The organism is Luteimonas terrae (genome assembly GCF_004358165.1).
Taxonomy (GTDB): Bacteria; Pseudomonadota; Gammaproteobacteria; order Xanthomonadales; family Xanthomonadaceae; genus Luteimonas; species Luteimonas terrae.
The window spans coordinates 902,268-1,132,953 of record NZ_SMTG01000002.1 but is presented as its reverse complement, the minus strand read 5'-3'; the positions used below and the strand labels follow the sequence as shown (position 1 = coordinate 1,132,953).

The window sequence follows — 230,686 nt, the reverse complement described above, 5'->3', positions numbered from 1 at the left end:
GCCGTCTCCGGGGAGAGTTCGGTCTTCGCATACAGGAAGCGCTGGCGGACCTCGTCGGGTTCGAGCAGCGCGAAGGCCGCCCGCAGCGGCTCGGCATCGGCGGGACGAATGGGACGGATCAGCACCTGTCGACCATTGGCGAGGCGGATTTCCTCGTGCCACGGGGGAAGTCGGTTGCGTGCAGTCATCGAGATTCGCGTTTCGTACGGAGTGCAACGACCTTACCCGGAGCGTCTATTCACGAACCGTGAAGGATCGCCGCCAGATTCGGACGATTTCCGTATTCATCCCCCTGTTCGCAGCGCGCGGTTCAGGCGGGCTCGCGGATCCAGTGCAGCCGGGTGTCGGCGCCAGTCTCGCCCAGGGCACCGCGGAGGGCTTCGAGCGCCGGCGCCAACGCAGTCGCCAGTTGCCATGGCGGGTCGAGGATCAGCAGGCCGCTGCCGTTCATGCGCAGCGGCGAATCGTCGGCCCGGACCAGCAGTTCGACGACCAGCGTGGCCTTGGTCTGCAGCTTCGCCGCTTGCCGCATAAAAGGTGTGAGCGTGCGGCGCTGCTTGACCGGATACCACAGCATCTGGATGCCCTGCGGCCAGCGCGCCAGCGCGTCGCGCATCGCGTAGAAGGCGGTGTCGAACTCGGCGATCTGCGCCTCGTAGGGCGGGTCGATCAGGACCAGCCCACGATTGAGCCGCTGCCCACCGTGCCTGGGTGGCAGCAGCGCCTTCATCGCCGCGTAGCCGTCGGTGGCGTGTACGGCGACGCGGGCATCGCCGCCCATCGCGTGGCGCAGGGCGCCGGCCACGGCAGATTCGGTTTCGCAGCAGGCGATACGGTCCTGTTCGCGCAGCGCATGCGCCAGCAACCACGGCGAGCCCGGATAGGCGTCGGCGCCGTGGAGGGCGCGGCAGGCCTTGACCGCATCGAGATAGCGCGCGACCAGCGGCTGGCGCGGCGCGCTGGCCAGCAGCAGGCTGATGCCGTCGTCGGCCTCGGCGGTGCGCCGCGCGCGGGCGTCCTGCAGCCGGTACAGGCCGGCACCGGCATGGGTGTCGAGCGCGAAACAGGCGGCGGGCTTGGCGGTCAGCGCGTCGCAGATCGCGAGCAGCACCACGTGCTTGAGAACGTCGGCGTGGTTGCCGGCATGGAAGGCGTGCTGGTAGTTCATCGTGCACAGCGTAGCGGGACGGCGCGCCGGGCGCGGGGCGCATTCGCGTATGCCACGTCGTCACCGTCCCAAGTGCCTAAGGCACAAAGCGAATTTGCCGGTCGTCACCCGGCCGCCAGCGGCGGCACAGTGGTTTTCTAGCGCGCACTGCGCGACGGGACGCGGGCACCGGAGAGAGCGCGAGACCGCGGCACACGGCGGGTGCAAGGCGAAGCGCGTCCCGCGGGTTAGCATTCCGGCGACCCCCATTGCGCGCGCACATGAGCCACATCCTGCTGGTCGAGGACGAGACCGCGATCGCCGACACCGTGGCCTATGCGCTGCGCGCCGAAGGGCATGCAGTGCTGCATTGCCTCGACGGCGGCAGCGCGCTGCAGGCCGTCGGGTCGCAGCGCTTCGATCTGGCGATTCTCGATGTCGGCCTGCCGGACATCAGCGGCTTCGCGTTGTGCGGTGAGCTGCGCCGGCGCGCGCCGTTGCCGGTGGTGTTTCTCACCGCGCAGGCATCGGAAGCCGAACGCGTGCTCGGCTTCGACCTCGGCGCCGACGACTACATCGCCAAGCCCTTCTCGCTGCGCGAACTGCTGGCCCGGGTGCGCGTGGCGTTGCGCCGGGGGACGCCGGTCGCCGCCGACCCGGCGCCGGGCGGCGGTGCGTTCGAGCACGACATCGAGGGCCGGCGCATCCGCTATCACGGCCAGATGCTCGATCTCACCCGTTACGAATACGGTCTGCTGGCGGCGCTGCTGGCCCGGCCCGGCGCCGTGCTGACGCGGGCGCAGCTGATGGACCGCGTCTGGGGCGATGCGCTCGACAGTGGCGACCGCACCGTCGACACCCACGTCAAGACCGTGCGCGGCAAGCTGCGCGCGGTCGCGCCGGATCGCGATCCCCTGCGCACGCATCGTGGCATCGGCTATTCGCTGGATCTCGACTGACGTGCGCATCGGCCTGCGCATCCTGCTGGGCTACTTCCTGATCGTCGCACTGGCGGCATTCCTGCTGATGCGCGTCTTCACCCAGGAGATCAAGCCGGGCGTGCGCCAGGCGATGGAAGACACGCTGGCCGACACCGCCAACGTGCTTGCGGAACTGGCGACCGACGACTTTCTCGCCGGCCGCATCGACGACGGTCGCTTCGCCACGCGCGTGCGGGCCCTGCGCGAGCGCACCATCGACGCCAGCATCTGGGGCTTTCGCAAGGCGCAGGCCGACTACCGGGTCTACGTGACTGACGCCGCCGGGACGGTGGTGTTCGACTCGTCGGGACGCGATCGCGGCCGCGACTTCTCGCGCTGGAACGATGTCTACCTCACCTTGCGCGGCCGTTACGGCGCGCGCTCCACGCGCAGCGACCCGGCCGACGACGGCACGTCGGTGATGCACGTCGCCGCACCGATCCGCGACGGCAACCGCATCGTCGGCGTACTGACCGTCGCCAAGCCCAACAGCGCGATCGCGCCGTTCATCGCGCGCAGCGAGCGCACGATCCTGCGCTGGGGGTTCGTGCTGCTGGGCACGGCGCTGGCGGTCGGACTGCTGGCCGCGTGGTGGCTGTCGCGGCAGCTCGGCGGTCTGCGCCGCTATGCCGACAAGGTCACGGCCGGCGAACGCGCGACGCTGCCGCGCGCGGCCGGCGAGTTCGGCGATCTGGGCCGCGCGCTGGAAACGATGCGCGAGCGCCTCGAAGGCAAGCAGTACGTCGAGCGGTACGTGCACGCGCTGACCCACGAACTCAAGGCGCCGCTGGCGGCCGTGCGCAGCGCGTCCGAACTGCTGGAGGCGCCATTGCCCGAGGCCGACCGCGCGCGTTTCGCGGCCAGCGTGCGCGAGCAGAGCGAGCGCATGGCGCAGATGATCGACAAGCTGCTGGCGCTGGCCGCGGTCGAACATCGCCAGCGGATCGAGGACCCGGCCGACATCGACGTGGCGACGCTGGTCGACGCGGCGGTCGCGCCCTTTGCGGATCGCGACGTGGCGGTACGCGTCCGGCAGGCGTCGGACATCCCGGTGCCCCGTACGCGCGGCGATGTCTTCCTGCTGCGCCAGTTGCTGTCGAATCTGGTCGACAACGCCTGCGACTTCTCGCCGCCGGGTGGCACGGTCGACGTGTCCGTCAGCGTGACCGCCGATCGGCTGCGCATCGCCGTCGCCGACCGCGGCCCGGGGATTCCGGACTACGCCCTGCCGCGGGTGTTCGAGCGTTTCTACTCGCTGCCACGGCCCGGTGGGCGCAGTCGCAGCAGCGGTCTCGGTCTTGCCTTCGCCGCGGAGGTCGCGACGCTGCACGGTGGCGACGTGCGGCTCGAGAACCGCGACGGTGGCGGGACGCTCGCCACGCTCGAGCTGCCGCTGGCGCCTGCCGGCTGAGACTTCTTCCCCGCTTCACACAGCCCACCGCCTGTCGCCATCGACCGGGCGCAGCCTGCGCGCACCCAATGCAAGGAGTGTCGCGATGCGACTGATGCTGAAGATCCTGATCGTCGCCGGGTTGAGCCTGGCGATCCTGATTCCCCTGGTCCTGATCCGCGCGGTCATCCAGGACCGCGAACAGCACCGCGAGGCCGCCGTCGCGCGGATCGCGTCGAGTGAGGCCGGTGCGCAGTCGCTGGGCGCGCCGGTGCTGATCGTGCCGTACACCGAGCGCGTGGAAGTCGAGCAGACCGATGCCGAAGGCCGGGTCACCGGTCGCGTCTGGCGCGATCGCAGCGGCCACTGGACGTTCTTCCCGAAGGTCATGGACATGACCGGCACGCTGACGCCCTACCTGCGCCAGCTCGGCTTGCACGACGTGCGCATGTACGCGCTGGGCGGACAGTTGTCTGCCGACTTCGACGTGCGCATTCCCGCCGACGGCGAGGGCGACTCCCCGCGTCGCATCGGTACGCCGTGGATCAGCTACGCCATTGCCGACGTGCGGGGTCTGCGGGGCACGCCACGGCTGCGCATCGACGGGGCAACGGTCGCGCTGGCGCAGGGCGCGGGCGGCGAAGGCGGCAGCGGTCTGCACGCCACGCTGGACCGGCCGTTGATCGCCGGCGCACCGCTGCGTCTGCGCACGGTCGTGGATTTCGAGCTCACCGGTGCCGAAACCCTGGCAGTGGTGCCGCTGGCCGACGAGAACCGGGTGACGCTGCGCTCGGCCTGGCCGCACCCGCAGTTCAACGGCCGCTTCCTGCCGCGCACGCGCGACGTCCGCCAGGACGGCTTCGATGCCGAGTGGGCGATCTCGTCGCTGGCCAGCGATGCCCAGCTGCAGTACCGCAACGGCACGCGCGCCGACAGCCGGACCGCCGCCCTGCTGCGCGAGCAGGGCGACATCGGCATCGACGTGCTGGGGATTTCGCTGGTCGACCCGGTCGACGCCTACACGCGCGCCGACCGCGCCAGCAAGTACGGCATCGTCTTCGTGCTGCTGACCTTCACCGCGTTCTTCATGTTCGAGATGCTGCGCGGTCTGCGCATCCACCCGATCCAGTACGGTCTGGTAGGGCTGGCGTTGGCGATTTTCTTCCTGCTGCTGCTGGGCCTGTCGGAGCACATCGCGTTCGCGTACGCCTATCTCGCCGGCAGCATCGCCTGCATCGGTCTGATCGGCGTGTACCTGAGTGCGGTACTGCGCAGCCGGCTGCGCGGACTCGGCTTCGCCGCCGGCCTGGGGTTGCTGTACGCCGCGCTGTACGGGCTGCTGGTGTCGGAGGACAACGCGCTGGTGCTGGGCGCCGGCCTGCTCTTCGTCTGTCTGGCCGCGATCATGCTGGTCACGCGTCACGTCGACTGGTACCAGGTGGGCGCCACACCGGCCGCCGTGCCGCCGCCGTTGCCGAAGCACTGACGGACGTTGTCGCGGGCACTTGATGCGCGGCTCCGCTTCAAGCCCTCCCCGCAAGCGGGGGAGGGTTGGGTGGGGGCGGACCGTCAGCGCAGGACGATGGCCGGGTCCGGATACTGGCCGGTCCCTTGCTGCCGGTTTCCAGGGCGAGTCGGCGCTATCCCACCCGTCCCGCACGCGAGCAAAAAGGCAGGGCGTTTCCGCGTGCCGCGGCCACGCTGCGTTCCGCTTCCGCGACGCGAGCGCCACGACACGCATGCAAGACTGGATGCATGACCGTGCAGACCCCCACCGTGCGCGCGCTGGCCGGCGCCGCGATCCAGCCCTGGCTCGAATCCGTCGCGCAGCTGCGCATGACGGTGTTCCGCGACTGGCCCTACCTCTACGCCGGCGACGCCGCTTACGAACGCGATTATCTGCAGACCTATGCGCGCTCGCCGCGCAGCGTGTTCGTGCTGGCCTTCGACGACGACACCGTCGTCGGCGCCTCGACCGGCCTGCCGCTGGCCGACGAGGACGCCGCATTCCAGGCACCGTTCGTCGATCAGGACGTCGCCGTCGACCGCGTGTTCTATTTCGGCGAGTCGGTGCTGCTGCCGCACTGGCGCGGCCACGGCCTCGGTCATCGCTTCTTCGATCTGCGCGAGGCGCATGCGCGCGCACTGGGCGACTTCGATCTGACCGCGTTCGCGGCGGTCGATCGTGCGCGGGATGATCCGCGTCGCCCACAGGATCATCGCGACAACGATGTCTTCTGGCACAAGCGCGGTTACGTGCGGCAGCCGGGCATGACGATGCTGTTGCGCTGGCACGAAGTCGACGCCGGCGAGGTACTGCACCCGCTGACGTTCTGGACGCGCCCGCTGGAGGCTGCGGCATGAGGGTCGCCGCGGCGCGCTACGCGATCGGCATGCCGCCGGACTTCGACGCCTTCGCTGCCCACCAGCGGCGCCTGCTCGGCGACGCCGCCGGGCAGGGCGCGCGGGTCGCGGTGCTGCCGGAGTACCTCGCGCTGGAACTCGCCGCGACCTTCGACGATGGCGTGCGCGGCGACACGCTCGCCTCGCTCGCGGCCGTGCAGACCTACCGCGAGGCATGGCTGGCGCTGTTCGCCGGCATCGCCCGCGACACCGGACTGCACATCGTTGCCGGATCGTTTCTCGTCGACGTCGGTGGCGGGCGGTATCGCAACCGCAGCGATCTGTTCTCGCCCGATGGTGGCCACGGCTGGCAGGACAAGCTGCAGCTGACCGGTTTCGAGAAGAAGACCGGGGTGATCGAGCCGGGCGACGCGCTGAAGGTGTTCGACCTCGGCGGCGTGCGTGCCGGCATCGCGATCTGCTACGACATCGAGTTCCCGCTGCCGGTCCGCACGCAATGGGAGGCCGGTGCGCGCCTGTTGCTGGTGCCCAGCTGCACCGACACCGCGGCGGGGGCAACGCGTGTGCGCACGGGATGTCTGGCGCGCGCGCTGGAGAACCGCTGTTTCGTCGCGCAGTCGGTGACCGCGGGCGAGGCACCGTGGACGCCGATCCTCGACGTCAACACCGGCACCGCCGGTCTGTTCGCACCGATGGACGTGGGATTCCCGGCCGACGGTGTGCTGGTCGACAGCGGCGACACCGATGTGTGGGCGATCGCCGATATCGATGTCCAGGCACTGGAGTCCGCGCGTGCGGGCGCGCAGGTCGAAAACGATCGCGATTGGGCGGCGCAGACGCGGCCGGCACTGGTGCGGGCGGTGTTGTCGCCTTTGGACTGACGGTCCGCAGGCAGAGCCGACTCCGGAAGGGCATCGGCCTGCCGGCCGGAAGCCGCTTATCCCTCGGTCAAGGCATCCTGCCTTGACTCGGGCGCGCGCCATCCCTGGCGCGCTCGGCGCGGCCACCGGCCGCCAGTCCGCTGCCTCCCACTTTCAGATCGTGCCTTCATCCGGAACAAGCGCATCGCCTGCTTGAAAGAGTCGCGAACTTGAAGCCGCAGCGCATTGTGCCGGCAGGGGGTTGCGTAGAGCGGACCATGGATGGCCCGCGGCGGCGAGTCAGGCATGGATGCCTGACCGAGCCGAGGAGTAACCCCCGGACGGCGCAACGCCGTCTCCGAAGCCGAGTTCCGGGGCAAACAGACCGAAATATCGTCCCTCGGTATCGGGCGTCGCGCAGGATCAGATGATCCCCACCACCCACAGCGACGTGGCACCGAGCCCGCTGCCGATTGCTGTGGCCGCCAGTACATCGCTGGGATAGTGCAGCCCCAGCACCACACGCGAGGCCGCGACACTCGCTGCGAACGGCACCAGCACGCCGGCCAGTGTCGGATACCAGGCCACCGCGACGATCGAGAACGACACCGCGTGCAGCGTGTGGCCGGACGGGAAACTGAACTCGTCGAGCGGTGCGACCCAGGCGCGGATGCGACCGTCGGCGGCGAAGGGTCGCGGGCGCTTGGTCCAGCGCTTGAGCGACTTGTAGAGCAGCAGCGCGATGCCGCCGGTCAGCGCCATGTGCGCGGCGGCCATCACGCCCTGGACGCCGTCGAGCAGTACCAGCGCGGCCATCAGCAGATACCAGAACACGCCGTCGCCGAGGCGACTGACGGTCGCGAAGTAGCGGCGGATCCAGCGGGAAGTGCACGCGCGGTTGGCGCGCAGGCACCAGCCGGTGTCGTGATGGAGCAGTCGGCTACGCGGCGTGGCGTGCATCGGCATCCTCGGCATCGCTCGGGGCGGGAAGCGGGGCGCGCGGACCTGCGGCACGGCCACGCAGGCCGACCAGCAGCGCATCGAGATCGTCGGCGACGTGCGCGGGCGTCAGCCGGCGCATGGCTTCGCGCGCAGCCAGGCCCATTGCCCGGCGCGTGTCTGCATCGCCGGACAGCGCGACCGCGGCCGCGATGAAGGCGTCCTCGTCATCGCCGGCGATGCGCGCGCCATGGTGACCGTCGCAGAGGTGTTCGGTGGCGGCGCCATGGTCGAAGGCGACCTGCGGCACGCCGCAGGCCATCGACTCGAGCACCACGTTGCCGAAGGTCTCGCTGCGGCTGGGAAACAGGAACAGGTCGGCGCTGGCGAAGTGCCGGCCGAGATCGTCGCCCCGTTGGGATCCGGCAAAGATGAAATCGGGATGGGCAGCCTGCAACGCGGCGCGTTCGGGGCCGTCGCCGACGAACACCATGCGGGCGTCGGAACGTTGGGCCTGCAGCGCACGAAAAGCGCGTACCGCGAGGCCGAGGTTCTTCTCGGCGGCAACGCGGCCGACGTGGATCGCGACGAGACCGCCCTTGGTTACGCCCCATGCGGCGCGAAGTGCAACATCGCGTCGCGCCGGATCGAACTGCTGGCAGTCGACCGCGCGCGACAGCACCACCGGATGACCGATGCCGGCCTCGCGCAGTTCGGCGGCAAGCGCGCGGGTCGCGACCAGGGTCGCGTCGGCGCGCGCATGGAAGCGTCGCATCCACGACAGCGCGGCCGGCTGCAGCCATGGCGCGCCGTAAGCGGCCATGTAAAGATCGAAGCGCGTATGCAACGCGGTGACGACGGGAATGCGCAGCGCCTGCGCGGCGTCGAGGGCCGACCAGCCCAGCGGGCCTTCGGTGGCGACATAGATCGCATCGGGTCGTGCGCTGCGCCAGCGGCTGCGCAGCCGCTGACCGGCCGGGAGCGCGAGGCGCAGGCCGGGATAGCGGGGCACGCGCAGACCGCGGATGCGCAGCGTCGTGGCGTCACTGCCCGGCGGCTCTCCGATGCGCGCGGGGCGGACGACTTCGACCGTGTGCCCGCGTGCGCGCAGGCCGCGGACATAGGATTGCAGCGTCAGTGCCACCCCGTTGATGTCGGGGGTGTAGGTATCGGTGACGATCGCGTAGCGCATCGTTCGGTCCGGTCGCTGGCTGGATGCAGCTTGGGACACCTCGATGCCGGTCCGATGACCGCGGCTTGACGCTTCGGTGACAGCGAACGCCTGGAACGGGCGGACGCGCGCCGGCTCACTCCGCCGTCAGGGCGAGCGTCACGCCGAGCGGTGCGAGATCGTCGGGTTCGCCTTCCAGATCGGTCCGCAGCAGCGGACGCGCTTCCAGCCACTGTCGCGGCAGCCGCAGACGCAGCAGCGGGCCATCGGCGGTCGCTTCCAGGCGCGGAATCTCGTCGGCCTCGTGGCTGCGGTGCAGCAGCACGGCCAGCCGCAGCAGCGCGGCGGTGCGGCGTGCCTGCAGCAGCAGGCGATCGGGCAGCGCCTCGAACGCGGACTTGCCGATCTTGCGGCGCTGGCAGCGCACCAACGTCGCGAGGAACTGCTGCTCCTGGCGCGAGAAGCCGGCGATGTCGGAATGCTCCAGCACGTAGGCGCCGTGCACGTGGTACTGGCTGTGCGCGATGGCCAGACCCAGCTCGTGCACGCGGCACGCCCAGGCCAGCATGCGCAGATCGTCGCCGTCGAGGCTCCAGCTGCGCGCGACCTGGTCGAACAGGCGCAGCGCGGTCGCCTCGACGCGCGCGGCCTGCGCCTGGTCGATGCCGTAACGCTGCACCAGCGCCTCGATCGACGCCTCGCGCGGATCGTCGCCGCCGCCACGGCCGAGCATGTCGTGCAGCACGCCTTCGCGCATCGCCGCCTTGCTGACCTGCATGCGCTCGATGCCCAGCACCTGGAACGCCGCTTCGAGCACCAGCACGCCGCCGGCGATGATCGGCCGGCGGTCGTCGGACAGACCCGGCAGCGCGATCGCATCGATGTGGCCGGCCTGCAGCAGCGTGTCGCGCACGACCGGCAGCGCCTGCGCGGTCACCGCGCCCTTGGTCAGCTTCATCGCCGCGCAGATTTCGCCGATCGCCTTGTTGGTGCCCGAGGCGCCGACCACTTCCTGCCAGCCGAGCGCGCGATAGGTGCTGGCGAACTGCTGGAATTCCGCGGCGACCTCGGCCGAGGCCTCGCGCCAGCGCTTCCTCGACAGCTTGCCGCCGGGGAAGAACCGCCGCGTGCTGGCAACGCAGCCGATCTGCAGGCTTTCGCGCTCCAGCGCATCGAAGCCGCTACCGATGATGCATTCGGTGGAACCGCCGCCGATGTCGATGACCAGCCGCCGCTGCCCGGGCTTGGGTGGCTGCGCGTGGGAGACGCCCAGATAGATCAGGCGTGCTTCCTCGCGGCCGGAGATCACTTCGATCGCATGGCCCAGCGCGGTTTCGGCCGGCACCAAGAAGGCCTGCGGCGCGGCGAGCCGGCGCACGGTGTTGGTCGCCAGCGCACGCACGCGCTGCGGCGGGATGTCGCGGATGCGCTGGCCGAAACGCGACAGGCATTGCAGCGCACGCTGGCGCACCTCCGCGCTCAGGCCGCCACGGCTGTCGAGACCTTCGGCCATGCGCACGGTCTCGCGCAGACGGTCGACCACGCGCAGCTGGCCCAGCGTGTAGCGGGCCACGACCATGTGGAAACTGTTGGATCCCAGATCGATCGCGGCGAGCATCTCGCCGTCCTCGAGCGGTGCCGTCATCGCCTCGGCGAGCGCGAGCGTTTCATGACCGGTCATGGGGTTCCTGCGTGGCGCGGCGCATGGTGCGCCTGCGGCGTTGGGGGAGCGGGCATGTTAAAGCATGCCGCGCGGCACTCCCGGCGGCGTTGCGGAGTGCGGCGGACGTGCAGTCCGGGGCCGTGGCCGGCGTAAGTAATGGCCGCACACGTGTCCGGGTCGCTCAGCCGCACAGGTTCGCGAGCAGCCAGCCCTGCGCCGAATGCGGCATCGCATCGTCCTCGGGCTTGAGCTTCACGTAGCTGCCGTCGTCGCGCAGTTCCCAGGCGTTGAGGTTGTCGGCCAGGTAGTTGTCCAGCGACTCGGTCTTCACCCGTTCGGCAATCTCCGGGTCGAGGATCGGGAAGCCGGTTTCCACGCGGCGCAGCAGATTGCGTTCCAGCCAGTCCGCGCTGGCGCAGAACAGGTCCGGCTGGCCGTCGTTGCCGAACCAGTACACGCGGTGGTGTTCGAGGAAGCGGCCGACGATCGACCGCACGCGGATGTTGTCCGACACGCCCGGCACGCCGGGACGCAACGCGCAGGCGCCGCGCACGATCAGGTCGATCTGCACGCCGGCCTGCGAGGCGACGTAGAGCGCGCGCATGACCTGCGGCTCGTTGAGCGCGTTCATCTTGGCGACGATGCGTGCCGGGCGTCCGGCGCCGGCATGCGCGGTTTCGCGTTCGATGCGTGCGATCACCCCCGCGTGCAGCGTGAAGGGCGACTGCAGCAGGCGCTTGAGTCCGATCGCCGGCGCCAGGCCCGACATCTGCTGGAACAGCAGGTGCACGTCGTTGCCGATGTCCGGGTCGGCGGTCAGCAGGCCGAAGTCGGTGTACACGCGCGCGGTGCCGGCATGGTAGTTGCCGGTGCCCAGATGGATGTAGCGACGCAGCTTGCGGCCCTCGCGGCGCACGATCAGCAGCATCTTGGCGTGAGTTTTGTAACCGACCACGCCGTAGACGACCTGCACGCCGGCCTCCTGCAGGCGGTCGGCGAGGCCGAGGTTGGCCTCCTCGTCGAAGCGCGCACGCAGTTCGACGACGACGGTCACGTCCTTGCCGTTGCGCGCCGCCTGCACCAGATGCTCGACGATCGCCGAGTCCTTGCCGGTGCGGTAGAGCGTCTGCTTGATCGCCAGCACGTTCGGGTCTTCGGCCGCCTGCTTGATCAGCTCGAGCACCGGCGCGAACGAATCGAAGGGGTGGTGCAGCAGGATGTCGCCGTCGGCCACCAGTTCGAACATCGCGTCGGTGCCCTTGAGCTGACGCTGCTGGAAGGTGGGGAACTTCAGGTCGGGGCGCTGTACCAGATCGAAGATCTGGCTGATGCGGTTGAGGTTGACCGGCCCGTCGATGCGGTAGACCGCGTTCTCGGGCAGGTCGAAATTCTGCATCAGCGTGCGCACGATCGGCTTGGGGCACTTGGCCGAGATCTCCAGCCGCATCGCGCGCAGGTAGCCGCGTCCGGCGAGTTCATCGCGCAGCGCGAGCGCGAGATTGTCGATCTCCTCCTCGTCGACGATCAGTTCCGAATTGCGGGTCACGCGGAACTGGTAGGCGCCCTTGACGTCCATGCCGGGGAACAGCTCGTGCACGAATTCCGACAGCACCGACGACAGGAACACGAAGTCGTACTCGCCGCCGGAAATGCTTTCGGGTAGCTGGATGATGCGCGGCAGCGAGCGCGGCGCACGCACGATGGCGAGGTTGCCCACGCGGCCGAACGCGTCCTTGCCCTTGAGCGCGACGACGATGTTGAGCGACTTGTTGAGGATCTTCGGGAACGGGTGCGAGGGGTCCAGACCCAGCGGCGAGAGCACCGGCATGACCTCGTCGCGGAAGTAGGCGCGCAGCCAGCGGATCTGGCGCGCGGACCATTGCTGCGGGCCCAGCACGCGCACGCCGGCCTCGGACATCGCGGGGCGCAGCACCTGGTTCCAGCAGTCGTACTGCGCCTCGACCAGCTGCGCGGTGCGCTCGTGGATGCGCCTGAGCACGGTGGCCGGCGTGAGCCCGTCGGGCGGCAGCGGTACGCCGAAATCCTGCGCATGGCGCATGGTCGCGGCGCGGATCTCGAAGAATTCGTCGAGGTTGGTGCAGGAGATGCACAGGTACTTCAGGCGCTCGAGCAGCGGTACCGACTCGTCCTGGGCCTGCGCCAGCACGCGGAAGTTGAAGTCCAGCTGCGAGATCTCGCGATTGAGATACAACGCCGGATCGCGCAGCGGGTCGACCGTCTCCACTGCCGTATCGACGTTCGCGTCCTGGACGTGGCCGGATTTCGCGGCCTTGCGGACGCGCGGGCGGGCGGCACTCATGCGGTGGCTCCGTAGTACTGGGGATCGCGTGCACGCACGCGGTCGGCGGTGAAGTGACAGGCGAAGCGGCTGCCGCGACCGACTTCGCTGTCGATCTCCAACCGCGCCTGGTGCAGGTGCAGCACGTGCTTGACGATCGCCAGGCCCAGGCCCGTGCCGCCCGATTCGCGCGAGCGGCTGGTCGACACGCGATAGAACCGCTCGGTGATGCGCGGCAGGTGCGCGGCCGGAATGCCGTAGCCGGTGTCTTCGACCGACAGCGCCACACCGCCACCGGTCAACGGCGCGTAGCGGATGGTGATGCGGCCGCCCGCGGGCGTGTAGCGCACCGCGTTGCTGACCAAGTTGGAGAACGCGCTGTGCAGTTCGCGTGTCGAGCCGACGAGATCGGTCGGCGAGCTGTCTTCGACCGCGATCGTGTGCCGGCCCTGGCTCAGGACTTCCAGTTCGCGGCGCAGCGTGGCGAGCATCGATGCCATCGAGACCGTCTCGTCGCCGATGCTCTCCTGCGCCTCGAGGCGCGAAAGGGTCAGCAGGTCCTCGACCAGCTGGGTCATGCGCTGCGACTGGTTCTGCATCTCGGCCAGCATCGGGGCCCACTCGGGCTGATCGGCGGGGTCGAGCATTTCCAGATAGCCGTGGACCACGGTCAGCGGCGTGCGCAGTTCGTGCGAGACGTTGGCGACGAAATCGCGACGCATCTGCTCGAGCTTCATGATGCGGGTGACGTCGCGGGCCAGCAGCAGCCACAGGTCGTCGGAGTAGGGAATCAGGCGCAGTTCCAGGCGCGTGCCCGAGGAGTGCGGAGAGGGCACGTCGAGCATCGGCTCGGCGCGACGCCCCTGCGCCAGCCAGTGCGCCACCGGCAGCGGCTGCAGCGTGTCGCCGACCGGCTTGCCCAGATCGCGCGGCATCTGCAGCCCCAGCAGCGTGGTTGCCGCGCGGTTGAACCACTGCACGCGCTGGCTGTTGCGATCGACGACGACCACCGCATCCGGCAGCGCCGCCGCCACTGCGCGATAGGCGCGCAGCATGCCGATCAGGCGCCGCTTGCGCGCGCGCATGTCCTGTTGTCCCCGGTGCAGCATGCGATCGGTCTCCTGCCACACGCCGTCCCCTTGCGGCGGTGGTACGCGGCTGCGCGAGGTCAGTCGCGCGAGCAGGTCGTACAGCTTCCAGTAGTGCCAGGCGACGACGCCCAACGCGGCCACCGCCAGCGCCATCCAGATGTGGTCCACCAGTGCCCCCACGATCGCCGCCACCGCGAGCACGGCGATCAGCTGCAGCAGTGTTCGGGTCCAGGCGGCATGGATGCGGGGCGGCATGCGATCGAGTCTAGGCAAGGTCAGGTGACAGATTGACGTATTGAAGCAGGGTGCACAGGGTGTTGCGCTTGCTGATGTCGCGGCGCACCGGGTGCTCAGCGGATCGCGCTTCGGCCTTGGCTATCGCCGTTGTGATGGCCGCGACGCCGTTCCATGAAGCGCGAAGCCGTCATTGCGGTCCGCAGCCTCGGAGGGCGCCGCACATCCACGTGCGGCGCCCTGCCCGGATGTGCGATCCGTGGCCTGCCGCCGGGAATGTCACAGGCGGGCAGAGCGGCGACTGATGCTTCGATGTGGTCAGACCGACGCCGAAAACCGGTAACCCGACCCACGCACCGTCTGCACCATCCCGTCCAGCCCACTCGGCTCCAGCGTCTTGCGCAGCCGGCGGATGTGCACGTCGACGGTGCGTTCCTCGACGTAGACGCTGCCGCCCCAGACGTGGTCGAGCAGCTGCGAGCGGCTGTAGACGCGTTCGGGGTGGGTCATGAAGAAGTGCAGCAGGCGGTATTCGGTCGGGCCGATGGTCACCGGCGCGTCGCCGGCGAACACGCGGTGCGCGGCGCCGTCGATGCGCAGGGCGCCGACGCTGACGCTGCCGTCCTCGTCGTCGTCGCGGGCGCGGCGCATGACCGCGCGGATGCGTGCCAGCAGTTCGCGGGCCGAGAACGGCTTGACCACGTAGTCGTCGACGCCGGCTTCCAGTCCGCCGACGCGGTCGTTCTCCTCGCCGCGGGCGGTGAGCATGATGATCGGGATGTCGCGGGTCAGCGCGTCCTTGCGCCAGCGGCGCGCCAGTTCAAGACCGCTGGTGCCGGGCAGCATCCAGTCGAGCAGGATCAGGTCGGGCACGCGGTCGACGATCGCCGACTGGGCCTCGCGCGCGTCGCCGGCGTGCATCGGCTCGAACTCGCCCTTGCGCAGGGCGAAGGCGACCATGTCGCGGATCGCCGGTTCGTCGTCGACGATGAGAATGCGTTTCTGCATGGAACGGTCCGTGGCCCGGTGGGTGGCGCCATTACACGACAGTTTTATGACGGTTTGGCGACATGCGGCAGCCCGCTTCGCAGGCGGCGCCGGGCCCGCAGGAACCGTTGCAGAAGTCCGGCAGATGACGGCCGGGTGGCGGGAGGCGCTCAGCGGCGCCGCAGGTCTTCGTCGCGGATGCCCTGACGGCGCAGTTCCAGCACCTGCGGGGTGATCGCCGCGATGCGCGCGTCGATGCGGGTGCGCGCGTAGTAGTCCAGATCCTCGCGCTTCTTCAGCGTGTTGAGCTGGATCAGCGCCTGTTCCGGACGCCCGCCGAGGTAGGCGGCCTCCGCCCAGGCCTCGCCAGCGCGCACCGGGTCGCCCGCCATCTCGCTGGCGCGGGCGAAGGCGCGCTGGAAGGCGGGATCGCCGCCGGACGCGTTGAGCAGCGGACGCAGGATCGCCTGCGCGCGCGTGCCCGCCTCTGGTGTGTTGCGCTCGGCCAGCATCGCGGCGTAGGTCAGCACCACGGCCGGATGCCGCGGCATCCGCTCGAGCAGATCGTCGAAACGCCGGTCGGCCGCGGCCGTGCGACCGGCACGCGCGTCGGTCTCGGCGACGCCGAGCGTCAGCCACATGTCGCCGGGATGCTCGGCCAGCAGTTCGTTGAGCGCCTTGCCCGCGCCGTCGAGATCATTGGAGCGCAGCCGTGCGATCGCCAGTCCGTAGCGCTCGGCATCGCTGAGCGCGCCGCTGCGGCGCATCGCCTCGTACTCGCGGATGGCCGCAGCCGGTGTGTTGGCGCTCAGCACGCGCAGGCGCTCGCGGGCCCAGCCGAACTGGCTGCCGTCGATCGCGCGGGCGGCCGCGGGGTCGAGCCGGAATGACGCCGGCAGCAGGGGGTTGTCCATTGCCCGCAGCGGCGCCTCGTAGCCACCCTCGATCGGCGCGCGTTCGGTGCGCGAGCCGGTCGGCGTGCGCACCGTACTGGTCACCGTCTCGCGGTTCATGCGCTCGGCACGGTCGCGCGCCTCGCTGATGCGCGTGGTCGTGACCGGGTGGGTGCGCAGGTAGTCGGGCAGGCGTTCGCGGTCGCCGCCCTGGTTGGTGCGCGACACCGACTGCATGCGCTCGAACATCGAGGCCATGCCCTCGGGGTCGTAACCGGCGCGCGACAGCGTGCGGATGCCGAGGCGATCGGCTTCGGATTCGTTGGAGCGCGTGTAGTCGATCTGCCGCTGCAGGGCGAGGCCCTGGGCACCGGCGATGATCGCCATCGCCGCGTCATCGGACGAACTGCTGCTGCTCTGCGACGCGGCCGCGATCGCGCCGAGCATTGCCAGCAGCATCGGCACCTGGTCGCGCTGTGCGCGCTCGACGCCGCGCAGCACGTGCGACTGGGTGACGTGCGCGACTTCGTGCGCCAGCACGGCGGCCACCTCGTCCTCGGTTTCGGCCGCCAGCACCAGGCCGGCGTTCATGCCCACGTATCCGCCCAAGGTGGCGAAGGCGTTGATGCTGCGGTCGCGCATCATGAAGAAGGTGAAGGCCTGCTGCGGCTGGTCGCTCGACGCGGCCAGGCGATTGCCGGTGGTGCGCAGCCAGCCGTCGACCAGCGGATCCTCGAGCACGTAGTTGTAGTGGCGCAGCTGCGCCAGCAGCATCTGGCCGTACTCGGACTGCTTGGCCGGGCTCAGCACGGTGCCTGCGGACGAACCGATGTCCGGCAGGCGCGTGTCCTGGGCCGGCGCGCATACCGCGGCCGTCGCCAGCACCAGGGCCGCCACCGGCGGCAGCAGCCGGAAGCGGGCGGGGCGGGGCACGGGCGGAAGTCGGCGCATCGGATCCTGGGGTCGGGCGGCGGCACTGCAGCATGCCGGTGGCACGCGGCAGCGGCATGAATGCCATGTTAAGCCGGCGGGTACGTGTGCTGGCGCTGGAAAAACACGCCGCGCATCCCCAGTTGTGACCGACAATCGCCGCACAAGTTTCCGGAGATCGACGTGAGCACCGTTTCCCAGAGTCCAGAGCAGGCCGGCACCGCGCCGGAGATCGTCATGTACACCAGCGCGATCTGCGGTTTCTGCGTCGCCGCCAAGACCTTCCTCAAGAGCCAGGGGCTCGACTGGCGCGAGGTGCGCGTCGACCTCGATCCGGCCGAACGGGAGCACATGGTGGCGCGCGCGCGCCGCACCAGCGTGCCGCAGATCTTCGTCGGACAGACCCATGTCGGCGGCTACGACGACATGATGGCGCTGCACCGCCAAGGCGGTTTCCTGCCCCTGGTCCAGGGCGCCGCTTCGTGAGCGCTGAAGGCGAGGGCGATCGCGTCGCCGAGTTCACCGCATTCCGCAAGCGCATGAACGAGCGCATCCTGGCCGAGCCCAACCAGGTCGTGCGGCGCTTCTTCGCGCTCGACACGCAGACCTACCAGGCCGGCGCACTCGACGTGAAGACCAAGGAGCTGCTGGGGCTGGTCGCGTCGCTGGTGCTGCGTTGCGACGACTGCATCAGCTACCACGTGGCCCAGTGCAAGGAAGTCGGCGCCACGCGCGAGGAGCTGTTCGAGACCTTCTCGGTGGGGCTGGTCGTCGGAGGCAGCATCGTCATTCCGCACATGCGCCGCGCGGTCGATTTCCTCGACCGGCTGGAGCAGGGCGAGGCCGGCGCGCCGGCGGAACACGCCCACGACTGAGCCGTTTCGACCTTGGTCGATTTGGGTGCCCAGGCGCCCTCGGGCATAATGCATTGGTTTCCCTTTCAACTGACGGCGCGCGCGGCGCGCTGTCCCTGCGTACGGAACCCCACCCCACATGACGCACACGATTACGGTGATTCGCGGCGACGGTATCGGCCCCGAAATCATGGACGCCACGCTGCACGTGCTCGACGCGATGCAGCTGGGCCTGCAGTACGAAGACGCCGATGCGGGTCTGATGGCGCTCGAGAAGCACGGTGAGCTGCTGCCGGCGGCAACGCTGGAGTCGATCCGCCGCAACAAGATCGCGCTCAAGAGCCCGCTGACCACGCCGGTCGGTGGTGGCTTCAGCTCGATCAACGTGGAGCTGCGTCGCCAGTTCGATCTCTACGCCAACGTGCGCCCGGCAACGTCGTTCCCGAACACGCGCTCGCGCTTCGCCGACGGCGTCAACCTGATCACGATCCGCGAGAACACTGAAGGCTCGTACATCAGCGAAGGCCAGGAAGTGTCGCCGGACGGCGAGACCGCGGTGTCGATCACCCGCATCACCCGCAAGGGCTCGGACCGCATCGTGCGCTACGCCTTCGATCTGGCCCGCAAGACCGGCCGCAAGAAGGTCACGATCGTCCACAAGGCCAACATCCTCAAGAGCACCTCGGGCCTGTTCCTGAAGATCGCCCGCGAGGTCGCGGCCGAGTATCCGGACATCGAAGCCAACGAGATGATCGTCGACAACACCTGCATGCAGCTGGTGATGCGTCCCGAGCAGTTCGACATCATCGTGACGACCAACCTCTTCGGCGACATCATTTCCGACCTGTGCGCCGGCCTCGTCGGCGGTCTGGGGCTGGCGCCGGGCGCCAACATCGGCACCGACGCGGCGATCTTCGAAGCCGTGCACGGCTCGGCGCCGGACATCGCCGGCAAGGGTGTCGCCAACCCCTGCGCGCTGCTGCTCGCGGCCGCGCAGATGCTCGACCATCTGGCGATGCCCGAGCAGGCCCAGCGCCTGCGCGGTGCGATCGTTGCCACCCTCGACGCCAAGGACGGGGTGACCCCGGATCTGGGTGGCACCGGCAACACCATGGCCTTCGCCAAGGCCATCGCAGCGCGCCTGTAAGGCGCGTGTCGCACCGCGGCCGGGCGACCGGTGCGCGGTTCCGGAACGGGACGCTTCGGCGTCCCGTTTTTGTTGGCGGCCATTCCGCCGGTCGCGCTGACGGCGCGTCCCTGGCTGCGCACAATGCGCGCTTCCCACGCTCGTCCGGACCCGCCATGACCGCCCGTCCCAGCGCGCTCGCGCTGACGCCGCTGCTGCTGTTCCTCGCGCTGTTCTTCGGCGCGGGCCTGTACTTCACCGCGCAGGGCGAGGACATGGGCTTCTACCAGTTGCGTGCGCCGGTCGCGATTCTGCCCGCGCTCGCACTGGCGGCCTGGATCGCACGTCGCCGCGGTCTGGACGCGGGCGAGATCCTGCTGCGCGGCATGGGCGATCCCAACATCGTGCTGATGTGTCTGATCTTCCTGCTGGCCGGCGCATTCGCCTATGTGTCGAGCGCGATCGGCGCAGTCGATGCGGTGGTGTCGATCGGCCTGTCGGCGGTGCCGCCTGCGCTGGTGTTGCCGGGGCTGTTCGTGCTCTCGGCGCTGATCTCGCTGGCGATCGGCACGTCGATGGGCACGATCGCCGCCGTGGTGCCGATCGCGCTCGGCGTGGCCGAGGCGTCGGGGCTGGACCGCGCGCTCGTCGTGGGCGCGGTGATCGGCGGCGCGATGTTCGGCGACAACCTCTCGGTGATCTCCGACACCACCATCGCCGCGACCCGCACCCAGGGCGCGCAGATGCGCGACAAGTTCCGCGAGAACTTCAGGATCGCGCTGCCTGCGGCGATCGCCACGGTCGTGCTGCTGGGTGTGCTCGGCAGCGCCTCACCGATCGAATCGCAGGGCACGGCCTCGCCGTGGCTGATGCTGCCTTATGGCGTCGTGCTGGTGCTGGCCCTGATGGGCGTCGACGTGCTGGTGGTGCTCGGACTGGGCATCGTGCTGGCCGGCGGGTTCGGGTTCGTGTTCGCCGACGATTACGGCGTGGTGCCGTTCGTCGGTGACATCTGGACCGGCTTCGAAGGCATGGTCGAGATTCTGCTGCTCTCGCTGCTGATCGGCGGGCTGAGCGCGCTCACCAAGGCCAGCGGCGGTCTCGACTGGCTGGCGCAGCTGATCGCCAGGCTCGCGCGCGGACATCGCGGCCGGCGCTCGGGGGAGTTCAGCATCGCGGCGCTGTCGACCGCGGCGGACGTGTTCACGGCCAACAACACGGTCGCGATCCTCGTCAGCGGCAGCGTGGCGCGCGACATCGCCGAGAAGCACGGCATCAGTCCGCGTCGTGCGGCCAGCGTGCTCGACATCTTCGCGTGCGTGACGCAGGGCCTGCTGCCCTATGGCGCGCAGATCCTGCTGGCGGCCTCGCTGGCGTCGGTGTCGCCGCTGGCGCTGGCGGGCAGCGTGTACTACTGCTGGCTGCTCGGGCTGGTGACGATCGGCGTGATGCTGCTGCCGTCGCGGCATGCGCAGTCTGCGACGCGCGATTGAAGCACCGCAAGGCGCAGCCGACTGCGCGCGCAGGTAATGAAAAAGGCGCCCCGTGGGGCGCCTTTTCAGTGTCATGAGCGACCGCAGCGACTCAGCGCTGCTGCAGCTTCGACAGCAGGCGCAGGAACTCGATGTACAGCCACACCAGCGTGACCATCAGGCCGAAGGCGCCGTACCACTCCATGTACTTCGGCGCGCCCTGTTCGACGCCGGTTTCGATGAAGTCGAAGTCCAGTACCAGATTGAGCGCGGCGATGACGATCACGAACAGGCTGAAGCCGATGCCGACGATGCCCGACTCGTGGATCAGCGGAATCGAGACGCCGAAGAAGCCGAGCACGATCGTCGCCAGATACACCAGCGCGATGCCGCCGGTGGCCGCGACCACGCCGAGCTTGAAGTTCTCGGTCGCCTTGATCAGGCCGCTGCGGTAGGCGAACAGCAGGGCGAACAGGGTGCCGAAGGTGAGCATCACCGCCTGCAGCACGATCCCGTCGTACATGAAGTTGTACATCGCCGAGATCGCGCCGAGGAAGAAGCCTTCGACCAGCGCGTACAGCGGCGCGGTGACCGGCGACCACTCCTTCTTGAAGATGGTGACCATCGCCAGGACGAAGCCACCGATCGCGCCGCCCCACATGTACATGCCGAAGCCGGGCTGCGGGCGACCGTCGGTGCCGAACTCGACCTGCGACCATGCGAACGCGGCGGTCAGTACCGTCAGCAGCAGCAGGAACGCGGTCTTGTTGACGGTGCCGTTGAGCGTCATCGTCGCGCCGTCGCGGGAGACGACGCTGCCGCTGGCGAGATCGAGGAAGGTGGATTCCTTCAGTGCGGGATTGCCGCTGCGCATGGTGTGGTTCCCCTGTCTGTCCATGGATTCGGATCGGTTGGGAGGATACACAACCATGTCGATGCTGCAGTGCATTGACACCGCCTCCGGCGGCCGTACAATTGCGCCCTTCGTACGGCCCTGGCCGTGTCGGGGTCAGGTTCGACCGCTTGTTCCGGCGGGGTATAGCGCAGTCTGGTAGCGCGCCTGCTTTGGGAGCAGGATGTCGGGGGTTCGAATCCCTCTACCCCGACCAAACGGGTACCAGCCGCGTTTATCATTCGACGCACTGGCGCCCGTAGCTCAACCGGATAGAGCACCGACCTTCTAAGTCGGGGGTTACAGGTTCGATTCCTGTCGGGCGCGCCACTTCCGGCGGTACGAAAGAGTTTCAGTTTCTGTGGTGGATGTAGCTCAGTTGGTTAGAGCACCGGATTGTGATTCCGGGGGTCGCGGGTTCAAATCCCGTCTTCCACCCCATTGCTTCACCGGGTAACACTCGAAAGGTGTTGCCCAAGCGCGCAGAGTTGCATTACAATGCGCGCCCGCTTCATCGGGCCGTTAGCTCAGTTGGTAGAGCAGTTGACTCTTAATCAATAGGTCCAAGGTTCGAATCCTTGACGGCCCACCAGTTCCACGAAATGCCCGGCCTCGGCCGGGCATTTTCGTTTCCGGCATTCGACGCGGGATTCGAACCTGCGGTTCGCCTGCTGCGCAGGTCCGGCCATGCGCAGCGCGCATGGCGTTCGCACGGGCGCGAACCGGTGGTTCGCAGCTGCCCGTGCTCACCCTTGACGGCCCACCAGTTCCACGAAATGCCCGGCCTCGGCCGGGCATTTTCGTTTCCGGCATTCGACGCGGGATTCGAACCTGCGGTTCGCCTGCTGCGCAGGTCCGGCCATGCGCAGCGCGCATGGCGTTCGCACGGACGCGAACCGGTGGTTCGCAGCTGCCCGTGCTCACCCTTGACGGCCCAGCAGTTCCACGAAATATCCGGCTTCGGCCGGGCATTTTCGTTTCCGGCGTTCGACGCGGGATTCGAACCTGCGGTTCGCCTGCTGCACAGGTTCGGCCACGCGCAACGCGCATGGCGTTCGCACGGCTCCAGCTCGACGAGGCCTCTGGTTTCGCCACGTGCGCCGACAGGTTTTAGGCTGCAGGCGCGACAGCTGCGGTCGACCTTGGACTAGAATGCCGCCGCCGGCTGCAGCCGCGCACGATGCGAAAGTGGCGGAATTGGTAGACGCCCTGGTTTTAGGTACCAGTGCCGCAAGGCGTGGGGGTTCGAGTCCCCCCTTTCGCACCACCCGGCCGTCGATCGCGCCCCTCGAAGGCGCGTCGGCCGATTTCTCTTTTCCGGTCCCCGGTATCCCTCGCGCGCATCGCGCATGCCCGGCCATGCAGGGCGCAATCCCGCACGGGCGCCCATCGGCGGCGGTGGCGGGCCGGGCCCGAATCGGCGAAACTAGTCCGTTCCGTCGTCTGCCGCGGGAAGTGGCGGGCGGTCGGCAGATACCAGAACCAATTCCCAACAAGTCAGAAGTCTGCGGCACGGCCGCATGCGCAGGAGTGGATATGCAAGTTTCGGTCGAATCGCTGGGCAGCCTGGAACGCAAGATAACGTTCCGCGTGCCATCCGAACGCCTGGAGACCCAGGTCGGTGGCCGTCTGCGCGAGATCGCGCGGACCACCCGCCTCAAGGGCTTCCGTCCGGGCAAGGTGCCGGCCAAGGTCGTCGAGCAGCGCTTCGGCGAACAGGTGCGTGCCGAGGAACTAGACCGCCTGCTGCGCGAGGGCTTCGACCAGGCCGTGCGCGAGAATTCGCTGCAGATCGCAGGCGCGCCGCGCATCGCGCCGGAAGGCGAAGCGGGCGAGGGCGAGCTGGCCTTCACTGCGACCTTCGAGATCGTGCCGGACTTCGGCGACATCGATCTGGAAAAGCTGGAAGTCGTGCGTCACACGGCCGAAGTGGCCGAGGACGACATCGACCGCATGATCGAGAACCTGCGCCTGCAGCGCCGCAGCTGGAGCGCGGTCACCCGCGGCGCGGCGAAGGGCGATGCGGTCGACGTGGAGACCTGGTCGCAGATCGGCGACGAGCGTCTGCCGGCCGAAGGCGCCGAGCGGGGCGTGACCGTCCTCGGTTCGGGCGCCATGTATCCCGAGATCGAGGACGCACTGGTCGGCCTGGCCAAGGGCGAGGAGAAGGCGCTCGACGTGACCTTCCCGGCCGACTGGCGCGTGCCGCAGCTGGCCGGCAAGCAGGCCACCGTGCACGTCAAGATCGAGCAGGTCTCCGAGCAGCAGCTGCCGGAGGTCGACGGTGCCTTCATCCGCAGCTTCGGCGTCAAGAGCGGCGAGATGGCGCAGTTCCGCACCGAGATCCGCAGCAATCTGGAGCGCGAGCTCAAGGGCGCGCTGATGAACCGTCTGCGCCGCGAAGTCGGCGAGCAGCTGGTCGCCGCATTCGCGCACGTCGAGCTGCCGCCCAAGCTGGTCGAGACCGAGGCGAAGTCGCTGCTGCGCCAGACCGTCGAGCAGGCCCGTCGCAACGGCCAGAACCCGAACGTCGCCGAGGACGCGCACAACGATTTCCTCGAGCCGGCGCGCAAGCGCGTGCTCGTCGGCCTGCTGGTCGGCGAAGTCGCCCGCCGCAACCAGCTCAAGCTCGATCCCAAGCGCGTGAACGAGACCATGCGTCTGATCGCGTCGACCTATGAAGAGCCGCAGCAGGTCATTGAGATGTACCGCAACGACCCCCAGCTGATGTCGGGTCTGCAGAACCGTGTGATGGAAGAGCAGGTGATCGACTGGATCGCCGAGCGCGCCAAGCACACCGAGCAGTCGCTGAGCTTCCAGGACGCGATCGGCCCGCAGGGCTGAGCAACGCGCCACCCGTCCGGCCCATCGGGGCCGGACGCTCCACCGACGGGGATTGATTGATGAGCATCGAAACGAAAGCCCTCAACCTGGTGCCGATGGTGGTCGAGCAGACCAGCCGCGGCGAGCGCGCGTACGACATCTACTCGCGCCTGTTGAAGGAGCGCGTGATCTTCCTCGTCGGCGGCATCGACGACCACATGGCGAATGTGATCGTCGCCCAGTTGCTGTTCCTCGAGGCGGAAAACCCCGAGAAGGACATCAACATCTACATCAACTCGCCCGGTGGCATCGTCACCGCGGGCATGGCGATCTACGACACCATGCAGTTCATCAAGCCCGACGTCAGCACGATCTGCATCGGCCAGGCGGCCAGCATGGGCGCGCTGCTGCTGTCGGCGGGCGCGGCGGGCAAGCGCTACGCGCTGCCGAACTCGCGCGTGATGATCCACCAGCCGTTGGGCGGCTTCCAGGGCCAGGCGACGGACATCGACATCCACGCCAAGGAAATCCTGTCGATGAAGCAGCGCCTCAACGAGATCATGGCCCACCACACCGGCCAGCCGTTCGAGACGATCGCCCGCGACACCGAGCGCGACAACTTCAAGAGCGCGCAGGCGGCTCGCGAGTACGGCCTAGTCGACCAGGTGCTCGAGCGTCGTCCCGACGAAACCATCACGCCGGCCTGACCGCTGCTAAACGCTTGATTCATCAGGCATCTGCGACACGGCGCGCTCCGCTTGGAGGCGCCGGACGCTGTGCTATTCTCGAAACGTAACCGCAATACAGATTTGGCCAAGGCATGAGCGAAGACCGTCAGGGTCGTTCCGGCGACAGCAACAAGATCCTCTACTGTTCTTTCTGCGGAAAGAGCCAGCACGAGGTGCGCAAGCTGATTGCGGGTCCCAGCGTGTTCATCTGCGATGAGTGCGTCGAGCTCTGCAACGACATCATCCGCGAGGAACTCGAGGAGAAGGCGCAGTCGGCGCGCAGCTCGCTGCCCAAGCCGCGCGAGATCCTCGAGGTGCTCGACCAGTACGTCATCGGCCAGAAGCGGGCCAAGAAGACGCTGGCGGTGGCGGTCTACAACCACTACAAGCGCATCGAGAGCCGCAGCAAGAACGACGAGGTCGAACTCGCCAAGTCCAACATCCTGCTGATCGGTCCGACCGGTTCGGGCAAGACGCTGCTGGCCGAGACGCTGGCGCGCCTGCTCAACGTGCCGTTCACGATGGCCGACGCCACGACGCTGACCGAAGCCGGTTACGTCGGCGAGGACGTCGAGAACATCATCCAGAAGCTGCTGCAGAAGTGCGACTACGACGCCGAGAAGGCGCAGCAGGGCATCGTCTACATCGACGAGATCGACAAGATCTCGCGCAAGAGCGAGAACCCGTCGATCACCCGTGACGTCTCGGGCGAGGGCGTACAACAGGCACTGCTCAAGCTGATCGAAGGCACGGTCGCATCGGTGCCGCCGCAGGGTGGTCGCAAGCATCCGCAGCAGGAATTCCTGCAGGTCGACACCAAGAACATCCTGTTCATCGTCGGTGGCGCATTCGCCGGCCTCGACAAGGTGATCCAGGCGCGCAGCACCGACGCCAGCGGGATTGGCTTTGGCGCCAAGCTCAAGAGTGCCGAGCGCAAGACCGACACCGGCAAGGTGCTGGCCGACGTCGAGCCGGAGGACCTGATCAAGTTCGGCCTGATTCCCGAGTTCGTCGGCCGCCTGCCGGTCGTGGCGACGCTCGAGGAACTCGACGAGGCCGCGCTGGTGCAGATCCTCACCGAGCCCAAGAACGCCATCAGCAAGCAGTTCAAGAAGCTGTTCGAGATGGAAGGCGTGGAGCTGGAGTTCCGCCAGGACGCGCTGTCGGCGATCGCCAAGAAGGCGATCAAGCGCAAGACCGGTGCACGCGGTCTGCGCACGATCGTCGAGTCGGTGCTGCTGGACACCATGTACGACCTGCCGTCGCTGGAGAACGTCAGCAAGGTGGTCGTGGACGAGTCCGTGATCGAGCACAAGTCCGAGCCGTACCTGATCTACGAGACCCCGGCCACCGAGCAGAAGGTCGCGTCCGGCGACTGAGTCCGGCGCCGGAACGAAACGTTCCGGCATCGCATCATTCAGCGTCCAGTGGACGCGAACGCCGCCAATTGCGCGCCGCATGCCCCCGGGCCTGCGGCGCTTTCGTATGTGTCGATGCACGTGCGCTTGCATCCCGGCCGGGTGCGCCCCATAAACGGAGCCAGGGTGGCCGCGCGGCCACCGATGCCGTCCCTTCGGACGGCGCCAGACGAGGAACGACCATGCCCCCACGCGCCACTCCCGAAACCCACGAACTGCCGGTCCTGCCGTTGCGCGACGTGGTCGTGTTCCCGCACATGGTGATTCCGCTGTTCGTCGGCCGCGACAAGTCGATCAAGGCGCTGGATCTGGCGATGGAGTCCGACAAGCGCATCCTGCTGGTCGCACAGAAGTCGGCCGAAACCGACGACCCGACCGCCGACGACCTCTACCAGATCGGCACGCTGGCGACGGTGCTGCAGCTGCTCAAGCTGCCCGACGGCACGATCAAGGTGCTGGTCGAAGGCACCGAGCGCGTCAAGCTGCGCGACATCCGGGAGAACGACGGCGCGCTGGCCGGCAGCGGCGTGGCGATCGCGCCGGTCGAAGGCCGCGAGCCGCGCGAGGTCGAGGCCATCGCGCGTTCGTTGATGAGCCTGTTCGAGCAGTACGTCAAGACCAACCGCAAGCTGCCGCCGGAACTGCTGCAGACGCTGGCGGGCATCGACGAGCCGAGTCGTCTGGCCGACACCATCGCCGCGCATCTGGGCGTGCGTCTGGCCGACAAGCAGCGCCTGCTCGAATCGACCGACACCGCCGACCGTCTGGAACTGCTGGTCGGCTTCGTCGACGGCGAGATCGACGTGCAGCAGATGGAGAAGCGCATCCGCGGCCGCGTGAAGTCGCAGATGGAGAAGTCACAGCGCGAGTACTACCTCAACGAGCAGATGAAGGCGATCCAGAAGGAGCTCGGCGAGATCGACGATGCGCCCAACGACATCGACGAGCTCGCGCGCAAGATCGCCGAGGCCGGCATGCCCAAGGCGGTCGAGACCAAGGCCAAGGCCGAGTTCAACAAGCTCAAGCAGATGCCGCCGATGTCGGCCGAGGCGTCTGTCGTGCGCAACTATCTCGACTGGCTGCTGGGCGTGCCGTGGAAGAAGCGCAGCAAGGTGCGCAAGGACCTGAAGTCCGCGCAGGACGTGCTCGACGCCGACCATTACGGCCTGGAGAAGGTCAAGGACCGCATCCTCGAATACCTCGCGGTGCAGACCCGCGTGAAGCAGATGAAGGGCGCGATCCTGTGCCTCGTCGGTCCGCCGGGCGTGGGCAAGACCTCGCTGGGCCAGTCGATCGCCAAGGCGACCAATCGCAAGTTCACCCGCATGGCGTTGGGCGGCGTGCGCGACGAGGCCGAGATCCGCGGGCATCGCCGCACCTACGTCGGCTCGATGCCGGGCCGCATCGTGCAGAGCATGAACAAGGTCGGGACCAAGAACCCGCTGTTCCTGCTCGACGAGATCGACAAGATGTCGATGGACTTCCGTGGCGACCCGGCATCGGCGCTGCTGGAAGTGCTCGACCCCGAGCAGAACCACACCTTCAACGATCACTACCTCGAGGTCGATCTGGACCTTTCGGAAGTGATGTTCGTCGCGACCTCCAACTCGCTCAACATTCCCGGCCCGCTGCTCGACCGCATGGAGGTGATCCGCATTCCGGGTTACACCGAGGACGAGAAGCTCAACATCGCCACGCGCTACCTGCTGCCCAAGCAGCTCAATGCCAATGGTCTGAAGGCCGCCGAGCTGACCGTTAGCGAGGATGCGATCCGCGACATCGTGCGCTACTACACGCGCGAGTCGGGCGTGCGCAATCTCGAGCGCGAGATCGCCAAGGTCTGCCGCAAGGTGGTCAAGGAAATCGCGCTGGCCGGTCCGGTCGCCGGCAAGGGCAAGGCCAAGGGCGTCAAGGCAATCAAGGTCACCGGCAAGAACCTCGACAAGTATCTGGGCGTGCAGCGCTACGACTTCGGCCGCGCGGAGCAGGACAACGAGATCGGCCTGGTCACGGGTCTGGCGTGGACGGAAGTCGGCGGCGACCTGCTGCAGATCGAAGCGACACAGGTGCCGGGCAAGGGCCAGCTCACGCTGACCGGCCAGCTTGGCGACGTGATGAAGGAATCCGCCTCGGCCGCGATGTCGGTGGTGCGTTCGCGCGCCGAGCGTCTGGGCGTCGAGCTGGAGACGTTGCAGAAGCACGACATCCACGTGCACGTGCCCGATGGCGCGACGCCGAAGGATGGCCCGAGTGCGGGCATCGCGATGGCGACGACGCTGGTGTCGCTGCTGACGAAGATTCCGGTGCGTGCGGACGTGGCGATGACCGGCGAAATCACCCTGCGCGGCCGCGTGACGGCGATCGGCGGGCTGAAGGAAAAGCTGCTGGCCGCGCTGCGCGGTGGCATCAAGACCGTGATCATCCCTGAGGAAAACCGCAAGGATCTGGCCGACATCCCGAAGAACGTCACCGACGGCATGCAGATCGTGCCGGTGAAGTACATCGACGAGGTGCTGGATCTGGCGCTGGAGCGGCCGCTGCCGCCGCCGCCCGGTCAGAAGGCCGACAGGCGCAAGGCGGCCCGCAAGGTCGTGCCGCGTGCCGAAGGCACCAAGCGGGCGCGGATCAAGCACTGACCGACTCAAACTGTGGTGAACCTAAGGGCCGCGATTGCGGCCCTTCGGCTTTTTCAGCACGCGCTCGTTTTTTGCGATCGCCTAGCGCTTCGGCCGCAGCAACACCAGCACCGCCCCACTGCCGCCCTGTGCGGCGGGCGCGCTGTGGAAGGCCAGCACGTCGGCGCGCTGGCGCAGCATGCGGTCGACGAGATTCTTGAGGATGGGCGCATCGGGCGAGGAGTTCAGGCCCTTGCCGTGGATGATGCGCACGCAGCCCAGGCCGACGTCGACCGCGTCGCGCAGGAACAGACGCAGCAAGGTACCGGCCTGCTGCGCATCGCTGTGGTGCAGGTCGAGTTCCTCCTGCGCGGCGTACTCGCCGCGGCCGAGGCGTCGCAACACGCGCGGCGACACCTCGTCGCGCCGGTACTGCATCGTGTCGCCACCCTGCAGCAGCGGGCCGTCGAGCAGTTGCCTGAACTCGCTGCGCGCTTGCGCATCGTCGCGCTCGGCCATGCGTGTGCTCGGGCGCGGCTTCGGCGCCTGCGGTGGCGGTGCCGCGGCCGGGAGCTCACGCACCGGTCCGATCGCCGCGCGGAACAGGGCCGCGTCGTCGTCGTCGGGCGCGGCCGGTGGCGGCGCGGGGCGCTTGGGTCCACGTTGCATGCGACAAGCCTAGCGGTGTTTCGTGCAGGCGTGCAGCGTGGATGCGCGTGGCGAGGTGGGGTGGGGCGGAAGCATCCGTTATCATGGACGCCTTGAACGAAGGCTCGAGGCCCGTAGATCGATCCATGCGCGTACTGGTCAGCAACGATGACGGCGTCGACGCCCCCGGCATCCGGATTCTCGCGCAGGGGCTGCGTGATGCCGGCCACGAGGTGCTGATCGTCGCACCGGATCGCGACCGCTCCGGCGCCAGCAATTCGCTGACCCTCGACATGCCGCTGCGCACCGTGCAGGTGGACGCCGGCACCTGGCGCGTGCACGGCACGCCGACCGATTGCGTGCACGTGGCGATCACCGGTCTGCTCGACGTCGAACCGGACATCGTGGTCTCGGGCATCAACAACACCGCCAACCTCGGCGACGACGTGATCTATTCGGGCACGGTCGCCGCCGCGATGGAAGGCCGGTTCCTCGGCCTGCCCGCGGTCGCGATGTCGCTGGTCACGCGCGACCACGACGGTCAGCATTACGAAACCGCCGCGCGCGCCGCGGTCGAGATCGTCGCGCGCCTGAAGGCCGATCCGCTGCCGGCCGACACCATCCTCAACGTCAACGTGCCCGACGTGCCGTGGGACGAACTCGCCGGTTTCGAAGTCACGCGTCTGGGCAATCGCCATCGCGCCGAGCCGTGCACCTCGCTGGACGATCCCCGCGGCCGCACCTGGTGGTGGATCGGCGCCGCCGGTCCCGAGCAGGACGCCGGCCCCGGTACCGATTTCCACGCCGTGCGCACGAAGCACATCGCGATCACGCCGATCCACGTTGACCTCACGCGCTACCAGGCGCTCGAACACGTCGCGAGCTGGGTCGGCGGTCTCGAAGCCGATCTGAAGGCCACGCAATCGTGATGGCGCGTCTGCGCCTGCAGCCCGAGGCGATCGGCGTCGGGATGACCTCGCAGCGCGTGCGCGACCGCCTGATCGAACGTCTGCGCGACGGCGCGCATCCCGGTGGCGGCATCACCGACGAGCGCGTACTCAATGCGATCCGCACCGTGCCGCGCCATCTGTTCGTCGACGAAGCGCTGGCGACGCGCGCCTACGAGGACACCGCGCTGCCGATCGGCCACGGCCAGACGATCTCGCAGCCGTGGGTGGTCGCGCGTATGACCGAAGCGCTGCTCGTCGACGGTCTGCCGCAGAAGGTGCTCGAAGTCGGCACCGGCTCCGGTTACCAGGCGACGATCCTCGCCGCGCTCGGCATCGAAGTGCACACCGTCGAGCGCATCGGCGAGCTGCTGCGCATCGCGCGCAAGCGGTTCCGTTCGCTGGGCCTCAACGTGCGCAGCAAGCACGACGATGGCCGCATCGGCTGGCCGGAGAACGGCCCCTTCGACGGGATCATCGTCACCGCGGCGGGACCGGCGCTGGTCGAGGCGCTGACCGAGCAGCTCGCGCCTGGGGGCACCCTCGTGGCGCCCGTCGGTACGCCGGGCTCGCAGCGCCTGCTGATCCTGCGCAAGCGCGAGGACGGCAGCATCGAGCAGCAGGATGTCGCCGCCGTCGCATTCGTACCGTTGTTGTCGGGATACGTGGACTGATGCAGTTGTTTGCAAGGATGTACGACACCACCCTCGGGTGGGCCCGCCACCGCCACGCACCGCGTTACCTCACGCTGATGAGCGCCGCCGAATCGGTGATCTTCCCGATTCCGCCCGACGTCATGCTCGCGCCGATGTCGCTGGCCAAGCCGCAGGCGTGGTGGAAGTTCGCACTGCTGTGCACGCTGGGTTCGGTGGTCGGCGGTCTGCTGGGCTACGTCATCGGCCACTTCGCGCTGGATCTGGCGTGGCCCTGGATCGTGCGCATGGGCTGGCAGCCCGCGTTCGAACAGATCCAGGCGCTGTTCCTCGAACACGGGTTGCTGTTCGTTTTCATCGCAGCGTTCACCCCGATTCCGTACAAGGTGTTCACGATCGCGTCGGGTTCGCTCGGAGTCGGGCTGCTACCGTTCATCGTCGGGTCGCTGCTCGGCCGTGGCGCGCGCTTTTTTCTCGTCGCCGGCCTCATGGCCTGGGGCGGGCCGAAACTCGAGCCGGTGCTCAAGCGCTACATCGAGTGGCTGGGCTGGCTGATGGTGGGCCTGGTGGCCGTTGCTCTGATCTGGTGGGAGATGCGTGGATGAGGAAGTTCTGGGTGTTGCTCGCGGTGGGCCTGATGACGGCCTGCGGCACCAGCACGGTGATCCGCGAAGGCGGGAGCAGTGCGACGCGCCCGGCATCCACGCCCAAGCCCGGTCAGTCGGTGACCGTGCAACGCGGCGACACCCTCTACCGCCTCGCGACGAACAACGGCATCAGCGCGCTGGATCTGGCGACCTGGAACAACATCCGCGCGCCGTACACGATCTACCCCGGTCAGCGCCTGCGTCTGTATCCCGGCGGCGGCGGTGCGGCGCCCGCGCGCCCGGCGAGTTCGGGCAGCACGACTGCGCAGCGTCCCACCGTGCGACCGACCCAGTCGGCACCGCAGCCGGCCGCCGCGCCGCCGGTCAACAGTCCCTTCCGCTGGCAGTGGCCGACGGCCGGTCAGATCGTCGGGCGCTACGTCGCCAACGACCCGACCAAGCAGGGCCTCGACATCGCGGGCACCGCTGGCCAGGCGGTCAACGCCTCGGCCGATGGCGTGGTGGTGTATTCCGGCGCCGGCCTCGTCGGCTACGGCGAGCTGATCATCATCAAGCACGACGAGCAGTGGCTGACCGCGTACGGCCACAATCGCGTGCGCAAGGTCAACGAAGGCGAGCGCGTGCGGGCCGGCCAGCAGATCGCCGAACTCGGCCGCACCGGTGCGGCGCGCGACATGCTGCACTTCGAGATCCGCTACAACGGCAAACCGGTCGATCCGATGATCTACCTGCCGGCGCGCTGAGACGACCCGTCTCCTCACGGGCGGATCCCCAACCCGGCGCAGCGCGCCGTGCGTTCGACGATGCCGCGGTCCAGTGGACCGCGCACGGCATCGTCTCACCCGCTACAACGGCAAGCCGGTCGCTCCGATGATCTACCTGCCGGCGCGCTGAGCGTCGCCACGCCCGGATTGTCGGATCACGAGTCGCGACCCGCATCGCGCGAAGCTCAAAATGGGCCCCAGCGTTCGCTGCGGCGACGGGATGTTTGGGAAAGCTTCGCACTCAGAACCGTCATCCCGGCGAACGATGGGATCCATGTGCGTGATCTGAATCCGGCCCCGAGATTCGATCGCGGGAGGATCCCAGGGCAGCGCGCTGGGCGTTTGCGATGACACGCTTCAACAGGTCGTGCGTTGCACTGCCTCGATCCTGACAACGGAACGTGATCCGTTCGTCAGCAGGCGCAGGCAGTTTCCTCGCGCTGTATCCGCTGCCGATTCCCACACCTGCCGGGTCATTCTCCGGATGGCGCAGGTGCGCGCCTGCGCGCATCGTCTGTGGCGAGCGCACAGAGATGAGGTAGGTGATGAAGGGATCCGTCTTGTGGCTGGCTGCGGTGATGGCGCCTTCAATCGGTCTGCAGGCTGCCGAGCCGATGTCGGGCGCTGCCTCCGCGACGGCGAGTGATTTGCTGGGCACCTGGCAGGCCTGCGGCAATGCGCGGATCGACGCGCGCGATACCAATCCGCGCGGCGTCGAAAACTTCAAACTGGTGTTCCGACCGGATGCCACGGTGGAGCTGCGGCCTGCAGATGCGACCGGGCCGGCGCGTTCCGAGTTCGGCCGATTCGAACCGGTGGAGGATGGCGTTCGCCTGCTGGTCCGCGACAGGGAGCTGGGTGTGCTCCGGCAGCGCAATCGCGATGAGCGGGTGTTGACCCGCGACGACAGGGACGGGCTGCTGGTCTGCAGACTCGGTGATGTCGCCGTCGCGGACCGGAGGCTCCAGCCCCGTTCGGTCGCCTTCTACCGCAGCGTGGCGTTCGACGCCCCGGGCATCGCGCAAAACCTCGAAGCGCGTCGCCCACCGGTCGGCGCATTGCTGGGCACCTGGGAGCTGGCGCGTGTGATCGTGCGCGATCCCGCGCACGCATGGTTCGGGTCCAACCCCTATGGATGGGGTCATCTGCGGATCGCGTTCGACGGCGCGCAACTGTGTTTCGCCACGCTGGCGCCGGAGGCGAGTGCAGTGGATCGAGGCTGCGTGCCGGCACAGGTGCAGGGTCTGCGGGTGCGGGCGGACGCAGACCCGGGCGGCATGCTGACGCCTTGGCTCGCCGGCGAAGTCAGTGTCGACGACGACGGTGTAATGCGCGTGCCCCGACGCGTGTATGACGAAGAGTACGTCTGGCTCGGACCCGACGATCTGACCCGGGCGCCGCTCGAAGGACGCATCACACTGGTCACGTTCTCCGACGAGCGCGACTAGCGCCGGTCAGTCGTCCGAGACGCTGCCCTGCAGCACGAAGGCCGCCACGACCTTGCGGCCTTCGCCGGCCAGCACGTTGAACGTGCGTGCCGCGGCGGCGTTGGTCATCGCTTCGAGGCCGATGCCGCGCGACAGGCAGGCGGCCATCGTCGCGGGAGGCGGAAACGCCTGTGTATCGCCGGTACCCAGCAGCACGACTTCAGGCTCGAGCGCGAGCACGGCGGCGAGGGCATCGACATCGAGCTTGCGCACGTCGGTGACCGGCCAGTCCTCGACCAGGCTGCGCGCGGAGACGATGAAGCTGCGGTCGAGGCGACGGTCGTTGACCAGCGCCTGGCGGCCGTCGGCGCCGCGCAGAACGTAATCGAAATCGGGCGATTCGAGGTTGAGCTGCATGCAGCCTCAGGCGCGCGGCAGCACGATCTGCCGGCGGTCGGTGCTCTGGCGGTACAGCACGGCGACGTGGCCGATGCGCTGGACGAGGGCCGCGCCGGTGCGCTGCGCGAGGTCGGCGATCATCGCGTCGCGCTCGTGGCGGTCGGACGCACCGACCTTGACCTTGATCAGTTCGTGGTGCTCGAGCGCACCGTCGATCTCGGCGACGAATGCATCGGTGATGCCCTTGGCACCCACTTGCAGCATGGCCTTGATGCCATGGGCCTGGCCGCGCAGAAAACGGGTCTGGGCAGCGGTCAGGGCATTACTCATGGATGAACCGATCGGGGGAATGAAAGCGACCGGCAGGATATCATGGCCACCGGACGCACCCGTTCCGCTTTCCGAGCCGTCCATGGCCTCCCGCAGCAAAAGCAGCCAGCGCTGGCTGAAAGAACATTTCTCCGATCCCTTCGTCAAGAAGGCCCAGAAGGACGGCCTGCGTTCGCGCGCCGCCTACAAGCTCGAGGAGCTGGTCGAACGCGACCGCCTGCTCAAGCCGGGCATGGTCGTCGTCGATCTGGGCGCGGCCCCCGGTGGCTGGTCGCAGTGGGTGCGGCAGTCGCTGGGCGACACCGGGCGCGTGATCGCGCTCGACATCCTCGAGATGCCATCGCTGGCTGGCGTGGAGTTCCTTCACGGGGATTTCCGCGAGGATGCGGTCCTCTCGGCGCTCGAATCCACGCTGGGCGGGCAACAGGTGGACCTTGTGTTGTCCGACATGGCCCCCAACAAGAGTGGCATCGACGCCGTCGACCAGCCGCGGGCCATGCATCTGGCCGAGCTGGCGATGGACTTCGCCGACCACCACCTGCGGACCGGTGGCACGTTCCTGATCAAGCTGTTCCAGGGCACCGAGTTCGACGACTACGTGCGCAACCTGCGCAAGCGATATACCAAGCTGTCGATCCGCAAGCCCGCTGCATCGCGGCAACGTTCGCCGGAAGTCTATGCCCTGGCGCAGGGCAAGCTGGCGGTGATGAAGTAGCATGACCCCGACTCGAATGCGCCACCGAACTCTCCACGAGAACCCCGAAACATGAACGATCTGGTCAAGAATCTGCTGCTCTGGGTGGTCGTCGCCGTCGTGCTGATGGTGATCTTCCAGAGCTTCAGCCCCCGGACCGGCGCCGGTGGGCAGGACGTCCAGTACTCGCAGTTCATGGAGAACGTGCGGCGCGACCAGATCGCCTCGGTCAAGATCGCCGAGGACGAACGCACGATCACGTTCCAGAGCAAGGGCGGACAGACCGGCACCGTGATCGCCCCGCGTCGTGACGATCGCATGATCGACGATCTGATGAACCACAACGTGGCCATCGACCAGGCGCCGCCGTCGAGCGGCATTTCGCTGGGCTACATCCTGATCCAGCTGCTGCCGGTCGCGCTGATCATCGGCTTCTGGTTCTTCATGATGCGGCAGATGCAGCAGGGCGGCGGCAAGGGCGCCATGTCCTTCGGCAAATCGCGCGCCAAGCTGCTCAACGAGGACCAGACCAAGGTCACCTTCGCCGACGTCGCCGGTTGCGACGAGGCCAAGGAGGAGGTGTCGGAACTCGTCGAGTTCCTGCGCGACCCGACGAAGTTCCAGAAGCTTGGCGGCAAGATCCCGCGCGGCGTGCTGATGGTCGGCCCGCCGGGTACCGGCAAGACGCTGCTCGCGAAGGCGATCGCCGGCGAGGCCAAGGTGCCGTTCTTCTCGATCTCCGGCTCGGACTTCGTCGAGATGTTCGTCGGCGTCGGTGCCAGCCGCGTGCGCGACATGTTCGAGCAGGCCAAGAAGTCGGCGCCGTGCATCATCTTCATCGACGAGATCGACGCGGTCGGCCGCCATCGCGGCGCGGGCTTGGGCGGCGGTCACGACGAGCGCGAGCAGACCCTCAACCAGCTGCTGGTGGAGATGGACGGCTTCGAGGGCGGCGAGGGCGTGATCGTGGTCGCCGCGACCAACCGTCCCGACGTGCTCGATCCGGCGCTGCTGCGTCCGGGCCGTTTCGACCGCCAGGTCGTGGTCGGCCTGCCGGACGTCAAGGGCCGCGAGCAGATCCTCAAAGTTCATATGCGCAAAGTGCCGCTGGACGAGGACGTGCAGCCGCTCGTCGTCGCCCGTGGCACGCCCGGTTTCTCGGGTGCGGACCTCGCCAACCTCGTGAACGAGGCGGCGCTGTTTGCCGCGCGCGAGAGCGCGAAGGAAGTCCGCATGGACCACTTCGACCGCGCCCGCGACAAGATCCTGATGGGCGCCGAGCGCCGTTCGATGGCGATGAGCGAGGACGAGAAGAAGCTCACCGCCTACCACGAAGCCGGCCACGCGATCGTCGGCCGTCTGGTGCCCGAACACGACCCGGTCTACAAGGTCACGATCATTCCGCGTGGCCGCGCACTCGGCGTCACGATGTATCTGCCGGAAGGCGACCGCTATTCGATGAACCGCGTGGCGATCGAGTCGCAGCTGTGCTCGCTGTACGGCGGCCGCGTCGCCGAGGCGCTGATCTTCGGCGAGGACAAGGTCACCACCGGCGCGTCGAACGACATCGAGCGTGCGACCAAGATGGCCCGCAACATGGTCACCAAGTGGGGTCTGTCGGACGAACTCGGCCCGATCGCCTACGGCGAGGAAGACGACGAAGTGTTCCTGGGCCGCTCGGTCACGCAGCACAAGTCGGTGTCCGACGACACCGCGCGTCGCATCGACGAAGTCGTGCGCACGATCCTCGACCGTGCCTACGAGCGCACCACCGAGATCCTGACCGCGAACATCGACAAGCTGCACGCGATGTCGAATCTCCTGCTGGAGTACGAGACCATCGACGTACCGCAGATCGACGCCATCATGGAAGGCCGCGACCCGCCGCCGCCGATGGGCTGGGGCAAGTCCAACAACGGCAAGGGCAGCGATGGTGGCGACAAGGACGGCAACCGTCCGCTGCAGCCGCCGATCGGTGGCCCGGCCGAGCAGGCCTGACCGCTGCACATGTGTCGAACGGAAGGCCGGGACTGATCCCGGCCTTCCGCGTTTCCGGCTTGGGCAACAGGAGCAGGTCGTGGCGACAGACGACAAGGTGACGGGGCCCGCGTCCTGTTTCCCGTCGATCGAGACGACGTGCGGCAAGCCGGTCGCGCACTGGTTTGCGCTGCCCGACGGCGTCGCGGATCGCAAGCCCATGGCGCAGGTCGCGTTCCTCGAGGCCGAGCACGGCATCGGCGACGGGCATGCGAATGCACCGGTCGCGTTTCATAGCGCGCAAGGCGGCTGAAGCGCTGTGCGGCTTGCGAACGCTGCATCGAACGGCCAGAGTCCGGCTTCACGCAACGCCGCCGGAGCACGCCATGTCGGAATCACAGTCCAGGACCCGTTACCCCTTGCTGCCGATCGGCATCAGCGCAGGCGTGGCGATCGGCGTGGCGATCGGATCGGCCCTGGGCAGCGTGTCGCTGGGCGTCGCGATCGGTGTCGCATTGGGCGTGGCCTTCGGTCTAAGCCGGCGTGTCGTCACGATCGAGGCCCCGAACGACAAGGCGACGCGCTGATGTTCGACACCGCACCCCAGCTCGACTGCAACGGCCGCGTGCTGCGGCTCGACCGTCCGCGCGTGATGGGCATCGTCAACGTCACGCCGGATTCGTTCTCCGACGGCGGCGCACACGACACGACCGAAGCGGCGATCGCCCACGGCGTGCGACTCGCAGGCGAGGGCGCGGACATTCTCGACATCGGCGGCGAGTCGACGCGCCCGGGCGCCGAAGACGTGTCCGTCGAGGAGGAGCTGCGCCGCGTGGTGCCGGTGATCGAAGGGCTGGCCGCGCAGACCGCATTGCCGATCAGCATCGACACGTCCAAGCCCGAGGTGATGCGCGCGGCGGTCGCGGCCGGCGCCGGCATGATCAACGACGTCTACGGCCTGCGCCGCGAGGGTGCGCTGGAAGCCGCGGCATCACTGGGCGTGCCGGTCGTGCTGATGCACATGCTCGGCGAGCCGCGCGGCATGCAGGACGCGCCGAATTACGACGACGTCGTCGGCGACGTGCACCGCTTTCTCGCCGAGCGGATCTTCTCGGCCGAAATGGCGGGTATCGCGCGCCGGCACATCGTTGTCGATCCCGGCTTCGGCTTCGGCAAGACCACCGCCCACAACATGGCCTTGCTGGCGCAATTGCAGCGTTTCGGGGAACTGGGCGTGCCGGTGCTGGCCGGGCTGTCGCGCAAGCGCAGCATCGGTGAACTCACCGGACGCGAGGTGCCGGCCGATCGCGTTGCGGGCTCGGTGGCCGCGCATCTGATCGCCGCGCAGTACGGCGCGCGGATCCTGCGCGTGCATGACGTGGCGGCGACCGTCGACGCGCTGAAGGTATGGGCGGCGGTGGACGCGGTGCCGAAACCGCGCGTGGCGACGGCGAAGCCGACGATCCAGTGGCCCGATGACGTCTGAGGCTGACAAGCGAGCACTTTGGTCCTGCGCTTGAATCTGCCCCTTCCCCCGCCACGCGAGGGAAGGCTGGGATGGGGGCAAACAGGCAGACGTCAGTCCGTAGTTGCGGCGGGCATGTTTCAGTCCTGTGTTCCGCGCGACGCGTTGACCTCCTGATCGGATCGTTTGCCCCCACCCAACCCTCCCCCGCAAGCGGGGGAGGGCTCTCCAGCGCGAAGCTCTTCGTGCGGAGCCATCCGTTCCCCGCCATCGCCGCCCATCCCTTGTAAGCTTCGACCCCTGCCGCCGCGTGCCGCGGCCGGGGAGTCTGCATGAACGTCAGTACGCCGCTTTTCGTCACCTTCGCCGGATACCTGTTGCTGATGGTCGCCATCGGCTTCTGGGCCTGGTATCGCACCAAGACCTTCGACGACTACATCCTCGGCGGGCGTTCGCTGGGCAGTTACGTCACCGCATTGTCGGCGGGCGCGTCGGACATGAGTGGCTGGCTGCTGATGGGGCTGCCGGGCGCGCTGTACCTCACCGGCGCGTCCGAGGCGTGGATCGCGATCGGACTGGTGATGGGCGCGTATCTCAATTGGCGCTTCGTCGCCGGTCCGCTGCGCCTGTACACCGAGCGCACGCACAACGCGCTGACGCTGCCCGACTATTTCACCCACCGCTTCGAGGATCGCCAGAAGCTGCTGCGGGTGATTTCGGCGCTGGTGATCCTGGTGTTCTTCGCCGTGTATTGCGCGTCGGGCATCGTCGCCGGTGCGCGCCTGTTCGAGAGCGTGTTCGGCATCCCGTATGCGCAGGCGCTGTGGTACGGCGCGGCCGCGACCATCCTCTACACGCTGTTCGGCGGGTTCCTGGCGGTGAGCTGGACGGACATGGTGCAGGCCACACTGATGATCTTCGCGCTGCTGCTGGTGCCGATCATCGTGGTGGTCAGCAACGGCGGCGTCGGTCCGAGCCTGGCGCTGATCGAGCAGGTCGATCCCGGTCATCTGGACTGGATCGGCGCCGGCGGCATCGTCGCGGTGATTTCGGCGCTCGCCTGGGGCTTCGGCTACTTCGGTCAACCGCACATCCTCGCGCGTTTCATGGCCGCCGACAGCGTGCGCACGATTCCGCACGCGCGCCGCATCGGCATGACCTGGATGATCCTGTGCCTGGGCGGTGCGCTGGCGACCGGTTTCTTCGGCGTGGCGTACTTCTCGGCCAATCCAGGCCAGGCCGGCCCGGTGGACGCCAACCCCGAGCGCGTCTTCATCGTGCTGTCCGAGCTGCTGTTCAATCCGTGGATCGCGGGCATCCTGCTGTCGGCGATTCTCGCTGCGGTGATGAGCACGCTGTCGTGCCAGCTGCTGGTGTGCTCGAGCGCGCTGACCGAAGACTTCTACCGCGGCTTCCTGCGCCCGAAGGCGGGCCACCGTGAGCTCGTGTGGATCGGCCGCCTGATGGTGCTGTCGATCGCGCTGCTGGCGATCTGGATCGCGCGCGATCCCGACAGCCGCGTGCTCGGCCTGGTCTCCTACGCCTGGGCCGGCTTCGGCGCGGCCTTCGGCCCGGTCGTTGTGCTGTCGCTGTTCTGGCAGCGCATGAACCGCAACGGTGCGATCGCCGGCATCGCCGCCGGCGCGGTGACCGTGGTGCTGTGGAAGTTCACCGGCAACGCGCTGTACGAAATGGTGCCGGGCGTGATCGTCGCGACGGTCGCGATCGTCGTCGTGAGTCTGATGGGCCGCGCGCCGTCGCAGGCGGTACAGGCAACCCACCAGCAGGTGCGGCTGGCGTTGAAGGAGAGCGGGTACTGAGGATGGGCAGCCCTGCCGGCGATGTCCTTGTCGTCATCCCGGGGTACCTCGGGATCCAGCGACTTTCCGCTGTTCACGATCTCCGGCAAAGACACCGGATCCCGGCGTGCGCCGGGATGACGGGCGTCGGGACGCTCCGCGAGCGCGGGCATGATTGAGGCGGAACGCTCTCGCGCCATCGCCCTCATGGGCCCCACGGCCTCGGGCAAAACCGCGCTCGCGCTCGATTGGGCCGAGCGCTTTGGCGGCGAAATCATCAGCGTCGATTCGGCGCTGGTCTATCGCGGCCTCGACATCGGCGCGGCCAAGCCCGACGCCGCGGAACGCGCGCGCGCGCCGCATCACATGCTCGACCTGCGCGATCCGTGGCAGACCTATTCGGCGGCCGAGTTCGCCCACGATGCCCGTGCCGCCGTCGACGACATCCTGTCGCGCGGCCGCGTGCCGATCCTTGCAGGCGGCACCGGCATGTATTTCGCGGCGCTGCTCGACGGGCTGTCGCCGATGCCCGAGGCCGACGCCGACACCCGTGCGGCGATCACCGCCGAAGCCGCCGAACGCGGCTGGCCTGCGCTGCACGCCCAACTCGCGCAGATCGATCCCGAGGCTGCGGCTCGCATCCAACCCGGCGATCCGCAGCGCATCCAGCGTGCGCTCGAAGTCCACCGGCTGACCGGCACGCCGATCAGCGAATGGCAGAAGCGACCGAGCACGTCGCCCCCGTTTCCCGCGCAGGTGCTGTCGCTGGCGATCGCGCCCCCGGAACGCGCGACGCTGCACGCACGGATTGCCGCGCGTTTCGACGCGATGCTGGCCGCGGGTTTTCTCGACGAGGTGCAGGACCTGCGCGCATTGCCGCAGCTGCAGGCGCATCCGGCGCCGCTGGACCTGCCGGCGATCCGCGCGGTCGGATATCGCCAGGCCTGGGAATTCCTCGACGGGCAGGGCACCGAAACGGCGTTTCGCGAGCGCGCGATCGCCGCGACCCGGCAACTGGCCAAGCGCCAATTCACGTGGCTCCGCGGGCGCAGCGGGGCGACGTGGTTCGATCCGGCGACGCAGCGCGATGCACTGGACACGACGGTGGCCGGATTTCTTGGCGCAGGCGATCCCCGCGCCTGACTCGCGCCCGTCGTCCGGCCGCCCGAAGGCATCCCGCCACGGCCATCACGAATCACCGATCCGGCACAGCGATCCGGCGTGCCGATGCCGCACCGTTGGCGTCCCGGCCGTGTAACATCGGCCGGTCGTCGTCCGGGGAGCGGGCGACGGCCCGGCCAACAGGTCATCAGAACAACAACCACGCTGGGGAAACACCATGTCCAAGGGGCAATCCTTGCAGGATCCTTTCCTGAACGCACTGCGCCGCGAGCGCGTGCCCGTCTCGATTTACCTCGTCAACGGCATCAAACTGCAGGGCACGATCGAATCGTTCGACCAGTTCGTGGTGTTGCTGCGCAACACCGTGAGCCAGATGGTCTACAAGCACGCGATCTCGACCGTGGTGCCGGCCCGCAATGTCCGCGTCGCGCCGGGCGGCGGATTCGTCCAGTCGTCCGAAGGCGAGGAAGGCGACGAGGCCGCCGAAACGAACGACTGACCCGAGGTGTGACCCGCTTTGTTCGAACGCTCCCGCAAGGGTGAAAACGCGCTGCTGATCCAGCCGCATGCGCACGGCCCGGCCGACGAAGGCGCGCTGGAGGAATTTTCGGAACTCGCCCGCTCGGCCGGTGCGCGCGTCGCGGCGGTCGTCCCGGCGCGCATCGACAAGCCCAATGCCGCCACGCTGTTCGGCAGCGGCAAGCTCGACGAGATCAAGACCGCGGCCGATGCCACCGGCGCCGATCTGGTGCTGGTCAACCACCGGCTCACGCCGGGTCAGGAACGCAATCTCGAGAAGTTCCTTGAGCGCCGCGTCGTCGACCGCACCGGCCTGATCCTCGACATCTTCGCCCAGCGCGCCCGCAGCCACGAAGGCAAGCTGCAGGTGGAACTCGCGCAGTTGCGCCACATGGCCACGCGCCTGGTGCGCGGCTGGACCCACCTGGAGCGCCAGCGTGGCGGCTCGATCGGCCTGCGTGGCCCGGGTGAGACCCAGCTCGAAACCGACCGTCGCCTGTTGCAGAAGCGGCTTGAGCAGCTGCAGGCGCGCCTCGACAAGGTGGAAGTGCAGCGCACGCAGATGCGCCGCGCGCGCGTGCGCAGCGAGCTGCCGCGCGTGGCGCTGGTCGGCTACACCAACGCCGGCAAGTCGACACTGTTCAACACGCTGACCGGCGCCGATGCCTACGCGGCCGACCAGCTGTTCGCCACGCTCGATCCCACCGTGCGCCGTGTCGACCTGTCGGGCGGCAGCATCGTGTTGGCCGACACCGTCGGTTTCGTGCGCGACCTGCCGCACGAACTCGTCGCCGCGTTCCGCTCGACTTTGTCCGAAGCGCGCGAGGCCGACCTGCTGCTGCACATCATCGATGCCGCCGATCCGCTGCGGAACGAGCGCATCGCCCAAGTCGACGCGGTGCTGTCGGAGATCGGCGCGGGCGATCTGCCGCAGTTGCTGGTGTTCAACAAGATCGATCGGATCGAAGGCGCCACGCCGCGCTACGACCAGGACCCGAACGCGCTCGCCGACGACGCCGTGCGCGAGAGCGTGTGGATCTCGGCGCGCGACGGCCTTGGTCTGGATCTGCTGTCGCAGGCGCTGGCACGCCGGCTTGGCATTCGTCGGGTGACCGGCGAAGTGCGCCTGCCGCCCGAGTCCGGCCGTCTGCATGCGCGCCTGCATGCGCTCGAAGGGGTGCGCGAGGAAACCATCGACGAGGCCGGCTGGCTGCTGCAGGTCGACCTCGCCCATGCCGACGCCGCGCGTCTGGCGTCGCAGCCCGATGGCGGACCGTTGCGTCCGCTCTTGCCTACGGACGAGGACGACACCATCTGGTGATGCGTGCAGGTGCGACCGAACGTCGCACCACGCGCTGGCGGCACCGGTCGATGTGGCGCCGGGCCGCGCGCACCAGCGAAAACCCCGGCATGACCTTCGGCGTGCGTGGCCTGTGGAGGGCGCCAGCCGGTTAGACTATGCGACCCCCGCGCCGCCGCCGACGCAGGCTGCGCGCCCAGAACTGGAGCAGGCATGGCCTGGAACATTCCCGGCAACAACAAGGACAACGATTCACCGGACCGCAAGAGCGGCGGGGATCAGGGCGAACGCAATCCATGGCCGCCGCGCCGCACCGGCGGTGGTGGTGGACGTGGGGGACGCGGCAACGGCGGTGGCGGCTTCGACCGCATTCTCGACCAGTTCCGCGGTCTGTTCGGTGGTGGGTTCGGCGGCGGCAATCCGCTGCGCTGGATCGTCCCGGTCCTGATCGTCGTCCTGCTGCTTAACTGCTTCGTGCTGGTGGGTGAAACCCAGCGCGGCGTGGTGCTGCGCTTCGGCCAGGTCGCCCGCGTGATGCAGCCCGGCCCGAACCTCAAGCTGCCGTGGCCGATCGAGCGTGTGACCAAGGTCGACGCGACCACCGTGCAGTCGTACAGCAACACCGTGCCGGTGCTGACCCGCGACGAAAACATCGTCGTCGTCTCGTTCAACGTCCAGTACCGCGTCGGCGATGCCACGCAGTATCTGTTCGGCACCCGCAACGCCCGCGAGATGCTCGAGCAGACCGCGCTCAGCGCCGTGCGCGAGCAGATCGGCCGGGTGAATCTGGACGCCGCGCTCAATGCGCGTGGTCCGATCTCGACCGCCGCGCAGACCTCGCTGCAGGCTTCGCTCGACAGCTACCGCACCGGCCTGTTCGTCAACGAACTGAACCTGCAGGACGCGCGCCCGCCCGAAGAGGTCAAGGCCGCGTTCGACGAGGTCAACAGCGCGCAGCAGATGAACGAGCAGCTGGTCAAGGAGGCCGGCGCCTACGCGGCGAAGATCGTGCCCGAAGCACGCGGCGAGTCGGAGCGCATCCGCTCGCAGGCCGAAGGTTACAAGACCGCCGAAATCGCCCGCGCCACCGGTGACGCGACCCGCTTCTCGCTGCTGGTCGACGCCTACGCCGGCGCGCAGGACGTGACCCGCAAGCGTCTGTGGCTCGAAACCGTGCAGAGCGTGCTGGCCGAGAACCGCGTCGTCGTCGGTGGCGATGGCCGCCAGCTGATCTACGTGCCGATGGCGGGGCAAGGCGGTGCGCAGTCCGCGCCGTCGGTGATTCCGCCCGAAGTGCTGTCGCCGGCCGTCGAGGCCACGCGCGGCACCACCAGCAATGCCGCGCCGGCCCCGGCCGCGCGCAACCTGCCGCGGCCGCCGCGTGAGGGAGCGACCCGATGAGACTCAATTTCGTCATTCCGCTGTTGATCGTTGTCCTGCTGGGCCTGATGGGCTCGGTGTACGTGGTCCGCGAGGGCCAGGTGGGCATGGTGCTCAACCTCGGCCGCGTGGCGCGTACCGACATCGGTCCGGGCCTGCATTTCAAGATTCCGCTGATCGAGTCGGCGCGCATCTTCGACCGCCGCTTCAACGCCAGCGCGTTCTCGCCCGAGCGCTCGCTGACCTCCGAGCGCAAGGACGTCAGCGTGGACTTCGTGGCCATCGTCGCCATCAGCGACGTCGCCGCGTTCTACCGCGCCACGTCGGGCAACGAGAGCGATGCCAACCTGCGTCTCGAGCCGATCATCAAGAACTCGCTGCGCAACGAGATCAACGCCAGCACGCTGACCGAACTGGTCTCGGGCAACCGCGCCGAGTTCGTCGAGCGCCAGCTGCCGGGCATCAACGAGGCGGCCAAGTCGCTGGGCATGCGCATCATCGACATCCGTCTCAAGCAGATCGATCTGCCGACCGACAGCCAGGTGATCCAGCAGGTCTACAACCGCATGCGTGCCGAGCGCCAGGAAGTGGCCACGCGCCTGCGTGCCGAGGGTGAGGAACGCGCCCGCGCGATCCGCGGCCAGGCCGACCGCGAGCAGGTGGTGATCCTCGCCGAGGCCGAGCGCGATGCGCAGACCCTACGCGGTGAAGGCGACGCGGAAGCGGCGCGCATCTACGGCGATGCGGCGAACCGCGATCCGGCGTTCTACGCCTTCCAGCGCAGCCTTGAGGCGTATCGCGCCGCGTTCGACAAGGGCGACAGCGTGATCGTGCTCGAGCGCAACGACCCCTTCCTGCAGTACATGCGCAGCGACCGCTGAGCGGCGCCGCCCGATGTCCGATCTGTGGGCGGCCCTGAGTCTGGTGTGCGTGATCGAGGGCCTGATCCTCTTCGCCGCACCGGCTTTCTGGAAGCGCAACGCCGAGCAGATGCTGTCGATGTCCACGCCCACCCTGCGCCGGATCGGCGCCGGGGTGCTGGTGGCGGGGCTGGTGGCGTTGTATTTCGTGCGGGGTGGGTGAGGGGCGACGGCCCGGGTCCCGTCATCCCGGCGAAGGCCGGGATCCAGCGTCTTTTGCCTCTGGGGCTCTGACGCCTGCAGGAGTCAGACTCCGCCCATCTGAAGTCACTGGATCCCGGCTTTCGCCGGGATGACGAGTAAGAGAGCAGGTGTTCCTGCGCCCCCTGAACCATCCCCACAAAGAGGTGGCCCCCGTCACCCTATATCCGGATAATGCCGAAAAGCCGGACGGGCCGACTCTGACCAGAGCGGATCGCCGGCTTTTTCCGTGTCCGGCCCCGTGCGACGGTCGTCTCCCCGATGGAGCGGCCAACCATCGAACAGGGCAGGCCGGTCCCTTCCTGCGGCCCCGATGGCCGCAATGCGATACAGGAGTCACGAGATGGGTCAGTCAGTCGTCGTAATCGGCGCCCAGTGGGGCGATGAAGGCAAGGGCAAGATCGTCGACCTGCTCACGCAGGACATCGGCGCCGTGGTGCGCTTCCAGGGCGGCCACAACGCCGGCCATACGCTGGTCATCAACGGCAAGAAAACCGTTCTCCACCTCATTCCGTCCGGCATCCTGCGCGACGACGCGCTGTGCCTGATCGGCAACGGCGTGGTGCTGAGCCCGGCCGCGTTGATCAAGGAGATTGGCGAGCTCGAGGCCGCCGGCGTCGAAGTGCGTTCGCGCCTGAAGATCAGCCCGGCCACGCCGCTGATCATGCCGTACCACATCGCCCTCGATCAGGCCCGCGAAAAGGCCGCCGGCGGCAAGGCCATCGGCACCACCGGCCGCGGTATCGGCCCGGCCTACGAGGACAAGGTCGCCCGTCGCGGCATCCGCGTCGCGGACCTGCATTACCCCAAACAGCTCGAAGAACTCCTGCGCACGGCGCTCGACTATCACAACTTTGTGCTGACCAAGTACCTCGGCGTCGAAGCTGTCGACTTCCAGAAGACCTATGACGAAGCGCTGGCCTTCGGCGAATACGTCGAGCCGATGAAGTCCGACGTCGCGGGCATCCTGCACGACCTGCGCAAGCAGGGCAGCCGCGTGCTGTTCGAGGGCGCGCAGGGCGCGTTGCTCGACATCGACCACGGCACCTATCCCTACGTCACCAGCTCCAACACGACCGTCGGCGGCGCGCTGGCCGGCACCGGTGTCGGCGCGGACGCGATCGACTACGTGCTGGGCATCGCCAAGGCCTATGCCACGCGCGTCGGCGGCGGGCCGTTCCCGACCGAACTCGACGACGAGATCGGCCAGGGCATTCGCGACCGCGGCCAGGAGTACGGCGCTTCCACCGGCCGTCCGCGCCGCTGCGGCTGGATGGACATCGTCGCGCTCAAGCGCGCCGTCGCCATCAACGGTATCTCCGGCCTGTGCATCACCAAGCTCGACGTGCTCGACGGCATGGAGAAGCTGAAGATCTGCATCGCTTACGAATACAACGGCAAACGCACCGAATACGCACCGCTCGACGCCGCCGGCTGGGACGACTGCACGCCCGTCTACCTCGAGTTCCCGGGCTGGAGCGAGAACACCCACGGCATCACGGAGTGGGACAAGCTCCCCCCGGCGGCCCGCGCCTACCTGCGTGCGCTGGAAGAACTGGCCGGCTGCCCGATCAGCATCGTCAGCACCGGTCCCGACCGTGCGCACACGATGGTGCTGCAGGATCCGTTCGCCTGATCGACCCCCGGTCGACGGCTGCATGGAAAAAACCCCGCGAAAGCGGGGTTTTCTTCTTTCCGGGCGAGCGACGGATGTCGAGTCACGCGCTGTCGCGTGCGTCAAGGCGACGCCGCCGTACCGGCTGGCGCGCGTCCCCTTTCACCCGGCCCGCGCGCCCGAAATCGGCACCTCGATCGTGCAATGTACGCCGTCGTCTTCCAGCGCATACGTCGTGCGTGCGCCGAGCTGGTAGGGCAGGGCATGCTCGATCAGTTCGCGACCGTAACCACCACCGGTCGGCGCGTCGGTGGCGCGCGCCATGTCGATGCCGCTCTCGCGCCAGTCGATGTGCAGCCAGGGCACGCCTTCTTCGTCGACGAGGCGCCAGTGCACGGCAAGCCGTCCCTGCGGCTGGACCAGCGCGCCGTACTTGGAAGCGTTGGTCGCCAGCTCGTGCAGCGCGAGCGCGAAGGTCTGCAGCGAGCCCGAGCGCAGGCGCACGCCGGCCGGACCGCGCAGCTCCACGCGTTCTCCGTGGCCGTCGGCATCCACGGCGCCCATCGATGCGAGTTCGTTGCGCAGCAGGGCGTCGAAATCCACGCGGTCGCTTTCCTGCAGACGGGAGAGTTGTTCCTGCACGCGCACGAGCGCACCGAGGCGGCTGCGATACGTCGTCGACAGGTCATCGATATCGGTGCTGCCGAGGCGGGTTTTCTCGAACACCGCCGACACGACCGCCATGATGTTGCGCGTACGGTGCTGCAGTTCCTTGAGCAGCACCTGCTGACGCGCGTCCCACTGGCGGCGTTCGGTCGCGTCGCGGCCGACCTTCAGAAAGCCGGCCGTCTCGCCAGCGGCGCCCAGGATCGGACGCATCACGCCCTCGATGAAGACCCGGTCGCCGTCCTTGCGTGCATGCCAGCGCACGTCGGGCGCGCTGCCCTGTTCGTGCGCCATGCGCATTTCCTGCTCGGGCACGCCGGCCGCGCAGTCCTCGGGGGTGAAGGTCATCGAGGCGTGCTGGCCGATCGCCTCCTCGGCGGTCCAGCCGAACACGGCGTGCGCGCCGGACGGCCAGCTGCGGATGATGCCCTCGGCATCGGTCGAGAAGATGCCGTAGTCCAGTGCGGTCGTGACGATGCTGCGATACCGCTCGTCACTTTCGCGCAGGCGTGTTTCGAGCCGGCGGATCCGCTGCGCGAGCGCGGCCTCGTGCGCGCGCGCGCAGGCGGCGGCGCTGTCGAAGGCCTGCATCAGCCCGTGGGGCGCCGCGTCCTCTCGCGGCCCCGGACCTTGCAGAACGTCCAGCGTGCTCGCACGCAGCCGCGCGAGATCGTCGAGCACCGCCTCCAGTGGCGCGTCGATGGCCGCCTGCGTCAGCGCGGGCTGGGTTGGCGCGCCATGCGCGTTGGCGTGCGCCATGACGAAGCGCAGCAGCGCTTCGGCATCGCGGTCGGACAGCGCGCCGGTTGTCTCGCCCTGCGGCATCGGGCGATCCGGGCGCCGCGCGCGCCAATCGGCGAGGATGGTCGCGATGTTCGATTCGGTTGGAAGTGGCATCGACAGTTCCACGAAAGCGCCCGGCGAGAACCGCGGGGCAGGCTGCGGATGCGTGGATCGGGGTGGGGGCGACCGCAGGCATCGCGCGGAGACGCTCACATTGGGAGGCCGATCGCGACAGGCACGTGAAGCGCGCGCGAGCCCTGGATGGAATCCCGGCCCGCACGTCACGCCCTGCGGATGCCGGGTTGTCGCAGACTTCCGCGACGATCACTTCGGAAGGCACAGGCATGGCACACGACGGCGCGCACCAGACGCGGAATTCGACGGGCGGAGACGACAGCGAAGCGATCGCCCGCCGCGCGGCGGCTGCGGAGTTCTCGCACGACCATCCCGATATCCGTCCGGGCGATGCAGGCTGGGCCACGCAGGATCTCGCCGGCTACGTGGCACGCGCCCGGGAGAAGCTGCAGCCGGGTCCCGACGGCGAACCGGTCGGCGTGGCCAAGCGGTTCATGGATGCGGACTGGTCGCCGTCCGAGCACGAGGCCGCGGTGCACGAGGCGCTGCCGCGCTGAGCCGGGTAGCGGCTTAGACGCGTGATGCGTCGACGTGCGTCGGAAGGCAGCGAGCCGAGGCGCGGAGATCGTCAGCGTTCGCGCCCGTAGGTGATCCAGTACACGAGTCCCAGACCGCCGCCGCCGATGAGGTTGCCGAGCGTCGACCACGCCAGATTGGCGCCCGCGGCGCCCCATGACAGTCCGTGCGGCAGTTCGGCGCCGGTTGTCGCTTGGGCCACCAGGCCCAGCGGCAGCAGCGACATGTTCGCGATCGAATGTTCCAGACCGAGTGCGACGAACGCGGCGATCGGCGGCACGATGACGGCGGCCTTGTCGACGGCCGACTTGGCGCCTGCCGCCATCCAGACCGCCAGGCACACCAGCACGTTGGCGAGTACACCGCTGGCCACGATCGCGGCGGGCTGCTTGCCACTCTTGTCGGCGGCGAGATCGATGGCGGAAGTCGCAACCGCTCCGTCCCCGGCGAGATGCACGCCGGCGCCGAGCGCCAGCAGCACCAGCAGCAGCGCGCCGACGCAGTTGGCCAGCCAGACCAGCGACCACGCCCGCAGCACCTGCGCCGCACCAATGCGTTGTTGCGCCAGCGGCAGCGTCATCAGCGTGTTGCCGGTGAACAGCTCGGCGCCGGCGAGAACGACGAGAATCAGGCCGACTGCAAAGCCCAGACCGGCCGCAGCCTGTGCAAGACCATGGGGCAGGTCGTCGGCGCCCGCGGCGATCAGCACGGCAACGAGGCTGCCGAAACCGATGTAGGCACCGGCCAGCACGCCCAGCGCGATCATCTTCCCCGACGACAGCGTGGCTTTCTCGACACAGGTGTCGGACAGCGCGCGGGCAATCTCCGCAGGCGAGGCGAGGGCGGGAGAGGCGTCGGCCATGAAAGCGCATCCATTCGGGCGAGCGCCCACCTATACGCGGGCACGGGTGACGTTAGTGGGTGGAGTTCCAAGGTCCGATCCATCCGTTGGTACCGTGCGAACGTCGGCAAAGGTGCGAGGCGCCGCGCACGTTCACCGTCTCTTGCGCTCCGATGTACGACCGTCTGCTCTGCACGCCCCGCGGACCGCCGCGTGGCCTTGCCCCGCCGAAGCCGAGACTACTCATGCAGACACCCCCCGTCCTCGTGGCGCAGCCGTACCGGCCGCTCCATCCGCTGCATCTGCTGCTGGTCAGCAGTGCGTTCCCGCTGTTCCTCGGCGGCCTGCTCGCCGACATCGCGTATTCGCGCACGTACGAGATCCAGTGGACGAATTTCGCGTCCTGGCTGGTCGCCGGCGCGATGGTGTTCGCGGTGCCGGCGCTGATCTGGGCACTGGTGTCGCTGTTCGTGCCGAGCGCGCGCACCGGCACCCGTTTCGTCTACGTGGGCCTGCTGGCGCTGACCTGCGTGCTCGGGTTCCTCAACTCGCTGATCCATGCCATGGACGCGTGGCAGAAGATGCCGCAGGCGCTGGTGTGGTCGGCGCTGTGCGTGCTGTCGATCGGCGCGACGCTGTGGTTCGCGCTCGGCGGTACGCTGCGTCGCCGGGAGGTGCTGCCATGACTGTCCGGATCAAGCGTTCGAAGACCGCGCTGCTGACGCGCGCCCTGGTGCCCGCGCTGGCGATCGCGCTGGCCGCGTGCAGTGGCACGCCGGACGAGACCTACACCGGCACCTCGCCCGATCTGCCCAAGCCGCAGCGCGGCCTGTTTCCGACCCTGAAGATTTCGCTGCCGACCGAATGGGGCGACGAGCTGCCGGCCGTGCCGGAGGGGTACGAGATCGCGCCGATCGCAGACAACCTGCTGATCCCGCGCCAGATGCTGGTCCTGCCCAATGGCGACATCCTCGTGGCCGAAGGCCGCGGCGGGCGCGCACCCAAGCTCACGCCCAAGGACATCATCGCCGGCGTCATCAAGGCGCGCGGCAATACCCAGGTCGAGAGCGGCAACCGCCTGACCCTGTTGCGCGATGCGGATGGTGACGGCACCTACGAGGGCCGTTCGGTGTTCGCCGACAATCTCGATGCGCCCTACGGCCTGGCCTCCGGCAACGGTTCGATCTATGTGGCGACGCAGGATGCATTGCTGCGCTTTCCCTATACCGAAGGCGCGGTCAACGCGGCCGGCGCGCCGGAAGAGATCACCAAGCTGCCCGGCGCGGTGAACCATCACTGGACCAAGGCGCTGACGATCAGTGCCGACGGCCGCTATCTGTTCGTCGGCATCGGTTCGGACAGCAACATCACCGAGCGTGGCCTCGCCGTCGAAGAGAACCGCGCGATGGTCTGGCAGATCGATGCACAGACCGGCTTCCATCGCGTGTTCGCGACCGGCCTGCGCAATCCGACCGCGCTGGCGATGCAGCCGGGCATGGACCAGTTGTGGGCGGTCGTGAACGAGCGTGACGAGATCGGCGACGAACTGGTGCCCGATTATCTGACCAGCGTGCGGCCCGGTGGCTTCTACGGCTGGCCCTACAGCTACTGGGGCCAGAACGTCGACGAGCGCGTGCGCCCGCAAAAGCCTGAACTGGTTGCCCGCGCGATCGCGCCGGACTTCGCACTGGGTTCGCACGTGGCCGCACTCGGCGTGGCGTTCTCGACACCGTCGATGGGTGCCCAGTTCGCGAATGGCGTGTTCGTGGGCCAGCACGGCAGCTGGAACCGCAATCCGCCGGTCGGCTACAAGGTGTCCTTCGTGCCCTTCAGCAACGGCAAGCCGTCTGGCGAAATGATCGACTTCGCCACCGGCTTCCTGGGCCAGGACGGCAAGGCCCGCGGGCGACCGGTCGGTGTGACCGTCGACCCGCGCGGCGCACTGCTGATCGCCGACGATCTGGCCAACACCATCTGGCGCGTCACGCCCACCGGCGGCGCGCAGGGCGCACCTGCCACGCCAGCTGCGCCAGCAGCCGAGCCGGCGCCCGCGCCGGCCGCAACTACGCCGCCGGCAGGTTGATCCACGCCGATGCGTGCATGACGAAGGGCCCTGACGGGCCCTTCGTCGTATCCGGCTACAGGAAGTTCCAGGACTTCCGCGGTCGACCGCTCAGTCGGCGTCGCGCGCCGGGAGCTTCGCCACCACCTTGATCTCGAAATCGAAGCCGGCCAGCCAGGTCACGCCGACCACGGTCGCGGTCGGGAAGGGCGCCTCGCCCCAGTACTCCGGCACGATCTGCCAGGCGCGTTCGAACCGGCTTGCGGGATCGACGATGAAGAAGGTCACGTCGACCACGTCGTCGAAGCTGGCGCCGGCCGCTGCGAGGACCGCATCGAGGTTCTCGAACGCGCGGCGGACCTGCTGCTCGAACTCCGGTTCGGGCGAGCCGTCTTCGCGGCTGCCGACCTGGCCGGACACGAACAGGAAGCCATCGGAGCGCACGGCCGGCGAATAGCGGTGTTTCTCGTACAGCGCATGGCGGCCGGCGGGAAAGACGACGTCACGTGTTGCCATGGAAGTTCTCCTGAGGGGGTTGGACGGGCCGGGAGCGGCCGGCCCCCACAGTCTGTGGACGCGATCTGCGCCGATAAACACGCCGTCTCCGCCAGCACTGTTCGTAGAATCCGGACAATCCCGACTGCCGGATGTGTGATGGACCGTTTCGATGCGATGCAGGCCTTCGCGCGCGTGGTGGAGACGGGCAGCTTCACCAAGGCCGCCGAAACGCTGCACATGAGCCGCTCGACGGTGACCCAGCTGGTCCAGCAGCTCGAGGCGCGGCTGCGGGTGCGATTGCTCAACCGCACGACCCGGCAGGTCAACGTGACCGCGGACGGCGCGGCCTACTACGAGCGCGTGGTGCGGCTGCTGGCCGACATGGACGACGCCGAGACCAGCCTCTCGGATGCGTCGACCACACCGCGCGGGCGCCTGCGCGTCGATGTGCCCAGCCCGTTCGCACGGATGATCCTGGTGCCGGCCTTGCCGGAGTTCCATGCGCGCTATCCGGAAATCCAGCTGGATCTGGGCGTCAGCGACCGGCGCGTGGACCTCATCGGCGAGAACGTCGACTGCGTGGTGCGCGGCGGCACCATCACCGACCAGTCGCTCGTCGCGCGCCACGTCGGCGACCTGCAGCTGGGCGTGCATGCATCGCCCGCGTATCTGACGCGCATGGGCACGCCCGCGCATCCCCGCGAACTCGAGGACACGCATCACCGGATCGTCGGGTTCCTGTGGGCGCGCACCGGCAAGCCGCTGCCGTACGCGATGCGCCGGGGCGACGAGCACCTGCGCGCGCATGGCCGCTACGTGGTGGCGCTGGACGAAGGCAACGCCTATCTCGCTGCGGGACTGGCTGGACTGGGCGTTTTGTGGCTGCCGGCCTACATGGCCAGGCCGCACGTCGCGGCCGGCGAGCTGGTCTCGCTGTTCGAAGACTGGACGATGGACCCGATGCCGATGCACGTCGCGTTTCCGCCCAACCGCCATGTCAGCACCAAATTGCGGGTGTTCATCGACTGGGTCGTCGCCCTGATCGAGGCGCACGCGCCGGTCCGGCGCTGACCGGACCTCCCGACGCGCGACAGCGCCACGCCGGTGCATGATGCGGTTCCCGCCACGGAGCGCCGGCATGCCTCTCGCCGATTCGCGTCACCACCAGATGTTTCCGGTCCTCGATGCCGCGCAGGTGGCCACCGCGCGGCGCTTCGCCAGCGGGCCGCCGCGTCGCTGCGATGCCGGCGAAATCCTGTTCGACGTGGGCGATTGCGACGCGCCGGTGTGGCTGATCCTCGAGGGCGCCGTGGACGTGGTGCGCCGCGACGGCCTGGGACACGAGAAACCCATCACCACCCAGGGCGCGGGCCAGTTCACCGGTGAGATCAGCCAGCTGGCCGGACGCGCGTCGCTGGCGGCCGGGCACGCGGGCGAAAGCGGCTGCACCGCAATCCCCATCGACGCGGCGCATCTGCGCGCGCTGGTGGTCGGCGCGGCGGAACTGGGCGAGGTGGTCATGCGCGCGCTGATCCTGCGCCGCGTGGGCCTGATCGAGGGCGACGCGTTGGGCTCGGTGCTGGTCGGCCTGCCGGGCGACGCGCATCTGACCGGCCTGCAGGGCTTTCTCACGCGCAACGGCTATCCGAACACGCTGATCGATGCCGACAGCGAGGAAGGCCGCGAGATCGTGGAGCGCCTCGGCATCCAGCCGGGCGATCTGCCGCTGATGATCTGTTCCAACGGCGAGGTGCTCAAACGTCCGGGCAACGCCGAGGCGGCGACGTGTCTGGGCATGACGCCCGAACTCGACCCCGAGGCCGTGCACGACGTGGCGATCGTCGGGGCCGGCCCGGCGGGTCTGGCCGCCGCGGTCTATGCGGCCTCCGAAGGCCTGTCGGTGCTGGTGCTCGACCAGCGCGCGATCGGCGGGCAAGCGGGTGCGTCGGCGCGCATCGAGAATTACCTGGGCTTTCCCACCGGCATCTCCGGTCAGGCGCTGGCGGGCCGCGCCTACAACCAGGCGCTCAAGTTCGGCGCCGAACTGGCGATTCCGCTGGAAGTCGAGCGGCTTCTCTGCGCCGACGACGCGGGCGAGGGCGCGCCGGTGCACGGCCTGCAGCTGCGCTCGGGCGAGCGCATACGTGCCCGCACGGTGGTCATCGCCTCGGGCGCGCGTTACCGGCGCCCCGACATCGGCAATCTCGAACTGTTCGAAGGGGCCGGCGTGTCGTACTGGGCCTCGCCGGTCGAAGCGCGCCTGTGCGAAGGCGAGGAAATCGCGCTGATCGGCGGCGGCAACTCGGCGGGCCAGGCGGTGGTGTTTCTGGCGCCGCGTGTGAAGACCCTGCATCTGGTGATCCGCGGCGCGGGGCTGGACGCATCGATGTCGCGCTATCTCGTCGATCGCATCGCCGCACTGCCCAACGTCGTGCTGCACACGCGCACCGAACTGGTGGCGCTGGAAGGCGATGCCGAGCGCGGCCTCGTCGGCGCCGTCTATCGCGAGCGCGACACGGGCGACACGCATCGCTGCGATCTGCGTCATGTTTTCCTGTTCGTCGGCGCGGATCCCAATACCGCGTGGCTCGGCGACTGCGTGGCGCTCGACGCGGCCGGCTTCGTGACGACCGGACTCGACGATGCACGGCCCGGACGCACGACGTCGTTGCAGACCGACCGTGCCGGCGTCTACGCGATCGGCGACGTCCGGGCGGGCTCGGTGAAGCGCGTGGCGGCAGCGGTCGGCGAGGGCGCGGCGGTGGTCGCGCAGATCCACCAATATCTGGCCGCAGCTGACGACCGGGCGCGCGCCCGCGACACCGCGACCGCGTGAGGCTGCGTGCGTCTGCACGCCATCCGTTTCACGGCAGCAGGCGTAGCGTCGCAGCTGCCCCTCACGAGGACACCGCGATGACACAGAAGACCTACGACGCCGGCCTGGACGACATCACCAGTACCGATCCGCAGCCCGATCGCAAGCCCGATCCGAAAACCGGCATCGACAGCGAAGTCGGTGACATCGACGATGTCGATGCGGACGCCGAAGCGGACGATGCAGACGACGACGCGTTGCCCGGTCACGCGGGCGGCGGACTCGCCGGCGGTTGATCCCGTCGCGGTACGGGCACACGAGGATTCGCGTGCCCTTGACGATCGGCTGGCGACCCTCCGGTGCATGCATCGGAGGAGATGGATGACCACAGCCCTGTTTCGCGACGCGACCATCGCCCAGTGCGGCGCTACGCCCGGGATCGGGACGCCCTGATGGCCCGGCTTCGACACAGTGACTGGCCGGACCGGCTGTGGATCGTGCGACACGGCCAGAGCGCGGGCAACGTGGCGCGCGATGCTGCCGAGCTGGCACAGACGCATCTGATCGATCTCGACACGCGCGATGCGGACACCCCGCTGTCCGATCTCGGGCATCGGCAATCCGCCGCGCTCGCGCAGTGGTTCGCCGCGTTGCCGGACGCCGAGCGCCCCAATGTGCTGCTGACGTCGACCTTCGTCCGCGCGCAGCAGACCATCCATGCCGTTGCCGATGCGCTGGGCATCGACCGCGACGACATCGGCGTCGACGAGCGCCTGCGCGAGAAGGAGTTTGGCGTGCTCGACCGTTACACCGTCGCGGGCATCAAGGTGACGTTCCCCGAACTCGCGGCCCAGCGCGCCGCGGTCGGCAAGTTCTATTTCCGGCCGCCGGGCGGGGAGAGCTGGTGCGATGTGATCCTGCGGCTGCGCAGCGTGACCGAAGTGCTGCGGCGCGATCACGTCGGCGACCGTGTGCTGATCGTCGGCCACCAGGTCATCGTGAACTGCTTCCGCTATCTGCTCGAGTGCATGGACGAGGCGCAGATCCTCGACATCGATCGCGCCGCGGATGTGCCGAACTGTTCGATCACCGAGTACGCGCTCGACCGGGCGGACCCGGACGCGCTCTTCCAGCTGCGCGTCGCCAATCTGGCATTGCCTCTGGAGGAAGCCGGTGCGCCGGTGACCGCGGCGGCAGACAGGCCGGCTGGTCCGCGATGAGTACCGCGCGCACGAGCGCGCGCCGCGCCACGGGACGTGCGCGCACGATCGACGCCGCATTGCTCGAACGCTGGCCGCTGCCCGATCCGCGCGGCTGCGGCAGCAAGGAAGAGCGCGGCCGCGTCCTGGTGATCGGCGGCAGCGTGCAGGTCCCGGGCGCCGCTATGCTCGCCGGCATCGCGGCGCTGCGTGCCGGCGCCGGCAAGCTGCAGGTGGCGACCGCCGCGCCGGCCGCCCTGTCGCTGGCGATCGCCTTGCCGGAGGCCAAGGTCATGGGTCTGCCGGCCGACCGCGACGGTGAGATCCGTCTGCTCGGACGCGCAGGCGCGCACGCGGCCGCGCATGCGCGCGCCGTGCTCCTCGGCCCAGGCATGGACCCGGGCATCGAGACACGACGCGTCGTCACCGCCGCGGTCACGGCGGCGCAGTGCACGGTGGTGCTCGATGCCGGGGCACTCGACCTCCGTGCGCTACGCGCCGCGCGGGGGAGGCGTGGCGACGCTTCACTGGTGCTGACGCCGCATGCGGGCGAGATGGCGGCCCTGCTCGACACCGACGAGGCGGCCGTGCGCGCGGACCCCGCAGGCATCGCACGCAATTGCGCGCAGTCCTGGAAGGTCGTAGTGGCGCTGAAGGGTGCGGTGACCCACATCGCGGCGCCGGACGGCCGGATGTGGATCAACACGGCCGGCAGCGTCGCACTCGGCACCTCGGGCTCGGGCGATGTCCTCGCGGGCCTGATTGCCGGACTGGTCGCGCGCGGCGCAAGTCCGGAGCAGGCGGCCGTCTGGGGCGTGCATCTGCATGCGAAGGCGGGCGCGCGGCTCTCGCGCCGCATGGGGCTGGTCGGATTCCTGGCCCGCGAGATCAGTGCCGAGGTGCCCGGACTGATGCCCTGAGCGCAGGTTCGCGCTGCGCCCGGATCACCGGCTACCGCGCGCCAGAAGCGCCCGGTGTCGTGAATCGCACGGACGTCAGGCGACGTCCGGCAGCCCCTCGATCAGCTTCTCCAGCGTGATCGGATACTCGCGCACACGCACGCCGGTAGCATTGTGGATCGCGTTGGCGATCGCGGCCGGCACGCCGCACAGGCCCAGCTCGCCGACGCCCTTGGCCTTCATCGGCGAACTGTCGGCGTCCGTCTCGTCGAGGAACACCACCTCCTGACGCGGCACGTCGGCGTGCACCGGCACTTCGTAGCCGGCGAGGTCGTGATTGACGAAGAAGCCGATCGTCTCGTCGACGGCCAGCTCCTCGCTCAGCGCGGCGCCGATGCCCATCGTCATCGCGCCGATGATCTGGCTGCGCGCCTGCTTCGGGTTGAGGATCCGGCCCGCCGCGCAGACCGACAGCATGCGACGCACGCGCGTCTCGCCGGTATGCACGTCGACGCCGACTTCGGCGAAGTGCGCGGCGAAGGTGCTGAGCTGTTTGCGCTTGTCGAGATCGCCGAACTCGATCGCGTCTTCGACGACGATCTGCCCGTCGCCGGCGACGTCCGCCAGATCCACCGACTTGCCACCGCCGCTGACCTTGCCATCGGCGAATTCGGCCGTGGCCGGGTCGAGTTCGGCGCGCGTGGCGACGACCTCACGCAGCTTCATGCAGGCGGCGTACACACCCGCGGTCGCGCTGTTCGCGCCCCACTGGCCGCCGGAGCCCGCAGACACCGGGAATTGGGAATCACCGAGCTTCACCTCGACCCGGTCGACATCCACGCCCATCACCTCGGCTGCGGTCTGCGCGATGATCGTGTAGCTGCCGGTGCCGATGTCGGTCATGTCGGTTTCGATGGTGATGCGGCCATCGCCATCGAGCCGCGCCCGCGCGCCGGACTTCATCACCGGCGCATTGCGGAAGCCCGCGGCCATGCCCATGCCCACCAGCCAGCGCCCGTCGCGCACGCTGCCGTGGGCCTTGCGCGCATCCCAACCAAACTTTTCGGCGCCCTGGCGCAGGCATTCGACGAACTGGCGCTGGGAGAACGGGCGCTCGGGATGTTCGGGATCCACCTGGGTGTCGTTGCGGATGCGGAATTCGACTGGATCGATGCCGAGCTTGTCGGCCATCTCGTCCATGGCGATTTCCAGCGCCATCATGCCGGGCGTCTCGCCGGGCGCGCGCATCGCATTGCCCTCGGGCAGGTCCAGCGTGGCCAGGCGCATGCGGGTGATGCGGTGTTCGCCGGCGTAAAGGAATCGCGTCTGCTGCACGGCGACTTCGGGACCGCCGCCTTCCAGATCGCCGGACCAGCTTTCGTGGCCGATCGCGGTGATGCGGCCTTCGGGCGTCGCACCGATGCGGATGCGCTGCAGGGTGGCGGGGCGGTGCGTCGCGTTGTTGGCGATCAGCGGCCGGTGCAGGGCGACCTTGACCGGGCGCTTGGCCGCTTTCGCGCCGAGCGCGGCCAGTACGGCATCCGCGCGCACGAAGAGTTTGCCGCCAAAGCCGCCGCCGATGTAGGGCGAGACCAGACGCACCTTTTCCGGCGCGATGCCGAGCGTGCGCGCGACATCGCCCTTGCCCCAGGCGATCATCTGGTTCGAGGTCCAGATGGTGACTTTGTCGCCGTCCCATTCGGCCAGCGAGGCCATCGGTTCCATCATCGCGTGGGACTGGTCGGGCGTGGTGTAGCGCGCATCGAGCGTGACCGGCGCGGCGGCGAACGCCGCGTCGAAATCGCCGACGGCTGTGTCGTCGTTGTCCTTGCCCTCCGGCTTGACCGCATTGGCCTGTTCGCGCTCCAACGAGAAGCGGCCGCGGCTGCGCGTGTAGGCCACGCGAACCAGGCCCGCGGCGGCGCGCGCCTGCTCGAAGGTCTCGGCCACGACGAGCGCGATCGCCTGGTGGTAGTGCTGCACCTCGGGCCCGCCCAGCAGCGTCGCGGTGTTCATGCGGCCCTTGCCGAGCTTGCCGGCGTTCTGCGCGGTGACCACGGCCAGCACGCCGGGCGCACGTTCTGCGGCGCTGGTGTCGATGGAGGCGATGCGGCCCTTGCCGATTCCCGCGCCGATCACTTGACCATACGCAGCGCGTGCAGTGGCGTCGTGCCACTCGTAGGCGTAGGTCGCGGTGCCGGTGACCTTGTGCGGGCCGTCGATGCGGTCCAGCGGTTGGCCGACCACGCGCATGCGGTCGACGGGGTTCTGTCCTGCGGGCGTGTCGAACTTCATGACGCGGCCTCCTGGGCCTCGGCCAGAGCCGCGGCGATGGTGCGTTCGGCGAGGGCGAGCTTGAACCGGTTGTCGTCGGTCGGCGCGGCGCCCTCGAACAGGCGCGCGGCGACCGCCTTCGCGCCGCGCGGCAACTCGGCATCGGCTTCGGTCCTGCGCCAGGGCTTGTGTGCGACGCCGCCGACCGTGACCGAGCCGCTGCCGTCGCGCTGCACGATCGCCGCCACCGACACCAGCGCGAACGCGTACGAAGCCCGGTCGCGGACCTTGCGGTAGACCTGCCGGCCACCCACTGGCGGTGGCAGCACGACCGCGGTGATCAGCTCGCCCGGCTCGAGCACGGTTTCGCGCTGCGGCGTGGTGCCGGGCGCGAGATAGAAGTCGTCGAGCGCGATGCGGCGCTCGCTGCCGTCCGGCTTGACCGTCTCGATGACCGCGTCGAGTGCGCGCATCGCCACGGCCATGTCGCTGGGATGCGTGGCGATGCAGCTGGAACTGTGGCCGATCACCGCCAGCTGCCGGCTGTAGCCGTCGATCGCGCCGCAGCCGCTGCCGGGCAGGCGCTTGTTGCAGGCCTGGTCGGTGTCGTAGAAGTAGGGGCAGCGCGTGCGCTGCAGCAGGTTGCCGGCGGTCGTCGCGCGGTTGCGCAGCTGGCCCGACGCGCCCGCGAGCAGGGCCCGCGACAGCAGCGGCCAGTCCTTGCGCACCCGGAGATCGGCGGCCAGATCGGTGTTGCGCACCAGCGCGCCGATGCGCAGGCCGCCGTCGTCGGTCGCCTCGATGGTGTCGAGCTTCAGGCCGTTGACGTCGACCAGCTGCGCCGGCGTCTCGATCTCCAGCTTCATCAGGTCGAGCAGGTTGGTGCCGCCGGCGATGAACTTCGTCCCGGGCTCGCGCGCAGCGGCCGCTGCAGCGGCGGCAGGCGTGTCGGCGCGGGTGTAGGCGAAGGCCTTCATGCGGTCGCTCCCTTGCGCACGCCGGCGACATCTTCAATGGCGTCGAGGATGTTGGCGTAGGCGCCACAGCGGCAGAGATTGCCGCTCATGCGTTCGCGGATCTCGCTGGCATCGAGCGCGGGCTTGCCGCCGAGATCGGCGGTGACGTGGCTCGGAATGCCGTCGCGGATTTCGTCGAGCACCGCGACCGCCGAGCAGATCTGGCCCGGCGTGCAGTAGCCGCACTGGTAGCCGTCGTGCTTCACGAAGGCGGCTTGCATCGGGTGCAGGTCGCCCGGCGTGCCCAGGCCCTCGATGGTCGTGACCTTGGCCCCTTCGTGCATCACCGCCAGCGAGAGGCAGCTGTTGATGCGGCGCCCGTCGACGATGGTCGTGCAGGCGCCGCACTGGCCGTGGTCGCAGCCCTTCTTGGTGCCGGTGAGCTGCAGGTGTTCGCGCAGCAGGTCCAGCAACGTGGTACGCGTGTCGACCTCGCGTTCGACGCTGCGACCGTTGACCTCCAGCGACACGGTCTGCATGACCGGCGGGCGCGGCGCGTTGGGCGTCGTGGCGGAATTCGCGACCTGCGCGACGGCAGGCATCGCGACCGCGCCGGCCGACGCGGCACCGGCTTTGAGCAGTTCCCTGCGGGTGAGGGGCGACATGGACATTCCTCTTGGCTGGCTCGATGGCTGGCGGAAGGCGGGCGCGCGTCAGGCGTGCACCGGTGCAGCTTGCGGGCGCGGGTGTTGCCGTACGGTCAATGAATGCGGGTTCGTGGCGATCATGTGCGCTGCGCACCGCGCCATTGCTGCAGCTGCGTGGCGATGCTCAAGACGATCGCCTCGGGTCCGCGTCCGCAATGCGGCACGCCCACCGGCGCGTGCAGACGGCCGGCCAGCGCATCGCGTGCGTGCGTCGGCAGCAGCTTGAACAGATCCTGCCGGCGCCGGTCGGGACCCAGCAGGCCGATGAAGGGGATGCGCGAAGCCGCGAGTGCCAGCAGCGCCTCGCGATCGGCCTCGAAGCCGTGGTGCATGACGAGCGCAACGTCGGCGTGCGGGTGCGCGGCCACCGCGTCTTCGGGTGGCGAATCGATCAGGCCGCACTGCGCGGCCGCTGCCTCGCGCCAGCGCGCGCGCCGCTCGGCCACCGTGACGCGCCAGCCGAGCGATTCGAGCATCGGAATCAGGATCGGCGTCTCCGGACCCGCGCCGAGCACCAGCGCCTCGGGCGCGCGGTGCAGACACAGCGTCCACCGCGCAGCCCTAGTGTGCGGCGTCCCACCGACCGGCAGATCCCACGAACTGGCATGGCCACCGATGCGACAGGCGATGTGTCCGCCCGCATCGAGCGTCACTTCCAGGGCATGCCCGCCGCCCAGCCATGTGCGCATGGCGTCGGCGATGTCCGCCCGCGCAGCCAGCGGCACCAGCGCCAGCAGCTGGCGGCCACGGCAGCCGACCGCCGACCCCGCGAACAGGGCCGCGTCGTCGGTGGTGTCGATATCCAGCCATTCGAGACGACCTGCCGCCGCGGCCTCGACCGCGACACGCGCGATCTCGGGCTCCAGGCAGCCGCCGCTGATCCAGCCCGCGTGCGGGCCGTCGCCGAACAGCGCCAGCGCGCCGGCGGAGGCGTAGGTCGAGCCTTCCGTCTCGACGACGAGCGCGAGCACGGGGGCGCCGCCTGCAGCAAGTGCCTCGAGCGCCAAGTGCAGCACGGCGCCGGGATTGCCTTCGCAGAAGCGACCCGTCGCAACATCCGCAGACGCCTGCGGCTCGGCGCGCGCCGGGCAGTCGACGCTCATCGGGCGCGGCCGTGACAGGGATGCGCGGGTGCGGCTGGCAGACAGCGGGCCATGGGACGTCCGTCGGAATTGGGGGAGGGTGGCGGGTGGGGCGTGAGGTTTGCGTGGACCGGTGGCGCGCACGACTGCAGGTGCATACGGCAAGTCTCCACGCCCGCGCACGTGCGGACGCGATGCACGCAGCGCGCGTTCCCGGCATGCTGGGCGCTTCGTCGCACTGCTCCGGTGTGCGCGCCCATGCTTTCGAGGAGTCCTTGATGTCCCTTGCCCCGCGTCGCCGTCCGACGCTGTCCCGCCTCGTGCTGTCCCTGTCGCTCACCCTCGGCATCGCGTCGCCCGTGCTCTCGCAGGAGGCGGCGCGGCCCACGCTCGCCGCGCCGGCGAATGCCGCCGAAACCGCCTTGCGCGATCTGTACACCCGCGAGTGGGAGTGGCGCCAGGCCGAATTCGTGCGCGAGAAGGTCGACGGGCGTTGGCAGAGCAGCGGGCGCATGCCGTCGGTGACACCCGAAGCCTGGGCCCGCCGCGCGGACTACTGGAAGCGGACGCTGGCCGCGCTGGATGCGATTCCGCTGGACCAGCTGGGCCGCGAGGAGCGCATCAACGCGGCGGTGTTCCGGACCTCGCTGGAAGCCGACGAGGCGGGCGCCCGCTGGCGCACCTACGAGGCGCCGTTCAACAGCGACAGTTTCTTCTGGGGCGGCATCAATCCGCGCCAGCCGTACCAGACCGAGGCCGACTGGCGACGCTTCATCAGCCGCCTGGGCGATGTGCCGCGCTACTTCGACGAACAGATCGCGAACATGGAAGCGGGTCTGGCGCGCGGCTGGAGCGTGCCGCGCGCGACGCTCGACGGCCGCGACAAGACGCTCGAACCCTACGTGCAGACCGGCGATGCAAACCCGCTGCTGGCGACCTTCGACCGCATTCCCGCCTCGATTCCCGAGAACGTGCGTACCCGGCTGCGCGAGGAAGGCCGACGCGTCGTGCAGGCGCAGACGATCCCCGCGTACGCCAGGCTGCTGACCTTCATCCGCGGCGAGTACCTGCCGCGCACGCGCACGACGATCGCAGCCAGCGACCTGCCGGACGGCCGCGCGTTCTACAGGACGCAGATCCTGGAGTACGTGACCCGCGACATGAGCGCGCGCGAGATCCACGATTTCGGCTTGGCTGAGGTCGCGCGCATCACCGCCGAGATGGAACAGGTCAAGCGGAGGGCCGGTTTCGAGGGCGATCTGCCGGCCTTCATCGACTACCTGCGCACCGATCCGAAGTTCTACGCCAAGACACCCCGCGAACTGCTGGGCGAGGCGTCGCTGATTGCCAAGAAGATCGACGGCCAGCTGCAGTACGTCGTCGGCACGCTCCCGCGCTACCGCTTCACGATCCTGCCGGTCGCCGACGACATCGCGCCGATCTACACCTCCGGCCGCGGCGGCCTGGACGCGTGCTTCTTCAATACCTACGACCTGCCGTCGCGTCCGCTGTACAACCTGCCGGCGCTGGTGCTGCACGAATGCGCGCCCGGCCACAGCTTCCAGGCCGCGCTTGCGCTGGAGGCGCCGGCGCGTCCGGACTTCCGTCAGCAGACCTATTTCTCCGGCTACGGCGAAGGCTGGGGTCTGTACACCGAGTGGCTGGGCACGCGCATGGGCATCTACGAGACGCCCTACGAAGAGTTCGGTCGCCTGACCTTCGAGATGTGGCGCGCCGCGCGTCTGGTCATCGATACCGGCCTGCACGAATACGGCTGGACCCGCGACCAGGCGATCGACTATCTCGCCAGCCACACCGCGCTGGCCAAGCACGATGTCGTGACCGAGGTCGACCGCTACATCTCCTGGCCCGGCCAGGCGCTGTCGTACTACATCGGCTACCGGACCATCCTCGACCTGCGCGCCGAGGCCGAACGCGAGCTCGGCGACCGCTTCGACCAGCGCCCGTTCCACGACACCATCCTCAATCTCGGATCGGTGCCCCTGCCGGTGCTGGAGGAGGAAGTGCGGCGCTTCATCGCCGCGCAGAAGGCGAGCGCGCCGACACGCTGACGCGAGTCACTCGGCGCGGAGTTTCCGTTCCATGCGGGCGTGGTCGCGGCGGTAGCGCTGCGCCGCGCGGATCTTCTGGGTGTCGGTCAGCAGCTTGCCCGACACCTGGAAGAACTTGCGCTCCTCCTCGCGCAGGTGGTGATGCACCTTCTCCGACAGCTGCTTCGCCTTGGCCATCCACGCCGCGCCGGTGTGGTCGCGGACCTGGAGATCCTCGACCAGCTCGTCCATCTGGTGATGCTCGTGCAAGGCATGGCGCGAGGCATCCAGCCCGGCGTCGTGCATCAGGATCGGCGCGTAGAGGAAGCGTTCCTCTGCGGCCGCATGCGCGGCGAGCTCAATGCGCAGCTCGGTGAACAGTTCGATGCGACGTTCGCTGTGCGGCGGCGAACGCAGCAGCTTGCGGCACAGCGAGCGCTGGCGCTCGTGGCTTTCCCGCAGGGCGTCGTAGATGGTCTCGGGCATGGCGGGCTCCGCGGCGGGCTGGCTGCCGGCACGGTAGGGGCGCGCGGGTAGACGGCGCGTGCACGCTCGTTGCGCTGCGCTTGAGCCGTGCCGCCGCAGGTCCGAGAATCGACGCCCGGATCGAACATCGCGTTTGCGGATCGTCGTATGCAGAACCTTCGTGTCTCCACCGTCCAGGGCGCCACCGTGTGGCACGACCCGGCGGCCAACCGCGCCTACTACGGCGATCTGATCGCGCCCTTGCGTGGTCTGAGCGATCTCGTCGTGTTGCCCGAAACCTTCACCAGTGGTTTCAGCAACGACGCCATCGATCGCGCCGAGGACATGGACGGGCCTACTGTCGAATGGATCCGCGCGCAGGCGGCGGCGCTCGATGCCGTGGTGACCGGCAGCGTGCAGCTGCGTGAGGGCGACGGCGTCTACAACCGCATGCTGTGGGCCATGCCCGAGGGGGAATTGCGGTACTACGACAAGCGGCACCTGTTCCGGTACGCCAACGAGCACAAGCGTTACGCCGCCGGCCGCGATCGCCTGACCGTAGAATGGAAGGGCTGGCGGATCAATCCGCAGGTCTGCTACGACCTGCGCTTCCCGGTGTTCTGTCGCAACCGTTTCGACGTGGAGCGCCCGGGCGGACTGGACTTCGACCTGCAGATCTTCGTCGCCAACTGGCCCGCGGCGCGCGCCTACGCGTGGAAGACGCTGCTGCGCGCGCGAGCGATCGAGAACCTCGCCTACGTGGTCGGCGTCAACCGCGTCGGCACGGACGGCAACGGTCTGTCGTATTCGGGCGACAGTGCGGTGCTGGATTTCCTGGGCCAGCCCCTGAGCGAATCGACCGATCTGGAGGTGGTGTCGACGACGACGCTGTCGGCCGGACAACTGCAGGCGCATCGCGAACATTTTCCGGCGATGCTGGATGCGGACCGGTTCGAGATCCGGTGAGGGCAGGCGAGTCCGATAGATCGGAATCGCTCTGACCCGTCGCCCCGGCGGAAGCCGGGGTCCAGCGACTTCCGATCAGATCCGGCGCTGCCCCAGATTCGTCATCCCAGCGAAAGCTGGGATCCATTTTGACGTAAGCGTTCGCCGGTCAGTTCGATCGTCCGCTTCAGGCGGCAAAGACACAGAGCTACGGCGCGCGTCAGACGATGGTGCTTCCGCGGAGCGGCAGCGCCTCGTGCTCAGTGCAAAGATCAAAATGGATCCCAGCTTTCGCTGGGATGACGGTGCGTGAGGCGTAGTTGATGTACTCGAGAACGCCGAAAGATCACCACCCGAATCTCAACGCGCCCGCTTCGCCTGTCCCATGGCATGCGCACCGCGCAGCAGCATGCGGATCATGTGCGACAGCTCGTCGACCAGCCGCTCGTCGTCTTCCGGCGGCGAATCCAGCGCCGTGCCGCCCGCGGCGAACACCAGGCGCGTGATCGCGCGGGCCACGAGGCCCGGCTCGTGGAAGACGATGCCCTGCGCGGCGGCGATGCGGATCAGGTCCGCGCGCAGTTCGTCTTCGAAGAAACGCAGTTGCCGGTCGACCGCGCGCTTGAACGCGTCCGAGCCCACGGTGCCTTCGCGCAGCAGCACGTGCAGCAACTTGTCGTCCGCGCGCAGGCGTTCCATGAACGCTTCCAGCGAGCCACGGACGATGCTGCGGCCTGCGACGGCGCGGCGGCGCGCATCGCCCACGATGCGCCGCAGCGACTCGCCGGCCAGGTCGATCAGCGCGACCGCCAGTTCGTCCATGTCGTGGAACTGGCGGTAGAAGCTGTTCGGCGCGATGCCGGCCTCGCGGGCGACCTCGCGCAGACTCAAGGTCGAGACGCTGCGGTGGGCGCCCGTGAGCCGCAGGGCGGCCGCGATCAGGTCCTCGCGGACGATGGTCGGTTTGCGGCCGGCCTGGCTGTCTCCGGCGGCGGGGCCGGTGTCGCCGCTGGCAGATGCGAGAGTGCGGACGGTCACGGGCGGGCGCCGAAGGCTGGGACGGTCAGCATACCAGCCGCCATTAATGTACAAGTGTATACACGGCTGTGCGGATGGGTGTACCTTTCACCCCATGTCGACCGTCCAGCCCTTCAAGCCCGCGCGCCGCAGTCGCCTGCGCCGGCTCGCCAGTCCCTTCGTCGCGCCGCCGGTGTTCGACTTCTGGGCGCAGCGCGTACATCCGACCTGGAGCTGGGAGCGTCCGCTCGCCCGCGTGGTCGCGCAGGCACCCGCCGCGGACAATGCGGTCACGCTGACGCTCAAGCCCAACCGCCACTGGCGCGGCGCGACACCTGGCCAGCACGTCAACCTCACCGCCGACATCGACGGCGTGCGCATCACGCGCAGCTACAGCCTCGACGCCCCGGTCGCGGCCGACGGCCGCATCACCGTGACCGTCAAGGGCGTCGACGAGGGCCGCATGAGCCGGCATCTGCTGGCCGCCGCGCGCCGTGGCGACGTGTTCGACATCGGGCCCGCGTTCGGCGATCTGGTGTTGCCGAAGCGCGTCGAGGGCGCCTGGCTGTTTCTCGCGGCCGGCAGTGGCGTGACGCCGCTGATGGCGCTGGTGCGCCAGTTGGCCGGGCAGGGCATGCCGGTGCCGGTGACGCTGGTGTACTGGGCGCGCACCCGCGCCGAGCTGTGCTTCGTCGACGAGCTGCGCACGCTCGCCGCGCAGCATCCGTCCTTCGACGTGCGCTTCGTGCTGACCCGCGAGGCCGCGGCCGCGGCCGATGAAGCCAGCGGCCGTATCGATGCGTCGCTGCTCGACACGCTGGTGTCCGACCTCGACACGCGCCAGACCTATGCCTGCGGGCCGGGCGGCTTCGTCGCGACTGCCACCGGGCTGCTCGAAGGCCGCGTGCCGTTGCTGCGCAGCGAGGCCTTCACCCCGCCGCCGCGTCCGCAGACCGACGACAGCGGCACGGTCGAAGTGCGCCTGGCGCGCAGCGGCCGCGCGCTGCAGCTGGCGCGCGGCGTGCCGCTGCTCGAAGCGCTGGAAGCCGAAGGCCTGAAGCCGAAATCCGGCTGCCGCATGGGCATCTGCAACACCTGCGCCTGCGGCAAATCCGCCGGTGCCACGCGCGACCTGCGCACCGGCACTGCCCATACCGAAGCCACGTCGGCACTGAAGCTGTGCATCAGCAGCGCGGTGTCCGATCTCGTGCTCGATCTGTGATTCCCGGGAACGCCATGTCCAAGATCTCCGCAACACGCCGTCTCTCCCCGCAGGAACTCGACGCCTTCGGTGCCGAGCTCGACGCGCTGCACACGCGCACGATGGCCCAGGTCGGCAAGGTCGACGCCGACTACATCCGCCGCGTCGTGCGCTGGGTGCGTTACTGCGCCGTGCTTGGCCGCGGTCTGCTGTTTGTCGGCGCGATCGGCGGCGCCTTCGTGCCGTGGCTGCTGTGGCCGGCGTGTATCGCCGGTGTGGTGTTCCTGGCGCTGGCCAAGATCCTCGAGAACATGGAAGTCGGCCACAACGTCATGCACGGCCAGTACGACTGGATGCACGACCCCGAGCTCGACAGCAACAAGTACGAGTGGGACATCGTCGCCACCGGTGACAACTGGCGCCATTCGCACAACTTCCGCCACCACACCTACACCAACGTCCGCGGCATGGACGACGACATCGGTTACGGCCTGCTGCGCATCTTCCCCGAACAGCGCTGGCGCCCGTTCTATCTGATGCAGCCGGTGATCGCGGTCGTGTTCGCGCTGTATTTCCAGTGGGGCGTTGCGATCCAGGAACTCAAGCTGGGCCGTTTCTTCGCCGGCAAGATGCCCAAGGGCAAGCTCGCACGCGACTTCGCGCCGGTCGGCCGCAAGATGGGCAAGCAGTTCCTCAAGGACTATCTGGTCTTCCCGTTGCTGGCCGGTCCGTTCTTCCTGCCGGTGCTGCTGGGCAACCTGGCCGCCAACGGCATCCGCAACGTGTGGACCTACGTGGTGATCTTCTGCGGCCACTTCACCGCCGATGCCGAGACCTTCCCCAAGGAGTGCATCCGCAACGAGTCGCGCGGCCACTGGTACATGCGTCAGCTGCGCGGTTCGTCGAACATCGGTGGTGGCAAGGTCATGGATCTGCTGACCGGCAACCTGAGCCACCAGATCGAGCATCACTTCTATCCGGACGTGCCGGCGCACCGCTACGCATCGATCGCGGTCGAAGTGCGCGAGATCTGCCAGCGCTACGGGCAGCCGTACAACACCGGTTCGCTGCCCCGCCAGTTCGGCGAAGTGAGCTGGCGCATCCTGCGCCACGCCTTCCCGAGCCGTCCGCGCCGAGTGGCGCCCGCGCGCAAGCTGCAGACCGCCTGAGACTCACATCCGTGGCAAGACGACGCGCCCCTCGTGGGCGCGTCGTCGTATCTGCGGCTCAATCGCGCTGGCGGCGTCCACGACGATGGAAGTAGACCTGCTCGGCCGCACGGCGCAGAAGTGGCGAATGCAGCAGCAGGTCGACCGGCCAGTCCATCTGGAAGCGATCGAAGGCCCATCGCAGGACCCGCTTGCCGCGAAATCGCGGCGCGATCCGTTCGGCGATCCGTTCGGGTAGGACATCGGCGCCGCTGCGGTGCTGCGCGATCGCATGTCCGACCGCTTCGCCATGCGCCCCATGCCGCATGGATGCCACCGGCGGTCAGCGGCGACACGATGCCGGCCGCGTCGCCCGTGAGAATCACGCCCGGCGCCGACAGGCGCGCGACCGGGCCACCGCAGGGAATCAGGCCGGCGCGCGTGGCGTCGGGTGTCCGTGATGCCGGCAGTCCGATTCGATCCGCGACCGCCGCGCGGAATCCCGCGATGTCCGGCACGCCGCGACGGTCGGCTCGATGCCGGAATGCGAGACCCAGCTGCACGCCGGTCGGCGACTGCGCCGCCCAGCCGATGTAGCCCGGTGCGAAGCGGCGGCTGATGAAGCAGTGCAGGGCGTCGGGCTCGTCCAGCGCGGCGCCATGGAATTCGTGCTCCACGCCGTAGAGGAAATCGCGCACCAGCCCGAGGCCCGCACGCTGCGCAATGCGCGATTTCGCACCATCGGCACCCACCAGCCAGCGCGTGCTGCCGGGACCGGCGACCTGCCAGCCCTCGTCGATGCGTTGTGCGTCGCTGAAGGACTGCATCAAGCGCAAGGACACGCCCGCGTCGCGCAATTCGTCGGCCAGCCAGCGCATCACGTTCGGCGTGTCGGTGGTCAGGAACGCGTAGTCGTCGGCCTGCAGGCGCACGCTGCCGAGGCGCGGCGCGTACAGGCGCACCTGCGGCACATCCCGGTACAGCGACGCCGGCATCCGCCCCAGACGCGTCCGCGCGAAGGCTTCGGCGGCGATGATGCCGGTCGTGTGCAGACGGATGCCCGGATCGTGCTTGCGTTCGAGCACGCAGACCCGCAGCCCCGCCTCGCGCGCGGCGAGCGCGCAGGCCGCGCCGACGAAACTCGCGCCGACCACGACCAGATCCCATTCGAATGCCGCGTACCGGTCCAAGCCGTTTCTCTCCATCCGCGATGCGGACGGCAGTGTCGACAACCCGGATGGTGCGGCGATGGCGAAACGGTGAAGCGGATGCGAAGTGTCAGGCCTCGCGCGGCGGCAGAATCTGCTGCGTGGCCTGGCACAGTACGAAGACCTTGCCGTCCTCGCTGCGCGCTTCGGCGGCGAGGTGCAGCACGTTGCGTGTGCGTGCGACCAGACGGGCTTCGCAGACGATGTGCGTGGCATCCGGTGACACTGGTCGCAGGTACTGCGTATTGAGCGTCGCGGTCACGCTGGGCGGGGCGATCAGATACGAGAACGGCCCCAGCGTGTTGTCGAGTGCAGCGACGATGAAGCCGCCCTGCATGTTGCCCATCGGGTTGCGGTAGCGCGGCAGCACGGGGAAGCGCAGCGACATGCGCAGGCCGTCTTCGTACTCGAGGAACTCGCCCTGCATGTCGAGCAGGCAGGGCGGCGGGATCATGCCGTGCATGGCAGCGGGCACGTTGGCGCGGATCAGATCGTTGATGGCGTCGCCGGTGATGGTCATGCGCGTTCCCGATGTGGACACCCATTGTAGGAGCGGCCCATGGCCGCGATGGGGCGTTATCGGGAAAGCCTGATCGCGGCCATAGGCCGCTCCTACAGGAAGCGAATCCCGAAACGCACACGGGGCCCGAAGGCCCCGTGTGTCGGATCATCGCGACGCGTCGCGATCAGCGACCGCCACCGCCGCCGCCGCGCGGGCCGCGGTTGCCGCCGCCCGGCGGACGTCCGCCCGGACCGCGACCGCCGCCCGGACCACCGGGACCACGACCGCCGAGACCGCCCGGACCCTTCGGGCCGCGGTGGCCGCCCGGACGTGGACCACGCGGGCCGGCGTTGGGATTGAAGCCACCCGGATTGGCATGGTCGGACGGGAAGCTCGGCGCGCTGTCGGGATGGCCGTACGGCGCACGCGGCCGCCCCGGACCACCGCCAGCACCGGCCGGACGCGAGGACCATGGACCCTGTCCGCCGCCGCCCGCGCCACGCGGACCGCCGCCGCCCGGACCGCGCGCACCCTGGCCTGCGCCGCCCGGACCACCGGGACCACGCTTCTTCGGGCCTGCGCCGGCGCCTGCGCCGCCCCAGGGCTTCTTCGGGCCGCGGCCGTCGGCGTTGCGGTGGCCGGTCGGGCCGGTGTCCACGCCGTCGGGCACGTACCAGGTGCGGAACGCGGCAGGGTTGCCTTCGGGCAACGCACGCGCGCCCTTGTCGGCGCGCTGCTTGAACGGCTTCTGCGACTGCTTGGCCGCGGCGTCGCCGCTGACCGTCAGGCCGCCGTGCCCGCTCTTGCCGAACGCGCCGCGCGGGCCACCCCGGCCACGGCCGCGATCCTCGCGCACATGGTCGAAGCGGCGCAGTTCACGGCCTTCGTCGGCGCCGCTGTTCTGGCCGTTGACGTAGGCCTTGCCCGCGCCACCCTTGCCCAGATGCACGGTCGACTTGGCGGCCTTGCGCTGGCCGATCACCGGCTGCAGCGTCAGTGCCGGCGGCGGACCTTCCTCGAGCTTGAGTTCCTTGCGCAGCGCTTCGACCTGCGCATCGGGCAGCTCCTGCGACTGGCCGCGCAGCAGCGGCTGCGGCAGTGCGACCTTGCCGTAGCGCACGCGCTTGAGGCGGCTGACCTGGCAGCCCTGCGATTCCCACAGGCGGCGCACTTCGCGATTGCGGCCTTCCTTGAGCAGGACCTGGAACCAGTCGTGCGACTCGGTGCCGCCGATGCGCTCGATGTCGTCGAACTTGGCCGGGCCGTCGTCCAGCGCGACGCCGCGCTTGAGGCGGTCGACGATCTTCTCCGACACCACGTCCTCGCCTTCCGGCGCGCGCACGCGGCACACGTACTCGCGCTCGACCTCGTACGACGGATGCATCATCGCGTTCGCGAGCTCGCCGTCGGTGGTCAGCAGCAGCAGGCCGGTGGTGTTGATGTCGAGGCGGCCGATCGCGATCCAGCGCGCGCCCTTGAGCGCGGGCAGGGCGTCGAAGATGGTCGGGCGACCCTCGGGATCTTCGCGCGTGGTCACTTCGCCTTCGGGCTTGTTGTAGATCAGCACGCGGGCCGGCTCGGTCAGCGCACTGGCGACGAAGGTCTTGCCGTCGAGTTCGATGCGGTCACCGCCCTTGATCGACATGCCGGTCTGCGCGGTCTCGCCGTTGACCTTGACAAGGCCGTCGGCGATGCGCTGTTCCAGCGCGCGGCGCGAGCCCAGGCCGGCCTGCGCGAGCACCTTGTGCAGGCGCTCTTCGAGCTTGGGGGCGGCGTCGACGGCCGCGGCGTCGCCACGCTTGAGCGAGAGCGGGGAACGGGCGGGTTTGTCGGTGTTGCGTTGTTGCGTCATGAATGGCTCCGGTCGCTGTCGCCGTCTGCGGCGAGGGCGTTGTCTGGTTCGGGTGTTTCGGTGTCGTCGCCGGACGCATCGTCGGGCGACAGGGCGTCGTCGTCGGCATCGGCGACATCGCCGGCGTCGACCACGGGTTCGGATGCGGCGGCGCTGTCGTCGGACGCGTCGTCGCGGTGTTCGGGTGCCGCGTCGTCACCGGACGCGTCGTGCGTGCCGTCGTTCGCGGCGAGGTCGTCGTCGCCGGGTGCGGCCACGCCGCCAACCGTGCGGTCCTCGGGCGTGTCGCTGCCGGCGAAACGCAGCTGCGGATCGAGTTCGGCGAAATCCTTGAGTTCCGACAGCGGCGGCAGGTCGTCGAGCCGACGCAGGCCGAAGTAGTCGAGGAAGCCCTTGGTGGTGCCCAGCAGTTCCGGGCGGCCGGGCATGTCGCGGTGGCCGACCACGCGGATCCACTCGCGCTCTTCCAGCGCCTTGATGATGTTGCTGTTGGTGGCCACGCCGCGGACCTGTTCGATCTCGCCGCGGGTGATCGGCTGGCGGTAGGCGATCAGCGCCAGGGTTTCCAGCGTGGCGCGTGTGTACTTCGTCTGGCGCTCGGTCCACAGGCGGGCGACCCAGCCGTGCACATCGCCGCGCACCTGGTAGCGCCAGCCCGAGGCCAGTTCCACCAGTTCGACGCCGCGCTCGGCGCAGGCGGCCTGGAGGTCGACGAGCGCCTGCTTGATCGCGCCATCGGGCGCGGGCTCGTCAAGCGTGAACAGCAGCTCGAGCTGCGCCACGGTCAGCGGCTGCGAGGAGGCGAGCAGGGCGGCCTCGACGATGCGATTGATGAAGGTCTGGTCCATCGGATCTCTTGGATCGTGTTCGGTGGTCAGGGCTGTTCGGGAACGTCGTCGTCGAACTCGCTGGAGAACGCGGTCGGCGGCGCGCTGCCGTCGGCGTCGGCAAGCGACTTGATGTAGATCGGCGCCAGCGGCGCCTCCTGCACGATGTCGAGCAGGCGTTCCTTGGTGAGTTCGAGAATCGACAGGAACGTCACCACGACGCCCAGTCGTCCTTCTTCCGGCTCGAACAGCGACTCGAAGCGGTGGAAGTGGCCGCCTGCCAGCCGCGTCAGCACTTCGCCCATCCGCTGGCGCACGCTCAGCGCATCGCGGCGGATCGCGTGGCCGGTGAACAGCTCGGCGCGCTTGAGCACGTCGTGCAGGGCCAGCAGCATCTCGCGCAGATCCACCGGCGGCGGGTCGCGGTTGACCGGCTGCTCGGGCAGCGCGGCCTGCGCCGGCGTGGTGTCGCGGTCCTGCCGCGGCAGGCGGTCGATGTCCTCGGCCGCCTGCTTGAAGCGTTCGTACTCCTGCAGCCGGCGCACCAGCTCGGCGCGCGGGTCGCCTTCCTCGCCTTCCTCGACCGGCGGCCGCGGCAGCAGCATCCGCGACTTGATCTCGGCCAGGATCGCGGCCATCACCAGATATTCGGCGGCCAGTTCGAAGCGCAGCTCCTGCATCACGTTGATGTAGTCGACGTACTGCCGGGTGATGTCGGCGACCGGGATGTCGAGGATGTCGAGGTTCTGGCGGCGGATCAGGTACAGCAGCAGGTCCAGAGGACCTTCGAAGGCTTCGAGGATGACTTCCAGCGCGTCCGGCGGGATGTACAGATCCTGCGGGATCTGCAGCACCGGCTGGCCGTGCACCAGCGCAAGCGCCAGCGGGAATTCCTGCTGCTGCGGCCTGGCGGGATTGTCGGACGCCGGGGCGTCTGGGGCGGGCTGTGTCATTCGATATGCGACAGCGGCGGTGCGCTCACGCGCGAAATTCGGATCACGGTCGGTGGATCGCTGGCAGGACGGGGCGACGGAACGGCAGGCCGCGATGCGGGTCCAGCCGGTGCGCGGCTCCGGCCTGCGCGGGAAAACGGTGCTGCGGAACAGGTGCGTCGGTCGGCGCCAAGCGCGACGCGCGTCTGCAGGCAGGGCAGGCGCGGAGATCGAGAGGGCGTTGGACCGGGCCGGTGGAAAGACCGCGTGGCAGACCTGAGTGCAGGTGCCGGGCGGTAAGCCGGCCGATGGCTGGCGCACAGGGTACGCGTTCGCCAGCGCGCATGTCCAGCGGACGCGCCGCTACACTGCGGCGCTTTCCGCTGCGGGGTGCGCGACATGTGGTACGCGATCGAAGGCTACGACGGACAGGATGTGCTGGCCAGGCGCGGTGAGGCGCGACCGGCGCACCTCGCCCGGCTGACCGAGCTGCGGGATGCAGGGCGACTGCTGCTGGCCGGGCCGTGTCCGGCGATCGATGCCGAGGATCCGGGTCCGGCGGGGTTCACCGGCAGCATCGTCATCGCCGAGTTCGAGTCGCTGGCGGCGGCGCGCGCCTGGGCGGATGTCGATCCCTATGTGGCCGCGGGCGTCTACGCGCGGGTCGAGGTGCGCCCGTTCCGCAAGGTCCTGCCCTGATTGCATGCCCCGCACGATCGGCGCAATAGCGCGCAGATCGTCGCAGTTATCGTGCAGTGCAGCATCGGTTTCGCCGTTACATGCGGTTTACATGACATTGTGGAAACGCTTACAGTCCCGCCATCGCGAGTGCGCGGAGGTGGGGCTTGAGCGTCACGATCAAGGATGTGGCCAAGGCGGCCGGCGTGTCGGTGGCCACGGTGTCACGGGCGCTCAACGGCCACCAGAACGTCGCCGAGGCAGTCCGTGAGCGTGTGCTGGCCGTGTCCGCCGAGCTCCGTTACAGCCCCCATCACGCGGCCCGCAGCCTCAGCAGCCGCCGCACCCAGACCGTCGGCGTGGTGCTGCCCGACCTGCATGGCGAGTTCTTCTCCGAGCTGATGCGCGGCATCGACCAGGTGGCGCGGACTCGCGGCCAGCACCTGCTGGTGTCGAGCTACCACGGCAATCCCGAAGAGCAGGGCGCCGCCTTGCGTGCGATGCGCGGCCGCGTCGACGGCCTGCTGCTGATGTCGCCGTACGTGCACGACACCGACTTCCTCGCCCGCAATGTCGATGCCAGCCTGCCGATGGTGCTGATGAACGCCGCGCAGGGCCGTCCGCACGCGGCCATCGGCATCGACAACTATGGCGGTGCGCGCACGATGGTCGCGCACCTCGTCGCGGAGGGGCATCGCCGCATCGCCTTCATCGGCGGCCCCGAAGACAACGACGATGCGCGCGAGCGACGTCGCGGGTATCGCGACGCGCTGGCCGAAGCCGGTGCCGACTACACGCCGTGGGAGTTGCCCGGCCAGTTCGACGAGGATTCGGGCCATCGTGCAGGGCAGGCATTGCTCGCACTGGAGATGCGACCCGATGCGGTGTTCGCGGCCAACGACATGATGGCGATCGGATGTCTGTATGCATTGGGGCGTGGCGGTGTGCGCACGCCTGCAGATGTTGCAGTGGTGGGTTTCGACGACATTCCACTTGCACGCTACGTTCACCCATCGCTAACGACGATGCGCGTCGACATCGCTGAACTGGGCGCACGCGCGTTGAAGGCGTTGCTGGAGATCGAAGCATCCGGGCGCACGGACCCCACCACACAGTCCGTCCTGCTCGAACCCGCGCTCGTGATCCGTGATTCGAGCGGCTCTGCCGCATCGCTGACGTCCAGTGGAGAGCCGTCGACCCGGCCATGACCGGGTCGCCGTCGGCACCTTGGGAGGGGTTGCATGACATCAAGTCCGATACCGAAGACGCTTGTGCGCGCAGGGGGGCGCGGGCGTCGTCGCGTGTCGGCTCGATGGATGCGCCCCTCCGACGGACGTTCGAGATGACGCAACCGCGTTGCTGCAGCTGCAGTGGTGCACAGGATGGCGGGAATGCCGTCCGTACAAACATCCCCTGAAGATAGAGACCGACGACATGACACCTTTTTCCCCCCGTCCGCGCGCATTTTCGCGCTCATTGCTCAGCATTGCGCTGGGAAGCTGCCTGGCGATGGCTGCGCCGACGCTGCTCGCACAGTCCACCGCCGGCACGATCCGTGGCCAGGTCATGGTCGATTCCGCGCCTGCAACCGACGCTCGCGTGACCGCGGTCAATACCGCAACGGGGCTCACGCGCGCGGTGCAGGTCACGGGCAACGGCAATTACAACCTCGCCGGCCTTCCGCCGGGAACGTATCGCCTGCAGGTCGACGCGAACGGGCAGAGTTCGTCGCAGACCGTGACGATCGCAGTCGGTCAGACCGCAACGCTCAATCTCGGCGTGGGTGGTGTTGCCGAAGCCGCGCCCGCGGGTGAGGCGCAGGATCTCGATACCGTGACTGTCACCGCCGCGGCGCTGGTCGAGAGCCGCACGTCCGAAGTTGCGACCTACGTGTCGCAGAAGCAGATCGAATCGCTGCCGCAGGGCACGCGCAACTTCCTCGCCTTTGCCGACACCGTGCCGGGCATGGTTTTCCAGCAGGATTCGAACGGAAACAGCAAGCTGCGTTCGGGTGGCCAGTCGGCCAACAACATCAACGTCTTCATCGACGGCGTTGGCCAGAAGAGCTACACGCTGCCGGGCGGCGTGCCGGGCCAGGATTCGAGCCGCGGCAACCCGTTCCCACAGTCGGCGATCGGCGAGTACAAGGTCATCACCTCGAACTACAAGGCCGAGTTCGACCAGATCAGTTCGGCTGCCATCGTCGCTGCGACCCGCAGCGGCACCAACGAATTCGAAGGCAGCTTCTTCTGGGATCGCACGGCCAGCGAATGGCGCGCGCGCACGCCGGCCGAGCTCGCCAGCGGCAACAAGGTCGATTCGAAGGAGGAGCAGTACGGTGCCAGCTTCGGTGGCCCGATCATCGAGGACAAGCTGCACTTCTTCGTCGCCTACGAGGCGAAGGAGTACATGACGCCCAAGACCCTCGAGCTGCTCGCCGACAGCCGCTACGACGTGGGTGACGTGCCTGCCGATCTGATCGCAGGGATTGGCCCCAGCAACTCGCCGTTCAAGCAGGACATGTATTTCGGCAAGCTGAGCTGGCAGGTCGACGACTTCAATCTGGTCGAACTGTCGACGCAGCTGCGTCGCGAGGAGGAAACCATCCGCAACGATGGCGCCTTCACCGTCGATCGCGCGAGCTTCATCGACAACGACGTCAGCCGCTACGACCTGCGCTGGCAGTACAGCGGCGAGCGCTGGCTCAACGACATGCACGTGACCTACGAGGATTCTGCGTGGGTGCAGGCGCCACTTGTCGGCGGCAACGGCTACATCCTGACCGTATCCGACTTCGGCGACACCACCGGTTTCCGCGAGAACATCGCCAACGTCGTCAGCTCCGGTCCGGGTTCGGGCAACCAGGACAAGGGGCAGAAGGGCTGGTCCTTCCAGAACGACCTGACCTTCAACGGCTGGGAAGGCCACACGCTGAAGATGGGCGTGAAGTTCAAGCAGGTCGATCTGTTGTCGACCGAGCGCAACTTCACCAATCCGCAGTTCTATTACGACATCAACCAGAGCATCGACCAGCCTTACCGCGTCGAGTTCGGTCGTCCGATCGCCGGGACAGTCGGTGGCGTGACCAGTTCGGACAACAAGCAGATCGGCATCTACGTGCAGGACGACTGGGAGCTCAACGAGCACCTGACCCTCAACCTGGGTGTGCGCTACGACTACGAGAGCACGCCGGCCTACGAGGATTACGTCACGCCGGCCGATCTCGCGGCCAATCTGCGCGCCTGGCCGAACCTGCAGAACTCCGACATCGACGTCGAGAACTACATCAGCAACGGCAGCAACCGCAGCGCCTACAAGGGCGCCTGGCAGCCGCGTCTGGGCTTCTCCTACGACTTCGGCGGCGACCAGCGCCACGTACTGTTCGGTGGTGCAGGCCGGTCCTACGACCGCAACCTGTTCACCAACCTGCAGAAGGAAGAGCAGACCACGTCGTACGCCTCGCCGTACCGCGTGTGGTTCACCGACATCGACGGCGAGTGCCGCAACCTCGGCGGCTGCGTCGACTGGGATCCGGCGTACTTCACCGATGCGGGTCTCGATGCGCTGGTCGCCTCCGGCCAGGTGTCGCGCGAGTTCTACCTGATCAACAACGATCTGAAGGTGCCGTACTCCGACCAGTTCAGCCTGGGCATCCGCAACGCCTGGGATTTCGGTGAGACCACATGGACCAGCGAAGTCGCGGTCGCGCACATCCGCAGCCGTGACGGTCTGTCGGTCCGGCTGGGCAATCGCCGGCCGGATGGCAGCTTCTTCGAGCCGGGTACCAACTTCGGGCCGCCGTGGAATTACGACGCGCCGTTCGGCCGCTTGGTGCTGCTCGACAACGGGCTGGAGACGCGCACCAACACGTTGCTGGCGAAGTTCGACAAGCCGTATACGAATGCGTCGGGATGGGGTGTCACGATGGCCTACACCTACACCGATGCCGAGCGGAACTCGAACGAGGACGGTGCGGGCATCTTCGACTGGCCGTACGCGGGCTATTACGGGTATCTGCCCGTGTCGCAGGTGCCGGAGCATCGCTTCGTCACGACCGGCATCTGGGACGGTCCCTGGGGCGTCACCTACTCGGGCAAGCTCACGCTGGAAAGCCAGCGCCAGCGTGTCGGCGTGAACCGGAGCGGCGATGCGCCGTTCTTCGACTGGTACAAGCCTGACGGCACCTTCGGTCATCTGCAGCTCGATCTGGCCGCGCAGAAGGTCTGGCAGGCCAGCGAGGACATCAGTTTCCGTGTCCGCGCCGACGTGCTGAACGTGACCAACCGCTACAACTGGGATGGTTACAACGACGACTGGACCAGCGCGAACTTCGGCCAGCACAGCAACGCGATCCGTCTGCCGACCCGTACCTTCAAGCTGTCCTTCGGTATCAACTGGTAATACACCCCGCTGCCGGTGCCTCTCGGGGCATCGGCAGTTTTATACTCACCGCTGTAAACGATTTCACCGCGAGGTTTTCTTCACGATGCAATCCCGTCTCCGTGCGTTCCAACTCCTGATTCTCGTCGCGCTCGCCGCGTTGTTCCTGGCCGGCTGCGGCAAGCAGGAGCCCGCCGAACCGGCGGTGCCGCCGCCCAAGCCCGGCCCCATCGAGCAGGTGCCCGAGGTGGCTGCGCCCGTCGAGGAAGAGGCAAAGGGACCGCCGGAGCTGCCGCCGCTGTTCGCCGACATCGAGCGCCGCACGTTCCAGTATTTCTGGGACACGACCAACGAGGTCAACGGGCTGACACCGGACCGCTTTCCCTCGCGCCCCTTCTCGAGCGTGGCCGCGGTGGGTTATGCGCTGACCGCGTATCCGATCGGCATCGAGCGCGGCTGGGTCAGCCGCACGCAGGCGGTGGATCGCACCCTGACAACGCTGAAGTTCTTCAGCAACGTCAAGATGGGCCCGCAGGCGACCGGCACCGCCGGTCATCAGGGCTTCTTCTATCACTTCATCGACATGCAGACCGGCCACCGCTTCGAGCCGTGGGTTGAGCTGTCGAGTGTCGACACCGGCCTGATGATGATGGGCGTGCTGTTCGCGCAGTCGTACTACGACCGTGACGACCCGCGCGAGGTCGAGATCCGCGAACTGGCCGACAAGCTCTATCGCAACGTGCGCTGGCCGTTCCTGCAGCAGCGCAAGCCGCTGATCTCGATGGGCTGGTACCCTGAAAGCGGCTTCATCCAGCACGACTGGACCGGCTACGACGAAGCGATGCTGGTCTACATCCTCGCGCTGGGTTCGCCGACGCATGCGGTCGAGCCGGAAGCCTGGGAAGTGTGGACGCGCACCTACGACAAGTCCTGGGGCGTGTTCCGCGGGCAGGAGTACCTGAGCTTCGCGCCGCATTTCGGTCACCAGTACACGCATGTGTGGGTCGACTTCCGCGGCATCCGCGACGATTACATGCGTCGCCGCGGCATCGACTACTTCGAGAACAGCCGCCGTGCGACCTATGCGCAGCGCCAGTACGCCATCGACAACCCGATGGGCTGGAAGGACTACGGCGAGAACGTCTGGGGTCTGACCGCCAGCGATGGTCCGCAGCGCACCGACCAGGATTTCAACGGCGAGCAGCGCGAGTTCCGCCACTACAGCGCCCGCGGTGCGGGTCTGGACGTCGCGTTCGACGACGGCACGCTCGCACCGACCGCGGCGGTCGCCTCGATCGCGTTCGCGCCGGAAATCGTGATTCCCGCGACCGAGGAGATGCACCGCCGCTACGGTGACTACCTCTATTCGAGCTACGGCTTCCTCGACTCGTTCAACCCGAGCTTCACCTACGAGGACGTGCCGCTGAAGACCGGCCGCATCGTGCCGGGCAAGGGCTGGGTGGCCAGCGACTACATCGCGATCGACCAGGGCCCGATCCTGGCGATGATCTCGAACTACCGGAACGACTTCGTCTGGAACGTGATGAAGAAGAACCCGTACATCCGCGCGGGTCTGGAGCGCGCCGGCTTCACCGGTGGCTGGCTGGCCGGCGAGGACGAGCCCAAGGATTCGGGTCCGCCGGACGCCGACGCGGCGATGGCGCGTTCGATGGGCATCGCCGAATCGCGCGCGGCCAACCAGGACGCCGACCGCGACGAGCGCGCACCGGCCCCGGCGCCGGCCCGCGCGTCCGATCCGGTGCCGGCGGAGTAAGCGCTTGCACGCATTCCGACACGTGCCACGCGCCCGCCGCTTCACCGCGGCGGCGCGCGTCATCTGCCTGCTGCTGGCCGTCGCGCTGCTCGCCGCCTGCGCGAAGCGGGACGAGCAGACGGTCGTCCGTTTCTGGGCGATGGGCCGCGAGGCCGAGGTGGTGTCGGAACTGGTCCGGGAGTTCGAGGCCCAACATCCCGGCATCCGTGTCGAGATCCAGCAGATTCCGTGGACCTCGGCGCACGAGAAGCTGCTCACCGCGTTCGCGGCCGACGCGTTGCCGGACATCTGCCAGCTCGGCAATACCTGGGTGCCGGAGTTCGCGGTGCTCGGCGCGCTGGAACCGCTGCAGTCGCGCGTCGACCGCTCGACGGTCATCGACGAAGCGGATTACTTCCCCGGCATCTGGCACACCAACGTCGTCGACGACACGCTGCTCGGCGTGCCCTGGTACGTCGACACGCGCCTGATCTTCTATCGCAAGGACATCCTCGCCGCCGCCGGCGTGACCATGCTGCCCCGCACGTGGCAGGAATGGGAAACCGCGATGGCGGCGGTCAAGGCGCACGTCGGTCCGGACCGCTACGCGGTGATGCTGCCGCTCAACGAGTTCGAGCAGCTGCTGTCCTTCGGCCTGCAGCAGGACGATCCGCTGCTGCGCGACGACGACAGCCGCGGCAATTTCTCCAGCCCCGGCTTCCAGCGCGCGCTCGGCTTCTATGCCGGCATGTTCGACAAGGGCTGGGCGCCGAAGATGTCGGAGACGCAGATCTCCAACGTCTGGGACGAGTTCGGCCGCGGCTTCTTCTCGTTCTACGTGTCCGGTCCCTGGAACATCCGCGAGTTCCGCACGCGGTTGCCTGCCGAGCTGCAGGACCAGTGGGGCACCGCGCCGCTGCCCGGTCCCGACGGGCCGGGCGCAGGCATTGCCGGCGGCACCTCGCTGGTGATGTTCCGCGATTCGCCCAACAAGGAAGCGAGCTGGCAGCTGATGGAATTCCTGTCGCGTCCGGACATCCAGCAGCGCTTCCACGCGATGATCGGCAACCTGCCGCCACGCCGCAGCACCTGGGAGTTCCCGCAGCTGCGCGAGGACCCGTATGCGCAGGCATTCCGCGACCAGCTCGAGCGCGTCGAACCGACGCCCAAGGTGCTGGAGTGGGAGCGGATCGTGCAGGAAATGCGCCTGATGAGCGAACGTGTCGTGCGCGGCGGCATGGCCCAGGAACAGGCGTTGCGCGATCTGGATGCGCGCGTCGACACACTGCTTGAAAAGCGCCGTTGGGTGCGCGAGCGCGAAGCGGAAGCGGGCGCCGCACCTGCGACCGCGCTGCACACGGGAGCGACCCATGCGCGCTAGTACCGCCGGCTGGATCTTCGCCGGCCCGGCGCTGATCGTTCTGGGCATCTTCTTCGGCATTCCGGTCGCCTCGGCGCTGCTGCTGAGCCTGACCGATTTCGATCTCTACGCGCTGGCCGATCTGTCGAACCTGCGCTTCGTCGCGCTGGGCAACTATTTCGATCTGCTGCAGACGCCGCTGTTCTGGAAGTCGCTGGGCAACACAGCCTACTTCGTGGTCATCGGCGTACCGCTGTCGATCGGCGTGTCGCTGGGCGCGGCGCTGCTGCTCAACGCCAAAGTCGCGCGCTTCAAGGGTCTGTTCCGCACCGCGCTGTTCGCGCCCGTGGTGACCACGCTGGTCGCGGTGGCGGTGATCTGGCGCTATCTGTTCCACACCAGCTACGGCCTGGTGAACTGGGCGCTGGGCCACGTCGGCATCGCGCCGATCGACTGGCTGGGCGATCCGACCTGGGCGATGCCGACGATCATCCTGTTCGCGGTGTGGAAGAACTTCGGCTACAACATGGTGATCTTCATCGCGGGTCTGGCCGCGATTCCCGAAGACCTCTACGAGGCCGCGCGCATCGACGGCGCCTCGCGCTGGCAGCAGTTCCTGCACGTGACGCTGCCGATGCTCGGGCCGGTGCTGCTGGTGGTCGCGGTGATCACCGTGTCGGGCTATTTCCAGCTGTTCGCCGAGCCCTACGTGATGACCCGCGGCGATCCGCTGCAGAGCACGGTCAGCGTGCTGTACTTCATGTACGAGGAAGGCTTCATGTGGTGGAACCTCGGCCGTGCGTCGGCGGTGGCCTTCCTGCTGTTCCTGATCATCCTCGGCGTGACCACGCTGCTGCTGCGCTTCGGGCGCCGGAGGGAGCTGGTATGAGCGCGGTGGGCAGGTATCGCGAAGTCGGCGCCTCGCGCTGGTCGGCGTGGCTGGTCAACGGTGGGCTGGTCGCACTGGCCGTCGTGGCGCTGGCGCCGCTGGCGTGGATGCTGTCGGTGTCGTTCATGCCGACCGGCGAGGCCAGCGGCTTTCCGCCGCCGCTGCTGCCGTCCGCACTGACGTTCGACAACTACCAGCAGCTGTTCGCGCGTGCCGGCATGGGCCGCTACTTCGCCAACAGTCTGATGATCTCGGCCGCGATCACCTTCGGTGCGCTGCTGGTCAACACCATGGCCGGCTATGCCTTCGCCAAGCTGCAGTTCAAGGGCCGAGAGCGGCTGTTCCAGATCCTGCTGGCCGCGCTGGTGATTCCCGCGCAGGTGGCGATGTTGCCGCTGTTCCTGATGATGAAGGGCATGGGCCTGGTCAACAGCTTCGGCGCGGTGATCATCCCGGGTCTGGCGACGGTGTTCGGCATCTTCCTGGTGCGCCAGTACGCGCGGTCGATTCCCGACGAACTGCTGGAGGCCGCGCGCATCGACGGCGCCGGCGAGCTGCGGATCTTTTTCCAGATCGTGCTGCCGATGCTCAAGCCGGTGCTGGTCACGCTGACCATCTTCACCTTCATGGCCGCGTGGAACGACTTCATGTGGCCGCTGATCGTATTGACCGACCAGACCAACTACACGCTGCCCGTCGCACTGGCGGCACTGTCGCGCGAGCACATCCAGGACGTCGAGATGATGATGGCCGGCGCCGTCGTCACCGTGATTCCGGTGTTGCTGCTGTTCCTCGCGCTGCAGCGCTACTACATCCAGGGCCTGCTGCTCGGCAGCGTGAAGGGGTGAGCCGACGCGTTTGCGAACCGAAGGTTCGCGCGTCGGCGAACGCCCGGCCACGGATGGCCGGGCAGGGCGTTCCTGCGCCAGAAGTGTGACTCCATGGATGGCAACGACATCGTGTCGAGTGCGCGCTTTTCCCGCCTGAAACGCGACTCGACAGCGACGCATCTCCAGATCGAATCGCAACACCCGTCCGAACCACGGAGCCAACGCACCGCATGAAGACCCTCGACACCCGCGCGACCTGCGCGCCTGCCGACACCGACATGACGCCTGCTGGCGCACTCCAATTTCGAAACGCGGTACGCGCACTCGGTATCGCCGCGCTGGCCACCGCGCTTGGGGCCTGCAACGTCTCGCCCGCGCCCGACGGCGCGACGACGGCAGCTGCCACAGGCGGCGACGGCATCCGCATCCTCGACGACTTCGACGATCCCTCGACGTGGACCCTCGTGACCTCCAACCAGGTCACCGGCACGCTGCGCCAGGTCGACGTCGACGGCGGCAAGGCCGTGTGCCTGGATTACGACTACAACGGCGTATCCGGCCACGTCGGCATCCAGCGTGCGCTCAAGCTCGAGTATCCGGAAAACTACCGCTTCGCCTTCCGCATGCGCGGCGAGTCGCCGGCCAACGACCTGCAGTTCAAGCTCATCGACGCCAGCGGCGACAACGTGTGGTGGGTCAATCGGCCCAAATACGATTTCCCGGACGACTGGACCGACGTGCGCTATCGCAAGCGCCACATCGACAAGGCCTGGGGACCGGACGAAGACAAGACGCTGCGGGCCAGCGAGAAGATCGAGTTCACGATTTACAACAACGCCGGCGGCAAGGGCACGGTCTGCTTCGACCAGCTGACGTTCGAAGCGCTGCCGGCCGACGACACCTCGCCGCTGACCGCGAGCGCGGCCTCCACGACCACGCCTGCCGATGTCGGCAATGTCGTCGACGGCAACGCCGAAAGCGCATGGGTCACGCCGGCCGCGCCGCAGAACCTCGTGCTCGATCTGGGCAAGACCCGGGAATTCGGCGGTCTGCGCCTGCAGTGGCAGCCGGGGCGTCATGCATCGGCCTATACGGTCTCGCTGTCGAGCGACGGCGAGACCTGGACGCAGGTCCGCGAGGTCACCGCGGGCAACGGCGGCATCGACTGGCTGTCGCTGCCGGAGGCCGAGGCGCGCTACATCGGTCTCGATCTGCAGGGCGGTCCCGGTGAGGGCTTCGCATTGAGCGAAGTTGCGGTGCAGCCGCTGGCGATGTCCGAGCACCCCAACGACGTGCTCGAAGCGGTCGCCAGGGACCGGCCCAAGGGCCAGTTCCCGCGTGGTTTCAGCGGCGAGCAGGCCTACTGGACCATCCTCGGTCTCGATGGCGGTTACGAGCAGGGCCTGATCGGCGAGGACGGCGCGATCGAGGTCGCGGCCGGCGGGTTCTCCATCGAGCCCTTCGTACGCGTCGGCGATGCACTGGTGACCTGGGCCGACGCCAAGATCGCGCAGACCCTGCAGGACGACTATCTGCCGATCCCGAGTGTCGACTGGACCCATGACGCGCTGAACCTGCGCGTCACCGGATTCGCCCGCGGGACGCCCAAGGATTCGCAGCTGGTCGCGCGCTACCGCCTGACCAATCCCGGCAACGAGGCGCGCGATTACCAGCTCGCGCTCGCGGTGCGGCCGATGCAGGTCAACCCGCCGACCCAGTTCCTCAACATCACCGGCGGCGTCAGCCCGCTGCGCCAGCTCGGCGTGAGCACCGACGGCGTGCGCGTCGACGGCACGCCGCGCGTGTTCGCACGCCAGCCGGCGCAGGCCGCGTTCGCGACCACGTTCGATGCGGGCATGGACGTCGAGCATCTGGCGACCGGCACCTGGCCGTCGACGACCGAAGTCGACGACCCGCAGGCGCTGGCGTCCGGCGCGATGGTCTACGACGTGCGGCTGGCGCCGGGCGAGTCACGCGAGTTCGATCTGCTGATTCCGATGACCGGCGAGATGTCGAGCGCGCCGGCGAACTGGAATGCGCAGTCGATGCAGGACGCGATGGCGCGCGAGTGGCACGGCAAGCTCGATGAAGTGGGCTTCGACGTGCCGGCCGCCGGCAAGGATCTGGCCGACACGCTGCGCACGTCGCTGGCGCACATGCTGATCTCGCGTATCGGCCCGCGCCTGCAACCGGGCACGCGTTCGTACGCGCGCAGCTGGATCCGCGACGGCGCGATGATTTCCGAAGGCCTGCTGCGCATGGGCCGCCCGGAAGTGGTCAAGGAATACGTCGAGTTCTACGCGCCCTACCAGTTCGACAACGGCAAGGTGCCGTGCTGCGTCGACGACCGCGGCAGCGACCCGGTGCCGGAGAACGACAGCCATGGCGAGCTGATCTTCAACATCGCCGAGTACTGGCGCTACACCGGCGACGACGCCTTCCTGCAGAAGATGTGGCCGCACGTGTTCGGCGCCTACACCTACATGGAAGAGCTGCGCGCCAGCGAACGCACCGAGGAGAACCGCCAACGCAATGCGGCTTTCTACGGGATGATGCCGGCCTCGATCAGCCACGAAGGCTATTCGGCCAAGCCGATGCATTCGTACTGGGACAACTTCTGGGCGCTGCGTGGTTACAAGGACGCGGTGGAGATCGCCGAGGCGCTCGGCAAGGCCGACGACGCCAAGCGCATGGCCGCGGCTCGCGACGAGTTCCGCGTCGATCTCGACGCGTCCCTGCGCAAGGCCGCCGAGCAGCACGGCATCGACTTCCTGCCGGGCGCCGCCGAACTCGGCGATTTCGACGCGACCTCGACGACGATCGCGCTGGCGCCGGGCGGCGAACAGGGCCGTCTGCCCGAGCCGCTGCTGACCAACACCTTCGAGCGCTACTGGACGCAGTTCTCGGGCCGCCGCGACGGCACGCTGGAATGGAAGAACTACACGCCCTACGAGTGGCGCAACGTCGCCGCGTTCGTGCGTCTGGGCTGGCGCGAGCGCGCCAACGAAGTGCGCGAGTGGTTCTTCGGTCACCGCGCGCCGCAGCCCTGGAACCAGTGGGGCGAGGTGGTGACGCCGACGCCGCGCGAGCCGTTCTTCCTCGGCGATCTGCCGCATGCCTGGGTGGGTTCCGACTTCGTGCGCTCGGCGCTGGACATGTTCGCCTACGTGCGCGAGGTCGACGACAGCCTGGTGCTCGCGGCCGGCGTGCCGGCCGCGTGGCTGGACGAGGGCGTGGCACTGCGCGGCATGCGGACGCCGCAGGGCACGGTGGGCTATTCGCTGCGCCGTGACGGCGACGCGCTGCTGCTCGACGTCGCCGCGAACAGCGGTCTGCCCGAAGGCGGTCTGGTGCTGCAGTGGCCGTATTCGAGCGTGCCGGGCGCGACCACGATCGACGGCCAGCCGGCGCAGTGGCAGGGCAACGAACTGCGGATCACGCGCGCCGGCGCGAAGGTGCGGATCGCCGGCGCGGGTTGAGTCACGACGCCTGCCGGCACTCGTCGGCGGGCGCGAACGCTGCAGGTGCGGCCCATGGCCGCGATGGGCTTCCCGGTGAAGCCATCGCGGCCGTGGGCCGCTTCTGCAAAGCACACATTTCGAGGGGAGGGGCGTTCGATGAAGACCAGGTTTCCGGTGCGCATGCTGGCATGCGCGTTGCTCGCGGCGATGCCCGCATTCGCGCAGGACGCACCGGCCTCGCAGCCGTGGATGGACGTGGCGAAGTCACCCGACGAACGCGCCGCCTTGCTGGTCGCGGAGATGACCCAAGACGAGAAATTCGCGCTGATCCGCAGCCGCTTCGCGATCGGTGAGAAGAAGCCCGACGAGGCGCTGGTCGCGGCCGGCTACGTCGCACCGATCCCGCGCCTGGGCATTCCGTCGCAGGGGCTGGTCGATGCCGGCCTCGGCGTCACCAATCCCGGCGGTGCACGCGAAGGCGACCACGCCACCGCGATGCCGTCCGGCCCGATGACCGCCTCGACCTGGAGCCGCGAGATCGCCTTCAAGGGCGGCGAGACCATGGGCCGCGAAGCCTGGCGGCAAGGCTTCAACGTGCTGCTGGCCGGCAGCGTCAACCTGCAGCGCGATCCGCGCAACGGGCGCAACTTCGAGTACGCCGGCGAAGACCCTTTGCTTGCCGGCACGCTGGTCGGCGAGTCGATCCGCGGCGTGCAGTCGCAGCACGTGCTCTCGACGATGAAGCACTACGCGCTCAACGACATGGAGACCGCGCGCAACTTCCACAGCGCCGAGATCGGCGACCGCGCGATGCACGAATCCGATCTGCTAGCCTTCCGCATCGCCATCGACATCGGCAAGCCCGGCTCGGTGATGTGCAGCTACAACCGCATCAACGGCACCTACGGCTGCGAGCACGACGAACTGCTCAACAACGTGCTCAAGCGCGACTGGCAGTACCCCGGTTACGTGATGTCGGACTGGGGCGGCGTGCACAGTGCATCGAAGGCCGCGAACGCCGGTCTGGACCAGCAGTCGGCCGGCGAGGTCTTCGACAAGGCCGTGTATTTCGATGGGCCGCTGCGCATGGCGGTAGGCGCCGGTACCGTGCCGCAGGCGCGGCTCGACGACATGGTGCATCGCATCCTGCGCAGCTTCATCGCGGTCGGCGCGTTCGAACACCCGCCTCAGCGACAGCCGGTCGACGATGCGCTCGATGCGATCGGTTTCGACGTGGCGCAGCGCACGGCCGAGGCCGGCGCGGTGCTGCTGCGTAACGAGAACGCCACGCTGCCGTTGGCGAAGACCGTGCGTCGCATCGCGGTCATCGGCGGGCACGCGGACAAGGGCGTGATCGCCGGCGGCGGCTCGTCGATGGTGGGCTGGACCTCGCGCGGCACCACCGCGGTGAGCGGTTTGAAGCCGACCACGTGGCCGGGGCCCGTGATGTTCCAGCCGTCTTCGCCGCTGCTCGCATTGCGCGCGACGCTGCCGGATGCACGCATCGACTTCGCCGATGGTCGCGATCGCGCCGCCGCGGCACGCCTCGCGCGCGAGGCCGACGTCGCCATCGTGTTCGCCACGCAATGGGCGGCCGAGTCGGTCGACCTGCCGGACATGCGCCTGCCCGATGGCCAGGACGCGCTGATCGCCGCCGTGGCCGCGGCCAATCCGCGCAACATCGTGGTGCTGCAGACCAACGGCCCGATCGAGATGCCGTGGGTCGAGCGCGTACCGGCCGTGCTGCAGGCGTGGTATCCGGGCATCCGCGGCGGCGAGGCGATCGCGCAGCTGCTCACCGGTGCGGTGAATCCGTCCGGCCACCTGCCGGTGAGCTGGCCCGTCGACGTGTCGCAGCTGCCACGCCCGTCGATCCCGGGGCTCGGCTTCAACCCGCCGCAGAAGCCCGAGGACACGATCGACTACGACATCGAGGGCGCCAACGTCGGCTATCGCTGGTTCGCGGCCAAGGGTCTGACCCCGCGCTACGCCTTCGGCCACGGTCTGTCGTACACAACCTTCGCCACTTCGGATCTCACGGTGCGCAGCGAAGGCGCGCGCATCCTCGCGCGCTTCAATGTCCGCAACACCGGCGATCGTGCCGGCGCCACCGTGCCGCAGCTCTACGTGCATCTGCCCGAAGGCCACACCACGCCGCTGCGTCTGGTCGGCTGGCAGCGTGTCGAGCTGCAGCCGGGCGAGTCGCGCGAGGTCGAAGTGGAACTCGCGCCGCGCCTGTTCGCCGACTATCACCCCGAGGACCGCAGCTGGCGCATCGCGGCCGGTGATTACGACATCGTGCTCGGCCAGTCCGCCGCCGACATCGGCGCGCGCGCCGCGCTGCGCCTGCCGGCGCGCCAGCTCGACTGAACGTCGCGAAGCGCGCGCCTACCAGCGCGCTTCGAGTCGCCGGAAGGGCGCTGCCAGCCGCACGCCGCGTGCGTCGTAGTCGGTGATCTCGCGGCCGTCGACCTGGACCGATGTCGGCCGCGTGCGGCTGGGCCACACGACCTCGACCGACGGTGCGTCGCGCAGCGGCGCATCCAGCGTGAGCTCGAGCCGGTCGCCGGTCTGCCGCGCGGCCATCGTCAGGGGGCCGAAGGCGGTTGGCAGCGTGCGCACCGCCAGCCCATCGCCCGCGAGCCAGGCGGGCGGCGTGCCCGGCAGCAGGTGCAGGCCGTCGTCGCCCTCATGCAGCAGCATGCCGACGAGCGTGCGCACGTACTCGGCGCCGATCCAGGTATGCGGCATGTCGCCGATATAGCCGGGATAGCGCGGCCGCGAATGCACGACCTCGGGCCACATCTGCCAGGCGCGCGGGCGCCGGTCGGCGAGCAGGCCCTGCAGGACCGTCAGCGCATCGGCGGGCCGGTCCATGTGCACGAAGGTCAGGACGTTGCGGACCTCGTAAGGCGTGTAGGCCCACAGCGCGTCGGGCGCGAGGCGGTCGCCGAACTGCCGGGCGAGGTAGCGATCGAAGGTCGTGCGCAGTTCGCGCCCGGGCAGCACGTGACGCGCGCCGGTGGGGTCGAGCGCGATCGACACGCTGGTCGGGTCGCTGTCGCCGAGGTCCGCAGACGAGGGAAGGAAGTCGATGCCCTTCCACGCGATGGTCGCCCGGATCGATGCGGCGACGGCATCCGACAGCTGGCGGCCCTGTTCGCGGGCCCAGCTCGCGGTCTGCACATCGCCGAGTGCGTCGGCGAGCCATGCGCCGTCGTGCCAGCCCTTGATGCCGTAGAAGTCGTCCCAGTAGCTGTGCGTGGGCGTCGAATAGCCCTCGTGGCTGATCGACGGCGCGAGGATGCCGCGGAAGCGTTCCGGCGACGGCTGCGTGCCCATGTAATCCGGCACCAGGGTGCGTTCGCGCAGCGTCTGCAGGAAGCGCATCGCCGACGTCACCGCCGGCAGGTATTCGCGCACGGTGTCCGGACCGCCGTCGAGCCGTGCCACGTCGGCGACCAGCTGGATGTACTGGCCCTGGCTGTCATATTCGATGTCGGAGCCGAAACCGCGATTGATGCTGCCGTCCTCGTTGAGGATGGGCGAGACCATGCCGTCGGGATTGAGCGCATGGTCGGTGTACCAGCGCAGGTAGTCGCGCGCGATCTGCGGCTGGCCCATGCGCAGCAGTACCGCGGCCGTCGCCGCGCCGTCGCGCAGGAACGAGCGGTTGTAGTTGCGCGGCCCCGGCTGCATCGCCGGGCCGGTCTGGTTGACCAGCATGTAGGCGCCCTGCGCGCGCAGCATGTCGACCAGATCGCGGTCGGGCAGGCGGACGTCGAAGCCGTCGAAGCGGGCCGTCCAGCCTGCCGCGACACGCGCGGCCTGCGCGTCGAACGCGGCGGACGGCGTGGTGGCGCCGGCAGAGAGCGTGGCGAGGTCGAGCGCGGGCGGCTCGGGCAGATCGCCCTTGGCCGGATCGAGCGCGGCGGTGCCCAGCGGGAAGGCGACGACGATGTCCGAGCGCGCGCCGGGCGCCAGGCGCACCGGATAGGCCAGCATGCCGGCCGCGAGACCGTCGGGATCGCGTGCCTCGCGCGCGGGCGGTGGCGTTCCGCGGGCAGCGTACGCAGTGATCTCGCTTTCGCCGTGCGCACCGAAGGGCGCCGCGCCGGCCGCGCCGACCGGCGTCAGCGAGGCGAGCAGGGTGCGGCCGTCGACCCGCACGCGCGTGCGGTCGTCGAGGGCATCGATCGCGATCCGCCGGATCGGCGAGCAGCCGCCGTGCTGCCACGGTGGATTGACCTGCAGCGGGCGCACCAAAAGCGACAGCGTGCCCGCCACCGGCGCGCGACCGGCGTTGTGCAGCCGGTATCGCACCAGCGTCACCGGCTGGCCGTGCTGCTCGAGTGCGAAGGCCTCGTTGCGGATCGTCAGACCGGGCTGCGCCTGCCATTCGACCGAGGGCATCGGCATCCAGCGCTCGCGCAGCGCATGACGCCGGTCGGGGTCGTTGTCGGCCACCGCGGCCTTGCCATCGTCGCCGCGCCAGACCGCCTGCAGCATCGGCCCGCCCTTGAAGGGCTCGAGATTGCCGTACTCGTCGAGCAGCGATTTCTGGCGCCCGGCGGGAATGCCCAGCGCGGTCCAGTAGACCTGTTGCTGGTGCAGCGACGACGGGAACAGCCCGGCATGCGCGCGCGAAGCCGCGATCTCGTAGCGGCGCGTCGGGGTGCGCACCTGCCTGGGCCCGAGCAGCCGCAAGCGGGCGATCGACGGCGCGCCATCGGCCACGTCGCCGAGCACCAGGCGCAAGGCGGTCGGCGTAATCGCGGCCTCGCCGGCGAGCCAGGAGCGCGTGCCGTCGCGGCCCGGGTCCTCGGCCACGACGGTCCAGCGTCCCTGCGCGTCGCGGGCTTCGAGCGTTGCGCCGTTACGCGGCCCGTCCCACCAGACCTCGAGCCCGGCGATGGCGTCAGCGCGCGGCAACTCGAGCGAGAGCTGGCGCGTGCGCGGCGCGGGGCCGCGCGCTTCGACACGCGCGGGCGGCGCGTCCGCGGCGAACAGGCGGGCCCCGTCGACGACCGCGGCCAGACCGTCCAGACGTGGCGCGGCGTCGGCGGCGATCGGCTCGAATTCGAAGATCGAGGTTGCCCAGTCGGAGGACTTCGAGGGGCTCGCGATCCGGATGTAGCGCGCCTGCCGCGCGGGAAAGACGATCAGGTCGGTGTCGCCGCGCGAATCCACACTGGTGTAGGCGACGTCCCAGTGCGTGCCGTCGAGCGAAGTCTGAAGCGTCCAGCGCACCGGAAAACCGCTGTCCCAGAGAATCGAGACGCCGCCGACGTCGGCGGCGCGCCCCAGGTCCACCTGGAACCAGTGCCCGGGCAAGAAGCTGCCGCCCCAGCGCGAGCTACGGTCGCCGTCGATCGCGTGCACCGGCGAGAGCGCCGCCACCTGCGTCGACGACGCGGAGGCCGTCCATTCGCCGCGCGGCGGCAAGGCGGCAGAGACGACGGAGGACCAGGCGAGCAGGGCGGCCAGCAGCGGCTGCGCGATGGATGTGCGCGGCAGCTGCGGGCAAGGCGACGCGGCGCAGCGGGATCGGATGGGCATGCGGGAACCGACGGTCTCTGGGACCCCGACGCTATCACCCGTTGGAACCGGTTACACGCTGCGTTGCGAGCAGGGCGGATGGAGGACACGAGGTCCCCTGGTCATGTGCCGTCATCCCGGCGGTCGCCAGATGACGGCAGTCGGCCGCTGAGCTTTTTTGGCGCGGACCGGCAGCCCGCAAGCCGCGTCCGCTTAGTTCGCCCGGACGTCCCGCACGATCTGCGCCGCGCGCGCGGTGGTCTCGCGCACGCGGGCGTAGTCGCCGGCGGCCAGCCACGCCTTGTCGAGCATCCACGAGCCGCCGATGCACAGCACGTTCGGCTGCGACAGGAACTCGGCCGCGTTCGATTCGGAAATGCCGCCAGTCGGGCAGAAGCGCATGTCGTGCAGCGGACCGGCCAGGCCCTTGAGCATCGCCAGGCCGCCGACCGCGCTCGCCGGGAACAGCTTGCAGTTGCGGAAGCCACGCTCGCGCAGGGCCATGAACTCGGTCGGCGTGGCGGCGCCCGGCACCACCGGAATGTCCGCCGCGGCGAGCGCATCGGCCAGCGCCGCCGGGGTGCCCGGCGTGACCAGGAAATCGGCGCCTGCGTCGATCGAGGCGCGGATGTTCTCCTCGCTCAGGACCGTGCCCGCGCCGATGACGATGCCGGAACGCTCGCGCTTGAGCATCGCCAGCGCTTCAATCGCGACCGGCGTGCGCAGCGTGAGTTCGAGCGTGTTGAGACCGCCTTCGAGCAGTGCATCGGCGATCGCGCGCGCTTCGTCGAGGCTGTGCACGGTGATCACCGGCAGCACGCCGGCGGTGCGCAGGAGTTCGGCGGCGCGGGTCTGGCGCTCGGACATCGGGGACACGTGGGACATCGGCTCAATTATCCTTTTCAGCATGCGGGGCATCGGCGGCCGCAGCATCGGCCCCGAGATCGTATTCGGCGTCGTAATCCCAGGCACCGCCATCGGTGGTGGCCGGGCCGCAGGAGATCGACAGTGCGCCCTGGTCGGCGGGCGTGACGTTGGCGCGGTTGAAGCCGAACAGGTTTCGGCCGTAGTCGGTCGGCGCCGGGGCGGTGTCCGGCGCGGCCGTGCGGCGCGCCCATTCTTCGGCATCGACCAGCGCTTCGAGCGTGCCGGCCTCGCCGTCGAGACGGATGATGTCGCCCTCGCGCACATAGGCGAGCGGGCCGCCGCGCGCGGCTTCCGGCGTCATGTGGATGGCGGCGGGAATCTTGCCCGATGCGCCCGACAGGCGGCCGTCGGTGACCAGTGCCACGCGCCGGCCCTGGTTCTGCAACATGCCCAGCAACGGCGCCAGCGAATGCAGTTCCGGCATGCCGTTGGCTTTGGGACCCTGGTAGCGCACCACGGCGACGAAATCCTGCGGCAGCGCGCCGGCGGCATGCAGGCGGTTGAGCGCCTGCGGCGCATCGACCACCACGGCCGGCGCCTCGATCGAGCGGTACTGCGGCTTCACCGCCGAGAGCTTGATCAGCGAACGCCCGAGGTTGCCGCGCAGCAGGCGCAGACCGCCCTGGGCCTCGAACGGCGCGGAGACCGGACGCAGCACGCCGTCGTCGCCGCTGACCGCCGGGCCGGGCACGTAGTGCACGCGGCCGCCGTCGAGCCTGGGCTCCTCGCCATAGCGCTGCATGCCGCCTTCGGACACGGTGAGGATGTCGCCGTGCATCAGGCCGGCGTCGAGCAGTTCGCGGAACACGTAGGCGTTGCCGCCGGCCGCGTGGTAGCGGTTCACGTCGGCCTCGCCGTTTGGATACACGCGCGCCAGCAGCGGCACGGTCTGCGACAGCAGGTCCATGTCGTCCCAGGTCAGCACGATGCCGGCGGCACGGGCGACCGCGATCCAGTGGATGGTGTGGTTGGTCGAGCCGCCGGTGGCCATCAGCATCGCCACCGCGTTGACGATCGCGCGTTCGTCGATCAGTTCGCCCAGCGGGCGGTAGTCGTCGCCGAGCGCGGTGATCGCCAGTGCGCGCTCGACCGCTTCGCGGGTAAAAGCCTCACGCAGCGGCGTGCCCGGATTGATGAAGGCGGCGCTCGGCAACTGCACGCCCATCGCCTCGAGCATGGTCTGGTTGGAATTGGCGGTGCCGTAGAACGTGCAGGTGCCGGCCGAGTGATAGGACTGCGCCTCGACTTCCAGCAGTTCCTCGCGCGTGGCCTCGCCGGCGGCGTAGCGCTCGCGGACCTCGGCCTTGGTCTTGTTCGGAATGCCGGGCGTCATCGGGCCGCCGGGAATGAAGATCGCCGGCAGATGCCCGTAGGACAGCGCGCCAATCAGCAGGCCGGGCACGATCTTGTCGCAGATGCCCAGGTACACGCTCGAATCGAACATGTCGTGCGACAGCGCGATGGCCGTGGCCTGCGCGATCACGTCGCGCGAGAAAAGCGACAACTCCATGCCGGCACGGCCCTGGGTCACGCCGTCGCACATCGCCGGCACGCCGCCGGCGACCTGCGCGGTGTGGCCGAGTCCGCGCGCGATCTCGCGGATGAATTCCGGATAGGCCTCGTAGGGCTGATGCGCCGACAGCATGTCGTTGTAGGCGGTGACGATGCCGAGGTTGGCGGTCGGCGCGCCGCGCAGGCGCTGCTTGTCGACCGGCCCGCAGGCGGCGAAGCCGTGCGCGAGGTTGGCGCAGCTCAGGCGCCCGCGCAGCGGGCCTTCGTCGCGCATGCGCGCGATGCCTTCGAGATAGGCGCGGCGCGAGGCGGCACTGCGCTTGACGATGCGGTCGGTGACGGACTGGATGGCGGGATGCAGGCTCATGGGCGGCGGCAATGAGACGGAGGGGCGCCCGGGGGCAGGGCGGATGCGCCGCGGAGACGGGCGCGCGATGCTGCGGGCGGGCCGCAGCGGAAACCGGCTGCCCGACTCACGGGCACCAGTGGACGTGCAGTTTTGCGCCCGGCGTGGTGAAGGCGATGCGGGCCGGGAACTCGGTGGCATCGTCGCTCTGCAGCAGACGGTCGAGCAGGGCGCGCTTCTTTTCGCCGCGGATCAGCAGGATGCGCGTGTGCGCGGGCGCCAGGCCCGCAGGCGTCAGGCTGATGCGGCGCTGCCAGTTGCCGGCGCCGGGGCTGCCGCCGGCATCGACGCCGACATAGGGTGAACTCGCCGACAGCGCGCCTTCGAGATCGACCATGCCTGGAAACAGCGATGCGGTGTGGCCGTCGTCGCCCATGCCCAGCACCACCACGCCCGCCGGCTGACGCGCGTGCAGGTTGGCGGTGGCGATCGCCTCGTCGAAGGGACGTCCGGCGCGGGTGATCGTCTCCAGCCGCGCCTTCTGCGCCTTGTTCTGGATCAGCGATTCGCGCAGCAGGCGCGCGTTGCTGTCGGGGTCGTCGGGCAGCAGCCAGCGCTCGTCGACCAGCGCCACGTCGACGCGGTCCCAGGCGATCGGCGACTTCGACAGCGCCGCATACACCGGGCCGGGCGTCTTGCCGCCCGAGAGCAGCAGCCGCGCACGCGCGTTCTGCTCCAGATCGCGTGCGAGCGCGGACGAGATGGCGATCGCGGCGCCCCAGGTCCACTGGGTCGCCGATTCGTAGGCGTGCAGCTGCATGCGCCCATCGTCGCCGATTCCGCCGGAGATGCCAAAGGCGGCGGCGCCGGTCGGGCTCATGCCGCGGCCCTGCGTGCGGCGATCGCCGCGGCGCCCAGCAGGCCCGCGTGCGGGTGCAGCACCGCGACGCTGGGCACGCGGCCCATGTTCGGCGAGAACCGGCCCTTGTGTTCGAAGCGCTGGCGGAAACCCGAATGGCGGATCGAATCGAGCATCTTCGGCACCAGCCCGCCGGTCAGGAACACGCCGTCCCAGGCGCCGAGCGTGAGCACGAGATCGCCCGCGATCGCGCCGAACACCGCGCAGAACACGTCGACCGCGCGGCCGCACAGCGCGTCGCCGGCCGCGGCGCGCGCGGTGATGTCGGCAGGCTGCATCGGGCCCGGATCGACGCCGGCGATCTCGCACAGTGCGCGATGGATGTTGACCAGGCCCGGGCCACAGATCAGCCGCTCGTTGGAGACGCGACCGAACTGCGCCGACAGGCGTTCGAGGATTGCGGTTTCCTCGGGCGTACCCGGCGGAAAGCTGACGTGGCCGCCTTCGGTTTCGAGGGGGTAATGCCGGCCGTCGCGGATCACCAGACCGCCGACGCCCAGCCCGGTGCCCGGGCCGATGACGGCGTAGGTGCAGGGGCCATCGGGGTCCTTGGGCACCGACCACGGCACGCCGCCGACGGCGCTGAAATCGCCGGGCTGCAGCAGCGGAATGGCCATGGCCTGCGCCGCGAAATCGTTGGTCAGCACGACGTCGTCGATGCCGAGCCGTTGTTGCGTGCGCGTGCGCGAGATCACCCAGGGGTGGTTGGTGATGCGCGCATCGTCGCCGTCGACGCGGCCGGCGACCGCGAGTACGGCCCGGGCGATCGCGGCATCGGGCTTGCCGTGGCCGTCGTGGCCGATCCCGTCGAGGTAGTGCAGGGCGGCGTCGGCCAGCGAAGGAAAGTCGGCGACCGGGAAGATCTGCACGGTCTCGAGCTGCAACGGCGTCGGGCTGGTCGTGTCGGCGAGCGCGAAGCGCGCATTCGTGCCGCCGATGTCGGCCAGCAGGGCAAGCGGACCGGTCACGATTTGCGCCCGTTGTGCGTGGTCAGCGTGCGCGGCAGGAACGGTTGCGCCTCGGCCGGACCCCAGCTGCCCGCCGGATAGTCGCGCACCGGCGTGCCGGCTTCGCGCCACGCGGCGCTGACGCTGTCGATCCAGCGCCAGGCGGCCTCGACTTCGTCGTCGCGGACGAACAGGGTCTGGTCGCCCTTGAGCGCGTCGATCATCAGGCGCTCGTAGGCGATGCGGCGCTTGGGCGGCAGCATCGCCAGGTCCAGCGACATCGGCTGCAGCTCGTTGGCCGCCCATTCGGACGCGGCGAGGCTGCCCATCAGGCCGAGTTCGATCGTCTCCTCCGGTTGCAGGCGCACGCGCAGCTGGTTGGCACGCGCGCGCTTGCGCTCGCCCGGCCCGAACAGCCAGTGCGTGACCGGCTTGAAGGTCACCACGACCTCGGTCGTGCGCGAGGGCATGCGCTTACCGGTGACCAGGCGGAACGGCACGCCGGCCCAGCGCCAGTTGTCGATCCACGCGCGCAGGCCGACGAAGGTCTCGACGTCCTCGTGTCCGCCATGGTTGAAGCCCTTGGCCGCCTGGCCGTCGACGACGCCGGCGGTGTACCGGCCGCGTACGCTGTCGGCGTCCGCGTCGGCAGCCGACATCGGTCGCAGCGCGCGCAGGACCTTCTTCTTCTCTTCGCGGATGCTGTCGGTGTCCATTGCCGCGGGCGGCTCCATCGCGATCAGCGCCAGCAGCTGCAGCATGTGGTTCTGGACCATGTCGCGCAGCGCGCCATAGTCGGCGTAGTAACCCTCGCGGCCGTCCACGCCGGCGGTCTCGGCGACGATGATGTCGACCGACTCGATCCAGCGGCGTTCCCACGTCGCCTCGAACAGCGTGTTGCCCAGGCGCAGCGCGAGCAGGTTCTGCACCGGCGCTTTGCCGAGGTAATGATCGATGCGGAAGATCCGCGACTCGTCGAGTGCGGACTTGAGCGTCGCGTCGATTTCCTGCGCGCTGGCCAGGTCGTGGCCGATCGGCTTCTCGAGGACCAGACGCGACGGCGTTTCCAGCAGGCCGGCGGCCTTCAGGCCGCGACAGGCGGAAGCGAACAGGTTCGGCGGCGTCGACAGATAGCTGACCGTCGGGCGATCGGCGAAACGCGACAGCGCGGCGGCCATCGAGTCGGCGTCGCTCAGGTCGACCGGCACGTACTGCACGCGCCGCAGCAGCTCGTCTAGCTGCGCGGCCTCGTAGTCGTCGCCCAGGCGTTCACGCAGCCAAGTGCGGAAGCTGGTGTCGTCGTGCTCGCTGCGGGCGATCGCGATCACCCGGAAGTTGTCGGGCAGCAGCCGGTCGCGCAGCAGGTGCAGCAGGGACGGGAAGAGATAGCGTTGCGCGAGGTCGCCAGTGGCGCCGAACAGCAGCAGGGAATCGTGCATGGGCGCCGGGGCCGCCTCGGGTTCAGGATGGGTGATCACGGAGTGTGTCGCTGGAGACGTCCAGATCGCAACGTGCACCGTAACCGGAAACCGCGAGGTGCGTGTCCAGCGCTGTCATCTGACGCGGGCGCAACGCGGCCCAGGCGGATGGATCCGATCACTGCTTGCACCACGGTGTGCCTCCCGCACGGCCGTCGACTGGATTGAAAACGATTACATGCCAGAATAGCGCAATCGCATGCCGTCGCACCTTCACTGCGAGCGCGGCACGATGCGATCGACGGGCGACAAGGCAACACACTGGGAGCGTGCATGGCACAGGTGCGGTTCGACGCGGTACGGAAGGTCTACCCCAACGGTTACGTGGGTGTGGCAGGCGCAAGCTTCGAGGTCGCCGACGGCGAGCTGCTGGTGCTGGTGGGCCCGTCGGGCTGCGGCAAGTCGACGCTGTTGCGCATGGTCGCGGGGCTGGAGGCGATCAGCGACGGCACGCTGACCATCGGCGATCGCGTGGTCAACGACGTGGCGCCCAAGGACCGCGACATCGCGATGGTGTTCCAGAGCTACGCGCTGTATCCGCACATGAGCGTGGCCGAGAACCTGGCCTTCGGCCTGAAGCTGCGCGGCCAGGCCAAGGCCGACATCGCCGCGCGCGTTGCCGAGGCGGCGCAGGTGCTCGAACTGGACAAGGTGCTCGACCGCAAGCCGGGCCAGCTGTCGGGCGGCCAGCGCCAGCGCGTCGCCCTGGGCCGGGCGCTGGTGCGCCAGCCGCAGGTGTTCCTGCTCGACGAGCCGCTGTCCAACCTCGACGCCAAGCTGCGCAGCGGCATGCGCGTCGAGATCGCACGCCTGCACCGCAAGCTCGGCACGACGATGATCTACGTCACCCACGACCAGATCGAAGCGATGACGCTGGGCCAGCGCATCGTGGTGCTCAAGGACGGCCAGATCCAGCAGATCGACACGCCGATGGCGCTGTACGAGCAGCCGGCCAACCTGTTCGTCGCGACCTTCCTCGGCAGCCCGGCGATGAACGTGCTGCGCGGCACGCTGGCGCAGACCGCGGCCGGCTGGCGCTTCGATGCGGGCGAGGGCATCACGCTCGCGCTCGGCGATGCCGGATTCCCGGCCGGCTGGGACGGCCGCACGGTCGATCTGGGCATCCGCCCCGAACACCTGCTGCCCGCGAGCGAGGCCGAGGCGTCGCTGTCGCCGGTGGTCGAAGTGGTGGAACCGGTGGGCAGCGAAGTCTTCGTCAACCTGCGCCTGGGCAGCCACGCCCTGATCGCGCGCCTGCCGCCCGATCGCGTGCCGGTGCCGGGCGAGACGTTGCCGCTGTCGATCCCTGCCGGGCGCGTGCATGCCTTCGATGTCGAGACAGGTGCGCGACTGGTGTCATCGGCCTGCTGAGGCTCCGCTGCATCCCGCCCGGATGAGCGCCGCTCGCACCATCTCACCGTCGCTCCGGGCGACGCGGGCATCCAGCGGCTTCCAGTCGCAAGATTTGCGAGAAGGCACCGGATTCCCGCGTGACCAGACGTGCGTCTGTGGGAATCCGCCGGAGCGACGGGCGTCAGGAGGCGTGCGGCTGCCGAACCCTGTTGGCGCGCCCGTGCGTCGCTATACTGGTCGCTTGCGCGCGCTAGCGGCGTTTCATCCTTGTGGAATCAATCCCTTGCGGTGATGACCTCGCGTAACGCGTGATACGCACTTCGTCATCCATCGCGCCGCACAGGCGCCAAGAGGCCACCGACGCCCGCATGCGCCTGTCCACCATCAAGCTCGCCGGTTTCAAATCCTTCGTCGATCCGACGACGCTGCACCTGCCGACCAACATGACCGGCGTGGTGGGGCCCAACGGCTGCGGCAAGTCGAACATCATCGATGCGGTGCGCTGGGTCATGGGCGAGTCCTCGGCCAGTCGCCTGCGCGGCGACTCGCTGACCGACGTGATCTTCGCCGGCTCCACGGCGCGCAAGCCGGTGTCGCAGGCGATGGTCGAGCTGGTGTTCGACAACTCCGACCACACGATCCAGGGCGAGTACGCCGCGTTCAACGAGATCTCGGTCAAGCGCACCGTCAGCCGCGACGGGCAGAGCGGCTATTACCTCAACGGCACCAAGTGCCGCCGCCGCGACATCACCGATCTGTTCCTGGGCACAGGCCTGGGCCCGCGCAGCTACTCGATCATCGAGCAAGGCATGATCTCGCAGGTCATCGACGCCAAGCCCGAGGAACTGCGCGTCTATCTCGAGGAAGCGGCCGGCATCTCCAAGTACAAGGAGCGCCGCAAGGAGACCGAGACCCGTATCCGCCATACCCGCGAGAACCTCGACCGCCTGAGCGACCTGCGCGAGGAAGTGGGCAAGCAGCTGCAGCATCTCGCGCGGCAGGCGAAACAGGCCGAGCAGTACACCGCGATCCAGGCCGAGCGCCGTATCCGCGATGCCGAGTGGAAGGCGCTGGAATGGCGCACGCTCGATTCGCGCCTGCGCGCGCTGCGCGAGGGTCTGGCGCAGGAAGAGACCAAGCTCGAGCAGATCATCGCCGAGCAGCGCGAGGCCGAACGCGAGATCGAGACCGGCCGCGAGCGTCGCCACGAGGCCAGCGAAGGCCTCAATCGCGCGCAGGCCGAGAGCTACGAGGTCAGCGGTGCGCTGGCGCGGCTCGAGCAGCAGATCCAGCACCAGCGTGAACTGTCCGCGCGCCTGCTCAAGGCCCGGGATGAGGCGCAGGCGCAGCTGGCCGAGATCGGCCAGCACATCGACCAGGACCAGCTGCGCCTCGATACGCTGCACGAGAGCATCGCCGACGCCGAGCCGCGTCTGGAACAACTGCAGGACGACGACGCGGTGCGCCAGGACGCGCTGCGCGACGCCGAAACCGCGCTCGGCGACTGGCAGTCGCGCTGGGAAGCGCACAACCGCGAGCAGGGCGAGGCGGCCCGTGCCGGAGACGTCGAACGCACCCGCGTCGACTACCTCGACAAGCAGGCGCTCGAAGCCGATCGCCGCCGCGAGCAGTTGCAGTCCGAACGCGCCGGTCTCGATCTCGATGCATTGAGCGAGGCCTTCTCCGACCTGCAGATCCGCCACGACGAGCAGAAAGCGGCGCTGGACACGCTTGGCGACGACCTCGAAACGCGCAAGGCCGCCGCCGTCGATCTGCAGGACGCACAGCGCGCCGCGCAGGAAGAGCTGTCGGGCGTGCGCAAGCGCGCGCAGGAAGCCCGCGGCCGTCTGGCCTCGCTGGAGACGCTGCAGAATGCTGCGCTCGGCCAGGAGCAGGGCGCCGCGGTGGAGTGGCTGCGCCAGCGCGGGCTGGATTCATCGGCACGCGTGGGCGAGAAGCTGCGCGTGGAATCGGGCTGGGAATTCGCGGTCGAAAGCGCGCTGGGCCAACTGATTGAAGGCGTGCTGGTCGAGGGCGACGGCGTGCCGGCCGACCTGGTCGATGCGCTGGGCGAACTCGGCGAGAGCCGTTTGGCGCTGGTCTCGGCCGAGACCGGCAGCGACACCTTCCCGTCGACCTCGCTGGCGGCGAAGGTGCAGGGTCCGCTGGCGATCCGCCGCCTGCTTGCGCGCCTGCACGTGGCCGAAACCCTCGCCGAAGCGCGCGCGCTGCAGGCGGGCCTGAGCGACGGCGATTCGGTGATCACCCGCAGCGGCGAGCGACTGGGCGCGGGCTGGGTGCGCGTGTCGCGCTCGGGCGCGGCCAAGCAGGGTGCGCTGCTGCGCGAGCGCGAAATCCAGTCGCTGCGCGAGGAGATCGCGACGCTGCAGGAACAGGAGCAGTCGCTTGAATCGCGCATCGCGCAGGGCCGCGAACAGCTGCTCGGCGTCGAGCAGCAGCGCGAGGAAGCGCAGCGCGCGTTGTACGTCGCCCATCGCAGCGTGTCCGAGCTCGCCGGCCAGGTGCAGAGCCAGCAGGGCCGGGTGGAAGCCGCGCGCAACCGCCTCGAACGCATCGATGCCGATCTCGCGCAGTTGCACGAGACCCTCGACGACGCCGCACAGCAGACCTCCGAGGCGCGCGTGCGGCTGGAAGACGCCGTCGATCGTATGGCCGAACTGGAAGCCGCGCGGTCCGCGCTCGAAGCCGAGCGCCGCAATCTGGGCGAGGCCCGCGAACAGGCGCGCGCCGCCGCACGTGAATCGCGCGATACCGCGCATGCACTGGCGCTGACGCTGGAATCGCAGCGCGCCCAGATCACCTCGCTGACCCAGACGCTGGCGCGCATGGGCGGCCAGCGCGGGCAGATCGACAATCGCCTCGGCGAACTCTCCGCCCAGCTCGCCAGCGGCGATTCGCCGGTCGACACGCTGGAGCAGCAGCGCCAGGTCACGCTGGAAGAGCGCGTCCGCACCGAGCGCGCGCTGGCCGAGGCCCGCTCCGCGCTGGAAGGCGTGGACAACGAACTGCGCACTTTCGAACAGGTCCGCCAGCAGCGCGACGCGCAGGCGCTGACCCAGCGCGAGGCCATCGGCCAGCGCCGGCTCGACCAGCAGGCGCTGGTGATCGCCGCCGACCAGCTGGCTGCCCAGGTGGTCGAGGCCGGTTTCGTCGTCGAGGACGTGTTGAACGGCCTCGACGATGCGGCGAACGCCAAGGACTGGGAGAAGACGGTCACCGATTTCGACGCGCGGCTGCGTCGCCTGGAGCCGGTCAACCTCGCGGCGATCGCCGAACATGCCGAGGCTGCGCAGCGCAAGGAGTACCTCGACGCGCAGGACGCCGACCTCAACTCGGCGCTCGAGACACTGGAAGAGGCGATCCGCAAGATCGACCGCGAGACCCGCGGCCGCTTCAAGGACACCTTCGACAAGGTCAATGCCGGCGTGCAGGCGCTGTACCCGCGCCTGTTCGGTGGCGGCCACGCGTATCTGGAGCTGACCGGCGACGACCTGCTCGACACGGGCGTGGCGATCATGGCGCGCCCGCCGGGCAAGCGCGTGTCCAACATCTCGCTGCTGTCCGGCGGCGAGAAGGCGATGACCGCGGTCGCGCTGGTGTTCTCGATCTTCCAGCTCAATCCGGCGCCGTTCTGCCTGCTCGACGAGGTGGACGCGCCGCTCGACGAGGCCAACGTCGGCCGCTTCACCGCCATGGTCAAGGAGATGAGCGAGGCCGTGCAGTTCCTGTTCGTCAGCCACAACAAGGCGACGATGGAAGCCGCCTCGCAGCTCAGCGGCGTGACCATGCGCGAGCCGGGTGTGAGCCGTCTGGTGTCGGTCGACCTCGCCGAGGCCGCGCGACTGGCCGGCGCCGCCTGAGCCCTGTCATCATGTGCCGCGACCGCGTGGGCAACCCCGCGCGGTCCTCATGCCCACGTGCACATCGCGTGCGCATAATGAACGACCCTGAAGGAGAGCTGCGCGAATGACCGACGAGTGGATGTTGCGGATCGGGATCTTCGTGGCCGGCGGTCTGCTGATGATCGCCATGTGGTATTTCGGCACCCGGCCGCGCAACGGCCAGGGACGTCGCGTCGTCAGCAACGACGAGCGCGAGCAGCGTCTGGAGCCCACGCTCGGCGCGCAGCTGGAACAGGATCTCGGCGAAGCGGGCGTTCCGCGCGCCGAAGGCGATACCGATGCCGTGCAGGCCGAGATGGACCTGCTCGACCAGACCGTCGGCGCCGTCTCGCCGAACAGCGAACTGGGCAAGCGCAACACAGACGACTTCGACAAGATCGTCACCCTGTATATCGCCGCGCGTGCCGGCAACGTGCTGCGCGGCCCGGATATCGTCGTCGCCGCCGAGAAGACCGGTCTGACCTACGGCCACATGAACGTCTTCCACCGTCTCGTCGACGGGCACCCCGAGCGCGGCCCGATCTTCAGTGTCGCCAACATCCGCAGTCCCGGCAGCTTCGACATGGGCGAGATCCAGACCCTCGAAACGCCGGCGATCGCGTTCTTCCTGACCCTGCCGGCGCCGGTCCGCGCTCTCGATGCCTGGGACGCGATGTTGCCCACCGCCGAACGCATGGCTGAACTGCTCGACGGCGTGCTGCTGGACGAACAGCGCAACGCGCTGGGCCGCCAGCGCATCGCCGGCCTGCGCGACGAACTGCGCAGCTGGGACCGCGAGCATGAAGTCCCGCCGGTGACGCGCAGCCCGCGCTGGTGACACCGGCGCGATGTCGATCATCGGCATCAGCCATCTGACCTTCGTCGTCCACGACCTCGACCGCAGCGCCCGGCTGCTGGTCGAAGGTCTGGGCGCGCGCGAGGTCTACGACAGCGGTGCGGACGTGCACTCGCTGTCGCCCTGGAAGGTCTTTGTGGCGGACGGCGTGTGAGCCGCACTGACAGCGGCGCGCTCGAAGCGCGGCTGGAGCTCTGTTACGCGGCCCGAGAGCGAACCGGCTGAGTCTCGCGTACGCACGATCGATTCAACGACGTCACGGACCTGCGCCTTCCCCCGTCCACGGGGGAAGGATGGGATGGGGGCGAACGGTCCGGCCGCGGCACGGCGACATCTCGGGCGAAATCTCTGGCGACATCGCGGCGTATCGGTTTCCGACGCGTGTGATGGCGTGTCCCCGCCCAATCCTCCCGTGCAAGCCGGGGAAGGCCAGGTCGACGAGCGGCGCGCGCGTGAGCCGCGCGACGACCCCGCCGCCCTACAATTCGACGCATGTCCAAGCCATCTCCCGCCAACCGCGTCGCCGAGCTGCGTGCGCGGATCGAAGACGCCAACCACCGCTACTACGTGCTCGACGATCCATCGATCCCGGACGCCGACTACGACGCGCTGATGCGCGAGCTCGAAGCGCTGGAAGCCGCGCATCCCGACCTCGCCAGCGACGACTCGCCGACGCGGACCGTGGGCGCGCGACCGGACGGCGGCTTTCCCGAGGTCCGCCACGTCATTCCGATGCTGTCGCTGGCCAACGCCTTCGAGACCGCGGATGTGGCCGAGGACGCCGACGACCGCGCACGCTACGCCGAGGTCGCCGATTTCGAACGCCGTATCGAACAGAAGCTCGACATCGCTGCGCCGGTGTTTTCGGTCGAACCGAAGCTCGACGGTCTGGCGATCAGCCTGCGCTACGAGGACGGCGTGTTCGTGCAGGGCGCGACCCGCGGCGACGGCGCCACGGGCGAGAACGTCACCGCGAACCTGCGCCAGGTGCGCGCGGTGCCGCTGAAGCTGCGCGACACCGGCACGCCGCCGCCGGCGGTGCTGGAAGTGCGCGGCGAGATCTACATGCCGCGCAAGGCCTTCGAGGCCTGGAACGCGAAGGCGCTCGACAACAACGAAAAGCTGCTGGCCAATCCGCGCAACGGGGCGGCTGGTTCGTTGCGCCAGCTCGATCCCGCGGTCACGCGCCGTCGTCCGCTGGCCTTCTTCGCATACTCGATCGGCGAGGTGCGCGGGCTGGAGCTGCCGGAAACACATTCGCAGACGCTGGCGATGCTGCGCGACTTCGGGTTTCCCATCGCGCCCGAAGTCGACACCGCGACCGGCTTCGACGGCCTGATCGCGTATTTCCGGCGCATCGGCAAGGCCCGCGACGCGCTGCCTTACGACATCGACGGCGTGGTCTACAAGCTCGACGACTACGACCAGCAGGCAACGATGGGCTTCGTGTCCCGTGCGCCGCGCTGGGCGCTTGCGCACAAGTTTCCGGCGCAGGAACAGTCCACCGTGCTGCGCGCGATCGAAGTGCAGGTGGGCCGCACCGGCGCGATCACCCCGGTTGCGCGACTCGAGCCGGTACAGGTCGCGGGCGTCACGGTCACCAATGCCACGTTGCACAACGAGGACCAGATCCGACGGCTCGATGCGCGTGAGGGCGACACGGTGATCGTGCGCCGCGCCGGCGACGTGATTCCCGAAATCGTGCGCGTGATCGAAGCGGAGCGTCCCGCCGGCACCGTCGAATGGACCATGCCGGCGACGTGCCCGGTCTGCGGGTCCGGACTGGTGCGCGAGGAGGGTGCGTCGGCCTGGCGCTGCACCGGTGGGCTGACCTGTCCGGCGCAACGCAAGGAGGCCGTGCGCCACTTCGCGTCGCGTCGCGCGATGGACATCGAGGGCCTGGGCGACAAGCAGGCCGAGGCGCTGGTCGAGTTCGGCTTCGTGCATTCGCCGGCCGATCTCTTCGCGCTGACGGTCGAAGACCTCGTGCGCATGAAGACCGCGCTCGATGCCGCGACCGCGGCCGACTTCGCGCAGGCGGTTGCCGACAGCAAGGGTGCGCTGACGCTCGACGCCAAGGGTGAGACCGTGCTCGCGCAAGAAATGCCCGCGTGGAAGGACGCCGCATTCCTGCGCGCGCATCTGGCCGTCGATACGAGCGGCAAGCTGGCGACCAAATGGGCCGAGAACCTCGTGGCCGGCATCGATGCCAGCCGCACCACCACCTTGCCGCGCTTTCTGTTCGCGCTGGGCATTCCGCATCTGGGCGAGACGACTGCGAAATCCCTGGCGCAGTGGCTGGGCACGCTCGACTTCGTCCGCACCACGCCGGCGGTCCTGCTGCAGGCGCTGCCCGACATTGGCGGCGAAGTCGCGCGTTCGATCGCGACCTTCTTCGAGCAGCCGGGCAACGTCGAGGTCGTCGACGCCTTGCTCGCGGCCGGTATCACGTTCACAGACGAGGCGCCGCCGTCGGCCGCGCTGCGCGAGCGGCTGGGCCTGGCGCATCTGCTGGTCGCGCTGCCGGTCGACAAGCTCGGCGGCAAGAGCGCCGAGCGCCTGGCCGAGACCTACGGCACGCTCGATGCGCTGCTTCGTGCGAACGCCAGCGGCTGGACCGGCGCCGGGCTCTCGACGGCCGGTGCCGACAATCTCTCCGCCTATCTGGCGGACCGCGAAGCACTGCAGCAACTGCGCGATACGGACGCGGCAATGCGCCGCTTGCTCGACGCCGCGCCCGCGACGGTCGCCAAGGCCAGCGGGCCGCTCGATGGCAAGACCGTCGTGCTGACCGGCAGCCTGGAGGCGATGACGCGCGACGAGGCCGGCGAACAACTCGAGGCGCTGGGCGCGAAGATCGCCGGCAGCGTGTCGAAGAAAACGTCGCTGGTTGTCGCCGGTGAGGCGGCCGGCTCCAAGCTCGCCAAGGCGCAGGAACTCGGCGTCGAGGTCTGGGACGAAGCGCAGCTGCTGGCGTTTCTGGCGAAGCACGCGTGACCGCACACGCACCGTCCGCGACCTTCGACACGCTGCGGCTGCGGGCGCGACTCAACGCGACCGTGCGCGCCTTCTTCGCCGAGCGCGGCGTCGTCGAAGTCGAAACGCCGATGCTGTCGCAGGCCGGCAATACCGATCCCAATGTCGCCAGCTTCAGCACGCAGTTCAGCGGCCACGTCTCGGCGGGGTCGCGCACGCGCTGGTTGCGCACCTCGCCCGAGTTCCCGCTCAAGCGCCTGCTCGCCGCGGGTTTCGGCGACTGCTACGAACTCGGCCGCGTGTTCCGCGACGGCGAGGCCGGCGGCCGACACAACCCCGAATTCACGATGCTGGAGTGGTATCGCGTGGGCTGGGACCAGTTCCAGCTCGCCGACGAGACCGTTGCGCTGGTGCAGGGCGCACTGGCGCTGGTGGAACGCCGCGCCGATGTCGTGCAGATGAGCTATCGCGCGCTCTATCTCGACACGCTCGGTCTCGATCCGGTGACCGCCACCGATGCCGAACTGCAGGCCGCGCTCGGCGATGTCCGGATCGATCCGGAAGGGCTCGGCCGCGACGACTGGCTGGACCTGCTGATGACCCATCGCATCCAGCCGGCGAACCCCGACGACCGCATCCTCGTGGTCCAGGACTATCCGGCTTCGCAATGCATGCTCGCGCGTGTGGTCGAGCGCGACGGCGTGCCGGTGGCCGAGCGCTACGAGCTGTATCTCGGTGCGCTGGAACTGGCCAACGGCTACCACGAGCTCGCCGACGGCGCGGAGCAGCGCGCCCGCTTCGAGCGCGACCATGCGGTCCGACGTTCGCGTGGCGCTGATCTGCCGGTGATCGACGAAGCCTTGCTCGATGCGCTGGATATGGGATTTCCGGACTGCGCCGGCGTCGCGCTGGGCGTGGACCGGTTGATGATGGCGATGCTGGGGACGGGGCGGATCGCGGATGTGGTCGCGTTCGATTTCGGGCGGGCGTAGTCGCTCGCGCGGTTCCGGCAGCTCATCAAAACGCATCGTCGTCATGCCTGCGGCTCTCAACAGAGGCATGTCTGTTAACGCGGGCACCCATTTCGATCCGGCTTCAGGCCTGGCTTTGGCTTGACTCTAGCTCTGGCTTGGCTTGGCTCGGCTTCACGCCTTTGATTTCAATCGAGCCGTAGAGCGAGCAGAGCATCGCAGGACGACGGGGTCGTAGAGCAGCCCATGTCTGAGCGCAGCGAGTTTGGGCTGCGTGCCCCGTCGGCCGAGAAGCGCAGGGGACCGATGCGGCTTCATCGCATCGGATCGCGTCCGGCGAAGGCGGTTTGACTCACGCCTTCGGCGTTCGCCCTTCGGGCCGGCTTCGCCGTTCGCCAGCGCATACGCGCTGTCGTGCTTCCTTTTGACAAGACAAAAGGAAGCCGCGCGCGAAGCGTGCGGAAGCCTTGGGTTTGATCTTGATCCTGCTTTTTCAAAGCTTTCAAAGCGAAGAGCAAATGCCAACGCAAGTGCACGGCTTTCGCCCGCTGCGCGTGCGAGTTTCTTTTGGCGGGACCCAAAAGAAACCAAAAGGTCCCTTCGCCGGACGCGATCCGCCGCATGAAGCCGCGGCGGTCTCCTGCGCGCTTCGCCTGCCGCGGCACGCAGCCCAAACTCGCTGCGCTCAGACATGGGCTGCTCTACGGCCGCGCCAGACTCCAGTGCTCGGCCCGCTTTACGGCTCGCAGGTCAAAGTCAAAGGCCGAAGCCGAAGCCGAAGCCGAAGCCAAGCCGAAGCCAAGCCAAGCCAAGCCAAGCCAGAGCCAGAGCCAGAGCCAGAGCCGCAAGACAAACCCTGCATCCAAGAATTCCCGCTTTCGCGCGAAGGACGGCGACCCGGTGCGTTGGAAACGCTCCCTGCTGGTCCAGATCCACAACGAACCAGTCCTGCCGACAGCAATCCAACCGCCTCGATTTACAATGTCCCCATGAACGCATCCCCCCTCGATTTCGACCGCTACGACCACATCCGCCCGATCCTCTGGACCGGCGACACGCTCGAACTGCTGGACCAGCGCAAGTTGCCGTTCGTGGTCGAGCACGTCACCTGCACGACCAGCGACGAAGTCGCCGAAGCGATCCATGCGCTGACCGTGCGCGGCGCGCCGGCGATCGGTATCGCGGCGGCGTGGGGCGCGGTGCTCGGCGCGCGCGAGATCGAAGCGGAGAATGGTGAAGCGGCGCTGATGAAGCTCGAGCCCGCGTTGCAGCGGCTCAACGCGGCGCGGCCGACCGCGGTGAACCTCGCCTGGGCGCTGGCGCGCATGCGCCGGGTGCTGGCGACCTCGGGCGCGGACTGGCGCGAGGTGCTGGCGCGCGAGGCGCAGGCGATCGCGGAAGAAGACCTGGCCGCGAACCGGCACATGGGTGCGCTGGGTGCGGACCTGATCGCGCCGGGCAGCGGCGTCATGACCCATTGTAATACCGGCTCGCTGGCCACGGCCGGCTTCGGCACCGCACTGGGCGTGATCCGCGCAGGCATGGCGCAGGGCCGCATCGGCAAGGTCTTCGCCGGCGAAACGCGTCCCTGGCTGCAGGGCGCGCGGCTGACGGTGTGGGAGCTGCAGCAGGATGGCATCGACGCGACGCTGATCGCCGACGCCGCGGCCGCGCATCTGATGAAGACCGGCGCGGTGCAGTGGATCGTCGTCGGCGCCGACCGCATCTGCGCCAACGGCGACACCGCCAACAAGATCGGCACCTACCAGCTCGCGATCGCCGCGCGCCACCACGGGGTGAAGTTCATGGTCGTCGCGCCGTCGTCGACCGTCGACATGGACACGCCGTCGGGCGATCTGATCGAGATCGAGCAGCGAGATCCGGGCGAACTGTTCGGCGTCGGCGGCAGCCGCACCGTGGCCGAAGGCATCCAGGCCTGGAATCCGGTATTCGACGTGACGCCGGGCGAGCTCATCGACGCGATCGTGACCCAGCAGGGCGTCGTCGAACGCCCGACCACGGCCTCGATGCGGGCGCTGTTCAACGCCTGAACCGCGCGCACGCGGCGCTGTCGACGGACGCTTGCGCCCGGTATTGCGCGGATCGGGCGAAAATCGGGCCGCGGAATGCGCGCAAGTCCTTGTTTTGACGTTGGAAAGCCGCCCGTCGAGGGCGGCTTTCGTGCTATGATTTCCTGTCGTTTTGATCGCGTTGCCGGCGGCCGGTACGCGCCGCGCCGGTACCCTGTGTCCGGCGCCGGAAAACCGGACCGCGCAGACAGGATGCAAACCCTCTAGATGGTCGATTCCGCGAAAGAAATCATCCCCGTCAACCTCGAAGACGAGATGCGCCGCAGCTACCTCGATTACGCCATGAGCGTGATCGTGGGGCGCGCACTTCCCGACGTCCGCGATGGCCTCAAGCCGGTGCATCGCCGCGTGCTGTTCGCGATGAATGAACTGGGCGCGCACAGCAACAAGCCCTACTTCAAGTCGGCGCGTATCGTCGGCGACGTCATCGGTAAGTACCACCCGCACGGCGACCAGTCGGTCTACGACACGCTGGTGCGCATGGCCCAGCCGTTCTCGCTGCGCTACCTGCTGGTGGACGGCCAGGGCAACTTCGGTTCGGTCGACGGCGACTCCGCCGCGGCGATGCGTTACACCGAGGCGCGCATGTCGCGCCTCACGCACGAACTGATGGCCGATATCGACAAGGACACCGTCGATTTCCAGCCCAACTACGACGAGAAGGAACTCGAGCCGTCGGTCATGCCGACGCGCTTCCCGAACCTGCTGGTCAACGGTTCGGCCGGTATCGCGGTCGGCATGGCGACGAACATCCCGCCGCACAATCTCGGTGAAGTGGTCGATGCGCTGATCGCGCTGATCGACAATCCCGAGATCGACATCGACGGCCTGATGGAGTTCATCCCGGGCCCGGATTTCCCCACTGCCGGCATCATCAACGGCGTCGGTGGCATCCACATCGCCTACCGCACCGGCCGTGGCCGTGTGCGCATGCGTGCGCGTGCGGAAGTCGAAGTCGCCGACAACGGCCGCGAGGCGATCGCGGTCACCGAGATTCCCTACCAGGTCAACAAGGCGCGGCTGATCGAGAAGATCGCCGAGCTGGTCAAGGAAAAGAAGCTCGAAGGCATCAGCGAGCTGCGCGACGAGTCCGACAAGGACGGCATGCGCATCTACATCGAGATCAAGCGTGGCGATTCGGCCGAGGTGGTGCTCAACAACCTCTACTCGCAGACGCAGATGGAGTCGGTGTTCGGCATCAACATGGTGGCGATCGTCGAAGGCCGCCCGCAGCTGCTGAACCTCAAGCAGATCCTCGAGGCCTTCGTCCGTCACCGCCGCGAAGTGGTCACGCGCCGGACGATCTTCGAGCTGCGCAAGGCGCGCAACCGCGCCCACATCCTCGAAGGTCTGACGGTCGCGCTCGCCAACATCGACGAGATGATCGAGCTGATCAAGACCTCGGAGAATCCGCAGGTCGCCAAGGAGCGCATGCTCAGCAGGCGCTGGGAAGCCGGCCTGGTGGGCGCGCTGCTCGCGGCCAGCGGTGCGGAAGCCTCGCGTCCGGAAGACCTGCCCGACGGCGTGGGCCTGTCCGAGGGTTTCTACCAGCTGACCGATACCCAGGCGCAGCAGATCCTCGAGATGCGTCTGCACCGCCTGACCGGGCTGGAGCAGGACCGCCTGACCGACGAGTACAAGCAGCTGCTGGAGACGATCCGCGGCCTGATCGAGATCCTCGAGGATCCCGAAGTGCTGCTGGAGGTCATCCGCACCGAGCTGCGCAACGTCAAGGAAGAGTTTGGCGACGAACGCCGCAGCGAGATCCGCGCCAGCGAGGAAGACCTGGACATCCTCGATCTCATCGCGCCCGAGGACGTGGTGGTCACGCTGTCGCACTCGGGCTACGTCAAGCGCCAGCCGGTCAGCGCCTATCGCGCGCAGAAGCGCGGTGGCCGGGGCCGCAACGCGGCGGCGACCAAGGACGAGGATTTCATCGAGCAGCTGTGGCTGGTCAACACCCACGACACGCTGCTGACCTTCACCAGCGCCGGTCGCGTGTTCTGGCTGCCGGTGCACCAGTTGCCCGACGCCGGCCCCACCGCGCGCGGCCGTCCGATCATCAACTGGATTCCGCTGGAAGCCGACGAGAAGGTGCAGGCCGTGGTGCCGGTGCGCGAATACATCGACGGCCAGTACGTGTTCTTCGCCACGCGCGCAGGCACGGTCAAGAAGACCCCGCTGACCGAGTTCGCCTATCGTCTGGCGCGCGGCAAGATCGCGATCCGCCTCGACGAGGGCGATGCGCTGGTCGGCGTCGCGCTGACCGACGGCGACCGCGACGTGCTGCTGTTCGCGTCCAATGGCAAGACCGTGCGTTTCGGCGAGGATCGCGTGCGTTCGATGGGCCGCACCGCCGGTGGCGTGCGCGGCATCCGTCTGGCGAAGGGCGAGCAGGTCGTCAGCCTGATCGTCGCCGAGAGCGCCGGTGGCATCGAGGACGAGTCGGAAGAGAGCGTCGAGGACTTGGTGGTCGAGGCGAATGGCGAAGTCGCGGTCGAAACCGGTGCCGGCGACGACATTCCCTACATCCTCACCGCGACCGAAAACGGCTACGGCAAGCGCACGCCGCTGTCGGAATACCCGCGCAAGGGCCGTGGTACGCAGGGCGTCATCGGCATCCAGACGACCGAACGCAACGGCCCGCTGGTCGGTGCGGTCCTGCTGCGCAACCACGACGAGGTGCTGCTGATCTCCAACGGCGGCACCTTGGTGCGCACGCGCGCGTCGGAAATCGCCCGCGTCGGTCGCAACACCCAGGGCGTCACCCTGATGCGCGTGTCCAAGGACGAGCGTCTGCAGGGCATCGAGCGCGTCGACGGTTCGATCGACGACGCCGACGAGGTGGAGGCGCTGCCGCCGGGCGATGCGCCGGCGACGGACGCACCGACCGCCTCACCCTGATCCAGGGAAAATCGCGACACGCAGAAGGGCCGGCATTGCCGGCCCTTCCGCCGTCCAGACGCCGCATTCCGGACGTGGCCGCGCTCTATACTCGCGGCCATCGCCCAGCAGCGGAGTACAGCGGATGTCCTTCGGAACCCGACGCGCTGCGTGGCGTCTGCACGGTCTTCTCGCCGCGTGTGCGGTGCTGCTGCTCGTCCTGGGCCTGCCGGCCTGCGAGCGCGACAGCGCTGGGCAGACGCCGGGCGTCAGCGGTGAGGCCATCCGGACCAAGCGCGAGACGATCGAAGGTTTCGGGCTGGTCCGCGCCTTTCCCGACCAGCGCGACGGCGCGCTGTCGCTGGCGCTGGAGTTCTCCGAAAGTCTGGTGGGTACCCAGGATTTCGACGCACTGGTGACCTTCACCGACGGTTCGGCGCGTGAGGGCAGTTGGACGCTCGACGACGACGGCAAGGTCCTGCGCTTCCCGCACGTCGAGGCCAACCGCGATTACACGGTGCGGATTTCCGGCAAGCTTGCCTCGGCTGGTGGCGACACGCTGGGCGCGGACATCGAACGCAAGGTGTTCACCGGCGAGCTCGACCCGGTGGTCGGCTTCGCCTCGCAGGGCAGCGTGCTGCCGGCAAAGGAATCGCGCGGTCTGCCGATCGTGTCGATCAACGTCGACGAGGTGGACGTCGAGTTCCTGCGCGTCGACGACGAATCGCTCCCGGCCTTCCTGACCCAGTACCAGCGGGGCGGACGCCGCGGCAGCTGGGAACTCGACAACCGCTGGGGCGAGAACACGCCGCTGTCGAAGCTCGCCAGGCCGGTCTACGTCAACCGCTTCGCGATCGACGGCGCGCGCAACGAGCGCGTGCTGACCTACCTGCCGCTGCAGGACATCCGCGAGTTGCAGCAGCCGGGTCTGTACTTCGCGGTGATGAAGCAGGCTGGCGCATTCGCGGACCAGTACGAAACCGCGTTCTTCACCGTCAGCGACATCGGCCTGCACGCGCGCGCATACGGCGAGAAGCTGTTCGTGCACACCGCGTCGCTGCAGTCCGGCGCACCGATCGGGAATGCGGAACTGCGCGTGCTCGATGCCAAGGGCGCGCCGGTATACCGCGCCAGCACCGACGCCAAGGGCAACGCGATGCTGGACTACACGCTGGACGCCGGCCACGTGCTCGTGGCCAGTCGTGCCAGCGACATCTCGCTGCTGCCCTTCAACCAGCCGGCGCTGGACCTGTCGGAGTTCGCGGTCAGCGGCCGCGAGCAGGCGTGGTTCGACGTGTTCGCCTGGTCGGGCCGCGATCTGTACCGCCCCGGCGAAACCGTGCGCGTGTCGGCGCTGCTGCGCGACCAGGACGGGCGCCCGGTCGCACAGAAAGAGGGTCGGTCGCAGGCCCTGTTCGCGCGTCTGCGCCAGCCCGACGGCAAGACCTTCTTCGAGACGCGCGTCGAGCCGGGCGAGGGCGGCTACTTCCGTTTCGAGCGCGAGATTCCGGTCGATGCGCCGACGGGCAGCTGGCGCGTCGAGTTCCGCACCGATCCCGCCGCGCGCGAAGCCGTGCAGGGCATGACGCTGCGCATCGAGGAGTTCCTGCCCGAACGCATGAAGCTCGACCTCGACGCACAGGCGGTGCTGCGCCCGGGCGAGCCGCTGAAGCTGCAGGCCACCGGCGCCTACCTCTACGGCGCGCCGGCCAGCGGCAACCGCTTCACCGCGCGACTGGCGCTGGCGGTCGAGCGTTCGCCGGTCGAGGGCCTGCCGGGCTTCGTGTTCGGCGACGCGACGGTCGATCTGCCGCGCGAGGCCAGGGACGTCGCCGATGACAGCTTCGACGCGCAGGGCCGTTTCTCCGTCGACATTCCGTTGCCCGAGGAAGCGAAGCCGACGACGCCGATCGCCGCGATCGTGTCCGGCAGCCTGTACGAGACCGGCGGTCGCAACGTCAACCGCACGCTCAAGCGCGTGCTGTGGCCGGCCGATGCGCTGGTCGGCGTGCGCCCGCTGTTCGAGCCGGACGACGGCGCGGATCCCAACAGCAACGCCCGCTTCGAGCTGGTGCGCGTCGGCGCCGACGGCAAGCCGCGTCCGCAGGCCGGCCTCAAGGTCTCGCTGATCCGCGAGCATCGCGATTACCACTGGCGCAACGACGACGCCGGCTGGCGCTACGAGTTCACCCGCCGCTTCGAGACCGTCGAGACGCGCACGCTCGATGCCGGCAGCGATGCCACGCGCTTCGATTTCCCGGTGGAATGGGGCGAGTACCGCATCGACGTCGAGGACCCGGCGACGAAGCTGATCTCTCGTTATCCCTTCCGCGCCGGCTGGAGCTGGGACGACGGCAACCGCGGGCTCGATGCACGCCCTGACAAGGTCAAGGTCGCGCTCGACAAGGCGGGCTACCGCGCCGGCGACACGATGCGTGTCACGGTCACGCCGCCGCACCCGGGCAAGGGCCTGCTGATGGTCGAAAGCGACCGCATGCTCTACCTGCACGAGATCGACGCCAAGCCGGGCAGCACCTTCGACATCCCGGTCACCGAAGACTGGGAGCGTCACGACGTCTACGTGACCGCGCTGGTATTCCGCGGCGGCAGCACGACCAGCACGGTCACGCCGGCGCGCGCGGTCGGCGTGGCGCATGTGCCGATGGAGCGACGCGAGCGTCGCGTCGCGGTCGGCATCAAGGCACCCGAACTGGTCCGTCCGGAAGGCCCCATGCGGGTCACCGTGGCCGCGCCCGACCTCGCGGGCCAGGAGGCCTGGGTCACCGTGTCGGCGGTCGATGTGGGCATCCTCAACATCACCCGGTTCCCGGTGCCCGATGCGTGGAAGCACTTCTTCGCGCAGCGTCGTTTCGGCGTGGACGCCTACGATCTCTACGGCCGCGTGATCGAGAGTTTCGAAGGCGGCACCGCGCGCCTGCGCTTCGGTGGCGATGCGCCGCTGGCCGCGCTGCCGCAGGCGCGGCGACCGACTGCGCGCGTGCAGACCGTCGACCTGTTCGCCGGTCCGGTGAAGCTCGACGCGCGTGGCACCGCGCGCGTCCCGCTGCAGCTGCCTGATTTCAACGGCACCCTGCGCGTGTCGGCACTGGTCTGGTCGGCCGACCGCTACGGCAGCCACGATGTCGAGACCGTGGTGCGTGCACCGCTGGTCGCCGAGGCCAGCATGCCGCGCGTCATGGCGCCGGGCGACCGCAGCACGGTGACGCTGGACCTGAGCAACTTCAGCGGGCGTGCCGGCGCCTTCGACGTGCGCGTCGAGGGCATCGGCCCGCTGTCGGTCGAGGACGGTGCACGCAAGGTGCAGCTGTCCGTCGACGGCAAGACCACGCTGAGCTTCCCGCTGGTCGCGCAGGAAGGCTACTCGGTCGCCAAGGTGCGCGTGCGCGTGGACGGCGCCGGGGTCAAGGTCGACCGCAGCTACGACCTGCCGGTGCGCGCGGCGTGGCCGGCCGTGTTGCGGTCGAGCACGCGTGTGCTCGATGGCGCGACGCCGGTGACGCTCGACACCGGCCTGATGGACGGCCTGATGGCGGGTTCGGTCAACGCGCGCTTCACCGTCAGCGCGCTGCCGCCGATCCCGTTCGCGTCCGCGATCGACGGGGCGCTGTCGTATCCCTACGGGTGTGCCGAGCAGACCACCAGCCGCGGCTACGCGGCCCTGCAGCTCGACGATGCCACGGTGTCGATGCTGGGCATCCGGGGCGTGGATGCAGCGAAGCGGCGGCAGTTCGTCGAAGCCGCATTCGGCCGCCTGGCCTCGATGCAGGTCGGCACCGGGCACTTCTCGATGTGGGGCAGCGACGGCTACGTCAACCCGATGCTGACCCCGTACATCGTCGAGTTCCTGCTCGATGCGCGCGACGCGGGCTTCGCCGTGCCCGACGCGGTGCTGCAGAAATCGCTCGAGCGCCTGGGCGAGGACCTGCTGTCGGGCGGCAACGAGTTCTACGGTCAGAACGAGCGCGACCACCTGCGCTTCGCCTACCGCGCCTACGCCGGCTACGTGCTCGCGCGCGTGAACCGCGCGCCGCTCGGCACCCTGCGGGCGATGTGGGACAACGAGCGTGGCACGTCCCGCACCGGACTGCCGCTGGTGCACCTGGGTCTTGCCCTGTCGCTGCAGGGTGACAAGACCCGCGGCGAGCGCGCGGTGCAGGCCGGCTTCGATTTCCGCGGCGATCGCCCGGGCTATCTGTGGGACTACGGCACGCCGCTGCGCGATGCCTCGCTGATGATCGCGCTGACCCACGAACGCGGCATCGCCAAGCCGGCGTTCGATGCCCGCGCGGTCGACATCGGCCGCGAGGTCGACGTGCGCCGCAATCGCGGCTGGATGTACCTGAGCACGCAGGAGCAGATCGCACTCGCGCGTCTGGGGCGTGCGCTGTCGTCCGACCAGCGCAAGCGCGTCGGTGGCACGCTGCGCGAAGGCGGGGTCGACGAGGCGGTGCCGGCCGCCACGCTCGTCGGCCGCGCTTATGACGAGGCCGGCCTGCGCCGCGGCGTGCGCTTCACCCCGAAGGGCGAACCGCCGATGTACGCCAGCATCGATGTCGCCGGCGTGCCGCGCACCGCGCCGGCCGCGGACGCCAGCGTGCTCAAGGTCGAGCGCAGGCTCTACGCCACCGACGGCAAGCCGTGGACGCCGGGGCCGCTGAAGGAGGGCGAGGCGCTGATCGTCTCGGTCTCCGTCGTCGCCGATCGCGACATGCCCGACGCGCTGCTGACCGACCTGCTGCCGGCCGGTCTGGAGGTCGAAAACTTCAATCTGTCCGATGCCAAGCAGTGGGCGGACGTCGTCGTCGACGGCATCCAGATCACCGAGCGCGGCAGCGCGGCGACGGTGCAGCACGAGGAGTACCGCGACGACCGCTACGTCGCCGCGCTCAAGCTCGACAGCGGCCGCGCCGCGCGGGTGTTCTACCTCGTGCGCGCGGTCAGCCCGGGCAGCTACACCGCACCGCCGCCGCTGGTCGAGGACATGTATCGCCCGCAGCTGCGTGGCGTGGGCACCTCGGTGCCGGCGCGGATCACCGTGGTGCAGCCCTGAAGGGCATGCGCCGGATCGGCATCGATGCGGACATGACGGGGCGGCGACCGGTCTCCATCGTCATGTCCGCGTAGCCGGTCTCCCCGCGTGTTCGAACACCTGGGAAGGCAGGACGATCGTGCAACGTCCGCTTCGCGATTGCGGCAGACCTGGAAGCGACTTGCGCCCTGGCTGCGCTGGAGCACGGTCGCCGTGCTACTGACCCTGCTCGCGCTCGACCTCGCATTTCCACCGCAGCTTCCGGCGCGCGCCGACACCAGCGCGGTGGTCGTCGCGCGCGACGGCACACCGCTGCGCGCGTTCGCCGATGCCGATGGCGTGTGGCGGCATCCGGCGACGCCACAGAGCGTGTCGCCGCTGTACCTGCAGGCGCTGCTGGGCTACGAGGATCGCTGGTTCCGGCGCCATCCGGGGATCAACCCGCCGGCGATGGCGCGGGCCGCATGGCAGTGGCTGCGCGGTGGCCGCATCGTGTCTGGCGGGTCGACGCTGACGATGCAGGTCGCGCGTATCCTCGATCCGCAGCCACGTGGCCGCACGCTGCATGGCAAGCTCGTGCAGATGCTGCGGGCGCTGCAGCTCGAAGTGCATCTGTCGAAGGACGAGATCCTGACGCTGTACCTGGAACGTGCGCCGTTCGGCGGCACCATTGAGGGTGTCGAGGCGGCGAGCTGGGCCTATCTCGGCAAGCCGGCCGCGCAGCTGTCGCATGCGGAAGGCGCATTGCTCGCGGTGCTGCCGCAGGCGCCGAGCCGGCTGCGGCCCGATCGGGAACCGGAGGCCGCGCGCGCGGCACGCGACAAGGTGCTCGACCGGATGGCCACGCTCGGAGTCTGGTCGCGTGCCGACGTCGACGACGCCAAAGTCGAGGCGGTGGTCGCGCGCAGCCTGCGCGCACCGCTGCACGCGGCGCTGCTCGCGCAGCGCCTGCGCGAGCAGGCGCCGCAGGCCTCGCGCATCACGTCGACGATCGACATCGATCTGCAACGCGTGCTCGAACACCGCGTCGCCAGCTACTTCTCGCAACTGCCCGAGCGCACCTCGGCCGCGCTGCTGGTCGTCGACAACGCCACGCTGGAAGCGCGCGCCTACGTCGGTTCGGTCGCGTTCGGCGATCGCGCGCGGCTCGGCCATGTCGACATGGTCCGTGCGTGGCGCTCGCCCGGTTCCACGCTCAAGCCGTTTCTCTACGGAATCGCGCTCGACGACGGCCTGATCCACTCGGGCAGCCTGCTGGTCGACGCGCCGCAGTCCTTCGACGGCTATCGGCCCGGCAACTTCGACGCGGCCTTCAACGGACCGGTCGGCGCGGACGACGCGCTGCGACTCTCGCTCAATGTGCCGGCCGTCGATCTGCTCGATCGTGTCGGACCTGCGCGCTTCGCGGCGCGGCTCGACAACGCCGGCGTCACCTTGCGGTTTCCGCGTGGCGCCGTGCCGAACCTCTCGTTGATCCTCGGCGGCACCGGCGCGACGCTCGAGCAGCTCGTCGGCGCGCACGCGGCCCTGCATCGCGAGGGCGTCGCCGGGCGCGTGCGCCTGACGCCGGATGCGCCACTGGTCGAGCGGCGGTTGATGTCACCCGGCGCGGCCTGGATCGTGCGCGAGATCCTCGAGTCCAATCCGCGCCCCGGCGAACGCGCCGACACCTTCGACACCGGCACGCGCCCGCGCGTGGCGTGGAAGACCGGGACCAGTTACGGGTATCGCGATGCGTGGGCGATCGGCGGCACACGGCGCTTTACGGTCGGCGTCTGGGTGGGGCGGCCCGATGGCACGCCGCTGCCCGGCCAGTACGGCGCGGTCACCGCGCTGCCGCTGCTGTTCGAAACCGTCGACAGCTTGCCGCGCGAGCGCGGCGACGCGGTGCGATCACCGCCGCCGCGCAACGTGCGCGAAGTCGCCATCTGCTGGCCGCTGGGCACCGGGGTAGACGACCAGGCCGCGTCGCTGTGCCAACGCCGCCGCACCGCCTGGACGCTGGACGGCAACGTGCCGCCGACCTTCGCCGAACGCGACGCGGGGCGCTGGGGCAGCGGGCGGGTGCGCTTCGATGTGGATGTGACCAGCGGGTTGCGGTTGTCGGCCGACTGCACGGCACCTCACGTCCGCCAGTCGCGCGAGATCGCACGCTGGCCCGCGCTCGCGTCGCCGTGGTTGCCGGCCGCGGCGCGCCAGGCATCGCGGCTGCCGGCCCTGTCGCCGGATTGCGCGCCGGACGGACGCGACACCGCCGACGCGCTGCACATTGAAGGACTGGCGCCGGGCACGCTGCTCGCCCGTCCACCCAACAGCCCGCACGGCGTGCGCCTGCAGCTGCGTGCACTGGGCAGCGACGGCCGGGTGCAGTGGCTGCTCGACGGCCGCTGGATCGGTGACACGCGCGGCACGCAATGGTTGCGGCACGAGTTCGACACGCCGGGTGCCCATGCACTGACCGCACTGGCGGATGACGGCGCGTGGCGGCGTGTGGAGTTCCGGGTGGGGGAGTGAGGCTTCGGACGCGAAAGCTCCGGCGCTTACAGACCGTCATCCCAGCGACTTTCAACGGACGCATGTCTGTTCAAGCTGGGATCCATTTCGATCTTGATCTCAGACTTTCAGAGCAAATTCAATATGGGCCCCAGCCTCCGCTGGGGCGACGATTCCTTGTTACGGGGTTGCCGTCGATCAACCCAGATTCGCCAACACATTCTCCGCCGACGACACCTTGTATTCGCCCGGCGCCTCGACGAACAGCTGCTTGACCACGCCATCCTCGGCATACAGCGCGAAGCGCTTCGCGCGCAGGCCCATGCCGTAGGCGCTGGCGTCCATCTCCAGTCCCATGGCCTTGACGAAATCGCCGTTGCCGTCGGAAATCATCTGCAGACCGTCCGGCACGCCGACGCTTTCACCCCAGGCCTGCATCACGAAGGGGTCGTTGACGGCGATGCAGACCACGTCGATGCCCTGCTTGCGGAAGGTTTCGAAGGCCTCGACGAAGCCGGGCAGGTGCCGCTCCGAACAGGTCGGCGTGAACGCGCCGGGCACCGCGAACAGCACCACCTTCTTGCCGCTGAAGAGCGTCGGCGTGTCGATGACGCGCACGCCATCGTGGATGTGCTTGAGCGTGACTTCGGGGATGGCGTCGCCGATCTGGATGGTCATGGGGGCAGTCCGGGGAGGGTGAACGGCAGTCTAGCCGCTCGTGGCGTGACGTCGCGGCGATGCTTGAAAGCCCTGCGCCGACACCCAGATCGGGGACATCGCGGCCGCACGCGCCGCCCCCGAATCGGAGTTCCACCATGCGACACGACACCTTCCGCGCCGTCGCGCGCCAGCCCGGCCGCGGCACCCGTCACGCGCTCCACGACGAGATGCGCCAGTTCCTGCAGCAGTTCGTGCAGACCGATACCGACGCGTCTTCGGTCGTCACCAGCGAGTGGACGCCGCGCGTCGACATCCGCGAAGAGCGCACGCGTTTCGTCATCCTCGCCGACCTGCCCGGCATCGACCCGGCAGATGTCGAGGTGTGGATGGACAAGGGTGTGCTGAGCCTCAAGGGCGAGCGCGCGGCCGCCGGTGCCGATGCGGACGGCGAGGGCGCCGAGGTGCGCTTCTCGCGCGTCGAGCGCAGCACCGGTCGCTTCCATCGCCGCTTCACGCTGCCCGACAGTGCGGACGCCGATGCGATCACCGCCAGCGGACACCACGGCGTGCTCGAGATCAGCATCCCCAAGCGCGCCGAAACCACGCCGCGACGCATCCAGGTCGGCGCGACGCCGGCGGCCGGTACGCGCCAGTAAGTCCCGCACCGCGGGCGCACGCCGCGCCCGCGGTTTCTCACGACGCGACGGCGGCCTGCGGGTATCCTGCGGGCCGTCGCCGCGCGTGTCGTTTTCCAGAGTTCCTTTCCGGCCGCGCGCCCTTACCGGACAGATGCAGATGCAGTTCAAGGACTACTACGGAATTCTCGGTGTCGAGCCGAACGCCGGCGATGCGGAGATCAAGACCGCGTACCGCCGCCTGGCGCGCAAGTACCACCCGGACGTGAGCAAGGAGCCGGGTGCCGAAGACGCCTTCAAGTCGGTCAACGAGGCCTACGAGGCGTTGCGCGACCCGGAGAAGCGCAAGGCCTACGACAGCCTGCGCGCGCGCGGTTATCGTCCCGGTGACGACGTGCAGCCGCAGGCGGGGGGCTACGGCGGCGGCCCGGGCGGCGTCGACTTCGACGAGATATTCGCCGGCGGCGGCGCCGGTGGCGGCTTCAGCGACTTCTTCGAGCAGATGTTCGGCCGGCGCGCCGGTGGCGGCTATGGTGGCGCGCAGCCTGGCCGTGGCGGCCCGCAACCGCGTGGCGACACGCGCGCGCGGCTGGCGGTGAACCTGGAGACGATTTATCGCGGCGACAGCGTGCGCGTGCCGGTGATGGGCAAGACGTTCGAGGTCAAGATTCCGCGCGGCATCAAGCCTGGGCAGGTCGTGCGCCTGCCGCGACAGGGCCAGCACGGCGGCGATCTGTTGCTCGAGATCGAATATGCCGCGCATCCGGACTTCGAAGTCGACGGCCGCAACATCATCCACACACTTCCGATCGCGCCCTGGGATGCGGCCCTCGGTGCCACGCTGAGCGTGGCGACGCTGGGTGGCCCGGTGGAACTCAAGATTCCCGCCAGTTCCGAAGCCGGTCGCAAGCTGCGGCTGCGCGGACGGGGTCTGCCGGGCACCGGCGGTGCGCCGGACGGCGACCAGATCGTCGAGCTGGAGATCCAGGCGCCGGTCGCCCACGACATGAAGCAGGTCGCGGCCTACGAGGCGTTGCGGGATGCGTTCGTGGTGGAGAAAAAGTAACGGCGCTCAGTCAGGCCGGAACCGTCATCCCAGCGAAAGCTGGGATCCATTTTGATCTTGCGATTGGCGTGTAACGGCGAAGTCAGAATGGGCCACAGTCTGACCAGACATCCGTCTGTTGAAAGCCGTTGGGGCGACGAGCGGGAGGTCCGACCCCTGCAGCGCTCACGCCGCAGGTGTAGGCTCGCCACCGATCGTCTTGAGGATCGCGTCCGACAGTTCCACTTCGCTGAAGGGCTTGGTGAGATAGGCCTTCGCGCCCTGGCGCATGCCCCAGACGCGGTCCGTGTCCTGGTCCTTGGTAGTCACCAGGATCACCGGAATGTGCGCGGTGGTCGGCTCGCGCGTGATCGAGCGCGTGGCCTGGAAGCCGTTGAGGTTGGGCATCACCACATCCATCAGGATCAGGTCCGGCAGCTCGCGCTTGGCCGCCTCGACACCGGCCTGGCCGTCTTCGGCGGTCAGTGCCTCATGGCCGAGCTTTTCGACGATGCGCCGGATGCCCATCAGCTGGGACGGCGAGTCGTCCACGATCAGGATGCGTGCCATCGATTCCCCCTCGATATGACTTCGCGATTCTAGCGGCGCATTCAGGCGTCGCAAGCACGCCCGACATCAAAGCGTGACGAGCGTCCGTCCAAGCGAGCCGCCCGTCAGCATCGTGTCGAACGTGGCGGGCAATTCCGACAGCGCCACCTCGCGCTTGCAGATCGCATCGAGATGACGCGGCTTCCAGTCGCTGGCGAGGTGCTGCCAGACCTGCTCGCGGATGTCGCGCGCGGTGCCGGCCGACGCCACGCCCAGCAGCGAGACGCCGCGGATGATGAAAGGCATGACCGTGGCACCGAGATCGGCACTCGCCGCGAGACCGGCGCTGGCGACGTTGCCGTAGGGCGTGGTCTGCGCGAGCAGGCTGACCAGCATCGGCCCGCCGACGTTATCGAGGCCGCCGCCGAAGCGCGCCGATTCCATCGGGCGGGTGGTGGCCAGCGCATCGCGGCCCAGCACTTCACTGGCGCCGATCGACTTGAGGTAGTCCGCATGCTCGGCCTTGCCGCTGATCGCGTGCACCTCGAAACCGGCGCTGCTGAAGATGTCGACCGCGAGCGAGCCCACGCCGCCGGTCGCACCGGTGACCGCGAGCGGCCCGAGTTCGGGGACCTGCCGGTTCTCGTGCATGCGCAACAGCGCCAGCGCGGCAGTAAAGCCGGCGGTGCCGAGAATCATGCTCTCGCGCAGCGTGAGGCCCTGCGGCAGCGGAATCGCCCACCGCGATTCGATGCGCGCGTACTGCGAATAACCGCCATCGCGTGTTTCCGACAGGCCGCTGCCGGTGACCAGAACCGCATCACCCTCCTTGAACTTCGCATCGCGCGATGCGACGACGTGGCCGGCGACGTCGATGCCGCCGACCAGCGGGAAGCGCCGCAGGATCTTCCCCTTGCCGGTCCCCGCGAGCGCGTCCTTGAAGTTCACCGACGAATGCGCGACCCGGATGTCGACTTCGCCATCGGCGAGGTCGTTGATCACGATCTGTTCGATGCCGCTGCGATAGCTGGCGTCGTCGTTGTGGATGCGGAAGGCGTCGAACTGTGCGGGCAGGGACATCCGTGGAACCTCGGTGGTATCAGACGAGGTCAGGATACAGGTCGTGCCAGTGGGGGTTGGTGGATTCCACGAGCTGGATCTTCCAAAGGCGCTGCCAGGCCTTCAGACGCTTCTCGCGGGTGATCGCGGCCTCCATCGTATCGTGGGTTTCGAACCAGACGAGGTGGTGGATGCGGTGCTGCGATGTAAAGCCGGGTGCGAGATGGTTGCGGTGCTGCCATATTCGCTGCACGAGATCGGAGGTCACCCCGATGTAGAGCGTGCCGCGCGGGGCGCTGGCGAGAATGTAGGTGCAGGGGAGGCGGTCGCGCATTTCGGCGCCCGGTGTTCCGACGCGGCAATCGTGCCGGTGGCGGAGCAGGGGCGCTGTCAGCGAACTTCGCCGCAGAAGGTCACGCGAAGATCAAAATGGGCCCCAGCTTTCGCTGGGGTGACGGGGCGGAGGAAAGCCTCGACACCTGGCACCGTCATCCCAGCGAAAGCTGGGATCCATTTTCGCAAGGAATCCGATCCAAGCGACGTAGCAACGCGGGAAGAGCGCAAGCCACTTCACAAACGTACGAGCTTCACGCCACCACCACCATTACCTCACTTCATCACACTCCGCCGCTTCTCATCGATCCACTTACTCGCTTGCGCCGGCTCGTACGCCCGCATCCACGCCAGCATCTCGTCGATATCACTGCCGTACCACAGGTCGGCGCGCTGGTCGGGGTGCAGGAAGCGCTCTTCGACCATGCGGTCGATCATGCCGATCAGCGGGGCGTAGAACCCGTCGATGTCGAGAAACGCGCAGGGCTTGTTGCCGATGCCGAGCTGGCGCCAGGTCAGCATCTCGAAGATCTCCTCCATCGTGCCGAAGCCGCCGGGCAGGGCGACGAAGCCGTCGGACAGTTCGAACATGCGCATCTTGCGCGCGTGCATCGAATCGACGATCTCCAGTTCGGTCAGGCCGCGGTGCGCGACTTCCCAGTCGGCGAGCTGCTGCGGGATCACGCCGGTGACTTGGCCGCCGGCATCGAGCACGGCATTGGCGACGGTGCCCATCAGGCCGACGTTGCCGCCGCCGTAGACCAGACGCAGGCCGTCCTTCGCGAGACGGTCGCCCAGCGCGGTCGCGCGATCGGCGTAGACGGGCTTGCTGCCGGCATTGGAGCCGCAGTAGACGCAGATGCTTTTCATGAGAAGCCGTGATTAGTGATTGGTGATTGGTGGTTCGAAAAAGCAGACGCCGGGCATGGCCCGGCGTCCGATGTGTGCGAGAGGTGCAGGACGGCGCTCTTACGAATCACCCATCACAAATCACCAATCACAGCCAACGTCAGTTCGCCTTGTGGATCGCGCGCTTGTCGACCGCCATTGCCGCATCGTGCACCACTTCCGACAGCGACGGATGCGCGTGGCAGATGCGGGCGAGGTCGTCGGCCGAGCCGCTGAACTCCATCGTCAGCACGCCCTCGTGCACCAGCTCCGACACGTTGGCGCCGACCAGATGCATGCCCAGCACGCGGTCGGTCTCGGCATGCGCGAGCACCTTGACGAAGCCGGCCGGCTCGCTCATCGCCACCGCACGGCCGTTTGCCGCGAACGGGAAGCTGCCGGCCTTGTACGGAATGCCCTCGGCCTTGAGCTGCTGCTCGGTCTTGCCGACCCAAGCGAGTTCCGGCTCTGTGTAGATGACCCACGGAATCGTGTCGAAGTTGACGTGGCCCGGCAGGCCGGCGATCAGCTCGGCCACGGCCACGCCTTCCTCGAAGCCCTTGTGCGCAAGCATCGGGCCGCGCACGCAGTCGCCGATCGCCCAGACGCCATCGACGCCGGTGTGGCAGTGCGCGTCGACTTCGATCTGGCCGCGGTCGGTCAGCTTGACGCCCGAATCGTCGGCCAGCAGGCCCTTGCTCGCGGCCTTGCGACCCACGGCGACCAGCAGCTTGTCGACGGTGAGCGTCTGCTCGCCGCTGCCGTCGGTGTAGCTGACGACGACTTCCTTCTTCTTGCCCTTGCCGGTCACTTCGGTCTTGGAGACCTTGGCGCCCAGCTTGATGTCGAGGCCCTGCTTCTTGAATTCCTTGAGCGCGGCCTTGGCGGCTTCGGCGTCGGCGGCGGCCAGGAAGTCCGGCAGCGCCTCGAGGATCGTGACCTCGCTGCCGAGACGCTTCCACACGCTGCCCAGTTCAAGGCCGATCACGCCCGCGCCGATGACCGCCAGGCGCTTGGGCACTTCGGTGAAGTCCAGTGCGCCGACGTTGTCGACGATGGTGTCGCCGTCGAACTTCGCGAACGGCAGTTCGATCGAATCCGAACCGGCAGCGATGATGACGTTGGTGCCGGTCAGCTCGACCTCCGAGCCGTCGTGCTGCTTGACCTTGACGAGGCGGTCGGCGTGCAGCGTGGCGAAGCCGTAGTAGGCCGCGACCTTGTTCGCCTTGAACAGCATCGCGATGCCGCCGGTGAACTGCTTCACGATCTTGTCCTTTCGGCCGACCATCGCTTCGACGTCGATCTTCGCGTCTTTGAAGCTGATGCCGTGGTCGCCGAAGATGTGGCCCATGTTCCAGAACTGGCGCGAGGAATCGAGCAGCGCCTTCGACGGAATGCAGCCCACGCGCAGGCAGGTGCCACCGAGGGCCGGCTTGCCGTCCTTGCCCAGCGCGGCGTCGATGCAGGCGACGGTCTTGCCGAGCTGCGCGGCGCGGATGGCGGCGTGGTAGCCGGCCGGGCCGGCACCGATGACGACGACGTCGAATTGTTCAGCCATGGGGAATTCCTTCTTCAATGCCTGCCCGCGGGAGCAGGTGCCGTTGCGGCGAATGGGGGAGCGTGGCGCACGCGGCGCCACATGCGCAGACCCCCTCCGTGGAGGGGGTCGCGACGCATCACATGCCCAGCAGCATGCGGTGCGGGTTTTCGAGCTGGTTCTTGATGTCGACCAGGAACAGCACCGCTTCCTTGCCGTCGATGATGCGGTGGTCGTAGGACAGCGCCAGGTACATCATCGGCGCGGCGATCACCTGGCCGTTCTCGACGATCGCGCGTTCCTTGATGGCGTGCATGCCCAGGATCGCCGACTGCGGCGGGTTGACGATCGGCGTCGACATCAGCGAGCCGAAGGTGCCGCCGTTGGTGATCGTGAACGTGCCGCCCTGCAGATCGTCCAGGCCCAGCTTGCCGTCGCGCGCCTTCTTGGCGTAGTCGGCGATGCCCTGCTCGATCTCGGCGAAGGACTGGCGCTCGACGTTGCGCAGCACCGGCGTCACCAGACCGCGATCGGTCGAGATGGCGACCGAGATGTCGGCGTAGCCGTGGTAGATGATGTCGGTGCCGTCGACCGAGGCATTGATCACCGGGTACTTGGCCAGCGCGTTGGCGGCGGCCTTGGCGAAGAAGCTCATGAAGCCGAGCTTGATGCCGTGGTCCTTCTGGAACTGTTCGCCCAGTTCCTTGCGCAGCGCCATCACCTTGCCCAGGTTGACCTCATTGAACGAGGTCAGCATCGCGATCGATTCCTTCGACTGCATCAAACGCGCCGCAATGGTCTTGCGGATGCGGGTCATCGGCACGCGTTCTTCCGGACGTGCACCGCCCGACACGCCCTGGGTCTTGCCCGAGGCGTAGTTGATCAGGTCTTCCTTGGTCACCGCGCCGCGGCGGCCGGTGCCTTCGACCTGCGAGGCGTCGATGCCCTTGGTCTCAGCGGTGAAGCGCGCGCCCGGCGGCAGGCCGTCGTTCTTGCCCGAGGACTGCGGCTTGGTCGAGGCCGGCGCCTTGTCGTCGGCCTGCTTGGCCTCGGCCTTCGGCTGCACTTCCTCGGCACCGGCGGCCGGTGCTTCCTTGCCCTTGGCGCCCGATTCGGCGGCCGGCGCTTCGGCGGCCGCGCCTTCCTCGATGATCGCGATGACCTGCTGGCTGTTGACGGTTGCGCCTTCCTCGAACTTGATCTCCTTGATCACGCCGTCGACGGTCGACGGCACTTCGAGGACGACCTTGTCGGTCTCCAGGTCGACGATGTTCTCGTCGCGCTTGACCGCATCGCCGGCCTTCTTGTGCCAGGTGGCGATGGTCGCGTCGGAGACGGATTCGGGCAGGACCGGGACTTTGATTTCAGTGGCCATGTGGCTTCCTGGAAAAGCGTTGAATGTGGGGAATGGGTGAGCGGGATGCGCGCCGGATTACTCGGCGATCACCTTGCCGGCAAGATCGTTGACCAGGGCATCGGCGATCAGCTGCGTCTGCTCGGCGACGTGGTCGTTGAAATGACCGACGGCGGGCGAGGGCGAGCGCGAACGGCCGGCGTAGTGCACCGACTGCTTCGCACCCGAGCAGTATTCGAGGTGATGCTTGATCTGGTACCACGCGCCCTGGTTCTGCGGCTCTTCCTGGCACCACACGACTTCGGTGGCCTTGGGGAAGCGCTTGAGCTCGGCGGTCAGCAGTTCGCGCGGGAACGGATAGAGCTGTTCCACGCGGACCAGCGCGACGTTGTCGAGACCCTGCTTGCGCGCCTCTTCCAGCAGGTCGTAGTAGACCTTGCCCGAACAGGCGACGACGCGCGTGACCTTCTTCGGATCGGCGTCGTGGTCCGGAATCAGATGCTGGAACTCGCCGTTGGCCAGTTCCTCGAGCGTCGAGACGGCCAGCTTGTGGCGCAGCAGCGACTTCGGTGTCATGACGACCAGCGGCTTGCGCGTGGTCATGCACAGCTGGCGGCGGATCATGTGGAAGGCCTGCGCCGGGGTCGTGGGCACGCAGACCATCATGTTGTCGAGCGCGCACAGCTGCAGGAAGCGCTCCAGACGCGCCGAGCTGTGCTCGGGACCCTGGCCTTCGTAGCCGTGCGGCAGGAACAGCGCCAGACCGCAGAGGCGCTCCCACTTGGCTTCGCCCGACGACAGGAACTGGTCGATGACCACCTGGGCGCCGTTGGCGAAGTCGCCGAACTGGCCTTCCCAGATGCACAGCGTGCCCGGCTCCGACGACGCGTAGCCGTACTCGAACGCCATGACCGCTTCTTCGCTGAGCAGCGAGTCGATGATCGTCGCGTCTTCCGGGTTCTGCACCAGCTCGCGCAGCGGCATGTAGGTGCCGCCGCTCTTCTGGTCGTGCAGCACCGCGTGGCGGTGGAAGAAGGTGCCGCGGCCCGAATCCTGGCCGACCAGGCGCAGGCGGTTGCCCGCGTCGAGCAGCGTGGCGTAGGCGAGGTTCTCGGCGAAGCCCCAGTCGCCCGGCTGCTCGCCGGTGGCCATCTTGCGACGGTCGTCGTAGATCTTGGCCACGCGGGCCTGCAGTGCCAGCGACTCGGGCAGGGTGGTGATCTGCGTGGCCAGCGCTTTCAGCTTGTCGACCGACACCGTGGTGTCGAGCGTGTCGCTCAGGCGGCCCTTGAGATACGGGTCCCAGTCGATCGTCAGTTCGTAGTCGGCCGGCTTGGCGTCGGCCAGTTCTACCGTGACCTCGCCCGCGTCGAGCTTGTCGCGGTAGCCGTCGACGATGGCCTTGGCGGCGTCCTCGGTGAGCACGCCTTCCGACACCAGCTGCGCGGTGTACAGCTCGCGCGGGGTCTTGTGCTTGCGAATCACCTGGTACATCAGCGGCTGCGTCGCCGCCGGTTCGTCGGCCTCGTTGTGGCCGTGGCGGCGGTAGCAGACCAGGTCGATGACGACGTCCTTGCCGAACTGCTGGCGGAAGTCGTAGGCGAGCTCCGCGCAGAACACGACCGCTTCCGGGTCGTCGGCGTTCACGTGCAGGATCGGCGCGCCGACCATCTTGGCCACGTCGGTGCAGTAGAGCGTGGAGCGCGAGTCTTCCAGGTTGCTGGTGGTGAAGCCGACCTGGTTGTTGATGACCACGTGCACCGTGCCGCCGACCGCGAAACCGCGGGCCTGCGACATCTGGAACAGCTCCATGTTGACGCCCTGACCGGCGAAGGCCGCGTCGCCGTGCAGCAGCACCGGCAGCACCAGCTTGCGCTCGGCGTCGCGACGGCGGTGCTGGCGCGAACGCACGCTGCCGGCGACCACCGGGTTGACGATTTCCAGGTGCGACGGGTTGAACGCCAGCGCCAGATGCACCGAGCCGCCCGGGGTCGCGAGATCGGCCGAGAAGCCCATGTGGTACTTCACGTCGCCGGTGTGGGCGCGATCGTCGTCGTGGTGGTCGAACTTGCCTTCGAACTCGTCGAAGAGCTTGCGCGGATTCTTGCCGAGCGTGTTGACGAGCACGTTGAGGCGGCCGCGGTGGGCCATGCCGATCACGATGTCCTTGACGCCTTCCTTGCCGGCGCGCTGGATCACGCTGTCGAGCAGCGGAATCAGGGCATCGCCGCCTTCGAGCGAGAAGCGCTTCTGGCCGACGTACTTGGTGTGCAGGTAGCGCTCGAGACCTTCGGCCGCGGTCAGCCGCTCGAGGATGCGCTTCTTCTCCGACTCGCTGCGCGCGAACCGGCCGCCGGCATTCTCCAGGCGCTGGTAGAGCCAGCTGCGCTGTTCGAAGTCCGGGATGTGCATGAACTCCGCGCCGATCTGGCTGGAGTAGGTTGTCTTGAGCAGCGCGAGCAGGTCACGCAGCTTCATGCGCGGCTGGCCGCCGACGCCGCCGGTGCTGAACTCGTCGTCGAGGTCGGCATCGGTGAGCTGGTGGAAGGGCAGGCCCAGATCCGGCGGGTTCATCGGCGGCGACAGATCCAGCGGATCGAGCTTCGCCCCGAGATGGCCACGCGAGCGGTAGGCGGTGATCAGGCGGCCGACGTGGCGCTCGCGCTCGTCGCCTGCAGCGCCAGTACCACCGGCCTGGACCACGCCGCGTGCAGCCTGGCGTCCGGCTTCGGCCACGGCCGACAGCACCGCAGAGTGCGGCACGTCACCGGCCTCGCGGCCCTTGAAGGTATCGAACCACCGTTTCCAGTCCGTCCCGACGCTGTCGGGATCGACGAGATACTGCTCGTACAGGTCTTCGATAAAGGCGGCATTGGCGCCGAACTGGGAGGACTGCGCAAACTGCTTCAGGAGACTGTCCACGTCGGGTGATTCGGACTCTTTGGGGAAGGGGCTGGGCCGGACCCGGAGCTCGTCACGAAAAACGGGCCGGATCGGGCGCGAAAACGACGTCGGGCAGTATACGCGCCTCGTTCGCCGCGATGCACCATGACCAAGGGCGATGCGCGGGAATGGTGCATCCCGCGATGCGTGCAGGGCGTGAGTCGGACGCGGTCGCGCGCCTCAGATGCCGAGTGCGCGGAACTCGCTGCAGACACGTGAACGTTCCCATACCGGCGCGAACTGCTGCTGCAGCTGACGCGCGCGTCCGGGCAGGTCGGTGGCGGCGTCGCCGTCCATCCGCGTGCCGAGTGTGCGCACGTGGAACCCACCCGCATCGTTGACCAGGAACGCGCCGGCGAACTCGCGATCCACCGGGTCTTCGACGGCGCGGAACGCGAGTGCGCTGGGCAGACGCTGCGCGAGCGCCAGCAGCGGCGATCCGCGGCGCTGCACCGTGGCCGGGTCGTGCAGCAGCATCTGCACGCTGGCGCCGCGGGTGCCGGTGACGAAGCGGCGCAGTGCGGCCAGCACGTCGGGATGGTCGTACAGGCCCGGATCGAGGTCGCGGCTGCGAAGGGCGATCGTGCGACGTGCCGAGGCGATGATGGTCACGGTGGCATCGACCGCGGTGTCGGCATCCTCGACCGCGAAGGCGGCGCCGGCGTGGCGGCGCATCGTGCGATGCGCAATGCCGGCCTCGTCGAACTGCGGCCCCTCGGCCACGAAGCCCGCGCGGGCGTAGAGCCCCATCGCCGGCAACTGCGCGTGCAACCAGGTGCTGCGCAGGCCGCGTTCGCGCGCGTCGTCGAGCAGGGTCTGCAGCATCGCCTCGCCGACACCGCGGCCGCGCCAGTCGGCCAGCACGGCCATGCGTCCGATCCGGCCATCGGGCGCGATCCGGCCGGCGCCGATCGGCGTGCCGTCGGGTCCGGTGGCGAGGACGTGGCGGCTCAGCACGTCGAGCGCATCGCGTTCGATGTCGGGCGACACGCCCTGTTCGTCGACGAACACCGCCGTGCGCACCGCGTGCGCGGCATCGCGGGCCGCGCCGTCGACGACCATGCGGACCACGAACGGCGCGCCGGCGCTCATGCGTCCGCGTCGGCGTCGAGCACCGTGTAGTGGCCCTGCGCCAGCAGTTCAAGGACGGCGTCGCGTCCGCTGCCCGACAGCGCCGCGTAAGCAAGGCCGTCGAGGCGCGGCTCGGCAGCCAGGGTGCGGGCATCACGCAGCGGCAGCGGCCACGCGGTCCCCGACGCGAACAGGCGCGCGCCGTTCTGCGCGCGGCGCCAGGCCATGCGGGTGAAGGGATTGCGCTGCAGCACGGCCTGGTCCTGCGACAGCAGCCATTCCAGCTCGATGCGTGGCGGCGGCTCGCCGCCGGCGACGACCTGCTGCGCATTGCGGTAGCCGGTGATGAAGCTGCCGAACCAGTCGCCGAGCCGGTCGGGATCGTTCATGCGCATCACGTTGAGCGCCTCGACCACGCGCGCCATCGCGTCGGCATCGATCTCGTTGGGATCGTCCTGCGGCGCGAGATTGCCGTCGTGGTAGCGGATCGACTCGTCGGCCTCGGCGGCCAGCGTATCGATGTAGTCGCCCATCAGCTCGGCCACCGACGGCGCGCGCATGCCGACCGAGAACGTCAGGCAGGGATCTTCGGCCACGCCGTGATGCGGGACCATCGGCGGCAGATAGAGCATGTCGCCGGGGCCGAGCACCCACTCGTGGGTCGGGTCGAACGTGCGCAGGAGCTTGAGCTCGACATCGTCGCGGAAGTCCTGCGACGGCACGCCAAGGCCCATCGCATCGGACGCGTCGATCTGCCAGCGGCGATGCCCCTGGCCCTGCAGCAGGAACACGTCGTACTGGTCGACGTGCGCACCGACCGAGCCGCCGGTCGCGGCGAAACTGACCATGACGTCGTCGATGCGCCAGCGCGGCAGGAAGTCAAAATGCGGCAGCAGCGCGGCGACGTCGGCATCCCACTTGTCGACGTCCTGCACCAGCAGCGTCCAGTCGCGGTCGCCGAGGCCCGGGAACAGGTCCTCGTCGAAGGGGCCGGTCTCGACCTGCCAGCCGTCACGGCTGCGGTCGTGGCGGATCAGTCGCGACAGCGCGATCTCCTCGCAGGCCAGGCCCGCGAGGTCCTCGGGCTGCAGCGGACTCTCGAAGTCCGCAAACGCATTGCGGATCAGCAGCGGGCGCTTCTGCCAGTAATCGCGCAGGAATTGCGCGGCCGGCATGCCGAGCGGACCGCCGGCCTTGCGGGCGTCGATTTCGAAGGGAAGGGGGGCTTTGCTCATGGGGCGGGAGGGTAGCGGAAAATGTGCTGTCCGGCCGGCCTGCATCAGAGTCCGTCATCTCGGCGGCCTTCAGTGGACGCACGTCCGGTCAGGCCGGGATCCAGCGTCTTTCGCTGGGATAGGCGTGGCTGCATGGAAGCCACTGGATCCCGGCGTTCGCCGGGATGACGGAACCATTGCCGTCGCCCCAGCGGACGCTGGGGCCCATTTTGATCTGGCTTGTAACGCGCGCAAGTCCGTCGCGAAAATGGGTGACCAGTCGTTCGGGTGCTGAAAAGCGCTTCCAGCTTGACCGGACATGCGTCCGTTGAAAGCCGCTGGGACGACGAGCAGATATCGTCAGCCCTGTTGCCCCGTCGCAATCGCGTCATACCCACGTGCACTGAACTCGAGCAGACACCAGCCGTGGCCGAAGGGGTCGGCCAGATGCACGATCCGCCCGTAGGTCTCGTCGCGGATCGCGCCCTCCTGCACCGCGCCCGCATGCAGGGCCGTGGCGAGTGCCGCGTCCACATCGTCCACCACCACGTCCAGATGCAGCGGCATCCAGTGTCGCGTGTAGTCGCGAGGCGCGCTGCCCGCGCCGATGGTGCCGGTCGCCTTGCGCAGCACGTACAGCGGCGCAGAGGCGCCCAGCAGTTCGATGGCGGCGTCGCCGAAGCGCCTCGCCGGCGTCAGGCCGAAGGCGGCGGCATAAAAGGCCGCCGCGCGATCGGGATCGTCGACGTCGATGTTGAGCAGGATGCGCACGGCCTGTCCGCTCACAGGACCCGGTTGCCGGTGCCCGAATCCTCGACCGCAGGCGCGTTGTCGGGATTGACCGTGTTCGACGCGCCGCGGAGCGTCACGCGTTCGATGCCACGCGCGAGCACCAGGTTGCGGTCACCGGATACGTCGAGCGTGCCGACGTCGGTGAGGTTGAGCGTGTTGTCGGTGCCGCGCACGTCGACGCTCTCCACCCGGCTGTTGAGCACCGTGACCTGGCTGCCCTCGACGCGCACCGAGGTCGCGCGGTCCACATTGACGGCGCCGTTGGACGCGGTGATGACGATGGCACCGCACGTGCCCTCGAGCACCAGCTCGAATCCGTCGCGGGTGATGGCCACGTCCTGCCCATCGCAGCGCGCACCGCTGGCCGGATCGATCAGCGTGCCGGAGGTCGCGGGGACTGGCGCAGCGGCGTCGGGGACAACTGGCGCGGACGGCGCCGGCGTGGCGGACTCGTCCCGGCTGCAGCCGGACGCGCACAGGAGGGCGATGCACAGTACTGGCAGAACGGAACGCATGGCGGCCTCGTGGCGTGGGAACGCCGCCATCCTGGGGGCGCGATCGTTCAGGCCGTGTCGCGCCCTGGCGCGTGCCTCAGACGGCGCGGGCGAGCTGCTCGGCCAGGCCGGTGTAGCTGCCCGGCACCAGCTCGCGCAGGCGCGCCTTGTCGGCGGCCGGCAGGTCGAGACCGTCGACGAAGCTGCGCATCGAGTCGGCGGTGATGCCCTGGCCGCGGGTCAGCGCCTTGAGCTGCTCGTAGGGGTTCGGCAGGCCGTGCCGGCGCATCACCGTCTGCACGGCCTCGGCCAGCACTTCCCACGACGCGTCGAGATCGGCGGCCAGGCGCTCGGGATTGACGCTGAGCTTGGCGAGGCCGCGCTGCAGCGCGTCGAGCGAGATCATCGTGTGGCCGAACGCGGTGCCCAGCGCACGCAGCACGGTGGAATCGGTCAGGTCGCGCTGCCAGCGGCTGACCGGCAGCTTGGCGGCGAAGTGCTCGAACAGCGCGTTGGCGATGCCGAAATTGCCTTCGGCGTTCTCGAAGTCGATCGGGTTGACCTTGTGCGGCATCGTCGAGCTGCCGACTTCGCCTTCTTTGAGCGCCTGCTTGAAATAGCCCAGCGAGATGTAGCCCCAGATGTCGCGGCACAGGTCGATGCCGATCGTGTTGACGCGCTTCTGCACGTCGCTGAACTCGGCCACGCAGTCGTGCGGCTCGATCTGGGTGGTGTAGGGGTTGAACACGATGCCCAGCGATTCGACGAAGCGCTGCGAGAACGCCGGCCAGTCGACATCGGGATAGGACACGACGTGCGCGTTGTAGTTGCCGACCGCGCCGTTGATCTTGCCGGTCAGGGCGACATCCCACAGCAGTTCGGCCTGGCGCTGCAGGCGCGCGACCACGTTCGCCAGTTCCTTGCCGACCGTCGACGGCGACGCGGTCTGCCCGTGCGTGCGCGACAGCAGCGGCAGCGCGGCGTGCGCATGCGCCATCGTGCGGAGCGTGCCGATCAGCGTGTCCAGCGCCGGCAGCAGCACATTCTGGCGCGCCTCCGACAGCATCAGCGCGTAGGACAGGTTGTTGATGTCCTCGCTGGTGCAGGCGAAGTGCACGAACTCCAGCGAAGCTGCCAGCGACGCGTCATCCTTCAACTGTTCCTTGATGAAGTACTCGACCGCCTTGACGTCGTGATTGGTGGTGCGCTCGATCTGCTTGACGCGCGCGGCATCGGCGACCGAGAAGTCCTCGGCCAGCGCCTTCAGACGTGTACGCTGCGTGTCATCGAAGGCCGGCAGCTCGGCGATGCCCGGCTCGTCGCCCAGCGCGATCAGCCATTCGATCTCCACGCGCACACGGGCGCGGATCAGGCCGTACTCGGAGAAGATCGGGCGCAGCGCATCGACCTTGTTGGCGTAGCGGCCGTCGAGCGGCGACAGGGCGAGCAGGGCGGCTTCGGTCTTCTGGGTCTCGGACATGGGGATCTGCGGTGCGGCGGGCGAAGCGGCCATTTTAGCCTGCGCCCGCCTCGCGTATCCTGCTCCGCACGACGCCAGCGCCTGTCGCCAGCCGGATCTTCCCCCGTCCCGCCGTCGTTCCAACGCGCCACGCACACGGCCCGAGCCGGAAGATCACGTCATCGACGCCCCGCGTCCGCGGGCCGCGTCTTCCCCGATTTTCCGGAGCCGGTCACATGAGCAAGCTTCCGAACGCCGCGGCGTTCCGTACCGAACACGACAGCATGGGCGAACTGCAGGTGCCCGCCGACGCCCTGTGGGGCGCCCAGACCCAGCGCGCCGTGCAGAACTTCCCGATTTCCGGCCGTGCCATGCCGCGCGGCTTCATCCGGGCGCTGGGCCTGGTCAAGGCTGCCGCCGCGGAGGTCAATGCGGGCCTGGGCCTGCTGCCGGAGAAGGCCGGCAAGGCGATCCGCACCGCCGCGCTCGAAGTGGCAGAAGGCACGCACGATGCGCAGTTCCCGGTCGACATCTACCAGACCGGTTCGGGCACCTCGTCGAACATGAACGCCAACGAGGTCATCGCGACGCTGGCCTCGAACGCGCGCCAGAAGATCCATCCCAACGATCACGTCAATCTCGGCCAGAGTTCCAACGACGTCGTGCCGACCGCGATCCGCGTGTCCGCGCAGCTGGCCGTGGTCGAGGATCTGCTGCCCGCCCTCAAGCATCTGCGCCGCACGATCGACAAGCGCGGGCGTTCGCTCGGTAAGGTGGTCAAGACCGGCCGCACGCATCTGATGGATGCGATGCCGCTGACCTTCGCCCAGGAGTTCGGCGCGTGGTCCTCGCAGCTCGCATCGGCCGAAGCCCGCCTGACCGACACGCTCAAGCGCCTGCGGCGTCTGCCGATCGGCGGCACCGCCATCGGCACGGGCATCAACGCGCATCCGCAGTTCGGCAAGAAGGTCGCGCGTGCGCTGTCGACACTGACGCGCACCAGCTTCGATTCGGCCGAAGACAAGTTCGAGGGCATCGCCACCCAGGACGACGCGGTCGAACTGTCGGGTCAGCTCAACGCGCTGGCCGTCGCGCTGATCAAGATCGCCAACGATCTGCGCTGGATGAACTCCGGACCGCTCGGCGGCCTGGGCGAGATCGAACTGCCGGCGCTGCAGCCGGGCAGCTCGATCATGCCGGGCAAGGTCAATCCGGTGATTCCAGAGGCGACGGTCATGGTCGCCGCGCAGGTCATCGGCCACCACGCGGCGATTACCGTCGCTGGGCAGACCGGCAACTTCCAGCTCAACGTCGCGCTGCCGCTGATCGCGGCGAACCTGCTCGAATCGATCCAGCTGCTGTCGAACGTCAGCCGCCTGCTGGCCGACGACGCCATCGCCGGATTGAAGGTGCGTCGCGACAACATCGATGCCGCGCTGTCGCGCAACCCGATCCTGGTCACCGCACTCAACCCGATCATCGGATACGAGAAGGCGGCCGCGATCGCCAAGCGGGCCTACAAGGAGCAGCGGCCGGTGCTGGATGTCGCGCTGGAGGACAGCGGGCTATCGCAGGCGGAACTGGAGACGCTGCTCGACCCGGCCGAACTGACGCGCGGCGGTATCCATGAAGGCGCGGGCGGCGGCGGTTGAGACCTTGACCTGCAGGGCGGGCATCGCGACGCGCCCGCCGTCCGGTCCACGAGTGCGGCGTCAACGCGACGCCCGCCAGGCGTGCCGGCTGGTCTCCGGCACGCAGGGGCCTCAGTCTGCTGTCGGCGGCGCGGGATCCGCGTCCGCGGCGGCATCGGCTTCGCCGGCAGCGTCTTCCCGATGGACGACGGTGTCCTTGCGGCAGTCGGTGACGTCGCCGGCGTCCATCGTCGCGTAGGGCTGGAAGGCGGGCAGCGCGGCCGCCAGCGCATTCTGCGAGGCGAGTAGCGGCGGCAGGTGGTCGCACAGCTGGTCGGCATCGGCCTCGATCTTCGCGGCCTCGGCCTGCATGCGCTGTTCGAACTCGTCGGTCTTGCCGCTCAGCGCGCTGGCGATGGCGCCCTTGGCGGCCTGGGCGCCGAGCTGCGCGCCTTGGATGCCGATCCGGATGCCGGCCTGCGCGATCGCGATGATGTTGGTGCGATGGGCCAGCAGCAGCTGCCGCTGGGTCGCATCGATCTCCACCGCGGTGCCGCCGACGAGGAAGTCGCCGGTGGGGCTGATCTCGGCCTTGGGCAGACCCGCGGTTCGGCTGTCGTCGCCGCCGAAGCGAAAACCATTGATGTCCAAACCGCCGCTGCGGGTGCCGCCGACGCTGATGTTTTTCTGCGCCAGGTCGCGTTGCGCGGTGTCGAGTGCGCGCCGGGTGGTGCGCGCCACGAAGCCTTCGTCTTCGGGCGCATCGACCGCCGCATCGGTATCGCCTGCCGCAGGCGCGGCGTCGCGGCCGCAGCCGGTCAGCACACCCGTGCAGGCCAGCAGCAGGGCCAGCAGCAGCACGTGGGACGAAAGAATCTTCATGGTCGCAATCCGGTTGGGAGTGGGATTCAGCGCCGGCGCGGCAGGTTCACGGTGCCGCGCACGTCGCGGTGGGAGATGTCGCCGCTGCCCTTGGAGGACACGGTCAGGTCGCCGCCGACGCCGCGCACGTCGATGTCGCCCGAACCGATCGAGTCGACCTGCACGCTGCCGGTGACATCGCGCAGTTCCACGTCGCCCGAGCCGACGCTGCCGATACGGACATCGCCGCCGCCGCGTTCGAGCTTGAAGTCGCCCGAGCCGATGCTGCCGACTTCGACGGGGCCGCGGACACCGCGCGCTTCGACGTCGCCCGAGCCGATCGACAGCACCTTCAGCTCGCCGGCTTCGTCGATGTTGACGTCGCCCGAGCCGACCTTGGCCGTCACGCGCCCGGCAATGCGCCGCACGTCGGCATCACCAGAGCCGACATCCGCGCTGGCCGCGGCGACGCCGGTCACCCAGGCATCGCCGGACCCGACGACCGCCTGCACCAGCACGTTCGCCGGCACCTGGCCGGTCAGGTCGAGGTACGCGTACTGGTTGCCCATCCACCCGGTCACGTTGCGTTCGCGGCGCATCGTGACGTGCAGGGTGTCGCCCTCGCGCTTTTGGTCGAGCACCAGCGCGGCCAGTGCCGATTCGTTCGACGCGCAGGCGCGACCGCGCAGGGTCGCGTCGGGCTGCGCGGCCCCGTCGACGCGGAGCTTGCTGTTGCCGATGTCGAAGCGGACCGTGCGGATGCCCTCGAGCTGCAGCGCGAGCTCACGCGGCTGGCTGTGGCGACATTGCGGGCCGTCCTGCGCAGCGGCTGCGAGCGGCAGGGCGGTGAGGGCGGCGAGTACGACGACGAGCGGGACACGGAACGCGGCAGACGGCATCTCGGAATCTCCTTGGGCGGCGTGACGGGCAGGCCCCGTCACGTGGCGGACTGTCGAACGGAACCGCTTGGATCATCCGGTCCTGCGCGCGATGCGCAAGGGCCGGATGGGATGCCTCAGAGCCGGGCGAATTCCCGGTTGACCTCGCGGATGCAGCGCGCGCCGTCCTGGGCTTCCAGCCGCGCGTAGGGACGGAACTCGGGGAGGTCGGCGGCGAGCTGCTGCTGCGAGACGTGCAAGGCCGGCATGGCCTCGCAGATCTTCGCCACGCCCGGACCGACGCTGTCACGCACGGTCCGCTTGATCTGGCGCTGCATGCTGCCCGTCAGCGAGCCGACCAGCAGCGAGAACATGCCGCGATCCACCGAGTCCACCGCCGCCAGTGCCGCGACCTCGCCGATGTCGATGCCGGCCTGCGCCACCGCGATGACCTGGCCGCGGTAGGCCAGCAGCTGCCGGCGCTGTTCGGCGTTGATCGCGACCGCCTTGCCATCGATCAGGAAATCCCCGCGCGGGGTGATTTCCGCCTTGGGCAGGTTGCGGTCGGCGCCGGACTTGCGTCGGCCGTCGCCGTTGAACTGCAGGCTGTTGCCGACGTCGAGGTTCCCGGTGTCGAGTTCGGCGCGGGCCTTGGCGAGATCGTCGCGGATCTCCTGGCGGGCCTCTTCCATGTCGCGGCGGATCTCGGCGCGGACGCCGGCGTCGTCGGACGCGGCCGACCAGGCGAAGCCGGGCAGGCACAGCAGGGTGGCGAGCACAGCGGGTGCGAATTTCATCCTGACTTCTCCTGTTCGGGGTGCGCTTGGACTCAGCCTTCTTCGCGCCAGCGGCGCAGGCGGATGGCGATGACGATCATCACGATGCCGGCGACGATGCCGATCCACATCGCGGGCTCGGCGAAGTTGCTCCACGTGCCCTGGATTGAAAACATCTCGCTGGCCGTGCCACCACCGGCCTGGATGTAGTCGATGTCGCGCGGCGTCACCGGTACGGTGCCCAGCAGCATCCGCGCCACGACGTTGCCCCACAGCCAGTGACGCTCCAGCCCGAACACCTGCAGCAGACCGGTCATCGATGTCGCGATGCCCAGTGCCAGCGGAATCAGGAGAGCCCACAGGAACGGCTTGCTCTTGGCCCAGGCCGAGCACAGCAGCAGCCAGCCGAGGGTCGGCATCATCCACGCGGCGTAGACCGGGATCGCGGCGAGGAACTGCGCGGCCAGCAGGAACACCGCGCCGTTGCTCCACAACAGCGGGAACGGGTTGGCACCATGGGCCGCGACCGCGATGCTCAGGGCCACCAGGAAGACCAGCATCGTGACGATGGCCATCAGGGTCGCGATCAGCGGAATCACCAGCATCACGGTGACGACCTTCGACAGCACCGTCGCCGTGTCGGACACCGGCAGCGACTTCCAGAACAGCACGCTGCGGTCCCTGCGGTCGTCGTACAGCGCGCCCAGGCAGTAGAAGAACGCGACGAAGATCATCACGAAGAACGGCCAGAGCGACGACAGCGCGAGAGTGATCGTGAGCCCTTCGGACAGCTGGTGCAGATCGTCGCCGCTCAGCTGCTGCACCAGCGCGCCCAGATCCATGCCGTTGATCGTGACGCCGTTGGCCTGGATCAGATGGCCGTCGGCAACCGCCTTGTGTGCGGTCCAGATGCCGACGATCAGCAGGCCGATCGACAGCAGCGACGACACCGCGCCAGCGATGAGCGGCGCCCAGAACATGCCGCCGCGATGCTCCCAGTACTCGCGCCGCAGCAGCAGGCGGAAGCGGTGCGTGGCATGCGGCGCCGTGCGTGCGGCCACCGGAGTGCTCACGGATTCGACGGAGGCATTCATGCGTAGGCTCCTTTCATCGTGGCCACGAACAGGTCGGCCAGGCCCGGCGTGCGGGTTTCGCCGAACGCCGACAGGGTGGTGACGGGGACGTTGTCGAACAGCATGACGGTCTTGCCGAAGGGCAGGGCGCGTTCGTCGATCGGACGGTGGGCGCGGGCGGCCTCGAGCTGGTCGGCGTTGACCAGCACTTCGACGAACCGCTCGCCGACATCGTCCATCGGCGCGTCCAGCACGATCTTGCCGTTCTGGATGAACAGCACGTCGGTCAGGATGTGCTCGATCTCCTCGACCTGGTGCGTGGTGACGATGATGGTCTTCTGCTCGTCGAAGTAGTCCTCCAGCAGGCGCTGGTAGAACTGCTTGCGGTAGAGGATGTCCAGGCCCAGCGTGGGCTCGTCGAGCACCAGCAGCTTCGCGTCGATCGCCATCACCAGGGCCAGGTGCAGCTGCACGATCATGCCCTTGGACATCTCGCGCACGCGCTGCTTGGGGCCGAGCTTGGTGTTGGCCAGGAAGCGCTCGCAGCGGGCGCGGTCGAAGCGGGGGTGCACGCCTTCGACGAAATCGATCGCGTCACGCACGCGCATCCAGCGCGGCAGCACCGCCACGTCGGCGATGAAGCAGACATCGTTCATCAGCGCGTCGCGCTCGGTGCGCGGGTCGCGGCCCAGCACCGACATCTCGCCGTCGAAGCGGATCAGGCCCAGCAGCGCCTTGAGCGCGGTGGTCTTGCCGGCGCCGTTGGGGCCGATCAGGCCGACGATGCGGCCGGCGGGGATCTGGAAGCTGGTGCCGTCGAGCGCGCGCGCGCCCTTGTAGATCTTGGAGAGATTGCGCGCGGTGATCACCGGTGCGTCTGGGACGGCGTTCATTCGTTGGCTCCATTGCCGATGGACTGCAGCAGATCCCGGGCCGACAGCCCCAGGCGTTCGATCCGTTCGACCACCTGTGGCCACTCGTCGCTCAGGAAACGCTCGCGTTCGCTGCTGCGCAGCTTCTTGGACGCTTCCTCGGTGACGAACATGCCCAGGCCGCGGCGCTTCTCCACCAGCGCCTCGTCGGCGAGTTCCTGGTAGGCGCGGGACACGGTGATCGGGTTGAGCTGGTAGTCGGCCGCCACCTGGCGCACCGAGGGCAGCGCGTCGCCGGGCTTGAGGACGCCGTCGAGCATCATCGCGATGACGCGTTCCTTCAGCTGGCGGTAGATGGGAGCGCCGTCGCTCCATTCGATGTTGGCCATGGCCTCAGCTCCTTCCACCAGCGCCCCGCGCGAACGAGAAGTACGGCAGGGCGAAGCCGCTGCGGGCACGCCGGGCGCGGGGGCGCGGTGCCTCTGTGGTGTCGAGATCGGACGTGGTCGCCGCGCGCTGGACCTGCGCCGGTGCCTTTGCGGCCGCGGCGGGCACTGCCAGCGCGGCGTCGACAGACGCCCCGGCCTGGCCGTTGGGACCGGCGAACAGCAGGCCGGCCGAGAGGGCCAGTGCCGCGGCGGTGCATGCGATGATCGGGGTTTGGAGCCTGCGGTTCATGAGGACCGTCCTGCTCTAGTGGGTAGGTGTTGTAGGTGACTATAACACCACCTCAGCAGGTGTCAACGCGTCGATCGAAAAATTTCCACCCAACTGATGGCAGGGGTCCGGCGGACCCACGAGGAGAGCGCAATGCGTGACACAGGCCTGTTGTCCCGGATGCACCGTCGCGCGCTGCTGGCGCTGGGGCTGTCGATGCTGGTCGGCGCGGTGGCTGCGCAGGGCCCGGCCGCGCAGTCCGGCGTGCTGGACCATTCGTTCCGTCAGCTGGCGGTGCCCGAGACCGTCGATCTGCGCCGTGCCTACGGCGGCGACGTGGTGCTGATCGTCAATACCGCCAGCAAGTGTGGTTTCACGCCGCAGTACGAAGCGCTCGAGGCGCTGCACGCGCGTCTGCGTCCGCGGGGTTTCGCGGTGCTGGGCTTTCCCTCGGGCGATTTCAAGGAACAGGAGTTCGACGACGAGGCGGCGATCCAGGAGTTCTGCACGCTGACCTACGGGGTGAAGTTCCCGATGTTCCAGAAGGTGCACGTGGTCGGGCCGGAGGCAACGCCGATGTACCGCCAGCTGGCAGAGGCCACCGGGCAGGCGCCGCAATGGAATTTCCACAAGTATCTGGTGGGGCGCGACGGCCGGGTGCTGGGGCAGTGGGGCAGCCGGGTCAAGCCGGACGATCCGCAGATCGTCGCCGCGATCGAGCGTGCGCTCGCCGCGCCCAGGCCGGCCACCCGCTGAAGGCGTCCGGCGGCGCGATTGCCCCGCCGCCACGGCGCCGCGACAATAGCCGGCTGATCGCCCGCGGACGGGCAGGAGAATCGCTTCGATGTTGATCCAGATGCGTGCAGTGGCGCTGGCCCTGTTGCTGGCACCGCTTGCACCGGTCGCGTTCGCCGCCGACGGCGCCGACAAGGACACGAGCAGCTACGTGGTGGGTCTGGACGTGGCCGCGCAACTCAAGCAGGTCGCGCCGGACATGGATCTGGCCGCGTTCGAGCGCGCGATTGCCGACGCGTTCGAAGGCAAGCCGCCGGCGCTGGAGCAGGCGCAGACGCAGCGCCTGGGGCAGGCGCTGGCCCAGCGGGTCGCCTCGCGCAGCGGTCGCCCGGTGCCCGGACTGCCGCCCGGCAGCGAGCCGCCGGCGGTCGACCGCGTGCAGGTCGGCCAGATGCTCGGCGCCGACGTGGGCCGTTCGCTGTCGGCGCTGCGCGGCGATCTCGCAATGCCGGCGCTGATGCGCGGTATCCGGGACACGCTCGACGGCAAGGCGCCGTCGCTGTCGGCCGACGAGATCGCCAGGGCGCGTCAGGCGATGATCGCCCAGGGCCAGGCACGCAGCGCGCGTGCGGCCGACGACAACCGCCAGGCCGGGGTCGCCTTCATGACCGCCAACCGCGGCAAGCCGGGCGTGTTCGCGACCGCGTCCGGCATCCAGTACCGCGTGGACAAGCAGGGTCAGGGCCCGCGTCCGCGCGCGACCGACCGCGTGCGCGTGCACTACAGGGGCACGCTGCTCGACGGCACCGAGTTCGACAGTTCCTACAGCCGCGGCGAACCCGCGGTCTTCGGCCTGGGCCAGGTCATCGCCGGCTGGACCGAAGGCATCCAGCTGATGCCCATCGGCGGCAAGTACCGGTTCTGGATTCCCGGAGAACTGGCCTACGGCGTGCGTGGCAGCCCGCCGAACATTCCGCCGAACTCCACGCTCGTGTTCGATGTCGAACTGATCGACATCCTCTGACCGTTGTCCGCTCACACCGCCCGCGCACCGCGCGGCCGGACCCCTGACCCCCTGTTCCGACCACTCATTTCGATTCCGGAGTTTTCCGCATGAAGAACACCAAGCGCCTCGCCATCGTCGGCCTCGTCGCCGTTCTGCCGCTGGCGATGATTGCCTGCAAGCCGATCGACAAGGAGACCGGCAAGCCCGCCGAAGGCGCCGCCGCCGACACCGCCGCTGCAGGCGAGGGCGGCGAGATCGCCGGCCTCAAGGGCGAGCGCGAGCAGGTCGCCTACATCATCGGCAACCAGATGGGCGAGCAGCTCAAGCAGATCAAGGACGAGATCGACGTCAAGACCCTGCAGCGCGCCATCGACGAGACCCTCAACGACAAGGCCGTCGAGATCACCGACGAGCAGGCCATGGCGGTGATGCAGAAGTTCGGCGAGCGCATGCAGGCCAAGCAGATGGCCGAGATGCAGGAGAAGGCCAAGACCAACGCCGCCGAGGCCGAGAAGTTCCTCGCTGAGAACGGCAAGCGCGAAGGCGTGACCACGACCGCGTCGGGTCTGCAGTACCGCGTGATCACCGAGGGCACCGGTCCCAAGCCCGGCCCGAACGACACCGTGCGTGTGCACTACAAGGGCACGCTGCTCAACGGCGAGACCTTCGACAGCTCGATCGATCGCGGCGAGCCGGCGCAGTTCGCGCTCAACCAGGTGGTGCCGGGCTGGCAGGAAGGCCTGCAGCTGATGAACGTCGGCAGCAAGTACGAGCTGTGGATCCCGGCCGCGCTGGGCTACGGCGAGATGGGCTCGGGCCCGATCGGACCGAACCAGATGCTGGTGTTCGAGGTCGAGCTGCAGGACATCGTCAAGTAAGAACGCATCGGCGCGCTGCCCGCGGGTGGCGCGCCGGTCGAACGGACGTGCAATGAACGACACCGGACACGACGCGCTCGAATCGCGCGTCACCGAACTGGAAATGCGCCTGTCTTTCCAGGAACAGACCATCGGCGAACTCAACGACGCGCTCACCCAGGCGCGGCTGGAACTGAGCGCCCAGACCGGTCTGCTGCGCCGGGTGATGGACGATCTGCGCCAGGCGCGCACCGTGCAGTTCCCCGACGCGTCGGAAGAGCCGCCACCCCCGCATTACTGAGATCCGCTGCGATGACCGATTCCCTCCGCGACCAGCTGCTCGGCCTCGGATTCAAGGCGCCGGCGCCCGCTGCGCCCAAGCCGCGTCGTGACGAGCGTCGTGGCCCGCGCGCCGACGACCGCCGCGGTCCCCGCAATGCCGACGCCAAGGGCGGCGCGCCGCGTGGCGACAACGCGCAGCGTCCGCAGGGCCGTCACGGCGGCGTGGCGCGCAACGACGGCAAGCCGCGTCCCAACGATCGCCGTGGCGCGCCGCAGGGCAAGCGTCCGCCGCAGGGCGACATCGATCTGGCCAAGGCCTTCGCCATCCGCGCCCAGCGCGAGAAGGACGAGCGCATCGAAGCCGAACGCGTCAAGCAGGAAGAGGCGCGTCTGCGCCGCGAAGCGCGCGCGAAGCTGGAGAGCTTTCTCGCCGGCAAGTCGCTCAACAAACCCGAGGCCGAGATCGCCCGTCATTTCGAATACGGCGGCAAGATCAAACGCATCCACGTCGACGCCGACCAGCTCAAGGCGCTCAACGCCGGCGAGCTGGGCGTGGTGCAGCTCAACGGTCGCTATCTGCTGGTGACGTCCGAGGTGATGAGCGAGGCCGAGACGATCTTCGCGCCGTCGGTCGCACTGCGCATCGATCCCTCCGCGCCAGCGGCGGACGATCCCTACAACGACCCGCAATACCAGGTCCCGGACGACCTCGTCTGGTGACCAGTGCCATGTCCGCGCGTGTGGTGCTGCGGGCGGCCGCGCTGACCACGCTCGCGTGCGTGGGCGCGCTCGCGCATGCGCAGGACGCGGCCGATGTCGAATTCGACCGGCCCGGCATCGGATTTTCGCCGTCGGTGCTGGCGCCCGGACAGGTCGCCTTCGAGCAGGGCCTGCCGGATGTCGCCTACGACGACAGCGACGGTGTGCGTACCACGCGCACCACCGCCGCGAGTCTGCTGCGCGTGGGGCTGGGCGCGGATCTCGAACTGCAGCTCGGCAGCGACAGCCGCGTGTGGGAACTCACGCGCAGCGCCGATGCACGCGACCGCGTGCAGGGCGGCGGCGACAGCAGCGTCGCGCTGAAGTGGGTGCTGCCCGGTTCCGACGACGACCTGCAATGGGCGCTGCTCGCGCGCCAGGGCGTGCTGACCGGCGCCGCGGACATCCGCGCCGGACGCGCCCAGCAGGATCTCGGCGTGAGCCTGGCCACCGGCGATCTCGCGTTCTACGTCAACGGCACGCGTGACGAGAACGGCACCGGGTGGACGCTCTCGCCGAGCTGGACGTATCTGTCGACCGATATCGTGGCGGCCTACGTCGAAGCGGGCCTGGGCACCGGCGCGCAGCGTTCGCGCGCGCTGGGCACCGGCATCACCTGGCGCGTCGCGCCTGCGGTGCAGCTGGATCTGTCGGTGCTGCGCGGTTTCGCCGCCGACGAGGACGACTGGACCGGCGGCTTCGGCGTGTCGTTCGTACTGCCCTGAGTGCTGCGTGGTGCGCGCCCCGCGTCCAGGCGCGGGGGCGCGATGGAATCGTCGGTCAGTCGCGTGCCTGCGCGCTGTAGTCCACGACCGGGCCTGCCACCTGGCGACCCGCCTGCCAGACCGCCTCGATGCTGCGCGTGTTGCGGATGTCGTCGAGCGGATTCGCAGACAGCACGACGAAGTCTGCGCGCTTGCCCGGCTGCAGCACGCCGCGGTCGTCGAAACGCAGCAGCTGCGCCGCCGCGCTCGTCGCCGTGACCAGCGCCTGAGCGGCGCTGAAACCGGCCTGATCGACCATCAGTTCCAGTTCGCGATGCTCGGCGAAGCCCGGCACGCGATGCGGCAGGGCACCGGCGTCGGTGCCGAACCCGATCCGCACGCCGGCCGCGTGCAGCGTCGACAGGTTGGCGAGATTCACCGCCAGCGCATCGCGATGCTTCTGCGTGGCCGGGTCGGCCAGCCTGGTCTCGCGCCAGCCCGCGTCCGACCATTGCGCGCGTACCGACGCGGGCAGGGCGTTGCGCAGGAACGGCGTGTCCAGCCACGCCGGCTGTTCGGCGTAGATGTAGTTGGCCTCGTCGATCTGCAGCGTGGCGATGTAGCCGGTGCCGGCGGCTTTCATGGCCTCGACCAGCGGCGCCTCGATGGCGCGGTCGCGGATGCCGTGGGCGATGATGTCGACACCACTGGCGACGAGGTCGGCCGCCGGCGCCAGATCGTGGATGTGCGCGGCGACCAGCAGGTTGTGGCGATGCGCTTCCTCGATCGCGGCCTTGTAGATTTCCGGCTGCATCTGCGGCGCCTTGCCACCGAGATCGTCGACCCAGAGCTTGATCATGTCGACGCCCGCTTCGGCCTGCGCGCGCACCGCGGCGCGTGCGCCATCGGCATCCGTCGGCCGTGCGACCGGATCATCGGTCAGGCCCATGTTCGCCGCGGGCGGTGCCCCGTCCGGCGTACCGACGCCACCGCCGGCGCCATAGAGCTGCGCGCCGAGCATCGGATCGGCATTGATCGCATTGCGGATCTCGCCGAATGCACTGCCGTTCATGCCCAGCGAGGCGACGGTGGTGATGCCGTACGCCTGGAACTGGCGCAGATCGGCCGAGACCTGCGCCTGCGTGTAGAAGCGATCGCCGTGCTCGGTGCCCTTCGTGTTGCCGACGTGCGCATGGTCGTTGACGAGGCCCGGAATGATGAAACGTCCCGCATGGTCGACGCGTTTGGCGCCGTCGGGCAGATCGGTCGCGCCCGCTTCGGCGATGCGTTCGATCAGGCCGTCGCGGATCACCAGCGAGACTTCACCGAGATCGCGGGTGCCATCGAACACGCGGGCGTTCTCGATGATCGTCACGCCATGCCCGGCCGGAGCCGTCGCGGTGTCGGGCGTGGCGGTGTCGTGCTGCTGCGCGCCGCCGCAGGCAACCAGACAGACGGAAGCGGCGAGCGCGGCAGCGGTGCCCAGGCGTGATCGCATGCGGAGTCCTCGAAGGATTGAAGGACGGGCCAGCATAGCCGCCACAAGGTGGCGGCCATGTGTCCGCAATGCGTCACTCCGGGTCGTAATCCAGGTTCGACGCGAGCCAGCGCTCGACCTGCGACAGCGACACGTTCTTGCGCCTGGCGTAATCCTGCGCCTGTTCCTTCGATACGCGACCGACCACGAAATACTGGCTCTTGGGATGACTGAAGTAGTAGCCGGAGACCGCCGCGGTCGGCAGCATCGCGAAGCTTTCGGTCAGTGTCATATCCGCGTTGTTGCCGGCATCCAGCAGTTCGAACAGCCGGCCCTTCTCGCTGTGTTCCGGGCAGGCCGGGTAGCCGGGGGCGGGGCGGATGCCGCGGTATTTCTCGGCAATCAGTGCATCGTTGTCGAGCGTCTCGTCCGTGTCGTAACCCCAGTAATCCATACGCACCCGCTGGTGCAGGCGCTCGGCCAGGGCCTCGGCCAGACGGTCGGCCAGTGCCTTGAGCAGGATCGCGTTGTAGTCGTCGTGCGCGGCTTCGAAGCGGGCGACGTGGGGTTCGATGCCGATGCCTGCGGTCACCGCGAACGCGCCGATCCAGTCCTGCTCGCCGCTGTCCTTCGGCGCAATGAAATCCGCGAGGCAGAAGTCGGGACGTTCGACCGGCTTGTCGACCTGCTGGCGCAGGAAGTGCAGGGTCACTTCGCCATCGTCGTGTTGCAGCACCACGTCGTCGCCGATGCTCTGTGCCGGCCAGATGCCGAACACCGCCTTCGCGGTCAGCCACTTCTCCTCGACGATCTGCTTCAGCATCGCCTGCGCATCGCGGAACAGCTCGCTGGCCTGGGTGCCGACGACCTCGTCGGTGAGGATCGCCGGGTACTTGCCGAACAGCTCCCACGCGTTGAAGAACGGCGTCCAGTCGATGACCTCGAGCAGATCCTCGAGCGGGTAGTCGTCGAAGACGTGCAGACCGGGTCTGTTGGGCGTGGGCGGCGTGTAGTCGCCCCAGCCGCCGTCGAACTTCTGTCCGCGGGCCTTGGCCAGCGATACCAGCCGCTTGGCATCGCCGCGGTTGGCGTGGCGCGCGCGGATTTCGGCGTAGTCGGCGTCGTTGGCCGCGACGAAGTCGCCGCGCAGGTCGGCACTGATCAGCGACTGCACGACGCCCACCGCGCGCGAGGCGTCCTTGACCCAGACTGTCGGCGAGGCGTAATGCGGCGCGATCTTCAGCGCCGTGTGCGCGCGTGACGTCGTCGCGCCGCCGATCAGCAGCGGCGTCTCGAAGCCCTGGCGCTTCATCTCGCGCGCCACGTGGCTCATCTCTTCCAGTGAAGGCGTGATCAGGCCGGACAGGCCGATCACGTCGGCCTGCACTTCGCGGGCCTTGTCGAGAATCGTCTGGGTCGGAACCATCACGCCGAGGTCGACGACCTCGAAGTTGTTGCAGGCCAGCACCACACCGACGATGTTCTTGCCGATGTCGTGGACGTCGCCCTTGACCGTCGCCATCAGCACGCGGCCGTTGTTCTTGCCGGTATCGCCGGTGCGCGCCTTCTCGGCCTCGATGTAGGGCAGCAGGTAAGCGACCGCCTTCTTCATCACGCGCGCGGACTTGACCACCTGCGGCAGGAACATCTTGCCGGCGCCGAACAGGTCGCCGACGACGTTCATGCCGGCCATCAGCGGGCCTTCGATGACGTCGAGCGGGCGTTGGGCGGCCTGGCGCGCTTCCTCGGTGTCGGCCTCAACGTACTGGTCGATGCCGTTGACCAGCGCGTGCGTGAGGCGCTGCTGCACCGGCGTCTCGCGCCAGGCGAGGTTCTCGACCTTGGCCGCGCCCTTCTTGCCCTTGTAGCGCTCGGCCAGGTCCAGCAGGCGCTCGGTGGCGTCGCTGCGGCGATTGAGTACCACGTCTTCGACGCAATCGCGCAGTTCGGGATCGAGATCGTCGATGACCGGCATCGCGCCGGCGTTGACGATGCCGAAGTCCATGCCGGCCTTGATCGCGTGGAACAGGAACACCGCGTGGATCGCTTGGCGCACGACCTCGTTGCCGCGGAACGAGAACGACACGTTGGAGACGCCGCCCGAGACATGGCAATGCGGCAGCGTCGCCTTGATCTCGCGCGTCGCTTCGATGAAGTCGACCGCGTAGTTGTCGTGCTCGGCGATGCCGGTCGCGATGGCGAAGATGTTGGGGTCGAAGATGATGTCTTCGGGCGGAAAGCCGACGACCTCGGTCAGGATCCGGTAGGCGCGTGTGCAGATCTCGACCTTGCGGTCCTTCGTGTCCGCCTGGCCGACCTCGTCGAAGGCCATGACCACGACCGCCGCGCCGTAGCGCAGCACTTTCCGCGCCTGCTCGAGGAACGCGGCTTCACCTTCCTTGAGCGAGATCGAGTTGACCACGCCCTTGCCCTGCAGGCATTTGAGGCCAGCCTCGATGACGCTCCACTTCGAGGAGTCGACCATCACCGGAATGCGCGCGATGTCGGGCTCGGCAGCGATCAGGTTGAGGAAGGTCGTCATGGCCTGCTCGGAATCGAGCATGCCTTCGTCCATGTTGACGTCGAGGATCTGCGCGCCGCCTTCGACCTGCTGGCGCGCGACCTCGACGGCTTCCGGGTAGCGGTTTTCCTTGATCAGCTTGCGGAACGCCGCCGAGCCGGTGACGTTGGTGCGCTCGCCGACGTTGATGAAGAGCAGCTCGGGCGTGACGACCAGCGGCTCGAGGCCGGACAGGCGCGTATGACGCGCGACGCTCATGCGGCCTGCTCCACGGCCTGCGACGACGGGACGCGCGGCGCGACATCGGCCACCGCCGCGGCGATCGCGCGGATGTGGTCGGGCGAGGTGCCGCAGCAACCGCCGACGATGTTGAGCAGGCCGGCAGTCGCGAATTCGCGCAGCACCTCGGCCATGTCCTCGGGCGTCTCGTCGTAGCCGCCGAAGGCGTTCGGCAGGCCGGCATTCGGGTGGCAGGACACGCAGGTCTGCGCGACCTGCGAGAGTGTCTCGACGTGCGGACGCAGGTCCTTGGCACCGAGCGCGCAGTTCAGGCCCACCGCATGCGGGCGTGCATGCTGCAGCGAGTACCAGAAGGCTTCGGCGGTCTGGCCCGACAGCGTACGGCCCGAGGCGTCGGTGATCGTGCCGGAGATCATCACCGGCAGGCGGCCGCCACGTTCGTCGAACACGGTCTCGATCGCATAGAGCGCGGCCTTGGCATTCAGCGTGTCGAACACCGTCTCGACCATCAGGATGTCGGCGCCGCCGTCGATCAGGCCGAAGCTCGCATCGCGGTAGATCGACACCAGCTCGTCGAAGGTCACCGCGCGGTAGCCGGGATCGTTGACGTCGGGACTGATCGAGGCGGTGCGGCTGGTCGGGCCGAGAATGCCGGCGACGAAGCGCGGACGGTCCGGCGTGCGCGCTTCGGCGGCGTCGCAGGCCGCGCGCGCGAGCGCGGCGCCTTCGCGATTGAGTTCGTGCACCAGGTGCTGCAGCCGGTAGTCGGCCAGCGACACTGCGGTCGAGTTGAAGGTGTTGGTCTCGACGATGTCCGCGCCGGCGGCGAGGTAATCGGCGTGGATGCCCTGGATGATGTCCGGACGGGTCAGCGTGAGCAGATCGTTGTTGCCGCGCTGGTCGTGGCTCTCGCAGCCGCAGCCGGCGCCGTGCGCATGACCCTCGATGGTATGCAGCGCATCGTAGCCCTGCGCGAAGCGTTCACCGCGGTAGTCGGCTTCGGTCAGTTCGAAGCGCTGGATCATTGTGCCCATCGCGCCGTCGAGCACGAGGATGCGCTGCGCAAGCGCCTGTTCCAGCGCCTCGACCCGCGCCGGGTGCAGCCACGCCATCAGGGCTTCCTCGCGATGATCGAGATGACCTCGAAGTGCGGTGGTCGCTTCTCGCGGGTCACGGTTTCGGCGCTGTGGATCTCCAGGCCGGCTTTCGTCACGAAGCGGCGCAGTTCCTTGTCCGGGAACCCGAGGTTGGCGTGGCCATAGGCCTGGACCGCGGTTTCATGGCCGTGCCTGTCGAGACTCGACAGCAGCAATCGACCGCCGGGGCGCAGCACGCGCGCCGCCTCGTTGACCGCCTGCGCGGGCCTGGTGGCATAGGTCAGCGCGTGCATCAGTACGACGAGGTCGAAACTGGCGTCGTCGAAGGGCAGGGCATGCATGTCGCCCTCGCGCACTTCGACGTTGGTGAAGCGCTTGAGGCGTTCGGCCGAGGCGGCGACGACGCGACGGCTGGCATCGAGACACACGTAGCGGTGCGCGTGCGGCGCCAGCAGTTCGGCGAGCACGCCGTCGCCCGACGCGATGTCGAGCACGTCGCCGGTTTCCAGCAGCGGCAGCGCCGAGCGTGCCAGTGCCTCCCAGGTGCGGCCCGGCGAGTAGTGGCGCTCCATGTCGCCGGCGACGGTATCGGCCCAGCTCTGGTCGGCGGCGCGCATCGCCAGCACCGCCGGCGTGCGCTCGGCATCCTGACGCAGCAGCGGATCGTCGCTGCCGGTGCTCAGCGCCTGCCACAGGGCGCGCTGGGCGTGATCGAGCGCGGCATCGTCGAAGCGGTAGTAGGCGGAGACGCCGGCGCGGCGGTCGCGCACCAGATTGGCTTCCTTCAGACGCGCCAGATGGGTGGACACGCGCGGCTGCGCAAGCCGGGTGATCGACGACAGTTCGGCGACTGTCAGTTCCTCGACTTCCAGCAGGGCCAGCAGACGGACGCGGGTGGGATCGGCGAGCACTTTCAGGCGCGCGGACCAGGCTTCCAGATCCATCAATATCTCCATATCGCGATATAGAGATAATTGTCGGCGCAGCCGTCTGCGTGGTCAAGGATTGCAGCCGAGCATCGTCACCGGACGGTCACACGCCCGACCGCGTTTTCACGACGTCGCGCAAGCCTGTTTCGCCACGATTCATGCTGCACTGCGGAACGTGTTTTTCGGGCCTTTTGCAGGGGCGCGACGTTACAATCTCCGGATCATTTTGGTCGCAGGAGTTGCATGCCGTGGAGTTCGGTTTCAGCGAAGAGCAGTTGATGATCCAGGACATCGCGCGACGGATCGCACAGGAACGCATCGCGCCCAGCGCCGAGCACCACGACCGCACCGGTGACTTCCCCGTCGAGAACATGAAGGTGCTCGGCGAAAACGGCCTGATGGGCATCGAAGTGCCCGACGAGTACGGCGGCGCGGGCATGGACCCGGTGTCCTACGTGCTGGCGATGGTCGAAGTGGCCGCAGCCGACGCCGCGCACTCGACGATCATGTCGGTCAACAACTCGCTGTTCTGCAACGGCATCCTGACCCACGGCACCGAGGACCAGAAGCAGGCATACGTGCGCGCGATCGCCGAAGGCCGCGAGATCGGCGCGTTCGCGCTGACCGAGCCGCAGTCGGGTTCCGATGCCACCGCGATGAAGTGCCGCGCGGTGAAGCAGGCCGACGGCAGCTACGTCATCAACGGCAAGAAGAGCTGGATCACGTCCGGCCCGGTGGCGAAGTACTTCGTGCTGTTCGCGATGACCGATCCCGACAAGGGCGCCCGCGGCATCACCGCGTTCCTCGTCGACGGCAGCCGCGACGGCTTCCACCGCGGCAAGACCGAGCCCAAGCTCGGCATCCGTGCCTCGGCGACCTGTGAGATCGAATTCCAGGACTACGTGGCCCAGGCATCCGACGTGCTCGGCGAGGAAGGCCAGGGCTTCAAGATCGCGATGGGTGTGCTCGACGCCGGCCGCATCGGCATCGCGTCGCAGGCCATCGGGATCGCCCGCGCGGCGTACGAGGCGACCATCGCATACGTCAAGGAGCGCAAGGCCTTCGGCCAGCCGATCGGCGCGTTCCAGATGACCCAGGCGAAGATCGCCGACATGAAGTGCAAGCTCGACGCGGCCCTGCTGCTGACGCTGCGCGCCGCCTGGCTCAAGGGCGAGGGCAAGCGCTTCAGCAACGAGGCCGCGATCGCCAAGCTGACCGCATCGGAAGCCGCGATGTGGATCACCCACCAGGCACTGCAGATCCACGGTGGCATGGGCTATTCGAAGGAGATGCCGATCGAACGGTATTTCCGCGACGCCAAGATCACCGAGATCTACGAAGGCACCAGCGAGATCCAGCGTCTGGTGATCGCCCGCAACGAGACCGGTCTGCGCTGAGCCGCATGCCGCTTCTCCACGCCAGCATCGCGTGTGTCCGTCGCCTGCGTCGCCCCCGTGGCGTCGCGGCGTCGGTGGTACCCGACCCGGTCGCGCGTGCGGCCGTGTGGTCCTGATTCTTCCTTCCCGTCGGCCCGCGTGAGAACGCGGGCCTCATTGCATCGGAACGTCCGTCGTCATGACCTCATCCCGCAAAACCGGTAAAGCCGCGCCCACCGGCGCTTCGAAGGCCGCCAGCGCCTCCGCCACGAAACCGCCTGCCAAGGCCGCGAAGTCCGCAAAGCAGGCCGCGCGCGTGCAGCCCGCACCGCCGCCGCGCGCCGGCGCAGGCTTGCTGGCGCCGATCTTCGACGCCGTGCGCCGCCGCGCCGGCAAGGCCGCGCACGCCGATGCGAGTGCGTTCGCCCAGGCGTTCTACCGCCGCATGACCGAGGACGAACTGCCGCTGCACAGCGCCGACGGCTGGGCCGCGCTGGCCGCGGACCTGTTCGAGTTCGCCGCCAGGCGCAAGCCGGGCACCGCGAACGTGCGCCTGTTCAACCCTTCGATGAAGACCCACGGCTGGGAATCGCCGCACACCGTGCTGCAGATCGTCAACGACGACATGCCGTTCCTGGTCGACTCGGTGACGATGGCGCTGGCCGAGCAGGGCATCGGCGTGCACGTGCTCGGTCACCCGGTGCTGTCGATCGCGCGCGATCGCGCGGGCCGTCTGACCGGCGTGGGCGAGGGCGAGACCGAATCGGTGATGCATCTGGAGATCGACCGCCAGACGCCGGAAGACAACGCGCGCATCGAAGCGCTGGTGCGCGGCGTGCTCGAGGACGTGCGCATCATCGTGGCCGACTGGCCGCGCATGCGCGAGCGCATGCTGGACATGGCCGACACGCTGGCCTCGCGCAACATCCCGGTGTCGGACGCGAGCCGCGCCGAAGCGCAGGAGTTCCTGCGCTGGGCCGCCGACGATCACTTCACCTTCTTCGGCGTGCGCGAGTACAAGGTGCGCCGCAAGGGCGACGATGCGCGCCTGGAAGCGGTCGCCGACAGCGGGCTGGGCCTGCTGCGCACGCCGGGCACCGTGAAGTCGCGCCCGATCAGCGAGCTCGGCGCCGACGCGCTGCGTCGCGAGGGCCTGATCGACCCGCTGATCCTCACCAAGACCAGCGCCCGCTCGACGGTCCATCGTCCGGGCTACATGGATTACATCGGCATCCTGAGCTACGACGCCGACGGCAACGTCACCGGCGAGCTGCGCTTTCTCGGCCTCTACACCTCCAGCGCCTACACCCGTCGCCCGTGGGACATCCCGCTGGTGCGCGAGCGCTTCGCGCACGTGATGCGCGAGTCGGGTCTCAAGCCCACCGGCCACAGCGGCAAGGCGCTCAAGCACCTGCTCGAAACGCTGCCGCGCGACGAGCTGTTCCAGTCGACGCCCGACGAGCTGTTCCGTCTCGGCACCGGCATCCTCGGCCTGCAGGAGCGCGTGCGCAGCCGCCTGTTCCTGCGCAAGGACCGCTACGGCCGCTTCTATTCGGTGCTGGTCTACATCCCGCGTGACCGCTTCAATACCGACGTGCGTCGCCGCATCGAACAGCTGCTGCGCGACGTCATGCAGGCCGACCACGTCGATGCCAGCGTGATGCTGGGCGAATCGCCGCTGGCCCAGCTGCATCTGATCGTGCGTCCGCGCGCCGGCGTCGCCGCCGACATCGATCAGGCGGCGCTGGAACAGTCGCTGCAGGCGATCGTGCGCAACTGGCAGGACGATCTGCGCGACGAACTGGTCCGCCGCCACGGCGAGGCCGACGGCCTGCGCCTGTCGTCGCGCTTCGGCCGTGCGCTGTCGCCGGGCTACATCGAGTTCGCGTCGCCGGCCGCCGCCGCGACCGACGTGGAGAAGCTCGCCGCGGTGTCGACCGACGACACGCTGCAGCTGGGGTTCTATACCCAGCCGCTGCCGACCACCGGCGAGTCTGTGCTGCATTTCAAGCTCTACCGCCGCGACGCGCACATCCCGCTGTCGGACGTGCTGCCGGTGATGGAGAACCTCGGCCTGCGCGTGATCGCCGAGCATCCCAACCGCATCGAGGCCGACGGCAGCACGCTGTTCCTGCAGGACTTCTACGTCGAGGCCACCGCCGGTGCGATCGACGTCGAAGCGCGCGCGCAGGCCTTTACCGAAGCCTTCGCCCGCATCTGGCACGGCGATGCCGAGAACGACGGCTTCAACCGTCTGATCCTCGGCGCCGACCTCGACTGGCGCCAGGTCGCGATGCTGCGCGGCTACTGCAAGTACCTGCTGCAGGTCGGCGTGCCGTTCTCGCAGGCCTACGTCGAGGACACACTCAATCGCTATCCGCTGCTCGCGCGTCTGCTGGTCGAAGTCTTCGAAGCGCGCTTCGACCCGGCGACGGGCCGCGAGACCAAGGTGCAGATCGAAGCCGGTGCCCAGTTGCTCGGTGCCCAGCTTCGGGCGCTGTCGGGTGGCGACGAGGCCACGCTGACCGTCCTGCAGCCGGTGCTCGCCGCACGCAACGGCAACCGTGATGCGCAGTACGACGCGGCGCGCGAGGGCCTCAAGGGCCTGCTCGATCGCGTGTCCAGCCTCGACGAGGACCGCATCCTGCGCAGCTATCTGGGTGTCATCGACGCCACGCTGCGCACCAGCTACTACCAGACCGCCCGCGATGGCGGCCTGCTCGACACGATCAGCTTCAAGTTCGATTCCGCGCGCGTGCCCGAGCTGCCCAAGCCGCGTCCGTATCGCGAGATCTTCGTCTACGGTCCGCGCGTGGAAGGCATCCACCTGCGCTTCGGTCCCGTCGCGCGTGGTGGCCTGCGCTGGTCGGACCGCCGCGAGGACTTCCGCACCGAGGTGCTGGGCCTGGTCAAGGCGCAGATGGTCAAGAACACCGTCATCGTGCCCGTGGGCTCGAAGGGCGGCTTCATCGTCAAGCGTCCGCCGGCCGGCGGTGACCGCGATGCGCAGTTCGCCGAAGGCGTCGCCTGCTACACCCTCTTCATCAACGGCCTGCTGCAGATCACCGACAACATCGTCGACGGCGCGATCGTGCCGCCGGCCGACGTCGTGCGCCACGACGACAACGATCCGTACCTGGTCGTCGCCGCCGACAAGGGCACCGCGACCTTCTCCGACATCGCCAACGGCATCGCTCGTGAGCACGGCTTCTGGCTCGACGATGCGTTCGCGTCCGGCGGCTCGGTCGGCTACGACCACAAGGGCATGGGCATCACCGCGCGCGGCGCCTGGGAGTCGGTCAAGCGGCACTTCCGTGCGATGGGCCGCAACTCGCAGACCGAAGACTTCACCACGGTCGGCGTCGGCGACATGTCCGGCGACGTGTTCGGCAACGGCATGCTGCTCAGCGAGCACATCCGTCTGGTCGCCGCGTTCGATCACCGCCACATCTTCATCGATCCGAATCCGGATGCCGCGCGCTCCTTCGTCGAACGCCAGCGCATGTTCGCCATTCCGCGTTCGAGCTGGGAGGACTACGACAGGTCGCTGATCGCCAAGGGCGGTGGCGTGTGGCCGCGCAGCGCCAAGTCGATTCCGCTGTCGGCCGAAGCGCGGCAGGCGCTGGGCATCGAAGGCGATGCGACGTCGATCAGCCCGAACGAGCTGATGTCGGCGATCCTGCGCGCGCCGGTCGACCTGCTGTGGAACGGCGGCATCGGTACCTACGTCAAGTCCTCCAGCGAAACCCACGCCGATGTCGGCGACCGCGCCAACAACGCCTTGCGCGTCGACGGCCGCGACCTGCGCTGCAAGGTGGTGGGCGAGGGCGGCAATCTGGGTCTGACCCAGCTTGGCCGCATCGAAGCGGCGCAGCACGGCGTGCTGCTCAACACGGACTTCATCGACAACTCGGCCGGCGTGGACACGTCCGACCACGAGGTCAACATCAAGATCCTGCTCAATGCGCTGGTGCAGGACGGCCGCATGAAGCTGCCGGCGCGCAACAAGCTGCTGGCCTCGATGACCGACGAGGTCGCCGGCCTGGTGTTGTGGGACAACTATCGCCAGAACCAGGCGCTGAGTCTGATGGAGCGCATGAGCGTGTCGCGCCTGGGGTCCAAGCGCCACTTCATCCGTACGCTCGAGGCGCAGGGCCTGCTCGATCGGCAGATCGAGTTCCTGCCCTCGGACGCCGAGATTTCCGAGCGCAAGGCCAAGGGCCAGGGCCTGACCCGTCCGGAGCTGGCGGTGCTGCTGTCGTACTCCAAGCTGGTCGCGTTCGACCAGATGCTGGCCTCCGACATCCCGGAAGATCCGTACCTGTCGCGCGAACTGCAGCGCTACTTCCCGCAGCCGCTGCAGAAGAAGTATGCCGAGCTGATGGAAGGCCACCGCCTCAAGCGCGAGATCATCGCGACCGCCGTCACCAACACCATGATCAACCGCATGGGCGCGACCTTCCTGCTGCGCATGCAGGAAGACAGCGGCCGTTCGCCGGGCGAGGTGGCCAAGGCGTTCACGATCACCCGTGAGACGATCGAAGCGCGTGCGCTGTGGGGCGAGATCGATGCGCTCGACGGCCAGGTACCCGAGTCGGTGCAGGTCGACGCCCTGCAGGTGATCTGGAACCTGCAGCGTGCGTTCACCCGCTGGCTGCTGGCGCGTCCGGGCGCGTTGCCCGACATCACCACGGCGGTTGATCGCTACCACGACGGCTTCCATGCGATCCGCGATGGCCGCCAGATCATCGCCGACGGCCAGCGCGCCGAACACGACGCCAGCCTGCAGGCCTGGATCGAGAAGGGCGTGCCGAAGGCGCTGGCCGTGCAGCTCGCGGCCCTGCCGTACCTGGAAGCGGCGTGGGACATCATCGAGGTGGCCAGCGAGCGCAAGCAGAAGCCGGTCGACGTCGCGCGCCTTCACTTCCGTCTCGGCGAAGCACTCAACCTGCCGTGGCTCACCGCGCAGATCGACGCACTGGAAGTCGACGGTCGCTGGCACGCGGTCGCGCGAGGCGTGCTGCGCGAGGAACTCGGCCAGCAGCACCGCGCGCTCGTCGGCCAGGTGCTGGCGATGCCGGGTGCCACGCCCGAGGCCAAGGTGCAGGCGTGGCTGGAACGCGACGACGCCGCACTGCGCTTCACGCTGTCGATGCTGTCGGAGCTGGCCGCGCAGAAGTCGCTGGACTACCCGACCGCCTCGGTCGCGGTGCAGCGTGTCTCGCAGCTGATACAGCGCATCTGAGGTCGCACTCTCGGAACCACACCTTCCCCCGCGTGCGGGGGAAGGACGGGATGGGGGCGGACAGTCCGGTTGCGCACACATCGATCCGCGCGATGAGCAGACCGCATGAGACGGGCGGCAAGACGGCCTGATGCTTTGCCCCCACCCAACCCTCCCCCGCAGGCGGGGGAGGGCGCCGGTACGCTTCTGCTCCGAAACTGACCACGCGTCTGCAGACATACGCCTGCGCTAAGCTGCGTCGACGTTCACGCACCGGCCTTTCGATGACCGCCAATCCCCGCATCGCCTTCGTCGCCAGCCAGACCGACGAGGCGCAGCGCGCCCTGTCGGCGCTGACCGGCCTGCACGGTCAGTGCGATCCGGAATCGGCCGACGTGCTGGTGCCGCTGGGTGGCGACGGCTTCATGCTGCAGACCCTGCACCGGCACGGACAGCTGGGCAAACCGGTGTTCGGCATGAAACTCGGCACGGTCGGGTTCCTGATGAACCACCATCGCGAGGACGGCCTGCTGGCGCGCATCGAACGCGCGGAACCCACGGTGCTGCATCCGCTGGAAATGACCGTCGACACCGAATCGGGCGCGACGGTGAAGCAGCTCGCCTACAACGAGGTCTCGCTGCTGCGGCAGACCCGCCAGGCGGCGCATCTGAAGATCGAACTCAACGGCGTGACCCGCCTCGAGGAACTCGTCGCCGACGGCGTGATCCTGTCGACCGCGGCCGGCAGCACCGCCTACAACTTCTCCGCGCACGGCCCGATTTTGCCGCTGGGCGCGGGCGTCGTCGCGCTGACGCCGATCGCGCCGTTCCGCCCCCGCCGCTGGCGCGGGGCCATCTTGCGCGCCGAGACGGAAGTGTGTTTTCGCGTGCTCGATCCCTACAAGCGTCCGGTCAGCGCGACCGGCGATTCGCACGAAGTGCGCGACGTCGTCGAAGTGCGGATCCGCGAATCGCGCGAACGCCACGTCACCCTGCTGTTCGACCCCGAACACAATCTCGAAGAACGCATCCTCAGCGAGCAGTTTGTGGTCTGAGCACAATCACGTGGTGCTTGCGCTGTGGGCGATGCGTCGGGTTAGATATCGCCGGGTCGTGGGGACGACCACTCAGGGGAAGACAGATGGATTCTGAAAAGGATGTCGCCGTTGCGCCGCCGGGCTGGCTGCGCCGCAAGTTGGAAGGGTTCTACCGCAGGCGCGACGCGATCAAGAAAGATCCGGTCGCGGGCACGGTGCTGTTCATCGTGATCGCCGCCATCGGCTTCGGCGCCAGTGAAGCGTATGGGTACGCGAAGGAGAAGCTGCGTGATCCGGATGCTTATCTTGTACAGATGGCCAGAACGCAGGAAGCAGAGTTCGCAACACTCAACCAGAGCCTGCGGGATCTCAGCAACAGTCTGGATTCGTCTGAAGGTCGGCGGGAACTCGGCAGTATCAAAGGCGCGGTGGCGGGCATCGAGAGTCAGAACAGAGATCTGCTGCGGATGCTGGCGTTGTCGAAGCGCGAGAACGCACGGATTGCGCAGCTGGCGGAAGCACGCAGTGGTATCCATGGTGGTTATGACTTCCTTCTGACCGAGAATTCGGGTGTGCGCCTCGACAGCATGAATGTGCTCGGCGTGAGCAACATTTCGGGCACGCAGGTGATCGCCAATATCAGCGGGCCGAGCGCACCTTCGGATCGCAAGTATCTGCGCAGCGGACAGGGGATCGACTATCGCGGAGCCGACGGACGTGAGTGCAGCGTCTCGTTGCTCTCGATCGAGAACGGCGATTCCGCCGCGTTTGCGGTGGCGTGCGGCTGACGGATTCCGCGGAGGCAGAGGGCCGGGCGTCGCGCGGCATCGGAACCTTCGGTTCTCGCGCCTGACAAGTGCGGGCGGCGAGGCGCGATGCCGCATAATCTCCGTATGCCCGACCTGTCCGTCCCCACGCTGACCATCGCGATCACCACGCGCGCCCTGTTCGATCTGGAGGACAGCCATACGCTGTTCGAGCGCGAGGGCATCGACGCCTATGCCGAGCACCAGCGCGCCCACGAGGACGACATCCTCGAGCCCGGCATCGCGTTTCCGCTGGTGCGCAAGCTGCTGGCGCTGAACGTCGATGCGCCGGCAGACGCGCCGCACGTCGAAGTGATCCTGCTGTCGCGCAACTCCGCCGACACCGGCTTGCGGATCTTCAACTCGATCCAGCACTACGATCTGGGCATCACCCGCGCGACGTTCACCTCGGGCGAGCCGACCTGGCCCTACATCAAGCCATTCGGCACGCAGCTGTTCCTGTCGGCGAATCCGGATTCGGTGCGTCGCGCACTCGAGAACGGCATTGCCGCGGCGACGATCATCCCGGCGCGCGCGCCCGCGCACCGCAACGACCAGCTGCGCATCGCCTTCGACGGCGATGCGGTGATCTTCGGCGACGAGGGCGAGCGCCTGTCGCAGGAAGGCGGTCTGGACGCGTTCCACAAGCACGAGCGCGAGCGTGCGCGCGAGGAAATGACCGGCGGCCCGTTCCGCGGTTTCCTCGCCGCGCTGCACGACCTGCAGGCCGCCTATCCGTCGGGCAAGGACGCGCCGATCCGCACTGCGCTGGTCACCGCGCGTTCGGCCCCCGCGCACGAGCGCGTGATCCGCACGCTGCGCGCCTGGGGCGTGCGTCTGGACGAAGCGCTGTTCCTCGGCGGTCGCCCGAAGGGACCGTTCCTCGATGCCTTCGGCGCCGACATCTTCTTCGACGATTCGCAGCACAACATCGACTCGGCCCGCCCGCACGTCGCTGCCGGGCACGTGCCGCACGGCTGGTCGAACCGCTGAGCGATGGCACGCTGGCTCGACCGGCTGCTCGGCCGCGACACCGGACAGCGCAAGCCCTACGTGCGTCGCCATGACGGACTGGTCTCGCTGCAATTCATCCGCAGCCAGACCCAGAGCCGCATGGTCGGCGACGATCCCGATCGCCTGCTGATCGACTACACGCGCACGATGTTCGCGGCCCTGCTGTGGCATCCCGCGCCGGCAGTGCTGGGCATGGTGGGGCTCGGCGGTGGTTCGCAGGCCAAGTTCGCGTACCGCAATCTCCCCGAGACGCGCATCGAGGTGGTCGAGAACAACCCGCACGTGGTCGCGCTGCGCGGTGATTTCGGCATTCCCGATGACGATGCGCGGCTGTCGGTCACTGTCGACGACGGCGTGCGCTTCGTGCAGGCGCGACCCGCACACTTCGACGTGTTGCTGGTCGACGGCTACGACGAACACGGCATTCCGGCCGAGCTGTCGACGCAGATTTTCTACGACGCCTGCCGCGACGCCTTGAGCGCGCAGGGTGTGCTGGCCTGCAATCTGTACGTGCGCGATCCGCAGACGCACGTGGACAAGCTCAAGGACGCCTTCGGCGCCGATCAGGTGCTGGTCGTCGACGAACCCAGGATGAGCAACCGGGTCGCGTTCGCATGGCGCGGCGCATTGCCGATGCTCGACGCCGAGGCGCTGACCGGACGCGTGCCGTTGCAGGTGCGTGCCTTGCTGCCGGACGTGTTCCCGCGCATCGCGGTGCGGGTGGTGCGGCATCGGACGGTTACGGGGCGCTAGCTCATTTCCATGCCGTCATCCCGGCGAAAGCCGGGATCCAGTGCCTTGCATGCAGTCAGTACTCGCGGGTTCCCGTGTCAGCGATCGTGGAACGGTGTGCCAAGTCGCTGGATCCCGGCGTACGCCGGGATGACGCCGCGACATTGCACCCCCGCCCATTCCCCTGCACAGTCGCCGGTCGACTGCACACGTCCATGGGGGACATCGAATGCAACGCTGGATTTTCAAGCTCGCCTGCGCGCTGGCGCTCGCGACGGGCGCGCCGCTCGCGCTGGCGGCCACACAGGGCGGAATGACGCTCGAACAGGTCGCGCAGACGCGCGCGGTCACGCAGGCGCAGGTCAGCCCGGACGGGAGCGAGGTCGCCTACATCCTCTCGGTGCCGCGTACGCTCGGCGTCGACCCCGACGGTCCGGCGCGCAGCGAACTGCATGTCGTCGACCGCAACGGCACCAGCCGCGGCTTCATCACCGGCAAGGTCGACGTGGCCTCGCCGCGCTGGCTGCCCGACGGCCAGCGCGTGGCCTATCTGTCCAAGCGCGAAGGCGACGAGACCCGTGGCCTGTACACGATTCCGCTGCGCGGTGGCGAATCGACCCGCGTGGCCAGGCTCGCCGGTGACATCGCCAGTTACGATCTCTCGCCCGATGGCCGTCGCGCGGCGCTGATGTCGTCGCAGCGCGAGAGTGATGCGCGCAAGGCGCTGCGCGAGAAGGGCTTCTCGCAGAAGGTCTACGAAGAGGACTGGCGCCCGGTCGAACTGTGGATCGCCGAGCTCGGCAGCGAAGCCGCACCGCGTCGCATCGAGATCGACGGCAGCGTGCAGGGCGTGCGCTGGAGCCCGGCGGGTGATCGTCTCGCGGTGGTCGTCGCGCCGCGTCAGTTGACCGACGACACCATGGTCGAAGCGCGCGTGCGCATCTACTCGGTCGAAGGTCGCGAGCTGGGCCGCGTCGACAACCCGGGCAAGCTCGGCGACATGGCCTGGAGCGCGGACGGCGCCCATCTGGCGATCATTTCCGCCGCCGACAGGAACGATCCCAGCGACGGTCGCCTGACCGTCGTCGGCCGTGATGGCGGCCCCCAGCGCGATCTGCTGCCGGGTCTGGAAGGGCACGTGCGCGCGGTCGGCTGGCGGGACGCATCGACGCTGGTGTTCGTCAGCCACGAAGGCGTGCAGAGCCGTCTGGCGCAGATCCAGGCCGATGGCAGCGATCAGCGCACGCTGCTCGACGCCGGCGGTCCGGTGCACATGGGACTGAGCGTTTCGCCACGCGGCGACATCGCGCTGGTCGGCAGCGATCCGACGCATCCCTCCGAAGTGTTCCTGCTGGCCTCGGGCAGCGCCGAGCCGCGTCGCCTGACCGACAGCAACCCGTGGCTCGCCGATGTGCGTCTGGCCCGCCAGGAAGTCGTGCGCTACACCGCGCGTGACGGCCTGGAACTCGAAGGTCTGCTGGTCCATCCGCTGGAGCGTCGCGGCAATGCACGCGTGCCGCTGATTCTGGTGGTGCATGGCGGTCCGGAATCGCACTTTTCCAACGCCTGGTTGAACGGCTATTCGCAGCCGGCGCAGGTCGCGGCCGCACAGGGCTTTGCCTCGTTCTTCCCGAACTACCGCTCCAGCACCGGCCGCGGCGTCGCGTTCTCCAAGCTCGGCCATGGTCGCCCCGGCATGGAGGAGTTCGACGACGTGGTCGACGGGGTCGATCACCTCGTCGAAACAGGTCTGGTGAACCGCGACAAGGTCGGCATCACCGGCGGGTCCTACGGCGGCTACGCCAGTGCCTGGGGCGCCACGTACTACAGCGAGCGTTTTGCCGCGTCGGTGATGTTCGTCGGCATCTCCGACCAGGCCAGCCTGGTCACGACCGGCGACATCCCGTACGAGCAGTACAACGTGCACATGCAGACCTGGCCCTGGGAAAGCCCGGAGATGTACCGCCAGCAGAGCCCGATCACGCATGCGGAGAAGTCGCGCACGCCGACGCTGATCCTCCATGGCGAAGCCGATCCGCGCGTTCCGGTGATGCAGTCCTACATGATGTACCGCTATCTGCAGCTGGCCGGTCAGGCGCCCGTGCGGCTGGTGCTGTATCCGGGCGAAGGCCACGGCAACAGCCGGGGCGCGTCGCGCTACGACTATTCGCTGCGGCTGATGCAGTGGATGACCCATTATCTGACCGGGCCGGGCGGCGAGCCGCCGGCGTACGAGATCGACTACGCGCTGCCCGCAACGCCGGCAAAGAGCTGATCGGACGGTCTGTGGGATCCGAGCCGCGCCGGCGATCCGGCGCGGCTTTTTCATGTCCGCGCGCCACGGGCGAACTGCGTAGTCGCGAGGCTGCGGATCTCCGGCGCAGCGCGCGCGTGGCACGCCACTAAGCGAAGCCGAACGCGCCCACTTCACGCGGTCATCGCCTGCGCATCACGTGTCGTTGCCCGCCGCGTCCCTATCGTCTTGCGCATCGATCCGCGACGTGCAGCGTCTGCAACGCATGCACCGCGCCGGAACGATGCGACGGCATCAGGCCTTCGCTCACACCGATCACATCCGCCTGGAGAGCCCCATGTCCAACAAGACCGCGCACACCCTCAACGATCTCATCGCCATCGCCCGCGACGGTAAGGAGTTCTACGAAGAGGCCGCGCAGAAGGTCGACGACGCCGAGCTGCGCACCCTGTTCGCACGCATCGCCACGACCAAGTCCCAGCTCGTCAACGAACTCAGCGCCGCAGTGCAGGCCGCCGGCGGCAAGCCGGAGGATTCGGGCACGTTCGTCGGCAGCATGCAGCAGATGTACGGCAAGGTCCGTGCGACGCTGGGCGACACCGAGTACGGCTACGTGGCCGAGCTCGAGGAGTCCGAGGACCGTCTGCTGGAAGCCTTCGACGAGGCTTCGCGCGATGCCGACACGCCGCCGGCCGCCCGCGACGTCGTGGTCCGCCTGCTGCCGGAAGTCCGCGCCTGTCACGACGTGATGCGCACCCGCAAGCTGGCGATGAAGAACGCGAAGTAAGCGGAGCGTTAGAAGTCGCAGTGGAGCGTGAGATGCAAGTGATGCTTGCGCCGCGCTTCCAGAAGAAGGGCCGATCATTGATCGGCCCTTTTTTCGTGGTGATGGCTGGAACGCCTCCACAGAGCGGTTCGAGCGCGGTAAACCGTCGCGCACTGCGTTACGGGCTCCGCCGGATCGGCGATGCTGGCGGATCTTCCTCGAGACGGGCCGCCGCACGCTTGTCGACGCCAATGACGGTTGTTTGCACCCCATCAATCCTGCGTCCCGCTGACGGGCGGTTGCGCACGCAACCGTCGAAGCGTGCAGGCGCGACTGGCAGAATCGCCGGCTCCCCGTCCTGCGCAGCACGATGACCGCCACCGCTCCGACCGCGCCCGCCAAGGGCCGGGTCCTGTTCGCCAGCCTGATCGGCACGACGATCGAGTTCTTCGACTTCTACATCTACGCCACCGCCGCGGTGCTGGTGTTTCCGAAACTTTTCTTCCCGCCCGCCGATCCCGCATCCGCCACGCTGCAATCGCTGGCGACGTTCGCACTGGCATTCTTCGCGCGTCCCATCGGCTCGGCGGTGTTCGGCCACTACGGCGATCGCGTCGGGCGCAAGGCCACGCTGGTGGCGGCGCTGCTGACGATGGGCGTCTCGACGGTGGTCATCGGCCTGCTGCCGACCTACGCGCAGATCGGCGTGGCGGCGCCGCTGCTGCTGGCGCTGTGCCGGTTCGGGCAGGGCCTGGGCCTGGGCGGCGAGTGGGGTGGGGCGGTGCTGCTGGCCACCGAGAACGCACCGCCCGGCAAGCGCGCGTGGTACGGCATGTTCCCGCAGCTCGGCGCACCGCTGGGGCTCTTCCTGTCGACGGCGATCTTCCTGCTGCTGACCGAAGTGATGGACGACGCGGCGTTCTTCGCCTGGGGCTGGCGCATTCCGTTCCTCGCCAGCGCGGTGCTGGTGCTGGTCGGTCTGTGGGTGCGTTTGCGCATCACCGAGACGCCGGATTTCCAGAAGGTGCTCGACAAGGGCGCGCGCGTGCGTCTGCCGATGCGCGAGGTGCTGGTCAACCAGTGGCGCGGCCTCGTCGCCGGCACCCTGCTGGCGCTGGCGACCTTCGTGCTGTTCTACCTGATGACGGTATTCGCGCTGAGCTGGGGCACTTCGCGCCTGGGCTACACGCGCGAACACTTCCTGCTGCTGCAGCTGGCCGGCGTGGTCTGTTTCGCGGCGACCATCCCGGTGTCGGCCTTGTATGCGGACCGCTTCGGCCGCCGCCGCGCCATGCTGATCGCCAGCGCCGGCATCGCCGTGTTCGGCCTGTGCTTTTCGCCGTTGTTCGTCGCCGGCAGCCATCTCGGCACGCTGGCGTTCCTGATGATCGGTCTCGGCCTGATGGGCCTCACCTACGGCCCGGTGGGCACGCTGCTGGCCGAGCAATTTCCGACCGCGGTGCGCTACACCGGCGCCTCGCTGGCCTTCAATCTCGCCGGCATCTTCGGCGCTTCGCTGGCGCCCTATATTGCGACCTGGCTCGGCGACCGGCACGGGCTGGCGTCGGTGGGCTGGTACCTCGCCGCAGCCGCGATGCTGAGTTTCATCGCGCTGTGGCGCCTGCCGCGCGATGGCGCCTCCGCCACGGGCTAGACTGCCGCGCCCGGACCTCGGAGTCGCGCATGCATCACTGGCTGCTGTTGAGTGCCGCCGTCGCCGTGCTGGTGGGCATGCTGCTGCCGCTGCAGGCATTGCTCAACGCGCGCGTCGGTGCACTGACGCACGGCGCGCTGTTCGCCTCGTTCTTGTCGTTCGCGGTCGGCACGCTGGCCTTGGCACTGGTGCTGGTGGTCACGCGCACGCCCCTGCCGTCACTGCGCACGTTCGGTGCGCTGCCGCCATGGTTGTGGCTGGGTGGCCTGATCGGTGCGCTGTTCGTGTTCTGCGGCACGCTGCTGGTGCCGCGCCTGGGCGCGGCGGGCATGATCTGCCTGGTGGTCGCCGGACAGCTGGCCGGGTCCCTGCTGCTCGATCACTTCGGCGTGCTGTCGCAGCCGCGTCCGGTCGACGCGATGCGGCTGGCCGGCGCGGCGCTCGTCGCGATCGGTGCGCTGCTGGTGGTGCGTCCATGGCAATCGGCATGAACATGCTCGCGACACTGCCCGCGCCGATGCGCGAGGCGCTGCAGTGCGCCTATGCAACGCCGCCCCGGGCGTATCACAACTTCGGTCACGTCGAGACGCTGCTGCGGCATTTCAATGAAGTCGCCGCGCGTGAAGGCTGGTCGCAGCCGCGCGAGGTGCAACTGGCGATCCTGTACCACGACGCGATCTACGACGCGCGCGCCGGCGACAACGAAGCGCGCTCGGCCGGGCTTGCGGTCGAATCGATCGCACGCTGGCTGCCCGACGCGGGTGTCGATGCGCAGCGCGTGGCCGATCTGATCCTGCTCACCGCGCGCCACGGCCGGCTGTCACCGGCGGATTTCGTCGACGATCCGCATCCCGACGACGCACGCCGGTTCCTCGATTGCGACATGGCGATCCTCGCCGCGGATGCAGCCGCGTTCGACGCCTACGATCGCGGCATCGCCACCGAATACCGGCACGTGCCGCGCTGGCTGTATGCGGTCAACCGACGGCGTTTCCTCAAGAGTCTGCTGGCGCGCCCGCGCATCTATCTCGACGACGGCTTCCATGCGCGCCTGGATGCGCAGGCCCGGCACAATCTGCGGCGCGCAGTCACCACCAAGCGCTGAGGCCGCGCCGTCGGGCGCGCGGCGGTATCATCCGCACCATGGCGAAGCTCCTGCTCAACATGCGCTACGTGCCCGAAGACGAGGCCGCCGACGTGCGTGCCTTTCTCGACGAGGCGCGCATCGACTGGTACCAGACCCGGCCCAGCCCCTTCGGCATCTCGCATGGCGGCATCTGGCTGCGCAACAACGACGACCTGCCGCGCGCCAAGGCGCTGATGGCCGACTACCAGCGCGAGCGCCAGGCGAACGCACGCGCCGCGCAGGCGCAGGCCGAACGCGACGGCACCGCCGAGACCTTCGCCGACATCGTCCGCGCCGATCCCAAGCGCGTGGTGCTCATCATCATCGCGATCGTGTGCCTGATCGGATTCATGGCGGTGCCGGGCTATATGCTGTCGCGCTGAACGCGGCTGTGCGCCCGCGTCACGTCGGCGCGATGCGCCGGCCTGCATGATCGACGCCTGTCCGTTACCGCCCGGGCCGGTTCCACATCGCCGGGCGGGGGCGGGCAACCAGACCTGCCGATGGTGTTCCGCATGCCGACCACGCCCAGCCGCGCGCATCCCAAGCCGAAGACCAGACCCTGGACGCGGCCCAATCCGAAGCCGCAGTCCGCGCGCGGCCATCTGTCGACCGCGCAGAGGGACGCCGCGCAACAGCGCGCCGACGAGGCCGGTCGTCGCTATCCCAACCTCGTCGACAACATGTGGGCCAGCCGCCACCTCGCGAAGGACGGTTCGCCGAAAGCCTGAAGCCTGGGATGGGCGGTGCGCTGACGTTGCCGTGCGCGACCTGTCGCGGATGAATCGCGAACGCATGACCATCGGCACGGCGGGGTGGGAGTTGCGGGTTGTTATGGTCGATGGTTGCCTCGCGGCGACGCGCGGCAGTCCCAGCCATCGTCCGGAGATTCCATGCGCCAACGCCGTCATCCGCAGCCGCTGCTGCTCGCCGCCCCGATCGCCTTGCTCGCCGCCTTGACGGCATTGCCTGTCGCCGCGCAGCGCGACATCCGCTTCGAGGCCGCGCAGGCACCCACGAGTGGCACGCTGGTGCTGGCGGTCCCGGAAGTCGCCGAAGGCGCGGCACGCACCGGCGCATTCGCGCAGATCGATGCGGCCAGCCAGGGCGCACTGTCGCGTGCGACGACCGCAGCCGGCTTCCGCGGCAAGGTCGACAGCCAGCTCGATCTGCCGGGCATCGCCGGATTCGATCGCGTGCTGCTGGTCGGCACGGGCAGCGGCGCGGCGGACGCGCGACGCATCGAGGACATCGGCGGCCACGTGGGTCGCTTCGCCGCACGCAGCAAGGCGCCGCAGGTCGATGTGTTGTGGGAAGGCGCCGAATCCGGGGCCGCTGCGCAACTGGCATTCGGCGCATCGCTCGGCCAGTACCGCTTCGACAAGTACCGCACCACGCGCGGCGAAGACGACACGGCCGGCACCGGCGCACTGGTTGTGCGCAGCCCGGCAGGCGCTGACGCGGCGCGCGCCTGGGATGGCGACTGGAAGGCGGTCGCCGAGGGCGTGAAGTTCGCCCGCGATCTGGTCACCGAACCGGCCAATGCACTGGGGCCGGACGAGTTCGTCGCCCGGACGCGCGAAGCCTTTGCAGGCAAGCGCAACGTCAGTATCGAGGTGCTGGACGTGCCGGCGATGGAGCGGCTCGGCATGGGCAGCCTGCTGGCGGTCGGGCAGGGCAGCGTGCGTCCGCCGCGACTGATGGTCGTACGCTACAGCGGCGGCACGCGCGGCGAGGCGCCCGTGGCCTTCGTCGGCAAGGGCATCACCTTCGATTCGGGCGGCATCTCGATCAAGGGCAGCGAAAACATGTGGCGCATGAAGTACGACATGACCGGCGCCGCCAGCGCGACCGGCGCGGTGCTCGCGCTCGCCGGCCGCAATGCGCCGGTCAACGCCGTCGCCGTGGCGGCGCTGGCGGAGAACATGCCGTCGGGCTCGGCGACGCGTCCGGGCGACGTGATCCGCACCGCCTCGGGCAAGACCTACGAGGTCATCAGCACCGATGCGGAAGGGCGCATGGTGCTGGTCGACGCGCTCTGGTACGTGCAGCGCCAGGATAACCCGCGCGTGATCGTCGACATCGCCACGCTGACCGGCGCCATCGTCACCGCGCTCGGCAACGACTATGCGGGCCTGTTCACCCGGGACGACGCGCTCGCCGCGCAGCTCGAACGGGCGGGCGAGACGTCCGGCGAACCCGTGTGGCGCATGCCAATGCATGCGGGCTACGGGAAGATGCTGGAATCGCCGATCGCCGACATGCGCAACGGCGGCGGTCGGCCGGGCTCGGGCACCGCGGCGCACTTCATCGGCGAATGGATCGACGCCGGGCGACCGTGGGCGCATCTCGACATCGCCGGCATGGCCTGGCGCGACGGCAACGAACTGTCGACGACGCCGGCGGGCGCATCGGCCTATGGCGTGCGCCTGTTCGACCGGTTCGTGCGGGAGAACTACGAGCAGTAAAGGGTTCGCGCGGTTTTGCGTCGCGCGGTGCACGTCGCCTTCCCCCGCGTGCGGGGGAAGGTCGGGATGGGGGCGACCGATCCGGTCGTCGGGTTTTCGTTGCGTGCGACCGCCGTGAGTGTTGTCTTCGCGCCGTGACCTGATGGTTTGCCCCCACCCAACCCTCCCCCGCGTGCGGGGGAGGGCTTGAAGGCAAGGGGCAGGCAGCCGGCCCGCTACAATTGCCCGATGATCGAGAACCTCGCCGCCTACCACTTCGCCGCCATCGACGATCCCGACGCGGTCGCCATCTGGCTCCGTGATCTGGCCGAGGCCGGCGACCTGCGCGGCACCGTGCTGGTGGCGCCGGAGGGCCTCAACCTGTTCCTCGCGGGCACGGTCGAGGCCATCGATGCATTGATCGACGCGGTGCGCGGCGACGCGCGTTTCTCGACCTTGCAGGTCAAGCGCAGCCGCAGCGCGTCCGTGCCGTTCGCCCGGCTCAAGGTCAAGGTGAAGCCGGAGATCATCAGTTTCCGCAAGCCCGAAGCCATGCCGCTCGACGCGCCCGCGCGTGCGCCCGACGTGGCGCCGGAGACATTGGCGCGCTGGATCGCGCAGGGCCATGACGACGCCGGCAAGCGGCTGGTGCTGCTGGACACGCGCAACCGCGAGGAGTTCGGCTTCGGCACCTTCAGCGACGCGCTGACGCTGCCGATCGACAACTTCACCGAACTGCCGGATGCGCTCGCGCCGCATCGCGACGCGCTGCGCGATGCGACTGTCGTGAGCTTCTGCACTGGTGGCATTCGCTGCGAGAAGGCCGCGCTGTGGATGCAGGCCGACGGCATGGACAACGTGCTGCAACTCGACGGCGGCATCCTCGGCTACTTCGAACGTGTCGGTGGCTTCGGCTACGACGGCCGCTGCTTCGTGTTCGACGCGCGCGTCGCACTCGACCCGCAGCTGCGCCCATTGCACGACGGCGCGCCCGCATGAGCTGGCTGGGCTTCGTGCTCGTCATCCTCGGCATCTGGCTGGCGTTCAAGGTCGCCGGCGTGGTGCTGCGGCTGATCGTCACCGTGCTGATCGTGATCGCCGCCTACTGGTGGCTCGCGCCGGTGTTCGGCTGGCCGACGCTGGGCGAAGTGGTCTACGTACTGGGCCCGGACGTGCGCGTGCCCGAGGTGTCGCTGCCGAAACTCGAGCTGCCCTGACGCTCAGCCGAATTCGCGCGACGGCAGCACGAAGCGCCGGTCGGGACGCCCGACCAGATCGAGGAAGTTGTTGAACACGGCTTCTGCCTGCGCCTGCATCGGCGCGATATGCGTCTGCGTCAGTGCCCGGATGGCGGCATCGTCGTGCGGCAGACCGGAGGCGGCGAGTTCGGCGCGATAGGCGGGCGTCGCCAGCCAGCGTTCGATCAGCGGCTGGTCCATTTCCAGATGGAACTGGAACCCGTAGGCGTTGTCGCCGTAACGGAAGGCCTGCTGCTCGCAGCTGTCGGTGCGCGCAAGATGCACGGCAGTCGCGGGTACCTCGAAATGCCGCCCGTGCCACTGGAACACCGGCGCGGTCGCGCCGAGCGGCGCGAGCACGGGATCGAGGCGACCGGAGTCGGTTGTCGTCAGCGGATACCAGCCGATCTCGGGTCGATCGATACGGCGTACCGGCGCGCCCAGCACATGCGCCAGCAACTGCGCGCCCAGGCAGATACCGAGCACAGGCCGGCCGAGTTCGAGCATGCGCTCGATTGCGCGCAGCTCGGTCATCAGATGCGGGCGCTTCGCACGCTCTTCGACATTCATCGGCCCGCCGAGCACGACCAGACCCCGATAGCGATCGACGCCCGGCTGCGCGTCGGGCTCGCGTTCGAAATTGACGAAACGGATGCGGTGCCCGCGCCGCCGGATCAGCGGATCCAGCGTGCCGAGCGGCTCGGCGGCGACGTGCTGGAAGACGAGGATGCGGGGCATCGTCTGATTCTAAACAGCGAGGCAGTGGCGCTGCGAAGGGCGTCGACCTCAACCGTCATCCCAACGGAAGCTGGAGGCGCTTTTCAACAGCCGAATGGCTGGTCATCCATTCGGATCTTCGGACACAACGCGAAAATCAAAATGGGCCCCAGCTTTCGCTGGTGCGACGATTCCTGACTTCTAGCGTCTGACGTCTCACGCCTGACTTTCAGAACAACTCAGCGCGGATCCCGACGCGGCGGGCCCTTCCGCGGGCCACCCGGCTTGAACCCACCCGGGCGAGCCCCCGGCGGCTTCGCGCCGAACGGGCGCTTCGGGCGCGGCGGAGCGGCGACCATGTCGGCGTCTTCTGCGCGGCGCATGCGGATCGCCTGGCCGGCGACGCGCACTTTCTTCAGGTGCTCGAGCAGCTCGCGCGGCATGCCTTCGGGCAGGTCGACGAGGCTGTAGTCGTCGCGGATGTCGATGCGGCCGATGAACTTGCTTTCCAGATCCGCCTCGTTGGCGATCGCGCCGACGATGTTGCCCGGCTGCACGCCGTGCTGGTAGCCGACCTCGATGCGGAAGGTTTCCATGCCCACGTCCGGCTCGCGCGGGCCGGTGTCGGCACGCGGGGCGCGGGGCTCGCGGGGTTCACGCGGCTCGCGTGCAGCACGCGATGCCTCGCGGCCACCGGGACGCTCGGTGTATTCGCGCTCGAACATCGGCTTCTCGGGCTTGCGCGGTGGCTCCAGCAGCAGCGGCGTGTCGCCCTGCACGACCTTGGCCAGCGCCGCGGCGATCTCGGCCGCCGGCACGTTGTGCTCACGCTCGTAGCGCTCGACGAGGTCGCGGAAGATCCCCAGATCGCTGCCCGACAGCGCGGCGGTGATCTTGTCGAGGAACTTGCCCACGCGCGCTTCGTTGACCGTCTCGACGCTCGGCAGCTGCATCTGCTCGATCTTCTGGCGCGTCGCGCGCTCGATCGCGCCGAGCATGCCACGCTCGCGCGGGGCGACGAACAGGATCGCCTCGCCGCTGCGACCCGCGCGGCCGGTGCGGCCGATGCGGTGCACGTAGCTCTCGGTATCGTAGGGGATGTCGTAGTTCAGTACGTGGCTGATGCGCTCGACGTCCAGACCGCGCGCGGCGACGTCGGTGGCCACCAGCACGTCGAGGCGGCCGTCCTTGAGGTTCTGGATCGCGCGCTCGCGCTGCTTCTGGTCCAGATCGCCGTTGATCGCCGCGGCCGACAGGCCACGCGCCGACAGCTTCTGCGCCAGCTCCTCGGTCGCCAGCTTGGTGCGCGCGAAGATGATCATCGCGTCGAAGGGCTCGGCCTCGAGGATGCGCGTCAGCGCGTCGAGCTTGTTGACGCCGCTGACCATCCAGTAGCGCTGGCGGATGTTGGCCGCCGTCGTCGTGGTCGCCTTGATCGCGATCTCGACCGGCTCCTTGAGATAGGTCTGGGCGATGCGCTTGATCTGGCTCGGCATCGTCGCCGAGAACAGCGCGACCTGGCGCGTCTCCGGCGTCTTCTTCAGCACCGCCTCGACGTCGTCGATGAAGCCCATGCGCAGCATCTCGTCGGCCTCGTCGAGCACCAGCGCACGCAGCTCGGACAGATCCAGCGAGCCGCGCTCCAGATGGTCGATCACGCGCCCGGGCGTGCCGACGATGACCTGCACGCCGCGCTTGAGCGCGGAGAGCTGCTGGGCATAGCCCTGGCCGCCGTAGATCGGCAGGACCTGGAAGCCGGGCATGTGCGCGGCGTACTTGTGGAAGGCCTCGGCGACCTGGATCGCCAGCTCGCGGGTCGGCGCCAGCACCAGCGCCTGCGGCTTGCGCGCAGCGGGGTCGATGCGGGCCAGCACCGGCAGCGCGAACGCGGCGGTCTTGCCGGTGCCGGTCTGGGCCTGGCCGAGCACGTCGCGGCCGTCGAGCAGCGGCGGAATGGTGGCGGCCTGGATCGGCGAGGGCGATTCGTAGCCCACCGCGGCAAGCGCGCGCAGCAGCGGTTCGGGCAGGGCGAGATCGGTGAACTTGGGGGATGGGGCAGGCGTGATGGGCGACTCGGCGCTCATGATGCGGTCTCTCGTAGCGCCGGCGCAGTGCCGGTCGGGGAACCGCATAGTGTAAACCGCGCCGCAGCGACGGGCCCTGGCGAGCCCGGGCGGGCCGGTGAGGCCGATGGCTTCCGTTCACGTCCATGTATGCCGTGGATCGACGCGCTTCCGTCCGGCGCAAGCGTCCCCATATCGGCCCGACGAAACGCCCCGGGAACGACCATGATCCGCGTGCACCACCTGAACAACTCGCGCTCCCAGCGCGTGCTCTGGCTGCTGGAAGAACTGGGCCAGCCCTACGAGTTGGTCCGCTACGCGCGCGACGCGGACACGATGCTCGCGCCCAGGGCGCTGCGCGACGTGCATCCGCTGGGCAAATCGCCGGTGCTGGAGATCGATGGACGCCGGCTGATCGAGTCCGGCGCGATCATCGAGGCGCTGGTCGAGCGCTTCGACGCCGAGCACGTGCTGTCGCCCGCGCCGGACGACGAGGACGAGCGGCTGCGCTATCGCCAGTGGCTGCATTACGCGGAGGGCTCGGTAATGCCGCCGCTGCTGCTGTCGCTGGTGTTCAACCGCCTGCGCAGCGCGCCGATGCCGTTCTTCGCCCGCCCGATCGCCCGCGGCATCGCCGACAAGGCCATGCAGACCTTCATCGGCCCGCAGCTGGAAACGCATCTGTCCTACATCGAGCACGAGCTGGGCGCCTACCAGTGGTTCGCCAGCGACCGCTTCACCGCGGCCGACATCCAGATGAGCTTTCCGCTCGAAGCCGCGGTCGCGCGCGCCGGCGATCGCGTCGGCCCGAACATCCGCCGCTTCGTCGAACGTATCCACGCGCGGCCGGCGTACCAGCGGGCGCTGGAGGCGGGCGGTCCCTTCGAGCTCGGTCGATGAGCGACGTGCCGGACGTGGTGCCGCTCGACATCGGGCTGCACTTCGACAACCGCCTCATCCGGATGCTGCCGGGCGATCCCGAGGCCGGGTCCCGGCTCCGGCAGGTGGAGGGCGCGGTCTGGTCGCCGGTGCTGCCGACGCCGGTCGCCGCGCCACGGCTGCTCGCCCATTCGGCCGAGATGGCCGACGCGCTCGGCATCGATGCCGCGACACTGGACACGCAGGGGTTCGCCGACGTGTTCGGCGGCAACGCGCTCGCGCCCGGGATGGCGCCGTATGCGTCCAATTACGGCGGGCACCAGTTCGGGCACTGGGCCGGGCAGCTCGGCGACGGCCGCGCGATCACGCTGGGCGAGGGCGTCGCCGCGGACGGGCGTCGCTGGGAACTGCAGCTCAAGGGCGCCGGCCCCACGCCGTACTCGCGCCGCGCCGACGGTCGCGCGGTGCTGCGCTCGTCGATCCGCGAGTTCCTGTGCAGCGAGGCCATGCATCATCTCGGCGTGCCGACCACGAGGGCACTGTCGCTGGTGGCGACCGGCGATGCGGTCGTGCGCGACATGTTCTACGACGGCAACGCTGCGCCCGAGCCCGGCGCGATCGTGTGCCGGGTCGCGCCGTCGTTCCTGCGCTTCGGACATTTCGAGCTGCCGTACACGCGCGGCGATGTCGACCTGCTGCGGCAACTGGTCGACTTCACGATCGCCCGCGATTTCCCGCATCTGGGCGGCGAGGGCGAAGCGCTGTACGCCGCCTGGTTCGCCGAGGTCTGTACGCGCACCGCGGCGATGATCGCCGGCTGGATGCGGGTCGGCTTCGTGCACGGCGTGATGAACACCGACAACATGTCGGTGCTCGGACTGACGATCGACTACGGCCCCTACGGCTGGGTCGACGACTACGACCCCGACTGGACGCCCAATACCACCGACGCCCAGGGCCGTCGCTACCGCTTCGGCTGGCAACCGCGGATCGCGCACTGGAACCTGTCGCGGCTGGCGCAGGCGATCTCGCCGTTGTTCGACGACATCGCGCCGCTGCAGGCCGGGCTGGACGCCTATGCGGAGACTTACGCCGCGCTGGATCGCGAGACCATCGCGGCCAAGCTCGGCCTGCCGGATTGCCGGGACAGCGACGTCGAGCGGATGCAGCGTCTGTATGGGCTGCTGCAGGCCGGCGAAGTCGACATGACGCTGTTCTTCCGCGGGCTGGCGGATCTCGACGTCTCGGCGCCGTCGCTGGCGGTCGTCGCCGAAGCGTTCTATGACGCAGACAAGCGCGTGCGTCTGCAGGGCGAATTCGACGCGTGGCTGCAGGCATATGCCGCGCGCCTGGTCGACACCGGCGAACCGGACACGGTGCGTCGCACGCGGATGCACCGTGCCAACCCGAAGTTCGTGCTGCGCAACTATCTGGCGCAGCAGGCGATCGACCGGGCGGAAGCCGGCGATCCGTCGGAGATTACGGAACTGCTCGACGTCATGCGCCGGCCCTACGACGAACAGCCGGGCCGCGAGGCCTTTGCGGAGAGGCGCCCGGACTGGGCGCGGACGAAGGCAGGTTGTTCGATGCTGTCCTGCAGTTCCTGAGATGCTGTGCCCTCCCGCGAGCACCTGATGCGTATCGCATCTCAGTTCCGCTTCGGGGCATCGCAATCCGCCCCTTCCCCCGCGCGCGGGGGAAGGCTGGGATGGGGGCAAACCGGACGGGAGGATGCAATCCCACCGGGCGCATCGCTTCAACCGCTTTTGCACGCGACTGGCATGACTGCGCCCCGACGCCTCGCCCCCACCCAACCCTCCCCCGCAAGGCGGGGGAGGGCTGTAACTGGTCGCACCCTGAAACACGACACTGATCGGGCCGCAGGCAGGGGAGGGCTTCAGAGCGTACGCGAGCACGTGAATTCCACGAGCAGTTGCACCGTTCGCTCAATCGTCCACACCGCGACCCGGTAGAATTGCCGGATGCCTTTGATGACCTTGAATGCCGTCGACTACAGCGTCGGCGGCCCCCTGCTGCTGGACGGTGTCGAACTGTCGATCGAACGTGGCGAGCGCATCGCGCTGATCGGCCGCAACGGTGCCGGCAAGTCCACCCTGATGCGCCTGATCGACGGAGAACTGAAGCCCGACGATGGTGAGATCCGTCGCGAGCAGGGCGTGCGCGTCACGCGTCTGGAGCAGGAGGTGCCGGCCGGCGCCGACGGCAGCATCTTCGATGTCGTGGCCGGCGGTTTGGGCGAGGCGGGCGCGGCGCTGGCCGAGTACCACCGCCTGCTGCACGCCGAGGACTACGACGCGCTCGCCGAGGTGCAGTCGCGCATCGAGGCGCTCGACGGCTGGCGCATCGACCAGCGCGTGACCGAGGTGCTCGAACGCCTGCAGCTCGACGGCGATGCCGCGTTCACAAGACTTTCGGGCGGCATGAAGCGCCGCGTGCTGCTGGCGCGCGCGGTCGTGTCTGCGCCGGACATCCTGCTGCTCGACGAGCCGACCAACCACCTCGACATCGCCGCGATCGACTGGCTCGAGGGCTTCCTCAAGCAGTGGCCCGGCGCGATCGTGTTCGTCACCCACGACCGCCGCTTCCTGCGTTCGCTGGCGACGCGCATCATCGAGATCGACCGCGGCAAGCTGACCAGCTGGCCGGGCGACTGGGACAACTACGTGCGCCGTCGCGAGGAACGCCTCAACGCCGAGGCGCAGGAGCAGGCGCGCTTCGACAAGCTGCTGGCGCAGGAAGAGGCGTGGATCCGCCAGGGCATCAAGGCCCGTCGCACCCGCGACGAAGGCCGCGTGCGCCGTCTCAAGGCGATGCGTGTCGAGCGCGCCCAGCGCCGTGACCTCACCGGCAATGTGCGCATGGCCGCCGCGTCGGCCGGCAATTCGGGCAAGAAGGTCGTCGAGCTCAAGGACATCAGCTTCGGATTCGGCGATTGCGCCCTGATCCGTGATTTCTCCACGACGATCTTCCGCGGCGACCGCGTGGGCCTGATCGGCGCCAACGGCACCGGCAAGACCACGTTGCTCAAGCTGCTGCTGGGCGAACTGCAGCCGCAGACCGGCGAGGTGCGCTCGGGGACACAGCTGCAGATCGCCTACTTCGACCAGTACCGCGCGACCCTGCGCGAGGACTGGAACGCGCTGGAGAACGTCGCCGAAGGCCAGGATTTCGTCGAGATCAACGGCACCCGCAAGCACGCGATCGGCTACCTGCAGGATTTTCTTTTCACGCCCGAACGCGCGCGCGCGCCGATCACCCGCCTGTCGGGCGGCGAGCGCAACCGTCTCCTGCTCGCCAAGCTGTTCGCGCAGCCGTCGAATCTGCTGGTGATGGACGAACCGACCAACGATCTCGACGTGGAGACGCTGGAGCTGCTCGAAGAGTTGCTGGCCGACTATCCCGGCACGCTGCTGCTGGTGAGCCACGATCGCGATTTCCTCGACAACGTGGTGACGTCCACGCTGGTGATGGAAGGCGAGGGCCACGTCGGCGAGTACATCGGCGGCTACGAGGACTGGCTGCGCCAGCGCCCGCAGCCCGGCGAGGCGCTGCCGGCGACCACGCTGGCACCGAAGTCGGCGGCGAGCGCGGTGCAGGCCGCCTCGACACCCGCCGCCGCGGAGGCACCGGTCGTGGCGAAGCGCAAGCTCAGCTACAAGGACCAGCGCGAACTCGAGCAGTTGCCCGCGCGCATCGACGCGCTGGAAACCGAGATCGCCACGATGACCGGCGAAATGGCCGACGCCGGTTTCTACCAGCGGGAACCGTCCGCGATCGCTGCGCACGGCCAGGCGCTACAGCAGGCGCAGGACGCGCTGGACGCGGCCTACCTGCGCTGGACCGAACTCGACGCCTGAGCCGTTTCACCTTTTCCGGACGCACCGCCGTGCTGATCACCCAGCCGCTTCCCGTCGAGACCGACCTGCTGGCGCTGCAACGCGCAGCGCCCGCGCGGCATCCGCTGCTGTTGCAGTCGGTCGCGCACGGCACCGCGCATGCGCGCTGGGACCTGCTGCTGGCGACCGACGGCATGCGGCTGGAGCTCGGCGTGGACGGTGTCACCCGCAGCGAGGCCGGCAGCGACGTCGACGCGCCGTTCCTCGATGCGCTCGACGCCGCGTGGTCGGCGTTGCGCATGCCGCGCGAGGAACCGCGCTGGCCATTCCGCGGCGGCTGGGCGCTGTATCTGGGCTACGAGCTCGCCGGCCAGGTCGAACCGGTGCTGGACCTGCCGCGTGCGATCGGCGGCCTGCCGGTCGCGGTCGCCTGGCGCTGCCCGGCGGCAGTACTGCGCGACCACGCGACGGGCGAATGCATCGCGGTGGCCGAGGCCGGCGCGGAAGCACTTCTGGCTGAGCTCGTCGACGCCGCGCAGGTGTCTGCGGCATCGCCCGCACGCTGGACCGGTCCGGTGTCGCTGGACGAGGACGTGCCAGCGCGCTTCACCGACGGCGTACGTCGCGTCCTCGATTACCTCGGCGCCGGCGACGTGTTCCAGGCCAATCTGTCGCGCGGCTGGACCGCGCGCTTCGAAGGCGCGCTCGAACCGGCGGCGCTGTACGCGCGATTGCGCGAACACAATCCCGCACCGTTCGCCGGCCTGCTGCAGGGCGCGGGCTGGGCGGTCGCCAGCGCCTCGCCCGAGCGGCTGGTGTCGGTGCGCGGCGATCTGGTCGAAACCCGTCCGATCGCCGGGACGCGCGCGCGTTTCGACGGCGATGACGACGTCGCCCGCGTGCAGGAACTGGTCGGTCATCCGAAGGAACGTGCCGAGCACGTGATGCTGGTGGATCTGGAACGCAACGATCTCGGCCGCGTCTGCGTGCCGGGCAGCGTCGAGGTCGACGAGTTGATGTGCGTGGAAAGTTACGCGCATGTGCACCACATCGTCAGCAACGTGCGCGGCCGCCTGCGCGAGGACGCGACGCCCGGCCGCACGATCGCCGCGGTATTCCCCGGCGGCACGATCACCGGCTGTCCCAAGGTGCGCTGCATGCAGATCATCGCCGAACTCGAAGGGCAGGGCCGGGGCGCCTACACCGGTGCGATGGGCTGGCTCAACCGCGATGGCGACCTCGATCTCAACATCCTGATCCGCAGCGCGGAGGTCGAAGGCGACAGCGCGCGCTTCCGCACCGGCGCCGGCATCGTCGCCGACTCCGATCCCGATCGCGAACTCGACGAAACCCGGGCCAAGGCGCGCGGCACGCTGCGGGCGCTGGGCCTGGCCGGCTGATCTTCGCGTCGCGGGACCGCGTCACTGCATCGCCTTGCACGGGCCACGGTATCCTGCACGCCCGCCTTTGCATCGACGGCCGCTGTCGCCCATGACCGAGACCGCAACACCGCGTCCCCGCCGGCGCTTTCTCAAGATCCTGCTGGCCGGGCTGGTGCTTGTCGCGCTGGTCGCGGCGGTTGCCGCCTTCGTGTTGCATGCCCGCTACGCGCGCTTTGCGGATGCGCCGCTGTCCGGGCTCGCCGACGGCGGCACGCTGGTCGTCGCGCGCGGCGATTCCTTCGCGCGTGTGCTCGGGCGTCTGCGCGACGCAGGCGCGGTCGAAGGACACGCGCTGGAGTGGCGACTGCTGGCGCGCGAGCTCGGCGCCGATGCGCGTATCCAGGTCGGCGAGTACCCGCTGGGCCCGACGACCACGCCGCGCGAGCTGCTGGTGCGCATGCGCGACGGCAAGGTCGTGCATCACCGTTTCACCATCGTCGAGGGCTGGAACATCCGCGAGCTGCGCGCCGCGCTCGGCCGTGCGACGCCGCTGGTGCAGACGCTGCAGGAACTCGACGACGCCGCGCTGATGGAGGCGCTGGGCAAGGCCGGTGTGCACCCCGAAGGCCGCTTCCTGCCCGAGACTTATCTCTACACGACCGGCGACAGCGACGTGGATCTGTTGCGGCGTGCGAACGGCGCACTGGAAACCGCACTCGACCGCGCCTGGGAATCCCGCGCCGACGGGCTGGAACTCGAGGATCGCGAGCAGGCGCTGGTGCTGGCGTCGATCATCGAGAAGGAGACCGGCATTGCCGAAGAGCGCCCGGCGATCTCCGGCGTGTTCAACCGCCGCCTGAAGGTCGGCATGCGCCTGCAGACCGATCCCACCGTGATCTACGGCATGGGCACCGCCTACGACGGCAACATCCGCCGCCGCGACCTGCAGACCGACACGCCGTACAACACCTACACCCGCGACGGCTTGCCGCCGACGCCGATCGCGATGGCCGGTGCCGCGGCGATCGAGGCCGCCACGCATCCGGCCGATGGCGACGCGCTGTATTTCGTCGCGGTCGGTGACGGCAGCGGTCGCCACGTGTTCTCGCCGACCTATGCCGCGCACAACGTCGCGGTGCGCGAGTACGTGCGCCGCTACCGCTCGAAGTTCGGCAGCGGCAACGCCAGCAGTGGCCAGTCGGCCGAATCGGCCGCGGGCGGCGATGCCGCGCCGCCGAACGAGGTCGAGGTGGAAGCGGCGACCGGCGAGACCGGAGACGCGGAATGACCGGCATGCAGCGCGCGCTGCGCACGTATCCGCGTTTCGTCACGATCGAAGGCGGCGAGGGTGCCGGCAAGACCACCGTCCTGCGTGCCCTGCGCGATGCGTTGGCCGCCGATGGAGACGAGGTCGTCTGCACGCGCGAGCCGGGCGGCACGCCGCTGGCCGAACTGATCCGCGGCCTGCTGCTCGACCCGGGCCACGAGCCTGCACGTCCGGACACCGAACTGCTGCTGATGTTCGCCGCGCGCGCGCAGCACGTGCAGGAGACCATCGTGCCGGCGCTCGAACGTGGCGCATGGGTCATCAGCGACCGCTTCACCGATTCCAGCTATGCCTACCAGGGTGGCGGCCGCGGGATCGATCCTGCGCGCATCGCTGCGCTCGAGGCGGCGCACGTCGGCATCGCGCCTGCGGTGACCCTGCTGCTCGATCTCGGGGTGCAGCAGGGGCGCGAGCGCGCCCGCGGGCGCGACGCGTTTCCGGACCGCATCGAAGCCGAACAGGACGCCTTCTTCGAGCGCGTGCGCAGCGCGTTCCTCGCCCGCGCGCAGGCCGAGCCGCAGCGCATCCGCGTGATCGACGCCACCCGCAGCGCCGACGTCGTTGCGGGCGATGCGGTGCGCGTGCTGCTGGCGGCGCGGGAGGCCGCGTGAGCGCCGGCGCCGCATTCGCCCCGTGGCAGACGCGCATCCACGAACAGGTGCGCGGCGCACTCGACGGCGGACGCCTCGGGCACGCGCTGTTGTTCTGCGGCCCGGGGCGTCTGGGCAAGCGCGCCGTCGCCGATGCGCTGGCCGCGCACGTGCTCGGCGCCGGGCGCGATGCGCGCGTCGCGCAGTTGCTGGCCGCGGGCACGCATCCGGATTTCCACCACGTATCCTTCGTGCCGACCAAGGACGGCACGAAGCTGCGCACCGAGATCGTCATCGAGCAGATCCGCGAGCTGTCGTCCAAGCTCTCGCTGACGCCGCAGTACGGCAGTGCCCAGGTTGCGATCGTGGACCCGGCCGATGCGGTCAACGTGCCGGCATGCAACGCGTTGCTCAAGACGTTGGAGGAACCGCAGCCCGGTCGTCACCTGTGGCTGATCGCATCCAATCCGGCGCGCCTGCCCGCGACGATCCGCAGCCGCTGCCAGCGCATCGAGTTCCGTCTGCCGCCGCGCGACGAAGCGCTGGCCTGGCTGGTCGCGCGCGGTCATCGCGAAAGCGATGCGGTCGAGGCGCTCGACGCGGCGCGCGGACATCCGGGCCTGGCCGCCGAATGGCTGGCGGGCGATGGCATGGCGCTGCGCCGCGAAGTGGCGAAGGATCTGGCGGGGCTGGCGAAGGGCGAGCTGCCCGTCGTCGCCACCGCGCAGCGCTGGGCCGGTGGCGACGATGCGGCCGAACGCATCGCGCACGCGGCCGACCTTGCGCTTGCGCGCGCATCCGGCTTGACCGATGTCGCGGGAATCGGGAAGCTGGCCGCGTGGTTCGACGCCGCCAACCGCACCCGCGACCTCCTGAGGACAACGGTGCGCGCCGATCTCGCCATCACCGAGCTGCTGCTCGCGTGGCGCGGCACCGTCGCCCGCACCTGACTCGTCCGCTGGGAACCGAACCATGAGCGCAACTGCTGCCGGCGCACGCCAGGGCATCCTGTCGTTGGCCGTCAAGGACAAGGCCGCGCTGTACAACGCCTACATGTCCTACCTCAAGCAGGGCGGCATCTTCGTGCCGACGCCCAAGCGCTATTTCCTCGGCGACGAGGTGTTCCTGCTGCTGACGCTGCCCGAATCCAGCGACCGCCTGCCGACCGCCGGCAAGGTGGTCTGGGTCACGCCCGCCGGCGCGCAGGGCAACCGCACCGCGGGCGTGGGCGTGCAGTTCGCCGAAACGCCGGAAGGCGAGGCGGTCAAGAACCGGATCGAGACGCTGCTCGCCGGCACGCTGCAGTCCGAGAAGTCCACCCACACCATGTGAGTCCACGCCCGCGTCGTGCGGGCGTCGCCGGCCGAAGATGTGCGCTCAGCGCGCGTCGTCGAGCATCGCCCGCAGCGCCGGGTGCCGGATTTCCACCACGTCGAACAGACCTGCCGCGCGCAGATAGACCGCGCGCTTGAGGAGCTCGTTCTCGTAGCGCGCGCGCAAAACCTCGTCGTCTTCCTCGTCGATCGCCAGTCGCGCGAGTTCGGAGAATTCTTCGATCCAGCCCATCGCCGCGTAGGCGTCGGGCACGACTGCGTGAATACTGGAGTCCATGGATGAGGCGGGCAGCATTCGTGGATCCTTCAGGCTACTAAACCGGCTGGACGGTATAGTCTAGAATCCGCGCTCCCCGGTCAAGAACCCCAATCCAATGGTCCGTAAATCCCGCAGTGATGCCCGCGAACGCATCCTCGACGCCGCCCTGGCGGTCGCCGATCGCGTCGGCGCCGCGCACCTGACGTTGGATGCGGTCGCGAGCGAAGCCGGCGTGAGCAAGGGCGGGCTGCTGTACCACTTTGCGAGCAAGGACCTGCTGCTCAAGGGCGTGGTCGAGCACCACATGGACCAGCATCGCAGCGATCTGGAGATCGCCGAGGCGATGTTTCCCCCGCATCCCGGCGGTTATCTGCAGGCCTTCGTGCACGCACAGCGCCAGGGCATGGAAGCCAAGCTGCATGGTCCGCAGGCGACGCAGTCCTTCATCGCCGCGGCGGTCAACACGCCGGAACTGATGGAGTCCCCGCGCCGCTACGCGCAGACGCACGTCGAACGCCTGCGCAAACTTGGACCTGACTTCGTCGACGCGCTGCTGGTGACGCTGGCCTTCGACGGACTGTTCTTCGGCGATGCCTTCGAGATGCTCGATCTGAGCGCGTCGGAGCGGCAGGCCGTGATCGATGCGTTGCAGGCGCGCGCCGCGGACCTCGCGGCGCGTCATACCGCGTAGGACCTGCGGTAGCGCTCGCACGCGTCCGCGAGGTCAACCGCGCATCAGGCGGTACGCGGCACCGGCTGCAGCGCCGGATTGTCCCAGCCCGGGCGCGGCGCGAAACGGTCGCCGTGGCGGGCCTGCAGGGCGCGCAGGCGTTCGACGATGACGTCGGCGCCGGTGTCGCGGATGTACTGGATCGGGCCGCCGCGGAACGGCGCGAAGCCGGTCCCGAAGATCACGCCCGCGTCGAGCAGATCGGCATCGGCCACCACGCCGTCGTGCAGCGCGGCGACGGCCTCGTTGAGCAGCGGCAGTACCAGACGGTCCTGCAGGTCCTCGGGCGCCTTGTAGTCCTTCGGCAGCTCCGGCTTCTGCGCGCGGCCGTCGACCCAGGTGTACAGCCCCTGGCCATCCTTCTTGCCGCGCTGGCCCTCGGCCGGCGGCGTCGCCAGCGACGCGGGAATGCGCAGGCCGAGGAACGGCGCCAGTTCCTGGCCGACGCCGGAGGCGACGTCCAGGCCCACGGTGTCGATCAACTCGATCGGCCCCATCGGCATGCCGAAATCGACGGCCGCCTTGTCGATCGCCTTGCCCGGAATGCCTTCGGCGTAGGCGCTGGCGGCTTCGAGCATGTACGGAAACAGCAGGCGATTGACCAGGAAACCGGGCGTGCCGGCCACCGGCACGGGCAGCTTGTCGATCGCCTTGCAGAACGCGGCCAGACGCTGCGCAGTGGCTTCGTCGACGGCATCGTGATGCACGATCTCGACCAGCGGCATCGACGCGACCGGATTGAAGTAGTGCAGGCCGGCGAACTGGCCCGGACGCTGTACGCCCGTGCGCAGTTCGTCGAGCGGAATCGACGAGGTGTTGGTCGTCAGCAGCGCATCGGCGGGCAGGCGCGGCTCGATGTCGGCGTAGAGCCCGCGCTTGGCGTCGGCGTTTTCGACGATCGCCTCGATGACCAGATCGGCATCGGCGATGCCGGCGCCGGCGAGATCGGAGCGCAGGCGCGCCGCGACTTCGGGACGCTTGGCCGGGTCCTTGACCTTCTTCTCGAACAGCGTGGCGGCGCGCGCCTGGGCCTTGTCGATGAAGGGCTGCTCACGATCCTGCAGCGTCACGTCGAAACCCTTGTAGGCCGACCACGCAGCGATGTCGCCACCCATGACGCCTGCGCCGACGACGTGGACGCGCCGGATCGGCGCCTGGCCGCCCGCGGCCTTGCCGCCGAGGCCCTTCAGGCGCTCCATCAGGAAGAACACGCGGGTCAGGTTGCGCGCGGTGGGCGTGCCGGCCAGCTTGACCACGGACTTGCGCTCGGCGCCGAGCAGGGCACGCGTGTCACCCGAAGCGCGCCGCCAGGTTTCGATCATCGCGTAGGGCGCGGGGTAGTGCTGCTTTTTGGCCTTGCGCGCAACCTGCTTGACCAGCACCGGCGCCAGCAGCTGGCGCACCGGCCAGAGATTCGTGGCCCAGCCCATGAAGCGCTGCTTGAACGGACGCGTCGTGCCCCTGAGTGCCAGCGCGATCGCCGCATCGACCACCAGCGCCGGCTCGACGACCTTGTCGACCAGGCCGATCGCCTGCGCGGCCTTCGCCGACAGCGCGCGACCGGTCAGCATCATGTCGAATGCGGCCGGCGCACCGACCAGGCGCGGCAGGCGGACGCTGCCGCCCCAGCCGGGATAGATGCCGAGCTTGACTTCGGGCAGGCCGATCTTCGTCGACGGATCGTTGCTGGCGACGCGGTAGTCGCAGGCCAGCGAGATCTCGGTGCCGCCGCCCATGCAGAAGCCGTGGATCGCCGCGACCGTGGGGCACGGCAGTTCGGCCAGACGCTGGAACGTGGTCTGGCCGCGACGGATCGAATCGCCGATGACGCCCTTGGCATCGAACTCGGCGAATTCGCGGATGTCGGCGCCGGCAATGAAGCCCTTGGCCTTGGCCGAACGGATCACCAGTGCCTTCGGCGGATCGAGCGCCACGCGTTCGAGCAGCGTGTCCAGCTCGATCAGCACGTCCTGGGCGAAGGTGTTGACCGATTCGCCGGCGCGGTCGAAGGCCAGCACCAGCACGCCGTCGTCGCGCGATTCGACCTGCCAGTGGCTGAAGCGGAGACCATCGAGGCCTGCGAACATACGGCACCATTCTTGTCGGTATGGGGAATCCGCCTATGATCCCGAGGATGCTTCGGCGGCGTCAAATCAGCGCTTGAAAGCGGCGTTTGACCATCGCGTGGCGGCAGGCGACTTGCGCCACGGACGCGTCGCCCCAAGGAATGCATCGCGGAGCGGCGACGATGCCACACCGTCTGTGACGGAACTTTTCGCGCAGCGCCCTGTCATAACGCCCGGACCAGCCGGGCCCGCAAGGAGATCCGGCCCGATGGTCGACCGAGACGACAGCCAGGAGCGGATTCAACTGGACGAGGAACTGGTCAAGCGGGTGCAGGGCGGTGACACCGCCGCGTTCGACCTGCTGGTGCGCAAGTACCAGCACCGGATCGCGGCGCTGATCGGGCGCTACGTGTCGGACTGGAGCGAAGTGCAGGACGTCGCGCAGGAAACGTTCATCCGCGCCTACCGCGCGATGGCGAACTTCCGCGGCGACGCGCAGTTCTACACCTGGCTGCACCGCATCGCGGTCAATACCGCCAAGAACCATCTGGTGGCGCACAACCGCCGGCCGCCCACCGACGACATCGACGTCGAGGACGCCGAGCATTTCGACAGCGGCATCCGCCTGCGCGACAGCGACACGCCCGAGCGCGAACTCATGCGCCAACAGCTGGAACAAACGGTGATGCGCGCGGTCGAAGCCTTGCCCGAGGAATTGCGGGTGGCGATCAACCTGCGCGAGGTCGATGGCCTGAGCTACGACGAGATCGCCGAACGCATGGGCTGCCCGATCGGCACGGTGCGTTCGCGGATCTTCCGGGCACGCGACGCGATCGATCGCGAACTGCGGCCCCTGATGGACAACGAGAGACAAGTGGAGCGCGTGACCCGATGAACACTGCCGACGAATTCGATGCCCTGCATCCCGATCCCGACCGGCTGGAGCGGCTCAACCGCCTGCAGCTGTCGGCATTGCTCGATGGCGAACTGGGCCAGGACGAGGCGCGTTTCCTGCGCCGCCGGCTCGAACACGATGCGGAACTGTCCGGCTGCTTCGAGCGCTGGCAGGTCTGCGGCGACGTGCTGCGCGGCCGTCAGGTCTCCCTGCTGCCGCCCGATTTCGCCGAGCGCATCGCCCGCGGCATCGCGGCAGGCGACGGGGCTGTCGTCGCGCCGGTCGCCGTCGCCAGGCGGCCACGCCTGCTGCGTTGGGGCGGCGGTGCCGCCCTGGCTGCCTCGGTCGCGCTGGTTGCGCTGTTCGTCGGGCGGCCGGGTGCGTCCTTCGAGGACGCCGACGATGCGGCGCCGCTGGTCGCGGATGCCGCGCCGGTCGTGCCGGCTGCGGTGCCTGCGATCGACGCAACGGCGGATGCATCCGCACTGACGGCGTCTCCCGACATCGCCACCGCCGCGACGGCGGCGTCGGTCGCGCTGGCCGTGGCGGAGGCGCCGCGCCGGAGTGCCGGCGATCGCGCATCGCGTGGCCAGTCGCAGCGCGCCGCGGTGCGCAACGTCCAGGCGCGCCAGGAGTCCGGGCGCCGTGTCGCAACCGCCGCGCCGTCGCGCCAGCCGGTTGCGCCGCTGTCGGAGTCTTCCGCACGCGCATTCGCGGCGGCTGCGGATGCCGGTGGTCTGCCGCAGGCGCCCGCAGTGTCGCGTCCGTGGCCCAAGGCGTCGGCCCTGTCGGCCAACAGCAGTTTCTCGGTGCGCTACGGCGACGGGTTCGCTGCGCCGTCGTGGGATGCGCCCCCGGTGCAGGCCAGCAACGTGCTGCCGAGTTTCCCCGTCGATCCGGCCGATGCCGCGCCGACGTATCGCCCGCAACTGCGCGTCGTGAACTGAGCGCGCAGCGCATTGCCTGAGCTGACCCGCGGCGGTGCGTGCGCCGCGGCCGTTCATCGCCCCGATCCGCTCCCCCAGAGTCCGCCATGTCCTCGATGAAGAAGTCCCTGCTTGCGGTGTCGCTGGTCGCCGTCCTGTCGGCCGGCACCACGGCCTTCCTGTTGCCGAACGCGACCGCGCAGTCCGGTGCGCAGACGCCCGCCGATACGGCCGCCAGCGTGTCCGCGACACCCGAAGCGCCGCTGGTCACCGGTCTGCCCGATTTCACCCGCCTCGTCGAGCGCGTCGCGCCGGCGGTGGTCAGCATCGAGACGACGATCGGCGCACGCCAGACGCGAGGGCAGCAGATGCCCGACGATGCGCAGATTCCCGAGATCTTCCGCCGCTTCTTCGGCCCCGGCTTCGAGATGCCGGGCGGCCCGCGCGGCCCCGGCGGTGGCGACGGTGCGCCGCGCGGCCGCGCGATGGGCACCGGCTTCATCATTTCCGCCGACGGCTATCTGCTGACCAATCACCATGTGGTCGACGGCGCCGACACGGTCAAGGTGCGCCTGTCGGACCGTCGGGAATTCGACGCCAAGGTCGTCGGCAGCGATGCCGAGTCCGACGTCGCCGTGCTCAAGATCCAGGCCAGCGGCCTGCCGACGCTGCGCTTCGGCAACGGCGCGAGCGTCAAGCCCGGACAGTGGGCGGTCGCGATCGGCTCGCCCTTCGGCTTCGAGCAGTCGGTGACCGCCGGCATCGTCAGCGCGGTCGCGCGTTCCAACCAGTACGCCGACCAGCGCTACGTGCCCTTCATCCAGACCGACGTGCCGATCAACCAGGGCAACTCCGGCGGTCCGCTGCTGAACGTTGCCGGCGAGGTCATCGGCATCAACTCGCAGATCTTCAGCAATTCCGGCGGCTACATGGGCGTGAGCTTCGCGATTCCGATCGACATCGCCGCGAACGTCGCCGAGCAGATCAAGCAGACCGGTTCGGTGCAGCGCGGGCAGGTCGGCGTGATCGTGGAACTGCTGACCGCCGAGAAAGCGTCGGCGGTCGGTCTGTCGGATACGCGCGGCGCACTGGTCAACAACGTGCAGCCGGGCAGCCCGGCCGAGAAGGCGGGCATCGAACCGCTGGACGTGATCCTTTCGGTCGACGGCACCCGCATCAACACCTCCAGCGATCTGCCGCCGCTGATCGGCAACAAGGCGCCGGGCACGAAGGTGAAGCTGTCGGTGTTCCGCGAAGGCCGCACCCGCGACATCGACGTGACCTTGAGCCAGCTGGACGAGTCGGTGGCCGGTCGTGCCGGCACCCAGGCGCCGTCCGCTGCGTCGCCGTCGCAGTCGTCGGGCAACGCGCTGGGCCTGACGGGGCGTGATCTGGACGCCGCGCAGCGTCGCCAGTATGGGCTGGGCAACGACGAAGGCGTGCTGGTGGCGAATGCCGGACGTGGCGCCGCGGCCAGCGCCGGCATCGCGCCGGGCGACGTGATCCTGCGCGTCGGTCGCACGCCGGTCGCCAGCGCGGCCGCGCTCGACCGGGCGCTGCGCGACCTGCAGCCGGGCGACACGGTGATGCTGCTCGTCCGGGGCCGCAACGGCGCCACCCAGTACCGCGCGGTCACGCTATCGGAAACCGCCGAACGCTGAGTCCGCCACGCTGCGCATGCAGACAACGGCCCGCCGCGTGCGGGCCGTTGCGTATCCGGCGCCAGTCGCGGAATCCGCCGGGCCGTCTGGTGCGTGGCCCCTGTGCGATAATCGCCCGTTATCTTTTCGACGACGGCCCGGCCGCCGCCCATGACCCACGATCCGATGCGGAACATCCGCAACTTCTCCATCATCGCCCACGTCGACCACGGCAAGTCGACGCTCGCCGATCGCATCATCCAGCTCTGCGGTGGCCTGCAGGCGCGCGAGATGGAAGCGCAGGTGCTCGATTCGAACCCGATCGAGCGCGAGCGCGGCATCACGATCAAGGCCCAGTCGGTCTCGCTGCCGTACAAGGCGCGCGACGGGCAGATCTACCACCTGAACTTCATCGACACGCCCGGCCATGTCGACTTCAGCTACGAGGTCAGCCGTTCGCTGGCCGCGTGCGAAGGCGCGCTGCTGGTCGTCGACGCGGCGCAGGGCGTGGAAGCGCAGTCGGTCGCCAACTGCTACACCGCGGTCGAGCAGGGCCTGGAAGTGGTGCCGGTGCTCAACAAGATCGACCTGCCCACGGCCGACATCGAAAAAGCCAAGGCCGAGATCGAGGCAGTGATCGGCATCGACGCCGAAGATGCCGTGGCCGTGAGCGCCAAGACCGGTCTCAACGTGGAGGAAGTGCTCGAGGCGATCGTGCACCGCATTCCGCCGCCGAAGCCGCGCGATACCGATCGTCTGCAGGCGCTGATCATCGACTCCTGGTTCGACAATTACCTCGGCGTCGTGTCGCTGGTGCGCGTGATGCAGGGCGAGATCACGCCCAAGAGCAAGATCCAGGTCATGTCGACCGGTCGTACGCATGACGTCGACAAGGTCGGTGTGTTCACGCCCAAGCGCAAGGAATTGCAGGCGCTCAAGGCGGGCGAGGTGGGCTGGATCACCGCATCAATCAAGGACGTGCACGGCGCGCCGGTCGGCGACACGCTCACCCTTGCCGGCAAGCCGGCCGAAAAGCCGCTGCCGGGCTTCCAGGAGATGCAGCCGCGCGTGTTCGCCGGCCTGTTCCCGGTCAACGCCGAGGACTACCCGGACCTGCGTGAGGCGCTGGACAAGCTGCGCCTCAACGACGCCGCGCTGCGCTTCGAACCCGAAAGCTCCGAGGCGATGGGCTTCGGCTTCCGTTGCGGGTTCCTCGGCATGCTGCACATGGAGATCGTGCAGGAGCGCCTGGAGCGCGAGTACGACCTCGATCTGATCAGCACTGCGCCGACGGTGATCTACGAAGTGCTCAAGACCGACGGCGAGGTCATGCCGCTCGACAACCCGGCCAAGCTGCCGCAGTCGAACCTGATCGAGGAAGTGCGCGAGCCGATCATCCGCGCCAACATCCTCACGCCCGAGGCCTACATCGGCGCGATCATCAAGCTGTGCGAGGACAAGCGCGGCGTGCAGATCGGCATCACCTACATGGCCAGCCAGGTGCAGATCAGCTACGAGCTGCCCATGGCCGAAGTGGTGCTGGACTTCTTCGACAAGCTCAAGTCCGTCAGCCGTGGCTACGCGTCGCTGGACTACCACTTCCTGCGCTTCCAGGCCGGCCCCTTCGTGCGCGTGGACACGCTGATCAATGGCGACAAGGTCGATGCGCTCTCGCTGATCGTGCATCGCACGCATGCCGAGCGTCGCGGCCGCGAGCTGACCGAGAAGATGAAGGACCTGATTCCCCGCCAGCAGTTCGACGTGGCCATCCAGGCCGCGATCGGCGCGCAGATCATCGCCCGCACCACGGTCAAGGCGCTGCGCAAGAACGTGCTGGCCAAGTGCTACGGCGGCGACATCTCGCGCAAGAAGAAGCTGCTGGAGAAGCAGAAGGAAGGCAAGAAGCGCATGAAGCAGGTCGGTCGCGTGGAGATTCCGCAGGAAGCGTTCCTGGCGGTGCTGAGCACGTCGCGCGAGTCCTGATCCGTGTTTTCATAGCGGCGGCCGTCCGGCCCCGCTCAGCTGAGGATGCTGCATGAAGTGGTTCGAAACCGCGCTGGTCGTGCTGACCGTCCTGACGGGCGTGATCTGGCTGCTGGACAAGCTGGTGCTGGCCAAGGCGCGCGCGCGTCGCGCCGGCCTGCTCGAGGAGAAGGAGCCGATCGTCGTCGACTATGCGAAGGCGTTCTTCCCGGTGCTGTTCGTGGTGCTGATCCTGCGCAGCTTCGTCGCCGAGCCCTTCCGCATTCCGTCCAGTTCGATGATGCCGACGCTGCTGATCGGCGACTTCATCCTGGTCAACAAGTTCAGCTACGGCATCCGTCTGCCGATCACCAACAAGAAGATCATCGACATCGGCGAGCCCGAGCGCGGTGACGTGGTGGTGTTCCGCCCACCCCAGCACCCCGACCAGGACTGGATCAAGCGCGTCGTCGGCCTGCCGGGCGACACGGTCGAGTTCCGCGACAACCAGGTCTTCGTCAACGGCACGCCGTTCGCGTACCAGCGCACCGGCACCTACGAGGGCGTGGGTCGCGGCGCGGAGATGACCGGCGCTTCGGTCTACACCGAGCAGATGCCCGGCCGCAGCCATCAGATCCTGCACATCGACCAGGCCGCGCCGTTCCATCTGGGCGAGGGCAGCTTCCACGTGCCGCAGGGCCATTACTTCGTCATGGGCGACAACCGCGACCGCAGCGACGACGGCCGCTTCTGGGGTACGCTTCCCGAGACCCAGCTGCGCGGCAAGGCGTTCCTGGTGTGGATGAATGTCGATTCCGCCGCACCGGGCTGGGTCGATTGGGGAAGGATCGGTCAGAGCATCAAGTGACCAACAGCATCGGCTCGAGGGGACGTCCATGAAACGCACGCAACGCGGCATCACCCTGCTGGGATTCATCATCGTCCTGGCGGTCGTCGGCTTCTTCGCCTACGTGGGCATGAAGCTGTTCCCGATGTATTCGGAGTATTACAGCGTCAAAGCCGCACTCAAGGGGCTGGCGACCGACCCGGGCACCGCCTCGGCGGACCCGGCCAAGATCCAGGATCTGTTTTTCCGCCGGCTGTACATCAGCTACTCGGACAACGTGAAGCCCGAGCACGTGAAGATCCGGCGCGCCGACAACGGCTACCAGATGGACGTGCAGTACGAAGTGCGCCGCCCGCTGGTGTTCAACCTCGACGTCGTGGGCAAGTTCCACGCGACCCAGATGCTGACCCGCGGTGGCGACGGAGTTTGATCGCCAGCAGGGTCGGTTCGCCGGATACGTCTTCCGTGATCCGGGCCTGCTGACCCAGGCGCTGACGCATCGCAGCGCCGGCGCCCCGCACAACGAACGTCTGGAATTCCTCGGCGACGCGATCCTCGGTGCGCTGATCGCCGAGGCGCTGTTCGCCCGATGGCCGTCCGCCGACGAAGGCACGCTGACCCGTGCCCGCGCCGAACTGGTGCGCGAGTCCTCGCTGGCCGCCGTCGCCCGCGAACTCGAGCTCGGCCCGCGGCTGGTACTGGGCGCGGGCGAACTGAAATCCGGCGGCCATCGGCGCGATTCGATCCTCTCCGATGCGCTGGAAGCGGTGATCGCGGCGGTCTATCTCGATGCCGGACTCGATGCCTGTCGCGACGTGGTGCTGCCGCTGTTCGAGAAGACCTTCGTCGCGCTCGCCGGGGGGCGCGTGGCCAAGGACGCCAAGACCCGCCTGCAGGAATGGCTGCAGGGGCGGCAGAAGGCGCTGCCGGTCTACGAACTGTTGTCGGAAAGCGGCGAGGAACACGCCAAGACCTTCCACGTGCGCTGCGCACTGGTCGAAGCGGGCATCGCCGCCGAGGGGCAGGGCAGTTCGCGCCGCGCCGCCGAGCAGCAGGCCGCCGAAGCGGTCATCGGCCAGCTCGAAACGGCGCGCTGAGCCTCGCTTTCGCCGGCCGTCGCGGGCCTTGGCGACGGCAGGCCTTAGAATGCCGCTCATGACCGATTCCCCTACGCCCCACCACGCCGGCTTCGTCGCCGTCATCGGCCGACCCAACGTCGGCAAGTCCACCCTGGTCAACGCCCTCGTCGGCGCCAAGGTCAGCATCGTCTCCAACCGGCCGCAGACCACGCGCCACCGCCTGCTGGGCATTGCGACGTTCCCGCAGGGCCAGCTGCTGCTGGTCGACACGCCGGGCATCCACCGCGAGCAGAAGCGCGCGATGAACCGCATCATGAACCGGGCCGCCCGTGGCGCGCTCGAAGGCGTCGACGCCGCATTGCTGGTCGTCGTGGCCGGGCGCTGGGACGACGAGGACAGCTTGGCCTTCGATGCGCTGCACGAGGCCGGCGTGCCGGTGGTGCTGGTCGTCAACCAGGTCGACCGGATCAAGGACAAGACCGCGCTGCTGCCCTATTTGCAGACGGTCAGCGAAGGCCGCGATTTCGCCGGCGTCGTGCCGCTGTCGGCGCTCAAGCGCAAGGGGCTCGAGCAGCTGACCTCGACCGTCATGCCTTTGCTGCCCCAGCAGGACGCGCTGTACGGCGAGGACGAGATCACCGACAAGAGCCAGCGCTTCCTCGCCGGCGAACTGGTCCGCGAGCAGCTGATGCGTCAGCTCGGCAATGAATTGCCGTACGCGACCACGGTCGAGATCGAGAGCTTCACTGTCGACGGCACCATGCTGCGCATCGGCGCGGTGATCTGGGTCGAGCGTGAGGGCCAGAAGGCCATCGTCATCGGCAAGGCCGGCACGCGGCTCAAGGAAATCAGCACCAAGGCGCGCCTGCAGATGGAGCGGCTCTTCGATGCCAAGGTGTTCCTGGAAACCTGGGTGCGCGTGCGCGAGGGCTGGTCCGACGACGAGGCCGCGTTGAAGGCGCTCGGCTATGGCGAGTGAGGCAGATGCGGGCATGAGCGGGACCGCCGGTGCGGAGCGACTGCACGGTCACTGCCTGTGTGGCGGCGTCACGCTCAGCGTGGCGGCCGGCACGCACGACGTGCATGCCTGCCATTGCGGCGCCTGCCGTCGCTTCCACGGTGGCCCGGCCATGGTGCTGCTGGCCGGCACCGACGTGCGCATCGAATCGGGCGAGTCGCTGGTGCACCGGTTCGCGTCGTCGGAATGGGCAGAGCGCGCCTTCTGCGCGACCTGCGGCAGCAGCCTGTTCTTCCGTACCATCGGGGACGGCGGCCATTTCGTCGCGGCGGGTCTCTTCGATGAAATCCCCGGCGCGCGCTTCGAGTCGGAGATCTTCGTCGACGCCAAGCCCGGGTGGTACACGCTGGCCGATCCCGAGGAACACCTGACCGGCGAGGAATTCTTCGCCCGCATCGGCGGCGGCTGAGTCTGCCGGCGCCGCATCCGTGCGCATCGAGGACCAGCCCGCGTTCGTGCTGCATGCGCGGCCGTGGCGGGAAACCAGCCTGCTGGTCGAGGTCCTGACGCTGGAGCATGGTCGCCTCGGGCTCGTCGCCCGCGGCGTGCAGGGGCCGAAGAAGCAGGTGCTGCGCGCGGCCCTGCAGCCCCTGCAGCACGTGCGATTGAGTGCGCTGCTGCGCGGTGAGCTGGCGCAACTGCGCACGGCCGAGGCACTGGACGTGGCGCCGCGCCTGAGCGGCGATGCAATGCTGGCCGGCTTCTACGTCAGCGAACTGGTGCTGCGGCTCGCACCGCGGCAGGACCCGGCACCGGAGCTCTACGCCGCATTCGCCGAAGTCCGCCGGCGCCTGCCGCTCGATGGACTGGCGTGGACGCTGCGCCGGTTCGAACGCGATCTGCTCGAGGCGATCGGCCTGGGATTCGAGTACACCAGCGACGGCGACGGCGCGGACATCGACCCCATGGCCCGCTACCGGCTCGACCCCGAGCACGGTCCCCGACGGCTGCATCGCGATGGCGAGTCCAGCGAGCGCAGCACCGCCGCGACCGGACAGGCGCTGTTGGCGCTGGCGGCCGACATCGCGCCGGACCCTGCGGACATGGCGAGCCTGCGTCGCGCCTTGCGCAGCGTACTCGCGCATCATCTCGGTCCGCGCGGACTGAAATCCTGGGAGCTGGCCGCGAGCCTGTCGCGGCGCTAGACCTCAGGCGTTGGCGATCGCGTGGGCGCTGGCGCGCGTCGCGTCGAGCGTGGCCAGGAATTCCTGCAATGCCGCCGGCGAGGCGGGATCGGCATGCAGCACACGGGCGCTGAGCCCGAGCCGCTCGGCCCCGACGAAGCCGCAGCCTGCGCGCAGGCGATGCAGGTCGGCCTGCATCGCGACGTCGTCACCGGACGCAGCGGCCTTGGCGATGCGCTGACGCGTGCCGTCCAGCTCGCCGACGAACAGGTCGCGTAGCCCCTCAACGTTGCGCATGTCGCCGCCGACCGCGGCCAGCGCGGTTTCCCGGTTCCACAGCGGCGCGTCGCCACTGCGGCGTGCATCGGGCACCGGCGCACTGGGCGCACGTGCCCGCTGCGCGGCGCGCCGCACCAGCACGCGGCGGATCGCGCCCAGCCAGGCGTCGGTGGCGACCGGCTTGCTGACCGCGATGGCGAACCCTTCGGCGCGCAGCGCGTCGAGTTCGCGCCGTTCGCGCGCCGCGGTGTGTGCGATCGCGGGCGTGTCGCGCCCGTCCGCGCGCAGACGGGCGAGCAGGCCGCTGCCGGTGCCGTCGGGCAGATTGGCGTCGATCAGCCAGGCGTCGTAGGCGTTGGTGGTGGCCAGCGCGTAGGCCGCTTCGACGGAGTCGGCGATATCGACTTCGGCGGGCAGGGCGGCACTGGCGGCTTGCAGGAAACTGCGGCTTGTGGGGTCGTCCTCGACCAGCAGCAATCGGTTCATCGCGTCCTCGATGTGGCGGGTATCCTGCGGCGATGCCGCTTCCCGTCCGGACGATCCTACCCCTGTTTCTGGCCCTTGTGCCGATCGGAGCGTCGGCGCAGTCGATCCAGGCACGGATCGACACGGTGCAGGCGGCCGGCATCACGCTTCGCGACGTCCGGCTTTCACTCGACTGGCCTGCGGACGCGCCTGAAGGCCGTCTGCGGCTGCGCGCCGGCACGATCGATGCCGGTGCGCTGGGCTGGCGCTTCGAGACCGTCGACTGGCGCTGCCCGCTGCGACGCGAGTCCACGGGCGAGGACACCCGCTGGCGTTGCGAGGGACCGCTGCAGGGGCGGGGCAGCCCGCCGATGCAGCTGGCGCTGGTGCTGGACGCGGCCACCACGTCGGTCGCGCTGTCCTCGGGTCCGGCCCGCGTTGCGCTCGCTCGCAACGCCGCCGCGCCCGATTCGACCCGGATCGATCTGCGCCGGGTGCCCGCCGCGTGGGTGGAGGCGCTGGTCCGCGCGGGCTGGTCGGACGCGCGGCTGACCGCCGGATCGCTGGACGGCGCGGTGCGGATCGAAACGCCGGCATCGCGTCCGTTGCAGGTCGATGCCGATCTGTCCATCGACGGGCTGGCGCTCGAGACTGCGGACAGCAGCGTGGCGGCCGGGGATCTCGACGCGGATCTGGCGATCCGCACGGCGCTGCCCGACGACGCGCTGGCCGCGCGTGTCGACGGGCGCCTGCGCGGCGGCGAACTGTTGTTCGGCAACGCGTATGTCGCGCTGCCCCAGGCGCCGATCGGGCTGGGCATCGATGTCGCCCGCTCCGGAGCCGCCGAGTGGCGGTTGCCGCGCCTGCAATGGCGCGACGGCGACGCCCTGCAGATCGATGGCGCGGCCCGACTCACGCCCGAGCTGGGAATCCGGCAGCTGTCCCTGCACCTCTTCAGCCGCGACACCGCGGCATTGCCCGCGCGTTACCTGTCGGGTTGGCTGGGACTGGCGGGCCTGTCCGGACTGTCGATGGCCGGCGGTTTCGACGCCAACATCGATGTCGGGGACGACATGCTGCGCGCTGCCGATCTCGCCTTCGCCAGGCTCGACATCGGCGATGCCGCAGGCCGCTTCCGCTTCGACCGCCTCGACGGCGCGGTGCGCTACTCGGCCACCCGTCCCGTGCGCAGTGCGTTTGCCTGGCGTGGCGGCGCGCTGTACGGCATGCCCTTCGATGCCGCGGCCTGGAGTCTGGAGAGCGGCGACGGTCTGCTGCGCTTGCGCGAGCCCGTGGCGTTCTCGTTCCTGGGCGGCGAAATCGGCTTCGAGTCGCTGCAGATCGAACCGCCAGCCGCCGATGCCGGATTACGCATGCAGACCGCGCTGCGGCTCGATGCGCTGGACATCGGCGTGCTGGCGAAGACGCTGGACTGGCCGGCCTTCGAAGGCATGCTGGCCGGACGCATTCCGACGGTGCGCTATGCCGACAACCGCATCGACTTCGATGGCGGCCTGTCGATGGATCTGTTCGACGGACGCATCGACGTGTCGTCGCTCGCGATCGAACGTCCGTTCGGCGTCCTGCCGACGGTCACCAGTGATCTGGCCCTGGCGTCGCTGGACCTGCAGGCGCTCACCGGCGTGTTCGGCTTCGGCAGCATCGAAGGTCGTCTGCACGGGCGCATCAACGGCCTGCGTCTGGTCGACTGGAATGCGACCGCCTTCGAGGCCGAACTGCATACCGAGCCTGCGCCGGGCGTGCGCCAGCGCATCAGCCAGCGCGCCGTGCAGGACATTTCCAGCGTCGGCGACGCCTCGTTCGTGACGACGCTGCAGGGCCGGGCGATCGCACTGTTCGACGATTTCGGTTATCGCGGCATCGGCATTTCCTGCCGTCTGCGCAACGAGGTCTGCCGGATGGGCGGCCTGCGTTCAGAGGGCAACGCCTTTACTATCGTCGACGGCGCGGGACTGCCGCGGCTCGATGTCGTCGGCTTCAATCGCGATGTCGATTGGCCGGTCCTCGTCGAACGTCTCGCGGCCGCCGCCGGCGGCGATGTCGCACCGGTCATCGAGTGACCGGCACCGGAACATTCACAGGAGAGCACCGATGGCGCGTTGGATGGGTTTGCCGGCCGTCGCCGCACTGGCGTTGACCGCCTGCGTGACGATCAATGTCTATTTTCCCGCGGCCGAAGCGAAAGAGGCCGCGCGCGAGTTCGTCGAGAACGTCATCGGCGACCAGGCGCCCGCCAGCGACGTGCCGCCTGCGACCGTGCCGGGCGGTGGCATGGCGGGTACGACGCCGCGCTTCGATCCCTGGATGCTGCTGGGCATCGGCAGCGCCCAGGCGCAGACGCCCGACATCAGCATCCGCACGCCGGCGATCCAGGCGATCCAGGCGCGCATGGAACAGCGTTTCAACGGCACGCTGCGACCGCATTTCGATTCCGGCGCGCTGGGCTTCGGCGGCAACGGCACCATCGTCGTGCGCGATGCCTCGCAGCTGCCGATCAAGGATCGCGTGGCGGTGAACGCCGCAGTCGCCGACGACAATCGCGACCGCCAGGCGGTGTATCGCGAGATCGCCGTCGCCAATGGACACCCGGAGTGGGAAGCGCAGATCCGTGACGTCTTCGCGCGCCAGTGGATCCAGAGTGCACGTGCGGGGTGGTGGTACCAGCAGGGCGGAAACTGGACCCAGAAGTAACCAAGCACCGCGACTATATGGAAGGGCCGCCTGCGGGCGGCCCTTTGCGTTGCAGGCCGACGCGTGGGCGGCTTCTGCGACAATACGCGGCCATTCCGCACGCAGCCTTCGCCACGTGGCCCGCAAACGTCTCGACCAGACCCCTTTCCAGGTCGACATTCTCGACTTCACCCACGATGGCCGCGGCGTCGGACGCCTGCCCGACGGCAAGGCGGTCTTCGTCACCGGCGCGCTGCCCGGCGAGCAGGTCGTCGCCCAGCGGTTCGCACGTTCGCGCAGCTTCGACGAGGCGCGCACGCTCAAAGTGCTGCGCGCGTCCGAGCATCGCATCACGCCACGCTGCCGGCATTTCGGCACCTGCGGCGGCTGCGTGCTGCAGCATCTCGACGCCGAGCAGCAGATCCTCGCCAAGGCGCGCGTGCTGCGCGAGAACTTCGAGCGCATCGGCCACGTGACGCCGAAGCGCTGGATGGCGCCGATCGTCGACCGCGCCTGGGGCTATCGCCGCAAGGGCCGCTTCTCGGTCAAACGGGTCGACAAGAAGGACGCGACGCTGGTGGGTTTCCGCGAGCGCGACCCGCGCTTCGTCGCCGACCTGCAGGAATGCCACACGGTCATCGAGCCGATCGCGGCGATCATCCGGCCATTGTCGGCGCTGATCGACAGCATGGACGCGCGAGCGACCCTGCCGCAGGTCGAGTTCATCGCCGGCGATCCGCGGCCCGACTTCGACGGCATCGCGCTGGTGTTCCGGCACCTGCAGCCGCTGAGCGAGTCCGATACCGCCAAGCTGCTCGCGTTCGGGGAGGCGCATCGCATGGCGATCTTCCTGCAGCCGGGCGGCAACGACAGCGTGCACGCCCTGTGGCCCGAAGCGCCTGCGCTGTCGTTCCGTCTTTCGGACTGGGACGTCGAACTGAAGTTCCGTCCGCTGGATTTCATCCAGGTCAATGCCGGACTCAACGAGACGATGATCGCGCGCACGCTCGAGCTGCTGGACGTGCAGCCGGACGACCGCGTGCTCGACCTGTTCTGCGGCCTCGGCAACTTCACCCTGCCGCTGGCGCGGCGCGTGCGTGAAGTGGTCGGCGTGGAAGGCGAGGCCGGACTGGTCGCGCGGGCCAGGGAAAATGCCGTGCACAACGGGCTGGCGAACGCGAAATTCCATGCGGCCGACCTGACCCAGGACCAGCGCGGCACCGCGTGGATGCGCCAGGGCTTCGACAAGCTGCTGCTCGACCCGCCGCGTTCGGGCGCGATCGACGTGCTGCGCCAGCTGCCGCTCGAACAGTTCGGCCGCATCGTCTATGTCAGCTGTCATCCGGCGTCGCTGGCGCGCGATGCCGGCTATCTGGTCAACGAGCGCGGCTGGACGTTGTCCGACGCAGGCGTCATGGACATGTTCCCGCAGACCGCGCATGTGGAATCCATCGCGCTGTTCGAAAAGCGCTGAGGGCCGCATGGGTATCGAGATCGAACGCAAGTTCCGGGTCAAGGGCGAAGGCTGGCGCGCGGCTGCGCACGCGGTCGTGCCGATGGCGCAGGGCTATCTCAACGATGCCGCGTCCATCGCCAGCGGTGCGCAGAATGCGTCGGTGCGCGTGCGCATCGAAGGCGATGTCGCCTTCCTCAACATCAAGTCGCGCGAGACCGGGCCCAGGCGGCAGGAGTTCGAGGTGCCTCTGCCGGTCGAAGACGCGCAGGCGCTGCTGAAGTTGTGCGTGGGCGGCCTGGTCGAGAAACGCAGACATCTCGTGCACCACGGCGCGCATGTGTGGGAGGTCGACGAGTTCCTGGGCGACAACGCGGGCCTCGTGGTCGCCGAGATCGAGCTCGACGCCGTCGACGAGGTCTTCGAACGGCCGGACTGGCTGGCGCGTGAAGTGACCGATGAAGTCCGCTACTTCAATCTCGCGCTGGCCGCGCATCCGTTCTCGCGCTGGGACGCTGCGGAGCGCGGTTGAAGCGCCGATCTGGCGCCTGCGGGCGCATGATGGCGCCATGAGAATCGACATCTGGTCCGACGTGGTCTGCCCCTGGTGCTGGATCGGCAAGCGCCGCCTGCAGGCCGGCATCGCATTGCTGGGACGCGATGCGCCCGACATCGAGATCCACTGGCATCCCTTCCTGCTCGATCCGGACGCCGACGCCACACCTGTCCCGTTGCGCGATGCGCTTGCGGTGAAGTTCGGCGGTGCCGAACGCGTCGCGCAGATGCTCGCGCAGACGCAGGCGACCGCGCGTGCGGAAGGCCTGCCATTCGATTTCGATCGCGGACAGGTCCGCGTGACCACGCTGCCGGCGCATCGGCTGATGGCGCTGGCCGCACGCGAGGGTGACGTCGATACGGTCGGCGAGGCGCTGTTCCATGCGCACTTTGCCGAAGGCCGCAACGTGGCCGATGTCGAGGTGCTGGTCGAGGCGGGTGTCGCCGGCGGTCTGGACGTGGATCGGGTGCGCCGTTTCCTCGCCAGCGATGCCGGCGAAGCGGAGGTGCAGGACCGCGTCGCGCAAGCACAGGCCATGGGTATCCGCGCGGTGCCGACCTTCGTCATCGATGGACGCCTGGCGGTGCAGGGCGCGCAGCCACCGGAGGCGATCGCCGATGCGTTGCGGCAGGCGATGCGCAGCGCCACGCCCGTCGCGCCATCCGCGCCGGCCTGTGGCCCGTCGGGCTGCGACTGAACGCGAGACGCGTCGTGCCGACGGCACGCCGCCGCGCATCTGCGACAATGCCGGTCCGCGCCATCCGGCGCGTGCGATGGAGACATCCGCGATGCTCGTGATCGGCGTGGCCGGCACCGAACTCACCGCGCAGGAGCGCGACTGGCTGCAGCACGATGCCTGCGCCGGCGTGATCCTGTTCAAGCGCAACTTCGCGTCGCGCGCGCAGATCGCCGAACTCTCGGCTGCGATCCGCGAGGCCGCGCCGCGTCCGCAGCTGGTCTGCGTGGACCAGGAAGGCGGGCGCGTGCAGCGCTTCCAGGACGGCTATACGGAACTGCCTTCGCTGTCCGGTTTCGGTACGCAGTATCTCGCCGACCGCGAGACCGCACTCGATGCCGCGCGCGCGCATGCGCGGCTCATGGCGAGCGAAGTCCGCGGCAGCGGCGTCGACCTGAGCTTCGCACCGGTGGTCGATGTCGGCCACGGGAACCTCGCGATCGGCGACCGGTCGTTCTCCGAAGACCCGCAGATCGTCGCCGCGCTCACTCGTGCGTATGTCGAAGGCATGCACGAGGCTGGCATGGCCGCGACGCTCAAGCATTTCCCCGGCCACGGTTCGGTGCGCGAAGACACGCACTTCGATGACGCGGTCGACCATCGAAGCCTCGAGGCGATCCGCGCCCACGATCTGGTGCCCTTCGTGGCCGGCATCGATGCCGGCGCCGATGCGGTGATGCTGGCGCACGTGGTCTATCCGCAGGTCGCGCCCGAACCGGCCGGCTACTCGCCGCTGTGGATCAACACCATCCTGCGCGAGCAGATGGGGTTCCGCGGCGTCGTGTTCTCCGACGACATCGGCATGGCCGCGGCGTTCTCGGCCGGCGGCATCAAATCGCGCGTCGATGCGCATCTCGATGCCGGCTGCGACGTGGTGCTGGTCTGCCACCCGGAGCTGGTCGCCGAATCGCTCGCCGCGGTCGAAGGCCGCGCGCTCAACACCATTGCCCTGACCGGTCTGATCGGGCGCGGCCCGCTCGGCTGGGACGGCGCCCTGGCCGGCGCATCCGCCGGCCGCACCGGAGATCTCGCATGACCACACCGCGCCTCGACGACGTACTCGACACCGCCGACCTGCTGTTCGACCGCGACACGCTGGAAGACGCGATCGAGACGATGGCCGACGAGATCGCCGACGACTACGGCGACGACGACACGCCGCCGGTGTTCATCACCATCATGCACGGCGGCATGCCGTTCGCCGCGCAGCTGGCGTTCGCGCTGGGCGAGAACGAACTCGATCTCGAGTTCGACTATCTGCACGCCACGCGCTATCGCGGCAACACCACCGGTTCGGGCCTGGCGTGGCTGCATCGACCGGCGACACCGCTGCAGGGCCGCCGCGTGCTGCTGGTCGACGACATCCTCGACGAAGGCCACACGCTCAAGGCCGTGCGCCAGTGGGTCGAGGACCAGGGCGCCGCCGACGTGCGCGTCGCGGTGCTGGCGGTGAAGGATCACGACCGTCTGGTCGAAGGCATCGAAGCCGACTACGTCGGCGTCGAAGTGCCGGACCGCTACGTCTTCGGCTACGGCATGGACTTCCACGAGCAGGGCCGCAACCTGCCGGGCATCTACGCACTCGCGGAATAGTCCGCCCGGATACCGTGGGAACACAGGAAGAAAAGCGGCCCCTTGCGGGGCCGTTTTCCTGTTTCCGTTGCCTTCGCCTCAGTAGTCGTAGCGCAGGGTCAGACGCACGGAACGCGGCGACTGGTAGTTGACGTCATTGAGGTAATTGCGGCTGATCACGTCGCGCGAGGCTTCCTTGAACTCGTTGTACTCGGTGACCTTGTCGTTGTTGAACACGTTGAAGACGTCGAGCTTGAAGCGCAGGCGGTCGTTGGCCCAGGCCGGCACGTAGGCCGCGCTCAGATCGAAGGTCCAGGTCCAGGGCGTGCGTCCCTGGTCGCCACGGTTGCGCAGCTCGCGTTCGCCATCATCATTGAGGCAGTAGAAGCTCGAGCCGCTGTAGGGCGTCAGCGTGCCGAGGTCGGGCTGCGCGATGCCTTCGAGCGGAATGTAGCCCTGGCAGTTCACCGGACGACCGGACTGGGCGATCAGGTTGCCACCGAACTGCCACTCCGGTGTCAGCTTGTAGGCGCCGAAGAGCTTCAACGTATGCGCGCGATCGTTGGGTGTCGGGCCGTAGGTGCCGTCGGTAAACAGCGGATGGTCGAAGTCCTGCGTCAGGCCCGCGTCTTCCTGCTCGAGCGTGGAGTTGATGTAGCCCTCGACGTTGCCGCGCGAGCGGGCACGGACGTAGGAGCCCTGCAGGTTGAAGGTCTCGCCAGCGCGTTCCCAGAACAGCTCGATCGCCGAGTAATTGCGCTTGTAGCGCGGCAGGCCGAGATAGGACGCCGGCAGGGTGGCCAGCTCGACCTCGCCGTCGCCGTCCAGATCGACGTTGAGGGTCACGTCGTTGCCGGGATTGACGAAGTAGCAGCTCGGCACCGAACCCGGGTCGAAATCGTCGTAGCCGTTGTCCGCGGCCCACTCGATCCAGGGATTGGTCGTGCAGGTGTCGTCCATGCCCGAGCGCACCTGGCGACGCATGAAGCGCACGCCGCCCGACCAGTTTTCGTTGAACTGCACCTGGGTGCCGAGGATCAACTCGTCCTGGTACATCGGGGTGAAATCCGTCGAAGCGACCGAAGCCGGATTGGGCGCCTCCAGCGTGCCGTTGGTCTGCGTCTGGCCGATCTGCGCACCCTGGCCGACCGGCGTGCCGTCGACTTCGCTCCAGCCATTGACGTAATACCAGTTCGACACGGTCGACTCGGCGCCCGTCGCACGGATGCTCGAGTTCGTCGCCACAGGGATGTAGTAGCGACCGAGGGTGCCGAAGATCTTGAGCGTCGAATCGCCGTTGGCATCCCACGAGAAGCCGAGGCGGGGTGCGACCTCGTAGTCCGATTCGACCCACGCGATGCCGTCGCCGTTGCGGCTTTCGAACTTCTCGCCGCGCAGACCGATGTAGGCCATGAAGTTGTCGGTGACCTGCCAGTTGTCCTCGACATAGAACGCGCTGTTGATGTTCTCGTAGCTGGAACTGCTGGTCTGCAGGACGCGCGAGCGGGCGTAACGCGCGCCACGCGGCACGAGCTGGCCGTTGACGGTGCGGCCCGGCTGGCCGGCGAACGCACCGGTCGCGACCGAGTTCGTCGGCACCAGGTAGTAGGCCCAGTTGATGCCACCTGCATAGGTCTGTCCGCGATGGCTCGACTCGTAGGTTTCGTGATCAGCGCCGAAGCGCAGACGGTGATCGCCGAGAATCCATTCGGCGTCGAGGCGGATCGCCTTGCGGACATCCTCGTCCGGTGCCGCGTTGGCGTCCGGGCGCGTGCTGATCGTGCCGGGGTTGCAGCCGATGTAGCGCTCGAGCGTGCTGGTGGTGAGGCCGAAGCTGTAGGCCCATGGGCACTCGGAACCGACACCTGCCGCGGGCAGGCGCGAGGAGATCAGATTATCCAGGTAGCCGTACTGGCCGGACACGGTAAAGGTGTCGGTCAGATAGCTGGTGTACTTGAGGATGCCCACCTTGCCACCGGTCTCGACGTCGTACTGGTCGATGGGCAGTTCGTGTCGACCGACGTTGTAGCGGTTGTCGCCGTCGGCCGTGAGCTCGTACTCGTAGTCGTTGTAGCGGGTCTTCTGTTTGTTGTAGATGCCGGTGAACTCGACGAGGTTGTTGTCGTTGAGATACCAGTCGAGTTTCAGCAGACCCTGCGGGCTGTTGTTGCGTGTGGCCTGGCTGGTCAGCGAGCCGAAGGTGTCCGAAGTGTTGTGTCGGCCTTCCGCAAGGGCGAAGAAGAACAGCCGATCCTTGATGATGGGACCGCTGGCATATGCGGAGTACACGGTGCTGTCGTACTCGTTGTCGCTTCTGTACTGGTACAGCGGATTGACCGAGTCCTGGTCACGCTGCGCCACGTCGCGCCCGTCGGAACGGCCCCATTGCGGGCTCCATTCGACGCTGCCGCCATAGCGGAAGTCGTTGGAACCCGACTTGGTCAGGATGCTGATGATGCCGCCAAGCGAACGCCCGTACTCGGCGCCGTAACCGCCGGTCTTGACCTGTTGCTGCGCGATGGCCTGGAAGGGTGTATCGGCGAACGACAGAAACGTGCGCATGTTCGTCACGTCGAAGCCGTTGATGTAGTAGCCGTTCTCGGCGACGGAAGAGCCGCCGAACGACGCGAGGTTGCCGCTGCCGACACCACTGTCGCCGCGTACGGTGCCCGGTGCGAGCAGGGCGACCGAAGAAATGTCGCTGGCGACCGGCAAAGTGATCAGCTGCTCGGCCGTGAACACGGTGCCCGATTCCGCCGATGACACGTCGATGGGATTGATGGCGCGTGTGCCGCGTACCTCGACGACCCCCAGATCGGTCGCGGTCGCGTCGGACAGAACTACCTGCACGCCCGTGCCGATCTTGACCTCGACTTCCTGACGTCGACCGTCGGACGTCAGGACGTAACGACCCGGCGGCAGCTGGCTGAAGGTGAACCGGCCGTCGGACCCGGCACTGATCGTGCGCGTCAGCCCGGTCTGCGGATTCTGGATGGTGATGGAAGTCCCCGGCTGCCCGTTACCGAAGATCGAACCCACCGCGCTCTGTGCCTGCACACCTCCGGCGACGCACATACCCAGCGCCAGACTCAGAGCGCTGTAACGGAACTTCCTGCCGAACACACGATGGACTCTACGCGTCGTCATTTTCGGATTTCCACTTGGTCAATGTGATCCCGCCCGGAGGCGGTGCGGTTGCCCCTGCCGCAAGCCCCGCGGCAGATGCGCCGCATGAACCCGTTTGTAACGACAAGTTAAGCGGATATTAATCGCCGTGCGGAACTTGTAAAGAGGCTGTAGTCAAGTGCTGATAGCCATATTTCTGAACAGAATTCTCCTTCGTTCATGTAGGAGTCCGGGAGTTAGACCTTGACAGTACGGCTTGCGCCGGAATCCAAGCACTTGCAGACATGTGACGCGTTGGTCGCCTTCGTTGAAAATGGGCGCTCCCTGATCCGAGACACTCCATGGACCTCGCCATCGATCTCGCCGTCATCGGCGGCACCGGCCTCTACCAGTTGGCCGACCTGCAGGACGCCGAACCGCACCAGCCGGTCACGCGCTATGGCGCGCTGTCGGGACCGGTGCGGGTCGGCACACTGGACGGCCGGCGCGTTGCGTTTCTGGCACGCCATGGCGAGGGGCATTCGGTGCCGCCGCACAAGGTCAACTACCGGGCGAATCTCGCGGCGCTACAGGCGCTGGGCGCGAAACAGGTGCTCGCGCTCAATACCGTTGGCGGCATCACCGAGCGCTTCGGGCCGCGCGTGCTGGCGTGTCCGGACCAGTTGATCGACTACACCTGGGGCCGCGTCTCGACGTTCTGCGAGGAAGAGGGCACCGAAGTGCTGCACGTCGATTTCGGCGATCCGTACACGCCGTCGTTGCGTCAGCGCGTACTCGGCGCGGCGGCGTCCGCGGGCGTGACGCTGGTCGATGGCGGCTGCTATGGCGCCACGCAGGGTCCGCGGCTGGAGACGCGCGCAGAGATCGCGCGCATGCGGCGCGACGGCTGCGATCTGGTCGGCATGACCGGCATGCCCGAGGCCGGGCTCGCGCGCGAGCTCGGGCTGGACTACGCATGTCTGGCGATCGTCGCCAACTGGGCGGCCGGCGCCGGACCGCAGATCGACGAGGTGATCACGTTCGAGGACGTGCTCGACAACGTGGCTGCGGCCTCGTCGGGCATTCCGCCGCTGCTGCGCGCACTGCTCGCGGGGTGATTGCCACCCGGGCGTGAGGCTTTGCATACTCGGGTCGCCGTCGCGGTTCCTTGCAGGCCGCGCCGGCATCACGCATCCAGACGAGGTCAGACGTACATGCAATACGGCACAGTGAAGTGGTTCAACGACGCGAAGGGATTCGGCTTCATCTCGCCCGAGGACGGCAGCGCGGACGTGTTCGTGCATTTCTCGGCGATCAGCTCGACCGGGTTCCGTTCGCTGCAGGAGGGGCAGCGGGTGAGCTACGAGGTGACGCAGGGCGCGAAGGGCGCGCAGGCATCGGGTGTCACGCCCGCAGCCTGATCGAGACACCCGTTCGAGCGAAAAGCCCCGCAGATGCGGGGCTTTTTTGTGGTCCGCATGCTGCGCGCGGCGCGCTAGCCCGCGTGGATGAAGCGCAATCCGACGCCGGGTTCGGTCGCGATCCAGCGGGGTGCCACGGCATCGTCGCCGAGCTTGCCGCGCAACTTGCCGACCAGGATGCGCACGTAGTGCGCGTCCCCGGTGTGGGTGGGGCCCCAGATCTCGCGGAGCAGTTGCGGTTGCGTGACTACGCGGCCGGCGTGGCGCAGCAGCAGCGACAGCAGTGCGTATTCCTTGCGCGAGAGCGTGAGCAGTTCGCCGTCGAGCGTGACCTCGCGGCGCGCCAGGTCGATGCGCAGGCGACCGTCGTCGAACAGCAGCTCGTCGCCCGGCGCACGGGCATGCTGGCGCAGCAGCATGCGGATGCGCGCCATTAGTTCGGCGGCGCCGAAGGGCTTGGTCACGTAGTCGTTGGCGCCGGCATCGAGCGCGGCCACCTTGCCGGCCTCGTCGCTGCGCACCGACAGCATCACCACCGGCACCTGCGACCAGCTGCGGATCTCGCGCAGCACCGCGTGACCGTCCAGGCCCGGCAGGCCGATGTCGAGCACGACGAGATCCGCGCCCTCGGCGGCCAGCATCGCCAGGCCCTGTTCGCCGTCCTCGGCCAGCGCGACGCGCCAGCCCTGCGCGCGCAGGCTGATGTCGAGGAACTTGCGGATCTGCGGCTCGTCGTCGATGACGAGCACGCGGACCGGCGTCGCGGGCGTGGGGTCAGTCGTGCCGGGCATGGACAGGCTCCGCATCGGGTGGCGGCTGCATCGGCAGCTCGATCCGGATCAGCGTACCGGTGCCGTCCGGCGCACGCAGCGCGCTGACCGCGCCGCCGTGCGCGCCGATCATGCCCTGGCAGATCGTCAGGCCGAGTCCGGTGCCCTTGCGCCCGCGGTCGCCGCGTTCGACGCTGTAGAACATGTCGAAGATGCGGGCGCGCTCGTCGTCGGGAATGCCCGGGCCGCGGTCGGCGATGTCGATGCGCAGCCAGTCGCGCGGATCCTCCTGCGCCGGCGCCGGCACTTGTCGTGCCACCACGCGCACCGGTGCATCCGCCGGAGAGAACTGCGCCGCGTTTTCCAGCACGTTGAACAGCGCCTGTTCCACCAGTGCCGGGTGCACCCACAGCGGCGGCAGATCGTGGGCTAGATCGATCTCGAGCTGCACTTGCGGCCGGTAGCGCCGCAGACGGGCCGCGGCCGAGCCGACGAGTTCGTCGACGCCGATCCAGTCGCGATTGAGCGACAGGCCGTCGTGGCCGAGCCGGGTCATGTCGAGCAGGTTCTGGATGTAGCGGTCCAGGCGTTTGCCCTCGAGCACGATGGTTTCGAGCAGGGCGCGCCGGTCGACGCCGTCCATGGCCTCGCCGTAGCTCGACAGGCTGTCGGCCGAGCCGATCATCGAGGCCAGTGGCGAGCGCAGGTCGTGCGAGACCGACGACAGCAGCGCCGAGCGCAGGCGCTCGGTTTCGCCACCGACACGCGCGCGCTCGAGATCGCTGACCAGATGCACGCGCGAGGCGGCCTGGGCGATGTCGTCGACCATCGCCTGCACCAGACGACGCTGTTCGAGACCCGGACGTGCGGCGCCGTCGGCGAACCGCAGCGCAGCCACGCCGTGGGTCTGCTCGCCTTCGCGCACCGGCAGCAGCCACCAGCGCGATGCCGAGAGCGTGTCGGTAAAGCGGCCGGCCGGCTGGCCGTGACGCAAAACCCAGTCGACCGCGGCGACGTCGAGCTCGGCCGGCATCGGCGTGCCGTTCGCATCGTCACCGAGCTGCAGCCAGACCTCCACGCCGAGTGCGCGCGCGAGCGCATTGCGGCCCGCGGCGATGACCTGGCCACGGTCGGCGGCGCCGGCGAGCTGGCGTCCGAGTGCCTGCAGTCCGGTTGCGTGCGCATTGGCCGCGCGCAGCGCCAGCACCTGCTGCCGCAGGCGGGACGCCAGCCGTCCTGCAACCAGCGCGGCGACCAGGAACAGCACCACCGTCACCAGACTGCGATGCGCGGCGATGTTGAGGGTGAATCGGGGCTCGATAAAGAAGAAGTTGTAGCAACCGAAGCACAGCACCGCGGCGAGCACGGCGACCGACATGCGCGTGCGCGCGGCCACCAGCAGCACTGCGACGATGAAGATCATCGACAGGTCGTCGATGCCCATCCAGCGCTGCGCGGCCCAGCCGATCGCCACCGCCGCCATCGTGGCGAACGTGGCCAGCAGAGCGCCGTACCAGTAGCTGGCATCCTCGGAGAATCGCGCCACACGACGCGCGCGTGCCCGCGCGCCCGGTGTGCTGATGATGACCAGTTCGTAGCGCGCGCCGCGCTGCAGCAGTCGCTGGGTCAGCGTGCGGTTGAACATGCGCGCCAGTGGACGCTCGCGCGTACGACCGACCACGATCGACGAGGCGCCGATGCGTTCTGCATGGTCGAGCAGGCCGGCGGCGATCTCGTCGCCATGCACGACCTCGGTGGTCGCGCCGAGGCTGCGCGCCAGCGCGAATGCACGATCGAGTTCGAGCTGTCTGGCCTCGTCGGCCGCGTGTCCGGACTGCACGGTCACCACCGACCACGGTGCATCGCGGCGTTCGGCGATGCGTCGGCCGGCGCGCACCAGATATTCGGAGGCGCCCAGTCCGTCGATCGCGATCAGCACCTGCCGGCGCAGGGCGTGGCCGGGCAGGCCGCGTGCGGCCTGCGATTCGCGCAGATCGGCATCGACGCGGTCGGCGGCGACCTGCATCGCCAGTTCGCGCAGCGCGGCAAGATTGGAGGGCGAGAAGAAGGCCTGCAGGGCCTGCGCCGCCTGTTCGGGCAGATAGACCTTGCCGGCATTGAGGCGCTCGATCAGTTCGCGCGGCGGCAGGTCGACCAGACGGATGTCGCGCAGGCGGTCGAACACCAGATCGGGCACGGTCTCGCTGACGCGCACGCCGGTGATCGAATGGACCACGTCGTTGAGGCTTTCGAGATGCTGGATGTTGACCGTCGTATAGACGTCGATGCCGGCATCGAGCAGATCGATGACGTCCTGCCAGCGCCGCTCGTGACGGCTGCCCGGCACGTTGCGGTGGGCGAGTTCGTCGACCAGCACCAGCGACGGCTTGCGTGCCAGCACCGCGTCGACGTCGAACTCTTCGAGCGTGCGGGTCGAGCCGACCGCGGGCGTGTACTGCACGCGCTTGCGCGGCAGCACCTCCAGACCGTCGAGCATGGCCGCGGTCTCGCTGCGGCCATGGGTTTCGACGATGCCGACCAGCACCTCGCGCCCCTGTGCACGCAGCTCCTTCGCACGCGCCAGCATCGCCCAGGTCTTGCCGACGCCGGGTGCGGCGCCGAGAAAGACGGTCAGCCGGCCGCTCCCGCCGTCGCGGGCGGCGTCGGCCAACAGGGCATCGGCGCGGGTGTCGCGATCGGCGGGCATGCGCTTATTGTGCGCCGCGCTCGGCGGACAGCGCATCGAGCGCGAGGTTCAGTTCGAGCACGTTGACGCGCGGTGCGCCCAGCAGCCCGAAGGTCTTGCCTTGCGTATGCGCATTGACGAGGGCCTGCACCTGTGCGCCATCGAGGCCGCGGGCGTCCGCGACGCGGGCGACCTGCACGCGTGCACCGTCCGGGCTCACATGCGGATCGATGCCGCCGCCCGAACGCGTGACCAGATCGCCGGGCACTTCGGAAGCGGCGATGCCCTCGCGGGCTGCAACCGCTTCGACGTTGCCGGCGATGGTCGCGCGCAGTTCGGGATTGGTACGTGCCTGGTTGCTGCCGGCCAGCGCCATTGGGTCGTAGTCGGCGGCCGAGGGGCGTGGTGCGAAGTAGCGCGCATCCGCGAACGGCTGTGCCACAAGCGACGAACCGACGATGACGCCGTCGCGCTCGATCAGGCTGCCCTGGGCCTGTGCGGGGAATGCGACGGCGGCGATGCCGGTGGCGGCCAGCGAGTAGCCCAGGCCGAACACGAGCATGGTGGCGACGGCGAGACCGATGGCGGGGCGCAGCAGCGGCCGCTCGGGAATGGCATTTTTCTGCATGGACATGTGGGATTCCTCAGGCGCCGGTCACGGCGGCCAGCGCCAGGTCGATGAGCTTGATCGCGACGAACGGCAACAGCACGCCGCCGACGCCGAAGACGAGCATGTTCCGCCGCAGCAGGGCCGTGGCACTGCCGGCGCGGAAACGCACGCCACGCAGGGCCAGCGGGATCAGCAGGGGGATGATGATCGCGTTGAAGATCAGCGCGGCCAGCACCGCGTTCGACGGGCTCGACAGCTGCATGACGTCCAGCGCGGCCATCGACGGGATCGCGGCGGCGAACAGCGCCGGCAGGATCGCGAAGTACTTGGACACGTCGTTGGCCAGCGAGAATGTGGTCAGCGCACCGCGGGTGATCAGCTGCTGTTTGCCCACCTCGACCACGCGCAGGAGCTTGGCCGGGTCGGAATCCAGATCGACCATGTTGCCGGCTTCCTTGGCGGCCTGGGTGCCCGAGTTCATCGCCAGACCGACGTCGGCCTGGGCCAGCGCCGGGGCGTCGTTGGTGCCGTCGCCGACCATGGCGACGAGGCGGCCACCGGCCTGCTCGCTGCGGATGCGTGCCAGCTTGTCCTCCGGTCTGGCCTCGGCGATGTAGTCGTCGACGCCGGCTTCGGCGGCGATCGCGGCCGCGGTCAGGGGGTTGTCGCCGGTGATCATCACCGTGCGGATGCCCATGCCGCGCAGCTGCGCGAACTTCTCGCGGATGCCGGCCTTGACCACGTCCGACAGCTCGACCACGCCGAGCACGTGCGGGCCCTGCGAGACGACCAGCGGCGTGGCGCCACTGCGCGCGACCTGTTCGACACGGGGACGCAGTTCGGTCGGCACCTGGCCGCCGGCGGCCTGCACATGGGCCACGATCGCGTCGATCGCACCCTTGCGGATCACCCGTGCGGCGCCGTTGCCGGCCGGCACATCGACGCCGCTCATGCGGGTCTGCGCGGTGAAGGCGACGAACTGTGCGCCGGCGGGTTCCTCGATCGCCGTCCCCGGCGTGCGTGCCAGCTTGACGATCGACTTGCCTTCCGGCGTCGGGTCGGCCAGCGAGGCCAGCAGCGCGGCCTCGCGCAGCGTGTCCGGATCGATGCCGGCCAGCGCGTGGAACGCGGTGGCCTGACGGTCGCCGTAGGTGATGGTGCCGGTCTTGTCGAGCAGCAGCACGTCGACGTCGCCAGCCACTTCGACCGCCTTGCCGGACTTCACCAGCACGTTGGCCGACAGCGCGCGGTTCATGCCGGCGATGCCGATCGCCGGCAGCAGGCCGCCGATCGTGGTCGGGATCAGACAGACCAGCAGCGCGATCAGCAGCAGCGGGTCGAGCCTTGCGCCGACGAAACCGGCGATGAAGGGCAGGGTGATCACCACGACCAGAAAGGTCAGGGTCATCGTCGTGAGCAGCAGGCCCAGCGCGATCTCGTTCGGGGTCTTCTGGCGGTTGGCGCCTTCGACCAGCGCGATCATGCGGTCGAGGAAGCTGTTGCCCGGCTCGACGGTGACCTTCACCACGATCTCGTCGGACAGCACTTTGGTGCCGCCGATGACGCCGGAACGGTCGGTGCCGGCCTCGCGCAGCACGGGGGCCGATTCGCCGGTCACCGCGGCCTCGTTGATCGTGGCCACGCCGCGCATGATCTCGCCGTCGGCCGGCACGAGCTCGCCGGCCGAGATGATGACCAGATCGCCCGGACGCAGCTCGCCAGCCGGCACGCGCGTCCCGCCGGTCTGGTCGGCGCTTTCCACGCGGCGGGCGACGAGGTCCTTGCGGGCCCGGCGCAGCGACGCGGCCTGGCCGCGGCCACGGGCCTCGGCAACGGCTTCGGCGAAGTTCGCGAACAGCACCGTCAGCGCGAGCACGGCGGTGACCGCCCAGCCCAGGCCGGGCGAGGACGCGTGACCGAGCAGGGTCAACCCGGTCGTGACCACGGTGCCGAGCCAGACGAGGGCCATGACCGGGTTGCGGACCGCGTGCAGGGGGGACAACTTGCGGAAGGATTCGACCAGGGCGGCGCGCAGGATCGCGGCGTCGAACAGGCCGGGGTTGGTGCCCCGTGCGGGCACGGTGTCTTCGTGGTTGGACATCTGGGCGGTCATCCGACGGATGCAGCCAGTGCGAGATGGTCGGCGACGGGGCCGAGCACCAGCACGGGCATGAACTGGAGGAGGGTCAGGATCACGACGATGGCGATCAGGGTCAGGGCGAAGGTCGGCGTCTCGACGCGCAGCGTGCCGGCGCCTTCCGGTGCGACCCGCTTGACCGCGAGCATCGCGGCGATCGCCAGCGGCAGGATCAGGGCCGGGTAGCGACCCAGTGCGAGCACGAGACTCGCGCTGACGTTCCACCACACCGTGGCGTCACCCAGACCTTCGAAGCCCGAGCCGTTGTTGGCGAATGCCGACGTGTACTCGTAGAACACCTGGCTGATGGCGTGGAAATCCGGATTCGAATTGCCGGTCAGCGCGGGCACGGCCAGGGTGATCGCGGTGAAGCCCAGCAGCACGACCGGCTGCAGCAGCACCAGGGCGGCGAGCAGGCGTACTTCGGGCGCCTCGATCTTGCGGCCGAACAGTTCCGGCGTTCGCCCGGTCATCAGGCCGGCGACGAACACCGACAGCAGCAGATAGACCAGAAACTGCTGCAGGCCGCAGCCGATCCCGCCCCAGATCGCGTTGACGAGCATGTTGGACAGCGTCACCAGACCGGTCAGCGGGGCCAGCGAGTCGTGCATCGCGTTGACCGAGCCGTTGGACGTCTGCGTGGTCAGCGCGGCCCACAGTGCGGAGGGCGCGGCGCCGAAGCGCACTTCCTTGCCTTCCATCAGGGCCACGTCGGTCGACGTCGGCGAGGCCGATTCGGACCACACCGCGAAGCCGGCGGAGGCCAGGGACATCGTCAGCATCGTGCCGAACACCAGCGCGGTGAGACGCTTGCGGCCGGTGAAGGCACCGACCATGAACACGATCGAGACCGGCAGCAGGATGATGGCCAGCGTTTCGAGCAGATTCGCGAACGGCGTCGGGTTCTCGAGCGGCACTGCGCTGTTGGGGCCGTACCAGCCGCCACCGTTGGTGCCGAGCTGCTTGACCGCGACCATCGCCGCGACCGGACCCAGCGGAATCTTCTGCGACGCCATTCCGGTCGTGGTGTCGACCGGCGTGATCTCGGGACCACCGGCCAGCGTCGAGGGCACGCCCTGACTGGTCAGCAGCACGGTCCACAGCAGGCCCAGCGGCAGCATGACGCGCACGGCGGGACGGATGACGTCGGCCCAGAAGTTGCCGACATCGGCCTGGCGCGGCTGGGAATCCTGCGGCCGTCCATAGCGATACTCCACCGGCTCCGGAACCACCGGCCCGGCCATCCCTGGCCGGTCGCTCGCGGGCGCCGCCGATGCCGGCACGGCATCGGTCGACGGCGCGCCCGCTCGCCCACCGAAGAACGCGCGCAGCGTGGCGACGACGAGGGCCAGGCCCATCATCGGCGTGACCACCTGCAGACCGACGATGCCGGCCATATGCGACAGATAGGACAGCTGTGCCTGGCCGGAGTAGTGCTGCTGGTTGGTGTTGGTCAGGAACGACACCATCGTGTGCAGCGCGAGGTCCCAGGACATGTCGGGCGCGGCATTGGGATTGAGCGGCAGGCTGCCCTGGGTCATCAGCAGCACCCAGACCAGCACGGCGAGCACCGCATTGCTGGCCAGGAACGCCAGCGCATAGCCCTTCCAGCCCATGCCCCGGTCGGGACGGGTGCCGAGCAGGGCATAGAGCGGGCCCTCGATGCGTGAGAACACGCGGTCGCCGGGCATCGGCGCACCGCGCATGACCGCAGCGAGATACCGGCCCAAAGGCCAGCCAAGCGCGATGGCGAGTACGAATACGAGAATGAATTCAGTCATGGCGGCGGTTTCCGGACCGGGCGGTGTGACGTGTGATCAGACAGAACAGGGCCGCGGCACCGAAGACGGCGAACACGAGTCCTGCCAGGGCCTTGAGAAGGTCGATCGACACCGGTCGGGTGTCAGAACGAGGCCTGCAGTGCGGCTTCGATGCGCGAGCCGGCCAGAGCACCGAAGCCGCGTTCGGCGGCGCTGTCGGTCTCGTGCGCGGTCAGGCGCAGTTCGAGCGGAGATGCGAAGGCCCACACCGCGCCGACCTGCAGGTGCGCGTAGTCCTCGTAACCTCTGTTGCCCGCCAGCCAGTAGTGGCCGGCCGCGGTTTCGAAACGGAACGTGTCGGAGACCGGCAGGCGCGCGCCGATCGTGGCGTAGGTGCCCGAGGTGTCGGTGGCCAGCGCGTCGTTCGAGTGGCCCACCTGCACCCAGTAGTGTTCCAGCCAGGTCAGCGTGGCGATGGCTTCGGTCCAGTCGAGGTCGACCGTGGTGGAGGGATAGAGGTAGTGCGTGAGATTGACGTCGAGCGCCAGCGTGTCGGACAGCGCGCCCGACCAGCCGGCGACGAGGTCGACTTCGGTCGAGGCCCGGGTGTCCGGCGCGAACTCGACGCTCGAACCCCAGGCCTGCGCGTAGAAGCCGGTGTCGCTGGCGACCTTGAAGCTGGCCTGCACAGCCGGGTCTTCATTGCTTTGGCTGGTGCCGCGCCACACGTAGTCGGTGGTGATCGCGGCGGCGCCGCTGAAATCGACGGCATGTGCGGTGCTGATGGCACTGGTGGCGAGGGCCAGGCCAAGCGCCAGACGGCGCGCGATGGAAGTGTTGCGGTTCATCATCGGGTTCCAGGCGGAGACGGTCCGCCGAGTCCCGGAAGTGTCGATCCGGCCCCCGTAAAGTCTCCATGGCGTGCCGGGCGCCACGGCGTAAATTCCACGTAAACCTTCCCGGAACCCGGAAACGCGAACGGCCGTCTTTCGACAGCCGTCCGGTATTGCTCGCAGTGCGGCGGGCGCCGCTGCGGCATCAGCGTGCCGCAGGTGCCCAGCGCAGTGACAGGCCGTACTCGCGACCGGGCTGGTAGTACCAGGCGACGGTCTCGTAGTCCTTGTCGAGCACGTTGGTGGCGCGGGCTTCGAGCGTCCAGTCGGGCGTGAACGCCCACGCGGCGCGCAGATCCAGCGTGCCGTAGCCGGCGACACGCACGGTGTTGGCCGCGTTGTCGTAGCGGCTGCTGCTCGCGCGCAGCGTGGTGCCCAGACGGAACTCGCCGAAGGCGCGGTCGATGTCGAGTCGGCCGCTGTTGCGCGCGCGGCGTGCCAGCAGGTTGCCGTTGTTGGCGTTGTCGCTACGGTCGCGCGGGTCGACATGGCTCAGTTCGGTCGACAGGTCGAAACCGGCCAGCGTGGTAGCGAACGTCAGCTCGGCGCCGCGGATGCGCGCTTCCTGGATGTTCTGCGGCACGAAGTTGCGGTCGAGGAAGATCAGGTCGTCGACGCGGCTCTCGAACGCATTGAACGACCAGCTCCACGCGTCCCCGTACTGCGCAAGGCCCACGTTGAGCGTCTTCGCACGCTCAGGCTCGAGATCCGGATTGCCGCTGCCGAAAGGGAAGTAGAGGTCGTTGAAGGTCGGCGCCTTGAAGCTGGTCGCGGCGCTGGCGTTGAGGCGCAGGCCGTGATCCAGGTCCAGACCCCAGCCGAGGCTGCCGGTGGTGTGGCCGCCGAACTGCTCGTTGTCGTCGTGACGCACGCCGGCCTGCACGCGGTGCGCGCCGAAACGCGCGGTGTAGTCGGAGAACACGGCGAAGTTGGTGCGCGAGGTCAACGCATAGTCGGTGTCGCTCTCGACATTGTCGGACATCCAGTCGAAACCGAGCGAGAAGCGTTGGGTTGGCGCCAGACCGAAATCGGCCTGCACCGATGCGGTGTCGCGACGCGTGTCGATCTGGCCGACATCGACGCGCGTGCCGGCATCGATGTCGCGGAAGTAGGTCGTCGACTCGTCGTAATTGCGGCCGGCCTGCGCGGTCAGCGTGACGACGTCCGACGGTGCATAGGTGAGCTTGCCGCCGGCGACCTGCTGCACGTTGTCGGCCTCGTTGCCGCCGAAGACGCTGCCGTCGTATTCGTTGAACGCCTCGGCGCGCAGGGCGTTGGCTTCGAACGTCAGGCCATCGGCCAGTTCCACGCCGCCGCGGAGGTTGAGCGAGCGGTTGCGGTAACCGTCGCGGTCGGGCTCGTCGACGAAGCAGCCCTGGAACAGCGTGCCCGAGCCGCGGCAGCTGTCGATGCCGTCGGTGCGCTGGAACGCCGCGTCCACGCCGAACCAGCCGCGGCCCGCGCGGCCGCCGATGCCGGCGCTGGCCTCGCGCAGGTCGTGGCTGCCCACGCCGATGCGCGCATGCGGCGTGATTGCGCCGGTGTTGCGACGGGTGAAGATCTGGATGACGCCGCCGATGGCTTCGGAGCCGTACAGGCTCGAACGCGGGCCACGGACGATCTCGACGCGTTCGATCTGGTCGACCGGAATGTCTTGGAACGCGGCGAGGCCGGCAGTGGCCGAGCCGATGCGCACGCCGTCGACCAGCACCAGCACGTGGTCCGATTCGCTGCCGCGCATGAAGACCGAGGTCAGCTTGCCGGGGCCACCTGAGTTGCCGATCTGGATGCCGGCGCGGCCGCGCAGCAGTTCGGGCAGGTCGCGCGCCTGGGTGCGCTCGATCTCGGCACGGTCGATGACCTGGGCCGGCACGATGGTGTCGCCCAGCGTGCTTTCGCTGCGATTGGCGGTGACGAGCACGGTGTCGAGATCACGCGCATCGCCGGCGGTGGCGGCCGCGACGAACGGCGAGGCGAGGGCGGCGACGATCGCCACGGTGAGAGTACGGAACGGCATTGCGGTCTCCTCGGCGCGTGCACCCACGCACGCGGTGATGTGGACGACCACGAGAGACGGATGCCGGGCACGACCGGACGCGCGCGCAGGCTGTCCGGAACGCCGCCGCGATGCCCGCCGCATCGCAATCGAAGAAGACTCCGGGGCCGGTCTCCGGACTCGCGCGTGGGATCGCTCCCGGGCGTCGCGCCTTCCCGTGCCGGAGCACAGTGGCGGATGCGACGCTTGCACGCGCTTACCGTTGCGGGGGCAGTGCCGGACTGGCGCCGTGGCGCGTCACCGGCTTCCCGTTTCAACCCGGACGGCGGAATGCCGACGGGTCACCTCGAAGCTGGCGCGGATTGTACGTGAGCTGCGGCGCGAACGCGGATGGCGTCGTCCGGGCCGCGGGCGCGATCAGTCGTCGCGACGCCCGAACAGCGAATCGAGCGGGCCGTCAGACGCGCCGTCATCGTCGGCCGGACTGTCGTCACCAGTGGTGGTGACCGGACCTGCGGCATTGCGCGCGCGCGGGTCGGGGAGCAGGGCGATCGCGGCTTCCGCCGCTTCGACCAGTTGCAGCCGGCGGGCTTCGGGCACGTCCTGCCAGTGGCAGTCGAGCAGCGCGCCTTCCAGCGAATACAGCAGATTGAGGCTGGGCTTGAAGCCGGCGCGGCGCACCTTGACGAAGGCCTCGACCGCACCTGCGGCTTCCAGATCCTCGCGCGTGCGCAGGCCCACCTGGCGCAGCCACGCCGCGGATTTCGGACCGATGTTGCGCAGCTTGGCCCCTGTCACGCGGCAGCCTCCGGATAGGTGCTCTCGATAAAGATCGCGGCGATGGCTTCCAGGCCCGCCTGGTCTTCAACGTCGAAGCGCGCCGGCAGCGGACTGTCGAGATCGAACACGCCAATCAGGCGTTCGCCGGCGTAGAGCGGCACCACCAGCTCCGAGCGCGAGGCGCTGTCGCAGGCGATGTGGCCGGGGAATGCATGCACGTCGTCGACGCGCTGGGTCTGGCGCGTCCGCGCGGCGGCGCCGCAGACGCCCTTGTCGAGCGGAATGCGCACGCAGGCCGGCAGGCCCTGGAACGGACCGACGACGAGTTCGGTGCCATCGAAGAGGTAGAAGCCGACCCAGTTGAGATCGGGCAGCGCGTGATTGACCAGTGCCGAGAGGTTGGCGGCGTTGGCGATCATGTCGCGCTCGCCGTGCAGCAACGCGCGTGCCTGGGCCGCCAGCGCGGCATACTGCTCCGGCTTGGAGCCGTCGAGGGGAGAGGACGTGAACATGCCCGCGAGTGTAGCAGCGGCTCCGCCCGCGCCCGATCCGGTGGCCGCGCTGCCGCGCGATGCCGACGGCGACCTTGTGGCAGGGCCTGCCCGGCAGCATCTACTGCACGCTCGCGGTGCTGAAGCCGTGGTATGGCGTGCGCAGTGCGCGCGAACTGGTGCGCGTGCGCGCCGCACAGACCTGATCGGATCCGCATGACCGCCCGCAGTTTCCTCGTGACCGGCACCGACACCGGCATCGGCAAGACCCATTCCAGCGTGGCGCTGCTGCACGCACTTCGCGCGCACGGCCTGCGCGCGGTCGGCATGAAGCCGATCGCCAGCGGATGCGACTGGATCGACGGCGGCTGGCGCAACGAGGATGCGCTGGCGCTGCAGGCCGCCAGCGATCCGACACCGGCGTACGACGACATCAATCCGGTGGCGCTGCCCGAACCGACCGCGCCGACACTGGCCGCGATCGCGGCCGGTGTCAGCGTCGATGTCGCCGCACTGCACGCCGCGCACGCGCGCCTCGCCGCCAGCGCCGATGTCGTGCTGGTCGAAGGCGCGGGCGGCTGGGATGCGCCGCTCGCCGACGGGCTGGAACATCACGATCTGGCGCGGCATCTGGGCGGCGCGGTGGTGCTGGTCGTCGGTCTGAAACTCGGCTGCCTGAGTCACGCCCGGCTGACCGCACGTGCGATCGCTGCCGATGGCTGCCGCCTGGTCGGCTGGGTCGGCAACCGCATCGATCCGGACTTCGCCCGTGCCGACGACTACATCGGATTACTGACGCAGGCGCTGCCTGCACCGTGCCTGGGCGTGCTGCCGTCCGTGGACGCAGGTGGCGATGCCGGTCGACTGTCGCTCGATCCGGCGTGGATAGACGCGCTGTAGAGATCCAGGGATTCGGCGGCGACGGGTGTCGCTGTGCGCTATCCATCCTGCGAACGCGGAGTGCCGCCCGCCGACATCGGCAGTTCGATGCTGACGTGCAGGCCTTCGATGCGGCCATCGCGCGCGATGCGGTTTTCCAGTCGCAGATGTCCGCCGTGGGCCTGCACCACCGCGTCGGCGATGCTCAGGCCCATGCCGATGCCATCACCGGACGCGCGTGCGCTGTCGAGGCGCACGAAGGGTTCGCGCACGCGCGACAGCGCGTCGTCGGGAATGCCGGGGCCGTCGTCGTCGATCTCGATGCAGGCCCGGCCGGCGCGCACCGACAGGTCCACGCGCGCGCGCAGGCCGTAACGCACGGCGTTCTCCACCAGATTGGTCATCGCCCGGCGCAGGCTGGCCGGCCAGGCCGGCACCGGGACGCCGATGCGACCGGCGATGCGCACGTCGGCATCGGTCTCGGCGAGGTCGGCGGCGACCGCCTCCATCAGCGCGTCCAGATCCATCGGCTCCAGCGCAGGCGCGCCGGCGCGGCCCTGGAAATAGTCGAGGATCGATTCGGTGATCGCCTGCATGTGCGCGACATCGCCCTGGAACCGTTGACGCAGGTCCGCGTCCTCGATGCGCTCGGTGCGCAGGCGCAGCCGGGTCAGCGGCGAGCGCAGGTCGTGCGAAACCGCGGCGAGCAATTGTTCGCGGCTGGCGAACTCGGCGCGCAATGCGGCCTGCATGCGGTTGAAGGCCTTGGCGGCGCGCTGCACTTCGCGCGGGCCGCGCGTGTCGAGCGGCGGGCTGTTGACGTCGCGTCCCAGTGCCTGCGCCGCATCCGCGAGGCGGCGCAGCGGTCGCACCAGCCAATGCACCACCAGCAGCGACAGCAGCAGGATCAGGCCCATGCGTAGGCCGTAGATCCGCAGCACGTACTCGAAGGTCGCACGCGTCGACTGCAGGCGCATGCCGGCCTGGCCGCTGCGGATCGACACCTGCCACCACTGCCCGCGCGCGTCGGCGACTTGCAGCCGGTACCGCGCTTCGGGCATGCGCGCACCGAACACGGCCGCGCCCGTGGCCGCCCGTCCGCGGTCGTCGTAGAGCGTGATCTGCTGCAGATGCAGTGGCCGTGGCGCGCCGAGCTGCACCGCCACCGCATCGGCCAGCAGACTCTCGATGGTCGCGTCACGGAACGTCTGCCGCGACGCGGCGGGCACCGCGATGCGCTGCACCTCGAAGCCGGGACGGATCGTGTCCGGCGGATCGCCATCGCGAGGTGCCGCTTCGACGCCTGCCAGCCAGCGCCCGATCTCGACGCCGGCCACGCGCGCCGGCACTTCGTTGACCTGGTCGTAGCGGACGTCGAACCAGATGGTGCCGGTCAGCAGTTGCGCCAGCAGCATGCCGCCGACCAGCGCCAGCACCAGCCGCCCGAACAGCGTGCGCGGACCGCGCCAGCGCCGGCGTGTGACCGGCTCAGTCGCCGCCATCGACGTCGGCCGACAGCAGATAGCCTTCGTTGCGCATCGTGCGGATCAGCATCGGCTTCCGCGCATCGTCGCCCAGGTGCTGGCGCAGGCGGCTGACGCAGACGTCGATCGCGCGGTCGACCGGCGCGCGGTCGCGGCCGTAGACATGGTCGATCAGGGTGTCGCGGTCGATCGGCCGATTCGGCGACTGCAGCAGCACCCGCAGCAGCCGATAGTCGGCGCCGCCGAGGCTGACGATGCGGCCGTCGGGCGCGCGCATCTGCCGGGTGACGGTGTCGAGCGTCCAGCCGGCGAAACGGAACTGCCGCGCGGGCACCGAACCGCGGGGTTCGCCGCCGGCACTGCGCCGCAGGACGCCACGGATGCGCGCCAGCAGTTCGCGCGGCTCGAAGGGCTTGGCCATGTAGTCGTCGGCGCCGATCTCCAGGCCGGCGATACGGTCGGTCGCCTGGCCGCGCGCGGTCAGCATGACCACCGGCACCTGGCTGTCACGCCGCAGCTGGCGGCACAGCGCCAGGCCGTCGACGCCCGGAAGCATCACGTCGAGGACGACCAGATCGACCGGCGACAGGCCAAGCCGCGTCCACATCGCGTCACCATCGGCGGCGGTGCTCGCACGCAGGCCGGCCGATTCGAGATAGTCCGCGAGCAGACCGCGGATCTCCGGATCGTCGTCGACGATCAGGACGTGCGGCGGCTGCGGTTTCGGTGCGCGGAGCGACGGCGGCATGGACACGGGGCGGGCGGGGAAACGCCCATGATCCCAGAAGGCCACCATCCGATGGGTCCACATACCGCCGACGCGTTGCACGTGGCGGCGGAAACGGAACGGGCGGACACGTCGCCGCGCCCGCCCGTCCTCGTCGACACCCGGATCAGTGTCCCTGCGGCACCGGTGCCGGATCGGCGTCGTCGCGGCGATCGGCGTCGCGCGCCTCGACCGCGTCGCGGTCATGGCTGTGGTCGCGGGCCAGCAGCAGATAGAACGCCGGCAGCACGAACAGCGTGAACGCCGTGCCGATCGACATCCCGGCCGCGATCACCAGACCCATCGAGAAGCGCGCCGCCGCGCCCGGACCGCTGGCGATCAGCAGTGGCACCATCGCGAACACCAGCGCCGCGGTCGTCATCAGTACCGGGCGCAGGCGGATCGCCGCGGCGCGTTCGATGGCCTCGGCCTTCGACACGCCTTCGTTGATCTGCAGCTTGTTGGCGAACTCCACGATCAGGATGCCGTGCTTGGAGATCACGCCGACCAGTGTCACCAGTCCAACCTGGGTGTAGATGTTGATCGACATGCCGGGGAAGGCCTCGATGCCCGCGAACTGCAGGATGCCGGCCAGCAAGGCCAGCGCATTGAGCACCAGCAGCGCACCGCTGATCGCCATCGGCACCGTCGCCAGCATGATCACCGCATCGCGGAAGCTCTCGAACTGCGCGGCCAGCACCAGGAAGATGATCACCAGCGCGAAGGCCAGCGTGATCAGCATCGTGGTGCCTTCCTGCTTGAACTGCCGCGACTCGCCGGCGTAGTCGACGCTGTAACCCTGCGGCAGCACCTCGGCGGCGATCTCGTCGAGCACCCGGATCGCCTCGCCCTTGGTCACGCCGGGGCGCGGCGCGAAGGTGACGCCCACCGCGTTGAGCTGCTGGAAGCGCTTGAGCGATTGCGGCTGCGCACTTTCCTTGAAGCTCACCACCGTCGACAGCGGAATCAGCTCGCCGTCGCGGGTGCGGGTGTAGTAGTTGCCCAGCTGCTCGGCGTTGAGCCGGTCGCTGCGCTGCACCTGCGGAATCACGCGATACGACCGGTTCTGCATCGCGAAGCGGTTGACGTAACCGCCGGCCAGCAGCGCGCTCATGTCGGCCGCCAGCGTGCGCATGTCGATGCCGAGCAACGCCGCCTTGTCGCGGTCGATCTGCACCTCCACGCGCGGTTTGTCGATCTTGAGATCCTTGTCGAGGAAGATGAAGCGGCTGCTCGCCTGCGCACGCGACACCACTTCATCGGCGATCTCCGACAACTGCTCGAGCGAGCCGATACCGCCGATCAGGAACTCGCCACCACCATCGCCACCGGCCGACGGCAACGACGGCGGCACCAGCGCGAAGATGTTCAGACCGGTGATCTCGGCCAGCTTGGGCTGCAGGTCCTGCTGCAGGATCTGGTTGGTCGAGCGCTCGCGCTGGCTCCAGGGCTTCATCACGAAGCCGCCCATCGCGCTGTTGCTGCCGCCCATGCCACCAAAGCCGCCGTTGAACAGGAAGAAGTCGTTGATCTCGGGGATTTCCTTGACCACCGCGGTCATTTCCTCGGTGTAGGACTCCACGTAATCGAGCGTGCTGGCCGCGTCGGCGCTGCCGATCGCGAACACGAAGCCCTCGTCCTCCGGCGGCGCGGGTTCCTTGGGTGCGCCGACGTAGAGGAACACGCACGACACCAGCACGATCGCGCCGAACACCAGGATCACGCTGCGCGTCTGCAGCGCGCCGTGCAGCCTGCGCTGGTAACCGCGCTCGACCGACTCGAACTTCCGGTCGAGCCACTTCTCCAGCCGGCTCTTGCTGCTCTCGCCGTGCGGCTTGAGGATCTTGGCGCACATCATCGGTGTCAGCGTCAGCGCGATGATGCCCGACAGGAACACGGCGCCGGCCAGCGTGAACGCGAACTCGGTGAACAGCACGCCGGTCAGGCCGCCCTGGAAGCCGATCGGCAGATACACCGCGATCAGCGTCGTGGTCATCGCGACCACCGGCCAGGCCAGTTCGCGCGACCCGCGGATCGACGCATCGAACGGCGACATGCCTTCTTCGATGTGACGGTGGATGTTCTCCAGCACGATGATCGCGTCGTCGACCACGATGCCGATCGCCAGCACCATCGCCAGCAACGTCAGCAGGTTGATCGTGAAGCCCATCAGCAGCATCAGGAACAGCGCGCCGACCAGCGACAGCGGCACGGTGACCGCGGGAATCAGCACGCTGCGGAACGAGCCCAGGAACAGGTAGATCACCACGATCACGATGATCACCGCCTCGATGATCGTGCGGATGACCTCGTTGATGCCGTCCTGGATCGATTCGGTGCTGTCGTAGGGAATCGTCGCCTCGATGCCTTCGGGCAGCTGCGGCACGATCTCGGTGTCCCAGGCGCGGCGTACGTCGGCAATCACGTCGAGCGCGTTCGCGTCCGGCGAGACGTAGATGCCCATGAAGGTCGCCGCGGCGCCGTTGATGCGCACCGAGGAGTTGTAGTTCTCCGAGCCCAGCTGCACGTCGGCGATGTCGCCCAGCCGCACGATCGCGCCGTCGGCCTCGCGCACCACTAGC

The 230,686-nt window shown here is 68.7% G+C and carries 189 protein-coding genes, 5 tRNA genes, 3 pseudogenes and 1 riboswitch (2 of these 198 only partly in view); of the genes and pseudogenes, 122 read left to right on the top strand and 75 right to left on the bottom strand.

The annotated features are described in order from the left end of the window. A protein-coding gene (locus E2F49_RS05375) for a GNAT family N-acetyltransferase (RefSeq protein ID WP_055248698.1) crosses the window boundary here: on the bottom strand, positions 1-188 show its 5' portion. Its footprint begins 388 nt before the window's first position; the window shows 188 of its 576 coding nt (coding positions 1-188); it begins with the start codon at positions 186-188; its stop codon lies off the left edge, out of view. A 122-nt stretch (positions 189-310) separates the two neighbouring features. Further along, positions 311-1,168 carry a 23S rRNA (adenine(2030)-N(6))-methyltransferase RlmJ gene (locus tag E2F49_RS05370; RefSeq protein ID WP_133392897.1) on the bottom strand — a complete coding sequence of 286 codons (858 nt, stop codon included), beginning with the start codon at positions 1,166-1,168 and terminating at the stop codon, positions 311-313. A gap of 260 nt (positions 1,169-1,428) precedes the next feature. Here E2F49_RS05370 and creB point away from each other — a divergent pair, with 260 nt between their 5' ends. The 5 genes from creB to E2F49_RS05345 all read left to right on the top strand — a co-directional run bounded on the left by creB (position 1,429) and on the right by E2F49_RS05345 (position 6,762). Then, entirely contained in the window at positions 1,429-2,106 is a 678-nt protein-coding gene (gene creB / locus E2F49_RS05365; RefSeq protein WP_133392896.1) for a two-component system response regulator CreB, read from the top strand. Between the two features lies 1 nt (position 2,107). After that, complete coding sequence (gene creC / locus E2F49_RS05360; protein WP_133392895.1) at positions 2,108-3,538, top strand: two-component system sensor histidine kinase CreC; 1,431 nt, start codon at positions 2,108-2,110, stop codon at positions 3,536-3,538. An 85-nt stretch (positions 3,539-3,623) separates the two neighbouring features. Further along, positions 3,624-5,003, top strand: coding sequence for a cell envelope integrity protein CreD (creD, locus tag E2F49_RS05355; RefSeq protein WP_133392894.1), 1,380 nt, complete (start codon positions 3,624-3,626; stop codon positions 5,001-5,003). A 269-nt stretch (positions 5,004-5,272) separates the two neighbouring features. After that, complete coding sequence (locus E2F49_RS05350; protein ID WP_208004806.1) at positions 5,273-5,881, top strand: GNAT family N-acetyltransferase; 609 nt, start codon at positions 5,273-5,275, stop codon at positions 5,879-5,881. Further along, positions 5,878-6,762: a carbon-nitrogen hydrolase family protein gene (locus tag E2F49_RS05345; RefSeq protein WP_133392893.1), complete on the top strand. Its 885-nt coding sequence runs from the start codon at positions 5,878-5,880 to the stop codon at positions 6,760-6,762. Before E2F49_RS05350 ends, E2F49_RS05345 begins: the two co-directional genes overlap by 4 nt. A 402-nt stretch (positions 6,763-7,164) precedes the next feature. Here E2F49_RS05345 and E2F49_RS05340 read toward each other — a convergent pair whose 3' ends face one another. The 7 genes from E2F49_RS05340 to E2F49_RS05310 all read right to left on the bottom strand — a co-directional run bounded on the left by E2F49_RS05340 (position 7,165) and on the right by E2F49_RS05310 (position 16,969). Next, positions 7,165-7,701 (bottom strand): phosphatase PAP2 family protein, encoded by a 537-nt coding sequence (locus E2F49_RS05340; protein WP_133393466.1) that lies wholly within the window; start codon positions 7,699-7,701, stop codon positions 7,165-7,167. Next, entirely contained in the window at positions 7,682-8,872 is a 1,191-nt protein-coding gene (locus E2F49_RS05335; RefSeq protein ID WP_133392892.1) for a glycosyltransferase family 4 protein, read from the bottom strand. The genes E2F49_RS05340 and E2F49_RS05335 overlap by 20 nt, the downstream gene beginning before the upstream one ends. Before the next feature lie 115 nt (positions 8,873-8,987). Continuing rightward, positions 8,988-10,496 carry an exopolyphosphatase gene (gene ppx / locus E2F49_RS05330; protein ID WP_055249866.1) on the bottom strand — a complete coding sequence of 503 codons (1,509 nt, stop codon included), beginning with the start codon at positions 10,494-10,496 and terminating at the stop codon, positions 8,988-8,990. Between the two features lie 199 nt (positions 10,497-10,695). Beyond that, entirely contained in the window at positions 10,696-12,834 is a 2,139-nt protein-coding gene (gene ppk1, locus E2F49_RS05325; protein ID WP_133392891.1) for a polyphosphate kinase 1, read from the bottom strand. Then, on the bottom strand, positions 12,831-14,159 hold the full coding sequence (phoR, locus tag E2F49_RS05320; protein WP_133392890.1) for a phosphate regulon sensor histidine kinase PhoR: 1,329 nt from the start codon (positions 14,157-14,159) through the stop codon (positions 12,831-12,833). The genes ppk1 and phoR overlap by 4 nt, the downstream gene beginning before the upstream one ends. A 297-nt stretch (positions 14,160-14,456) precedes the next feature. Then, the gene (gene phoB, locus E2F49_RS05315) at positions 14,457-15,146 is read right to left on the bottom strand and encodes a phosphate regulon transcriptional regulator PhoB (RefSeq protein WP_055248679.1); all 690 of its coding nucleotides are present in this window, start codon (positions 15,144-15,146) and stop codon (positions 14,457-14,459) included. A gap of 149 nt (positions 15,147-15,295) precedes the next feature. Next, complete coding sequence (locus E2F49_RS05310; protein WP_133392889.1) at positions 15,296-16,969, bottom strand: M48 family metalloprotease; 1,674 nt, start codon at positions 16,967-16,969, stop codon at positions 15,296-15,298. Between the two features lie 216 nt (positions 16,970-17,185). Here E2F49_RS05310 and grxC point away from each other — a divergent pair, with 216 nt between their 5' ends. From grxC to E2F49_RS05290, 4 genes are all read left to right on the top strand, one after another. Continuing rightward, positions 17,186-17,434 carry a glutaredoxin 3 gene (gene grxC, locus E2F49_RS05305; protein ID WP_055249864.1) on the top strand — a complete coding sequence of 83 codons (249 nt, stop codon included), beginning with the start codon at positions 17,186-17,188 and terminating at the stop codon, positions 17,432-17,434. Continuing rightward, positions 17,431-17,823 carry a carboxymuconolactone decarboxylase family protein gene (locus E2F49_RS05300; RefSeq protein ID WP_425481332.1) on the top strand — a complete coding sequence of 131 codons (393 nt, stop codon included), beginning with the start codon at positions 17,431-17,433 and terminating at the stop codon, positions 17,821-17,823. Before grxC ends, E2F49_RS05300 begins: the two co-directional genes overlap by 4 nt. 118 nt (positions 17,824-17,941) lie before the next feature. Next, complete coding sequence (locus tag E2F49_RS05295; RefSeq protein ID WP_133392888.1) at positions 17,942-18,949, top strand: isocitrate dehydrogenase; 1,008 nt, start codon at positions 17,942-17,944, stop codon at positions 18,947-18,949. A gap of 155 nt (positions 18,950-19,104) precedes the next feature. Beyond that, on the top strand, positions 19,105-20,421 hold the full coding sequence (locus E2F49_RS05290; protein ID WP_133392887.1) for a Na+/H+ antiporter NhaC family protein: 1,317 nt from the start codon (positions 19,105-19,107) through the stop codon (positions 20,419-20,421). Between the two features lie 91 nt (positions 20,422-20,512). Here the strand turns inward: E2F49_RS05290 and E2F49_RS05285 are convergent, their stop codons facing one another. Continuing rightward, positions 20,513-21,274, bottom strand: a complete 762-nt coding sequence (locus tag E2F49_RS05285; protein ID WP_055248669.1) for a Bax inhibitor-1/YccA family protein — start codon at positions 21,272-21,274, stop codon at positions 20,513-20,515. A gap of 158 nt (positions 21,275-21,432) precedes the next feature. Here E2F49_RS05285 and E2F49_RS05280 point away from each other — a divergent pair. The 9 genes from E2F49_RS05280 (at position 21,433) to lon (ending at position 28,897) form a co-directional block, all read left to right on the top strand. Further along, positions 21,433-21,509 (top strand) — tRNA-Pro (locus E2F49_RS05280). A 36-nt stretch (positions 21,510-21,545) separates the two neighbouring features. Beyond that, positions 21,546-21,622, top strand: a tRNA-Arg gene (locus E2F49_RS05275). A gap of 34 nt (positions 21,623-21,656) precedes the next feature. Then, positions 21,657-21,733, top strand: a tRNA-His gene (locus E2F49_RS05270). A gap of 75 nt (positions 21,734-21,808) precedes the next feature. Beyond that, a tRNA-Lys gene (locus E2F49_RS05265) sits at positions 21,809-21,884 on the top strand. A 590-nt stretch (positions 21,885-22,474) separates the two neighbouring features. Next, positions 22,475-22,559, top strand: a tRNA-Leu gene (locus tag E2F49_RS05260). Between the two features lie 269 nt (positions 22,560-22,828). Then, positions 22,829-24,136: a trigger factor gene (tig, locus tag E2F49_RS05255; protein ID WP_133392886.1), complete on the top strand. Its 1,308-nt coding sequence runs from the start codon at positions 22,829-22,831 to the stop codon at positions 24,134-24,136. Between the two features lie 59 nt (positions 24,137-24,195). After that, on the top strand, positions 24,196-24,822 hold the full coding sequence (clpP, locus tag E2F49_RS05250) for an ATP-dependent Clp endopeptidase proteolytic subunit ClpP (protein WP_055248663.1): 627 nt from the start codon (positions 24,196-24,198) through the stop codon (positions 24,820-24,822). A 113-nt stretch (positions 24,823-24,935) separates the two neighbouring features. Beyond that, positions 24,936-26,222, top strand: a complete 1,287-nt coding sequence (gene clpX / locus E2F49_RS05245; RefSeq protein ID WP_055248661.1) for an ATP-dependent Clp protease ATP-binding subunit ClpX — start codon at positions 24,936-24,938, stop codon at positions 26,220-26,222. 221 nt (positions 26,223-26,443) lie between these two features. Next, the gene (gene lon / locus E2F49_RS05240; protein WP_133392885.1) at positions 26,444-28,897 is read left to right on the top strand and encodes an endopeptidase La; all 2,454 of its coding nucleotides are present in this window, start codon (positions 26,444-26,446) and stop codon (positions 28,895-28,897) included. An 81-nt stretch (positions 28,898-28,978) separates the two neighbouring features. Here lon and E2F49_RS05235 read toward each other — a convergent pair whose 3' ends face one another. Further along, entirely contained in the window at positions 28,979-29,545 is a 567-nt protein-coding gene (locus tag E2F49_RS05235) for a Smr/MutS family protein (protein ID WP_133392884.1), read from the bottom strand. A 125-nt stretch (positions 29,546-29,670) separates the two neighbouring features. On the opposite strand from E2F49_RS05235, the gene surE reads away from it, so the two are divergent. From surE to E2F49_RS05210, 5 genes are all read left to right on the top strand, one after another. Continuing rightward, positions 29,671-30,453 carry a 5'/3'-nucleotidase SurE gene (surE, locus tag E2F49_RS05230; RefSeq protein WP_055248655.1) on the top strand — a complete coding sequence of 261 codons (783 nt, stop codon included), beginning with the start codon at positions 29,671-29,673 and terminating at the stop codon, positions 30,451-30,453. Beyond that, on the top strand, positions 30,450-31,145 hold the full coding sequence (locus E2F49_RS05225) for a protein-L-isoaspartate(D-aspartate) O-methyltransferase (RefSeq protein ID WP_133392883.1): 696 nt from the start codon (positions 30,450-30,452) through the stop codon (positions 31,143-31,145). Before surE ends, E2F49_RS05225 begins: the two co-directional genes overlap by 4 nt. A 17-nt stretch (positions 31,146-31,162) precedes the next feature. Then, positions 31,163-31,729: a YqaA family protein gene (locus E2F49_RS05220; RefSeq protein WP_243713454.1), complete on the top strand. Its 567-nt coding sequence runs from the start codon at positions 31,163-31,165 to the stop codon at positions 31,727-31,729. Next, on the top strand, positions 31,726-32,475 hold the full coding sequence (locus tag E2F49_RS05215; RefSeq protein ID WP_133392881.1) for a peptidoglycan DD-metalloendopeptidase family protein: 750 nt from the start codon (positions 31,726-31,728) through the stop codon (positions 32,473-32,475). The genes E2F49_RS05220 and E2F49_RS05215 overlap by 4 nt, the downstream gene beginning before the upstream one ends. Positions 32,476-33,041: 566 nt before the next feature. Then, positions 33,042-33,944: a hypothetical protein gene (locus E2F49_RS05210; RefSeq protein ID WP_055248648.1), complete on the top strand. Its 903-nt coding sequence runs from the start codon at positions 33,042-33,044 to the stop codon at positions 33,942-33,944. A gap of 6 nt (positions 33,945-33,950) precedes the next feature. Here E2F49_RS05210 and E2F49_RS05205 read toward each other — a convergent pair whose 3' ends face one another. Together E2F49_RS05205 and yhbY are read right to left on the bottom strand one after the other, a co-directional pair. Further along, complete coding sequence (locus E2F49_RS05205) at positions 33,951-34,340, bottom strand: Mth938-like domain-containing protein (RefSeq protein WP_133392880.1); 390 nt, start codon at positions 34,338-34,340, stop codon at positions 33,951-33,953. 6 nt (positions 34,341-34,346) lie between these two features. Next, on the bottom strand, positions 34,347-34,652 hold the full coding sequence (yhbY, locus tag E2F49_RS05200; protein ID WP_055248644.1) for a ribosome assembly RNA-binding protein YhbY: 306 nt from the start codon (positions 34,650-34,652) through the stop codon (positions 34,347-34,349). Positions 34,653-34,734: 82 nt separating this feature from the next. Here yhbY and rlmE point away from each other — a divergent pair, with 82 nt between their 5' ends. From rlmE to E2F49_RS05135, 13 genes are all read left to right on the top strand, one after another. Then, the gene (gene rlmE, locus E2F49_RS05195) at positions 34,735-35,367 is read left to right on the top strand and encodes a 23S rRNA (uridine(2552)-2'-O)-methyltransferase RlmE (RefSeq protein WP_055248642.1); all 633 of its coding nucleotides are present in this window, start codon (positions 34,735-34,737) and stop codon (positions 35,365-35,367) included. 51 nt (positions 35,368-35,418) lie between these two features. Next, positions 35,419-37,344: an ATP-dependent zinc metalloprotease FtsH gene (ftsH, locus tag E2F49_RS05190; RefSeq protein WP_055248640.1), complete on the top strand. Its 1,926-nt coding sequence runs from the start codon at positions 35,419-35,421 to the stop codon at positions 37,342-37,344. A 79-nt stretch (positions 37,345-37,423) separates the two neighbouring features. After that, a complete protein-coding gene (locus E2F49_RS05185) occupies positions 37,424-37,636 on the top strand; it encodes a DUF4287 domain-containing protein (RefSeq protein WP_133392879.1) in 213 nt (70 codons plus the stop codon). Positions 37,637-37,709: 73 nt separating this feature from the next. Continuing rightward, the gene (locus E2F49_RS05180; protein ID WP_133392878.1) at positions 37,710-37,910 is read left to right on the top strand and encodes a glycine zipper domain-containing protein; all 201 of its coding nucleotides are present in this window, start codon (positions 37,710-37,712) and stop codon (positions 37,908-37,910) included. Continuing rightward, positions 37,910-38,809, top strand: coding sequence for a dihydropteroate synthase (folP, locus tag E2F49_RS05175; RefSeq protein WP_133392877.1), 900 nt, complete (start codon positions 37,910-37,912; stop codon positions 38,807-38,809). The genes E2F49_RS05180 and folP overlap by 1 nt, the downstream gene beginning before the upstream one ends. Before the next feature lie 311 nt (positions 38,810-39,120). Continuing rightward, positions 39,121-40,608, top strand: coding sequence for a sodium/proline symporter PutP (putP, locus tag E2F49_RS05170; protein ID WP_133392876.1), 1,488 nt, complete (start codon positions 39,121-39,123; stop codon positions 40,606-40,608). A 150-nt stretch (positions 40,609-40,758) separates the two neighbouring features. Next, positions 40,759-41,730, top strand: a complete 972-nt coding sequence (gene miaA / locus E2F49_RS05165; RefSeq protein WP_133392875.1) for a tRNA (adenosine(37)-N6)-dimethylallyltransferase MiaA — start codon at positions 40,759-40,761, stop codon at positions 41,728-41,730. Positions 41,731-41,926: 196 nt separating this feature from the next. Continuing rightward, positions 41,927-42,208 (top strand): RNA chaperone Hfq, encoded by a 282-nt coding sequence (gene hfq, locus E2F49_RS05160; RefSeq protein ID WP_096009281.1) that lies wholly within the window; start codon positions 41,927-41,929, stop codon positions 42,206-42,208. 18 nt (positions 42,209-42,226) lie between these two features. Continuing rightward, positions 42,227-43,549 (top strand): ribosome rescue GTPase HflX, encoded by a 1,323-nt coding sequence (gene hflX, locus E2F49_RS05155; protein WP_055248629.1) that lies wholly within the window; start codon positions 42,227-42,229, stop codon positions 43,547-43,549. 192 nt (positions 43,550-43,741) lie between these two features. Continuing rightward, positions 43,742-44,929, top strand: coding sequence for an FtsH protease activity modulator HflK (gene hflK, locus E2F49_RS05150; RefSeq protein WP_055248627.1), 1,188 nt, complete (start codon positions 43,742-43,744; stop codon positions 44,927-44,929). Continuing rightward, on the top strand, positions 44,926-45,789 hold the full coding sequence (hflC, locus tag E2F49_RS05145) for a protease modulator HflC (RefSeq protein WP_055248625.1): 864 nt from the start codon (positions 44,926-44,928) through the stop codon (positions 45,787-45,789). Before hflK ends, hflC begins: the two co-directional genes overlap by 4 nt. A 13-nt stretch (positions 45,790-45,802) precedes the next feature. Further along, the gene (locus E2F49_RS05140) at positions 45,803-45,991 is read left to right on the top strand and encodes a DUF2065 domain-containing protein (protein ID WP_055248623.1); all 189 of its coding nucleotides are present in this window, start codon (positions 45,803-45,805) and stop codon (positions 45,989-45,991) included. Between the two features lie 381 nt (positions 45,992-46,372). Further along, the gene (locus tag E2F49_RS05135; RefSeq protein ID WP_055248621.1) at positions 46,373-47,665 is read left to right on the top strand and encodes an adenylosuccinate synthase; all 1,293 of its coding nucleotides are present in this window, start codon (positions 46,373-46,375) and stop codon (positions 47,663-47,665) included. A 141-nt stretch (positions 47,666-47,806) separates the two neighbouring features. Here the strand turns inward: E2F49_RS05135 and E2F49_RS05130 are convergent, their stop codons facing one another. Continuing rightward, the gene (locus E2F49_RS05130) at positions 47,807-49,207 is read right to left on the bottom strand and encodes a sensor histidine kinase (RefSeq protein WP_133392874.1); all 1,401 of its coding nucleotides are present in this window, start codon (positions 49,205-49,207) and stop codon (positions 47,807-47,809) included. Positions 49,208-49,437: 230 nt separating this feature from the next. Here E2F49_RS05130 and E2F49_RS05125 point away from each other — a divergent pair, with 230 nt between their 5' ends. Continuing rightward, positions 49,438-49,725: a hypothetical protein gene (locus E2F49_RS05125; protein ID WP_133392873.1), complete on the top strand. Its 288-nt coding sequence runs from the start codon at positions 49,438-49,440 to the stop codon at positions 49,723-49,725. 71 nt (positions 49,726-49,796) lie between these two features. On the opposite strand, the gene E2F49_RS05120 is transcribed toward E2F49_RS05125, so the two are convergent. Next, the gene (locus tag E2F49_RS05120; protein WP_133392872.1) at positions 49,797-50,606 is read right to left on the bottom strand and encodes a formate/nitrite transporter family protein; all 810 of its coding nucleotides are present in this window, start codon (positions 50,604-50,606) and stop codon (positions 49,797-49,799) included. Positions 50,607-50,830: 224 nt separating this feature from the next. Here E2F49_RS05120 and E2F49_RS05115 point away from each other — a divergent pair, with 224 nt between their 5' ends. Together E2F49_RS05115 and E2F49_RS05110 are read left to right on the top strand one after the other, a co-directional pair. Continuing rightward, on the top strand, positions 50,831-51,271 hold the full coding sequence (locus tag E2F49_RS05115) for a DUF2231 domain-containing protein (RefSeq protein ID WP_133392871.1): 441 nt from the start codon (positions 50,831-50,833) through the stop codon (positions 51,269-51,271). Between the two features lie 8 nt (positions 51,272-51,279). Continuing rightward, on the top strand, positions 51,280-52,668 hold the full coding sequence (locus E2F49_RS05110; RefSeq protein WP_208004838.1) for a PQQ-dependent sugar dehydrogenase: 1,389 nt from the start codon (positions 51,280-51,282) through the stop codon (positions 52,666-52,668). A gap of 90 nt (positions 52,669-52,758) precedes the next feature. Here the strand turns inward: E2F49_RS05110 and E2F49_RS05105 are convergent, their stop codons facing one another. After that, positions 52,759-53,163, bottom strand: a complete 405-nt coding sequence (locus E2F49_RS05105) for a RidA family protein (protein WP_055248608.1) — start codon at positions 53,161-53,163, stop codon at positions 52,759-52,761. Between the two features lie 138 nt (positions 53,164-53,301). Here E2F49_RS05105 and E2F49_RS05100 point away from each other — a divergent pair, with 138 nt between their 5' ends. From E2F49_RS05100 to E2F49_RS05080, 5 genes are all read left to right on the top strand, one after another. Continuing rightward, positions 53,302-54,216 (top strand): LysR family transcriptional regulator, encoded by a 915-nt coding sequence (locus tag E2F49_RS05100; protein ID WP_133392869.1) that lies wholly within the window; start codon positions 53,302-53,304, stop codon positions 54,214-54,216. A 67-nt stretch (positions 54,217-54,283) separates the two neighbouring features. Then, positions 54,284-55,981: an FAD-dependent oxidoreductase gene (locus E2F49_RS05095; protein WP_133392868.1), complete on the top strand. Its 1,698-nt coding sequence runs from the start codon at positions 54,284-54,286 to the stop codon at positions 55,979-55,981. Between the two features lie 77 nt (positions 55,982-56,058). Beyond that, entirely contained in the window at positions 56,059-56,256 is a 198-nt protein-coding gene (locus E2F49_RS05090) for a hypothetical protein (RefSeq protein ID WP_133392867.1), read from the top strand. Between the two features lie 156 nt (positions 56,257-56,412). After that, positions 56,413-57,180 (top strand): histidine phosphatase family protein, encoded by a 768-nt coding sequence (locus tag E2F49_RS05085; RefSeq protein ID WP_133392866.1) that lies wholly within the window; start codon positions 56,413-56,415, stop codon positions 57,178-57,180. Beyond that, complete coding sequence (locus E2F49_RS05080; protein WP_133392865.1) at positions 57,177-58,079, top strand: NAD(P)H-hydrate dehydratase; 903 nt, start codon at positions 57,177-57,179, stop codon at positions 58,077-58,079. The genes E2F49_RS05085 and E2F49_RS05080 overlap by 4 nt, the downstream gene beginning before the upstream one ends. A 75-nt stretch (positions 58,080-58,154) precedes the next feature. On the opposite strand, the gene paoC is transcribed toward E2F49_RS05080, so the two are convergent. From paoC to E2F49_RS05060, 4 genes are all read right to left on the bottom strand, one after another. Next, entirely contained in the window at positions 58,155-60,353 is a 2,199-nt protein-coding gene (gene paoC, locus E2F49_RS05075) for an aldehyde oxidoreductase molybdenum-binding subunit PaoC (RefSeq protein ID WP_133392864.1), read from the bottom strand. After that, positions 60,350-61,309, bottom strand: coding sequence for an FAD binding domain-containing protein (locus E2F49_RS05070; RefSeq protein WP_133392863.1), 960 nt, complete (start codon positions 61,307-61,309; stop codon positions 60,350-60,352). Before E2F49_RS05070 ends, paoC begins: the two co-directional genes overlap by 4 nt. Next, on the bottom strand, positions 61,306-61,959 hold the full coding sequence (gene paoA, locus E2F49_RS05065) for an aldehyde dehydrogenase iron-sulfur subunit PaoA (RefSeq protein ID WP_208004804.1): 654 nt from the start codon (positions 61,957-61,959) through the stop codon (positions 61,306-61,308). Before paoA ends, E2F49_RS05070 begins: the two co-directional genes overlap by 4 nt. Before the next feature lie 113 nt (positions 61,960-62,072). Next, on the bottom strand, positions 62,073-63,098 hold the full coding sequence (locus E2F49_RS05060; RefSeq protein WP_133392861.1) for an XdhC family protein: 1,026 nt from the start codon (positions 63,096-63,098) through the stop codon (positions 62,073-62,075). 257 nt (positions 63,099-63,355) lie between these two features. On the opposite strand from E2F49_RS05060, the gene E2F49_RS05055 reads away from it, so the two are divergent. Then, on the top strand, positions 63,356-65,149 hold the full coding sequence (locus tag E2F49_RS05055) for a DUF885 domain-containing protein (RefSeq protein ID WP_133392860.1): 1,794 nt from the start codon (positions 63,356-63,358) through the stop codon (positions 65,147-65,149). A 6-nt stretch (positions 65,150-65,155) separates the two neighbouring features. On the opposite strand, the gene E2F49_RS05050 is transcribed toward E2F49_RS05055, so the two are convergent. After that, on the bottom strand, positions 65,156-65,614 hold the full coding sequence (locus E2F49_RS05050) for a hemerythrin domain-containing protein (RefSeq protein WP_133392859.1): 459 nt from the start codon (positions 65,612-65,614) through the stop codon (positions 65,156-65,158). 147 nt (positions 65,615-65,761) lie between these two features. On the opposite strand from E2F49_RS05050, the gene E2F49_RS05045 reads away from it, so the two are divergent. Next, the gene (locus tag E2F49_RS05045; protein ID WP_133392858.1) at positions 65,762-66,559 is read left to right on the top strand and encodes an amidohydrolase; all 798 of its coding nucleotides are present in this window, start codon (positions 65,762-65,764) and stop codon (positions 66,557-66,559) included. Positions 66,560-66,898: 339 nt separating this feature from the next. Here E2F49_RS05045 and fabR read toward each other — a convergent pair whose 3' ends face one another. Next, entirely contained in the window at positions 66,899-67,576 is a 678-nt protein-coding gene (fabR, locus tag E2F49_RS05040) for an HTH-type transcriptional repressor FabR (protein ID WP_133392857.1), read from the bottom strand. A 94-nt stretch (positions 67,577-67,670) separates the two neighbouring features. Here fabR and E2F49_RS05035 point away from each other — a divergent pair, with 94 nt between their 5' ends. After that, positions 67,671-68,777 (top strand): ferredoxin reductase, encoded by a 1,107-nt coding sequence (locus E2F49_RS05035; RefSeq protein WP_133392856.1) that lies wholly within the window; start codon positions 67,671-67,673, stop codon positions 68,775-68,777. Between the two features lie 14 nt (positions 68,778-68,791). Continuing rightward, positions 68,792-69,925 (top strand): fatty acid desaturase family protein, encoded by a 1,134-nt coding sequence (locus E2F49_RS05030; protein ID WP_133392855.1) that lies wholly within the window; start codon positions 68,792-68,794, stop codon positions 69,923-69,925. A 1,073-nt stretch (positions 69,926-70,998) separates the two neighbouring features. Here the strand turns inward: E2F49_RS05030 and E2F49_RS16610 are convergent. The 5 genes and pseudogenes from E2F49_RS16610 to E2F49_RS05005 form a co-directional block, all read right to left on the bottom strand. Next, positions 70,999-71,109: pseudogene (locus E2F49_RS16610) on the bottom strand (hypothetical protein); the annotation flags it as partial. A 73-nt stretch (positions 71,110-71,182) separates the two neighbouring features. After that, positions 71,183-71,632, bottom strand: a complete 450-nt coding sequence (locus tag E2F49_RS05020) for a PaaI family thioesterase (RefSeq protein WP_133392854.1) — start codon at positions 71,630-71,632, stop codon at positions 71,183-71,185. A gap of 166 nt (positions 71,633-71,798) precedes the next feature. Continuing rightward, positions 71,799-73,466 carry a pseudouridine synthase gene (locus tag E2F49_RS05015; RefSeq protein WP_133392853.1) on the bottom strand — a complete coding sequence of 556 codons (1,668 nt, stop codon included), beginning with the start codon at positions 73,464-73,466 and terminating at the stop codon, positions 71,799-71,801. 92 nt (positions 73,467-73,558) lie between these two features. Further along, positions 73,559-74,314: pseudogene (gene scpB / locus E2F49_RS05010) on the bottom strand (SMC-Scp complex subunit ScpB); the annotation flags it as partial. Positions 74,315-74,340: 26 nt separating this feature from the next. After that, entirely contained in the window at positions 74,341-75,246 is a 906-nt protein-coding gene (locus tag E2F49_RS05005; RefSeq protein WP_055248574.1) for a segregation and condensation protein A, read from the bottom strand. A gap of 378 nt (positions 75,247-75,624) precedes the next feature. Between E2F49_RS05005 and E2F49_RS05000 the strand changes: the two genes are divergently transcribed. From E2F49_RS05000 to E2F49_RS04960, 9 genes are all read left to right on the top strand, one after another. Then, positions 75,625-75,924, top strand: a complete 300-nt coding sequence (locus tag E2F49_RS05000; protein ID WP_133392852.1) for a YciI family protein — start codon at positions 75,625-75,627, stop codon at positions 75,922-75,924. A gap of 146 nt (positions 75,925-76,070) precedes the next feature. Continuing rightward, positions 76,071-77,111: a LacI family DNA-binding transcriptional regulator gene (locus E2F49_RS04995; protein WP_243713452.1), complete on the top strand. Its 1,041-nt coding sequence runs from the start codon at positions 76,071-76,073 to the stop codon at positions 77,109-77,111. Positions 77,112-77,337: 226 nt separating this feature from the next. After that, positions 77,338-80,304, top strand: a complete 2,967-nt coding sequence (locus tag E2F49_RS04990; RefSeq protein WP_133392850.1) for a TonB-dependent receptor — start codon at positions 77,338-77,340, stop codon at positions 80,302-80,304. Between the two features lie 85 nt (positions 80,305-80,389). Continuing rightward, positions 80,390-82,057, top strand: coding sequence for a glucoamylase family protein (locus tag E2F49_RS04985; RefSeq protein ID WP_133392849.1), 1,668 nt, complete (start codon positions 80,390-80,392; stop codon positions 82,055-82,057). 22 nt (positions 82,058-82,079) lie between these two features. After that, positions 82,080-83,417: a sugar ABC transporter substrate-binding protein gene (locus E2F49_RS04980; protein ID WP_484496908.1), complete on the top strand. Its 1,338-nt coding sequence runs from the start codon at positions 82,080-82,082 to the stop codon at positions 83,415-83,417. After that, positions 83,407-84,285, top strand: coding sequence for a carbohydrate ABC transporter permease (locus E2F49_RS04975; RefSeq protein ID WP_133392848.1), 879 nt, complete (start codon positions 83,407-83,409; stop codon positions 84,283-84,285). The genes E2F49_RS04980 and E2F49_RS04975 overlap by 11 nt, the downstream gene beginning before the upstream one ends. Then, entirely contained in the window at positions 84,282-85,133 is an 852-nt protein-coding gene (locus E2F49_RS04970) for a carbohydrate ABC transporter permease (protein WP_133392847.1), read from the top strand. The genes E2F49_RS04975 and E2F49_RS04970 overlap by 4 nt, the downstream gene beginning before the upstream one ends. Positions 85,134-85,393: 260 nt before the next feature. Continuing rightward, positions 85,394-88,594, top strand: a complete 3,201-nt coding sequence (locus tag E2F49_RS04965) for a discoidin domain-containing protein (RefSeq protein ID WP_133393463.1) — start codon at positions 85,394-85,396, stop codon at positions 88,592-88,594. A gap of 138 nt (positions 88,595-88,732) precedes the next feature. Then, entirely contained in the window at positions 88,733-90,946 is a 2,214-nt protein-coding gene (locus E2F49_RS04960; RefSeq protein ID WP_133392846.1) for a beta-glucosidase family protein, read from the top strand. A gap of 18 nt (positions 90,947-90,964) precedes the next feature. On the opposite strand, the gene E2F49_RS04955 is transcribed toward E2F49_RS04960, so the two are convergent. From E2F49_RS04955 to zwf, 6 genes are all read right to left on the bottom strand, one after another. Then, a complete protein-coding gene (locus E2F49_RS04955) occupies positions 90,965-94,135 on the bottom strand; it encodes a discoidin domain-containing protein (protein ID WP_133392845.1) in 3,171 nt (1,056 codons plus the stop codon). 192 nt (positions 94,136-94,327) lie between these two features. Beyond that, entirely contained in the window at positions 94,328-94,981 is a 654-nt protein-coding gene (gene eda, locus E2F49_RS04950; RefSeq protein WP_133393462.1) for a bifunctional 4-hydroxy-2-oxoglutarate aldolase/2-dehydro-3-deoxy-phosphogluconate aldolase, read from the bottom strand. Between the two features lie 22 nt (positions 94,982-95,003). After that, positions 95,004-96,920 carry a phosphogluconate dehydratase gene (gene edd / locus E2F49_RS04945; RefSeq protein ID WP_133392844.1) on the bottom strand — a complete coding sequence of 639 codons (1,917 nt, stop codon included), beginning with the start codon at positions 96,918-96,920 and terminating at the stop codon, positions 95,004-95,006. 106 nt (positions 96,921-97,026) lie between these two features. Beyond that, positions 97,027-97,779 carry a 6-phosphogluconolactonase gene (pgl, locus tag E2F49_RS04940; protein ID WP_133392843.1) on the bottom strand — a complete coding sequence of 251 codons (753 nt, stop codon included), beginning with the start codon at positions 97,777-97,779 and terminating at the stop codon, positions 97,027-97,029. Continuing rightward, entirely contained in the window at positions 97,776-98,786 is a 1,011-nt protein-coding gene (glk, locus tag E2F49_RS04935; RefSeq protein WP_133392842.1) for a glucokinase, read from the bottom strand. Before glk ends, pgl begins: the two co-directional genes overlap by 4 nt. Continuing rightward, positions 98,783-100,204, bottom strand: coding sequence for a glucose-6-phosphate dehydrogenase (gene zwf, locus E2F49_RS04930; RefSeq protein WP_133392841.1), 1,422 nt, complete (start codon positions 100,202-100,204; stop codon positions 98,783-98,785). The genes glk and zwf overlap by 4 nt, the downstream gene beginning before the upstream one ends. A gap of 312 nt (positions 100,205-100,516) precedes the next feature. Between zwf and E2F49_RS04925 the strand changes: the two genes are divergently transcribed. From E2F49_RS04925 to pbpC, 10 genes are all read left to right on the top strand, one after another. After that, positions 100,517-101,614 carry an ABC transporter ATP-binding protein gene (locus tag E2F49_RS04925; RefSeq protein ID WP_133392840.1) on the top strand — a complete coding sequence of 366 codons (1,098 nt, stop codon included), beginning with the start codon at positions 100,517-100,519 and terminating at the stop codon, positions 101,612-101,614. 350 nt (positions 101,615-101,964) lie between these two features. After that, positions 101,965-105,477 carry a chromosome segregation protein SMC gene (smc, locus tag E2F49_RS04920; protein WP_133392839.1) on the top strand — a complete coding sequence of 1,171 codons (3,513 nt, stop codon included), beginning with the start codon at positions 101,965-101,967 and terminating at the stop codon, positions 105,475-105,477. Positions 105,478-105,583: 106 nt separating this feature from the next. Further along, positions 105,584-106,336, top strand: a complete 753-nt coding sequence (gene zipA / locus E2F49_RS04915) for a cell division protein ZipA (protein WP_133392838.1) — start codon at positions 105,584-105,586, stop codon at positions 106,334-106,336. Between the two features lie 10 nt (positions 106,337-106,346). Beyond that, complete coding sequence (locus tag E2F49_RS16710) at positions 106,347-106,508, top strand: VOC family protein (RefSeq protein WP_279487116.1); 162 nt, start codon at positions 106,347-106,349, stop codon at positions 106,506-106,508. A 338-nt stretch (positions 106,509-106,846) separates the two neighbouring features. Beyond that, positions 106,847-109,351: an NAD-dependent DNA ligase LigA gene (gene ligA / locus E2F49_RS04905; protein WP_133392837.1), complete on the top strand. Its 2,505-nt coding sequence runs from the start codon at positions 106,847-106,849 to the stop codon at positions 109,349-109,351. Then, positions 109,348-110,322, top strand: coding sequence for an EF-P lysine aminoacylase EpmA (epmA, locus tag E2F49_RS04900; RefSeq protein WP_133392836.1), 975 nt, complete (start codon positions 109,348-109,350; stop codon positions 110,320-110,322). Before ligA ends, epmA begins: the two co-directional genes overlap by 4 nt. Positions 110,323-111,290: 968 nt before the next feature. Beyond that, positions 111,291-112,352, top strand: a complete 1,062-nt coding sequence (gene mtnA, locus E2F49_RS04890; protein ID WP_133392834.1) for an S-methyl-5-thioribose-1-phosphate isomerase — start codon at positions 111,291-111,293, stop codon at positions 112,350-112,352. A gap of 246 nt (positions 112,353-112,598) precedes the next feature. Beyond that, on the top strand, positions 112,599-115,295 hold the full coding sequence (gene gyrA, locus E2F49_RS04885) for a DNA gyrase subunit A (protein ID WP_133392833.1): 2,697 nt from the start codon (positions 112,599-112,601) through the stop codon (positions 115,293-115,295). 124 nt (positions 115,296-115,419) lie between these two features. Continuing rightward, a complete protein-coding gene (locus E2F49_RS04880) occupies positions 115,420-120,345 on the top strand; it encodes an alpha-2-macroglobulin family protein (RefSeq protein WP_133392832.1) in 4,926 nt (1,641 codons plus the stop codon). A 99-nt stretch (positions 120,346-120,444) separates the two neighbouring features. Continuing rightward, a complete protein-coding gene (pbpC, locus tag E2F49_RS04875; protein ID WP_133393461.1) occupies positions 120,445-122,838 on the top strand; it encodes a penicillin-binding protein 1C in 2,394 nt (797 codons plus the stop codon). Between the two features lie 177 nt (positions 122,839-123,015). Here the strand turns inward: pbpC and E2F49_RS04870 are convergent, their stop codons facing one another. Next, positions 123,016-123,495 (bottom strand): peroxiredoxin, encoded by a 480-nt coding sequence (locus tag E2F49_RS04870; RefSeq protein WP_133392831.1) that lies wholly within the window; start codon positions 123,493-123,495, stop codon positions 123,016-123,018. 137 nt (positions 123,496-123,632) lie between these two features. Between E2F49_RS04870 and E2F49_RS04865 the strand changes: the two genes are divergently transcribed. After that, positions 123,633-124,133: an Hsp20/alpha crystallin family protein gene (locus E2F49_RS04865; protein WP_055248530.1), complete on the top strand. Its 501-nt coding sequence runs from the start codon at positions 123,633-123,635 to the stop codon at positions 124,131-124,133. A 139-nt stretch (positions 124,134-124,272) separates the two neighbouring features. Then, positions 124,273-125,178 (top strand): DnaJ C-terminal domain-containing protein, encoded by a 906-nt coding sequence (locus E2F49_RS04860; protein WP_055249857.1) that lies wholly within the window; start codon positions 124,273-124,275, stop codon positions 125,176-125,178. Between the two features lie 165 nt (positions 125,179-125,343). Here the strand turns inward: E2F49_RS04860 and pilH are convergent, their stop codons facing one another. From pilH to purB, 12 genes and pseudogenes are all read right to left on the bottom strand, one after another. Then, positions 125,344-125,727 (bottom strand): twitching motility response regulator PilH, encoded by a 384-nt coding sequence (pilH, locus tag E2F49_RS04855; protein ID WP_133392830.1) that lies wholly within the window; start codon positions 125,725-125,727, stop codon positions 125,344-125,346. 66 nt (positions 125,728-125,793) lie between these two features. Further along, positions 125,794-126,786, bottom strand: coding sequence for a YhdH/YhfP family quinone oxidoreductase (locus tag E2F49_RS04850; RefSeq protein WP_133392829.1), 993 nt, complete (start codon positions 126,784-126,786; stop codon positions 125,794-125,796). Positions 126,787-126,805: 19 nt separating this feature from the next. Beyond that, positions 126,806-127,099, bottom strand: a complete 294-nt coding sequence (locus E2F49_RS04845) for a GIY-YIG nuclease family protein (protein ID WP_133392828.1) — start codon at positions 127,097-127,099, stop codon at positions 126,806-126,808. 275 nt (positions 127,100-127,374) lie between these two features. Then, a complete protein-coding gene (locus tag E2F49_RS04840; protein WP_133392827.1) occupies positions 127,375-127,968 on the bottom strand; it encodes an LOG family protein in 594 nt (197 codons plus the stop codon). A 139-nt stretch (positions 127,969-128,107) separates the two neighbouring features. Continuing rightward, on the bottom strand, positions 128,108-129,544 hold the full coding sequence (gene lpdA / locus E2F49_RS04835) for a dihydrolipoyl dehydrogenase (protein ID WP_133392826.1): 1,437 nt from the start codon (positions 129,542-129,544) through the stop codon (positions 128,108-128,110). A 118-nt stretch (positions 129,545-129,662) separates the two neighbouring features. After that, a complete protein-coding gene (gene sucB / locus E2F49_RS04830) occupies positions 129,663-130,898 on the bottom strand; it encodes a dihydrolipoyllysine-residue succinyltransferase (RefSeq protein WP_133392825.1) in 1,236 nt (411 codons plus the stop codon). 57 nt (positions 130,899-130,955) lie between these two features. After that, positions 130,956-133,799, bottom strand: coding sequence for a 2-oxoglutarate dehydrogenase E1 component (locus tag E2F49_RS04825; RefSeq protein WP_133392824.1), 2,844 nt, complete (start codon positions 133,797-133,799; stop codon positions 130,956-130,958). Between the two features lie 201 nt (positions 133,800-134,000). Then, positions 134,001-134,912, bottom strand: coding sequence for a GNAT family N-acetyltransferase (locus E2F49_RS04820; RefSeq protein WP_243713437.1), 912 nt, complete (start codon positions 134,910-134,912; stop codon positions 134,001-134,003). 2 nt (positions 134,913-134,914) lie between these two features. Beyond that, a pseudogene (locus E2F49_RS04815) lies at positions 134,915-136,126 on the bottom strand (JmjC domain-containing protein); the annotation flags it as partial. A gap of 339 nt (positions 136,127-136,465) precedes the next feature. Further along, positions 136,466-136,876, bottom strand: coding sequence for a VOC family protein (locus E2F49_RS04810; protein WP_133392822.1), 411 nt, complete (start codon positions 136,874-136,876; stop codon positions 136,466-136,468). 11 nt (positions 136,877-136,887) lie between these two features. Further along, complete coding sequence (locus tag E2F49_RS04805; RefSeq protein WP_133392821.1) at positions 136,888-137,412, bottom strand: DUF3060 domain-containing protein; 525 nt, start codon at positions 137,410-137,412, stop codon at positions 136,888-136,890. Positions 137,413-137,488: 76 nt separating this feature from the next. Beyond that, positions 137,489-138,871, bottom strand: a complete 1,383-nt coding sequence (gene purB / locus E2F49_RS04800; RefSeq protein WP_133392820.1) for an adenylosuccinate lyase — start codon at positions 138,869-138,871, stop codon at positions 137,489-137,491. 215 nt (positions 138,872-139,086) lie between these two features. On the opposite strand from purB, the gene E2F49_RS04795 reads away from it, so the two are divergent. Next, a complete protein-coding gene (locus tag E2F49_RS04795) occupies positions 139,087-140,502 on the top strand; it encodes a class II fumarate hydratase (protein ID WP_133392819.1) in 1,416 nt (471 codons plus the stop codon). 111 nt (positions 140,503-140,613) lie between these two features. On the opposite strand, the gene E2F49_RS04790 is transcribed toward E2F49_RS04795, so the two are convergent. The 7 genes from E2F49_RS04790 to E2F49_RS04760 all read right to left on the bottom strand — a co-directional run bounded on the left by E2F49_RS04790 (position 140,614) and on the right by E2F49_RS04760 (position 145,619). After that, the gene (locus tag E2F49_RS04790; RefSeq protein ID WP_133392818.1) at positions 140,614-141,363 is read right to left on the bottom strand and encodes a hypothetical protein; all 750 of its coding nucleotides are present in this window, start codon (positions 141,361-141,363) and stop codon (positions 140,614-140,616) included. A 26-nt stretch (positions 141,364-141,389) separates the two neighbouring features. Beyond that, complete coding sequence (locus tag E2F49_RS04785) at positions 141,390-142,241, bottom strand: GIN domain-containing protein (protein WP_133392817.1); 852 nt, start codon at positions 142,239-142,241, stop codon at positions 141,390-141,392. Positions 142,242-142,357: 116 nt separating this feature from the next. Beyond that, positions 142,358-143,017, bottom strand: a complete 660-nt coding sequence (locus E2F49_RS04780) for a YggN family protein (protein WP_133392816.1) — start codon at positions 143,015-143,017, stop codon at positions 142,358-142,360. A gap of 32 nt (positions 143,018-143,049) precedes the next feature. Then, positions 143,050-143,976 carry a hypothetical protein gene (locus E2F49_RS04775; protein WP_425481356.1) on the bottom strand — a complete coding sequence of 309 codons (927 nt, stop codon included), beginning with the start codon at positions 143,974-143,976 and terminating at the stop codon, positions 143,050-143,052. A 110-nt stretch (positions 143,977-144,086) separates the two neighbouring features. Next, on the bottom strand, positions 144,087-144,962 hold the full coding sequence (locus tag E2F49_RS04770; protein WP_133392815.1) for an ABC transporter ATP-binding protein: 876 nt from the start codon (positions 144,960-144,962) through the stop codon (positions 144,087-144,089). Further along, positions 144,959-145,330, bottom strand: coding sequence for a GntR family transcriptional regulator (locus tag E2F49_RS04765; protein ID WP_055248497.1), 372 nt, complete (start codon positions 145,328-145,330; stop codon positions 144,959-144,961). The genes E2F49_RS04770 and E2F49_RS04765 overlap by 4 nt, the downstream gene beginning before the upstream one ends. A 4-nt stretch (positions 145,331-145,334) precedes the next feature. Next, a complete protein-coding gene (locus E2F49_RS04760; RefSeq protein ID WP_133392814.1) occupies positions 145,335-145,619 on the bottom strand; it encodes a hypothetical protein in 285 nt (94 codons plus the stop codon). Positions 145,620-145,778: 159 nt separating this feature from the next. Here E2F49_RS04760 and E2F49_RS04755 point away from each other — a divergent pair, with 159 nt between their 5' ends. The 6 genes from E2F49_RS04755 (at position 145,779) to E2F49_RS04730 (ending at position 149,962) form a co-directional block, all read left to right on the top strand. Beyond that, on the top strand, positions 145,779-146,354 hold the full coding sequence (locus E2F49_RS04755) for a glutathione peroxidase (RefSeq protein ID WP_425481355.1): 576 nt from the start codon (positions 145,779-145,781) through the stop codon (positions 146,352-146,354). Positions 146,355-146,442: 88 nt separating this feature from the next. Next, on the top strand, positions 146,443-147,357 hold the full coding sequence (gene bamJ, locus E2F49_RS04750; RefSeq protein ID WP_133392813.1) for a BamJ family beta-barrel-assembly machinery protein: 915 nt from the start codon (positions 146,443-146,445) through the stop codon (positions 147,355-147,357). An 89-nt stretch (positions 147,358-147,446) separates the two neighbouring features. Next, positions 147,447-148,217 carry a BamJ family beta-barrel-assembly machinery protein gene (gene bamJ / locus E2F49_RS04745; protein ID WP_055248492.1) on the top strand — a complete coding sequence of 257 codons (771 nt, stop codon included), beginning with the start codon at positions 147,447-147,449 and terminating at the stop codon, positions 148,215-148,217. A gap of 52 nt (positions 148,218-148,269) precedes the next feature. Next, on the top strand, positions 148,270-148,497 hold the full coding sequence (locus E2F49_RS04740; protein WP_133392812.1) for a SlyX family protein: 228 nt from the start codon (positions 148,270-148,272) through the stop codon (positions 148,495-148,497). A gap of 11 nt (positions 148,498-148,508) precedes the next feature. After that, positions 148,509-149,198, top strand: coding sequence for a DUF2058 domain-containing protein (locus E2F49_RS04735; protein WP_133392811.1), 690 nt, complete (start codon positions 148,509-148,511; stop codon positions 149,196-149,198). Further along, positions 149,195-149,962 (top strand): transporter, encoded by a 768-nt coding sequence (locus E2F49_RS04730; protein WP_133392810.1) that lies wholly within the window; start codon positions 149,195-149,197, stop codon positions 149,960-149,962. Before E2F49_RS04735 ends, E2F49_RS04730 begins: the two co-directional genes overlap by 4 nt. A gap of 55 nt (positions 149,963-150,017) precedes the next feature. Here the strand turns inward: E2F49_RS04730 and E2F49_RS04725 are convergent, their stop codons facing one another. The 4 genes from E2F49_RS04725 to E2F49_RS04710 form a co-directional block, all read right to left on the bottom strand. Further along, a complete protein-coding gene (locus E2F49_RS04725) occupies positions 150,018-151,439 on the bottom strand; it encodes an amidohydrolase family protein (protein WP_133392809.1) in 1,422 nt (473 codons plus the stop codon). Between the two features lie 73 nt (positions 151,440-151,512). After that, entirely contained in the window at positions 151,513-154,197 is a 2,685-nt protein-coding gene (gene metH, locus E2F49_RS04720) for a methionine synthase (RefSeq protein WP_133392808.1), read from the bottom strand. Continuing rightward, positions 154,194-155,291: a homocysteine S-methyltransferase family protein gene (locus E2F49_RS04715; RefSeq protein WP_133392807.1), complete on the bottom strand. Its 1,098-nt coding sequence runs from the start codon at positions 155,289-155,291 to the stop codon at positions 154,194-154,196. The genes metH and E2F49_RS04715 overlap by 4 nt, the downstream gene beginning before the upstream one ends. Next, positions 155,291-156,220, bottom strand: a complete 930-nt coding sequence (locus tag E2F49_RS04710) for an ArsR/SmtB family transcription factor (RefSeq protein ID WP_133392806.1) — start codon at positions 156,218-156,220, stop codon at positions 155,291-155,293. Before E2F49_RS04710 ends, E2F49_RS04715 begins: the two co-directional genes overlap by 1 nt. Positions 156,221-156,444: 224 nt before the next feature. On the opposite strand from E2F49_RS04710, the gene E2F49_RS04705 reads away from it, so the two are divergent. The 16 genes from E2F49_RS04705 to E2F49_RS04630 all read left to right on the top strand — a co-directional run bounded on the left by E2F49_RS04705 (position 156,445) and on the right by E2F49_RS04630 (position 175,858). Continuing rightward, positions 156,445-157,602 carry an acyl-CoA dehydrogenase family protein gene (locus tag E2F49_RS04705; protein WP_341777504.1) on the top strand — a complete coding sequence of 386 codons (1,158 nt, stop codon included), beginning with the start codon at positions 156,445-156,447 and terminating at the stop codon, positions 157,600-157,602. A gap of 178 nt (positions 157,603-157,780) precedes the next feature. Then, a complete protein-coding gene (locus E2F49_RS04700; RefSeq protein WP_133392805.1) occupies positions 157,781-162,826 on the top strand; it encodes an NAD-glutamate dehydrogenase in 5,046 nt (1,681 codons plus the stop codon). Between the two features lie 263 nt (positions 162,827-163,089). After that, complete coding sequence (locus E2F49_RS04695; RefSeq protein ID WP_133392804.1) at positions 163,090-163,860, top strand: NAD kinase; 771 nt, start codon at positions 163,090-163,092, stop codon at positions 163,858-163,860. An 86-nt stretch (positions 163,861-163,946) separates the two neighbouring features. Further along, entirely contained in the window at positions 163,947-164,630 is a 684-nt protein-coding gene (locus tag E2F49_RS04690; RefSeq protein ID WP_133392803.1) for a hypothetical protein, read from the top strand. A gap of 105 nt (positions 164,631-164,735) precedes the next feature. Next, the gene (locus E2F49_RS04685; protein ID WP_055248475.1) at positions 164,736-165,641 is read left to right on the top strand and encodes a 5'-nucleotidase; all 906 of its coding nucleotides are present in this window, start codon (positions 164,736-164,738) and stop codon (positions 165,639-165,641) included. A gap of 3 nt (positions 165,642-165,644) precedes the next feature. Further along, entirely contained in the window at positions 165,645-166,415 is a 771-nt protein-coding gene (locus E2F49_RS04680) for a spermine/spermidine synthase domain-containing protein (protein ID WP_133392802.1), read from the top strand. A 208-nt stretch (positions 166,416-166,623) separates the two neighbouring features. Beyond that, positions 166,624-168,669 (top strand): S9 family peptidase, encoded by a 2,046-nt coding sequence (locus tag E2F49_RS04675; RefSeq protein ID WP_133392801.1) that lies wholly within the window; start codon positions 166,624-166,626, stop codon positions 168,667-168,669. A 316-nt stretch (positions 168,670-168,985) separates the two neighbouring features. Next, positions 168,986-169,435 carry a PA2169 family four-helix-bundle protein gene (locus E2F49_RS04670; protein ID WP_133392800.1) on the top strand — a complete coding sequence of 150 codons (450 nt, stop codon included), beginning with the start codon at positions 168,986-168,988 and terminating at the stop codon, positions 169,433-169,435. Positions 169,436-169,784: 349 nt separating this feature from the next. Continuing rightward, positions 169,785-171,068 carry an MFS transporter gene (locus tag E2F49_RS04665; protein WP_133392799.1) on the top strand — a complete coding sequence of 428 codons (1,284 nt, stop codon included), beginning with the start codon at positions 169,785-169,787 and terminating at the stop codon, positions 171,066-171,068. Positions 171,069-171,097: 29 nt separating this feature from the next. Next, the gene (locus E2F49_RS04660) at positions 171,098-171,559 is read left to right on the top strand and encodes a DMT family transporter (protein ID WP_055248465.1); all 462 of its coding nucleotides are present in this window, start codon (positions 171,098-171,100) and stop codon (positions 171,557-171,559) included. Then, positions 171,556-172,173 carry an HD domain-containing protein gene (locus E2F49_RS04655; protein ID WP_133393456.1) on the top strand — a complete coding sequence of 206 codons (618 nt, stop codon included), beginning with the start codon at positions 171,556-171,558 and terminating at the stop codon, positions 172,171-172,173. The genes E2F49_RS04660 and E2F49_RS04655 overlap by 4 nt, the downstream gene beginning before the upstream one ends. A gap of 38 nt (positions 172,174-172,211) precedes the next feature. Next, the gene (locus E2F49_RS04650) at positions 172,212-172,577 is read left to right on the top strand and encodes a DUF6164 family protein (protein WP_055248461.1); all 366 of its coding nucleotides are present in this window, start codon (positions 172,212-172,214) and stop codon (positions 172,575-172,577) included. A 132-nt stretch (positions 172,578-172,709) separates the two neighbouring features. Then, positions 172,710-172,925 carry a hypothetical protein gene (locus E2F49_RS04645; RefSeq protein ID WP_133392798.1) on the top strand — a complete coding sequence of 72 codons (216 nt, stop codon included), beginning with the start codon at positions 172,710-172,712 and terminating at the stop codon, positions 172,923-172,925. A gap of 162 nt (positions 172,926-173,087) precedes the next feature. Further along, complete coding sequence (locus E2F49_RS04640; protein ID WP_133392797.1) at positions 173,088-174,662, top strand: leucyl aminopeptidase; 1,575 nt, start codon at positions 173,088-173,090, stop codon at positions 174,660-174,662. A 228-nt stretch (positions 174,663-174,890) separates the two neighbouring features. Continuing rightward, positions 174,891-175,640, top strand: coding sequence for a sulfurtransferase (locus tag E2F49_RS04635; protein WP_133392796.1), 750 nt, complete (start codon positions 174,891-174,893; stop codon positions 175,638-175,640). Beyond that, the gene (locus E2F49_RS04630; RefSeq protein WP_133392795.1) at positions 175,637-175,858 is read left to right on the top strand and encodes a hypothetical protein; all 222 of its coding nucleotides are present in this window, start codon (positions 175,637-175,639) and stop codon (positions 175,856-175,858) included. The genes E2F49_RS04635 and E2F49_RS04630 overlap by 4 nt, the downstream gene beginning before the upstream one ends. Positions 175,859-175,861: 3 nt before the next feature. Here the strand turns inward: E2F49_RS04630 and E2F49_RS04625 are convergent, their stop codons facing one another. Both E2F49_RS04625 and E2F49_RS04620 read right to left on the bottom strand, forming a co-directional pair. Beyond that, positions 175,862-176,617 carry a type 1 glutamine amidotransferase gene (locus E2F49_RS04625; protein WP_133392794.1) on the bottom strand — a complete coding sequence of 252 codons (756 nt, stop codon included), beginning with the start codon at positions 176,615-176,617 and terminating at the stop codon, positions 175,862-175,864. 218 nt (positions 176,618-176,835) lie between these two features. After that, entirely contained in the window at positions 176,836-178,680 is a 1,845-nt protein-coding gene (locus E2F49_RS04620; protein ID WP_055248453.1) for a DEAD/DEAH box helicase, read from the bottom strand. A gap of 204 nt (positions 178,681-178,884) precedes the next feature. Here E2F49_RS04620 and E2F49_RS04615 point away from each other — a divergent pair, with 204 nt between their 5' ends. From E2F49_RS04615 to E2F49_RS04580, 8 genes are all read left to right on the top strand, one after another. Then, a complete protein-coding gene (locus E2F49_RS04615; RefSeq protein WP_133392793.1) occupies positions 178,885-179,559 on the top strand; it encodes a glutathione S-transferase in 675 nt (224 codons plus the stop codon). After that, positions 179,556-181,145: a protein adenylyltransferase SelO gene (locus E2F49_RS04610; protein ID WP_133392792.1), complete on the top strand. Its 1,590-nt coding sequence runs from the start codon at positions 179,556-179,558 to the stop codon at positions 181,143-181,145. The genes E2F49_RS04615 and E2F49_RS04610 overlap by 4 nt, the downstream gene beginning before the upstream one ends. Before the next feature lie 375 nt (positions 181,146-181,520). Continuing rightward, positions 181,521-183,416 (top strand): ATP-binding cassette domain-containing protein, encoded by a 1,896-nt coding sequence (locus E2F49_RS04605; protein ID WP_133392791.1) that lies wholly within the window; start codon positions 181,521-181,523, stop codon positions 183,414-183,416. A 29-nt stretch (positions 183,417-183,445) separates the two neighbouring features. Further along, positions 183,446-184,795 carry an aminodeoxychorismate synthase component I gene (locus tag E2F49_RS04600; RefSeq protein WP_133392790.1) on the top strand — a complete coding sequence of 450 codons (1,350 nt, stop codon included), beginning with the start codon at positions 183,446-183,448 and terminating at the stop codon, positions 184,793-184,795. 91 nt (positions 184,796-184,886) lie between these two features. Beyond that, entirely contained in the window at positions 184,887-186,065 is a 1,179-nt protein-coding gene (gene mltG / locus E2F49_RS04595; protein ID WP_133392789.1) for an endolytic transglycosylase MltG, read from the top strand. Positions 186,066-186,070: 5 nt separating this feature from the next. Continuing rightward, positions 186,071-186,715 (top strand): dTMP kinase, encoded by a 645-nt coding sequence (gene tmk, locus E2F49_RS04590; RefSeq protein WP_133393455.1) that lies wholly within the window; start codon positions 186,071-186,073, stop codon positions 186,713-186,715. After that, positions 186,712-187,644 carry a DNA polymerase III subunit delta' gene (locus E2F49_RS04585; protein ID WP_133392788.1) on the top strand — a complete coding sequence of 311 codons (933 nt, stop codon included), beginning with the start codon at positions 186,712-186,714 and terminating at the stop codon, positions 187,642-187,644. The genes tmk and E2F49_RS04585 overlap by 4 nt, the downstream gene beginning before the upstream one ends. Before the next feature lie 22 nt (positions 187,645-187,666). After that, a complete protein-coding gene (locus E2F49_RS04580) occupies positions 187,667-188,026 on the top strand; it encodes a PilZ domain-containing protein (RefSeq protein ID WP_055248440.1) in 360 nt (119 codons plus the stop codon). 45 nt (positions 188,027-188,071) lie between these two features. On the opposite strand, the gene E2F49_RS04575 is transcribed toward E2F49_RS04580, so the two are convergent. Continuing rightward, positions 188,072-188,305 carry a hypothetical protein gene (locus E2F49_RS04575; protein ID WP_133392787.1) on the bottom strand — a complete coding sequence of 78 codons (234 nt, stop codon included), beginning with the start codon at positions 188,303-188,305 and terminating at the stop codon, positions 188,072-188,074. Between the two features lie 97 nt (positions 188,306-188,402). Here E2F49_RS04575 and E2F49_RS04570 point away from each other — a divergent pair, with 97 nt between their 5' ends. Next, entirely contained in the window at positions 188,403-188,978 is a 576-nt protein-coding gene (locus E2F49_RS04570; RefSeq protein WP_055248436.1) for a TetR/AcrR family transcriptional regulator, read from the top strand. A gap of 44 nt (positions 188,979-189,022) precedes the next feature. Here the strand turns inward: E2F49_RS04570 and E2F49_RS04565 are convergent, their stop codons facing one another. After that, complete coding sequence (locus E2F49_RS04565; protein ID WP_055248434.1) at positions 189,023-191,104, bottom strand: 3-hydroxyacyl-CoA dehydrogenase NAD-binding domain-containing protein; 2,082 nt, start codon at positions 191,102-191,104, stop codon at positions 189,023-189,025. 247 nt (positions 191,105-191,351) lie between these two features. Here E2F49_RS04565 and rpoE point away from each other — a divergent pair, with 247 nt between their 5' ends. From rpoE to recO, 10 genes are all read left to right on the top strand, one after another. Continuing rightward, positions 191,352-191,978 (top strand): RNA polymerase sigma factor RpoE, encoded by a 627-nt coding sequence (gene rpoE / locus E2F49_RS04560; protein WP_055248432.1) that lies wholly within the window; start codon positions 191,352-191,354, stop codon positions 191,976-191,978. Then, a complete protein-coding gene (locus tag E2F49_RS04555) occupies positions 191,975-192,925 on the top strand; it encodes a sigma-E factor negative regulatory protein (RefSeq protein WP_133392786.1) in 951 nt (316 codons plus the stop codon). The genes rpoE and E2F49_RS04555 overlap by 4 nt, the downstream gene beginning before the upstream one ends. 95 nt (positions 192,926-193,020) lie before the next feature. Next, positions 193,021-194,565, top strand: a complete 1,545-nt coding sequence (locus E2F49_RS04550) for a Do family serine endopeptidase (RefSeq protein ID WP_082387458.1) — start codon at positions 193,021-193,023, stop codon at positions 194,563-194,565. A gap of 165 nt (positions 194,566-194,730) precedes the next feature. After that, positions 194,731-196,527: a translation elongation factor 4 gene (gene lepA, locus E2F49_RS04545; protein WP_165971157.1), complete on the top strand. Its 1,797-nt coding sequence runs from the start codon at positions 194,731-194,733 to the stop codon at positions 196,525-196,527. Positions 196,528-196,579: 52 nt separating this feature from the next. Next, positions 196,580-197,374: a signal peptidase I gene (gene lepB, locus E2F49_RS04540; RefSeq protein WP_133392784.1), complete on the top strand. Its 795-nt coding sequence runs from the start codon at positions 196,580-196,582 to the stop codon at positions 197,372-197,374. 28 nt (positions 197,375-197,402) lie between these two features. Further along, positions 197,403-197,783, top strand: coding sequence for a DUF4845 domain-containing protein (locus E2F49_RS04535; RefSeq protein ID WP_055248426.1), 381 nt, complete (start codon positions 197,403-197,405; stop codon positions 197,781-197,783). Next, the gene (rnc, locus tag E2F49_RS04530) at positions 197,767-198,450 is read left to right on the top strand and encodes a ribonuclease III (protein WP_133392783.1); all 684 of its coding nucleotides are present in this window, start codon (positions 197,767-197,769) and stop codon (positions 198,448-198,450) included. The genes E2F49_RS04535 and rnc overlap by 17 nt, the downstream gene beginning before the upstream one ends. 58 nt (positions 198,451-198,508) lie before the next feature. Then, entirely contained in the window at positions 198,509-199,411 is a 903-nt protein-coding gene (gene era, locus E2F49_RS04525) for a GTPase Era (RefSeq protein WP_133392782.1), read from the top strand. Positions 199,412-199,424: 13 nt separating this feature from the next. Further along, entirely contained in the window at positions 199,425-199,859 is a 435-nt protein-coding gene (locus E2F49_RS04520; RefSeq protein ID WP_055248420.1) for a GFA family protein, read from the top strand. A 19-nt stretch (positions 199,860-199,878) separates the two neighbouring features. Next, positions 199,879-200,595 (top strand): DNA repair protein RecO, encoded by a 717-nt coding sequence (recO, locus tag E2F49_RS04515; protein ID WP_133392781.1) that lies wholly within the window; start codon positions 199,879-199,881, stop codon positions 200,593-200,595. Between the two features lie 3 nt (positions 200,596-200,598). Here the strand turns inward: recO and E2F49_RS04510 are convergent, their stop codons facing one another. Beyond that, positions 200,599-201,339, bottom strand: coding sequence for a response regulator transcription factor (locus tag E2F49_RS04510; RefSeq protein ID WP_055248416.1), 741 nt, complete (start codon positions 201,337-201,339; stop codon positions 200,599-200,601). A gap of 77 nt (positions 201,340-201,416) precedes the next feature. On the opposite strand from E2F49_RS04510, the gene E2F49_RS04505 reads away from it, so the two are divergent. The 7 genes from E2F49_RS04505 (at position 201,417) to E2F49_RS04475 (ending at position 208,347) form a co-directional block, all read left to right on the top strand. Then, the gene (locus E2F49_RS04505; RefSeq protein ID WP_133392780.1) at positions 201,417-203,399 is read left to right on the top strand and encodes a hypothetical protein; all 1,983 of its coding nucleotides are present in this window, start codon (positions 201,417-201,419) and stop codon (positions 203,397-203,399) included. Between the two features lie 31 nt (positions 203,400-203,430). Beyond that, positions 203,431-204,030: a YdbL family probable chaperone protein gene (locus E2F49_RS04500; protein ID WP_055248412.1), complete on the top strand. Its 600-nt coding sequence runs from the start codon at positions 203,431-203,433 to the stop codon at positions 204,028-204,030. A gap of 115 nt (positions 204,031-204,145) precedes the next feature. Beyond that, positions 204,146-205,483, top strand: a complete 1,338-nt coding sequence (gene rlmD / locus E2F49_RS04495) for a 23S rRNA (uracil(1939)-C(5))-methyltransferase RlmD (protein ID WP_243713432.1) — start codon at positions 204,146-204,148, stop codon at positions 205,481-205,483. Positions 205,484-205,490: 7 nt separating this feature from the next. Then, entirely contained in the window at positions 205,491-205,994 is a 504-nt protein-coding gene (locus tag E2F49_RS04490) for a CYTH domain-containing protein (RefSeq protein WP_133392778.1), read from the top strand. Positions 205,995-206,031: 37 nt separating this feature from the next. Further along, positions 206,032-206,715 carry a DsbA family oxidoreductase gene (locus E2F49_RS04485; protein ID WP_133392777.1) on the top strand — a complete coding sequence of 228 codons (684 nt, stop codon included), beginning with the start codon at positions 206,032-206,034 and terminating at the stop codon, positions 206,713-206,715. A gap of 91 nt (positions 206,716-206,806) precedes the next feature. Then, positions 206,807-207,790, top strand: coding sequence for a beta-N-acetylhexosaminidase (gene nagZ / locus E2F49_RS04480; RefSeq protein ID WP_133393454.1), 984 nt, complete (start codon positions 206,807-206,809; stop codon positions 207,788-207,790). Continuing rightward, the gene (locus E2F49_RS04475; protein WP_133392776.1) at positions 207,787-208,347 is read left to right on the top strand and encodes a hypoxanthine-guanine phosphoribosyltransferase; all 561 of its coding nucleotides are present in this window, start codon (positions 207,787-207,789) and stop codon (positions 208,345-208,347) included. Before nagZ ends, E2F49_RS04475 begins: the two co-directional genes overlap by 4 nt. 78 nt (positions 208,348-208,425) lie before the next feature. Here E2F49_RS04475 and E2F49_RS04470 read toward each other — a convergent pair whose 3' ends face one another. After that, positions 208,426-211,473 carry a TonB-dependent receptor gene (locus E2F49_RS04470; RefSeq protein WP_243713426.1) on the bottom strand — a complete coding sequence of 1,016 codons (3,048 nt, stop codon included), beginning with the start codon at positions 211,471-211,473 and terminating at the stop codon, positions 208,426-208,428. A 320-nt stretch (positions 211,474-211,793) separates the two neighbouring features. Between E2F49_RS04470 and E2F49_RS04465 the strand changes: the two genes are divergently transcribed. Next, a complete protein-coding gene (locus E2F49_RS04465; RefSeq protein WP_133392775.1) occupies positions 211,794-212,549 on the top strand; it encodes an S-methyl-5'-thioinosine phosphorylase in 756 nt (251 codons plus the stop codon). 96 nt (positions 212,550-212,645) lie between these two features. Beyond that, positions 212,646-212,852 (top strand): cold-shock protein, encoded by a 207-nt coding sequence (locus tag E2F49_RS04460; RefSeq protein WP_055248398.1) that lies wholly within the window; start codon positions 212,646-212,648, stop codon positions 212,850-212,852. A 74-nt stretch (positions 212,853-212,926) separates the two neighbouring features. On the opposite strand, the gene E2F49_RS04455 is transcribed toward E2F49_RS04460, so the two are convergent. The 9 genes from E2F49_RS04455 to E2F49_RS04415 all read right to left on the bottom strand — a co-directional run bounded on the left by E2F49_RS04455 (position 212,927) and on the right by E2F49_RS04415 (position 224,996). Next, the gene (locus E2F49_RS04455) at positions 212,927-213,643 is read right to left on the bottom strand and encodes a response regulator (protein ID WP_133392774.1); all 717 of its coding nucleotides are present in this window, start codon (positions 213,641-213,643) and stop codon (positions 212,927-212,929) included. Next, positions 213,627-216,329 carry a sensor histidine kinase gene (locus E2F49_RS04450; RefSeq protein ID WP_133392773.1) on the bottom strand — a complete coding sequence of 901 codons (2,703 nt, stop codon included), beginning with the start codon at positions 216,327-216,329 and terminating at the stop codon, positions 213,627-213,629. Before E2F49_RS04450 ends, E2F49_RS04455 begins: the two co-directional genes overlap by 17 nt. A 4-nt stretch (positions 216,330-216,333) precedes the next feature. Then, positions 216,334-216,936, bottom strand: coding sequence for a potassium-transporting ATPase subunit KdpC (gene kdpC, locus E2F49_RS04445; RefSeq protein WP_133393452.1), 603 nt, complete (start codon positions 216,934-216,936; stop codon positions 216,334-216,336). 16 nt (positions 216,937-216,952) lie between these two features. Then, entirely contained in the window at positions 216,953-219,019 is a 2,067-nt protein-coding gene (gene kdpB / locus E2F49_RS04440) for a potassium-transporting ATPase subunit KdpB (RefSeq protein WP_133393451.1), read from the bottom strand. Between the two features lie 8 nt (positions 219,020-219,027). After that, entirely contained in the window at positions 219,028-220,836 is a 1,809-nt protein-coding gene (gene kdpA / locus E2F49_RS04435) for a potassium-transporting ATPase subunit KdpA (protein ID WP_133392772.1), read from the bottom strand. A 122-nt stretch (positions 220,837-220,958) separates the two neighbouring features. Then, positions 220,959-221,663: a TorF family putative porin gene (locus tag E2F49_RS04430; protein WP_133392771.1), complete on the bottom strand. Its 705-nt coding sequence runs from the start codon at positions 221,661-221,663 to the stop codon at positions 220,959-220,961. Positions 221,664-221,853: 190 nt separating this feature from the next. Next, positions 221,854-223,725 carry a TonB-dependent vitamin B12 receptor gene (btuB, locus tag E2F49_RS04425; RefSeq protein WP_133392770.1) on the bottom strand — a complete coding sequence of 624 codons (1,872 nt, stop codon included), beginning with the start codon at positions 223,723-223,725 and terminating at the stop codon, positions 221,854-221,856. A 127-nt stretch (positions 223,726-223,852) separates the two neighbouring features. After that, a riboswitch (cobalamin riboswitch) is annotated at positions 223,853-224,068 on the bottom strand. A gap of 53 nt (positions 224,069-224,121) precedes the next feature. Continuing rightward, entirely contained in the window at positions 224,122-224,502 is a 381-nt protein-coding gene (locus tag E2F49_RS04420; RefSeq protein ID WP_133392769.1) for a TfoX/Sxy family protein, read from the bottom strand. Further along, positions 224,499-224,996: a GAF domain-containing protein gene (locus tag E2F49_RS04415; RefSeq protein ID WP_055248389.1), complete on the bottom strand. Its 498-nt coding sequence runs from the start codon at positions 224,994-224,996 to the stop codon at positions 224,499-224,501. The genes E2F49_RS04420 and E2F49_RS04415 overlap by 4 nt, the downstream gene beginning before the upstream one ends. A 59-nt stretch (positions 224,997-225,055) precedes the next feature. Here E2F49_RS04415 and E2F49_RS16705 point away from each other — a divergent pair, with 59 nt between their 5' ends. Together E2F49_RS16705 and bioD are read left to right on the top strand one after the other, a co-directional pair. Continuing rightward, positions 225,056-225,181, top strand: coding sequence for a hypothetical protein (locus E2F49_RS16705; protein ID WP_279487043.1), 126 nt, complete (start codon positions 225,056-225,058; stop codon positions 225,179-225,181). 10 nt (positions 225,182-225,191) lie between these two features. Further along, positions 225,192-225,875, top strand: a complete 684-nt coding sequence (gene bioD, locus E2F49_RS04410) for a dethiobiotin synthase (protein ID WP_133392768.1) — start codon at positions 225,192-225,194, stop codon at positions 225,873-225,875. Positions 225,876-225,913: 38 nt separating this feature from the next. On the opposite strand, the gene E2F49_RS04405 is transcribed toward bioD, so the two are convergent. From E2F49_RS04405 to E2F49_RS04395, 3 genes are all read right to left on the bottom strand, one after another. After that, a complete protein-coding gene (locus E2F49_RS04405) occupies positions 225,914-227,356 on the bottom strand; it encodes an ATP-binding protein (RefSeq protein WP_133392767.1) in 1,443 nt (480 codons plus the stop codon). Next, positions 227,343-228,086: a response regulator transcription factor gene (locus tag E2F49_RS04400; protein ID WP_133392766.1), complete on the bottom strand. Its 744-nt coding sequence runs from the start codon at positions 228,084-228,086 to the stop codon at positions 227,343-227,345. Before E2F49_RS04400 ends, E2F49_RS04405 begins: the two co-directional genes overlap by 14 nt. A 145-nt stretch (positions 228,087-228,231) precedes the next feature. After that, positions 228,232-230,686 carry the 3' portion of an efflux RND transporter permease subunit gene (locus tag E2F49_RS04395; RefSeq protein WP_133392765.1) on the bottom strand. It continues 725 nt past the right edge of the window, so 2,455 of the gene's 3,180 nt are visible here — the last part of the coding sequence; the start codon falls outside the window, past its right edge; its stop codon occupies positions 228,232-228,234.

Bases quoted from the DNA above. Each gene is read 5' to 3' on its own strand.
- E2F49_RS04725 (WP_133392809.1), bottom strand. From the start codon at position 151,439: ATGCGATCACGCCTGGGCACCGCTGCCGCGCTCGCCGCTTCCGTCTGT.
- lpdA (WP_133392826.1), bottom strand. From the start codon at position 129,544: ATGGCTGAACAATTCGACGTCGTCGTCATCGGTGCCGGCCCGGCCGGC.
- gyrA (WP_133392833.1), top strand. From the start codon at position 112,599: ATGGTCGATTCCGCGAAAGAAATCATCCCCGTCAACCTCGAAGACGAG.
- E2F49_RS04780 (WP_133392816.1), bottom strand. From the start codon at position 143,017: ATGAAATTCGCACCCGCTGTGCTCGCCACCCTGCTGTGCCTGCCCGGC.
- E2F49_RS05020 (WP_133392854.1), bottom strand. From the start codon at position 71,632: ATGACCATCACCGGCGACGCCATCAACGATCTGATCCGCGCCAACGTG.
- E2F49_RS04790 (WP_133392818.1), bottom strand. From the start codon at position 141,363: ATGAAGATTCTTTCGTCCCACGTGCTGCTGCTGGCCCTGCTGCTGGCC.
- lepB (WP_133392784.1), top strand. From the start codon at position 196,580: ATGAAGTGGTTCGAAACCGCGCTGGTCGTGCTGACCGTCCTGACGGGC.
- E2F49_RS04550 (WP_082387458.1), top strand. From the start codon at position 193,021: ATGAAGAAGTCCCTGCTTGCGGTGTCGCTGGTCGCCGTCCTGTCGGCC.
- paoA (WP_208004804.1), bottom strand. From the start codon at position 61,959: ATGTCCATGTCGCCCCTCACCCGCAGGGAACTGCTCAAAGCCGGTGCC.
- E2F49_RS04970 (WP_133392847.1), top strand. From the start codon at position 84,282: ATGAGCGCGGTGGGCAGGTATCGCGAAGTCGGCGCCTCGCGCTGGTCG.
- E2F49_RS04510 (WP_055248416.1), bottom strand. From the start codon at position 201,339: ATGAACCGATTGCTGCTGGTCGAGGACGACCCCACAAGCCGCAGTTTC.
- E2F49_RS05180 (WP_133392878.1), top strand. From the start codon at position 37,710: ATGTCGGAATCACAGTCCAGGACCCGTTACCCCTTGCTGCCGATCGGC.
- E2F49_RS16710 (WP_279487116.1), top strand. From the start codon at position 106,347: ATGTCGATCATCGGCATCAGCCATCTGACCTTCGTCGTCCACGACCTC.
- putP (WP_133392876.1), top strand. From the start codon at position 39,121: ATGAACGTCAGTACGCCGCTTTTCGTCACCTTCGCCGGATACCTGTTG.
- E2F49_RS05370 (WP_133392897.1), bottom strand. From the start codon at position 1,168: ATGAACTACCAGCACGCCTTCCATGCCGGCAACCACGCCGACGTTCTC.
- E2F49_RS05080 (WP_133392865.1), top strand. From the start codon at position 57,177: ATGAGTACCGCGCGCACGAGCGCGCGCCGCGCCACGGGACGTGCGCGC.
- E2F49_RS04760 (WP_133392814.1), bottom strand. From the start codon at position 145,619: ATGAACCGCAGGCTCCAAACCCCGATCATCGCATGCACCGCCGCGGCA.
- E2F49_RS05335 (WP_133392892.1), bottom strand. From the start codon at position 8,872: ATGCGCTACGCGATCGTCACCGATACCTACACCCCCGACATCAACGGG.
- E2F49_RS04715 (WP_133392807.1), bottom strand. From the start codon at position 155,291: ATGGCGTGGCTGCACCCGGCGCGGGTCGAGGCGCTGGAACAGGCGCTT.
- E2F49_RS04575 (WP_133392787.1), bottom strand. From the start codon at position 188,305: ATGGACTCCAGTATTCACGCAGTCGTGCCCGACGCCTACGCGGCGATG.
- E2F49_RS04620 (WP_055248453.1), bottom strand. From the start codon at position 178,680: ATGAGCGCCGAGTCGCCCATCACGCCTGCCCCATCCCCCAAGTTCACC.
- E2F49_RS05350 (WP_208004806.1), top strand. From the start codon at position 5,273: ATGACCGTGCAGACCCCCACCGTGCGCGCGCTGGCCGGCGCCGCGATC.
- E2F49_RS05085 (WP_133392866.1), top strand. From the start codon at position 56,413: ATGGCCCGGCTTCGACACAGTGACTGGCCGGACCGGCTGTGGATCGTG.
- ligA (WP_133392837.1), top strand. From the start codon at position 106,847: ATGTCCAAGCCATCTCCCGCCAACCGCGTCGCCGAGCTGCGTGCGCGG.
- bamJ (WP_055248492.1), top strand. From the start codon at position 147,447: ATGAAGAACACCAAGCGCCTCGCCATCGTCGGCCTCGTCGCCGTTCTG.
- E2F49_RS04625 (WP_133392794.1), bottom strand. From the start codon at position 176,617: ATGCCCCGCATCCTCGTCTTCCAGCACGTCGCCGCCGAGCCGCTCGGC.
- E2F49_RS04415 (WP_055248389.1), bottom strand. From the start codon at position 224,996: ATGTTCACGTCCTCTCCCCTCGACGGCTCCAAGCCGGAGCAGTATGCC.
- E2F49_RS04845 (WP_133392828.1), bottom strand. From the start codon at position 127,099: ATGCGCGACCGCCTCCCCTGCACCTACATTCTCGCCAGCGCCCCGCGC.
- E2F49_RS04960 (WP_133392846.1), top strand. From the start codon at position 88,733: ATGAAGACCAGGTTTCCGGTGCGCATGCTGGCATGCGCGTTGCTCGCG.
- E2F49_RS04490 (WP_133392778.1), top strand. From the start codon at position 205,491: ATGGGTATCGAGATCGAACGCAAGTTCCGGGTCAAGGGCGAAGGCTGG.
- zwf (WP_133392841.1), bottom strand. From the start codon at position 100,204: ATGCACGATTCCCTGCTGCTGTTCGGCGCCACTGGCGACCTCGCGCAA.
- E2F49_RS05340 (WP_133393466.1), bottom strand. From the start codon at position 7,701: ATGCACGCCACGCCGCGTAGCCGACTGCTCCATCACGACACCGGCTGG.
- clpP (WP_055248663.1), top strand. From the start codon at position 24,196: ATGAGCATCGAAACGAAAGCCCTCAACCTGGTGCCGATGGTGGTCGAG.
- E2F49_RS05070 (WP_133392863.1), bottom strand. From the start codon at position 61,309: ATGAAGGCCTTCGCCTACACCCGCGCCGACACGCCTGCCGCCGCTGCA.
- pgl (WP_133392843.1), bottom strand. From the start codon at position 97,779: ATGAGCCCGACCGGCGCCGCCGCCTTTGGCATCTCCGGCGGAATCGGC.
- E2F49_RS04965 (WP_133393463.1), top strand. From the start codon at position 85,394: ATGACGCCTGCTGGCGCACTCCAATTTCGAAACGCGGTACGCGCACTC.
- E2F49_RS04785 (WP_133392817.1), bottom strand. From the start codon at position 142,241: ATGCCGTCTGCCGCGTTCCGTGTCCCGCTCGTCGTCGTACTCGCCGCC.
- E2F49_RS05090 (WP_133392867.1), top strand. From the start codon at position 56,059: ATGACACAGAAGACCTACGACGCCGGCCTGGACGACATCACCAGTACC.
- E2F49_RS04470 (WP_243713426.1), bottom strand. From the start codon at position 211,473: ATGACGACGCGTAGAGTCCATCGTGTGTTCGGCAGGAAGTTCCGTTAC.
- E2F49_RS04615 (WP_133392793.1), top strand. From the start codon at position 178,885: ATGATCCGCGTGCACCACCTGAACAACTCGCGCTCCCAGCGCGTGCTC.
- E2F49_RS05100 (WP_133392869.1), top strand. From the start codon at position 53,302: ATGGACCGTTTCGATGCGATGCAGGCCTTCGCGCGCGTGGTGGAGACG.
- E2F49_RS05295 (WP_133392888.1), top strand. From the start codon at position 17,942: ATGACGCACACGATTACGGTGATTCGCGGCGACGGTATCGGCCCCGAA.
- E2F49_RS04500 (WP_055248412.1), top strand. From the start codon at position 203,431: ATGGCGCGTTGGATGGGTTTGCCGGCCGTCGCCGCACTGGCGTTGACC.
- E2F49_RS04580 (WP_055248440.1), top strand. From the start codon at position 187,667: ATGAGCGCAACTGCTGCCGGCGCACGCCAGGGCATCCTGTCGTTGGCC.
- purB (WP_133392820.1), bottom strand. From the start codon at position 138,871: ATGTCCGAGACCCAGAAGACCGAAGCCGCCCTGCTCGCCCTGTCGCCG.
- E2F49_RS04880 (WP_133392832.1), top strand. From the start codon at position 115,420: ATGTCCTTCGGAACCCGACGCGCTGCGTGGCGTCTGCACGGTCTTCTC.
- hfq (WP_096009281.1), top strand. From the start codon at position 41,927: ATGTCCAAGGGGCAATCCTTGCAGGATCCTTTCCTGAACGCACTGCGC.
- E2F49_RS05060 (WP_133392861.1), bottom strand. From the start codon at position 63,098: ATGAGCGTCGACTGCCCGGCGCGCGCCGAGCCGCAGGCGTCTGCGGAT.
- E2F49_RS04865 (WP_055248530.1), top strand. From the start codon at position 123,633: ATGCGACACGACACCTTCCGCGCCGTCGCGCGCCAGCCCGGCCGCGGC.
- E2F49_RS05310 (WP_133392889.1), bottom strand. From the start codon at position 16,969: ATGCGCCGACTTCCGCCCGTGCCCCGCCCCGCCCGCTTCCGGCTGCTG.
- E2F49_RS04520 (WP_055248420.1), top strand. From the start codon at position 199,425: ATGAGCGGGACCGCCGGTGCGGAGCGACTGCACGGTCACTGCCTGTGT.
- kdpB (WP_133393451.1), bottom strand. From the start codon at position 219,019: ATGTCCAACCACGAAGACACCGTGCCCGCACGGGGCACCAACCCCGGC.
- kdpA (WP_133392772.1), bottom strand. From the start codon at position 220,836: ATGACTGAATTCATTCTCGTATTCGTACTCGCCATCGCGCTTGGCTGG.
- E2F49_RS04405 (WP_133392767.1), bottom strand. From the start codon at position 227,356: ATGGCGGCGACTGAGCCGGTCACACGCCGGCGCTGGCGCGGTCCGCGC.
- E2F49_RS05140 (WP_055248623.1), top strand. From the start codon at position 45,803: ATGTCCGATCTGTGGGCGGCCCTGAGTCTGGTGTGCGTGATCGAGGGC.
- rlmE (WP_055248642.1), top strand. From the start codon at position 34,735: ATGGCCTCCCGCAGCAAAAGCAGCCAGCGCTGGCTGAAAGAACATTTC.
- ftsH (WP_055248640.1), top strand. From the start codon at position 35,419: ATGAACGATCTGGTCAAGAATCTGCTGCTCTGGGTGGTCGTCGCCGTC.
- E2F49_RS05235 (WP_133392884.1), bottom strand. From the start codon at position 29,545: ATGCAACGTGGACCCAAGCGCCCCGCGCCGCCACCGGCCGCGCCCGAC.
- E2F49_RS05135 (WP_055248621.1), top strand. From the start codon at position 46,373: ATGGGTCAGTCAGTCGTCGTAATCGGCGCCCAGTGGGGCGATGAAGGC.
- E2F49_RS04475 (WP_133392776.1), top strand. From the start codon at position 207,787: ATGACCACACCGCGCCTCGACGACGTACTCGACACCGCCGACCTGCTG.
- E2F49_RS04605 (WP_133392791.1), top strand. From the start codon at position 181,521: ATGCCTTTGATGACCTTGAATGCCGTCGACTACAGCGTCGGCGGCCCC.
- E2F49_RS16705 (WP_279487043.1), top strand. From the start codon at position 225,056: ATGCCGACGGCGACCTTGTGGCAGGGCCTGCCCGGCAGCATCTACTGC.
- E2F49_RS05055 (WP_133392860.1), top strand. From the start codon at position 63,356: ATGTCCCTTGCCCCGCGTCGCCGTCCGACGCTGTCCCGCCTCGTGCTG.
- E2F49_RS04700 (WP_133392805.1), top strand. From the start codon at position 157,781: ATGACCTCATCCCGCAAAACCGGTAAAGCCGCGCCCACCGGCGCTTCG.
- E2F49_RS04925 (WP_133392840.1), top strand. From the start codon at position 100,517: ATGGCACAGGTGCGGTTCGACGCGGTACGGAAGGTCTACCCCAACGGT.
- E2F49_RS04460 (WP_055248398.1), top strand. From the start codon at position 212,646: ATGCAATACGGCACAGTGAAGTGGTTCAACGACGCGAAGGGATTCGGC.
- E2F49_RS04955 (WP_133392845.1), bottom strand. From the start codon at position 94,135: ATGCCCATCCGATCCCGCTGCGCCGCGTCGCCTTGCCCGCAGCTGCCG.
- ppx (WP_055249866.1), bottom strand. From the start codon at position 10,496: ATGACGGCACCGCTCGAGGACGGCGAGATGCTCGCCGCGATCGATCTG.
- kdpC (WP_133393452.1), bottom strand. From the start codon at position 216,936: ATGCAGAAAAATGCCATTCCCGAGCGGCCGCTGCTGCGCCCCGCCATC.
- E2F49_RS04710 (WP_133392806.1), bottom strand. From the start codon at position 156,220: ATGGATCTGGAAGCCTGGTCCGCGCGCCTGAAAGTGCTCGCCGATCCC.
- mtnA (WP_133392834.1), top strand. From the start codon at position 111,291: ATGAACGCATCCCCCCTCGATTTCGACCGCTACGACCACATCCGCCCG.
- yhbY (WP_055248644.1), bottom strand. From the start codon at position 34,652: ATGAGTAATGCCCTGACCGCTGCCCAGACCCGTTTTCTGCGCGGCCAG.
- E2F49_RS05120 (WP_133392872.1), bottom strand. From the start codon at position 50,606: ATGGCCGACGCCTCTCCCGCCCTCGCCTCGCCTGCGGAGATTGCCCGC.
- E2F49_RS05290 (WP_133392887.1), top strand. From the start codon at position 19,105: ATGACCGCCCGTCCCAGCGCGCTCGCGCTGACGCCGCTGCTGCTGTTC.
- surE (WP_055248655.1), top strand. From the start codon at position 29,671: ATGCGCGTACTGGTCAGCAACGATGACGGCGTCGACGCCCCCGGCATC.
- E2F49_RS04840 (WP_133392827.1), bottom strand. From the start codon at position 127,968: ATGAAAAGCATCTGCGTCTACTGCGGCTCCAATGCCGGCAGCAAGCCC.
- nagZ (WP_133393454.1), top strand. From the start codon at position 206,807: ATGCTCGTGATCGGCGTGGCCGGCACCGAACTCACCGCGCAGGAGCGC.
- E2F49_RS04485 (WP_133392777.1), top strand. From the start codon at position 206,032: ATGAGAATCGACATCTGGTCCGACGTGGTCTGCCCCTGGTGCTGGATC.
- rpoE (WP_055248432.1), top strand. From the start codon at position 191,352: ATGGTCGACCGAGACGACAGCCAGGAGCGGATTCAACTGGACGAGGAA.
- E2F49_RS04610 (WP_133392792.1), top strand. From the start codon at position 179,556: ATGAGCGACGTGCCGGACGTGGTGCCGCTCGACATCGGGCTGCACTTC.
- E2F49_RS04685 (WP_055248475.1), top strand. From the start codon at position 164,736: ATGCCCGACCTGTCCGTCCCCACGCTGACCATCGCGATCACCACGCGC.
- E2F49_RS04735 (WP_133392811.1), top strand. From the start codon at position 148,509: ATGACCGATTCCCTCCGCGACCAGCTGCTCGGCCTCGGATTCAAGGCG.
- E2F49_RS05125 (WP_133392873.1), top strand. From the start codon at position 49,438: ATGGCACACGACGGCGCGCACCAGACGCGGAATTCGACGGGCGGAGAC.
- E2F49_RS04660 (WP_055248465.1), top strand. From the start codon at position 171,098: ATGCATCACTGGCTGCTGTTGAGTGCCGCCGTCGCCGTGCTGGTGGGC.
- zipA (WP_133392838.1), top strand. From the start codon at position 105,584: ATGACCGACGAGTGGATGTTGCGGATCGGGATCTTCGTGGCCGGCGGT.
- E2F49_RS05105 (WP_055248608.1), bottom strand. From the start codon at position 53,163: ATGGCAACACGTGACGTCGTCTTTCCCGCCGGCCGCCATGCGCTGTAC.
- tmk (WP_133393455.1), top strand. From the start codon at position 186,071: ATGCAGCGCGCGCTGCGCACGTATCCGCGTTTCGTCACGATCGAAGGC.
- E2F49_RS04820 (WP_243713437.1), bottom strand. From the start codon at position 134,912: ATGAGCGCCGGCGCGCCGTTCGTGGTCCGCATGGTCGTCGACGGCGCG.
- ppk1 (WP_133392891.1), bottom strand. From the start codon at position 12,834: ATGAGTGCCGCCCGCCCGCGCGTCCGCAAGGCCGCGAAATCCGGCCAC.
- E2F49_RS05000 (WP_133392852.1), top strand. From the start codon at position 75,625: ATGTGGTACGCGATCGAAGGCTACGACGGACAGGATGTGCTGGCCAGG.
- E2F49_RS05210 (WP_055248648.1), top strand. From the start codon at position 33,042: ATGAAGGGATCCGTCTTGTGGCTGGCTGCGGTGATGGCGCCTTCAATC.
- edd (WP_133392844.1), bottom strand. From the start codon at position 96,920: ATGAGCCTGCATCCCGCCATCCAGTCCGTCACCGACCGCATCGTCAAG.
- E2F49_RS05285 (WP_055248669.1), bottom strand. From the start codon at position 21,274: ATGCGCAGCGGCAATCCCGCACTGAAGGAATCCACCTTCCTCGATCTC.
- bioD (WP_133392768.1), top strand. From the start codon at position 225,192: ATGACCGCCCGCAGTTTCCTCGTGACCGGCACCGACACCGGCATCGGC.
- E2F49_RS04860 (WP_055249857.1), top strand. From the start codon at position 124,273: ATGCAGTTCAAGGACTACTACGGAATTCTCGGTGTCGAGCCGAACGCC.
- bamJ (WP_133392813.1), top strand. From the start codon at position 146,443: ATGTTGATCCAGATGCGTGCAGTGGCGCTGGCCCTGTTGCTGGCACCG.
- mltG (WP_133392789.1), top strand. From the start codon at position 184,887: ATGACCGAGACCGCAACACCGCGTCCCCGCCGGCGCTTTCTCAAGATC.
- phoR (WP_133392890.1), bottom strand. From the start codon at position 14,159: ATGCCGCCCCGCATCCATGCCGCCTGGACCCGAACACTGCTGCAGCTG.
- E2F49_RS04695 (WP_133392804.1), top strand. From the start codon at position 163,090: ATGACCGCCAATCCCCGCATCGCCTTCGTCGCCAGCCAGACCGACGAG.
- creD (WP_133392894.1), top strand. From the start codon at position 3,624: ATGCGACTGATGCTGAAGATCCTGATCGTCGCCGGGTTGAGCCTGGCG.
- smc (WP_133392839.1), top strand. From the start codon at position 101,965: ATGCGCCTGTCCACCATCAAGCTCGCCGGTTTCAAATCCTTCGTCGAT.
- E2F49_RS05215 (WP_133392881.1), top strand. From the start codon at position 31,726: ATGAGGAAGTTCTGGGTGTTGCTCGCGGTGGGCCTGATGACGGCCTGC.
- eda (WP_133393462.1), bottom strand. From the start codon at position 94,981: ATGTCCGAGCGCCAGACCCGCGCCGCCGAACTCCTGCGCACCGCCGGC.
- grxC (WP_055249864.1), top strand. From the start codon at position 17,186: ATGTACACCAGCGCGATCTGCGGTTTCTGCGTCGCCGCCAAGACCTTC.
- E2F49_RS04645 (WP_133392798.1), top strand. From the start codon at position 172,710: ATGCCGACCACGCCCAGCCGCGCGCATCCCAAGCCGAAGACCAGACCC.
- E2F49_RS04570 (WP_055248436.1), top strand. From the start codon at position 188,403: ATGGTCCGTAAATCCCGCAGTGATGCCCGCGAACGCATCCTCGACGCC.
- E2F49_RS04565 (WP_055248434.1), bottom strand. From the start codon at position 191,104: ATGTTCGCAGGCCTCGATGGTCTCCGCTTCAGCCACTGGCAGGTCGAA.
- clpX (WP_055248661.1), top strand. From the start codon at position 24,936: ATGAGCGAAGACCGTCAGGGTCGTTCCGGCGACAGCAACAAGATCCTC.
- E2F49_RS04690 (WP_133392803.1), top strand. From the start codon at position 163,947: ATGGATTCTGAAAAGGATGTCGCCGTTGCGCCGCCGGGCTGGCTGCGC.
- E2F49_RS04805 (WP_133392821.1), bottom strand. From the start codon at position 137,412: ATGCGTTCCGTTCTGCCAGTACTGTGCATCGCCCTCCTGTGCGCGTCC.
- E2F49_RS04630 (WP_133392795.1), top strand. From the start codon at position 175,637: ATGAGCTGGCTGGGCTTCGTGCTCGTCATCCTCGGCATCTGGCTGGCG.
- E2F49_RS04465 (WP_133392775.1), top strand. From the start codon at position 211,794: ATGGACCTCGCCATCGATCTCGCCGTCATCGGCGGCACCGGCCTCTAC.
- E2F49_RS05130 (WP_133392874.1), bottom strand. From the start codon at position 49,207: ATGCCACTTCCAACCGAATCGAACATCGCGACCATCCTCGCCGATTGG.
- E2F49_RS04430 (WP_133392771.1), bottom strand. From the start codon at position 221,663: ATGAACCGCAACACTTCCATCGCGCGCCGTCTGGCGCTTGGCCTGGCC.
- E2F49_RS04680 (WP_133392802.1), top strand. From the start codon at position 165,645: ATGGCACGCTGGCTCGACCGGCTGCTCGGCCGCGACACCGGACAGCGC.
- E2F49_RS04650 (WP_055248461.1), top strand. From the start codon at position 172,212: ATGGCGAAGCTCCTGCTCAACATGCGCTACGTGCCCGAAGACGAGGCC.
- E2F49_RS04770 (WP_133392815.1), bottom strand. From the start codon at position 144,962: ATGAACGCCGTCCCAGACGCACCGGTGATCACCGCGCGCAATCTCTCC.
- paoC (WP_133392864.1), bottom strand. From the start codon at position 60,353: ATGAAGTTCGACACGCCCGCAGGACAGAACCCCGTCGACCGCATGCGC.
- E2F49_RS04555 (WP_133392786.1), top strand. From the start codon at position 191,975: ATGAACACTGCCGACGAATTCGATGCCCTGCATCCCGATCCCGACCGG.
- creB (WP_133392896.1), top strand. From the start codon at position 1,429: ATGAGCCACATCCTGCTGGTCGAGGACGAGACCGCGATCGCCGACACC.
- lon (WP_133392885.1), top strand. From the start codon at position 26,444: ATGCCCCCACGCGCCACTCCCGAAACCCACGAACTGCCGGTCCTGCCG.
- E2F49_RS05005 (WP_055248574.1), bottom strand. From the start codon at position 75,246: ATGACACAGCCCGCCCCAGACGCCCCGGCGTCCGACAATCCCGCCAGG.
- sucB (WP_133392825.1), bottom strand. From the start codon at position 130,898: ATGGCCACTGAAATCAAAGTCCCGGTCCTGCCCGAATCCGTCTCCGAC.
- E2F49_RS04665 (WP_133392799.1), top strand. From the start codon at position 169,785: ATGACCGCCACCGCTCCGACCGCGCCCGCCAAGGGCCGGGTCCTGTTC.
- E2F49_RS05095 (WP_133392868.1), top strand. From the start codon at position 54,284: ATGCCTCTCGCCGATTCGCGTCACCACCAGATGTTTCCGGTCCTCGAT.
- E2F49_RS05115 (WP_133392871.1), top strand. From the start codon at position 50,831: ATGCAGACACCCCCCGTCCTCGTGGCGCAGCCGTACCGGCCGCTCCAT.
- E2F49_RS04450 (WP_133392773.1), bottom strand. From the start codon at position 216,329: ATGCCCGCCGATCGCGACACCCGCGCCGATGCCCTGTTGGCCGACGCC.
- E2F49_RS04635 (WP_133392796.1), top strand. From the start codon at position 174,891: ATGATCGAGAACCTCGCCGCCTACCACTTCGCCGCCATCGACGATCCC.
- E2F49_RS04675 (WP_133392801.1), top strand. From the start codon at position 166,624: ATGCAACGCTGGATTTTCAAGCTCGCCTGCGCGCTGGCGCTCGCGACG.
- E2F49_RS05030 (WP_133392855.1), top strand. From the start codon at position 68,792: ATGTCCAAGATCTCCGCAACACGCCGTCTCTCCCCGCAGGAACTCGAC.
- E2F49_RS05050 (WP_133392859.1), bottom strand. From the start codon at position 65,614: ATGCCCGAGACCATCTACGACGCCCTGCGGGAAAGCCACGAGCGCCAG.
- tig (WP_133392886.1), top strand. From the start codon at position 22,829: ATGCAAGTTTCGGTCGAATCGCTGGGCAGCCTGGAACGCAAGATAACG.
- E2F49_RS04975 (WP_133392848.1), top strand. From the start codon at position 83,407: ATGCGCGCTAGTACCGCCGGCTGGATCTTCGCCGGCCCGGCGCTGATC.
- E2F49_RS04670 (WP_133392800.1), top strand. From the start codon at position 168,986: ATGTCCAACAAGACCGCGCACACCCTCAACGATCTCATCGCCATCGCC.
- E2F49_RS04400 (WP_133392766.1), bottom strand. From the start codon at position 228,086: ATGCCGCCGTCGCTCCGCGCACCGAAACCGCAGCCGCCGCACGTCCTG.
- E2F49_RS04655 (WP_133393456.1), top strand. From the start codon at position 171,556: ATGAACATGCTCGCGACACTGCCCGCGCCGATGCGCGAGGCGCTGCAG.
- E2F49_RS04535 (WP_055248426.1), top strand. From the start codon at position 197,403: ATGAAACGCACGCAACGCGGCATCACCCTGCTGGGATTCATCATCGTC.
- E2F49_RS05045 (WP_133392858.1), top strand. From the start codon at position 65,762: ATGCAGAACCTTCGTGTCTCCACCGTCCAGGGCGCCACCGTGTGGCAC.
- pilH (WP_133392830.1), bottom strand. From the start codon at position 125,727: ATGGCACGCATCCTGATCGTGGACGACTCGCCGTCCCAGCTGATGGGC.
- E2F49_RS04985 (WP_133392849.1), top strand. From the start codon at position 80,390: ATGCAATCCCGTCTCCGTGCGTTCCAACTCCTGATTCTCGTCGCGCTC.
- E2F49_RS04640 (WP_133392797.1), top strand. From the start codon at position 173,088: ATGCGCCAACGCCGTCATCCGCAGCCGCTGCTGCTCGCCGCCCCGATC.
- lepA (WP_165971157.1), top strand. From the start codon at position 194,731: ATGCGGAACATCCGCAACTTCTCCATCATCGCCCACGTCGACCACGGC.
- E2F49_RS04795 (WP_133392819.1), top strand. From the start codon at position 139,087: ATGAGCAAGCTTCCGAACGCCGCGGCGTTCCGTACCGAACACGACAGC.
- E2F49_RS04765 (WP_055248497.1), bottom strand. From the start codon at position 145,330: ATGGCCAACATCGAATGGAGCGACGGCGCTCCCATCTACCGCCAGCTG.
- folP (WP_133392877.1), top strand. From the start codon at position 37,910: ATGTTCGACACCGCACCCCAGCTCGACTGCAACGGCCGCGTGCTGCGG.
- E2F49_RS04870 (WP_133392831.1), bottom strand. From the start codon at position 123,495: ATGACCATCCAGATCGGCGACGCCATCCCCGAAGTCACGCTCAAGCAC.
- E2F49_RS05345 (WP_133392893.1), top strand. From the start codon at position 5,878: ATGAGGGTCGCCGCGGCGCGCTACGCGATCGGCATGCCGCCGGACTTC.
- E2F49_RS05035 (WP_133392856.1), top strand. From the start codon at position 67,671: ATGTCGACCGTCCAGCCCTTCAAGCCCGCGCGCCGCAGTCGCCTGCGC.
- E2F49_RS04775 (WP_425481356.1), bottom strand. From the start codon at position 143,976: ATGTTCTGGGCGCCGCTCATCGCTGGCGCGGTGTCGTCGCTGCTGTCG.
- era (WP_133392782.1), top strand. From the start codon at position 198,509: ATGACCGATTCCCCTACGCCCCACCACGCCGGCTTCGTCGCCGTCATC.
- E2F49_RS05205 (WP_133392880.1), bottom strand. From the start codon at position 34,340: ATGCAGCTCAACCTCGAATCGCCCGATTTCGATTACGTTCTGCGCGGC.
- E2F49_RS04755 (WP_425481355.1), top strand. From the start codon at position 145,779: ATGCACCGTCGCGCGCTGCTGGCGCTGGGGCTGTCGATGCTGGTCGGC.
- phoB (WP_055248679.1), bottom strand. From the start codon at position 15,146: ATGCAGAAACGCATTCTCATCGTCGACGACGAACCGGCGATCCGCGAC.
- E2F49_RS04850 (WP_133392829.1), bottom strand. From the start codon at position 126,786: ATGTCCCTGCCCGCACAGTTCGACGCCTTCCGCATCCACAACGACGAC.
- E2F49_RS05015 (WP_133392853.1), bottom strand. From the start codon at position 73,466: ATGACGCAACAACGCAACACCGACAAACCCGCCCGTTCCCCGCTCTCG.
- hflC (WP_055248625.1), top strand. From the start codon at position 44,926: ATGAGACTCAATTTCGTCATTCCGCTGTTGATCGTTGTCCTGCTGGGC.
- hflK (WP_055248627.1), top strand. From the start codon at position 43,742: ATGGCCTGGAACATTCCCGGCAACAACAAGGACAACGATTCACCGGAC.
- E2F49_RS04990 (WP_133392850.1), top strand. From the start codon at position 77,338: ATGACACCTTTTTCCCCCCGTCCGCGCGCATTTTCGCGCTCATTGCTC.
- E2F49_RS04740 (WP_133392812.1), top strand. From the start codon at position 148,270: ATGAACGACACCGGACACGACGCGCTCGAATCGCGCGTCACCGAACTG.
- miaA (WP_133392875.1), top strand. From the start codon at position 40,759: ATGATTGAGGCGGAACGCTCTCGCGCCATCGCCCTCATGGGCCCCACG.
- E2F49_RS05220 (WP_243713454.1), top strand. From the start codon at position 31,163: ATGTACGACACCACCCTCGGGTGGGCCCGCCACCGCCACGCACCGCGT.
- E2F49_RS04455 (WP_133392774.1), bottom strand. From the start codon at position 213,643: ATGCCCGGCACGACTGACCCCACGCCCGCGACGCCGGTCCGCGTGCTC.
- metH (WP_133392808.1), bottom strand. From the start codon at position 154,197: ATGAGCGTCGCGCGTCATACGCGCCTGTCCGGCCTCGAGCCGCTGGTC.
- btuB (WP_133392770.1), bottom strand. From the start codon at position 223,725: ATGCCGTTCCGTACTCTCACCGTGGCGATCGTCGCCGCCCTCGCCTCG.